This is a genomic window from Burkholderia seminalis, assembly GCF_001718535.1.
GTDB lineage: Bacteria > Pseudomonadota > Gammaproteobacteria > Burkholderiales > Burkholderiaceae > Burkholderia > Burkholderia seminalis.
This window is the reverse complement of sequence record NZ_CP013400.1, coordinates 449263-674291: the sequence shown is the minus strand read 5'-3', so window position 1 is coordinate 674291 and position 225029 is coordinate 449263. Positions and strand designations below refer to the sequence as shown.

Sequence of the window (225029 nt, the reverse complement as noted above, 5' to 3'; positions counted from 1 at the left end):
GATGCTCGTCGCCGCGATGAAGGAAGACGGCGTCAACATCTGGGGCGACGGCAGCACGTACAAGGGCAACGACATCGAGCGCTTCTACCGCTACGGCCTGCTCGTGAACCCGGATCTGAAGATCTACAAGCCGTGGCTCGACCAGACCTTCATCGACGAGCTCGGCGGCCGTGCCGAAATGTCCGAGTTCATGAACCAGGCGGGTTTCGCGTACAAGATGTCGGCCGAGAAGGCGTATTCGACCGACTCGAACCTGCTCGGCGCGACGCACGAAGCGAAGGATCTGGAAAGCCTCGAAAGCGGCATCAAGATCGTGAACCCGATCATGGGCGTCGCGTTCTGGCGCGACGACGTGAAGATCGCCGCGGAAGAAGTGACGGTGCGCTTCGAAGCCGGCCAGCCGGTCGCGCTGAACGGCGTCGAGTTCAAGGATCAGGTCGAGCTGCTGCTGGAAGCGAACCGCATCGGCGGCCGCCACGGCCTCGGCATGAGCGACCAGATCGAGAACCGGATCATCGAGGCGAAGAGCCGCGGCATCTACGAAGCCCCGGGCCTCGCGCTGCTGTACATCGCGTACGAGCGCCTCGTTACCGGCATCCACAACGAAGACACGATCGAGCAGTACCGCGAGAACGGCCGCCGCCTCGGCCGCCTGCTGTACCAGGGCCGCTGGTTCGACCCGCAGGCGATCATGCTGCGCGAAACCGCGCAACGCTGGGTCGCACGCGCGGTCACCGGCGAAGTGAAGATCGAACTGCGCCGCGGCAACGACTACTCGATCCTGAGCACGAAGTCGCCGAACCTCACGTACCAGCCGGAACGCCTGTCGATGGAGAAGGTTGCATCGACGTTCTCGCCGCGCGACCGGATCGGCCAGCTGACGATGCGCAACCTCGACATCACCGATACGCGCGACAAGCTGCGCGTGTATGCGCAAGTCGGCCTGCTGACGCCGGGCGAAGCGTCGGCACTGCCGCAGATCAAGGGCGACGACAAGTAAGCCGTCTCGCTCGACGCCGTGCCGCATTGCTGCATGCGGCACGGTCGGGCAGGCTGCGTGTGCGACGCCTCGTCGCGCACGCAGCCTGCCGCTCCCCTCCCGGCCTGTCCGCTTCCCCCCCCTTCGCATTGCACCACGCGACGCCCTCACGGCACCGCGCCGCCGCGCCCGTCATGGCAAGCTGCGAGTCATCCGCTTCCTGCCTCGACCCATGACCGCCCTTACCGTCATCCACCTGAACGGCCCGATCAACAGCGGCAAGACGACGATCGGCCTCGCGCTCGCACGCGTGCTGCCCGATGCGTGCTTCATCGACGGCGACGATCACGATGCGCCGCCCGACGACGCGCCGTTGGACGTGCAGTGGGCACTCGCGCTCGAACGTCTCGTCGCGCAGATCGCGGCCGCGCGCGAACGCCATCTGGTCATCGCCTATCCGATCGGCGAAGCGGAACACGCGCGGCTGCGCGCCGCCTGCGACGCGCGTGATGCACGGTTGTTCGTCGTCACGCTCGCACCGCCCGAAGCGATCGCGGCGTCGAAATATGAGCGGCCAGCCTGCCGCGCATGTTGTCACTGTCGCGGCGGTTCAGAACGAGGCGAACTTCGACATCTGAACTTTGTTCTCCCAAGTCCGAACGCTATCCGCGACGGGAGCCCTCGCTCGACGACGTGGAGGGCGAGCGAAAGGCGCCAGTCTTTGTGGTTTCAGTGTCGAGATGTCGCGAAGCCTTTGCCCGGTTTTGAAGGGCTCACCTGGCCGTTCTAGGCCCGAGGATAGAGCTGCTCGCTAACCAGCATCGGCGTCATGGCCGGCCTGCGCTTCGCTACGAAGATGTCAGCATAAGCTCGGCTTCGATCGAATCCAGTTTTGAATACACATCGTCAAGCGTTTTCTTAAAAAGACGCAAATTCTCCGGCGACAGTTCGCTTACAGCGACCTCCTCGAAGTGGCGCGCTATCGGCATAAGTTCGGAAACCAACTCCGTCCCCGACTTCGTCAGGTTGATCGCGACGGTCCTCGCGTTCGTCTCAAGACGACTTCGCGATACCAGCTTCATTTTCTCCATGGTCCCGATGAGCCGCGACAGCGTCGAAAGCTCGATCGTCGTCATTGCGCCGAGGTCATTCAGACGCTGGTTCGGCGTCTCCCAAAGGGCGGCCATCACACGATACATGGGCAACGTGACCCCATAGGGAGCGATGTGGCGCGAGAAAAGCTCCCCCATACGCACGCCCACGCGATTGAGGAGATAAGGAACGGAGTCGGTAAGTTTGTACACGGGTAATCCCCTGTCGATTGACAGATTCTATCAAAGCAACTGTCTCATCCGCATCAATTTCATTGGCAACATTTGCAAATGCAAATATACTGATTTCAACACGAGGCAAAAGCCCGGTTCCAACAGGAGACATGATGGAAACCCTATCCCCGCCCCCGCTCGACATCGGCACGTCCTTTCGCGCTGCAATGCGGCGTCTGACTTCTACCGTCACGATTGTTACAGCATCAGACGGGACTCGACGACACGGCATGACCATGACCGCGGTGAACTCGCTGTCGATGGACCCGCCGTCGCTCATCGTCTGCGCTAATCAGTCGACGCTCCTTCACGACATCCTCCTTTCCGCACGCAGTTTTTGCGTGAATATTTTGAAGCACGATCAGGCGAGCGTCTCTACGGCTTTTAGCGGGGCAGCTTCTCCTGAAGACCGGTTTTTTACGGGCGATTGGGCCAAGCATGCTGCAGGTGTTGACTATCTTGCGAGCGCCCAGGTCAACATCTTTTGCCGGAAAGTAGCAGCAGTGCCATTCGGCACTCACACCATCTTCATCGGCACCGCCGAGGAGGTGCTACTCAACGATGATTCGAACCCGCTTCTGTACCGAAACGCTTCGTACTGCTAGATATAAGACGATTGAAAGCCTAAGCCGTATTTCTAATATTTTGACGGAGATGGTGATGAACGTTGCAGAGAAGTCCCTGAGTGTGGCAAGCCCCACCAATCAAAACCGGTCCAGTGTGTCCGAATTGCGCGCTCGATTGACAGCGTTGCGGTCAACGATTGTGGCGCGAGCGTCGAAAGTAGAAAGCGATCGCCGCGTACCCATGGAAAGTATTAACGCGTTGCAGGATGCCGGCTACTTCGACATTGTCAAACCGAAGGAATTCGGCGGCCTGGAGTATGACTTTTCTGTGCTGGTTGATCTGAATATCGAGCTCGCCAAATGGTGCGCATCGACAGCGTGGGTTGCTGGATTGCTTTCTGCACACCAGTGGTTGGTTGCCGGATTTCCGCTGGAAGCGCAAGAAGACGTGTGGGGCGACAACCCGGACGCACTTGTCTGTGGTTCCTACGCTCCTGTATGCCAGGCCGAGCCCGCGGAGGGGGGGTATCTCATCAGCGGCCGGTGGAGTTTTGCGAGCGGTTGCGACTGCGCGCAGTGGTCGCTTTGCGCTGCGATGCTTCCCCCGACAAGTGAAGGGGCAAAACCGGGTCCCGCTTTTCTGCTGGTTCCCGAGACCGACTACGTCATCGAAGACACTTGGCACGTGGTCGGGCTCGCCGGCACGGGAAGCAAGACTCTTGTGCTCGACAAAGTCTTCGTACCAGCACATCGCGCGCTGCTTTTCTCCGAGACGACCAGCGGAGATACGCCTGGCGCGAAAGCAAGGCCTGAGCGCAAGGGACTCATGATGCCGATGCTCAGTGCCATTCCGTCGTGCCTGGCTTCCGTTGCCGTGGGTACCGCACATGGCGCGCTAGACGACTACCTGGAGCGGACGGCTCGGCGCGTGACGCGCGGCGCGGTCGCCGGTGGTCAGAACCGAATGGCCGAATTCCCCACCATTCAACTCCGCGTTGCCGAGGCGGCGGCAAGTTGTGATGCAGCGAAGAAGATCCTGCTTTCGGATCTTCGAGAGCGGGAGGCCACAGTTGAACAAGGTGAAAAGATCTCGATCGAGGACAGGATCACCAGTCGGCGCGGACATTCCTTCGCCGTGTCGCTCGCAATCCGCGCCGCGGAAGCCCTGAATGCATCGACAGGAGGGCAAGGACTTGACCTTGCGCATCCGGTGCAACGTGCGTGGCGCGACGCCAATGCTGTCGGAAGGCACATCAGCATGAACTGGGATTCAGTCGGCACGATGTACGGGCAAATGGCACTCGGCCTCGAGCCGAAGGGTCAATACTAAGTTTCAAGGAGCTTTCCATGTCGTTCAAGGTAGAGAAAAAAATCGCGTTGGAAGAACATTTCGCGATGGCGGAGACAGTGCAGGATTCAGCAGGGTTCGTACCGCCGTCCTATTGGGTCGAACTCAAAGCTCGGCTGCTCGACATTCAAGACCGTCGGATCCAAGAAATGGACGAGAACGGCGTTGACCTGATGATTCTGTCGCTCAACGCCCCCACCGTGCAGGCGATCCCGGACACGAACGCAGCATACGAATTGTCCCGTCGGGCAAACGATTTTCTCGCCGGGCAGATTGCGAAGAATCCTAACCGCTTCAAAGGTTTTGCCGCTCTTCCAATGCAGTCGCCGGAACTGGCAGCGCGCGAACTGGAACGCTGTGTCAAGGAGCTTGGTTTCGTCGGCGCGCTCGTCAACGGCTTCTCGCAGGTCGAAGGTGGTAATGAGGTTCTTTATTACGATCTGCCGCAATTTCGTCCGTTTTGGTCGATGGTGCAGGCGCTCGACGTGCCATTCTATTTGCATCCGCGCAATCCGCTTCCCGCGCATGCTCCCATCTATGCAGGCCACCCGTGGTTACTGGGCCCTACTTGGGCGTTTGGTCAGGAAACGGCGGTCCATGCGTTGCGCCTGATGGGTTCGGGCCTTTTTGACGAATTCCCGGCCCTGAAGATCATCCTCGGACACATGGGCGAGGGCCTCCCGTACAGCATGTGGCGAATTGACAATCGCAATGCATGGGTGGAAACCGTACCGAACTATCCGGCAAAGAAGCGCATCGCTGATTATTTCCACGCGAACTTCTGGCTGACGACGTCGGGCAACTTTCGGACGCAGACCTTGGTGGATGCAATGCTCGAAATCGGCTCGGACCGGATCCTCTTTTCGACCGACTGGCCGTTTGAAAACGTGAATCATGCAGCTGATTGGTTTGACGCTGCTTCAATTAGCGATAACGACCGCGTCAAGATCGGTCGGACCAACGCCGAACGCCTGTTCAAGCTTGACCGGTGAGCGGCAACTCGCGAAAGCAAAGCACATAAGAGCAGATGACCCGCCGCAAGCGGCGGGCAAAGCCCGCGCAGTCATATGGAGACAGACAACATGCTGAAAGAGTCGATTGATGTACACAAGGAGCTTGCCGATGCGCGCGTCGGCCCGATGCACATACGGCTTGGCGTGCTGCTCGCGCTGCTGACGATGTTCGACGGGTACGATACCTTCAATCCCGCCTATGTGATCCATTATGTGCATGGCCCGTGGGGCCTGTCGCTCCAACAAGCGGGCATGCTTGTCTCAAGCGGACTCGTGGGATTCCTCGTCGGTGCAGCTGTGCACGGGGCGGTCGCAGACCGTCTGGGTCGACGCGTTACGCTCATCGGTGGCTTGTGGATTACCACCATCTTCTCCTTGCTCACCGCGTTATTGGCAGATTCGTTCGCCTCGTTTTGCACGCTTCGAGTGCTCACTGGCCTCGGCCTGGGCGTCCTGCTCCCGCTGTCAACGACCTACATTAATGAGCTTGCGCCGCGCCGTGTGGCTAATACCTTCGCTCTGTGGGGTGTCGCCCTAGGGTGGGCAATGGGCGGCGCAGCAGCAGGCTTAGTGGGGGTTTTCCTCACGCCGCACACGGGGTGGCAAGGACTTTACTGGGTCGGCTCACTATCGGTCATTCTCTTGCCCTTCTTGCATCTGTATCTCCCTGAATCACCAAAGTTCTCCCTGATACGCGGATGCGATGAGGACGTGAAGAGCGTCCTTGCGAAATTGCGGCCAGAACGGGCAGATACGTACAGAGATTGCAGTGTGTTGCGAGCATCAGTGACGCAACGCGCCTCCGTGTTCAGCTTGCTTGCCCGGCCTTGGCGCCAGCTCTCGCTGTCTATCTGGGCAACGAGTTTTCTTAGCTTGTTTTGCATCTTCGGCCTCTCGGCGTGGATTCCAACCCTCATGCAGGCGCGAGGCGAAAGCTTCTCGGCAAGCTTTGCCTTCGGCGCGCTGATGCAAATGATGTCTTTCGTTGGTGGGCTGGTTTGTGGGTATCTTGTCGACCGTACGGGTCGAACACGTATGTGGTTATGCGTGTGGTCGCTCGGTGGCGCCACGGCGATGTTGTGTCTCGTTTTCTTTCACCAGCATTGGATAAATCTCCTTTGCAGTGCAGTTGCGGGATTTTGCATCATTGGTGGTCAATTCGTTCTAAACAACTTCACCGCCACCTCATACGAGACAGAGATGAGGGCAACTGCTGTAGGCATGGAATTGGCGGTCGGGCGCCTCGGCGCCATTCTTGGGCCGTTCATTGGCGGCGCGCTGCAGCAAATCTTCGACGGCGGCAATAGCGTGCTGATCGCGATGGGTGTCGCCGCGGCAGGTGGTGCGCTCTGCATTCTCCTCGCACAGAAGAAGTCGTGTCGTTTCGAGATTCAGCCGGCGAAGAAGCCGTCCGCCGCTGGTACCGCACAAGGGTGAATTGATATGGGTAACAGATCCGCCCAATGCCGTGCGCCATTCACTTACGAAGGCCTCCAGACCCGGGTGATTTTCGGGTCGGGCACCAGACGTGTAGTACGAGAAGAAGTCGAACGGCTGGGCCTCTCGCGTATTTTGGTTCTGTACGGTCCGCTGCACGCGGCTATCGGGTCCGAGATCACGAAACAACTCGGCCCGAGGCACGCGGGAACATTTGCCGGCGCTCGGATGCATACGCCTGTCAGTGTCACCGAAGAAGCACTTGATATCGCTGCTGAGCTGAAGGTCGACGGGGTTGTCTCAATGGGGGGCGGCTCGACCACGGGACTTGCGAAGGCGCTGGCCCTTCGAACCGATATGCCTCAGATTATCCTGCCTACGACCTATGCAGGATCCGAGATGACGCCGATTCTGGGTGAAACGGTCGATGGTGTCAAAACGACGTTGCGCAGCCCAAAAGTGTTGCCCGAGACAGTGATCTATGACGTCGACCTGACAATGGAGATGCCTGTGGGCCTCTCTGGTGTGAGCGGCATGAACGCACTTGCACACGCGATCGAGGCGTTGTATGCCCGCGATGCCAATCCCGTCATCAGCGCCCTCGCGCTTCAAAGCGTTCGCGCGCTGGTGAAGGCTTTGCCTCGGATCCATTCGGATGGCTCAGACGTGGGCGCGCGTACGGATGCGTTGTACGGAGCGTGGCTCGCCGGTATGTGTCTAGGATCGGTGGGGATGGCCTTGCACCACAAGTTATGTCACACGCTAGGTGGTGCATTCGATCTGCCCCACGCGGAGACACATGCGATCGTGTTGCCGCATTCTCTCGCTTATAACGCATCGGCGATCCCGGAAGTGATAAGCCAACTCCGCGAAGCGCTCGGGGTGACGGATGTTCCGGCCGAACTTCAGCGCGTCAATGATGCCGTTGGCGTGCCTCGCGGCCTTGGCGCGATCGGAATGCCGGAAGCCGGTGTCGAACAAGCGGTGGACCTCGCGCTCGCCAACCCATACTGGAACCCCCGACCTCTTGAGCGCCAAGGACTGCTGGACCTGATCTCGCGCGCGTATCGAGGTGAGCCTGCGGTGTGCGAGGCTGTTTCGGGCGGATGTCATACAGCGTAAATAGAGATCCTGACATGAACGCGAAAGAACCAACGTCGTACCCGCTTTTCGACGAATCAGCATCAGCAGAAATAGTCAACGCGAGAATTGGCCCGAACGTACCCGCGCGAACGCGAATCATCGCCGAAGCAGTCGTTCGGCATCTTCATGCCGCGGTCAAGGAAATCGAACCGTCGCACGAAGAATGGCTGGCGGCCATCCATTTCCTGACCGATACAGGGCATATGTGTACAGAATGGCGGCAGGAGTTCATTTTGCTGTCGGATGTACTCGGCGTCTCGATGCTTGTAGATGCCATCAATCATCGCCGTCCGGGAAGCGCGACCGAAAACACGATCTTGGGACCGTTCTTCGTGGACGGTGTTCCGGTATCTCCGCACGGCACCAATATTTGTCGCGACCATAAAGGCGAACCCCTTGTTGTGCGGGCCCGGGTCACCGATGTCGACGGTAACCCGGTCGCTGGTGCAGTGATCGATGTGTGGCAGACCAATGACGACGGGTTTTACGACGTACAACAAAAAGGAGTCCAGCCCGACGGAAACCTCCGTGGCAAATTTCAGTCCGACGCTAATGGTGACTTTTGGCTGCGGTCGGTCAAACCGCGGTTTTATCCAGTGCCCGATGATGGCCCCGTCGGAAAGATGCTCGCTGCCCTCGGCCGGCACCCCAACCGTGCCGCTCACATACATTTCATCGTCCAGGCGCCAGGCTTTGAGACGGTCATCACTCACATTTTCACACCGGATTGTCGCTATCTCGCCGAGGACACCGTGTTTGGCGTGAAAGAGAGCCTGATCGGGAATTTCAAGCGCACCGACGATCCCAAAGAAGCGGCTGCTCTGGAATTCTCGAATCCGTTCTGGAAAGTTCACCAGAATTTTGTCCTGAAATTTGTTGAGTAGGTTGCGCTTAGCGTTTGCTACTTACAGCACCGCCCCGCTTTGTGCAGAAGCTGCGGCATGAACGTTCTACCGTCATCAACCCGACGTAGCCGGAAAATTATCAAGCATCTATAAGGATCACGTTCAACTGATTACTCTTCTCGACACAAATATTTATTTCGCATAACGAATAAAAAAGCATTTTTAAAACCTTCAATAGACGTATCAAGAAAACCAAAGCAAATACAGAAATCAGGAGACGAAATGAGAGCACGTTATGCGCTTGTCGCAGCTGCATCCGTGACAGGAAGCTGCTTGTGGTCCACCGCTTTCGCCCAAAGCAGCGTGACCTTGTACGGGATTCTTGATACCGGCGTTGAACTGGTCACACATGCAAACACCAACGGCAACCGGGTGGTTCGGATGCCGTCTATTACAGGACAAATTCCATCTCGTTGGGGCTTTCGAGGGAAGGAGGATCTCGGTGGCGGGATTTCCGCAATCTTTGCGCTGGAAAATGGGTTCAACGTTTCGAGCGGAACTCTCAACCAGGGAGGCCGCCTGTTCGGCAGGCAGGCGTGGGTTGGCGTGCAGGGTCCTTTCGGCACGTTCACTTTCGGTCGCCAATACACGATGACATTTTGGGCAATCCAAGACGCCGACGTGTTAGGGCCGGACGTATATAACGGCGTGGGTTCATTCGATCTTGCCATCCCGAACGCACGTAGCGACAACACGATTGCGTGGAAAGGCACCTTTGCGGGAGTAACCGCTGGCGCCACTTATTCGTTCGGGCGTGATGCCGGAGGAAATTCGCCGGGACAGGGCTCATGCGTTGGGTCCGTGGCCGGGAGTTATATGGACTGCAAGGAATGGTCGGTCATGTTGCGGTATGACGTGCCTAATTTTGGCGTCGCGGCAGCGTACGACGAACAGCGTGGCGGTAACCAGGCAGCTGCAAACTTTTTCAATGGCGTCGCGCCTTTTCCGCTGACACAGTCTGGGGATAAAGACATACGCATGCAGTTAAACGGGTACGCGATCGCGGGACAACTAAAGATCGGCGCAGGGTGGCTTGGGCGACGAGTTGAGACGGTATCGACGACTGTACCGGACGTTCATTCCGACCAGTTCTATCTGACGGCCGCGTATCTTTTCACTCCGGCGGTTAACGTCGATGGCGGAGTCTTCAGAATACTTAACGCCACGCAGAACGCCCGGGGCACAATCGTAACCTTGCGGACCACGTATTTCATGTCAAAGCGGACTGCGATGTATTTTCAAGGGGGATATCTTTTCAACAGCCCACATGCGAGATACACCGTCAGTCAAGGTGGAGGCGGAACAACACCTGGCGCCGGCATGGGGCAATTGGGACTCATGGCGGGGATTCGCCAAATGTTCTAAGCGGCGTTGCTTTCTTTGCACGCCAAGAAAGAATGCATCTCTCTCCGTTGCTCTGGTCGACCGTACATCCATAACGCATTGCCATGGTGCCGAACGCCGTTCACGCGGGAGGCGTTGGCAGACTGGCTTTCGTTGTCGAACCATAGCCGAGGTTGTAGCGACCATCGGACCAAGACGGGCAAATGAACCATACACGTGATACGTACGGCCGAGGATAAAATGGTAAAACACATTGTGATGTGGAACGTACTAGGTGACACGGCTGAAGAGAAGGCACAAGCGGCGGGTGTCATCAAGCGATCGTTCGAAGGTTTGATAGGGAAAATTCCTGGCATGCTGAAACTCGAGATCGGGCTCGACTTCAGCCGCATCGACTACGCGTGCGACGTGGTACTCGTCTCCGAATTCGAGAGTCGCGAAAGCCTTCATGCCTACGCTACGCACCCCGAACATTTACGTGTTCGAGACGAGCTTGTCGGCTTGCGGATCAGTCGGCATCAGGTCGATTATCTTTGACAGCCGACGAAGCTGGAGCGCCCCCCGGTTCCGTTGTTCGTTGCCGCCGACGGCCACGAAAAGCCAAAGCCCGAACGTCTCATGCTCCTCGCTTCTTCTCGACGCTGGCCGCATCGGGCAGCCTGAGCGCGGCCGCGCGCGAACTCGGGCTGACCGCGGCGGCCGTCAGCAAGCGGCTCACGCAGATGGAGCGGCGCGCGGGCATGACGCTCGTCAACCGCACGACGCGACGGATGATGCTGACGCCCGAAGGCGACGTGTATCTCGACTACGCGCGCCGGATCCTCGACCAGATGGACGAGCTCGGCGAACTGCTCGGCAGCGCGAAGCAGCGGCCGAAAGGGCTGCTGCGCGTGAACGCGACGCTCGGGTTCGGGCGCAGCCATGTCGGCCCCGCGATCTCGCACTTCGTCGCGCGGCGGCTCGCGCTGAACCGCCGGCTGCTTGTGCGCGGCGCCCGCGTATCTCGCGCGGCGCGGCACGCCACACGGAAGCCGTGCGGATCAACGGCAACCTGACGACGAACGACGGCGAGATCGCGGCGAAGTGGGCGCTCGACGGACACGGGATCCTGATGCGCGCGGAATGGGACCTGCGCGACTATCTCGCGGACGGGCGTCTCGTCGTCGTGCTGCCCAATCACGAAACGCCGAGCGCCGATATCTACGCGGTGTATGCGCAACGTCACCAGACGTCCGCGCGGATTCGCGCATCCGTGGATTTTCTGGCGGAAGAGCTGAGGCGGTTGAAGGCGGCGTAGCGACAAGAAGTAGAAAATGCCAGTATCCTGGCCGAATCACCCATCAATCGCCAGAATACTTGCACCTTGGAATCCACCCAACCTGGTTCTCCGCTCCTGCACCGACTTGCGTGAGCGATGGGCGCGCATCGTCTTCAACCCGCTCGTCTCGAATACGGACGACCCTCTTCGCAATCACGGCTTCATGCTCGTACCGGGCGCCGGCTGGCGACGCTCCGCCGCCTACGACATGAATCCGGTCGGGATCGCCGACGGTCTCAAGCTCAACATCACGGAAGCCGCAACGCGCTCGATCTCGAACTCGCCCGCGAGGTATGCGAATACTTCCGGGTACGCCTGGGCGAAGCCGACGACATCGTCGATGATTTCCGCGGCGTCGTCAGCCAGTGCAGAACGCTCGCGACGGGACTCGCGCTTCCTGCCCGGGAACAGGAACGCATGGCCGGCGCATTCCGCCTCGCGGACGCCTGATTTCACGTCAGGCGGCACCCTGCCGTCACGCCAGTTCCGCCAGCCTGCTGTCGCGATCGCGGGCGGCGATCGCCTCCCGCGCCGGCCGCCACCCTGCCGCCCCCGCCGCCGCCAGCCCTTCATGCTCGTGCGCGGCCTGCACGAAACGCTCGGCGATCCAGTCGACGAACGCGCGCACGCCGGGCGACACATGCGGGCGCTTCACGTAGACCGCCGACACGGCGGCCGGCTCGGGTTGCCAGCACGGCAGCACTTCCCGCAGCCGGCCCGCGTCGATCAGCGGCTGCGCGGCGATGCGCGTCGGCTGGATCAGCCCGAGGCCGTGCACGCCGCAGGCCAGGTACGCCTGCTCGTCGTCCACGCTGACGATGCTGTCGAGCCGGACCTTGCGCACGCCGTCGTCCGCGACGAAATCGAGTTCGGCCGAGCGCTGGCCGGGTACCCGCGCGCCGCTGACCGCGCGGTGCGCCGTGAGCGCGTCGAGCGTGCGCGGAACGCCGAAGCGGTCGAGATACGCCGGGCTCGCGCACGTCACGCGTTCGAGCGTGCCGAGCCGGCGCGCGACGAGCGACGAATCGGGCAGCGCGCCCAGCCGGATGCCGCAGTCGACCGTGTCGGCGTCGCGATCGCCCGCGCGCCCGGCCACGCCCAGCATCAGCACGAGATCGGGATGCCGGGCGTGAAACGCGTCGAGCGCCGGCAGCACGATCGCACCGGCCACCGACGCCGGCACCTCGACGCGCAGCGGCCCGCCCGGATGCCGCGCGGCGCCGCGCATGCTGGCTTCGAGCTCGTCGACGTCCGCCGTGATGCTCACGCAGCGCCGGTAATACGCGTCGCCTTCGGACGTCGTCCGCAGCGCGCGCGTCGTGCGCACCAGCAGCGGCGTGCCGAGCGCCGCCTCGAGCTCCTGCACGGTCCGCGTCGCGGTGGCGCGCGAAATGCCGAGCGCCTGCGCCGCGCGTGTAAAGCTGTTCATTTCGACGATGCGCGTGAAGATGCGCATCGCGCGGATCGGATTGTCCACCGGTCACCCCTGCGTGGTTGCGACAGGCCGCGGCGCGCGTGCGCGCACCGTACACGGTTGTCGATGTCGACGAAAGCCGCGCGGCGCGCGGCGGCCGGGTCAGGCGTTCGCCGCGGCGATGCGGCGCGCGGGTTCGGCGAGCAGCCGTTGCGCGAGCGCCAGCGCGTCTTCGCGGCTCGCCGCCGCGTTCAGCGGATAGCCCCAGACCTTCTCGAACGTGCCCGAGAATGCATCGAGCGCGGCACGCCGGGCCGCATCGGGCTCGATCGCGATCATCGCCGGGATCCATTCGCGCGACTGCGCACGGTTGGCCTTGCTCCACTTCGCGAGCTGCTTGCGCATCTCGTGGTCGGTATCGCCGCGATCGTCGCCGGACGGCGCGTCGTCGGTCAGAAGAACGAAGCGTTCGCCGCGCGCCAGCAACGCGTCGAGCTCGGCGATCAACCGGGCCGGTTCGAAGTGCGTCGAACCGCGGTAACGCAGCCAGACGAACGGGAATTCAGTCGTGGTGATTTGCATGTCGACCTCCAGATGAGAACGATTCTCATTTTATGGATCGAGGCCAAACGCGTCATTTCTCATCCCGGCCAACTGCTTTTTCAATCTGGCCAAACCTGCGCATCCGCGGGCGCGGCCGGCGCGTTCAGCGTTGCCGGTCGGTCAGGAATTGCGTCGGCGACTTGCCGGTCGCCTTGCGGAACATCGTCACGAAACTGCTCGCGCTCTCGTAGCCGAGGTCGATCGCGATCTGGTGCACGCGGCGGCCGGTCGTCAGCATCCGCAGCGACAGCGCGACGTGCAGCCGCCGGCGCCAGTCGCCGAGGCTCATCCCGAGCTCCTTCGTCGCGAGCCGTGTGAGGCTGCGCTCGCTGATGCCCGCGCGCCGTGCGAGTTCGGCCAGCGGCGACTTGTCGGCTGGATCGTCGAGCAGATGGTCGATCAGCTTGCGCAGCCGGCGGTCGGTCGGCATCGGCAGGTACAGGTCCTCGACCGGCGCCGCGACGAGTTCGTCGAGCAGCGTCGCCATCAGCCGCCCCTGCGGCCCGTCGACGTCGTACAGGTTCGGAAAGCTCGCGGCCTTCAGCAGCAGTTCGCGCAGCAGCGGCGACACGGACAGCGTGCAGCAGCGCGCGGGCAGGTCGAGCGCGGCGTCGGGTTCGACCAGCACCGCGTAGAAGGTCGCGCCGGCCGAGCCGCGCGCCGCGTGCGGAACATCGCCGGGAATCCACACCGTGCATTGCGGGGGCGCGCTCCACACGCCGCCGTCGATCTCGCAATAGACGACGCCGCTCAGCGTGTAGAGCAGCTGCGCCTGGCGATGGCTGTGGCGCTCCAGCCGCCATTCGGGCTCGACGACCGAACCGCCGAACACGACGAGCGGACGCGGCACGTGATAGACGTCGGCGTCCGCGGCGGGATGGGTGGTCGGTGGAAGCTCGCGCATGAAACGATAGGCGGTGGAAGAAGCCGGACGCCGTGCCGCACGTCGTTTCGTGCTTATACCAGAAAGGCGCCGGCACGGCCGGGCCGTTCAAGCACGCGTCAGCGGCCGCCCGCCGAACCGAATACAATGCCCCGATCCCCCGCCGCCGCGCCAACCTGCCGGAGCCGCCATGTTCGACCTGACCACGCTGACCACTTTCACCGCCGTCGTCCTGGGCCTGTTCCTGATCCCCGGCCCGGCCGTGCTGCTCGTGCTGAGCCGCACCGTGCAGGGCGGGCGCAAGACCGGCATCCTGACCGGCCTCGGCGTCGCGAGCGGCGACTTCGTGCATACGCTGTTTGCGGCCGTCGGGTTGTCCGCGCTGCTGATGACGTCGGCGCTCGCATTCAACGTCGTGAAGCTGGTCGGCGCCGCGTACCTGCTCTATCTCGGCGTGCGTGCGCTGCTGGAAAAGCCGTCCGATCCGTCGCTGCCGCAGGTGGCGCCCGTCACGCCGCTCGTCGCGTACCTGCAGGCCATTCCCGCCGAAGTGCTGAATCCGAAGACCGCGCTGTTCTTCCTCGCGTTCATGCCGCAGTTCGTGCACCCGGAGCGCGGCTCGACGTTCGTGCAGTTCGCGGTGCTCGGGCTGATCTTCGTCGTGCTCAGCTCGCTCTATACGACGCTGATCGCGTGCTCGATCCGCCCGCTCGGCCGCGTCGTGAAGCGGCTGACGTGGCTCACGCGCTGGCAGGGGAAGATCATCGGGTCGATCTTCATCGCGCTCGGGCTGCGCGTGGCCGTGCAGCAGCGCTGATACGCACGGCCGCATGACGCCTGCCGACGCGGACCGCCTCTACACCGACCCGCGCCTCGTCGCGGTCTACGACCTGTTCAACGCGGGCGATCGCGACTTCGCGTTCTATGCAGCCGTGATCGGCCCCGCGCCGCAGCGCATCCTCGATCTCGGCTGCGGCACCGGCACGTTCGCACGCCGGCTCGCGGCGGCCGGGCACGAGGTCGTCGCGATCGATCCGGCGCCGGCAATGATCGATTACGCACGACGCCAGCCGCGCGCCGACACCGTGCGCTGGCACGCATGCGAACTCGGCAGCCTGCCGCCCGCCGCACCGTTCGATGCGGTCGTGATGACCGGGCATGCGTTCCAGTGCCTGCTGTCCGATGATGAAATCGACGCGACGCTGCGCGGCGTGCGACGCGTGCTCGCCGACGGCGGCCGCTTCCTGTTCGACACCCGCAACCCGCACGTCGCACCGTGGCGCGCGTGGACGCCCGCGCGTTCGGCATGCAGCGTCGAATCGCGCGACTTCGGCCGCGTCGATCTCCATCACGCGGTGCGTGCGGTCGACGACGCGATCGTGACGTTCGACACGCACTACCGCTTCCGCCGCGACGACACGGTGCTGACGAACACGAGCCGACTGCGTTTCATCGCGCAGCCCGCCCTGCAGGCGCGCGTGTCGGCAGCCGGTTTCGCATCGGCCGAGTGGTGCGGCGACTGGCAACGCGCGCCTTTCGACGAAACGATCAGCGCGGAGATCATCGCGATCTGCCGCGCATGAGCGCGCGTGCGCCGGTGGCGTCAGCCCGCGACCGGTAGCGTGTCCACCGCATACGCATGCCGGATCGTGCGGCCCAGCACCGGATCCTCCAGCTCGATCTCGAACCGCTCGGCCGGCCGGATGCCGCCGATCGCGGCCAGCGTTCCGCACAGCATCGCGGTGCCGTTCTCGAAACGGCCGCCGTGGCGCGCGAACTGCGCGAGCAGATCGTCCGGCGCGCGCATCGCCGTCACCCGGCCTTCCTGATACAGCACGCGCTCGCCGTCGATCGTCGCGTACGCGCGCAGCACGAGCTGATCCCAGTGACCGGCCACGTCGTCGAACTTCCACAGCGTGCTCGCGCACGGCTTGCCGCACATCTGCTTCGACACGGTGATCCCGTATGTCTCGACTTCGCGGTCGGTGTGGTCGGATGCGATGCCGACGAAGGTCTCGCCGCCGGCGCGCACCAGCACGAATTCCGCTTCGCCGCTGCTCTGCCCGCCCGATACCTGGATCGCGGGCGACGGGTCGAGGCGGTCGGCCGCAACGCGGTAGAAGACCGGCGTCGTCGCCGGGCGCCTGACGCCGAGCGCCTCCAGCTCGCGGATGTGCCGCTCCATGGCCGCCGTGTCACGGCCGGTCCAGCCCGCGATCACGAGCGTGTCGATCGCGATCGCGCGCTCGGTGCGGCCGTCGCGACCGTCGATCGCGAACGTAATGGTTTTCATCGAATGCTCCTTGTGGCGGGGCGCGCACGCATCGCGCGGCGCCGCTCGCCGTGTGTCGTCGACCGGCCGCGCTCAGGCCGGGTCGTAGTAGTGGATCTCGAGCAGCACGCAGCCGCCGTTCGACTTGAACGGGCCGTGCCATGCGCCGGGCGGCCGCACCGCATACGTGTAGCCCTTGAACGGCGTGCCGCCGTTGCCATGCTCGTCGTTGCCGACGGTCAGGTCGCCCTCGACCAGGAACACCTCTTCCCAGTAGTCGTGCACGAACGGCTTCTTCGTATGCAGCCCCGCCGGCAGGCGCAGCAGGCGCGTGCGGCTGCCGCGCTTGCGCTCGGTATCGAGCGCGCCGGACAGAATCAGCTCCTGTGCGCCGGATGCCGGGTCATACCCTTCCGGCAGCCGCCAGTCGCGCTGCATGTCCAGCGTATGGAATTCGTCGTGAAGCTTGTTGATGGCCATCTGTCTCTCCTGAATGCGATAGCGGGTGAAGTCGGGCACGACGCGTCAAGCGGCGTGCGGCGTCGACCGTTCCTGGTTCAGCGAATAGCTGCCGAGCATCGAATCGACGAGATGCGACGCGCGCTGCCAGTCGTACGTGCGGTATGCGTGGCCCTTCGTGACGAACGACGCGCCGGCGTAGAACAGCTCGTACTGGTTGTGGCGCGACGCGAATTCGGAGCCGACCGCGTCCCATGCGAGCTTGAAGAACTTCACGCGCTCCTCGGACGAACACACCGGCGACTTCTGCGTCTTCTCGATGATGCGCAGCAGGTCGGGGTTCTCGAAATCGCGCACGCTGGACGGCAGCATGATCATTCCGCCGCCCGCGAGCTCGCGCAGCGTGTTGAGCACCTTCGAATACAGCTGCTGCGTGACGACCTGCGAGCCGTACAGCATGTTGCGGTCGGGCACGTAGAAGCCGTTGACGACCGTGCCCTTCGCTTCCATCCCGTAGACCCACGCCTCGACCATCGACGCTTCGGCCGCGAGCTGGCCCAGCGTCTCGCGCACTTGCGGGAACGTGTTCGTGCCGTTGATCTCGGAAATCTTCAGGCCGAGCCCGACGAGAAAGCGCAGCTTCGTCATCAGGCGCACCTGGCACTGATAGTTCTGGTACACGTGCGCGGGCGTCGCATGAAACTGCTTCGCGCACATCGCCGTGTTGCCGGCGACGAAGATCCGTTCCCACGGCACCTTCACGTCGTCGAAGTACAGCACCGCGTCGTTCTCGTCGAAGCGGCTGGACAGCGGGTTGTCGAACACCGACGTCGCGTGCTCCTCGTACGACTTGCGCGACAGGATCTTCATGCCCTTCGCGTTCATCGGCACCGCGAACGACAGCGCGTACATCTCGTCGCCTTCGCGCAGCGGCTGGATGCAGCTGCAGAACACCTCGTTCGCCATGATCCCGCTCGTCGCGAGCATCTTCGCGCCGCGCACCGTGATGCCTTCGGCATCCTGATCGACGATGCCGACCGCGAGGTACTTGTCCTCCTGCTCGTGTGCGGCCTTCGACTGGTTCGCCTGCGGATTCACGATCACGTAGGTCAGGAACAGGTCGTTGTCGCGTGCATAACGGTAGTAGTCGCGCAGTGCGCCGGCGCGCGCCGGGTCGTATTGTTCGAACACGTCGGCGCCCATATACATGCCGGCGAGACACGACGCGACGTGGTCGGGCGAGCGGCCCATGAAGCCGTAATGCAGCTCTGACCACGCTTCCAGCGCGGCACGGCGCTCGACGAGTTCGTCATAGGACGTCGGCAGCTGCCAGATCCGGCTCACGCGGTTGCCCGTGCCGGGCGACACGAACGTCATCTTCTCAACGTTCTCGTCGCGCGCCTGGTAGTCGTACAGGCTCGCGTAGCTGCGAATCGAATTGCGGAATGCCGCATGCGCGGTCACGTCGCCGGCCGGCTGGCCGTTCAGGTAGACCTGCCGCCCGTCGCGCAGCGACGCGATGTGCTGAGTCCCGTTCTTGATCATGATGTCCTCCTGGGTGGAATGAATCGTCGGTTGCGTTCACACGGACGGCGCCTGCGCGCCGTCGAGCGCGCGGTAGCGACCGCCAAAGAAGATCAGCGGGCGCCCTTCCGAGCGCGCACGGTGCCGCGTCACGCGGCCGACGAAGATCACGTGGTCGCCGCCGTCGTATTGCGCATAGGGCTCGCATTCGAACGTCGCGAGTGCGTCGGGCAGCAGCACCGCGCCGTCGGCGGGCGCCGCGCCGGCGCGCCAGCCCCACTTGTCGCCGTTCGCCTTCGCGAAACAGTTCGACAGGTGCTGCTGCGTCTCGTCGAGCACGTTGACCGCGTAGCCGTCCGCGCCGGCCAGGTCGCCGAGGCTCAGGCTGCGGCGGTCGACCGAGAACAGGATCAGCGGCGGATCCAGCGACACCGAATTGAATGACGCGACCGTGATGCCGACCGGCATCCCCTCTTTGCGCGGGGCGGTAATCACCGCGACGCCCGTCGCGAACATCGACAACGCGGTACGAAAGCGTCGCTGCTCGTCGGCGCCCGCGCCGGTTCCGGCATGGTTCTCGCTCATCTCGTTCTCCTGGGGTTGCATCGCCGGATTCCGCGGCGGAATCCGGCCAATGAATCACTTCAATTTAGCTTTGTGATTTAGCTTTTATTGAATGTAAACACAAAAGCCGGTTCAAGCTGTCGTAAACCCTGATCTTGAAAGCTTTGTTTGAAAGACAACCCTACTGGCGTGATGGATGTTGCGCGACGCCCGCGAATGTCCACGTACACTGCGGCAACCGTATCCTGCGGCTTTCGCGACCCGCGAGAGATCCCGCTTCCCGGAGCCCATTCAATGCCATCCCGCCCGATCTACATGGACTACAGCGCGACGACGCCCGTCGATCCGCGCGTGGTCGACAAAATGGTGCCGTTCCTGCACGAGCAGTTCGGCAACCCCGCTTCGCGCAGCCACAGCCATGGCTGGGACGCCGAGCAAGCGGTCGAGGAAGCGCGCGCGCACGTCGCCGCGCTGCTCGGCGCGGACCCGCGCGAAATCGTGTGGACATCGGGTGCCACCGAAGGCAACAACCTCGCGATCAAGGGCGCCGCGCACTTCTATCAAGGCACGGGCAAGCACCTCGTCACCGTGAAGACCGAACACAAGGCCGTGCTCGATACGTGCCGCGAACTCGAACGCCAGGGCTTCGACGTCACCTACCTCGACGTGGAGGAAAACGGTCTGCTCGATCTCGATGCGCTGCGGCGGGCGCTGCGCGCCGACACGATCCTGGTGTCAGTGATGCTCGCGAACAACGAAACGGGCGTGATCCAGCCGATCGCCGAGATCGGCGCGCTGTGCCGCGCCCGCGGCATCGTGTTCCACTGCGACGCCGTACAGGCGGCCGGCAAGATTCCGGTGGACGTGAATGCACTGAACGTCGACCTGCTGACGGTGACCGCGCACAAGGTGTACGGCCCGAAGGGAATCGGCGCGCTGTACGTGCGCCGCAAGCCGCGCGTGCGCATCGAAGCGCAGATGCACGGCGGCGGCCACGAGCGCGGGATGCGCTCGGGCACCCTGCCGACACACCAGATCGTCGGGATGGGCGAAGCGTTTCGGCTTGCGAAGGAAGAGATGGAGGAAGAAAGCCGCCGCGTCGGCGCGTTGCGCGACCGGCTGCTGGCCGGCCTGTCGACGCTCGACGAGGTTTACGTGAACGGCGACCTGGCGCGCCGGATTCCGCACAACCTGAACGTGAGCTTCAACTTCGTCGAGGGCGAATCGCTGATCATGGGGATCAAGGGCGTCGCGGTATCGTCAGGCTCCGCGTGCACGTCGGCGTCGCTGGAACCGTCTTACGTGCTGCGTGCGCTCGGCCGAAGCGACGAACTCGCGCACAGCTCGATCCGCTTCACGCTCGGCCGCTTCACGACCGAAGCCGAAGTGGACAGCGTGATCGCGCAGGTGCGCGACACGGTCGACAAGCTGCGCGCGCTGAGCCCGCTATGGGACATGCATCTGGAAGGGGTCGACCTCGATACGATCGAGTGGGCCGCGCACTGAGCATGGCCGACGCGTCGCGCCGGCCCGCGGCCGGCGTGCGTCAGCTTTTTTCCTGGCGCGCGATCATGTGCGCGAGATCGAGCGTTGCGCGATCGCCGTTGGTGACGAGGCGGTCGATCACCGAGCACAGCACCTTGAACTCGGTCTTGGTCACGCCCTCGAACAGCACGTTGTTGATCCGCTGCTGGGTGGGCGCCAGCGCTTTCAGCAGCTTCGTGCCGGCCGGCGTGACCGTGACGCGCATCTTGCGCTTGTCGTCCGGGTCGGCCCGCTTATCGATCAGGCCGAGCTTCTTGAGCTTGCCGGTTTCGATCGTCACGAACGCGCCGCTCAGGTGCAGGTGATCGGCCAGGCGGTTGACGGTCACGACGTCGTCGTGGGACAGGTGCGCGACCGACACGAGCAACGAATACTGGATGCCGGTCAGCCCGGCGATCGAGCCGAAACCGTCGCGGACCGACAGCAGGCGCGCCGCGAACGGCAGCAACCCGTTGATCAGGTGACGAAATTCCGTGTCCGTGCCGTCGATCAGGCAGGCCGGGTTGGTAATGGTCAGAACGGACTCCTCTTGCTGCTTGGCCATGACGTCGACGCTCCGTGCAGTCATGCGAATTTAGCTTTGAAACGAAATTATACGGTAAAGGCACATGCGCTCCCGGCCGGGTCCGGCGACCCGCATGCTGCCCGATTGTCCGGCACCGGAGACTCGATCATGTCCTTTCCGCTTCATCCCGCGACGGTCCGCGCGCTGCTCGAATGTTATCTGCGCGCGAAAGACCTGAACCGTCCGTCACTGATCGCCGACTGCTTCGCAGCCGATGCCGAACTGAGCTTTTCGCTCGCCAGCGACGATATCGATTTTCCGCCGCGCGTGACGGGCGCGGCCGCCATCGCGCGCACGCTGGTCGAGGAATTCGGCGAGCGGTTCGAGCGGTGCCGGACCTGTTACGTCTGCGCGGAGCCGGACGTCGACGCGCATGGCGTCGCCAACATGCCGTGGCTCGTCGTGATGCGGCAGAAGGACACCGGCGCGCTGCGGATCGGGCATGGCACGTACCGCTGGCAGTTCGCGGGCGACGACACCCGCGACGACGCGGCCCGGATCGCCGCGCTGCACATCCACATCGCGCGAATGGACACGATCGACGATCCGCGGTCGTCGAAGCTCGACGGGCTGCATGCGGCGTTCGGGTATCCGTGGCTGCCGGCGCATGCGTTCGCGCGCGGGCTGGCGGATATCGCGGCGGCACACCCGGATTGGGGATTCCTGGCACCGTTTCACGACGCGGCGGCTGCGGCGGCCTGACCGATCGCGCCGGCCGCGCCGCCGCGCGTCATGCCGCGTCAAGCGCCTGCCGCACCGCCTCCCAATCGAGCCCGAACCGCGCGAGATACTTGCGCAGCCGGTCCGCATCGTTCGGTTGCTTCTTGCTCTGCCGCGACACCGCGAACAGCGTGCGCCCCGCCTCCGACAGGCTCGCCGACGCGCGGCACACGTCGAGCACGCGTTCGAGCTGCGCACGGTCGAACAGGTCGAGATCGGCCGCGCGCGCACCGAACACCGCGTCGACGCACGGGTCGGCCGCGCCCGCGTCGCGCGGCGACGACCAGGTGCGCGTCAACCGCTCGACTTCCTGCTCGGCGAGTGCCTCGGTAATCCGCCCCGCATCGGCCAGCGTCGCCATCCGCGTGACCGAGGCCGACAGTTCGCGGAAGTTGCCGGCCCACACCGCGCGCGGCGACGCCGCGAACGCGAGATAGCGCCGCTTCGCCTCCACGTTGAATCGCACCTGCTCGCCCTGCTCGTGGCCGAAACGGTCGAGTTCGAATTCGAGGTTCGGCTCGATGTCCTCGCGGCGCTCGGCCAGTCCCGGCAATTCGTACGTCCACAGATTGATCCGCGCATAGAGATCCTCGCGGAACGTGCCGGCCGCCACCATCTGCCGCAGGTCGCGATGCGTGCCCGCGATCAACTCGAAATCGCTGCTCGCCTCGACGTCCGCGCCGACCGGCAGGAAGCGCTTCTCCTCGATCGCCTTCAGCAGCATCGCCTGCTCGTCGAGCCCGAGTTCGCCGATTTCGTCGAGGAACAGCAGCCCGCCGTCGGCCGCGCGCAGCAGCCCCGCCCGTGCCGACTGCGCGCCCGTGAACGCGCCCTTCACGTGACCGAACAGCGTCGACATCGCCGCGTCGCCGCGCAGCGTCGCGCAGTTGATCTCGATGAACGCCCCCGCGAGCCGATGGCGGCCGCGCTTCAGCTCGTACACGCGCTTCGCGAGAAACGATTTGCCGGCGCCCGTCGGCCCGACCAGCAGCATCGGTGCGCGCGACCGCACGGCGACGCGCTCCAGTTGCTCGATCAGCGCATTGAAGCGCGCGTTGCGCGTTGCGATGCCGGCCTTCAGGAACGACACCGTTTCGTCGCGCTCGCGCGTGAAGCGCTGCGCGATGCGGTTGTAGCGCGACAGGTCGAGGTCGATCACCGATATCGTGCCCGGCCCGCTCGGCCCTTCGTCGGTCCGCTGCGGCGGCCCCGTCTGCACGAGGCGCGCGGGCAGGTAGCGCGCCTCCGCCAGCAGGAACCAGCAGATCTGCGCGACGTGCGTGCCGGTCGTGATGTGGATCAGGTAGTCCTCATGCTCGAGGTCGAACGGATACGCGCGTGCGTAGTCGTGCAGCGTCGCGTAGACCTCCTCGAAATCCCACGGATCGTGGATCGTGACCGGCACGAGCCGCACGTCGGTATGCGGCGACAGGCGCGCGAGATCGTCCCGCACCTGGTGGGCGAGACGCGTGTAGCCCGGCGCATGCAGCAGTTCGAGCCGGTCGATCGGCAGGTCGGGCTGCTCGCACAGCGAAATCGTCGGCCGCCATTTGCGGTAACGGCGCGGCGCGCGGCCGCCCTGGTCCAGCACGGTGCCGAGAAAACCGATCGCGACGGTCTTGCGCATTTTTTATCTCATGGGATAAGAAGCGATCCGATTGTATCGGATTTCCATGATGAATCCGCACGCCCGGCATCACCGAAAATCGGTTAATGAAATAAATTCCCATTTGTTTTCAAGCACTTGAAAAATTATTCGAGCATCAAGGCAGCCACTGGCACGCTCCTCGCTCAATAGAAGACGCCGGATGTCCCGCTGGCCCGCGAGCCAGGGTTCACACGCCCTGCTGGTGCGCCGCCGCCGAACCTCGTTCGTCGCGGCAGCGCATGCCGCCATGGACAGATGAAGGCAAAGGGGCGCGCGCCAGGATGCCTCGTCCGGGTTCGAATCCCGGAGCGCCCGTCGTTCGGAAGCTCAGTCAGGTGGAGCAGCCGGCGAAAGCCGGCCGGTGGCGGGTTCGAATCCCGCTCGAACCCTGTCCGCAAGGACAGTCTCGTGATGAAAGCAGTACCCGCCGGTGCGGGCCGACAGGCCCGCCGCGCGTCGGACCGGTTGCGGTTCCGCGCGATCGGCCGGGCGGCCGCACGGCCCGCGCGAATGCGCACGACGACGCGATGCAGGATGCGTCACCGTGTGCGTCGGCGCCGGCCAGCGCGCCGTCCGCCCGGTTGCGTCGCACCGCGATCCGCACGATGCGCGATCCGGCGGTCGTTGAAAAAAAGGACAAAAATATGTGGAAGCGTCATGTAGTGAAAAAGAACGAACGCGCGCTGCTGATGAGCGAAGGCGATTTCGTGAAGGTGCTGGAACCGGGCGTGTTCAAGGCCTTCGATCCGTTCAAGCGTCTGTCGGTGCAGACCGCGCGTCTCGACGCGCCGCTCGCCGACACCGCGCTGGCCGACTATCTGCGCCACGACGCGCCCGACGTGCTCGCGCGATACTTCGTCGCGATGGATCTCGCCGACGACGAAGCGGGCCTGCGCTATGAAGACGACGTGCTCGTCGAGATCCTGGCACCGGGCACGCGCCGGCTGTACTGGCGCGGCCTGGCCGCGCATCGTCTCGAACGCGTCGATCTCACGCAGGACAGCATGCTGCCGGCCGCGCTCGTCAAACGCATCGCGCAACCGGCGCTGCGGGCGCGCGGCGTGGCGGGCCTGACGGGCGTGCTGGTGGCGCAGGTGCCGGCGTACCACGTCGGCGTGCTGAAGATCGACGGCAAGATCGAGCGGTTGCTGGACGCGGGTACGTCGGCGTTCTGGCGCTTCAACCGCGACGTCGCGGTCGAACTCGTCGACCTGCGCCTGCAGGCGATCGAAGTCGGCGGGCAGGAAATCCTGACGCGCGACAAGGTTGCGCTGCGGCTGAACCTGTCGGCGACGTGGTGTTACGCGGACGTGCTGCATGCGTTCGGCCAGCTGCAAAAACCGGTCGAGCACTTGTATCGCGAGCTGCAGTTCGCGCTGCGCTCGGCGGTCGGCACACGCTCGCTCGACGAGCTGCTGGAGGACAAGCAGTCGATCGACGCGGTCGTGATCGCGCAGGTGCGCGCCCGTCTCGGCGATTCGGGCGTGGACGTGCGCAGCGTCGGCGTGAAGGACATCGTGCTGCCGGGCGACATGAAGACGATCCTCGCGCAGGTGGTCGAAGCGGAGAAATCCGCCCAGGCGAACGTGATTCGCCGCCGCGAGGAAACGGCGGCCACGCGTTCGCTGCTGAACACCGCGAAGGTGATGGAGGAAAACCCGACCGCGCTGCGGCTCAAGGAGCTGGAAACGCTCGAGCGCGTCGCGGAACGGATCGACCGCATCTCGGTGTTCGGCGGTCTCGACCAGGTGCTGAACGGACTCGTCAGCATCAAGGGCACGTAATGCAGGACACGGCGCGGCACGCGTGTGTCGCGCCGGACAATCGAATGAATCAGGTGAAGCAAATGAGCAACATGGACTATCAGGTGATGGAACTGGCCAACGGCAAGCCGGTGAAGATGTGGACGCAAGGCGTCGCCATCGAGGACGAAGCGCGCGCGCAGTTGCGCAACACCGCGCAGATGCCGTTCGTCTTCCGCCACATCGCGGTGATGCCGGACGTCCACCTCGGCAAGGGGTCGACGATCGGCAGCGTGATTCCGACGAAGGGCGCGATCATCCCGGCCGCGGTCGGCGTCGACATCGGCTGCGGGATGATGGCCGCGCGCACGACGCTGACGGCGTCGGATCTGCCGGATTCGCTCGCGGGGCTGCGCGGCGCGATCGAACGCGCGGTACCGCACGGCCGCGCGCCCGGGCGCCGCGATCCGGGCGCGTGGGGCGATCGCACGCCGGCCGCCGTGACCGACTCGTGGAAGTCGCTGCAGCCGGGCTTCCAGCGGATCGTCGACAAGTATCCGAAGCTGGAAAAGACGAACCACTACGCGCATCTCGGCACGCTCGGCACCGGCAATCACTTCATCGAAGTGTGCGTCGACGAAGCGGACCACGTGTGGTTCATGCTGCACAGCGGCTCGCGCGGCGTCGGCAATGCGATCGGCAGCCTGTTCATCGAACTCGCGCAGGCCGACATGCGCCAGCACATCGCGAACCTGCCGGACCGCAACCTCGCGTATTTCACCGAAGGCAGCCGGCACTTCGACGATTACGTCGAGGCCGTCGGCTGGGCGCAGGACTACGCGCGGCGCAACCGGCAGGCGATGATGGACGCGGTGATCGCGGCAGCACGCGGCGTGATCGCGAAGCCGTTCGCGCTCGAAGAACACGCGGTGAACTGTCACCACAACTACGTGCAGCGCGAACGCCACTTCGGCGAAGACGTGCTCGTGACGCGCAAGGGGGCGGTGTCCGCGCAGAAGGGGCAACTGGGGATCATCCCGGGCTCGATGGGCGCGAAAAGCTTCATCGTGCGCGGGCTCGGCAACCCGGAAAGCTTCTGCTCGTGCAGCCACGGCGCGGGCCGGACGATGAGCCGCACCGAAGCGAAGCGCCGCTTCACGGCCGACGACCAGGTCAAGGCCACCCAGGGCGTCGAATGCCGGAAGGACGCGGGCGTCGTCGACGAAATCCCGATGGCCTACAAGGACATCGACGCGGTGATGGCGGCCCAGCGCAGCCTCGTCGAAGTGGTGCACACGCTGCGCCAGGTGGTGTGCGTGAAAGGATAGCGCGGTGCGCGGCCGATGGCCGGCGGCCGCGCGCAACGAAACGGAAACGACAATCATGAAAACGGAAAAAAACCTGACGCCCGTGCGCAGCGCGCATCCGGTCGCCCCGGCGGTGCGGGCGCGCGTGATGGCGGAACTCGCGGAAGTCGAGCGTCGCCACGATGTGAGCGTCCTGTTCGCGTGCGAATCGGGCAGCCGCGGCTGGGGGTTCGCGTCGCCGGACAGCGACTACGACGTCCGCTTCGTGTATGTGCACCGGCGCGACTGGTACCTGAGCGTCGAAGCGCGACGCGACGTGATCGAACGGCCGCTCGACGACGAACTCGACGTGAGCGGCTGGGAGCTGCGCAAGGCATTGCAACTGCTGCGCCGCTCGAATCCCACGCTGCTCGAATGGCTCGACTCGCCGGTCGTGTATCGCGAAGACGCGCGCTGGGCGCCACGACTGCGGTCGCTGGCGGCGGCGTTCTTCTCTCCGGTGCGCGGACGCCACCACTACCTTGCGATGGCGAAGAAGAACTTTCGCGGCTATCTGCAAGGCGACACGGTGCGTTACAAGAAGTACCTGTACGTACTGCGGCCGCTGCTCGCGGTGCGCTGGATCGACATGGGGCTCGGCATGCCGCCGATGCGCTTCGCGGATCTCGTCGAAGGCACCGTGCACGAGCCGGCGGTGCGCGCGGAGCTCGATGCATTGCTCGCACTGAAGATGCGCGCGAACGAAAGCGAGTACGGGCCGCGCCGCCCCGCGATCCACGCGCTCGTCGAGTCGATGCTCGCCGATGCGGAACACGATCGCGCATACAAGCGGCCGTGGGGCGACGTGGCGACGCTCGATACGTTCCTGCGCGACGTGGTCGACAGCCGATGACAAACGAACGGCGCGGTGCCGGCGGGCATCGCGCCGTTTGTCCATCCGCCTGACGCGTCGCCGCGTCAAGCGCCGCCCGTTGCAGCGGTATACTGGATACCGTTCGCGCCACTGCACTCGACCTGCACCGCTTGCTGACGATGCGCTTGCAGTCCGGCATCTTCCGCCCGCCCTTTCCCAGTCGATACGAACCGTCATGTCGCACCGTTTTCCGCTTGCCCTCGCCGTGCTCCTCGCCGTTTCCCCGATCGTCACGCAGGCTCGTCCGCTCGCGCGGCCGCCGGTCGAGCGTGACTTCAAGAGCTGGTCGGTCGTCTGCGACAACGGCAATCGCTGTGTCGCGGAGAGTCACGCCGACGATACCGACGATGCACGCCCCAGCCTGATCCTGCGCGTGACGCGCGATGCCGGCCCCGATGCGCAACCGTCGCTCGACCTCTACGCGTCGGCACCGCTGGACTTGCGTACCGCACGCGTCGACGGCCGCCCGTTCGATGCGTTGCCGGCCCAATGGCATGCCTTCGGCGACCCGAACGACGACCAGGCCCACCCGTTCCGGATCCGCACGAACGATCCGGCAACGGTCGCCGCGTGGCTGTCTGCATCGCGCAATGCACAGGCGCTGAGCTTCGGTGATCCGGCTTCCGCGCACACCGCGCGCACGCCGTTGTCGGGGTTGAATGCCGCGCTGCTGCTGATCGACGATACGCAGGGCCGCGTCGGCACCGTCACCGCGCTGCTGCGCCCGGGCAGCCGGCCCGCGTCGTCGGTCCCGCCCGCGCCGGCGCTCCCGCCCGCCGTCACGCCGGCGCCGCCGCCCGTCGCGAACCTGTCGGCCGCCGAACAGCGCCCGCTCGTCGACGCGGTGCTCGCGAAATTCGGCGCCGACGTGAAGCAGTGCGCGGCCGATGTCGAAGACGAAATGTCGGCGAGCGATCGCAGGAAGGCGTCGACCGCCGTCGCGATCTCGGCCGACGAGGCGCTCGTCGCGATCCCGTGCCAGACCAGCAGCATGTATAACCACACCGACCTGTGGTATCGCATTCGCCGCACCGCACCGTACACGCCGACGGCCATGAACTTCGGCGAGAACGCGAATGCGGGCCTCGATTCGGCGTCGTTCCCGAACGAACTGACCGACGCCGGCTACGATCCGGCCAGCGCGATGCTGTCGAGCAAGGTCCGGTTGCGCAGTGCCGGCGATTGCGGGTCGACCGCGTCGTGGATCTTCGACGGCCGGCGCTTCCAGCTCGCCGACATCGCGACGCACGGCACCTGCAACGGCCTGTTCCAGGACCAGTGGCCGCGCCTGTATCGGCGCGCCGACGCGACCGCAAGCGCGCACTGACGCATCCGGTCACGCGCCGACGATCGAGATCGAGAAGCCGTCCCAGCCCTTCTGCCCGACCGTCTGCACGGCCGTCGTCGTGAGCGCCGGCTCGGCCACGAGGCGCGCGAACCCGTCGCGCACGCCGATCACGTCGGGCTCGCGATTGTCCGGATCGGCCACGCGCCCGCCCCGCACCACGTTGTCGACGACGATCACCGTGCCGGGCCGCGACAGCTTCAGCGCCGCGTCGAGATAGACCGCGTTGTTGTCCTTGTCCGCATCGATGAAGACGAAATCGAACGGCGCCTCGCCGGCGTCGACGAGCCGCGCGAGGCTGTCCTTCGCGCTGCCGACCACCACCGACACGACCGACGCGAACCCGGCGCGCGCGATGTTCTGCGTCGCGACCTTCGCATGCGCGGGGTTCAGTTCGAGCGTCACGAGCGTGCCGCCGGGCGGCAACGCGCGCGCGAGCCAGATCGTGCTGTAGCCGCCGAGCGTACCGACTTCGAGAATCCGCCGCGCGCCGCGGATCGTCGCCAGCAACTGCAGCAGCTTGCCCTGGTTCGGCGCGACGTTGATCGCCGGCAGCCCGGCCGCGTCGCTCGCCGCCAGCGCGGCGTCGAGCGCGTCGTCCGACGGCACGAGCGTCGCGGAGAAATACGCATCCACCTGGTTCCACCGATCCTGATCCATCGCGCACCTTTCGTCTGCGGAAAAAGCATTCTATGCGCGACGCTCGCATAAGCAACCCACCATTCGTTCTAAGAACCGCAGCGCACGTGCTCCTATAATCGCCGGACGGCAGGCCCCCTCGACCTTCACAACAACAAGCGGAGCACCCATGACCGATCAGACCAAGCCGAACTGGCGCCTCGAAACGATCGCCGTGCACGGCGGTTATCGCCCCGACCCGACCACGCGCGCGGTCGCCGTCCCGATCTACCAGACCGTTGCGTACGCATTCGACGACACGCAGCACGGTGCCGACCTGTTCGACCTGAAGGTCCAGGGCAACATCTACACGCGCATCATGAACCCGACGACGGACGTGCTCGAGCAGCGGATCGCCGCGCTCGAGGGCGGCATCGGCGCGCTGGCGCTTGCATCGGGGCAATCCGCCGTCACGTACGCGATCCAGACGATCGCGGAAGCCGGCGACAACATCGTGTCCGCGAGTTCGCTGTACGGCGGCACCTACAACCTGTTCGCGCATACGCTGCCGCAATACGGGATCACCACGCGCTTCGCCGACCCGCGCGACCCCGCGTCGTTCGAACCGCTGATCGACGCGCGCACGAAGGCGATCTTCGCGGAATCGGTCGGCAACCCGCTCGGCAACGTCACCGACATCGCCGCGCTCGCGGACGTCGCGCATCGGCACGGCATTCCGCTGATCGTCGACAACACGGTACCGTCGCCGTACCTGCTGCGCCCGTTCGAGCACGGCGCGGACATCGTCGTGCACTCGCTGACGAAGTATCTCGGCGGGCACGGCACGAGCCTCGGCGGCGCGATCGTGGATGCGGGCAAGTTTCCGTGGGCCGAACACGCCGACCGCTTCAAGCGGCTGAACGAGCCGGACGTCAGCTACCACGGCGTCGTCTATACGGAAGCGTTCGGGCCGGCCGCGTACATCGGCCGCGCGCGCGTCGTGCCGCTGCGCAACATGGGCGCGGCGATCTCGCCGTTCAACGCGTTCCAGATCCTGCAGGGCATCGAGACGCTGGCGCTGCGCATCGAGCGGATCAGCGACAACGCGCTGAAGATCGCGCGGCATCTCGCGCGCCACGAACACGTCGAATGGGTGAACTATGCGGGCCTGCCCGATCACCCCGACCACGCACTCGTCGCCCGCTACCTGTCGGGCCGCGCGCCGGGCATCCTGACGTTCGGCGTGAAGGGCGGCCGCGACGGCGGCGCGAAGTTCCAGGACGCGCTGAAGCTGTTCACGCGACTCGTCAACATCGGCGACACGAAGTCGCTCGCGACGCACCCGGCCTCGACGACGCACCGGCAACTGTCGCCCGCCGAACTCGCGAAGGCCGGCGTGAAGGAAGAAACGGTGCGACTGTCGATCGGTATCGAGCATATCGACGACCTGCTCGCCGACCTCGACCAGGCGCTCGCGCAGCTTTGACGCGAACGGGCGTGCCGGCTGGCCGGTGCGCCCTGGATCAAGCCGCTTGACTCTGAAGCGGCTTCAAGGTGTTCAATCCCCGGTTGATGCCGCGGCACAGCCCGGCACGTACGATCCGTGCAATGCCGCTCCCGCGCGGCACGCCGACCGACCGAGAGGCCCCATGACACCGACCGCGAAGCTTGCGCTGCTCACCTTACCGCCCGTGCTGGCGGCCTGTTTCGGCGCGCTTGCGGCCGCATGGCGGGCGCCCGGCCCGAAAACGTCGAGCGTCATCCAGCATTTCACCGGCGGCATCGTGTTCGCGGCCGCGGCGCTCGAACTGCTGCCGCAGGACCGCGCGCATGCGCTGTTTCCGGTCGTCGTCGGGTTCGTGCTCGGCCTCGCGCTGATGCTCGCGATCCGCGCGCTGTCGGGCACGATCGAGGCACGCTTCGAGGACGCGCGGCTGCCCGTGAGCCTGATCATCGTTACCGCGATCGACCTCGTCGTCGACGGCCTCGTGCTCGGCATCGCGTTCTCCGCCAGCGACGAAAGCGGCATCATCCTGACCGTCGCGCTGACGCTCGAAGTGTTGTTCCTCGCGCTGTCGGTCAGCGCGGCGCTTGCCGCGGCAGGCATCGGCCGGACGCTGTCGATCGTCGTGCCGGTCGGGCTGGCCGCACTGCTGAGCCTCTCGGCCGTGGCCGGCAATGCGGCATTCGCCGGCCTGCCGGCGAACATCTACGCGGCCCTGCTGGGGCTCGGCACCGTCGCGCTGCTGTACCTCGTGACCGAGGAACTGCTCGTCGAAGCGCACGAGGTGCCCGAAACGCCGTTCGCGACGGCCGCGTTCTTCATCGGCTTCATCGTGTTCTTCCTGATCGAAGGGTCGGTCAAGGCGGGATAAGCCGCGCGCGGCGGCTACCACGTCGTCGCGCCGGCCGGATACGTATCGACGACGCGCGTGCCATTCACGGGCGTGACGCCCTCGTTGCGCAACGCAGTCCACAGGTCGATCGCATGTTCGCGCGACTTGCGGCTGCCGTCGTCGGTCAGCACGTTCAGCGCGATGACCGTGTCTCGCGTCGTCAACTGCAGTTGTTCCTTCAACTTGCGCGACTGATGCGACGCGGTACGGACCTCGCCGAGCACGATCCGCCTCTCCGTCGCAGCCGCCCCGCTCCCCGCTTCGGCCGGCACGAACGTCAACCGCCCGTTGTCGACCTCGCATTGCCCCTGCGTGAACGTTGCCGTCCACGCGCCGGCAGGCACGGCCGCGAATTCGCACCGCATCCGCTCGTTCGCCCGCGGGCCGACGTCGTGGGCGGGCGCGTGCGACAGCGCACGCTCGGGCCAGCCGGCCGCCATCGCCGCCGTCGTCATCAGGCACCCCGCCAGCACGATTCCTTTCGCGATATGACGCATGACTCGCTCCTCTGCATGAATGAAGCCGGCCGACGGATACGGCCCCGGCCGGCCGTGAATCGTTGATCAAAGCACCGCGAAACCGTTGTCGTGCGCATCGACCATCGGCGCTTTCTCGCCGCGATGTACCGTCGAACGATGGATTTCCCGATTGCGCGCGACAACGGCCGGGCTCGCCGGATAGTCGTGATTCGGGCTCGGGATCACGCCGTCGTGACGCGCGCGCACCAGTTCCCGAACCACTTCCTGACGACTCTTCGGCTGTGCCGACACGGTCTGCGAGAGGACTGCGGCCGACAGTGCGGCAACGACGGCGACGATCATCGGGCGCGGAATGTTCATGGGGTGTGCTCCTTGCTGAAAAGGCGTGACAGGTGCCTTCACTTTGATCCCGCGGTGGTGCGGATGCGTGATCGCCGCATGACGGTTTCGTCACCATGCGAACGACTTCTGCATCGCAGTGCACATTAAATAATTCGAATGTTCCGGCGTGCATGACACCGCGATGACATTTTTCTCATTTGTCCCTCACCTCCACGATCCGAACGCTTTCCAGAATCGCCAGCGCGATCGCGATATTCCGGGCCGCCGCCGCAAGCCCGGGCACCCGAGTCGAACGATGCGCGAAACGATCATCTTGAACTTCAGGGGAAGCACCATGAAATATCCAGTTCGGCTCGCCATGCTCTCGGGGGCGCTGCTCGCCACTGCCCAACCGGCCCATGCCGCGGAAGTCAGCCTCTACGGCCTGTTCGATACGTCGCTGACCTATGTGTGGAACGCCAATGCCGACGGCAGGAACCTCGTCGGCCTCGGCAACGGCAACCTGCTCGGCAACCGTTTCGGGCTGAAAGGCGCCGAGGATCTGGGCGGCGGCCTGAAAGCGATCTTCACGCTGGAAAACGGCTTCAATCCGAACACGGGCGCGCTCGGGCAAGGCAACCGGATGTTCGGCCGGCAGGCGTTCGTCGGCCTGGAAAGCGCACGCTGGGGCACCTTGACGCTCGGCCGCCAGTACGACGCGCTCGCGGACGTCGCCTGGCCCGTGACCGGCGATTTCTATTTCGGCAGCGTGTACGCGACGCCCGGCGACGTCGACAACTACGACACGTCGTCGCGCACCGACAACGCCGTGAAATACACGTCGCCCGTGATCGGCGGTTTCCAGTTCGTCGGCATGTATGCGCTCGGCGGCGTGGCCGGCAAGAGCGGCGCGGGCCAGACCTGGTCGGCCGGCCTGTCGTACAGCTATGGCCCGCTCGACGTCGCGGGCGGCTACTACTCCGCAGCCAACCGCTCGTCGCTCGAGAACGGCATCCGGACCGGCTGGAACGGCACGTCGGACGGCACGTTCGACGGATCGCTGGTCAACGGCGGTTACCTCTCCGCGAAATCGATCGACATCGCGCGCGGCGCGTTGCGCTACAACTTCGCGCCGTTCGCGGTCGGCATCGATTACAGCAATGCGCAGTACAAGGCCGATGCGATGTCCGCGTTCCGCAGCACGCAGAAATACGACACCGCGCGCGGTTTCTTCAACTTCCAGGCGACGCCCGGCCTGCTCGTCGGCGTCGGTTACAGCTACACGCGCGCCCGCGGCGATACGAGCGCCACCTACCACCAGGTGTCCGCCGGCGCCGACTACATGCTGTCGAAGCGCACCGATCTCTATGCGGTCGGCGCCTGGCAGCGTGCGAACGGCGAACAGCGCACGCTCGACGGCGGCACGCAAACGGCGCAGGCATCGATCGGCTCGTACGGCTATGGCGGCACGCGCACGCAGGGCATCGTCAATCTCGGGTTGCGGCACCGGTTCTGATCGCGGCCGCCATCCATGCGCGCAACGTGACGGAAATTTCATGTTGCGATCAGGTTCGCGACGCATCGCGCCGCTACGATCGAAGACGTGACGGGCCGCGCCCGTTACCACCCACGCAGCGGGTCGCTGCCGCACGGCACGATCACGCATTAGGCCCGGACTCGCTGAGTACCGGGCCTTTTTTTGTCGCCAGCCGGACGATCACGGTGCGGGATCGGGTCGCGGGAACAGGCACGGATGCGTTTTCACGTACAGATTCGGATTGCCGCAGCGGTGGCCCGCATAGTCGATCTGCTCGCCGGGCATCAGGTCGGCCGGCACCGGCTTGCGCGCGGTGGCAGGCGTGGGCTCGGTGGCGCCGGAACGTGTCGACGCGCAGCCCGCGAACAGCGGGACGATCAGGACTGCGATCAAGGTGAGGCGGATGGCGGGACGATGCAATTTTTGGTCCGGAATGGAAGTCTGAACAGGACCGCCCGCGCTCCATGCTGCTGTCGCGAACGGCACGCATGCCGTCAGCCACGTCGACCATCGGCAGGTTTCATGTTCCCCTTCCCGCTCATCGCACCCATGACGCCAACATGACGGTTGCGTCATGTCGGTCGGGTCCCAACCACACGCTGCCTGCTTGCGCAATCTGACGGCTTTTTCATCTCGCGATCACGATGACGCACGGCCGCTTTCGCATACTGGGTCCATGGTTCGCCACCCCGGCGGCCCGATCAAGGAGAACACTCGATGAAAACGGCAAAACTCGCAGCACTGTTCGTCACCGCCACGCTGTCGCTCGGCATGGCCACGCAGGCCGCGTTCGCGCAAACGCAACCGCAGGGCAAGAGCCGCACGCAGGTCGTCAACGAACTGAAGCAGGCGCAGCACGACGGCGTCGTGCCGACGGGCAAGACGCAATACCCGCCGACCGGCGAGATCGTCGCGCGCAACAAGGAGCTTCACGGGATTTCGGTGCACGGCGGCGAGAAGAAGCCGCAGACCGACAACCACGACAACCTGACCGCCCGGCAATGACGCTCGGCCACACGCGTGCGGGCAGCACGCCGCGCGCGGCCGCCACCGGGCGAACGCGCGAACGTGCCCGCCCGCGCTGTCAGGTGCCGATGGCCGCCGGCCGGTTCGGCTCGGCCGGCCGGCGCGGAAAGCGCAGCCAGAACGTCGTGCGGCGGCCGGGATCGCTGTCGACGCCGCATTCGCCGCCGTGATTGTCCATGATCGACCGGACGATCGCGAGGCCAAGCCCGGTGCCCGACGCGGAATTGTGCCGTGACGGATCGACACGATAGAAGCGCTCGAAGATCCGCCCGACATGCTCGGCCGCGATGCCGGGCCCCGTATCCGACACGGCGATCGTCGTCGCGCCGCCCTGCTCGACGCAATCGATCGTCACGACGCTGCCGCGCGGCGCATAGGTCAGCGCATTGGACAGCAGGTTGCTCAGCGCACGCTGGTACAGCGTGAGGTCCGCGTCGACCCACGCGTGGCCATCGACCTTCACCGTCACACCCTCGTCCTCCGCAAGCGGCTCGTAGTAGCCGGCCACCCGCTCCGCCTCCTCGGCCGCATTCAGGCGCCGCACGCCGATCGACGTGCCGGCCTGTTCCGAGCGCGCGAGAAACAGCATGTCCTCGATCATCCGCGACAGCCGCTGGTATTCGTCGATACTCGACTCGATCACGCTCCGGTATTCGTCCGCGCCGCGCGGCTGCGACAGCACGACCTGCGCGGCCGCCTGCAGGTTCGTGAGCGGCGTGCGCATGTCGTGCGCGAGATTCGACGAGAACTGGCTCAGCCGCGTGAACGACTCGTTCAGACGTTCGAGCATGCCGTTGAACGCATGCTCGAGTTCCTTCAGCTCGCCGGACGTATCGAGTTCCGGCAGCGGATGCGCGAGCCGGCTCGTCGACATCTGCTCGGCCCGCGCCGCGAACCGCCGCAGCGGGCTCAAGCCGAGCGCGGCGATACCGTAGGCCATCGCGGCGGCGAGCACCACGCCGAACACCTCGATCACGACGATCGTATAGGCATGCGTGCGCAGCAGCAGCAGGTCGGCGCTGCGGTCATACTGCACCGCGACGCGCACCACCGGGCCACCGGCCCCCGCGCCGGCGAGCGGCACGTTCGTCACGAGGTACTGGTGCCGCGCGCCGGGCGGCGCGATGCCGACCGGCACGCGCCCGGCCTCCAGCGACATCAGCGGTGCATACGGGCGGAAACCGGGCGTGCCGACGAGGCGCGTGCCCATGGCGTCGAAGATCGCGAGATCCATGTTCGGATGGCCGTGCAACTGGTCGACCCAGATGTCGGCGTTGCGCGCGACGTCGGCCGGTGTGCGCACCCCGGCCAGGTGGGCGCCCAGCGCGGCGGACGTGCCGGCCATCTGCTCGGCCGCCGTCGTTTCGACGCGATTGCTCAGCGCCTCGTAGAGCGCAACACCGCTCGACGCGAGGATCACCGACGTCGACAGGATGATCAGCGCGGTCAGGCGTCCGCGCAGCGTACGCGGCAGCAGATGCGCGATCATGCGGCCGCGCCGCCGCGCGCTTCGAGCACGTAGCCCATGCCGCGCACCGTGTGGATCAGTTTCGGCTCGTACGCGTCGTCGATCTTCGAGCGCAGTCGCCTGATCGCCGAATCGACGACGTTCGTGTCGCTGTTGAAGTTCATGTCCCACACTTGCGACGCGATCGTCGCGCGCGGCAGGATTTCGCCTTCGCGGCGCATCAGCAGCCACAGCAGCGCGAACTCCTTCGCGGTCAGCAGGATCGTGTCGCCCTGCCGCGTGGCCTTGCGGCGCGTCAGGTCGAGCTCGAGATCGGCCACGCGCAGCGTGTTCGAGTCGCGCGGCTGGCCGCGCCGCAGGATCGACTTGATGCGCGCGGTCAGCTCGACGAAGTCGAACGGCTTCGCGAGATAGTCGTCGGCGCCAAGCTCGAGCCCCTTCACGCGATCGCCGACATCGTCGCGCGCGGTGAGGAACAGCACCGGCGTCGACTTGCTGCGCCGCAGGTTCTGCAGCAGCGTCCAGCCATCCTGGCCGGGCAGCATCACGTCGAGCACGAGCAGATCGTACTCCTCGGTCTCGGCCTGATGCTGGCCCGTGATGCCGTCCTCGACCCAGTCGACGACATAGCCGGCCTCGGTGAGACCCTTGCGCAGATACGCGCCCGTCTTCGGTTCATCCTCGACAATCAGAATTCGCATCACGCATGACCCTTGAAGAAACCCAGCCGGCGCAGCACGCCCGCACCGAGGCCGCCGCGAAACGCGGCGCGCCACGACACCGCATGGCTGACGCGGTACAGCACGGGCAGCACCAGCAGCGTCAGCGCCGTGGACGACAGGATACCGCCGATCACGACCGTCGCGAGCGGCCGCTGCACCTCGGCGCCGGTGCCGGTCGCGAACGCCATCGGCAGGAAGCCGAGCGACGCGACGAGCGCGGTCATCAGCACCGGCCGCAGCCGCGTCAGCGCGCCGTCGCGCACCGCGGCGTCGAGCGGCATCCCCTCGTCGCGCAGGTTGCGGATGAACGAGATCATCACGAGACCGTTGAGCACGGCGACGCCCGACAGCGCGATGAAGCCGACCGCCGCCGTGATCGACAGCGGAATCCCGCGCAGCCACAGCGACACCACGCCGCCGCTCAGCGCGAACGGAATGCCGGTGAACACGAGCAGCCCGTCCTTCACGTTGTTGAACATCACGAACAGCAGCACGAACACCATGAACAGCGCGAGCGGCACGACGAGCTTCAGGCGCTCACTCGCGCTCTGCAGCTGCTCGAACTGGCCGCCCCACGACACCCAGTAACCGGCCGGCACGCGCACGTCCTGCTGCAGCTGCTCGCGCGCATCGGCGACGAACGAGCCGACGTCGCGGCCGCGTACGTTCGCGCTGACGACGACGCGCCGCTTGCCGTCCTCGCGGCTGATCTGGTTCGGGCCCGGCGCGACGTCGATCGTCGCGAGCTCCGCGAGCGGCACGTACGGCGCCGCCGCAATCGGCCCGCTGGCGCCCGCCGCCGGCGCGGGCAGCGCGATCGGCAGCCGCTTGATCGTCTCGATGTCGGAACGCAGCTCGTCGGGCAGCCGCACGACGATGTCGAAGCGGCGGTCGCCCTGGAACAGCGTGCCGGCCTTCTGCCCGCCGACGGCCGCGGCCACCGAGTCCTGCAGGTCGGCGACGCTCACGCCGTAGCGCGCGAGCTTGTCGCGGTCGAGGTTGACGGTCAGCACCGGCAGCCCGGTCGTCTGCTCGACCTTCACCTCCGACGCGCCCGGCACCTTCCGCAGCGCGGCCGCGATCTGCTCGCCGGTCTGGTTCAGCACGGCCATGTCGTCGCCGAAGATCTTCACCGCGACGTCGCTGCGCACGCCCGAGATCAGTTCGTTGAAGCGCAGCTGGATCGGCTGCGAGAACTCGTACGCATTGCCCGGCAGCGCGGCGAGCGCGGCCTCGATCTCGCGCACCAGTTGGTCGCGCGGCTTCTTCGGGTCGGGCCACCGGTCGGCCGGCTTCAGCATGATGTAGCCGTCCGACAGGTTCGGCGGCATCGGGTCGGCCGCGATCTCGGCCGTGCCGGTGCGCGCGAACACGCGCTCGATCTCGGGGAAGCGCGCCTTCAGCGTCTTCTCGATCGATTTCTGCATCTCCACCGACTGCGACAGGCTCGTGCCGGGAATCCGCAGCGCGGAGACGGCCAGGTCGCCTTCGTTGAGGCTCGGGATGAACTCGCTGCCGAGCCGCGTGGCCAGCCCGAGCGTGACCAGCACGATCGCGCCGGCGCCGATCATCACGCGCGCCGGGCGCATCATGAACGCGGCAAGCACCGGTTCGTACGCGCGCCGCGCCCAGCCCATCAGCCGGTTCTCCTTCTCCTCGACCCGCTCGCCGATGAACAGCGCGACGGCCGCCGGGATGAACGTGACGGTGAGCACCATCGCGGCGGCGAGCGCCATCACGACGGTGATCGCCATCGGGTGGAACATCTTGCCTTCGACGCCGGTCAGCGCAAAGATCGGCAGGTACACGACCATGATGATCAGTTGCCCGAAGATCAGCGCGCGGCGCGCTTCCTGCGATGCACCGAACACCTCGGCGAACTGCTCCTCGCGCGTGAGCGGCCGCCCGGCCGCCGCCTGCGCATGCGCGAGCCGCCGCACGCAGTTCTCGACGATCACGACCGCGCCGTCGACGATGATCCCGAAGTCGAGCGCGCCCAGGCTCATCAGGTTCGCGCTCACCTTCGCGTTGACCATGCCGGTGAAGGTCATCAGCATCGACAGCGGAATCACGAGCGCGGTGATCAGCGCCGCGCGGATATTGCCGAGGAACAGGAACAGCACGGCGATCACGAGGATCGCGCCTTCGAGCAGGTTCTTCTTCACCGTCGCGACGGCCTTCTCGACGAGCACGGTGCGGTCGTACACGGGAATCGCCTTCACGCCGGCCGGCAGCGTGCGGTTCACGTCCGCCATCTTCGCGGCGACGGCCTTCGACACCGTCCGGCTGTTCTCGCCCATCAGCATGAAGACCGTGCCGAGCACGACCTCCTCGCCGTTCGACGTCGCGGCGCCCGTACGCAGCTCGCGGCCGATGTCGACCGCGCCGACGTCCTTCATCCGCACCGGCACGCCGCCGACGTTGGTCAGCACGATGTTCGCGATGTCGTCGACGGTGCGCGCCTGGCCCGGCACGCGCACCAGGTACTGCTCGCCGCGTTTTTCGATGTAGCCGGCGCCGACGTTGTCGTTGTTGCGTTCCAGCGCGCGCACGACGTCGGCGAGCGTCAGCCCGTACGACATCAGCTTCGCCGGGTTCGGCGCGACGCGGTACTCCTTCACGTAGCCGCCGATCGAGTTGACCTCGGTCACGCCGCGCACGTTGCGCAGCTGCGGCCGGACCACCCAGTCCTGCAATTCGCGCAGGTCGGCCGCCGTATAACGCGTGCCGTCGGGTTTGCGCGCGCCGGCGTCGGCCTCGACGGTCCACAGGTAGATCTCGCCGAGGCCCGTCGACGTCGGCCCCATCGCGGGCGCGATGCCGGCCGGCAGCTTGTCCTTCGCCTCCTGGATGCGCTCGTTGACGAGCTGCCGCGCAAAGTAGATGTCGGTGCCGTCCTTGAAGATCACGGTGACCTGCGACAGCCCGTAGCGCGAGATCGAGCGCGTCTGCTCGAGGCCCGGCAGCCCGGCCATCACGGTCTCGACCGGATAGGTGATGCGCTGCTCGGCCTCGAGCGGCGAATAGCCGGGCGCGGACGTGTTGATCTGGACCTGCACGTTCGTGATGTCGGGCACCGCGTCGATCGGCAGCTTCTGGTAGCTAAACACGCCCAGTGCGGCCACGGCCGCGATCGCCAGCATCACGAGCCAGCGGTGCGCAATCGCAAAGCGGATCAGGCGCTCAAACATGTCGGAATTCCTTGAAACGGGGAACGGTCGCCCGCACCGGACGAGCCGCCCGGCCGGTCACGCGGCGCGCCGGAAAGCGGGCCGCCAGTCGGGCCGCCATCCGCGCAATGGCGCACACATATCGCTCATTCATGTTCGGCGCTCCCCTTGCCGAGTTCGGCCTTCAGCACGAAGCTGTTCGACGCCGCGTATTCCTGGCCCGGCTTCAACCCCTTCAGCACCTCGGTCGCGCGCTCGTCGCGCCGCCCCGTCTCGACGGCCTGCGCGACGAACCCCTTCGGCGAGCGCACGAACACCGACGGCGCGCCGTCGACATCCTGCAGCGCCTCGCTCGCGACCGCGAGCGGTACGCCCTGCTTGCCCGTGTCGACCGACACGTTCACGAACATCCCCGGGCGCCACACGCCGTCCGGGTTCGGCAGCACGACACGCGCGGGTGCGGTACGCGTCTGTTCGCCGAGCAGCGAGCCGACGTATGCGATCGGGCCGCTCGAACGCGATTCGAACGCGGTCGCGCTGACGGTCGCGTCGCGGCCGACGCGCACGTCGTTCAGCCGCTGCGCCGGCACGGCCATCTCGGCCCAGACGGTCGACAGGTCGGAAATCACGAACAGGCTCGCATCGGCGGCGATCGCCTCGCCGGGCGTCGCGTGTTTCTCGACGATCGTGCCCGCGAACGGCGCACGCAGTTCGTAGCGGTTCAATGCCCCCGCGCCGGCCGGCGCATTCAGCGCGGCGAGCTTCTGCCGCGCATTCTGCACGGCGATCTCGGCCTCGCGCAACTGCACCTGCGCCTGCTGGTAGTCCTGCTCGGCCGAGATGCGCTCCTGCCACAGCGTCCGTTCGCGCGCGTAGGTCGCACGCGCGCCCGACAGCCGGCGCTCGGCCGTCAGCAGTTCGCTGCGGCGGTCGGCCAGGTCGGTGCTGGCGATCACCGCGAGCACCTGCCCCTTCGCGATGTTCTGCCCGAGCGATACCGACACCTGCTCGACGATGCCGGCCACGCGCGGCACGACGTGCGCGGTGCGGTCCTCGTTGAACTTGATCTCGCCCGGCAGCTGGAATGGCGTCGCGATCTGCGCGGGGCCGGCCTTCGCGAGTGCGATCCTCGACGCCGTCAGTTGCGCGTCGGTCAGCGCGATCGCGCCGTCGGCGCGCGCGAACGGGAACGATGCGGCGTCGCTGCCGGCCTTCACGTCGATCGTCGCGTCGAACACGTGCGGCTTCGCGATCGACTGGGCGGACACGAACTTCGGGCCCGACGCGTCGAAACGCAACGGCTCGCGCGTGCGGTCGTACCGCACCAGCGTGCCGGACACGGTGACGCCCTGGTCGGCCGGTTTGCCGTCGACGAACGGATAGACGACGAGCCGCGCGTCGCCGGGCTTTTCCGTCATCACGATCTCGACGGACAGCTTGCCGCGCTTCAGCACGACACCGCCGTGCGCGCCGGCGCCATCGGCCGGCTGCGCGGCTTCGGCGCCCGCGGGCGCCGAAGGGTTGCTCCCGCCGCGTGTAACGGCGAGCGCGCCGATCACGATCCCTGCGCCGCCGAGCACGGCCGCCGCGATAACGAAGATTCTGCTGCGTGACATGATGATCCTTCCGGTAAGAGTGCCGCTTATTGCGCGACGGCCGCGAGCGGCGTGCCGACGAGGCGGCCGATATCGGCGCGGGCCGAATGGGCGTCGGCGAGCGCGCGCACGTATTGCGACTGCCCCTGGAACAGCGTGCGCTGTGCATCGAGCACGTCGAGGAAGCTGAACTTCCCGAGTTCGTAGCCGCGCGACATCGCGTCGAGCGCGACGCGCGCGGCCGGCAGGATGTCGGACTTCAGCCGCTGCGCTTCCTGCTCGGCGGCCTCGAAATTCGCGTAGGCTTGCGTGAGCGCCAGCCGCAGGCGCATGCGTTCGCGATCGAGATCGGCATTCGCGCGCTCGGCCTTGTGCGTCGCCTCGAGCAGCGCGCCCTTGTTCGTGTTGAACAGCGGAATCGGGATCGATACGCCGACCACGGCCTGGTTGTCGGGCACGCCGCCCGTCGTCACGCGCTTCACGCCCGCGCTGACCGTCACGTCCGGAATGCGCCTCGCACGTTCGAGCGACACGGCCGCATTCGAGCGCAGCATCTCGGCGCGCGCGATCCGCGCGAGCGGCGCATCGTCGAGCTGCGCGGTCAGCGCGGGCAGCGGCTCGACCGGCGGCACGGTTTCGAGGTCGCCGAGCACGGCGAGCCGGTCGCCGCGCGCTTCGCCCATCACCGCGTTCAGCTTCTCGCGCGCGACGTCCACCTTGCCGCGCGCCGTCACGACTTCGATCCGCACGCCGGCCGCCGCCACCTGCGCCTTCGTCGCCTCGACCGGCGACACCTTGCCGGCCTGCGCGCGGCGCCCCGCGAGATCCGCAGAGCGCGCGGCGATCGCGGCCGATTCCTCGGTGACCTGGAGCTGCCGCTGCGCGGCGAGCAGCCCGTAGAACGCGGCGATCACGTCGGCGCGCACGACCGCACCCTGCTCGTCGAGCGACGCGCCGGCCGACTCGCGGCCGTACGACGCGACGTCGAGCCGCGCGCGGCGCTTGCCGCCCAGTTCGATGGTCTGGTTGATCAGCGCGGTCGACGTACGTTCGTTGCTGCGGAAGCTCTCCTGCAGGAACGACACTTCGGGATTGGGGCGCGCGCCGGCCTGCAGCAGCGCGCCGGCCGACGCATCGACGTCCGCGCGCGCGCCGCGCAGCGACGGATTGTTCCGGGCCGCGACGGCGAGTGCATCGGAAAGCGTCAACGACGGGGCGGGACGTGCGTCGGACGGCGGTGCGCCGATCGGTGCGGCGCTGCCGGCGGCAGCCGGAGCCGGCGGCGGCAACGACGGCTGCGCATACGCCGTCGCGGCCATCGCGAAGGCGACGGCCGCGGCGAGAGAGAGCTTGAGCATGTTCGGTTCTGCGGTAACGGTTTGCGACCGATGCTACGGGCGGGCCGCAGTGCGAACATGAGGCGAAGATGATATTTCCGTCATGTTGGGCGCAGCCGCACGCAGACGCGCGGCGCCCCGCGGGGACGGCGCCCCGTTTTGACGATCGGGAAGGTTCGGTGAGCGTGCGGCGCGACGGCCGCGCGAAAGACTGCGGAGGCTCGGGGCTTCGGCACGCGCGGGCCGCCGCCCCGCACGCGAATCAGGTGACGGGTTGTTTCGCGCGCCGGCGTTGCACGAGCCAGTCGAGCAGTTGCCGCCCGTCGCGCTCGCCGAACCAGCGCGCGTGCCCGATCAGGTAGCCATCGTACGCGATGTCGACGATCGCCGGCGCATCGATGATGCAGCCGAAATACGCGACTTCCGACAGCGCGAACTCCGTATGCACGATCGGCAGCAGCGCGACCAGCGCGGCATACGCGTCGTCGTTCAGCGGTTCGAGCGATTCGTAACCGTCGAGCAGCGCGTCGATCTGGTCGTACTCGATGCGCCGCGCATCGGCCGGCGCCATCCAGTCGATCGTATTGCGCTCGATCGCGAGCGCGAGGTCCATCACCGCGCAGGTACGATCCGACAGGCCGAAATCGAGCACGGTCCGCACCTGTGCGCCGGGGCCCGCCCCGGTCCACATCAGGTTCGACGCGTGCCAGTCGCCGTGCGTCCACAACGGCGGCAACGCGGGCAGCAGCGGCACGAGGCGCGCGTGATACGGGCCGATCGCGTCGGCCACGTCGCCGCGCCAGTCGCGCGAACCGAGTGCATGCACGAGCAGCGGCTGCGCCTCGACCCAGCGTTCGAGCGCGCCGGCCAGATCGGCGGACGACAGCACGCGAAAACTCGACAGCAGCGTCCGTACGGGGCGCGCCGGCGCAGCGTAACCGGCCGACGCGCGATGCAGCTCGGCCAGCGCGCGGCCGGCCGCGTAGGCGTGCGAAGGATGCATGAACGGTTGCCACGACATCACGCCGCGATACGGATCGACGCCGGGCGCGAGCACGTGCACCTCGTACGTCCACTCGCCGGACGCAAACGCGGTCGCGCCGTCGCGACCGGCCAGCACGTCCACCACGGGGATGCCGCGTTCGCGCAGATGCGCGATGAAGCGATGCTCTTCCTCGAGGCCCGCGACATCGCGCAGGCTCGCATGATGACGCTTGACGAACAACCCGCGCCCGTCCGCCATCCGCACGAGCACCGCCGCCGCGAACTGCCGCGGGCTGTGCCACGTCAGCCGCGCCGGCTCGCCCGCGCCATCGATCCGCGCGAGTATGGCCGCCACCTCGCCGTGCGTCATCAGCGGCCAGTCGCGTTCGGCCTGCTCGCCGTCGACGCCGAATTGCGGCGGTGCGACGTCACGCGACAGGGGGCCGTCCGGCTCGAGGGGGAATGACATGAACGACGTTGCTCCGTGATTGAATCCGTGCGTGAATCAGCGCGCGCCGCCGCCCGGCGCCAGCGCGCCGCCGGCCGCCGCGCGCAACGCGGCGGCGGTCCGGCTCCAGTCGCGCCAGCCGACGACGGCCAGCCCGATGAACAGCGCATAGAGTCCGGCCGTCAGATACAGTTCCTTGAACACGAACATCCCGACGTAGACGACGTTCACGACGATCCACAGTCCCCACGACGCGATATAGCGCCGCGCGGTCCAGTATTGCGCGACGAGGCTGAACGCGGTCAGCGACGCGTCGACGAACGGCAGCGCCGCGTCGGTCCAGCGTGCCATCATGCCGCCGAGCAGCGCGCTGCCGATGACGGCCGCGACCAGGTCGGGCAGCATCTGGCGCGGCCGCACGCCGGTGACGGGCGCGACGTCGCCGGCCGGCGCCGCGCCGCCGCCGCCGGCTTCGCTCGCGCGCTGCGCGAGCCAGCGCTGCCAGCCGTACACCTGCAGCACCGCGAACGCGCCCTGCAGCAGCATGTCCGAATACAGCTTCGCATCGAAGAAGATCCAGCCGTACAGCGCAACCGACGCGAGCCCGACCGGCCAGCACAGCATGCGGCGCTTCGCGGTCAGCCAGATCGCGAGCGCGCTGACGATCACGCCGGCGATTTCGAGTGGGGACATCGTCTGTGCTCTCCTGGTTGGCTGCCGGGGCCGCGCGTCACGCAGCCGGTTCCCGGTCATCAGAAATCATAGGTCAACGACACGCGCGCGGTGCGCGGCGCCCCCGGGAACAGGTACGCATCGCCCTGCTGCTCGCCCGCGTCGCGCCAGTAGAACTTGTTGAACAGGTTGTCGACCGACACGCGCAGTACCGTGCGATGGCCGCCGATCTTCGTCGTATAGCGCGCGCCGAGATTGAACACGAACCATGACGGCACGCGCGCGGTGCCTTCCTCGTTCGCGTTGCGCGCCGCGCTGTACTCGACACCGCCGAGCACGTTCAGCCCTGCCACGCCCGGCACCGCGTAATCCGCATACAGCGACGCGCGCAGCGCGGGCACGTTGATGATCTGGTGCCCTTCGTAGGCCGGCGACCCCGAATCGTACGCGCGGGCGCGGATCGCCGCGACGCTGGCCGTCAGCCCCAGCCGCTCGGTCACGCGCCCGGCCGCGCCGAGCTCGATCCCCTGGTGCCGCTGCGTGCCGCGCTGCACGAACGTGTAGGCGGTGCCCGACGCATCCGGGTCGGCGAACTGGAACGGCTTGCTGATCGAGAACACGGCGGCCGTGAGGCTCAGCCGGTCGAGCCAGTCGTATTTCGCGCCGACCTCGATCTGGTGCGATTCGACCGGCGGCAGGAACGCATACGCATTGGTCGCGCGCACCGGCGCCTGGTCGCCGAGCGACAGCGCCTTGCTGTACGACGCATACAGCGACAGCACGTTGACCGGCTTGTAGACGAGCGCGACCTGCGGCAGGAACACCGAGCGGTCGGTGTGCGTCGTGTCGCCGTCGGGACTGCTCCAGCTGCGCTGGCGCAGCAGCACTTCCTTGCCGCCCGCGAGCACCTGCCAGTGTTCGCCGATGCTGATGCGGTCGAGCCCGAACACGCCGTACTGCCACGAATCGAGCTGCGGATACGACGACCCGGGCGTATTCGGCGACGGTGCAAACGTGACGTCGGGTCCGTCGATGTTCTCGCTGCCGACATAGTCGTACACGGCGGTCGCCATGTGCACGACGCGACGCTGCACGCTTACGCCGAGCGTCAGTTCGTGCCGCAGCGGTCCCGTCGCGAACTTGCCGGTCGTGACGGCGCGCAGGTCGTCGTTGCGCCGGTATTCGCCGGGGCTGCGGAAGTCGTACACGTCGTAGTCGCCGTTCGCGCCGAAGAAAAACGGCGACGTCGCGCCGGCCGTGCAGCTTGCCGCGTAATAGCAACCGTACGCGAACGCGCTGTTGTCGTCGATCATCGTGCGGCTGCGGCCCGCGGCGACATACGCCTTCCAGTCGTCGTTGAACTGGTAGTCGAAGCGGGCGTTCAGGTTCAGCGCATCGGTCGTCACCGGTTTCGCCCACGGCTGCGTGCCGAGCGCCTTCGACGTCGTCTTGACCGACGGCACGACGGTGCCGCCGAGCAACTGGTAACCGGGCGCCGAGCGCTGGATCCACTGCTGGAATTCGGCGTTGAGCTGCAGGCTCGCGCGCGGGCTGATGTCCCAGTCGGCGGCGATCGAGCCGAACGTGCGCCGTCCGTTCGTGCCGTCGATGTAGGCGTGCATGTTCTCCTTCGCGGCGTTGATCCGGAAGCCGAACTGATGGTCGGGGCCGAAGCGGCGGCCGAGATCGACGGCCGCCGACGTCGAGCCGCGGCTGTCGACGCCGCCCGTCACGCTCGCGACGTTCGCGGAGCGCTTGGTCACGAAGTTGATCACGCCGCCCGGCGCGACGACGCCGCTGTCGATGCCGGCCAGCCCCTTCAGGATCTCGACGCGCTCCTTGTTCTCGAGCGGCACGTTCTGCTCGCCCGACACCGTCAGCCCGTCGATCCGGATCGCACTCGCGAGATCGACCGGAAAACCGCGGATCGCGAAGCCTTCGAAATAGCCGACCGGCGCGTAGTCGTTGACGACCGATGCGTCGTTGCGCACGACGTCGCTCAGCCGCTTCGCCTGCTGGTCGTCGATCAGCGCGCGCGTGACGACGTTCACCGACGCGGGCGTGTCGCGCAGCGGCGCGTCGTCGAGCCCGGCCACCGACGCATTCCGCGCGCGCAGCGTGCCGCCGCGCTCGCCGCTCACCGTGATCGCGGGCAGCGTCGCGGTGCCGGCCGCATCGGCGTCCGGTGCGGGCGCGTCACCCGGTGCCGCGGCGGCCTGCGCCGCGAAAAGCGTGATGCCGAGGCCGACTCCGAGCCCGACCTTGGTGCGCCGCCGCCGTGCGGACGCCGCTGTTGTTCGATTCACCGTCATTGTTCTGGATGGAAAACTCGCCACTCGACCCTGTCGAAACCCGTTACGAAGCTGCGAAGCATGCCCCCGCGGACGCAATCCGCACCGTCACCGGCCGCGTGCGGCGACACGCCATTCATCAGACGAACCGGACGATATGGCACGCACGCATGCCGGTCAGCCAGGAAGACGCGGGATGGGACATCGGATTCAGGTGACGCGCCGGGCACCGACGCAGCCGCCGACGGATTCGTCGGGAGCGGGCGGGCGGCCGGCGGCATCGCGCGGTCGTGTCATGCGGGGGACGCTTCGAACGCCCCGGTGCGGGCGGCGGGCGCTTGCGCCGGCCGTTCGTCGGAACGGCGGCCTGCCCGTCGCGCGCGACATCGCGGCGTGGCGCGCATTTTACCCCGGGCGGGACCGATGGCCGTGGAATCGGGCGGAACGGGAGGCGGGAACGGCGGGATGGGGGAAATAGGCTGCGGAGGGCGCGCCGGCGGCGGCGGCGCGATCGCGCCGCGCATCGTGCGCGGCGACCTCGACGACCGGTGCGGTCACGCGCCGGTCGAACGGACGAAAACCGGCGCGGGAATCACGGCCCGCTACCGGTTCGACACCGCTCAGAACCCCTGCATCGTCACGGTCGGATCGACGACGAGATGCACGACGCCGTAGATCACCGCGCCGACCAGCAGCGCAAGCAGGATCGCCACGAACGGCAGCAACGTGAAGTTGGCGTTCGCGAGATCGGTCGCGTGCGACTTGCTGTTGCGCACGCCGAAGAAACTCCACAGGACCAGGCGGACCATGCCGAGCAGTTTCATGATGGGCTCCTTTCATCGAATCGGTTGACGCTATCGTCGATCCGACCGGCATCCGAAAAAAGAAGCAGTTGCGCGCGCTTTTCGCGCAGCAGGCCGTCTGCGGCGGCGTGTCGCAGGGTGCGTCAGCGGTCGAGCACGAGCGGCTCCGCGGCGCCTGGCGCGGGCCGCGCGACGCACAGCAGCGCGCAGCCCGGTTCGACCGGCGCGTCGGGCGTTTGCGCGTAGTCGACCGCGCCGGACAGCACGCGCGTCGCGCAGGTGCCGCACGAGCCGGAACGGCATTCGGACGGCACGGCCACGCCCTGCCCCTCGGCGAATTCGAGCAGCGTGCCGTCGGCAGGTGTCCACGCGGTTTCGCGCGCCGTGCGCCGGAACACGACCGGCACGCCCGGCGCCGCTCGCGCGAGCGTCTCGCGCGCCACACGACGCGAGACGCTCGACGGCCCGAACGCCTCGAAGCGGATGCGTTCGTCCGGCACGTTCAGCGCGCGCAGCCCGTCGTACAGGTCGCGCATGAACGCCGCGGGCCCGCACAGGTAGAAGTCGTAGTCGTCGAACGACAGGATCCGCTTCAGCTGCGTGACGTCGATGCGGCCGGCCTGTGCGGCCGAGCGTTCGTCAGGATGACTGTCGAACCAGTGCAGCGACAGGCGCGCGTCGGCGGCCGCGATGGCCGCGAGTTGCGCCGCGAACGGCCGGTCGGCCGCATCGCGTGCGCCATGCACGAACACCACGCGGCGCGACGGCGTGTCGTCGGCCAGTGCGCGGCGCAGCATCGCGACCATCGGCGTGATGCCGATGCCGGCCGACACGAGCACGGCCGGGCGCGGGCTCGCGAGATCGAACGTGAAGCGGCCGCGCGGCATCTGCGCGTCGAACGTCATGCCGGCCAGCGCATGATCGTGCAGCCACGCCGATACGCGCCCTTCGCGCTTCACGGTGATCCGGTAATGCGCGCCGCCCGGCGCATCCGACAGCGTGTAGCTGCGAATCGCCGGCGCATCGCCGCCCGGCAGCGCGACGCGCAGCGTCAGGTGCTGTCCGGCTTCGTAGGCCGGCAGCACGCCGCCATCCGCCGGTTCGAAATGAAACGACCGGATCGCGCGCGCTTCGTCGACGATCTTCGCGATGCGCAACGGCCGCCATGCGGGTGCCGATGCAGGCACGGCGGACGGCACCGGGACCGCCTGCGCGGCGCCCGGCGAAGCCGCCGCCGTCGCCGCGAACTGCGGCGCGCGCTCGACCGCCGACCACCGGAACGGCAGCACCGCACGCAGGCGCCGCACTTCCCGCACATGGAACCGCACGACACGCTGCGCGCCGTCGAACGACGCGACGAGCGGCCCGTCCCACACGATCTCCGCGCGCGCGGCGACAACCAGCACGTCGCCGCTGTCGAAATCGATGAACAGCAGCCCCGCGCGCGGATCGTGCTGCAGGTTGCCGAGCGTGTTGAAGAAGCGGTTGCCGCTGAAATCGGGCGTCGTCAGCGTGTTCGCATCGTCGACGCGCACGAAGCCCGGCATCCCGCCGCGATGCGACACGTCCGCGCCGCGCGCGGCGCCCGCCTCCGCCGACGTGTTCGCGCTCGCGACGAAGAACGTATCGGCCTGCGCGAGCAGCGCGCGGTCGGCGTCGCTCAATGCGTCCGACACGTCGGGCGCGACGGCCGCATCGGCTTCGCGTGCGATGAAAGTGGGCTTGCGGCCCTGGATGTACTTCGCGCAGTTGCCGAAGCTCTGCTCGACGGCGATCGTCAGCGCATCGCCGTCGACCGCGCGCACGACGCCGTTCACGCGATTGCGCCGCCGCGTATCGAATTCGATCCCGAGCCCGCCGAGCGCCGCGCCCGGTTGCCAGGTACCGGCCAGCGGATCGCCCGGCAGCGCGCGCGCCGCGATGCGCAGCGTGCGCGGGTCCGGCGACGTGACGAAACCCGGCGCACCGGCGCGCAGCGTCGCCCACGGCTGACCGTGCGCATCGACGCCGCCGAGCACGAAGAACGGCAGTTGCGCGAAGAACGCGCGGTGCTGGTCCGGCATGAAGCGCCGGATGCCGCGCCGGCCGGCCGCACCCGCCGCGTCCGTCACGCCTGCGCGCTGCTGCACGGCAAGCTCGCCCGCGTGAAACGGCGCGGTGTCGAGTTCCCAACCCGGTACGACGGCGGTCGGCGCGTTCATCGCATGCTCCTGACGAGGCCTGGTTGAAGGGGAGGTTACGCGGCGAGCAGGCCCGCGCGCGTCGTCGGCATCGCGACGAAGCCCGGCAGCGCCTCGATACGCGCCAGCCATGCGCGCACGTGCGGATACGGTTCGAGCGACACGCCGCCTTCCGGTGCGTGCGCGATGTACGTATAAGCGGCGATGTCCGCGATCGTCGGCTGCGCGCCGGCCGCGAACGGCTTGCCGGCCAGCTCGCGATCGATCACGTCGAGCACCTTCGCGGCCGTACGCTTGGCGGCCTCCGGATCGAGCTGCGCGCCGAACACGGTCACGAGCCGCGCAGCAGCCGGGCCCGACGCGATCGGGCCGGCCGCATACGACAGCCAGCGCTGCACGACGGCCGCGCCGACCGGATCGTCGGGCAGCCAGTGGGCGTCGCCGTAGCGCTTCGCGAGGTAGACGAGGATCGCGTTCGAATCGGCGATCACGGTGCCGCCGTCGTCGATCACCGGTACCTGCCCGAGCGGATTCAACGCGAGAAACGCCGGTTCCCGCTGCGCGCCGGCCGCGAGATCGACGTCGATGGTTTTGGACGGCAACCCGAGCAGCGACAGGAACAACCGGACACGGTGCGCGTGGCCGGACAACAGGAACGAATAGACGCGGATCGGCGAGGCAGGCTTGCGGGCGGCAGACATGGAAACACTCCGGATTCTCGCGCCGCCGGGAATCGGCGACGAACGGCTCCAGCGTAGCGCTCGCCGTTCGTCGCCAGAAGACGGATAATCGCGGAAACATTATCCTCTTTCATAGGACAATCGACGATGGCCGACTTGCGCGACGTGAACCTGAACCGGCTGGCGATCTTCGTCGCGGTGGTCGAGGCCGGCTCGCTGACGGCCGCGGCCGAGCGGCTCGGCCTCGCGAAGACGGTCGTCAGCACGCACATGCAGCGCCTCGAATCCGAGGTCGGCACGAACCTGCTGGTGCGCACGACGCGGCGGCTGAGCGTGACGGATGCGGGGCGCGTGTTCTACGACGCGTGCCGCGACATCGTGCGCGCGACCGAAACCGCGCTCGACGCAGTATCGTCCGACGCCGGGCCGCTGCGCGGCACGCTGCGCGTGAGCGTGCCGATCGACTACGGCGCTTTGGTCGTCGCTCCGGCCGTCGTCGCGTTGCGCGACCGGCATCCGGGGCTCGACGTCGAACTGGTGGCGAACGACCGCGTCGTCGATCTCGTCGCGGACAATCTCGACGTCGCGATCCGCATCGGCCGCCTCGCCGATTCGAACTATCGCGCGGTGCAGCTCGGCACGTACGAGAAATGGCTGGTGGCGAGCCCGGCGTTCGTCGCCCGACACGGGCTGCCGCGCGATCCGGATGCGCTCGCCGCGCTGCCGTTCGTGATGCTGTCGACGCTGCCGCGCCCGCACACGCTCGAACTCGACAACGCGAGCGGCGGCAGCGCGGCCGTCCGCTGTGCCGCACCGGTCGTATCGAACACCGCGACCGCATGCCGCGCGATCGTGCTCGCGGGCGGCGGCTTCGGGTTGCTGACGGATTTCTCGACCGCGGACGACGTCGCGGCCGGCCGGCTCGTGCGGCTGCTGCCCGCGTGGCGCTCGGCACCGGCCGGAATTCATGCGGTGTATCCGTCGACGCGGCTGCCCACGCCGAAGGTGCGGGCGTTCATCGATGCGATGAAGGAGAGGATTGGCGACACACGGCCGGCACGCAAGACGAAACGCGAACGCTAGCGCGCGCCGGTTGCGTGCCCGCGCACGCCATTCATCCGACGAATCACGACGTCCCCGCGATCAGGCATCGCCATGCACGGCGCTCATGCGCGGCATGAAAACTAATCGATTGTTGGCGCCCCGGATCGACGCCGACAATCCGCTTCATGCCCCCTCGTTTGCGGTACGGGCCACTCACCCTCCCAATCGGCACGTCACGATCCATGAACCGCCCAGTCCCTCTTCCCTGCATCGCCGCGGCCCGCACGGCCCCGCCGGCACCGTCCCTTGCCCGCCCCCGCACTTGCGGCGAAGCACTCGTCGGCCTGCTCGAACGTTACGACGTCGAATGCGTGTTCGGCATTCCCGGCGTGCATACCGTCGAGCTCTATCGCGGGCTCGCCGAGTCGTCGATCCGCCATGTGACGCCGCGCCACGAACAGGGCGCCGGCTTCATGGCCGACGGTTATGCCCGCGTCACCGGCCGGCCGGGCGTCTGCTTCATCATCACCGGGCCCGGCATGACCAATATCGCGACCGCGATGGCACAGGCCTACGCGGATTCGATCCCGATGCTGGTGATCTCGAGCGTCAACGCGCGGCGCGAGCTCGGCAGCGGCGACGGCCGTCTGCACGAGCTGCCGTCGCAGCGCAACGTCTTCGCGGGGCTCACCGCGTTCTCGCACACGCTGCTGGACGCGGCCGACCTGCCGCAGGTCCTCGCGCGCGCATTCGCCGTCTTCGAAAGCGCGCGGCCACGGCCCGTGCATATCGAGATTCCGCTCGACGTGATCGTGATGCCGGCTCCCGCGCTGCCCGCCACCCCGCCCGCGCTGCCCGCGCGCCCCGCACCTGACGCCGGTGCGCTCGCGGCGGCCGCGGACCTGCTCGCCCACGCACGCCGGCCGCTGATCCTGGCGGGCGGCGGTGCCGTGCAGGCGGCAGCCGAATTGCGCGAACTCGCCGAACGCCTGCATGCGCCCGTCGCGCTGACGATCAACGCGAAGGGCCTGCTGCCGGCCGGCCATCCGCTGCTGATCGGCTCCACCCAGTCGCTGCCGGCCACCCGCGCGGCGATCCGCGATGCCGACGTGGTGCTCGCCGTCGGCACCGAGCTCGGCGAAACGGATTACGACGTCACGTTCGACGGTCGCTTCGCGATCGACGGACTGCTGCTGCGCATCGACATCGATGCGCAGCAGCTGATGCGCAATGCCCGCGCGGAGATCGCCATCGCCGGCGATGCGCGGCTCGCGCTCGGCACGCTGTCGACGCGTCTGCACGAAAAACCCGCGCCGACACCGGAAGCCGGCTGGGGTGCCTCACGCGTGGCCGCCGTGCGTGCCGAGATCGCGTCCGGCCACGACGGCCACGTGCGCGCGCAGGCGCGACTGATCGACACGGTCGTCACGACGCTGCCGGGCGTGATCGTCGCCGGCGATTCGACGAGCCCCGTCTACGTCGGCAATTTCACCCACGACGCGCCCGCGCCGCGCAGCTGGTTCAACTCGTCGACCGGCTACGGCACGCTCGGCTACGGGCTGCCCGCCGCGATCGGCGCGAAGCTCGCCGCGCCGGCGCGCCCGGTCGTCTGCCTGATCGGCGATGGCGGCCTGCAGTTCACTTTGCCGGAGCTCGCGAGCGCGGTCGAGGCCCGCCTGCCGGTGATCGTGATCGTCTGGAACAACCGCGGTTACGGCGAGATCCGCAAATACATGATCGCGCGCGACATCACGCCGGTCGGCGTCGATCCGTACGCACCCGATTTCGTCGCGCTCGCGCGCGCCTTCGGCTGCGCGGCGCACGCGGCCGCGACGCCCGCCGCACTGGCCGCCGCGTTGCGCGACGCCGCCGCGCGCGCGATTCCGACTGTGATCGAGATCGACGAAGCGGCGTGGTTCGGTCAGGTGCAGCCATGAGTCCGGCCGCCGCGTTTCGTTTCGATCCGCCGCTGCATACCGGGCTCCTCATCGATGGCGTGTGGGGACCCGGCGTCGGCGGCGCCACGCTGCCCGTCGTCGATCCGTCGACCGAAGCGGTCCTCGCGCGGGTCGATGCCGGCGACGACGCGGACGTCGAGCGCGCCGTCCGGGCCGCGGCCCGCGCGTTTCCCCGCTGGAAACGCACGACGGGCACCGCGCGCGCGGCCCTGCTCCGCGCGATCGCACGCGGCGTCGACGCGCACCGCGCGCGGCTCGCGGCACTGCAGTCGCTCAACAACGGCAAGCCGTTCGCGGAAGCGGAGATCGACGTCGCCGACGTGATCGCCACGTTCGACTACTACGCCGGCCTCGCCGAACGGCTCGACACGGACGGCGAAACCGAGGTCGCGCTACCCGACGATCACCACCGCGCGTGGATCCGGCGCGAACCGGCCGGCGTCGCCGCGCTGATCGTGCCGTGGAATTTCCCGATGGTGACGACGGCGTGGAAGCTCGCGCCCGCGCTCGCAGCCGGCTGCACCGTCGTGCTGAAGCCGTCCGAGATCACGCCGCTGCCCGAACTCGAACTCGCCGCGATCGCCGCCGCGGCGGGCCTGCCGCCCGGCGTGCTGAACGTCGTGACGGGCACCGGTCACGACGTCGGCGCCCCGCTGTGCGCGCATCCGCTCGTCGCGAAGGTGTCGTTTACCGGCAGCACGGGGGTCGGTGCGCAGGTCATGAAAGCCGCCGCGGACACGATCAAGGGCATCGGCCTCGAACTGGGCGGCAAGTCGTCGATCGTCGTGTTCGACGACGCCGATCCCGACCAGGCGGTCGAGCTGATCGCCGGCGGCGGCCTGTTCAACGCCGGGCAGATGTGTTCGGCGACCTCGCGCGTGCTCGTCGCCGCGCCGCTCGCCGAAGACCTGATCGTGCGTCTCGCGCGGCGGATCGACGCGACCGTCGTCGGCCCGCCGTTCGCCGAGGGCGTGCAGATGGGCCCGCTGACGAACCGTGCGCAATACGAACGCGTGAAGCACTACCTCGCGCAAGGCCGCGCCGACGGCGCGCGGCTGGTGGCGGGCGGCGACGTGCCCGCCGGCCCCGGTTACTTCGTCCGGCCCGCGCTGTTCGCCGACGTGCCGACCGACAGCGCGCTGTGGCGCGACGAAATCTTCGGGCCGGTGCTGTGCGTCCGCACATTCGATACCGAGGACGACGCGATCGCGGCCGCCAACGATACCGAATACGGGCTCGTCGCGACCATCGTCACGCGCGACACGGCACGCGGCAAGCGGGTCGCCGACGCACTCGAGGCAGGCGTCGTGTGGATCAACACACCGCAGCTGATCTATCCGCAAACCTCATGGGGCGGCTACAAGCGCAGCAGCGTCGGGCGCGAGCTCGGTCCGTTCGGGCTGGCTGCGTTCCAGGAGATCAAGCAGGTCATGATGCCGGCCCGCTGAGGCCGCCGGGCTCATGCGTTTATCTCATGCCGCGCATGCGGATATTTCGTTTGTTGCGGAAATTTGACCTCCCTACAGTTCATCCACACCCCGCGCCGCCGTTCGGCGACCGGCATCGAACCACCCGGCATCGTTCATCAGGAGACGGCCATGCAACACTTCAAGGCGGGCAGAAGGCAGGTGATCAAAACCCTCGGCACGGCACTCGCCGCATCCGCCCTTCCGATGCCATTCATCAGTACTGCGAAAGCACAGTCGAGCAGTTTCGCGGGAAAGACACTTCGGCTGCTCACGTGGTCTGACGATACCGGCGCGGCCGCGCTGCGCAACATCGCGGAAACCTTCAGCAAGCAGACCGGCGCGCGCGTGATCGCCGACCGTGCGGACGGCACGTCGGGCATGGTCGCCAAGGTCAAGGCCGCCGGCGAGCGGCCGACCTACGACGTGATCACGCTGGCCGGCGTGGGCGCGGCGGGCCTCGCCGACGCGGGCCTGCTCGCGAAGCCGGACCTGAACCGGCTGCCCAACCTGAAGGACGTCGCGCCGCAGTACCGCACGGGCGCGAACGGGTTCGGCATCGGCTACCTGCTGTGGTCGGACGGACTGATCTACAACACGTCGACCATCAAGACCGCACCCGCGAGCTACGAAGCGCTGTGGGATCCGAAATATGCGGGCCGCCTGTTCCTGCCGCCGCCGGAATGGGCCGAGGCGGTCGATCTCGCGATCGTCGCCGCGAAGCTGGCCGGCGGTTCGCAGCAGAACATCGAGCCCGGCTTCCGCAAGCTCGCGGCGCTCAAGGATCGCGTGATGACGCTCGGCGAGAACCCGAACCAGATCGCCGACCTGTTCCGCACCGGCTCGCTCGACATCGGTGGCATCTATTCGCCCGCGTTCTTCCCCGACCAGATCCGCAAACCCGACTACAAGATGGGCGTGACGTACGGGATGAAGGAGGGCTTCGCGACGCAACTGATGTTCACGGTGATTCCGAAAGCGCACCCCGGCGACCTCGATCTGATCCATGCGTTCATCAACCACACGCTCGACGCGGGCGTGCAGGGCCGGATGGCGGCGGACGTGCTGAACGGGCCGGTGAACGCGAAGGCCGTGATCCCGGCGGAAAGCCGCCCGTTCGTGCCGTCGCCGCAGCAGATCGCGGAGAAGGCCATCCTGCACGACGACAAGGCCCTCGCGGCCGTCCAGCCGGCGTGGATCAAACGCTATACCAGCCTCTTCGCGGCCTGACGACATGGCCTCGCTGCCCTCCTCCCGTCACGCGGAGCCGGTCGCCGCCGGCCAGGCCGGCGGCGCTCAGGCCGCCTCCGCGCGGCCCGGCGTGCCGCCGTGGCTGCTGCTCGCGCCGGTCCTCGCGTTCCTCGCGGTGCTCGCGGCCGCGACGCTCACCGTGCTGCGGATGAGCGTCGGTACGCCGGGCGACGAATGGCGCACATTCACGCTGCAGAACTACGCCGATCTCGCCGATCCGTACTTCATGCATTCGCTGTGGCTCACGCTGCGCCTCGCGTTCGAGAGCATGGTGTGCGCGATGCTGCTCGCGATCCCCGTCGCGCTGGCGATGGCGCGCGCCGAATCGCGGCTCGCGCGGCGACTCATGCTCGCCGGCGTACTGCTGCCGCTGCTCGTCAACCTGCTGCTGCAGGGTTACGGCTGGCTCGTGATGCTCGGCCCGGCAGGCTTGCTCAACCGCTCGCTGCTGGCGGCCGGCATCGTCGAACGGCCGCTGCAGCTCCTGTACCGCGAACACGGCGTGCTGCTCGGGCTGATCCAGACGGCATTCCCGCTCGCCGTGCTGCCGCTGTCGAGCGCGCTGCGCGCCGTGTCCCGCTCGTACGACGAAGCAGCCGCGACGCTCGGTGCGACGCGCTGGCAAACGCTGCGGCACGTGACGTTGCCGCTCGCGATGCCGGGGCTCGTGTCGGGGGCGCTGCTCGTGTTCGCGTACAACGCGAGCGCATTCGCGGTGCCGCTCCTGCTCGGCGGCCGGCGCGTGCCGATGCTCGCGGTGCTCGTGCACGACCAGGTCGCGCCGCTGCTGAACTGGCCGGCCGCTTCGGCGTCGGGTGTCGTGCTGATGGGTGCGACGCTGGTCGTGATGGCCGTGTCCCAGCGCCTCGTGCGCGCCGTGCAACATGACGAGGTGACCCGATGAATGCCCTTTCGCCGCGCGCGCCGCTGCCCGGCCGCCTGAGCCGCTCGACCGGCGCGCTCGCGACGCTCGTGCTGTTCGCCGCCGCGATGCCGATCCTGACGATGATCACGATGTCGTTCGGCTCGTCCGGCACGCTCGAATTCCCGCCGCGCGATTTCAGCCTGCACTGGTACCGCGCCGCCTGGCAGACCTTCGTGACCGGCGACGCGGGTAGCGCCCAATCGATGGGCGCCGCGCTGACGACGAGCCTCGTCGTCGCGATCGCGACGATGCTGGTCGCGACCGCGGTGTCGGTGCCGGCCGCCTATGCGCTGTCGCGCTACCGCTTCCGCGGCAAGACGCTGGTCGAACAGCTCGTCGCACTTCCGGTCGTCTATCCGCTCGTCATGCTCGGCCTCGCGCTGCTGCTCGTGTTCAACGCGCTGCCGGTCGAACTCGGGTTCGTGCGGCTCGTCGTCGCGCACGTGATCCTGACACTGCCTTTCACAGTGAAGAACTGCGTCGCGTCGGTCGCGTCGATCGGCCCGGAATTCGAGGAAGCGGCGTGCCTGATGGGCGCGAGCCCGCGCCGCGCGTTCGTCGATGTCGTGCTGCCGCTGATGCGCCCGGGCGTCCTCGCCGGCATGCTGTTCGCGTTCATCGTGTCGTTCAACGAATTCACCGTGACATTCTTCCTGTACAGCGTCGACACGATGACGCTGCCGGTCTGGCTCTACAGCCGCACCGTGTCGTCGCTCGACCCGACCGTGTTCTGTTTCGCGGTGTTCACCGTCGCGATCGATTTCGCGCTGATCTGGATGCTCGAAAAACTCGTCGGCGACAAGGGCGTCGCGCTCTGACGCGCGTACGGCTCCGCCCTCGCCCATCCAAGGAATCCCCATGACCCAGCTCACCCTCCAGAACGTGACGAAGCGCTTCCATCACGCGTATGCCGTCGATCACGTCGATCTGTCCGTGCCGGACGGCAAGCTCGTCTGCTTTCTCGGCCCGTCGGGCTGCGGCAAGACCACGCTGATGCGGATCATCGCCGGCCTCGAGACGCCGACGTCGGGCACGATCACGTTCGCCGGCCGCGACCTCACGCACGTGAGCGCCAACCGGCGCGATTTCGGCATGGTGTTCCAGTCGCTCGCGCTGTTCCCGCACATGACGGTCGCGCAGAACATCGCGTATCCGCTGCGGCTGCGCAAGACCGCCAAGGCCGCGCAGGCGCGGCGCGTCGCGGAGCTGCTGGAGCTGATCCAGCTTCCGCACCTGGCCGACCGGCTCGTCACGCAACTGTCGGGCGGGCAGCGCCAGCGGGTCGCGATCGCGCGCGCGATTGCCTCTTCGCCGCGCCTGCTGCTGCTCGACGAGCCGTTGTCGGCACTCGACGCAAAGCTGCGCGAGGCGATGCAGGTCGAGATCCGGCTGCTCCAGCAACGGCTCGGCATCACGACGATCATGGTCACGCACGACCAGCGCGAAGCGATGACGATGGCCGACGAGATCGTCGTGATGGAGAAAGGCCGCATCCAGCAGGTCGGCCGGCCGCTCGACATCTATCGCGATCCGGTCAACGAATTCGTCGCGGATTTCATCGGCCTCGGCAACATCCTGCCGGTCGCGTGCGATGGCGACGACGCGATCGTGCTGCCCGGCGGGCAGCGGCTCGCGATCCGGCGCGCGCCCGACACGCCGCGCGCGGACGACGCCGTGCGCCTGCTGATTCGCCCCGAGGACGTGTGCGTGCGCCCGATCGCGGTATCGCCGTCCGCACCGAACACGCTCGCCGGCACGGTCACGTTCGTGCGCGACGTCGGTGCATCGATCGAGGCGACGATCGATTGCCGCGGCTTCACGCTGACGGCCGCGACGACGCCACGCGAGACGCCCGACCTGCACGTCGGCATGCCGGTCGCCGCCGAATTGCCCGCGCATGCCTGCAAACTGATCGCCGCACGCGGCGCCTGATGCCCTTTCCCTCCCTCCAGCGCAGCAACAAGGACTTCACCATGAACGCATCGACCCAAGCCCACCGTCTCGTGCGACGCCTGTTCGCCCGCACCGCCCTCTTCTGCGCCTGCACCACGGGTCTCGCGGCCATCGCGCCGCTCGCCCATGCCGACGCGCTCGACACGATCGCGAAATCGGGCGTCGTGCGCATCGGCGTGTTCGAGGATTACCCGCCGTTCGGTTCGATCGGCCCCGACATGAAGCCGCAGGGTTACGACATCGACATGGCGACGCTGATCGGCAAGGCGCTCAATGCGAAAGTCGAGCTCGTGCAGGTCACCGGCGACAACCGGATGGCGTACCTCGCCGACCGCAAGACCGACATGCTGCTGTCGGTCGGCCAGACGCCGGAGCGCGCGAAGGTGATCGATTTCTCGAATGCGTATGCCCCGTACTATCTCGCGGTATTCGGCCCGAAATCGCTCGCGGTGAAGGGCACCGCGGATCTCGCCGGCAAGTCCGTCGCGGTCGCGCGCGGCACGCTCGAGGACCTGAGCGTGAGCAAGGTCGCCCCGCCGAACGCGACGATCAAGCGCTTCGACGATCCGAACGGCGCGATCGCGGCGTTCCTGTCGGGACAGGCGCAGCTGCTCGTGGTCGGCAACGACGTCGGCGCGACGATCATCGCGCGCCACCCGTCGATCGATCCGGAGCAGAAGTTCTCGCTGTTCAGCTCGCCCGATCACGTCGGCCTGAACAAGAACGAGCCGCGTCTGATGCAGAAGGTCAATGACGCGATCGCCGGCGCGAAGAAGAACGGGACGCTGAACACGCTGTCGCAGAAGTGGCTGCACGCGGCACTGCCGGCCGACCTGTGATGCGCGCCGCGCCCGCCCCGCATGCGCGACGAAAGGTATCGTGATGACCTACGTGTTCGACTTCAGCGATTTCGACCTCTACGCCGGGATGCTCGCGCGCGGGATCGGCGTGACGCTCGGCCTCACCGCGACCTCCACCGTGCTCGGCGGCCTGATCGGCACCGCCGGCGCGTGGGCCGCGCTCGCCGGCCCGCGCTGGGCGCGGGCGCTCGTCGCGGCCTACGTCGAACTGATCCGCAATACGCCGTTCCTGGTCCAGCTGTTCTTCATCTTCTTCGGGCTGCCCGGGATCGGCGTGCACATCGACGAAGCGCAGGCGGCCGTGCTGGCGATGACGGTCAACCTGGGCGCGTATGCGGTCGAGATCCTGCGCGCCGGCATCGAATCGGTGCCGCACGGGCAGACGCAAGCGGCACGCGCGCTCGGGCTGCATGGCCGGCAGGTGTTCGGCCAGATCGTATTGCCTCAGGCACTCGCGAACGTGTACCCCGCGCTGCTCGGGCAAGTGCTGATCGTGATGCTCGGCTCGGCCGTCGTGTCGCAGATCTCCGTGCCTGACCTGACCTACGCGGCGAACTTCATCCAGTCGCGCAATTTCCGGGCGTTCGAGATCTACATCGTCGTGACCGCGATCTATCTGCTGCTGTCGATCGCGCTGCGCACGCTGCTCAATCGCGTCGCCCGCCGGCTGTTTGCGGGCCGTGCACCGCACGATGCGGCCGCCGCACCGCGCCGATCGTGCGGCGCCCGCTTCAGGTGGCGCCTGCGCTCCCCTGAAACCGGCCTCCCGACGGAGCGGGCACGATGATCGAATTCACCTTCCAGGATATTGCGTGGAACCTGCTGCTTGCCGCACGTTGGACCGTGCTGCTGTCGCTGATCACGTTCGTCGGCGGCAGCGTCGCCGGGTTCGTGCTGCTCGCGATGCGCATCTCGCCCGTGCCGGCGCTGCGCCGCTTCGTGATCCTGTACATCGCGCTGTTTCAGGGCACGCCATTGCTGATGCAGCTGTTCCTCGGTTTCTTCGGACTGCCGCTGGTCGGCATCGACGTGACACCATGGGTCGCCGCGTCGGTCGTACTGACGTTGAACGCGAGCGCCTGTCTGGCCGACATCTGGCGCGGCTGCGTGGACGCCGTGCCGCGCGGTCAGTGGAATGCGGCGGCCAGCCTCGGCATGACGTGGACGCAACAACTGCGTTACGCGGTGTGGCCGCAGGCATGGAAAATCGCCCTGCCGCCGACCGTCGGTTTTCTCGTGCAGGCGGTGAAGAGCACCGCGCTGACGTCGATCATCGGGCTGACCGAACTCACGAAGACCGGCAACATCATCACCAACGCGGTGTTCAAGCCGTTCCCGATCTACGCGATGGTCGCGCTGCTCTACTTCGCGATGTGCTTCCCGCTCACGTGGTACGCCCGCGCGCTCGAGCGCGGCTACCGCGCCGCGAAGGTACGCTGAACCGGCGCCGCTCGCGCCTGATTACGATGCAGGTATTCCCCATGATTTCCATCAGCAACGTTTCGAAGTGGTACGGCCAGTTTCAGGTCCTCACCGACTGCACGACCGAGGTCAAGAAAGGCGAAGTGGTCGTCGTGTGCGGCCCGTCGGGCTCGGGCAAGTCGACGCTGATCAAGACCGTCAACGGCCTCGAGCCGTTTCAGCAGGGCGAGATCCTCGTGAACGGCCAGTCGGTCGGCGACAGGAAGACGAACCTGTCGAAGCTGCGCTCGAAGGTCGGGATGGTGTTCCAGCATTTCGAGCTGTTCCCGCATCTGTCGATCACCGAGAACCTGACGCTCGCGCAGGTCAAGGTGCTCGGCCGCGGCAAGGACGAAGCGACCGAGAAGGGCATGAAGCTGCTCGAGCGCGTCGGCCTGAAGGCGCATGCGCACAAGTTCCCGGGGCAGCTGTCGGGCGGCCAGCAGCAGCGTGTCGCGATCGCGCGCGCGCTGTCGATGGACCCGATCGCGATGCTGTTCGACGAACCGACGTCCGCGCTCGATCCCGAGATGATCAACGAAGTGCTCGACGTGATGGTCGAACTCGCGCAGGAAGGGATGACGATGATGGTCGTCACGCACGAGATGGGCTTCGCGAAGAAGGTCGCGCATCGCGTGATCTTCATGGACAAGGGCGCGATCGTCGAGGACGACCGCAAGGACGACTTCTTCTCGAATCCGAAATCGGAACGCGCGAAGGACTTCCTCGCGAAGATCCTGCACTGAACGATGCCGCGGTGCGTCGTGCCGGACGACGCGCCGCCCCCCCTGCCCTTCCGGTCGCCCGCTCCACATCCGCCTTTCCGATGAGACGACTTCCCTCCTTCAACGCGCTGCAGATATTCGACATCGTCGCCCGACACGGCAGCTTCACGCGCGCCGCCGAGCAGCTGTGCCTGACGCAGGGGGCGGTGAGCCGGCAAATCCTCGCGCTGGAGGCGTTCTACCAGTTCCCGCTGTTCAAGCGCACGCCGAAGGGCCTGACGCTGACGGCGGAAGGCGAATTGCTGTTGCCGACGGTGCGTGAAAGCTTTGCGCGCATCGAAGAGGTGTCGATGCGCCTGTCGCGCCGACGCACCGAGCTCGCGCTGAAGGTGCCGACCTGCGTGATGCAGTGGATGCTGCCGCGGATCATGCGGTTTCAGTCCGAGCACCCCGAACTCCAGGTGCAGATCACGACGACCTGGGGTCATCACGTCGATTTCCGCATGGAACCGTTCGATGCCGCGGTGATCTACGCTCCCGGCGCCGGCCCCGACATGCATGCGATTCCGCTGTTCGAAGAGCGGCTCACGCCCGTATGCGCGCCGGACCTGCTGGAGCGGCAACCGCTCGCGAACGTCGACGACCTGACCCACCATACGCTGCTGCATCCGACCCGCGATCACCGGGACTGGAAACACTGGCTCGACCATGCGGGCGCACCGCACGTCGACTCGACGCGCGGACTGAGCTTCGAGACGCTCGACCTCGCGACACATGCGGCGCTCGACGGTTACGGCGTCGCGATGGGCGACCGGACGCTCGTCGACGAAAGCGTCGCGGCGCACCGGCTCGTGACTCCGTTCGACGTGTCGCTGCCGACCGGGATGGGCTACTACTTCGTGTATCCGGGCGGGGCCGAACAGCAGTACAAGATCCAGCTGTTCGGCGACTGGATCGCGGGCGAACGCGAGCGCCAGACCTCGGCATTCAACCAGCCGGCGTGAGCCGGTCGGCCGCGCGCAGGCCTGCGCGCGCCGCGATTTCATGGGGAACCACGCCGTCGATTCGTGTCCGCACGGCCAATGTTCATTTATTGAAAAGACGGCCCAATCACGCAAACAGACGACACTTCACTCCGCGTGCCGTGCGGTTACCACCTTGTTTTCATGTTCAGCCTGCCATTGGCGAGGACCGAACACGGCCGGCGCGACGCCATCCGGTCAGCCGATCTCCCGCAACGTCCCCAGCAGCACCTTGCGGCAGCTCGAGATCATCTGCGCCTCCGGATCGCGATACCCGGTGAGCAGCCACGCCGCGCCCACGTTCGTCATCGCCCCCACCAGCGCGAGCCCGATCAGCCGCTGCTCGGTGCGCTCCGCGGGCGTCCCGGCCTCGCCCGGCGCGCCGATCGCCATGATCAGCTTGCCGAAGTCGATCAGCATGCGCTGGTAGGTCATGTCGGTATCCGCGCTCACGCCCATCACCTCGAGCAGCAGCACGCGCGCCGCGCACGGGTCGCGCAGGAACGCGAAGAACGCGGCGAGCCCCGCGTCGACGCGCTCGCGCAGCTCGCCGCCGCGCGCGGCCACCGCCTGCGCGACCGCATCGTGCAGTTGCTGCGCGTGGTGCAGGTAGGTGCAGCGCAGCAGATCCTCGGTACTGTCGAACGCCGCGTAGAAATAGCGGTCGTTCAGCTTCGCTTCCTGGCAGATCGACCGCACGGTCGCCTTGCGGAACCCGACCGTGCCGAACACGCGCGTCGCCGCGCCGATCAACGCGCCGCGCCGCTCGGCGGCCCGTACCTCGGGCGCCACGCCGCCATACGACCGGCCCCGTTTTTCCGTTTCGAGTGCTTTCTCCATTCCGCTATTTGACATCAGGACACCCGAAAACTAAAGTGGTGACGACCAACACCACAATAGACGCGCCGCCGACGCAGCGCAAGCGGAACGGGAGGAACGACGGATGAAGGGGTTTTCCGGGAAGGTTGCCGCGATCACGGGCGCCGGTTCGGGCATGGGCCGCAGCCTCGCGGTCGAGCTCGCGCGGCGCGGCTGCGAGGTCGCGCTCGCCGACGTCAACGAAACCGGGCTTGCCGGCACGGCGGCCGCCTGCGCGCGGCACGGCGTGCGCGTGAGCACGCGGCGGCTCGACGTCGCCGACCGCGACGCGGTGTTCGCATGGGCCGATTGCGTGCGCGCCGAGCACGGCAAGGTCAACCTGGTCTTCAACAACGCGGGCGTATCGCTGGCCGCCAGCGCCGAGACCGCGCGACTCGCCGATCTCGAATGGATCGTCGGCATCAACTTCTGGGGCGTCGTGCACGGCACGCAGGCGTTTCTGCCGCACCTGCGCGCGTCGGGCGACGGGCACGTCGTCAACACGTCGAGTCTGTTCGGGCTCGTCGCAATGCCGACGCAAAGCGCGTACAACGCCACCAAGTTCGCGGTGCGCGGCTTCACCGAGGCGCTGCGGATGGAGCTCGAACTCGACGGCGCGCCGGTGAGCGCGACCTGCGTGCATCCGGGCGGCGTCGCGACCGGCATCGTCGACGCGGGCCGCGTCGATACCAGCATCCACGCACTGACGGGCCAGGACGAAGCAACCCATCGCCGCCAGGCGAACCGGCTGATCAACGCAACGACGGCCGACGATGCCGCGCGGCAGATCCTCGCGGGCGTCGAACGCAATGCGCGCCGCGTGCTCGTCGGCGCCGACGCGCGCCGGCTCGACCGGATCGCGCGCCTGCTCGGTGCCGGTTACCAGTGGCTGATGCTGCGCCATGTGCGCCGCGCCCGCGCACGCAACCTCGAACGCGCCCACGCTCCGGCCGCGCTCCCGACCACGCCGACCAAGGACCCCGCATGACCTCGACGACGACCGACCGGCGCGACGCGCCGTCCGCCCCCGGCGCCCGCCGCGACGGCAACGACCTCGACGTGCTGATCGTCGGCGCCGGCCTGTCCGGCATCGGCGCCGCGTATCACCTGAAGCAGCGCTGCCCGTACGCGAGCGTGGCCATCGTCGAAGCGCGCGACGCGATCGGCGGCACCTGGGACCTGTTCCGCTATCCGGGCGTCCGTTCGGATTCCGACATGTTCACGCTCGGCTACAGCTTCCGCCCGTGGCACAGCGACAAGGCGATCTCGGACGGCCAGACGATCCTCGACTACATCCGCGACACCGCGCGGGCCCACGGCATCGACAAGACGATCCGCTACGGCCAGAAGGTCGTCGCGGCCGACTGGGATTCGAACCGCGCGCGCTGGACGGTACGCATCGAGCGCACGCAGGACGGCGCGACCGACACGCTCGTGTATACCTGCCGCTTCCTGTTCATGTGCAGCGGCTACTACGACTACGACGCCGGCTACCTGCCCGACTGGGCCGGCATGGACACGTTCGAGGGCAAGCTCGTGCATCCGCAGCACTGGCCGAAGGACCTGTCGTACGCGAACCGGCGCGTGGTCGTGATCGGCAGCGGCGCGACGGCCGTCACGCTCGTGCCGTCGATGGCGGCCGATGCGCAGCACGTGACGATGCTGCAGCGCTCGCCGACCTACATCGTGTCGCTGCCCGCCCGCGACAAGATCGCGAACGCACTGCGCCGCGTGCTGCCGTCGCGGCTCGCCCACCGGCTCGTGCGCGTGAAGAACGTGCTGCTGACGATTTACCTGTACAACGTATCGCGCCGCAAGCCCGAGCAGACGAAGAAGTTCATCATCCGCGCGGCCGGCAAGCAGCTCGGCCCCGACTTCGACGTCGCGAAGCACCTGACGCCGCGCTACATGCCATGGGACCAACGTGTGTGCCTCGTGCCGAACGGCGACCTGTTCAAGGCGATCCGCGCGGGCCGCGCGTCGATCGTCACCGACGAGATCGAGCGCTTCACGCCGACCGGCCTCGAGCTCAAGAGCGGCCAGCAGCTCGACGCGGACGTGATCGTCACGGCCACCGGGCTGAAGGTGAAGATGCTCGGCGGCGCGCGCGTCACGGTCGACGGCCGCGCGGTCGACCTGCCGGAAACCGTGTCGTACAAGGGGATGATGTACAGCGACGTGCCAAACCTCGCGTCGTCGTTCGGCTACACGAACGCGTCGTGGACGCTGAAGGCCGAGCTGATCGCGCGCTACGTGTGCCGGCTGCTCAACCACATGCGCGCGAACGACTACGACACGTGCGTGCCGCGGCTCGGCGCCGGCGAACTCGGCGACGTGCCGGCCGTCAACCTGAGCTCGGGCTACATCCAGCGCGCGGCCGGCATCCTGCCGAAGCAGGGCCATCACAAGCCGTGGAAATTCCACCAGAACTACGTGCGCGATCTCGCATCGCTGAAGTTCAGCGCGCTCGCCGATTCGGCGATGCATTTCGAACGCCGCGCGAAAGCCGGCACGGCCGCCGCGACGCCGGTTGCCGAACCCGCACTCGAACCCCGTTGAGGCCGACATGACCCCTGTGCTCCATCTGATCCAGAACGTGCTGCTCGGCGTCGTCGCGGTACTCGCCGCGCTCGCGCTGTTCACCGCTTACGTGGCCCGCCGCGTGACGCGCGCGTTTCCGCCCGAAGGCCGCTTCGTCGACATCGGCGGCGACCGCATCCATTACGTCGAATACGGCAACGGCCCGCCGATCGTGTTCGTCCACGGGCTCGCGGGGCAGTTGCGCAACTTCGCGTACCTGCCGCTTGCGCGGCTCGCGCAGCGGCATCGCGTGATCCTCCTCGACCGGCCGGGCGCCGGCCGGTCGTTGCGCGGCGCAGGCTCGCAGGCGAACGTGTTCGCACAGGCCCGCACGGTCGCCGCGTTCATCGACGCGCTGGGGCTCGACAAGCCCGTGCTGGTCGGCCATTCGCTCGGCGGCGCAATCGCGCTCGCGGTCGGCCTCAACCACGCGGACCGCGTGAGCCGGCTCGCGCTGATCGCGCCGCTGTCGCACGAGCAGACCGAGCCGCCGGGGCCGTTCAAGCCGCTGATGCTGCCGTCGCCGCTCGTGCGCCGCTTCGTGTCGTGGACTTTCGCGATCCCGCTGACGATCCTGACCGGCCGCAAGGCCGTGCGCCAGGTGTTTGCGCCGGAAGCGGTGCCGCGCGACTTTCCGGTCAAGGGCGGCGGCCTGCTCGGGATGCGCCCGCACGTGTTCTACGCGACGGCGACGGACCTGCTGTCGGCGCCGGTCGACCTGCCCGCGATGGAGCGCCGCTACGCGGATCTCGCGCTGCCGGTCGACGTGCTGTACGGCCGCGCCGATCCGATCCTGAACTGGCGCGAGCACGGCGAAGCGCTCGCGAAGAAATCGGCGCGCGTGCGGCTGAAGGTCGTCGACGGCGGACACATGCTGCCGGTCACGATTCCCGATGCAACGGCCGACTGGCTGCTCGACGTGGCCGCCGCGCCCGCCGCCGCGCCCGCCGCCGCGCCCGCCGAGGTGCCGGCCGAGGTGCCGGCGCAAGCGGCACGGCGCATCGCGTAACGACGAAGCCCGGCCTGATGCCGTGCCGCGCGGCGGACGCTACCGCGGAATCAGGCCTCGTCGTCGGGGATCGGCAACCCGAGATCCGATATCACCTCGCGCGCGGTCCGGAACGCCTCGACCGCGGCCGGTGCGCCCGCGTACAGCGCGCTGTGCAGCAACACCTCGCGGATTTCGACGAGGCTCGCGCCGTTGTTGAGCGCGCCGCGAATATGCCCCTTCAGTTCCGTGCTGCGGCCGAGCGCCGCCAGCATCGCGCACGTGCACAGGCTGCGCGTCTTCAGGTCGATCCCGCCCCGTTGCCACGTGCTGCCCCACGCGTGCTCGTTCAGCCAGTTCTGCAACGGGCGCGAAAACCCGTCGAGATCGCGCATCGCGCGCTCGACGAACGCCTCGCCCATCACGTCGATCCGCCGCGCCTTGCCGTCTTCCCTGTCCTGTTCGCTCATGTCGGTGTCCTGGTTGGAGTCGCGGCCGCTTCGGCGTCGCCGGCGGCCGCGGGGTGTCGTGTCATGTTCGGGGGCCGGACGCGTTTCGTCAAAGACAGGGCCCTCGGTCGGGCGCCGCCCGCGTGACGCGGTGCCGAACGCTACGTAACATCCCGCCGCGCGTTACGTCTGCTTACGGGAACATCACGACGGACACGGCGGCCCCCTTGCGTGGCCGATGCGCGAAAACGCCGTTACTCCGTTTAAATCGCGCAGATATTCCCGATTCCTGCAACAAAGCGCGGCACCGTTTCGCGAAAGCTGTCGTGGCTCGGAATTTGCAGAGGAGGCTTGGACACACTTCCAATGTCGAGGCCAACATGCACACACTCTTCAAGAAGACGACGGTAACGATGGCCGTCTCCTCGCTGCTCGCGCTGTACGGCTGCGGTTCGGTCGACGGACCGACGACCCCGCCGACGATCAAGCCCAGCACGTCGGGGACGAGCGGCAGTTCGGGGACGTCGGGGACGTCGGGCGGCGGTAGTTCCGGGACTTCCGGTAGTTCCGGCACGTCGGGTAGCTCGGGGACTTCCGGGACGTCGTCGGGGACTTCGGGTACCTCGGGCACCTCGGGCACTTCCGGTACCTCGGGTACTTCCGGCACCTCGGGCACTTCCGGCACCTCGGGCACTTCCGGCACCTCGGGCACTTCCGGCACCTCGGGCACCTCCGGTACGTCGGGCACTTCCGGCACCTCGGGTACTTCCGGTACCTCGGGCACCTCCGGTACGTCGGGTACTTCCGGCACCTCGGGTACTTCCGGCACCTCGGGTACTTCCGGCACCTCGGGTACTTCCGGTACCTCGGGCACCTCCGGTACCTCGGGTACTTCCGGCACCTCGGGTACTTCCGGTACCTCGGGCACCTCCGGTACCTCGGGTACTTCCGGTACCTCGGGCACCTCCGGCACCTCGGGTACTTCCGGCACCTCGGGCACTTCCGGCACCTCGGGCACTTCCGGCACGTCGGGTACTTCCGGCACGTCGGGTACTTCCGGCACCTCGGGTACTTCCGGCACCTCGGGCACTTCCGGCACCTCGGGCACTTCCGGCACCTCGGGTACTTCCGGCACCTCGGGCACCTCCGGCACGTCGGGTACTTCCGGCACCTCGGGCACCTCCGGCACCTCGGGCACCTCCGGCACCTCGGGCACGTCGGGTACTTCCGGTACCTCGGGTACTTCCGGCACGTCAGGTACTTCCGGCACCTCCGGCTCCGGCGTCACCCCGCTGGGCAATGTCCTGCAGAAATCCGGCAACCTCGTGACGGCGCTCGGCACGACGGTCGCGACCGGCGGCAGTCAGATCGGCGGCGTGCAGATCCCCGGCACGAACCCGACGACGGCCACCAGTGTCGGCAACGCGGTCACGAGCCTCGGCAACGGCGTGCAGGCGCTCGGCAACGGCGTCGCGGCCGGCCTCGGCTCGATCGGCGTGTCGGCGAATCCGCTCGGGCCGACGCTGACGTCGACCACCGGCCTGCTGACCGGCGCCGGCGGCGCGGTCAACAACCTCGGCAACGCGGTGAAGAGCCTCGGCTCGGGCCCGCTGTCGCCGCTGTCGCCCGTGACGACGCTCGTCGGCGATCTCGTCAACACCGTCGGCGGTGCCGTCAACTCGACCGCATCGGGCCTCAACACGGCGCTGAACAGCTCGCCGGTCCAGCAGCTCGAGACCCAGCTCGGCAAGGTGATCAACCCGATCACGAACACGCTGACCGGCGGCGTCACAACGCCGGGCGCCACGCAGACGCTCGGCGGCGTGACGCTGCTCGGCACGCCGCTCAACGGCCTGCTGAGCACGCTCGGCAACGGCCTCGCGCTCGCGGGCTCGAAGGTCGGCGGCGCAACCGACAACCCGGTCGGCGCGGCGCTCGGCGGCGTCGTCACGCAGCTCGGCAACACGGTGACGTCGACCGGCGGCCTCGTCCACGACAACAACGCGGGCAGCTCCAGCAGCGGCTCGGGCGGCAGCAACCCGCTCGCCCCGATCACGGGCCTGCTCGGCACGTTGACGGGCGGGCTCGGCGGCGGCAGCTCGAGCGGTTCGGGCGGCACCAGCGGCACGAGCAGCGGCGGCCCGCTCGGCCCCGTCACCGGCCTGCTCGGCTCGCTGACCGGCGCCCTCGGCGGGATCGGTTCGAGCGGCACGGGCGGCACGAGCGGGACCGGCGGCACCAGCGGCACCGGTGGCGCGGGCCTCGGCGGCCTGCTGGCGCCGGTCACGAACCTCGTCAATTCGCTGACCCCGCTCGGCGCGAGCCTCACGGGCACGGTCACGACGCCGGGCGGCAACGTGACGGGCACCCTCGGCGGCCTGCTGTCGAGCGGCCCGGTCGGCACGCTGACGGGTGCGCTGACGACGCCGGCCGGTGCGGCCGGCGCCACCGGCACGGTCAGCCCCGGCGGCGCGGCCGGCACGGTGACGACGCCGGCCGGCAGCGGCTCCGTGGTCGGCGGCCTGACCGGCAGCTCGAACGGGGGCGCCGCGGGCGGTGCCGGCAACCTGCTGTCGCCGGTGACCAACCTGCTCGGCGGTCTGCTGGGCGGCGGCACCAAGAAGTAAGAAGCAAGCGTCGACGTTTCACCCATCAGAACCACAGGCCAATGGCCGGGCGCGCATCGATACCAAGCCCGGCCGACGGCCGGCGTCACCCGCCAAGCGGGGGCGCCGGCCCTCATCCCCACGAGGATCCGATCATGAATTCCACGCTCGACGGCATCGTCGCCGCCCAGGACCGCCCACCGCGCTCCGCCACGCCCTTCCGCGCCGGCCTGCTCGGCATCACGGCGGGACTCTTCGCGCTGTGGATCACGCGCGACCATCCGACGCTCGACGCGGCCACGCGCGCGGTCATCGCCAGCCTCGCGATCATCGGCACGATCGCGCTGCACGAACTCTTCATCTCGCGCGTCTACCTGCGCCCGAGCGCGGGGCTGTCGCGGCAGGCCGTGCGGCCCCTGAGCATCGCGCGCGTCGCGACGCGGCTCGGCGCGCTGACGTCGATCTACGCGGGCATCGGCGTGATCTACTGGCTGCTGCCCGAATACCACGGCGCGTTCTACCTGCCGTTCTGGTCGCTGCTGCGCTCGCTCGCGCCGTACGTGATCGTCGCCGCGCCGTTCTACTTCGCGTGGATGGACCGTCACCAGCGCGAGACCGACGACGCGTACCTGCTGTGGGGCCGCTTCCTGTTCCGCCGCGAGCAGCCCGCGAGCTGGAAGCCGGTGCGCGAGATGCTCGCAGGCTGGGGCGTGAAGGCATTCTTCCTGCCGCTGATGACCGTCTACCTGTCGAAGGACGCCGATCACCTGAGCGCGTCGCTCGCGAACGCGATGCACGCGCCGATGACGATCGCGACCTTCGTGTTCATGTACGACCTGTCGTTCACGATGGACCTGATGTTCGGCACGGTCGGCTACCTGTGCACGTTCCGCATCCTCGACAGCCACGTGCGCACCGTCGAGCCGACGACGCTCGGCTGGGTGGCCGCGCTGATCTGCTACCAGCCGTTCTGGTCGCTGATCTCGAACAACTACATCCGCTACGAAGGCTCGGTGTTCTGGGACAACTGGCTGCTGTCGGCGCCGACGCTGCGCGTGATCTGGGGCACGGTGATCATCCTGCTGCTGCTGACCTACGCGCTGTGCACGATTTCGTTCGGGCTGCGTTTCTCGAATCTCACCAACCGCGGGATCATCACGTCGGGCCCGTACCGCTTCACCAAGCATCCGGCGTACATCACGAAGAACCTGTCGTACTGGATGGTGTCGGTGCCGTTCGTCGAACCGCTCGGCTGGCAGATCGGGCTCATGCACTGCGCCGGGCTCGTCGCGGTCAACCTGATCTACTACACGCGCGCGAAGACGGAAGAGCGCCACCTGATGCGCGACCCCGACTATCGCGCGTATGCCGAATGGATCGCGCAGCATGGGTTGTTCGCGCGGGTACGGCAGGCGTTCGGGGGGCGACAGGTGGCGTGATGCATCGATCGGCTACCGGGCGGCGACGCCCGGCAGCCTGCGGCCCATTGTCGCGAAACAACGCCTTTCTCCGCCTTTCATCGCCTTTTTCCGCCCGTCCGATTGCCCGCCTCCGGCACCTCGCGTATGGTGCTGGCCGTCCGCGCACGATCCGTCGCCCGGACACCCGACCGTCGTCCCGCACGACGGCCGTGCGGGCCGTGCCCGCCGCTCACCGTCTCCGCGATGCCGCCCGCCGGCGCCGCGCATTCATGAGGAAAGAGGCGTGATCCACAAAGTCCTGATCCTGTTCGCACTCTGCATCGCGGGCCTCGCCGCGATCGCCGCCGGTTTCCAGCACATCCCCAGCTGATTCGCGGCCCCGGCTCGCTCCGCCGAGCCCGGGGGCCGCACCCGCTCCTGTTCCCTTTTGCGATGAACCCCTTTCTCGAACCGCCCGGGACGGGCGACCTTTGCCATGCGTATCGACGTACAGCATTCCCAGCACGACATCGACGACGAACTCGACACACTCCATGAGCGCCTCCACCAGCCGGGCCATCGCCTGCACGGCCTGCCGGCCGTTGCGCTCGGCCGCTCGGGCCTGATCGTCCGCCACCGCGAAGCGGACGGCGAATACTTCCTGTATGTCGAGGATCCGGCCGCGCGCCAGCTCGCCGGCTACACGGTATTCAACCGTCTTCCGGAAATCCCCCGCCGCGCCGATCGCTACCTGCGCGCGCCGCACACACGGCTGCGCGGCTCGGCGCAACGCAACGGCCTCGCGACGACGCTGTACCGCTGGGGGCTCGACGCGGGCCTGTGCCTGATCAGCGGCGCGCGCCAGTCGGTCGGCGCCGCGCGGCTGTGGACGGCGCTCGCGCAGGATTACCGTCACGGCTTCGTCGATGTCGAGGGCCGCGCGCTGCGCTATCTCGGCGAAGCCGTCGCCGACGAGGTGCACGGCGCACTGCATACACGCCGGCTGCTGCTCGGCAACGGATGGACGATGACGGAATTCGCCCGGGCGGCCGGGATGAGCGACGCGGAACCGGATGGGCATGATCCCGCGGCGGTTTTCAATGCGGCGCCGCGAGCCGCGCGCATTGGCAACGCACGCCACGCCACCCGCACGCCGATGCGATAATCGGTCCGGCCCGCTCAACGCGGCCGCACACCGCGCGCCAACCGACACGCCCCTCGATGACCACCCATCCCCGAACCGACACCGACCGTCCCATCGACATCGTCGCGCTGTGCGGCAGCCTCCGCGCGCAGTCGTACAACGCCGCGCTGCTCGATGCGGCCGCACTCGTCGCGCCGCGCGGCATGAGCATCGCGCGCTTCGATCGGCTCGGCGAGTTCCCGTTGTTCAATCCCGATGCCGAATCTCCGTCGCCGGCCGCCGTGCGCGACCTGATCGATCGCCTGAACGCCGCCGACGGCGTGCTGATCGCAAGCCCGGAATACGCGCACGGCATCACCGGCGTGATGAAGAACGCGCTGGACTGGGTCGTGGGATGCGAGGCGGTCGTGTACAAACCGGTCGCGGTGTTGAATGCGTCGCCGCGCGCGACGCATGCGGACGCGGCGCTGCGCGAAACGCTGTCGGTGATGTCCGCACGCATCGTCGAGCGCGCGTCGATCGCGCTGCCGATCCTCGGCAGCCAGCTCGATGCGGCGGGCATCGCCGCGCATCCACCGTTCGCGGCGGCACTGGCCGAAGCGCTGCACGCACTCGGCACCGCGATTTCGGAAGGCGAGTCAACGCACTGACACCGCGCATGCGGTGAAATTCACCGTAGTCCGAAACAATTGGACGTTGCGCCCGTCGACGGACGCAACGTCCGGCCCGGATCATCGTCCCCGATAGATCGGCCGGTCGGCGGTGATCGAGCCCGATTCACTCGTTGCCGTTTCCGCCATCCCGTATCCGCTGGTATCGGCCGTCGACGCACCGGTCGAGCCGATCTTCGTCAACGCTTCAGCCAGCCGTGCCGGGTAATGCGGATCTTCGCCGGTCTGGCGGTATCCGGCCGCGTGCAGTGCGGCCAGTTCGGCGGTAACCCCGGCACGCGTCACGGTGGATTCCGGCGCGGCCCATGCGGAAACGGAAGCGGCTGCGGCAACCGTCGCAAGAACATACAGAGCAAGCTTGTTCATTTGAACTCTCCTTGGCATCGACGATGTTGTCGACGGAGAGTGAGTCGCTCCACGCGGGCAAAGATGACACACGCCGACGGAAACAATGGTTCGCCGTGTCGCGACACGGCCGTCACGCGGCTTGCCCGACCGAATCGGCGTGTTCAACGGAAAACCGGCCCGCTGTCAGATTTCATCGGCTCGCGCGACTACAGGGACGTGGCCGTGCGCCACCCTCTGTTCACGCTCAAAGGGTCCGATATGAAAACCGGAATCGGAATACTGATCGCGTCGCATCTCGCGACGGGCCTCGTGGCATTCGCCGCGGGCATCTACGTGCTGCCGATCCTGACGGCATCGGAAGGCGCGAGCGCCGTCGAACTGCAAGTGGCCGCGGAAAACGCACGCCATACCGGCCGCTTCGAACGCGGCCTGCCGGGCAGCGATGCGCTGCACTGGGCGGACGGCAAGCTGACGGTCACCGATACGTCGATCGCGTTCGAAGGCGACATCGCACCGGGGCCCGACTACAAGATCTATCTCGTGCCGGAATTCGTCGATACCAAGGCATCGTTCCTCGCGATCAAGGCGCGTGCCGCGCGCGTGGGCGACCTGAGGACATTCGGCAATTTCGTCGTGCCGCTGCCCGACGACGTGAATCCGGCGCAATACACGTCCGTCGTGATCTGGTGCGAACGCTTTTCGAAATTCATCAGCGCAGCGCGGTATCAACACGCGGCGGCCTCGGGCCGGCTGTCGATGTAACCCCCCCCCCCGCCGCGGCGGTGCGCGCCAGTGCGCTAGCGGCTCTTGCTCCGCGTGGTCTTCTTCACCGCCTTCGCGCGCGGCGCTTCCTTCTCGGGTTGCGCGCCGCCGCCGGCGAGATCCTCGAGCCACGCGAGCGCATCGACGTACGACAGGAACTGCTGCAGGTATTCCGGCGACAATTCGCGCATCGTTGCCAGCGACCGGTGCACGAGACTGTTCGAATTGAGCGGCCCCGCGTTGCGCGGCACCTGGTCGAGCGACTGGCGGTATTGCTGCTCCGTGCGGACTTTCGACCACATCGTGCGGAAGTAGTCGACCAGTTCGGGATCGAGCCCGCGCCGGTCGGCCTGCGCATCGCGTGCGAGCCGGTCGACGAGCGCCGCGAGCGCGCCACGCCGGGGCGCAACCCGTGCCGCGTCATCCGTGGCGCGCGTTTCCTCCGCCCGCGCGACGACTGCCGAATAGTCTTCGATCAACGCCGCCAGCCGCGCGTCGAGCAATGCACGCGCGTTTCCGCCGAGCGCGGCCACACGCCGTTCGAGCGCGTCGATCCGGTGAAAGCGGACGGGATCGAGCCGGTCGGCGCCGTGCTCGCGCCATGCGTCGAGCGTCGCGCGGACGTGCGTCGCGTCGTCCGTCACTTCGCCTTCCCTCCGTTCGATGCCGATTTGCGCGGCACCGGCGCGATCTCCACGCGGCGGTTCTTCGCGCGGCCTTCATCGTCCGCATTCGAGCTGACCGGCTGCTCCGAGCCGAATGCGGCGGCAAACACCGACGATGCCGGCACGCCGGCGTCGATCAGCGCACGCGTGACCGTCAACGCGCGCTTGGCCGACAGTTCCCAGTTGTCCGCGAACAGGCGGTTGCCGGCGTGCACCTGCTGATCGTCCGCGAAGCCGCTGATCATCAGGATCTCGTCGCGCGTCTTCAGGTACGCGGCCAGCGGTGCGGCCAGCGACTTCAGCAGGTCACGGCCCGCCGGCTGCAACTGGTCGGAATTCAGCGCGAACAGCACGCTGCCGCTGATGCCGATGCGCCCGTTCACGAGCGTCACGCGGCCGGCCGCGAGCGGACCGGCGAGCGCCTGTTCGAGCGACTTGCGCTGCTGCGCCTCGAGCTGGCGCGCCCGCACGGCTTCCTCGAGCTTCGACGTCAACTGAAGCTGCATGCCGATCACGCCGACGAGGATCAGCACGAACGCGCCGAGCAGCACCGACATCAGGTCGGCGAACGCGGGCCAAACCGGCGCCGATTGTGCGCCGCCGTCGATTTCGTCGTGCATGCGTTACGCTCCGACGGGCGCGCGCCGGCCGGCGAGCTGCTGCAGGTCTTCGACGATCTGCTTCTGCGACATCATGCTCAGGTCGATCACCTCACGCGCCTGCGCGACGTAGTACTCGAGCTGCTCGTCGCTGCGCGCGAGCGACTTCTCGAGCGCGGCCTCGATGCGCTGCAGGTGGGTCAGCAGCTTGTCGTTCGATTCGCCGAACACCTGCACGGCCATCCCGAACGCATCGCCGAGGCTCGCCACCTCGACGGCGCCGGCCGTGACCTGCGCGGCCACCGCGTCGAGCTTGCGCGTTTCGGCATCGACGGTATCGTTGAAGCGTGCGCCGACGCGATCGAGCAGGTCGGCCGACGTGCTGACGAGCGCGTCGATCGCGGCGCGCTGTTCGGTCGATGCGTGGTTGACCGCGCCGAGCAGCGTTTCGAGCGTCGCGAGCAGGCGGCTGCGCTCCTCGAGCGTCGCGGTATCGCGCATCATGCTGTCGGACAGGCGCTGGCGCAGCTCGGCGACGACGTCGGCCGCGGCCTTCGGCGCCTCCGACGCGGCCTGCACGAGGCGCGCGATCTCGTTGATCGTGTCGCTCGCGTGCACCTGTGCCTGCGCGGTGATGTCGTTCGCGGTGCGGGCCAGCGTGTCGCAGATGTCCTGCTGGCGCGTCGCGGCTTGCGCGCTCGTCTGCGCCCATTCGTCGCGCAGTGCCGCCGCCATCGCGGCGAGCGAATCGTTCCAGGCGGACAGGCGGGCTTCGTCGCGTGCGGCGAGCTGCGATTGCAGACCGGCGTGCGACTCACGGATCGTCGTCAGCAGATCGTTCGAGCGTTGTTCGAACGTCGACGCCTGCGTGGCGAGCTCACGCGTCGTTTGCGCGAGCGCGTCGCAGATTTCCTGCTGGCGGCCGGCGCTGTGCACGCCCGCACGCTGCCATTCGTCGCCGAGCTTCGCGGCCATCGCGGCCAGCGAGTCGTTCCAGGTCGACAGACGCTCTTCGTCGCGTGCGGACAGTTGCGATTGAAGGCCCGTGTGCGACTCGCGGATCGTCGTCAGCAAGTCGTTCGAGCGTTGTTCGAACGTCGACGCCTGCGTGGCGAGCTCACGCGTCGTTTGTGCGAGCGCGTCGCAGATTTCCTGCTGGCGGCCGGCGCTGTGCACGCCCGCACGTTGCCATTCGTCGCCGAGCTTCGCGGCCATCGCGGCCAGCGAGTCGCTCCACGCCGACAGACGCTCTTCGTCGCGTGCGGCCAGTTGCGATTGAAGGCCCGTGTGCGACTCGCGGATCGTCGTCAGCAAATCGTTCGAGCGTTGTTCGAACGTCGACGCCTGTGCGGTGAGGTCACGCGTCGTTTGCGCGAGTGCATCGCAGATTTCCTGCTGGCGGCCGGCGCTGTGCACACCCGCACGCTGCCATTCGTCGCCAAGCTTCGCGGCCATCGCGGCCAGCGAGTCGTTCCACGCCGACAGACGCTCTTCGTCGCGCGCAGCCAGTTGCGATTGAAGGCCCGTGTGCGACTCGCGGATCGTCGTCAGCAAGTCGTTCGAGCGTTGTTCGAACGTCGAGGCCTGTGCGGTGAGCTCGCGCGTCGTTTGCGCGAGCGCGTCGCAGATTTCCTGCTGGCGGCCTGCGCTGTGCACACCCGCACGCTGCCATTCGTCGCCGAGCTTCGCGGCCATCGCGGCCAGCGAATCGTTCCACGCCGACAGACGTTCTTCGTCGCGTGCGGCCAGTTGCGATTGCAGCCCGGCGTGCGACTCGCGCATCGCGGCGAGCGCCGCGCCCGAATGGCGCTCGAACGTCGCGGCGGCTTCGCCCAGCGCACGCGCATGCTGGCCGGCCAGCGTCTCGCCGACCTGCTCCTGGCGCGCCAGCGCATCGCGCCACGCATCCGACAGACGGCTTTCGGTCGATTCGAGGCGCGTCGCGACGCTGTCGAGCAGGTCCGACGAGCGCTGCGCGAAGGTATCGGTGAACTGGCCGAGCGTCGTCTGCAACTGACGCGCGACGGCGTCGCCCGCCTGACGTTGTTCGTCGATCGCGCGGTTCCAGACGGCCGTCACGTTGCCGGTGGTCTTCTCGAAGCCGTCCGTCAATCCGTCAAGCTGACGCTGCACGGCGCCCGTCACGGTGTCGCGCAACGCGGCCATCTCCTGCGCGAGCCCCGTCATCGTCGCGGCGACGACCGGCTGCAACGCGGCGCCGGCCACGCGTGCGCTTTCGGCGGCGCTTTCCTTCAGCGCGTCGCCGACGTTCGATGCAAGGCCCGCATACGCGCGCTCGGTCCGGTCGAAAAATGCCTGCTGGCTTTCGAGCTGGCGATCGTGCAGCGCGACGCTGCGCGCTTCGAGCGTCGTCATCATCGTCTGCAGCCGGTCGACCAGCGCCGGCATCACGTCGGCCTGGCGCTGCAGCAGCCGGAACGATTCGTCGCGCTGATGCGCGGACGAATGCACGCGCAGCGTCGTCGCGATCTTCGCGTCGAGCTGCTGGGCCGCGTCGATCCGCTCACGGCGCACGAGCGCGGACAGCAAGCCGAGCATCGCGGAGGTCGCGACGCCGGCGATCGACGTGCCGAATGCGAACCCGAGGCCCTTCACCGGCGCGATCAGCGATGCGCGGATCGCGTCGAGATCGGTCGCGCTTTCGAGCGCGGCGCCCGTGCCCTTCAGCGTGACGACCATGCCGAGCAACGTGCCGAGCATGCCGAGCAGCACGAGCAGGCCGACGAGGTACGGCGTGAGCGCCGGGCCCGGCAGCGCGACGCGCGCGCCTTCGACACGCGCACGCACCGCGCCGCGCAGGCCCGGGTGCAGCGTGTCGAGCCACGTGTCGAGCTTCGCGGGCGGCTCGGCCAGGCCGGCCACCGCGCGCGACAGCGTGGCGGTCGCCTGGCGGTAGCGCAGCAGTTCCCAGGCGCCGGCGACGTAGCACGCGCCGATCAGCAACGTGACGGCCGACGCCAGCGGGTTCGACGCGACATAGCCGGCACCGATCCAGCCCACAGCGAGCAGACCGGCGACGAAGACAACGAGATCAAGGCGAATTCTGGACATAGCGTGTTGATTAGCAGGTGCGAAGGGCCGCGAGCAGCCCGTCTACCGTTTGAAACCGGACTTCGAGTTCGGCGAGCAGGATGCTTTGCATCTCGTCGCGAAACGTATCGAGCCATGTGCCGGGCACGATCGCCGCGACGGCCGTGGTGCCGGCCGCCGCGCCGTCATCGGCCGATCCGGCCGGGTCGGCGGCAGCAGCAGCGGATTCGGCGTCGGCCAGCGCCTGCCGTTCCGCGTCGCGCAACCGCGCGAAACGCGTGCCGAGCAGCGCGGGCACCGCGGACAGCAGGCTGCGCTCGCGCGCGCCGAGCACGCGCTCCATGATCGTGTCGAGCGTCGCGAGCCGCGCCATCCCGGACGAGCGCGCGGCGAGCGCGACCCGCAGGCGGCCGCGCAACTGGCCGATCGCGGTCTCCATATCCTGTTGCAGCGTCAGGTAACGCTGGCGGAAGTCCGCGAAATCGGCCGTATCGGCGGCCGGCGGCGGCAGGTCGCCGGGCCGGCGCCGCGCACGCGGCCGGTGGGTGGCCGTGATCGCCTGCGCGAGGTCGTGGCGCACGCGCGCGCAGTCGCGTTCCGCATCGTAGCCGCGCACGCCGGCCGCGACGCCCGGCGGGCTCGCGTTCAGCGCGGACGACAGCGTGATCGCGTCGGTCCAGCCGAGCCATTGGCTCAGCCGGTCGGACAACGTCTGCCGGGATTCCGCGACGTCGGCATTGGCCAGGCGCGCGAGCAGCCGGACGAGCGTCGGACCGCTCAGCGCCGGGCGCGGAGGTGCTTGCACCATGCTGCAAACCGTCAAAAAAGGCAGCAGTTTACACGCCGCCGGGAGGTCGACCGTCAGAATCGGGGAGGCGGCGCCCGTCGGCGCGCCGCGCGGCACGCGCGAACGCCCGCCACGCAAGGCTCGGCGGGCGGCGGAGGGCTCCGGGAGGCAAGTCGGCGGCGGCCCGGCGCGCGGCCGCGTCACGAGAAAAGGCAGGCGTTTCCGGCGACCCGATGCGCATTCGCGCGCCGGCCCCGGCGGTTCGCTCCGGCGGCCCGGCCGACGCATGGCCGGCCGCCGTGCGATGCGGATCGCGAATGAAAGGTCAGATCCCTGCTTTCGGCGCGTTCAGGATCAGCCGCAGCCCGAGCAGCGCGATCGCGCCGGCCGCGATGCGGTCGATCCACTTCTTCGCGCGCAGGTAGAGCTCGCGCGGCCGGCGCGTCGAGAAGCACAGCGCGACGAACGTGTACCAGCCGAATTCGACGGCGAACACGAGCGGCGGCAGCGCGAGATAGCACCACAGCGGCGGATGCTGCGGGAGCAGCGCCGCGAAGATGCTGCCGTACCAGATTGCCGTCTTCGGGTTGCTGAGCTGGGTCGTCAGGCCCGTCAGGAACGACTTGCGCGCGCTACCGCCGGCCAGCGCCTGCGGATCGTCCATCGCGATCGGCCGGTCGGCGCCGCGCCAGATCTTCGACGCCATGTAGATCAGGTACGCGCCGCCCGCGACCTTGAGGCCCACGTACAGCCATTCGACGGCCTGCAGCAGCGTGTAGAGCCCGGCCAGCGCGACGCCGCCGAACACGATGCCGCCGATACCCATGCCGAGCGCGGTGGCCAGCCCGTCGCGACGCGACAGCCCGATCGAATTGCGGGCCACCAGCACGAAACTCGGGCCCGGAATCATCGCACCGAGAAACAACGCGGCCAGGATGGCGAGTACGGCAGCCGATGCAGTCATCGAAGTCTCCTTGTTCAACGACGCCGTTTCGCCGGCGCCGGCGTGTCGTTTCCGACGGTCGAGCCGCCGATTCTGGCACGCTTCGCGCATGATCGAAAGCGGCTGCACGCTGCTATGCTGGCCCTCTTTACCGTCATCCCGCCCCTCCGCCATGATCGAGATCCGCGCTCCCCGTTGCGTTCAATTCGATGCCGGGCACCGAATTTCCCTAGCGCGCGCAGCAACCGGGCGACCGGTAACCCTTTCCGCCTTTTGATCCGACCTCCCGCCATGCGTGCTCTCCGCCTCGCTACCCTGATGCTCCCGCTGCTCGCGGGCCTGCCGGCCGCCGCCCGCGCCGCCGATGTGCCGAAGTCGATCGCCGCGCAACTGCCGCCCGGCTACCAGCCGCTGCTCGCGCAAGCCGGGCCGGATCTCGACCACGGGCCGCACAGCGTGCTCGTCGTCGTGCATCGCGCGATCGATACGCGCGAACAGCCGTCGCCGCGCCCGCTGCTGATCTACGAGGAGCAGGCCGACCACACCTACCGGCTCGCCGCGCGCAACGACGTGGTCGTGCTGCGCGCGAACGAAGGCGGCCAGTGCGACCCGTTCGATCCCGAAGACGCCGCCGACAACGGCTTGTCGGTGAAGGGCCGCTATTTCACCGTGCAGAACTTCGTCGCGTGCGGGCAGCACTGGACCGACTACATCACGTTCCGCTACGACCCCCGTACGCGCGGCTGGCTGTTCTCGAACCAGATCGTCACCGAATCGTTCCCGCTCGACGACCAGCCTGACCGCGTCACCGTCACGCGCGCCGACACCCATCTGCCTGTGTCGTTCGGCCAGTGGAAGCGCAAGGACTGACGCGGGCGCACGCCAACAGGACTACCATAGGCGCTCGCCGTCGCGCGACCGTGCGCCGGCATCGCACGCGGCTCGCCCGCACGCGTTCCCTCGTCGCACCCGCACAGGAGGACGTCATGACGCAACACTTCGACGCGATCGTCATCGGCACCGGCCAGGCCGGCCCGCCGCTCGCCGCGCGGCTGTCGGCCGCCGGCATGAAGGTCGCGATCATCGAGCGCGGCCGCTTCGGCGGCACCTGCGTGAACACCGGCTGCATCCCGACCAAGACGCTGATCGCGAGCGCGTACGCCGCGCAGCTCGCACGGCGCGCCGGCGAATACGGCGTGTCGGTGGGCGGCCCCGTCACCGTCGACATGAAAGCCGTGAAGGCGCGCAAGGACCAGATCTCCGGCCGCTCGAACCACGGCGTCGAGCAATGGGTGCGCGGTCTCGCGAACACCACGGTGTTTCAGGGTCACGCCCGCTTCGAGCGCGCCGACGCCGTGCGCGTGGGCGACGAACTGCTCGAGGCCGGGCGCATCTTCATCAACGTCGGCGGCCGCGCGCAGGTGCCCGCGATGCCGGGCCTCGACTCGGTGCCGTACCTGACCAATTCGACGATGATGGATGTCGACTTCCTGCCCGAGCATCTGGTGATCGTCGGCGGCAGCTACGTCGGGCTCGAATTCGGCCAGATGTATCGCCGCTTCGGATCGCAGGTTACGATCGTCGAGAAAGGACCGCGGCTGATTCGCCGCGAGGACGAAGACGTGTCGCAGGCCGTGCGCGAGATTCTCGAGAACGAAGGGATCGACGTGCAGCTCGATGCGAACTGCCTGAGCGCGCGACGCGATGGCGAAGGCATCGTGGTCGGCCTCGATTGTTCGGGCGGCGGCCGCGAAGTCGCGGGCTCGCACCTGCTGCTCGCGGTCGGGCGCGTGCCGAACACCGACGATCTCGGGCTCGACCGCGCGGGCGTCGGCACCGATGCGCGCGGCTACATCGCCGTCGACGAGCAACTGCGCACGAACGTGCCGGGCATCTGGGCGCTCGGCGACTGCAACGGTCGCGGCGCGTTCACGCACACCGCGTACAACGACTACGAGATCGTCGCGGCGAACCTGCTCGACGACGATCCGCGCAAGGTGTCCGACCGCATCACGGCCTACGCGATGTACATCGACCCGCCGCTCGGCCGCGTCGGCATGACGCTCGCGGAAGCGAAACAGACAGGCCGCCGGCTGCTGGTCGGCACGCGCCCGATGACGCGCGTCGGCCGTGCAGTCGAGAAAGGCGAAAGCCAGGGCTTCATGAAGGTGATCGTCGACGCGGACAGCCATGCGATCCTCGGCGCCTCGATCCTCGGCGTGACCGGCGACGAAGTCGTGCACGGCATGCTCGACGTGATGGCCGCCGGCGCGCCGTACACGACGATCAGCCGCGCGATGCATATCCATCCGACCGTGTCGGAACTCGTGCCGACGCTGCTGCAGGACCTGCATCCGGTCGAATGACACGCGGCGCGCGGGGCTTATCAGCTTTCGAAATACCGCGGCCGGTCGATATCGGCCAGCAGCCCCGGCTGCGCGGGTACCCAGTCGAGCGATGCGCGCGTGCGCTCGCTGGTTGCCGGCGCATCCATTCCGGCAAACATCGCGAACCAGCCGAAGTGCTCGGCGGCCTCGGCCGGCGACTTCGCGACGACCGGCACGTTCAGCCGGCGGCCGATTACCTCGGCGATTGCCCGGAACGGCACGCCCGTATCGTCGACCGCGTGATAACGCGCGCCGGCCGCGCCGCGCTCGACCGCGAGCCGGTACACGCGCGCCGCGTCGAGCCGGTGCACGGCCGGCCAGCGGTTCGCGCCGTCGCCGATGAACGCCGACGCGCCCTTCTCCCGCGCAAACGCGATCAGGCGCGGCACGAACGCGTGATCGCCGTCGCCGTGCACGGACGGCGGCAGGCGCACGACCGACGCATGCACGCCGCGTGCCTCCAGCGCGACCGCGGTCGCTTCGGACGCACGCGGATAGGTCGGCGACACCGGCACGTGCGGATCGTCCTCGGTCGCCGCGCGGCCGGGCGCGACGAGCGCGAGCCCCGACGTGACGACCAGTGGCCGCGTCGAGCCCGCGAGCACCGCGCCGATCGTCTCGATCGCGCGGCGGTCGAGTTCGCAGTTCTGTGCGAAGCGCGAGAAGTCGTGATTGAATCCCGTGTGGATCACCGCGTCGGCGCGTTCGGCGCCGCGCGTCAGGCTGTCGAAATCCTCGAGCGACCCGCGATGCACGTCGGCGCCCGCGGCCGCCACCGCCGCGGCCGCCGCATCGGACCGCGCGAGGCCGAGCACCGAATGCCCGGCGGCAACCAGTTCGGCGACGACGGCCGAGCCGACGAACCCCGACGCTCCAGTAACAAAGACACGCATGTTCAGCACCTCCGGATGGAATGGAGGCTTACTATCTGTCGAACGCCGCACACGGTGAAGTCGTGACGGTTTACCGGTAAACGAACTAACAGGATATGGCTGACGCCCCCGACAACCTGCTCGGCGCGTACCTGCGGGACCGCCGCGAGAAACTCGACCCGGCCGCGCTCGGGCTGCCGGCCACGCGCCGCCGCACGCCGGGGCTGCGGCGCGAGGAAGTCGCGCAGCGCGCGCACGTGAGCGCCGCGTGGTACACGTGGCTCGAACAGGGGCGCGGCGGCGCGCCGTCGGCCGACGTGCTCGACCGGCTCGCCCGCGCGCTGATGCTGAACGAAGCCGAACGCGAGCACCTGTTCCTGATCGGCGTCGGCCATCCGCCCGAAGTGCGTTATCACGCGCCGGCCAGCGTGACGCCGCGCCTGCAGCACGTGCTCGATTCGCTCGACGCGAGCCCCGCGATCGTGCGCTCGGCGACGTGGGACGTCGTCGCGTGGAACGATGCGGCGGCCGCGACGCTGACCGACTACGCGACGCTGCCGCCCGCCGCGCGCAACATCCTGCGGCTGATCTTCGTCGACGCGGGCGTACGCCACGCCCAGCCGAACTGGGAGCGCGTCGCGCGGTTCGCGGTCGGCGCGTTTCGCGCGGACGTCGCGCGCGGCGGCGCGACGCAGGCCGTGCAGGCGTTCGTCGACGAGATGCGCGCGACGAGCGCCGAATTCGACGCGATGTGGCGCGACCACGATATCCATACGCACGACGAAGGCACGAAGGAGATCCGCCACCCGCAGGCCGGCCGGATCGCGCTCGAATATTCCGCGTTCTCGGTGACCGGCCGCCCCGACCTGAGTCTCGTGATCTTCACGCCCGTGACGCCGGCCGACCGCGCGCGCATCCGGGCACTCGTCGAGGCCCGCGAACGGGCGCGCGCGCTGCCGGTGTCCGCGGCATGACGGCAAGCGGCAAGCAGCCGCCTCCTCTTCAGTCCGCGTCGAACCATCGCGATCCGCACTGATTCCCGGGCGAATATTTGATTTTCTCCTCCCGCGGATCGCACCGGATGCCGCTCGACGTTCGATCACGAAAACGACGCGACATGCACGGACGCACGCGCGACGCGCGGCTTCAACGCGCGCCGCCGGCCTCTTCCAGCATCCATGCCGCGAACGCCCGTACCGGCCCCTCGCTCAATTCGAGCGGCTCCGGCAGCACGAGGCAGAAGGTCTTGGTCACCGCCTTCCCGTCCGGCCAGGGCGCGACCAGGCGGCCCTGCTCGAGCTCCGCCGCGATGTAAAGACGCGGCACCAAGGCCACCCCCAGGCCGGCCAGCGCCGCCTCGATCAGCATCGAATGGAGATCGTACCGGGGGCCGATCGCCGAATTGGTCAGCGCGATGCCGGACGCTTCCGCATACGTCTGCCAGGCATCGGGATTCTGCCGCCGGTGAAGGCGCGGCAGCGCATCCAGCGACGGGCGCTTTCCCGCGCCCTTCAGGAGCGCCGGACTGCAGACCGGCACCAGCACTTCCTCCAGCAGAGGATGCAGGTGCATGCCGGCCCATGCCGGATGGTCGAAATGAATGGCGGCGTCGAAACCGCTGCCCGCGAGCAGGAACGGGTCCATCCGCTCGGCGATATGCACGGTGATGTTCGGGTGCCGCTCCTGAAATCGCTTCAGCCGGGGAATCAGCCAGCGCGTGGCGAAGGTCGGGATCGCGGCGACATCGATACTCGCGCCCTCGACGGGCTGCCCCATCAGATACAGGCTGTCCCGTTCCAGCCGGTCCAGGATCTCGCGCACCTGCGCCGCGTATCGCGTGCCGTTCGGCGCCAGCTTCACCCGGTTTCCCACGCGCTCGAACAACGTCACGCCCAGAAACGCCTCCAGCCGGCCGATCTGGCGGCTGATCGCGCCTTCGGTGCGGGCCAGCTCGTCGGCCGCGCGGGCGAAGCTCCCGTGCCGGGCCGCCGCCTCGAAAGCCAGGAGCGCGGAATTGCTGGGAATCTTGCGTCGCATGGGGATCTCGCCGATGGGAGGGATTCGATGCCAGCTTGATCAAACATCACTGAAGGCTGACTTTTTGTCGTTATTTACCGTGCAAACATCAGCTTAGCATTACGTCACCGCACTGAACACCGCGTGTTCACCACACGATACCCCTCCGTGACGAAGGACGATCCGATGATCTACACCGTGGAATGCAGCTTCGCCGACCGCGACAGCGAAGCCGAATGGAACGACTTTTACAGCCTCGAAAAGCTGCCGGCCCTCATCTCGGTAACGGGGTTTCACTCGTCGCAGCGCTTCAAGGCGATCGGCGACGGTTGCCCCGTCTACCTGGCCGTCCACACGATCGACGGTCTCGACGTGCTGACCGGGGACGAATATCGCCGGAAAGGTGGCGGCAATTTCGCGCGATGGCAGCAGCACATCACCGACTGGCACCGCAATCTGTACAGCGATATCGGTGTCGCACCCGCCGTCGCTGCCGACCAACTGCTCGTGCTGGGCGAGCGCGGCCCCGAGCCGCTGATCCGCATGGGACTGGCGCCCCTGGCCATGCAGGCCGTCGCGCTGGAGCAGTGTCCGGCGCGCCGCTGGCTCGCCGTCGTGCCGCGGCGCGACGCCGCGCCGGCCGGGTATGCCGCGGCCGGCCTTCATCTTTACGCACCGATCACCGCGCAGCTGACACACGCAGGCGAACCATGCCGAACGTGACGCTCCATATTCAGGCGGAACGCCTGCCGTCCGACGATGACCTCGCCGCGCTGTCCGGCGACTGCGTCGCGCTTTGCACGGATGTTCTCCACGCGAAACTCGAAAACGTTCACGTGATCTTCATCGCGGTTCGGCACGGATACGGGCATCCCGCATACGCGGAAATCCAGTATCGCGTCGACGCATTTCGCCAACCCGCGATCATGAACCGGTTCATGGAAGCGCTCGATCACGCGATCGTTCGCCGTACCGGCCTGTCGGCGCGCATCCGCTGTTTCGGCCATGCCGCACCGAATATTCATGCACGAAACTAGCTTGCCTGGAGCAGCCTTGTGTCCACCGTTACCTTTCCCTTTCAGCAAGTCGGCGACTTCACGGTCACGGCGATCAGCGACGGCTACCTGACCGCCAGCCTCGATTTCCTGTCGAATATCGACACGGCCGAGGCGTCCCGGATGCAGCGCGACGCCGGGCAGCAGGAACCGTCCGCCATTCACATCAACTGCTACGTGATACGCGGCGCGGGCCGCACGATCCTCGTCGACGCCGGGGCCGGCGGCATCCGGCAATGGGGCGGCCGCCTGATTCCCAACCTGTTGCTGGCCGGCATCGACCCGGCCGCGATCGACACGATCCTGCTCACGCACGCGCATCCCGACCATGTCGGCGGACTGATGAATGCCGCCGGCCACGTGACCTTCCCGCAGGCGGAGCTGGTTGTACATCGGCGCGAAGTCGGCTTCTGGCAGGACGACGCCAATCTGAGCCGTGCCAGCGAGCGGGCCCGCGGCAACTTCCTGATCGCGCGTCAGGTATTCGACGGCTATCGCGACAGGCTGCGTATGTTCGATGAAGGCGAAGTGCTGCCCGGCATCCGCGCGATGCCGCTACCGGGGCATACGGACGGGCACACGGGATACGTCGTCGAATCCGGCGATCGGGGCCTGCTCGTGTGGGGGGATATCGTGCATTTCCCGCACATCCAGATCAGGCGGCCCGACGTGTCGATCGCCTTCGATCAGGACGCGACCGAGGCCGCAACCACACGATCGCGGCTGCTGGACCGGGTCAGCGCGGAGGGGTTGCTGATCGCCGGCATGCATTTGGGAGAAGCGGGGTTCGCACGCGTCACGCGAACGAAAGGGGGATACGGCCTGCTTGACGAGACCGATGCGTGAGATCGCGAACGGAGATGGTCACATCCGGCGCGCGGATCCGCGGTCATGACGCCCGCCGCGATCCGCGCGTGGCGCGGTGCCGCGCCATTCGGCGCGCGGCCGGACACTAGGCCGCGCGTTGCAACAGATCCGCCGCGAACGACTGCGCATGCGCGACGGCTTCCTGCGGGTCGCCGAACACGCCGAGCTGATCCCAGTGCTCTTCGGCCGCGAATGTGCCCTTCACCGCGAGCGCGCGCTGGACGCTCAATTGCGCCGCATACGTGCCGTCGTCCAGCGGCCGGGCCGTCGCGACGACCTTGTGCGGCGGGCTCGCCCGCTCAGGCTGAACCAGCTCGGCGTGGCCCACCACCGTGCCGATATCCATCAACTCGTTCCTGGCCTTGCAGTCCGGGCAGTAGAAACACCACCCCGCGTCCTCCTGACGGGCCTTGACCTGCCCGCGCGCCAGCACGGCACGACATTCAACGTTTTCGCAGATGAACGGCATCGCAGCGTCTCCGAAGTTGTTTGACGGAAATCCTAGCATGTCCGTCGGCGGTCAACCATCGGCATGTTTGCCGCGCCGCTCGGGCACGCGCCAGCGTCTTTCGCGTTGCCGCGCCGCGCGTCGGCGGCGTGTTGAACCGGCGCGCGTACTCGCGCCTGGACCGGGACGGTTTTCGTACCCGACACCGAATCCCGCCGCCGCATCGTCGGAGAATCGCTCGCCGAGCACGGCCGCATCGACGTCGTCGTCAACAACGCGGGCCCGATGCCGCTCGCGATACACTGTCCGCCCAACCACCGAAGCGAGAAACTTCCGATGTTGATCCGCGTTGCGACACTGGCCGATGCAGCCGCGCTTGCCGACCTGAAGCGCGAGACGTTTCGCGAAACCTTTCTGCAGGACGGTTTCGGCATCGACTATCCGCCGGACGACCTTGCCGCGTACGAGGCGCGCAGCTACTCGGTCGAAACGATCAGCGCGCAACTCGTCGACCCGCAATGCCGCACGTGGGTGGCCGAAAACGACGACGGCACGCTGGTCGGCTACGCACATGCGGGGCCGTGCAAACTCCCGCATCCGGAAGTCGCGGACGGTTCGGGCGAGATACATCAAATCTACCTTCGCCGCGGTATCCAGGGCACCGGCGCCGGACGCGCGCTGTTCGACGCCGCGCTGCACTATCTCGCCGAGACGCGGCCCGGCCCGATATGGCTGGGCGTGTGGTCCGGCAACGCGAAGGCCATCGCGTTCTACGAAAAGGCGGGTTTCCGGCAGGTCGGCACGTACCATTTCCAGGTCGGTGAATCGACCGACCTCGAATACATCTACCGCCGCTGACCAGCGCCCTCGCATGACAACCGCGCCCCGCCCGCAAACGGCGGGGCGCTTCGCGTTTCGCGCAAACGTTTCGTCGCACCTTGCCGGCTGCGCGGCCATCGATGGCGCTGTCAACGACGTATTTCCCTCGTTTCGGGCCGAACGGCACGATTTGAGGGTTCTCGGTAAAATACGCCTCTCCGCGTTTCCGAGTTTCCGCGCTGTCATGCATCGAATTGGATTCTTCATTTGCCGTGGCTACGATGCACTCGACCTTGGCGGCCCGTTGTCGGCCTTCAATCAGGTGGCCACGGCGGCCGGCCATACGCCGTACGACCTTCATGTGATCTCGCCATCGGGCGGCCCGATTCCCGGCAATACGGGCCTTGCGATCGACACGAAACCGATCGGCAGGCGCACGTTCGACACCGTCGTGTTCGTGGGCGGCGACATCGCGCCGATGCAGACATCGGACAATATCGCCGCCGCCAGAAAACTGGCCGCCAGGACCCCGCGGGTCGCCAGCGTGTGCACGGGCGCGTTTCTGCTCGCGGAAACCGGCTCGCTGGACGGCTTGAGGGCCGCGACGCACTGGCGATACGCCGCGCTGATGCAGTCGCGCTTCCCTCGCATCAAGGTCGACGGCGACAGCATCTATGTCGTGGACGGCCGCGTCTGGACGTCGGCGGGCATCGCCTCCGGCATCGACCTGGCGCTCGGCATCATTGAAAAGGACATGGGTGCGGAGATTGCACGCGCGGTCTCCAGGCTGCTGGTCGTTCCGTATCGACGACCCGGCGGGCAATCCCAGTTCTCCGCGATGTCGCAGATGGAACCGGAATCGGATCGCATCCGCATCGCGCTGAATTTCGCGCGGGAACATCTGGCGGAAGCATTGCCTGTCGAACGGCTGGCCGAGGCCGCGCGATTGAGCTTGCGGCAGTTCGGCCGCGCCTTTCGCCGAGAAACCGGCGAAACGCCCGCGAAGGCGGTCGAGCGCTTGCGCGTCGAAGCCGCGCGGCTGCGCCTCCAGGGAGGCAGCGAACCGATCGAACAGATTGCGCTGGCGGTGGGATTCACCGATCCCGAACGGATGCGGCGGGCCTTCATCAAACTGCATGGGCACCCGCCGCAAGCGATTCGACGCGAGAGCCGGTCGAACGCAGCACGCTGATCGACCGCCTGGCCGCTCAGCGCGCTACGGGTTCGACGTCACTTCAACCGGCTGGTGGCGCATCGGTACGCGACGCGCCCTGTCGCCGGACCTTCAATGGCCGTCGGTCTTGACGGGCGCGTAATCGCTCCACATGTCGCGATGCAGCTTCCACGCGCCGCCCTGCTTCAGAAAGACGAGCGTCTGCTTCGCGCGGATCTTGAGCTTGCCGTCGTGGTCGCGCACCTCCGCATCCGACACTTCCGTCACGGCCCGATCGCTACCGTAAAACTCGTAGTTGCTGAACGAGACGGTGCCGGGTTTCGATCCGGCATACCCGTTCAAGAAATATTCGACGATCGCGCGGCGCCCCGTGACCTTGTCGCCGCCGGGCGGCAGGAGCGCGCCGTCGTCGGTATAGAGGCGGCCGATCGCTTCATAGTCCCCTCGCGCGAAGGCATCGGCCCAGCGCGCGTTTTCGGCCTTGATGGCCGCTTCGGGCAGACGTTGCGAACCGCCGGCAACAGCCGGCGCCGTGAATGCGAAAAGGGATACGCACGCTGCAAGCGCGGCTGTACAAAAACGAATTCGTTGCATCGAGTGATTTCCGGTTTGGGCTTGAATTGAAGCGGTTGCCCGATTGGGCGGTGGCGCAGCCAGCGTCGCCTGCGCCTTCATTGACGCCGGCGAATGGCATCGCAAACATGGGCCGAGGCGTTCAACGAACGCCGGGGATGCGCGCGAGCCCCCTGGATGCGCCGGGCAGTTCCTTGTCGACCATCGCGATCACTTCCGGTCGCGCGTCCCTCGGATGACCGGAGTGGAACGGCGGAGCGGGATCGTATTCGATCACGAGCTGCGTGAATTCGGCGGCCCGTTGGCCGCGCAGCTTCGCGGCCACGCGCAGCGCGAAGTCGATGCCCGCCGTCACGCCGCCGCCGCTCATGAAGCGGCCGTCGTCGTCTTCGACGAAGCGCTCGGGAACGGGAATGGCGCCGTACTCGGCCAGCTTGTTGACGAACGCCCAATGACACGCGCTGCGCTTGCCGTTGAGCACGCCCGTCGCGGCAAGCACGAGCGATCCGTTGCAGACCGACGTCACGTGTTTCGCGCCTTGCGCCAGACGCCGGATCTGCGCCTGGTACGCCGGGCGCATCGGCGCGCTCAAATCGGACCCGCCGGGAACCAGAATCACGTCGGTCTTCTCGATATCGGCCAGCCGCTCGGTATTGCCGTACACGACGCCGAATTCGAGCGTCACGTTGCCGCCGTCGAGGCTCGCGTAGCGCACGTTCGTATTCGGCAGCCGGTGGAAAATCTCGCTCGGGCCCGCGAAATCGAGAAGCGTCCCTCCGTCGTAATTGACGATCAGGATATTGAGCGGTTCGTTCGGCGCGAGTACGCCGTCGCCGCCGGCCTGCGCGAGCGCGGGCGTGGCGTGTCCGAACAACGCCCCGCCGCCCAGCGCGGCGCCGAGCGCGGCGGCGCCACCCAGCCTGAGCGCATCGCGGCGCGAACGGCCGGCACGCGTGAGTTGATTGACGGACGCCTCGTTATCGCTACTGTCGGTCAAGATGATTTCTCCTTGCACTGCGGCCCCCTGCGAGCGCACCCAGGACGGGCCGGATTGAACAACCGCCACGACGCAAGACGTGGCGGGCGTGAGAACGGATGGTGAATGCGCCGCGATGACATGTCGGGCTCCGGCATCGCGCGCCGCGGCCTTAAAGCTGCGACGCACCGCCATCGACGACCAGTTCGGTGCCGACGACGTAGGACGATTCGTCGCTGGCCAGATAGAGCGCCGCGTAAGCGATGTCCTCGGCCTTGCCCATGCGGCCGACCGGAATCGCTTCGGCGAACTCGGCCTTGCGGTCGCGCACCCATTCGTCGGGCATGCCCCATTTGGAGAGCAGCGGCGTGTCGATCGCACCGGGCGCGATCGCGTTGAAGCGGATCTTCCGGTCGAGAAACTCGTAGGACCAGCTGCGGGCAAGCGAGCGCACGGCGGCCTTCGCGGCCGCGGTCAACGAGATGCCATGCTTGCCGGTCTGCGCGACGAACGAAGTATTGAGGATGACGGACGATCCTTCCCGCAAGTGCGGCAGCACCGCCTGAAGCGTGAACACCACGCCCTTGACGTTGATGTCCATGATCTGGTCGTAGAGCGTGTCGTCGATGTCGTTGACCGCGGACGGAAACGCCCAGCCGGCATTGGCGAACACGATATCCAGGCCGCCGAACCTTTCCTTGACGTCGGCGGCGATCGCCCGCATGTCGTCGAGCGAACGGACGTCGCCCTTGAGGACGATCGCCTGCTCGCCGAGCTCGGCCTTCACGCGTTCAAACACGCTATCGTCGCGGCCGGTCACCGCCACGCGGGCGCCTTGCGCAACGAACAGCTTCGCGGTGGCGAGACCGATGCCGCTGGTTCCGCCCGTGATCAACGCCGTCTTGTTCTTGAGCCTCATCTTCCGTTCCTTTTCATGTCGTGATTGATCGGGCCGAAAGCGCGAAACGCGTTCGCGTTCGTGCGCGGTTCCCCGCTTGACCTTCCACTGCAGTATGGAACGCGACGCCCATGGCGCAAAGGTCGTATAACCCTCGAAAAACGCCACTCGATCGGAACGGGCGACGGATCGGGATTTTTCATTTCCGGCGCCTCGGTTGCGCTACGATGCGCTTCATCCTCGACTCAGCGGAAAGACATGAGCACTCGATCCCTCAACGCACGCGCCGTGGTCATTGCCCTTTTCACGATCGCCGGCGCCCCGCTCGCCGCCGGCGCAACGCCGCCCCGGGAAGTCGGCGCGCCGAGCTACGACACCTACAAGTCGTGGTTGGTCGCCTGCGACAACGGCCTGACCTGCGAGGCGAAGGGTTTCGCGAGCGGCGGCGAAACCGGTGCGGACTTGCGCTTCATTCGCGCGGCCGGACCGAACGGCGCGCTCGAAGCGCGGGTGAGCGTGGCCACCGACACCCGTGACGATCTCGGCGATCTGCGGATTGACGGCGCGCCGCTGCGGCTGGACGAGTCGGCCTGGCACATCAAGGTCGACCACACCAACAACATCGCAACCCTGTCGACCACACGGCCGGCCGCCGTCGCCGCGTTCGTCTCCCGGCTTCGCAACGGCGCGAAGCTCGCGCTCGGATCGGATGCCAGCACCTACATTCCGCTCGACGGCATGGTCGCCGCCCTCTTGCGCATCGATGATCGGCAGGGGCGCGCCGGCGGCGCGACCGCATTGATCCGCAAAGGCGCAGCGCCCGCGTCGCAGGTCCCGCCCGCGCCGCCGCTGCCGGTCGTGCCGGCGCGGAAGATCGCCGCGCAGCTGTCCGCGCAGGAGGAAAAGAGCTTGATCGCGCGCACGAAACGTGTCCGGGATGCCAGCACGTGCGAAGAGAATGCGTCGAAGTATCTCGAAGAGGCGGCGTATGCGCTCGACGCCAGAACGGCGCTGGTTTTTCTTCCCTGCATTCAAGGCGCGTACCAGGGATCGTCGGACGTGTTCATCGCCCCGCGCACCGGTGGCGGCGCGCCGGAGCCCGTCAAGCTGAGCGATGCCGAGGGCGGCGCGTCGGACGCCTTGCTGTTCGAACCGAACTTCGATCCCGCTACCGGCACCCTGTCGACTTTCGGCAAAGGACGCGGGCTGACCGATTGCGGGTTTCGGGCCGAATGGATCTGGGATGGCCAGGCCTTTCGCATGTCGTCCGCGGCCCGGCAGGAGACGTGCGGCGGTGTCGCGCCCGGCGACTGGCCTACGCTCTATCGGTCGCGAAGGCAGTAACGCCACGCTCGCCCGCGACGACGCGCGGCCGCCGACCATCGTCGTGCACACGTCGGCCGCGTTCGCGGAACACGTCACGCGATAGACAGGCATGTTCATCGGCATCATGCGCGGCCGGAACAGGTCGACGAGGACAATCGTCGACGAACCCGTACAGCGTCACCGTCGACTGCGCGTGCGCGGCACCGGCCCGCTGGGTAACGCACGCTTTGATCGGACGTGAATGGCGCGCGTCGGCAAGCCGACGAAACGGCGACGCGCGACGTGCGTTAGACGGTTTTCCCCGACAGCCCGTGCATCGGCCGCCGCAACGCGGCGTCGAACGGATTGGTACGCGGGCCGATCGCGTCGGCCTGGCGCCGCAGCAGTTCGACGACCATCGGCATGCGGTCGTCGCCGAGGCGCGACGCGAGCGTGCCGACGCTCAACGCGCCGACCGGATAACCGGTGCGATCGAGGATCGGCACCGCGACGCCAGCCATCCCGTCGAGCACGCCGCTGTTGCGGCCCGCGTAGCCGAGTTGCCGCACGCGTTCGATCTCGGTGCGCAGGTACACCTCGTCGAGCACGCCGTAGCCGCGAATGCGCGGCACGTTGAAGCGGATCACTTCCTCGCGTTCGGCTTCGGGCAGGAACGCGAGGATCGCGAGGCTGCCTTGCCCGACGCCGAGCGCGATGCGTCCGCCGATGTCGCCGGTAAACGAGCGGATCGGAAACGGCCCTTCGCACAGGTCGAGACACACGGCGTCGAAGCCGCTCTTCACGAGCAGGAAGATGGTCTCGCCGAGGCTCGCGCACAGCCTCAGCAGCGCGGGACGGCACAGCGTGCGCATGCTGCTCGGGTTGCCGGCCTGCGCGGCGAGCGCGAAGAAGTCGACGCTCAGCCGGTACAGCTTCGACTGCTCGTCCTGTTCGACCATCCCTTCGGCGATCAGCGATTGCAGGATCCGGTGCGCGGTGCCCTGCGTGAGCCCGACGGCCTTCGCCAGATGCGTGACGCGCACGCCATCCTGCTGCATGCCGGCCAGCGCGCGCAGGATCGCGAACGCGCGCTGCAGCATGCCGGTGCCCGGCGCGCCGGCCGCATCGGCGGTGTCCACGTCCGGGCGCGGCGCGCGTGCGGCCGGCGACGTTCCGGTCGAATGGGGTTCCTGCATGCCGGCTCTCCTCGATGATTTCACTGAACGGAATACGGTAGCCGTCATTGTCGTCCCGCCGAAATTCCACGGGCATCCGGGTGTGCACGGGATTGACGCGCGCGTTTCGCGGCTCGGCCACACGTCACCCAACGGAACGATTCGCACGCGATTTCGCCATCCGTTCCACTCATCGGAATTTTTCCGAAATTCCTCCCGTTCAGCAGAATTCGAAATTGACGCGCCGAAATATGGCTGGCTAGAGTCCGCGACATCGGTACACCGGCCACGCGGTGTGCGAACCCGGAGCTTCCCATGTCGTTTCTCACGCTTACGGACCTGACGAAAACCTTCGGCGAACTCACCGCCGTCGCCGACGTCAACCTGTCGGTCGAACAAGGCGAGTTCGTGTCGCTGCTCGGCCCGTCCGGCTGCGGCAAGACCACCACGCTGCAGATGATCGCGGGCTTCGTCGACGTCACGCGCGGCCGCATCGCACTCGACGGGCAGGACATCACGCACCTGAAGCCGAACCGGCGCGGGCTCGGCATCGTGTTCCAGAGTTATGCGCTGTTTCCGCACATGAGCGTCGCGGAGAACGTCGGCTTCGGCCTCGACATGCGCGGCGTCGACAAGGCCGAGCGTGCCGAACGCATCCGTGCGGCGCTCGCGCTCGTGCGTCTCGACACGCTCGCGCACCGCTTCCCGCGCGAGCTGTCGGGCGGCCAGCGGCAACGCGTCGCGATCGCGCGCGCGGTCGTGATCGAGCCGCCGGTGCTGCTGCTCGACGAACCGATGTCGAACCTCGACGCGAAGCTGCGCGAGGACATGCAGTTCGAGCTGCGCGCGATCCAGCGCAAGATCGGCACGACGACGATCATGGTCACGCACGATCAGTCGGAAGCGCTGTCGATCAGCGATCGCGTGGTCGTGATGGAAGCCGGCCGCATCACGCAGACCGATACGCCGTACCGCGCGTACGAGCGCCCGGAAAACCGCTTCGTGTCGCAGTTCATCGGCAAGGCGAACCTGCTGCCCGGCACGATCGTCGCGCACGACGGCGACGCCATGCGCATCGACCTCGGGCACGACCTCGCCGAGACGGGCCGCACCGCGCACCTGCCGCCGCGCGAGCGCGACATGCGCGTCGGCGATGCGGTGTCGGTCTGCATCCGTCCCGAGAAGCTGCGGCTGTGCGCGCCCGATGCGGGCCGCTTCGCCGCGACCGTCACGAGCCGCTTCTTCCTCGGCAGCCAGTGGCTGTACCGCGTCGACAGCGCGCTCGGCGAAGTGCTCGTGTGCTGCCAGAACGAAGGCGCGGAGCCGCTTTCGGAAGGCGCGCCGGTCGGGATCGACTGGCATAGCGACGCGGTGCGCGTGATGCGCCGGGAGGCCTGAATGGGACAGCCTGTCCGCCCGCTCCCGACCGACGGCGCACCGGCCGCGCTCGCGGCCGCGGTTTCCGCCGACGCCGTACCGGCACGCGCCGCCGCCGCGCACGCGATGCGCGCGACCTGGCGCGCACATGCGCCGCTGTGGCTGATGTGCGCGCCCGCGTTCGTGCTGTTCGCCGCGCTCGTGCTCGTGCCGCTCGCGATGACGTTCGTACTGACCTTCTACCGCTTCGACCCGGCCACCGGCCCGATCGCCGCGTTCCAGTTCGGCAACTACGCGGACGTGCTCGGCTCGTCGTACTTCCACACGATCTTCGCGCGCACGTTCGGCATCGCCGCGCTGACGACCGCGATCTGCGTCGCGATCGGCACGCCGGAAGCATACGTGCTGTCGAAAATGCGCGACCCGTGGCGCTCGCTGTTCCTGCTCGCGATCCTCGCGCCGCTGCTGGTGTCGGTGGTCGTGCGCGCGTTCGGCTGGAGCATGCTGCTGAACACGAGCGGGCTCGTGAACCAGGCGCTCGGGCTCGCCGGCCTCGGGCCGTACAAGCTCGAATACACGACCTTCGCGATCGTGATCGCGCTGGTGCACGTGATGCTGCCGTTCATGGTGATTCCCGTATGGACCGCGCTGCAGCGGCTCGATCCGCAGACCGAGCACGCGGCGCTGTCGCTCGGCGCATCGCCGTTCACGACGCTGCGCCGCATCGTGCTGCCGCAACTGATGCCGGGCGTGCTGTCGGGCAGCCTGATGGTGTTCGGGCTGTCGGCGAGCGCGTTCGCGATCCCCGGCCTGCTCGGCGGACGCCGGCTGAAGGTCGCGGCCACGGCCGTCTACGACGAATTCCTCGGCTCGCTGAACTGGCCGCTCGGCGCGACGATCGCGGTGCTGCTGCTGGTGGCGAACCTCGTCGTGATGCTCACCTACTACCGCGTGCTCGAACGCCGCTACGCGCGCAGCCTCGGAGGCGCATCGCGATGAGAAAGAACGGCCCCGTTGCCCTCGCCTTCCACACGCTCGTGATCCTGTTCGTGCTCGCGCCGCTCGTGATCGTCGTGCTCGTCGCGTTCACGCCCGACGAAACGCTGACGCTGCCGACCCGCGGGCTGTCGCTGCGCTGGTTCCGCGCGATCCTCGACTATCCCGACTTCGTCACCGCGTTCCTCAACAGCGTGAAGCTCGCGTTCGCGTCGGCCACGCTGTCGCTCGCGATCGCGCTGCCGGCGGGCCTCGCCATCGGCCGCGCGGCGTTTCCCGGCCGCGCGTTCCTGAACGGGCTGCTGCTGTCGCCGCTCGTGATTCCCGGTCTCGTGCTCGGCATCGCGCTGCTGCGTTTCTTCGCGTTGATCGGCGCGACCGGCTCGTTCGCCTGGCTCGTGCTCGCGCACATGATCGTCATCACGCCGTTCGTGATGCGGCTCGTGCTCGCGTCCGTCGCGGGCCTCGACCGCAGCATCGAGCAGGCCGCGTGCTCGCTCGGCGCGGACCCGTGGACGACCTTCCGGCGCATCACGCTGCCGATGATCGTGCCCGGCATCACGGGTGGCTGGCTGCTCGCGTTCATCAACAGCTTCGACGAACTGACGATGTCGATCTTCGTCACGTCGCCGCAGACGGTCACGCTGCCCGTGCGCATGTACATGTACGCGACCGAATCGATCGACCCGATGATGGCGTCGGTGTCGGCGCTCGTCATCTTCATCACCGCCGGCGCGATGCTGCTGCTCGATCGCGTGTACGGCCTGAACCGCATCCTGATCGGCCAACACTGATGACGACTTCCGTTTCCCGTTCCACCGACGGCGCGGCCGACGGCGCACAGTTCGTGCGCATCGCCGAACGCGAGCGCGCCGCCGTCGCGTTCACGCTCGACGGCCGCCCCGCGCAGGCGCTCGCCGGCGATACCGTGCTCACCGCGATCCTCGTCGCACAGCGCCGCGTGCGCGTGAGCGAATTCAGCGGCCAGCCGCGCGCGGGCTTCTGCCTGATCGGCGCGTGCCAGGACTGCTGGGTGCGCACCGAAGCCGGCGCGCGCGTGCGCGCATGCTCGACGCCGATCGCCGACGGCATGCGGATTGTCACGGCCGCCGGGCCCGCGAGCGGAGACGCATCGTGAGCGCCGGGCTGCAACCGGTGATCGTCGGCGCCGGGCCGGCCGGCGTGCGCGCGGCCGAAGCGCTGGTCGACGCGGGGCTGCGCCCCGTCGTGATCGACGAAAACGCGCGCTGGGGCGGGCAGATCTACCGGCAACCGCCGGCCGGCGGCGCATTCACGCGCGGCAAGCGCGCGCTGTACGGTTTCGAGGCGGCCAAGGCCGACGCGGTGCACCGGACGATGGCCGCGCTGCTGCCGCATGTCGACTACCGGCCGAATACGCTCGCGTGGTCGTGCGGCGCGGGCCGCGTCGACACGCTGCAGGACGGCCGCGAAGTGACGGTGCCGTACTCGCACCTGATCGTCGCGAGCGGCGCGACCGACCGCCTGCTGCCCGTGCCGGGCTGGACGCTCGCGGGCGTGTATACGCTCGGCGGCGCACAGGTGGCGCTGAAGGCGCAGGGCTGCGCGATCGGCCGGCGCATCGTGTTCGCGGGCACGGGCCCGCTGCTTTACCTCGTCGCCTACCAGTATGCGAAGGCCGGCGCGCAGGTCGCGGCCGTGCTCGACACGAGCCCGCTGCGCCGCCAGGCCGCCGCCGCGCCCGCACTGCTGCGCGTGCCGTCGACCTTCGCGAAGGGGCTCTATTACATCGGCTGGCTGCGCGCGCGGGGCGTCGCGATCGAAACGGGCGTCACGCTCGAGCGCGTGCTCGGCGACCGGCATGTGACGGGGCTGGCGTGGCGCGCCGCCGGTGACGGCGTCCCGCCGCGCCGGCTCGACTGCGACGCGCTCGGCCTCGGCTTCGGCCTGCGGTCCGAAACGCAGCTCGCCGATCTCGCCGGCTGCCGGTTCGGGTTCGACCCGCTCAATCGTGCGTGGCTGCCCGAGCGCGACGCGGCCGGCCGCACGTCGGTGCGCGACCTGTACGTCGCCGGCGACGGCGCGGGCATCGCGGGTGCCGACGCGGCCGAAGCATCGGGCCGGCGAGCGGCGCTCGCGTTGCTCGACGACGCCGGCATCGCGTCGCCGTCGTTATCCGGCAAAGCCGACGCGGCAACGCTCGAACGCACGCTCGCACGCATCGGCGCATTCCGCGCGGGCCTCGAAACGGCGTTCGCGCCGCCGGTCGAGCTGGCCGCGCACTGCCCCGACGACACGATCGTGTGCCGCTGCGAGGAGATCGACGCCGGCACGCTGCGGCGCTGCGTCCGCGACGATGCGGCGACCGAACTGAACCGGCTGAAGGCGCTGACACGCGTCGGCATGGGTCGCTGCCAGGGCCGCATGTGCGGCGACGCCGCCGCGCTCGTGCTGGCCGCCGCAACCGCGCGCCCGCTCGCCGACGTCGGCCGGTTGCGTGCGCAACCGCCCGTGAAGCCGTTCCCGATCTCGGCCGCGCTCACGGGCGACGATGTCGCGGCGATTCCCGACGAGGCGCGCGATGAGTGAGCGCCCGCATTACGACGTCGCGATCGTCGGCGGCGGCCTCGTCGGCGCGTCGGCCGCCCTCGCGCTGACGCGCCGCGGCTTGCGCACCGGGCTGTTCGAACGGCGCGATTGCGGCGCGCAGGCGAGCGGCGTGAACTACGGCGGCGTGCGCTGCCAGGGCCGGCCGGCCGAGCAACTGCCGCTCGCGCTGCGTGCGCGGCGCATCTGGGACCGCCTGCCCGAACTGATCGGCATCGACGGCGAATTCGTCGTGTCGGGCCATCTGCGGCTCGCGCGCAGCGACGCCGATCTCGACGCGCTCGACGCGTACGCCGCGCTCGCCGGCGAACACGGCTTGCCGCTGCAGGTGATGCGCGGCGACGCATTCCGCCGCCACTACCCGTGGCTCGGCCGCGCGGCGCTCGGCGGCTCGCTGTGCGAAACCGACGGCCATGCGAACCCGCGCCTCGTGTCGCCCGCGTTCGCGCGCGCGGCCCGCGCGGCGGGCGCGGACGTGTTCGAGCACACGCCCGTCGACGACGTGCACCACGACGGCGCGCGCTTTCACTTTCAGGCCGGCGGCCGCGCATGCACCGCGACGTGGCTGATCAACTCGGCCGGCGCGTGGGCGAACACGATCGCCGAACGCTTCGGCGAAGCCGTGCCGATGGAGCCGATCTACCCGAACATGTGGGTGACCGAACCGCTGCCGCCGTTCATCACGCACAACCTCGGCGTATACGGCGGCGGCGTGTACGCGCGGCAGGTCGCGCGCGGCAACTGCGTGATCGGCGGCGGGCGCGGCCGCGGCGACGGCGAATTCGGCCAGCCGTCGGTCGACACGACGCGCGCCGTGATGCGCGACGCGTGCGCGCTGCTGCCCGCGCTGCGCGATGCGCTGCTGATCCGCACCTGGAGCGGCGTCGAAGGCTGCACGCCCGACCACAACCCGATCATCGGCGCGAGCCGCACGACCCCGCGCCTGCTGCATGCGTTCGGCTTTTCCGGCGGCGGCTTCCTGCTCGCGCCGGGCGTCGGCGACGTGCTCGCCGACCTCGTCACGACCGGCGAAACCGCCACGCCACTCGATGCATTCTCGATCGGCCGCTTCGCACCGCAAACCGCGCCGACCGCCCCTTTCCGTCAAGAGGAGACCCACAAATGAAACTGCTCGGAACGATCGCGGCGGCCGCCGCCCTCTGCCTCGCGGGCGCCGGCGCGCCCGCGTTCGCGCAAACGAAGACGATCTACGTCGGCATGAACGGCGGGCCGATGGAGAAGGCCTATACGAGCCAGGTGCTGCCCGACTTCGAGAAAGCGAACAACGTGAAGGTGGTCGTCGTGCCCGGCACGTCGTCGGACGTGCTCGCGAAGCTGCTCGCGAACCGCAACAAACCGCAGATCCACGTCGCGTTCCTCGACGACGGCGTGATGGCGCGCGCGGTCAGCCTCGGCGTGTGCCAGAAGCTCGACGATTCGCCGGTGCTGAAGGAGCTGTATCCGTTCGCGCGGATGAAGGACGACGTCGGCGCGGGCGTGCAGCTCGGAATGACCGGCATCGCGTACAACCGGAAACTGTTCACGGAGAAAGGCTGGGCGCCGCCGACGTCGTGGATGGACTTCGCCGACCCGAAATACAAGGGCAAGGTCGTGTTCCAGTCGGCGTCGAGCAGCACGTTCGGGCTGCACGGCTTCCTCGCGATCAACCGGCTGCTGGGCGGCAACGAGCAGAACGTCGAGCCCGGCTTCAGCAAGTGGGCGAGCACGGTCGGGCCGAACGTCGTCGAGTACATCCCGAACTCGGCGAAGATCTCCGAGATGGTGCAGACCGGCGAAGCCGGCTTGTTCCCGCTCACGCCGACCGGCGTCGGCGACCTGCAGGACAAGGGCATTCCCGTCGCGTACGCGAACCCGAAGGAAGGCCCCGTGCTGCTGCTCGTCGACCTGTGCGTGGTCGCGAACAACCCCGATCCGCAGCTCGCGCAGAAGCTCGCGCAGTTCCTGCTGTCCGCGCCCGCGCAGACGAAGGCGGCCGAGGCCGGCAAGCAGATCCCGACCAACCGCCTCGCGAAGATGCCTGCCGCGATGCAGCAGAGCCTCGGCAACGTCGACGATCTCGTGCGCAAGGTGACGGTGGTCGACTGGGCCGCGATCAACGCGCGCCGCGCGCAGTGGGATACGCGCTGGAACCGGCAGATCGAGCGGTAACCGGCCGCGGCGCGCGGCGGCACGGGACCGCGCGCCGCGACCATCATTTGCGGGAGTGATGACACTCCCCTTTTTCTGCGGATTTGACCGGGACGCGGCGGGCCGACAACACTAGCCCGCAGTGCTGCACGAGACGGCACGCGCCCGCCCCCTTCAGAGTCCGCCATGTACCCGACCGACACCGTGCAATCCCCGAGCGCCGCCCGGCCGCTCGCCGACCGGCAGCTGCGCCGGATCGTCATCGCCTCCGTCGCCGGCAACGCGATGGAGTGGTACGACTTCTTCGTGTACGGCACGGCCGCCGCGCTCGTGTTCGGCCATGTGTTCTTTCCGCCCGGCGCATCGCCGCTCGCGGGCAGCCTCGCCGCGTTCGCGGCGTTCGCGCTCGGCTTCGTCGCGCGCCCGCTCGGCGGGATCGTGTTCGGCCACGTCGGCGATCGTTACGGGCGCAAGGCGTCGCTCGTGTGGACGCTGCTGATCATGGGCGCGTCGACCTTCGCGATCGGCCTGCTGCCGACCTATGCGCAGATCGGGTTGTGGGCGCCGGCCGCGCTCGTCGTGCTGCGCCTGCTGCAGGGCATCGCGTCCGGCGGCGAATGGGGCGGCGGTGTACTGATGATCAGCGAGAACGCGCCGCCCGAGCAGCGCGGCTACTACGCGGCGTGGAGCCAGCTCGGCGTGGGCGGCGGCTTCGTCCTGTCGTCGGCCGCGTTCCTGGCCGCGCAGACGCTGCCGGACGACCTGTTCCGCAGCTGGGGCTGGCGGCTGCCGTTCCTCGCGAGCATCGTCATCTTCGCGATCGGCATCTATATCCGCCGCCACCTGCCGGAAAGCCGCGACTTCGAGCAGGCCGGCCAGCGCGGCGCGCACACGCATCTGCCGATCGTCGAGTGCATCCGCCGCCATCCGAAGGAAATCCTGCTCGCGATGGGGCTGCGCGTGGCCGAGAACGGCGGTGCGTACATCTTTCTCGCGTTCTCGCTCGTCTACGGCAAGTACCTCGGCATCCCGAACGGCGTGATGCTGACCGGCGTGATGATCGCGATGATCGTCGAGATGGGCGCGATGCTCGCGTGGGGCCGGCTGTCCGACCGGATCGGCCGCAAGCCCGTGTACCTGATCGGCGCGCTGAGCCTCGTCGCATGCGCGTTTCCGTTCTTCTGGCTGCTCGATACGCGCGCGACGCCGCTCGTCTGGCTCGCGCTGACGGTCGGCACGGCCGTGAGCCACGGCGCGATGATCGGTACGCTGCCCGCGCTCGTCGGCGAGCTGTTCAGCACCGAGGTACGCTACTCGGGCGTCGCGCTCGGGCATGAGGTCGCGTCGATCTTCGCGGGCGGGATGTCGCCGCTGATCGCCACCGCGCTGCTCGCGCGCTATCACGCGTCGTGGCCCGTGTCGCTGTTCCTCGTCGCGCTCGGCCTCGTGACCGTCGCGACCCTGTGCGTGATGCGCGAGACGCGCACCCCGCACGCCGACGGCTCACGCGGCGACGCCGCATGATCGCGCGACGGTCAGCGCCCGGCGTCGCGCCGCGCGCCGTCGAACGCCGGCGCGAGCCCCAGGTGCTCGAGCAGCCGCGCGAATTCGCCGAGCCGCTGTCGCATGTACGCGGGGACGTCGACGTCCGCATAATCGTGGAAACCCGCGCCGGTACGCACGCCGTCGCGCCCGGCTTCCATGTTGCGCACGACGCTCGCGGCCGGGGCGAAGCGCGGGCCGATCTCGCCGGCCAGATACCGCGACGCGTAGTACAGGATGTCGCAGCCGCCCCAGTCGATGAATTCGAGCAGCCCGAGCACCGCGAAGCGTGGCCCGAAGCCGGTGCGGATCGCCGTGTCGATATCCTCCGCGCTGGCGACACCCTCCTCGACCATCCGCGCGGCCTCGTTCATCGCGAGCGCCTGGATGCGCGGCACGATATAGCCGGGCGCCGGCCCGCAGATCACCGGCTTCTTGCCGACGCGTCCGAGCAGCGCGGCAAGCATGTCGACGACGGACGGATCCGTCGCGTCGCTGCGGCTGATCTCGACGAGCGGCATCAGCAGCGCGGGATTGAGCCAGTGCGCGTTCAGCATCCGCGCGGGATAAGCAGCATGGCGCTGCAGCTCCGTGACGACGAACGTCGACGTGGTCGACGCGATCGTTGCCCGCGCATCGACGTGCTCGCCGAGCCAGCGCAGCGCGTCGGCTTTCGCGTCCAGCACCTCGGGCAGCGCCTCGAACACGACATCGGCGTCACGCACCGCGTCCGCCGCGCCGTCGTGCGAGACGAGCGCGATGCGCGCGACGACCGCTTCGGCCTGCGCGGCATCGATGCCGCCGAGCGCGACCTGCGCGTGCAGCGGCCTGGCGATCCCGTCGCGCGTGCGCTCGCCGAACGCGCGCCAGCCGGCCGCATCGCGCCGCTTGAAGTCGATCAGCGTCACGTCGAGGCCCGCGTACGCGAACACGAGCGCGATCCCCTGCCCCATGCGCCCCGCGCCGAGCACGTGGATGCGCGTCACATCGGCGGCCGCCTTCATGCCGCGTACCCGTTGTCGAGCAGCGCGCGCAGCGCGTCGTTCGACAGCGCGGCCAGCCCGAGCCGCTCCAGCGTGCGGCCTTCCGCATACAGGTCGCGCTCCGCGACCGCGCTCGCGATGCTCAGCAGCCCCTGCGCGACCGGCGTCGGCACGCCTGCCCGGCGCCCGCACGACACGACGAACGACAGCCCGAGCCGGGTGTCCTCGAGCATGTAGCGATGCGTGCGCAGATCGATCTTCTCGCGCCAGTCGCCGCTCTCGGTCAGCTTGCCGTGCGCGCCGCGCCCGTACATCCACTCGTCCCCTTCGGCCGCGTAGTGATCCGCGAGCGGGAAATGCGGCGCGCGGTAACCGAGCGCTTCGCGCACCGCGATGCGCTCGGCGTCGAGCGCGTTCGTCACGCGGCGGATCGACGGCTGCGTGCCCTCGTTGTGGATGTCCCACGCGTCGAAGTGCTCGAGCGGCCCGGCGTTCATCAGGATCAACGGCGGATGGATCACCGGGCCTGCGTTCATCAGCGCGCCGGACAACGCATCCTCGACCGGCTCGACCGACGGATAGCCCGCGCGCAGCACGTCGAACGCCCAGCCGGCCGCGCTCGCCGGCAACACGCCGGTCGGCAGGCGCGTCGCATAGGCGCTGATCACCACCTCGTTGTCGCCATGCTTGCGCACGAGATACGGCAGCGTGCCCGTTTCGGCGAACGCGACGCGCGAACGGTTGCCGGCATCGGCCGCCGCGCGCGCGAACACGAAGCTGCCGAACGTGCCCGGCGGCAGGAACACGACCTGACCGTCCGCCAGCAGCGGCGCGACCTGCGCGGCGAGTGCATCGTGCGACGTGGACGGCAGCGGCACCACGACGAGCCGCGCGCCGCGCAGTGCGGCCGCGAGATCGTCGGTCAGGCGGATCGCGCCGGGCGCATCGCCGAGCGGCACCGCGCGCTTGCCGCGATAGTCGGTCACGTTCAGCACGCCAAGCTCGCGCAGCCGCGCGTGCGGCTCCCGGTCGCGCCGCCACCACGTCACGTCGTGGCCCTTCTCGAGCAGGTCGATGGCCGCCGCATGGCAGCCGTGGCCGCCGCCCAGAACACATACCTTCATTGCCGTCTCCCGGTGATTGAGTGCTTCCGAGACTACGCGGCGGCCCGCGCCGCGTCGCTTCAAAACGCGCAACGACACGCCCGTTCGCGCAACGCAATCGCGGCACTGCGCTGCGCATCCCGCCGCGCCCCGGCATCCGCCACGAGGTCTACGAATGGACATCGCCCTTTCCCGCCATGCGCCGAACCGGCTGGGCACGCTGCAGGCGCCCGACGACGTCGAACGCGCGGTCGCGCACCGGCTCGGGCCGCACCGGATGGCCGCGTGCGGCCGCGATCCGTTTCATGCGGAGCTGTACGAAGTGCCGCTGCACCACGGCGCGCTGCTTGAACTCTGCTACGGCCGCGAAACGCACATCGAGTTCGGCGACGACGCCGATCATTTCCTGTTCAGGCTGACGCTCGCCGGCACGTGCGAGCTGCGGGCCGGCAATGTCGTTGCGCGCGCGGGCCCCGGCGAGCTGACGGTGTCGTCGCCCGCGCGCGCGAGCCGCCTGCGCACGAGCCCCGATTGCCGCAATCTCGTGCTGCGCCTCGAGCGCGGCGCGCTCGAACGCAAGCTGCAGGACATGCTGCAGACGACACTCACGCGGCCGCTGCAGTTCGCGCTCGCGAGCGGCGACACGGGCGCCGCGCTCGTCTTGCCCACCTTCGAATACCTGTGCCGGCTGGGCGCCCAGCCGGGCATCGGCACCGCGTCGCCCATATTCGGCGCGGACCTCACCGCGTGGCTGATGTCGCTGCTGCTCACACACCTGCCGCATGCGTACAGCGACGCGCTCGCGCACCGTACACCGCCGCTGCCGGCATACGTGCGCCGCGCGTGCGACCACGTCGATGCGCATCTCGGCGAGCCGCTCGCGCTCGCCGCGCTGGCGGCCGTCGCGGGCGTCGCCCCGCGCACGCTGCAGCACGCGTTCCGCGCGTTCCTGGACACCACCCCCGCCGCGTACGTGCGCGAACGCCGGCTCACGGCCGTACACGCGGCGCTGCAACGCGGCGACGCGCGCAGCGTGACCGACGTGCTGATCGCGCACGGCGTCCACGGTTTCGGCCATTTCGCGAAGGCCTATGCGCGGCGTTACGGCCATGCGCCTTCCGTTACCGCGAGGCAGACACGATGATGCACGCCACAACCGGCCGCCCGCTGATGCCGGCCCGACCCGAGCCTTCATCGCACGACGCCGACTCGCCCGACGGCTTGCGCGTGCAGGATCTCGATCTCAACCTGTTGAAGACGTTTCGCGCGGTCTACGAGGAGCGGCACGTGGGCCGCGCGGCGCTACGGCTCGGCGTCACGCAGCCGTCGGTCAGCCATGCGCTCGGCCGGCTGCGGCTGATGTTCCGCGACGCGCTGTTCGTGCGCACCGGCACCGGCGTCGAACCGACGCCGCGCGCGCAGCGGCTCGCGATCTCGGTCGACAAGGCGCTCGCGATCCTGCAGGACGTGCTCGACGAAGGGTCGCGTTTCACGCCCGACAGCACGCAGCGCGTGTTCCGCCTGCACATGAGCGATTTCGCGGCGAGCGCGTTCCTGCCGACGCTGCTCGCCGCGTTCGACCGCCGCGCGCCGGGCGCGGTGATCGAGACGCTGCACGTCGACGAATGCCAGCTCAACGTCGCGCTCGAATCGGGGCGCATCGACTTCGCGCTCGGGCATTTCGCCGACGCCTCGAGCCACTTCCAGCGCACCGCGCTGCTGCACGAGCGCTGCGTGCTGCTGATGCCGCGCCGCACCGCGCGGCGCGCCGGGCTGCCCGACGATTTCGTGCTCGACGGCGCCGCGCCCGAGGCGCTGCGCTTCGTCGCGGTCACGTCGCATCCGCAGTCGATGCAGCTGCTCGAGCGGCACACGCTGATGCCGCGCGTGCGCGCCGCGTTGCCCGATTTCATGGTGGTGCCCGCGCTGCTGCAGCACGGCGATTACGCGCTGATCCTGCCGGAGACGATCGCGATCACGTTCGCCGCGCGGCAGCCGTGCGCGCTGTACGAGATCGCGGGTGCCGGCGAATGGGCCGTCAACGCGTACTGGCACCGGCGCTTCGACGCGGACCCCGGCCATCGCTGGCTGCACGCGCTGCTGCTCGAGCTGTTCAACATCGGCGAGCAGGCGCCGTTCGACGCATGGCTCGCGCCGCAGCCGCCCGCCTGCGCGTAGCGGCGCGAGCGGGCGCGGCGCGGGCGAGACGCTCAGAACGCCGTGAGGAGGCCCGCGACGATCGAGCTGGCGGTGGCGCCCGGCCTGGCGACCGCGACGCCGCCACCCGCCGCGCCGTTGACGACGAAGCGCGCATGCGCGCCGTTGCGCACCATCGCGGCGCCCGTGTACAGCACCGTGCGCTTCGACAGCGGATAGTCGAACCGGATGCCGTACGAATCGGCGTTGCCGTCGCTGTCCGCGACCTTCCGGTAATGGCCGACGCTCAACAGCAGCGACGCGCGCCCGATCGGCACCGTCGCGCTCAGCTCCATGATGTCGCTGTGCGGATACGCGCTCTGGCTGTCGATCGCGGCCGCGACGTCGGGGCCGCCGCGATGGCGCAGGTACAGCGCGGCGACCTTCACGACGTTGAAGTCGTACGAAATCGCGCCGAGCGTGTAGTTGCCGTTCGCGGCCGGGCTGGTGTCGCCGAGCGCGGAGGCCGCCACGGGGCTGAACTTCTGCTGCATGTAGTCGACGTCGACCGACAGGCCGCCGCGCACGTAGTTGATGCCCGCGCCATACGTGTCGCCGAGCGTCGCCGGCTGCCCGGCCGCGCCGTTGGTGCCGCGCGCGGCCATCGCGCGCAGCATGAAGCCCGCGTAGCGCGGCGACGTGTAGCGCATCGCGTTGCGCACGCGCAGGAACGCGGGGCCGACGAAATTGTTGGTCGCGTTGCCCCACGCGAGCCCCGCGCCGAGGCCCGGCAGGCTGTACGTGACGAGCGTCGTATGCAGGATCGTGTAAAGCTCGCCGAACTGCACGCCGCCGAACGGCCCCGTGATGCCGACCCACGCTTCGCGGCCGAACAGCGCGCTGCCGTTCGACAGCGCGCCGCTGCCCGCGTTGAAACCGTCCTCGAGCTTGAAGATCGTCGCGTAGCCGCCGCCGAGATCCTCGACGCCCTTCAGCCCCCACTGCGACGCCCACAAGTTGCCGCTGCCCATGCGCGCCACATGGTTCGGCCCGGCATTCGCGTATTCGACCGCGGTATCGATGCGGCCGTAGAGCGTCACGCTCGATTGCGCGGCTGCCGGCAGCGCGGCGCAGGCGAGCAGCGCGGCAAGCGGTACGGCAAGCCGGTCGGCCCGCCCGTTCGGTTGGTTCATCTTCGTCGTCCCGTAGAAGTGCCGGCGTCGGTCGGCGCCGCGCCGCGTGGTGTGATGCGCGTTCGCCGCCAACGGCCAACGCTGCCGATCAAAAACGGGCCGAGTCTAGAAACGACAATTTCGGATGTCGACGCAATGCGCGCCATAACGCTTATAGATGCGCCGCATGATGCGCGCGCGCCCCGCCGCACGCGTGCCGCGCGGCGGCCCGTGAGCACGGCCTCGGTGTTTTCTTTATCCGGGTCGGTAAATGTCCGTGTGGCGCCGCTGTCACTCCGCCTATGGCAGCCGAATTTGGCCGACTACGCTGCGTCTCCGATCGTGTCACCCGCACGCTTTCGCGCCGCGACGGCGCCCGGCCCGCAAGGCCGCTGCCGCGCTTTTCCACCGCCCGCTCCTGGAGAATCCGCATGTCCGCATCCCCGGCCCGCGCTGCCGACGGCAAGCGCTATACGTACGAATGGTATGTCGTCGTCATCTGCATGCTCGCGTACGTCTTTTCGTTCGTCGACCGCCAGGTCCTCGTGCTGATGATCGAGCCGATCAAGCGCGACCTGCACCTGTCCGACACGCAGTTCAGCCTGCTCAACGGCTTCGCGTTCTCGCTGTTCTACGCGGTGATGGGGCTGCCCGTCGCGTATCTCGCCGATCGTTACGCGCGCCCGCGCATCATCTCGCTCGGCATCGCGCTGTGGAGCGTCGCGACGGCCGCATGCGGGCTCAGCCAGCAGTTCGTGCAGATGTTCGTCGCGCGGATGGGCGTGGGCGTCGGCGAGGCCGCGCTGTCGCCCGGCGCGTATTCGATGCTCGCCGACTACTTCCCGAAGGAGAAGCTCGGGCGCGCGATCGCCGTGTATTCGCTCGGCTCGTTCATCGGCGGCGGCGTCGCGTTCCTGATCGGCGGCTACGTGATCGCGCTGCTCAAGCATGCGAGCGCGTTCACGCTGCCCGTCGTCGGGCAGGTGCATGCATGGCAGGTCACGTTCCTGATCGTCGGGCTGCCGGGGATCCTCGTCGCGCTGCTGTTCGCCGCGACCGTGCGCGACCCGCAGCGCAAGGGGCTCGCGCAGGATCGCTCGGGCGCCGTGCGGCGCGTGTCGATGCGCGACTCGCTGCGCTTCGTCGGCACGCATCGGGCGACCTTCTCGTGCCACTACCTCGGTTTCTCGTTCTATGCGATGACGCTGTACTGCCTGCTGAGCTGGACGCCCGCGTTCTATATCCGCCGCTTCGGGATGACGGCCGTCGAAGCCGGCTACACGCTCGGCATCGTGCTGCTGGTCGCGAACACGGCCGGCGTGTTCTGCGGCGGCTGGCTCAACGACTGGCTGCTGCGGCGCGGCCGTGCCGATGCGCCGATGCGCGCGGGCGCGCTCGGCGCCGCCTGCATGGTGATTCCCGCCACGCTGTTCACGCAGCTCGACAGCCTGCCGGCGTCGCTGGCCATGCTCGTCGTCGCGATGTTCTTCGCGTCGTTCCCGATGCCGACGTCGACCGCCGCGATGCAGACGCTCGCGCCGAACCAGATGCGCGCGCAGATCTCCGCGCTGTTCCTGCTCGTGTCGAACCTGATCGCGCTCGGGATCGGCACGACCGTCGTCGCGCTGTTCACCGATCGGGTGTTCGGCGCGCCGGCCGCGGTCGGCCATTCGATGTCGATCGTCAACGTCGCGGCGGCCACGCTCGCGGCGTTGCTGCTCACCGCCGGCTGCCGGCACTATCGCCGCAGCCTCGATCGCGAACGCGGCCAGGCAGCGGCGCCGCCGCCGCCGGCAGCCGATGCGGGCGACGCGATCGCCGTGCGGTGAGCGCCATCGCGCCAACCGACCATTATCCGCCCCACTGATTAGGACATTGCTTTTTAATCGATTTGATTTGTGCGACGCCCGTCCCTATTCTCGATCGCATGACGGCGCGGTGCCTGCCGCGCCGCGCTCCTCCCACCCCACGGAATTTTCCATGCAAGCGAACCGCCACCAGGTCCGGATCGACGCGCTGATCGACGCGGCGCAGGACATCCGCTGTTTCCGGGTTTCGCGCGTCGACGGCCAGCCGTTCGACGCGTACGAACCGGGCGCCCATATCGACGTCACCGCGCCGTCCGGCATCACGCGGCAATACTCGCTGTGCGGCGACCCCGACGAGCGCGGCAGCTACCTGTTCGCGGTGAAGAAGGAAGCGCGGTCGCGCGGCGGCTCGCGTTCGCTGCACGACGACGTGGCCGTCGGCGCCGAGCTGTCGATCGGCGCGCCGCGCAACCTGTTTCGCCTGACGGACGACGCGAGCGAGCACGTGCTGATCGCGGCCGGCATCGGCATCACGCCGCTGCTGTCGATGGCGTACGCGCTGCACAAGCGCGGCGCGCGCTACCAGTTGCATTACTTCGCGCGCAGCCGCGAGCACGCGGCCTTTGTCGACGCGCTGTCGGCCGAGCCGTTCGCGCCGCACGTGACGTTCCACTACGGTGTCGAGCCCGATACGCTCGCGGCCGAACTCGGCCGCTGCGTCGCGCCGATCGATGCTCGCGCGCATGTCTACACGTGCGGCCCGGGGCCGTTCATGGACGCGGTCGTCGCGGCGGCCGCGACGCGCGTGCCCGACGATTCGATCCATCTCGAACGTTTCGCGGCGGAACCCGTCGCCGCCGAGGCGGGCAAGACCGGCGCCGATCCCGGTCCGGTCGACGGCTTCGAGGTACGGCTGCAACGCAGCGGACAATCGGTGCGCGTGACGCCCGACACGTCGATCGTCGACGCGCTCGCGCGCATCGGCATCGAAGTCGATACGTCATGCGGCGAAGGCGTGTGCGGCACCTGCATGGTGCCCGTCCTCGACGGCGAGCCCGATCATCGCGACCACTGCCTCAGCAAGGCCGAACGCGCGAGCAACACGGTGATCTGCTGCTGCGTGTCGCGCGCGCGCTCGGCGGTGCTGGTGCTCGATCTCTGAGATTCGACGCGCGCGTCGCGGCCGTCATGCGTCGTCGAAACGCTCGACGATCTCGGCGAGCAGCGCACGCATCCATGCGTTGCCCTCGTCCTCGTGGAAATGCTCGTGCCAGTGCATCGTCACCGGTGCGGGCGGCAGCATGACGGGCAGGTCATAGAGGCGGAACGCGTTGTCGCGGTTCAGGATCTGCGCGAGCCGCCTCGGCAGCGTCGCATAGAGATCGGTGACCGACAGCACGCTCGGCAGCGCGACGAAGTGCGGGACTTCCAGCGCGATGTTGCGGCCCACGCCCTGCGCGCGCAATGCGTCGTCGAGCGCGTGATGGCTGTGTTCGACCGACTTCACGTTGACGTGCGCGGCGCGCACGAACGGCTCGAGACCCAGCGCGGCGCCGGCCGGCAACCCGCGCCGGCGGCCCGTCATGCACACGTAGGTTTCCTCGAACAGCACCTGGTGACGCGTGCGCGGCATCAGCTCCGGCAGGTTGCCGATCGCGAAATCCAGCCGGCTCGCCCGCAACGCTTCCTCGATCTCCTCCACCGGCAGCGGCTGCACGCTCAGCGTCACGCGCGGCGCGCGCTCGCGCAGCGCCCGGCAGATCGCCGGCAGGTACGCCATCTCGCCCGCATCCGACAGCGACAGCCGGAACGTGCGCGTGCTGGTGGCCGGATCGAAACGCTCCGCGTAGCGCAGCGCCACGCGCACCATGTCGAGCGCCTTGCCGACGATGCCGGCCAGCTCCAGCGCGACCGGCGTCGGCTGCATGCCCGAGCGCGTGCGCACGAACAGCGGATCGTCGAACAGCGTGCGCAGCCGGCCGAGCGAATAGCTGACGGCCGGCTGCGACAGCGCAAGCCGCTCGCCGGCCTTCGTCAGGCTGCGCTCCTCGACGATCGCCTGGAATACGCGCAACAGGTTCAGATCGAGATGATCGACCGACGTCATTGTAGCCTCCATCATTTGCCGCATTTATTGAACGGCCAATTTTAGATCAATTTGACGGATATGTAGCGGAAGACGAGACTGGGTACTCGATGCCGCGCGCGACGCGGCCCGATTTCGCAGCTCTTTCCCCACGACGACGATGAGCGACATTGCCTACCAGACGATCGACACCCGTGCGCTGCACGGTCTCGTGCAACCCGACCGCATCGCGCCCGCGATGTATCACGACCCCGCGCTGTTCGAAGCCGAGCTCGACCGCATCTTCTACCGCACCTGGATCTGGGTCGCGCACGAGAGCGAGCTGCCGAACCCCGGCGACTTCATCACGACGACGATCGGCCGCCAGCCGGTAATCGTCGTGCGCGACAGGACGGGCGAAATCAACGTGCTGCAGAACCGCTGCCGCCATCGCGGCGCGACCGTGTGCGAAGCGCACAAGGGCAACGCGAAAGGCTTCACGTGCCCGTATCACAGCTGGTCGTACGCACTCGACGGCACGCTGCGCGCGCTGCCGTACGGCGACGGCTACGAAGGCGTGTGCGAGAAAGGCGACCTGCCGCTCGTGAAGCTGCGCGTCGGCGTGTACCAGGGGCTGATCTTCGCGAGCTTCAACGACGCCGTCGAACCGCTCGAGGATTTCCTCGGCGGCGCGAAGCCGTGGATCGACCTGTTCATGAAACAGGGCGCCGGCTACCCGATCAAGGCGAACGGCGAGCACAAGTTCAAGTTCAAGGGCAACTGGAAGATCCAGCTCGAGAACACCACCGATCTCTACCACTTTCCGGTCGTGCACAAGTCGTGGATGAAGTCGATCGACGACGAGACGGCCGCCGCGATCACGAGCTTCATGACGAGCGAGGACGCGTTCTGCCGCGGGCTCGGCAACGGCCACAGCCTCGCGGTGCTGATGCCCGAGCTGATCGATCTAGACGAAGACGACGGCGCGCCGCTGCCCGAGCGCTTCGCGCCGCTCGCGGCCACGCTCGCCGAACGTCACGCGCCGGACGAGGTGCGCCGCATCGTGCGCTCGCTGATGGGCGTCGGCTTCAACCTGAACCTGTTCCCGAACCTCGCGCTGTCGATGGCGTTCTTCCGCGTGCTGCGGCCGATCTCCGTGAACGAAACCGAGATTCGCCACGTCGCGCTCGCGATGGACGGCGGCCCCGACGAAGCGAACCGCGAGCGGTTGCGGATTCACGAGCACTTCCAGGGCCCGTTCGGGTTCGGCAGCCCCGACGACGCGGAAGCGTGGGAGCGCGTGCAGCGCGGCGCGCATGCGGGCCCCGACGTGCCGATCCTCGTGAACCGCGGGCTGAACCGCGAAACGACCGCCGCGAACGGCGAAAAGACCGCCCATGCGACCGACGAGACCGGCATGCGCGAGGCCTACCAGCAATGGCGCAAGATGATGGAGCAACGATGATGGACGACCGCAACGCCCTCTTTTCCGAGCAGACCTTCGCCCGCGCGGTCGAATTCGTGTGGCGCGAAGCCGAGATGCTCGACCGCCGCGACTACCGCGCCTGGCTCGACCTGTGGGAGCCCGCCGGCCACTACGTGGTGCCGATCGACCCCGATGCGACCGATTTCGCGGCGACGCTGAACTACGTGTTCGACGACCACGACATGCGCGAGAAGCGCGTGCAGCGGATGGTGTCCGGCTATTCGGCCTCGGCGACCGACGCGGCGCGCACGGTGCGCACCGTGTCGCGCTTCACGCTGGAAAGCGGCGGCGCCGACACCGTCGCGCTGAAATCGGCGCAGGTCGTCGTCGCGTACAAGCGCGGCGCCGCGACGCTGTTCGCGGCCGACGTCACGCACACGCTGCACGTCGATGCCGAAGGCGAGATGCGGATCGCGGAGAAGGTCGTGCGCCTGATCGACTCGACCGAAGCACTCAGCGCGATCGGCTTCCTGCTGTAAGCCGCGGCCGGTTCACCGCTGCAAGTGCAAAGGTGAGCCGGCAACCTTCACCTTTCCGGACCACCATGCCCACACTCGAAGTTTTCCTGCCGGCCGGCCATGACGACGCACGCAAGGCCGAGCTGATCGCGCGGCTGACCGGTGCGACCGTCGACGCGATCGGCGCACCGGCCGAATCCGTGCGCGTGCTGCTCACCGAGCTGCCCGCGACGCATGTCGGCCTCGGCGGCCGCAGTGCCGCGGACGGCGCGCCGCCATCGTTGCCGGTGATCGTCGCGATCCTGATCGCCGGCCGCACCGACGCACGGAAACGCGCGCTGATCGCCGCGCTGTCCGACGCGGGCGCGAGCGTGCTCGACACGCCGCTTCAAGCCACGCGCGTGATCATCAAGGACATTCCGGCCACCGACTTCGGCATCGGCGGCCAGACCGCGCGGGCGCTGGGACGATGAGCGCGCGCCGCGCGCCGCTGCCCGGCCGCGACGCGACGCGGCGGCTACGCGGGTGCACCGGCGAGCGGCAACGTCACGCGGCAGTCGAGCCCGCCGCCGCCGGCCGGGCTCGCGGCGATCCGCCCGCCGTGACGCGTGACGATGCTCTTGCACAGCGACAACCCGATGCCGTTGCCGCCGGCTTTCGACGACGAGAAGCCGGCGAACAACCGGTCGTGCGCACCTTCCGCGATGCCGGGACCGTTGTCGATCGCGCGCAGCTCCGCATGCCCGGCGAGGTTTGCCGTCGCGAGCGTCAGCGTACGCGGCAGGCGCTCGCAGCCGGCGAACGCCTCGATCGCGTTGAACGCGAGATTCAGGATCACCTGCCCGATCAGCACGCGCTCGCAGCGGATCGGCAGCGGCACGTCGGCCTGCACGAGCACGACCGTCACGCCGGCTTCCTTCGCGCGCAGCTCGATGAAGTAAGCGACATCGGCAAGGATGTCGCGCAGGTCGGCGACCGCGACGACCGGCTCGCGCTTCACGATGAATTCGCGCACGCTCTTGATGATCAGCGCCGCGTGCTCGGCTTGCCGGTCCGCGCTGCGCAGCCCCCAGATCGCGTCCTCGACGGCGCCGTTGCCGTTCAGCCGCCGCACCGCGCCCTCGATGAAGTTGCGCACGGCCGCGAGCGGCTGGCTCAGCTCGTGCGCGATCACGCTCGCCATCTCCCCCATCGCGTTGTAGCGGCCCGCGTATTCGAGCATCCGCGCCTCCGCACGCCGCGCGTCCTCGATCGCGACTTCGTCGCTCACGTCGCGGAACTGCACGAGCAGCCCGTCGAGATCGCCTTCGATCTCGACCTGCCGGCACAGGATGCGCAGCCAGCACGGCGAGCCGTCGCGCCGCACGATCCGGTAGCGCTGCGGCGCGGACGGGTACGCCGACGGCGCATCGCGCAGTTGTGCGACGAGCCGGTCGCGATCGGCCGCGGAACAGTAGTCGAGCACCGCGCCGAGCGGTTCGTCGGGCGCGAGCCCGAGCACGCGGCGGCCCGATTCGCTGATGAACTGCACGCCGCCGTGCGGCGTCACGACCGCGATGCCTTCGTCGAGATCCTGCATGAACTCGCGCAGCCGCGCCTCGTAGCGGCGCAACTGCCGGCGAACCGCCTCTTCCGCGCTGATGTCGCGGAACTGCACCATCACGACGTCGCGCCCGCGCAGCGGCACGTAGGTGGCGGTGGCCTCGGACAGCATGTCGACGCCCGTACGCGAGCGATAGCACCACTCGTACACCTGCGGCCCGTCGACGAGCGCACGATCCCAGGCACTCACCGCGATCTCGCGCTGGTATTTCGGCTCGGGCCGCGTCATGTCCGGCGCCTTCAGCGGCAGCAACTCCTCGACGGAGAAACCGAGCGCGATGCACGCGGCGCGATTCGCCCACACGATCGCCTTCGTCCGCGCGTCGTGCAGCAGCACGCAGGTCGTCAGCGCGTCGAGCAGCCGGTGGAAATCGTCGTCGTCGGGGAAACTCATGATCGGATCCGGATGAAGGCGCGCGGCATCGCGCGGCCGGAAATCCAACATAGCACCGGCGCGCGCCGATCGCACCTGAAGATTTCTTTAGGCCGGCCCGGAACGTCACCAGTCGCACGGCCCAACGCACCAATTGCTGCGTGTTTTCGGCGTTTCTAGACTGGCTGCATCGTCGTGCCGCAGGTCCAGCCTCGCACGGCACGCATGCCATCCGCATCCGAACCCTTGTCCGCCCAGGAGACAACCATGCCGCAAGCCGCCCTCGCCATCGAACCCGCGTCGTCCTCGCCGTCCGTGGCAGGTTCCGTGGCCGCGCCGTTGTCGCCGCTCGACGCGGTGATCGAGACCGTCGCCGCGCGCCGTGAAGAATTCGACCGTCTGTCGCACGTGCCGCGCGACGTGATCGCGCTGTTCAAGCAGGCCGGCATCTATCGCGCGGGCACGCCGCGTCGCTTCGGCGGCGACGCGCTCGCGCCGACCGCGTTCCTCGACATGATCGAGCGCATCGCGACGGCCGACGGCTCGGCCGCGTGGGTCGCGAGCTTCGGCTCCGCGAACGTCTATCTCGCGGCGCTGCCGCTCGAGACGCAGGCCGAGCTGTACGCGAGCGGTCCCGACCAGGTGTTCGCGGGCGGCCTGTTCCCGGTGCAGCCGGCGCAGGCCGCGCCGGGCGGCTGGCGCGTGAACGGCACGTGGAAATTCGCGAGCGGCTGCAAGGGCGCCGACTGGCTCGGTGTCGGCATCGCCGTGCCGGGCGCACAGGACGCCGCACCGAACAAGCCGCGCACGGCCGTGTTCCGCGCGGCCGACGTCGAGATCGTCGAGAACTGGAACGTGGTCGGCATGCAGGGCACCGGCAGCCACGACCTGCGCATCGACGACCGCTTCGTGCCGGAAGCGTGGACCTTCGTACGCGGCGGCGAACCGACCGTCGACGAGCCGCTGTACCGCTACCCGACCGTCGCGTACGCGGCGCAGGTGCTGGCCGTCGTCAACCTCGGCCTCGCGCGCGCGGCGCTCGACGTCGTGAACCGGATGTCGGGCGGCCGGCAAACGACGACCGGCGCACCGCGTCTCGCCGATCGCGCGTACTACCGCATCGAGCTCGCGAAGGCCGAGGCGCAACTGCGCTCGGCGCGCGCGTTTTTTTACGACGCGACCGACACCGTGTGGCGATCGATCCTCGCCGGCAATCCGGTGACGCCCGAGCAGGTCAGCCTGCTGCGGCTCGCGGCCACGCAGATCGCACGCGAAGGCGCGAGCGTCGTCGAACGCGCGTACCGCCTCGGCGGCACGGCGGCGATCTATCGCACGCATCCGCTGCAGCGGCTGCTGCGCGACGCGATGGTCGTCACGCAGCACGCGTTTCTCGGCGAAGGCAACTTCGACGGCGCGGGTGCGGTGTTCACCGGCGTGACGCCGTTTCCCGGCTATCTGTGACCCGTGTCGACCGAAGCCGTTCCTGAACACGCATGATCGCCGGCCGATTCATGCGCCCCATCGATTCCTCTGGAGAGCCCGATATGTCCGACCCGAATCCGCTGCCGCTGCGCGTCCTGTTCTGCTGCGGCGTGTCGCAGAACTTCTTCGACCTGCCGCGCGAGAAGATCGGCGAAGTGTGGCAGGCGTACGGTGCGATGCTCGCGGCCGTCGAAGCGATGCCCGGCGTGCGCGTGCTCGGCGTGATGGACGACGACCGCCTCGTGGTCGGCCAGGCCGACGGCGCGCCGTGGACGTTCTACATCATGGCCGACGTCGCCGATTTCGACACGACGGTCGCCGTATGCAACCTGTATCGCACGACGCCCGTCGGCGAATACAACCTGTGGCGCTACGGCAAGATCGAGGCGCGCGTCGGCCGCGCGCTGACCGTGCCGCCGGCCGCGAAGCCCGCGGCGTGAGGCGCGCGATGAGCGACCTGCCGCCGGACCCGATCGATGCGCTCGTGCAGCGCCTGGCCGCGCTCGACGCCGAGCGCGCGGTGCGCGCGACGCTCACGCGCTACATGGCGCTGTGCGACGTGCCCGAGGATGCCGGCGACGGCCCGTCGCTCGCCGAACTGTTCACCGCCGACGCCGTGTGGGAAGGCATCGGCCCGCACTACGCGCGCAAGTTCGGCCGCCTCGAAGGCACCGCCGCGATCGTCGCGATGCTGGGCCGCTACCTGCCGCCCGACCCGCATTTCGCGGCGAACCTGCACTTCCTGACGTCGGAGTCGATCGAGATCGGCGCCGGCAACACGCGCGCGCGCGGCCGCTGGATCATGCTGCAGGCGTCGCGTTATGCGGACGGTTCGGCCGAGCTAATCGCCGCGCGGCTGACCGTCGATTTCGCGCCGGCGGCCAGCGGCTCCGCGTGGCTGATCCGTCATTTCCGCACCGAACGCGTACTCGACGGCCCGTGGCCGCTCGCCGCCGCGCCACGGTCCTGATCCATTCCACCGCTTTCGCGCGATACCGACCATGACAGGCTTCATCGACACCTTCACGCTGGGCGGCCCCGGCCCCACGATCGCGATCAAGGACACGATCGACATCGCGGGCCATCCGACCCGCGCGGCCAGCCGCGCGCTCGCCGACGCGCCGCCGGCCGCACATCACGCGGACGTGGTCCGCCTGCTGCTCGACGCCGGCTGGCAGATTGCCGGCAAGGCGAACATGCACGAGCTCGCGTTCGGCATGACCGGCATCAACGACTACACGGGCACGCCCGTCAATCCGCAAGATGCGACGCGCATTCCCGGCGGCTCGTCGAGCGGGTCCGCGTCGCTCGTCGGGCTCGGCGCCGTCGACGCGGCGCTCGGCACCGACACCGGCGGCTCGATCCGGGGGCCGGCCGCGTGCTGCGGCGTGGCCGGCCTGAAGCCGACGTTCGGCCGCGTATCGCGCCGCGGCGTCGCGCCCGCCGACACGACGCTCGATTGCGTCGGGCCGTTTGCGCGCGATATCCGCACGCTGGCCGCGGTGATGGCCGCGATCGCACCGGGCTTCGATCGTGCACAAGCCGCGGCATCCGTGGCAGGCTTTACCGTCGCGCACGTCACGGTCGAAGCCGATCCGGCCATCGCGGCCGCGCTCGATGCGGCCGTTCGCGCCGCGGGCCTGCACGCGCACGCCGTCGTGCTCGACGACATGTCGGCCGCGTTCGCGGCGGGGCTCACCGTCATCAACGCGGAAACGTCGCGCGCGTTCGGTCATCTGGTCGCGACGGGCCGGCTCGGCGCCGATCTCGACGCGCGCCTGAGCACGGCCGCGACGACGACACCGGCCGCGCTCGCCGAAGCCGAAATCGTCCGCGCACGCTTCACCGCGCAGGTCGATGCCGCGCTCGAGCACGCCGACGTGCTGGTGCTGCCGACGCTGCCCGCGCTGCCGATCACGCTGCAGCAGGCACGCGACGGCGTGTCGGTCATCGCGATGTCGTCGCTGATCCGGCCGTTCAACCTGAGCGGCCATCCGGCGCTCAGCCTGCCGCTGCCGCTCGCCGGTTCGCCGCTGAAGGCCGGCCTGCAGATCGTCGGGCGCAAGGGCGCGGACGAACAGGTCTGCGCGATCGCGGCGCACTTCGAAGCGGCCCTCGCCGCATGAACCACGATACGGGCGCCGCTTCCACCGGCATGCGCCCGCGAACCAGGGAACCACGCACCATGTCAGATCGAGTCGTCCTCGTCACCGGCGCCGCGCGCGGGCTCGGCGCCGTCATCGCCGAGCGCTTCCATGCAGCCGGCTACCGCGTCGCACTGGCCGATATCGCCGCCGACGCCGTTCGCGCGCATGCACGCGACCTCGACCCGAGCGGCGCCCGCGCGATCGCGCTGCCGCTCGACGTCACGTCGAAACGCGATTTCGAAGCCGCGCGCGATGCGCTCGTCGCACGCTGGGGCGCGATCGACGTGCTCGTCAACAATGCGGGCGCCTCGAAGGTCGTGCCGGCCATGGAGATCACGGCCGAGCAGTTCGACCAGGTGATCGACGTGAACCTGCGCAGCGTGCTGTTCGGCTGCCAGGTGTTCGGCCAGTACTTCGCGGCGCGCGGCGCGGGCCGCATCGTCAACATCGCGTCGCTCGCCGGACAGAACGGCGGCTCGGCGACGGGCGCGCACTATGCGGCCGCGAAAGGCGGCACGCTGACGCTGACCAAGGTGTTCGCGCGCGACCTCGCCGCGCAGGGCGTGACCGTCAACGCGATCTCGCCGGGCCCGCTCGACCTGCCGATCGTGTATGAGAGCGTCGCGCCGGAGAAGCTGCGCCAGGTGCTCGCGAGCCTGCCGGGCGGCAAGCTCGGGTCGGCCGGTTTCGTGGCGGATGCCGCCGTGCTGCTCGCGTCGGGCGACGCGCACTTCGCCAACGGGGCGTGCTGGGACATCAACGGCGGGTTGTACATGCGCTGAGCGCGGCAGGCAGGCCTTATCGCGACGACTCCCCGCCGTCGCCCCACACGACCATCACGTCGCGCACAAGCGCGGCGATCGACGTCGCGCCGAGCTTCTCCTTGATGCTCGCGCGATGCACGTCGACGGTCTTCACGCTGATCGACAGGTCCGACGCGATCTGCTTGCTGCCCTTGCCGTCCACGACGCCGCGCAGCACTTCCTTCTCCCGCGCGGTCAGCGCATCCAGCCGCTGGCGCAGCTCGCGGTGGCGCTGGCTCACCGCGTGCCGCTGCTGCGCGAGCCGCAGCGCGCGCTGCACGCGTTCGAGCATCTGCTGCGAGTTGTACGGCTTCTCGACGAAATCGATCGCGCCGTTCTGCAGCGCGCGCACCGACATCGGAATGTCGCCGTGCCCGCTGACGAAGATCACCGGCAACGTCGCGCCGCGCGCATTCAGTTCGGCCTGCACGTCGAAGCCGCTTTTCTCGGGCATCCGCACGTCGAGCACCAGGCACGCGGGCAGGTTCGCGTCGAAGCGCGCGAGAAACTCGCCCGCGTTCGCGAACCCTTCGGACGCAATGCCGACCGATTCGAGCAACCACGCGAGCGACGTCCGCATGCCGCCGTCGTCGTCGACGATGTATACGATCGGTGCGGGTGACGTCGTCATCGCGGGTGTCTCGCTGAATATCGGTATGGGTGTCGCACGCGCCGCGCGACAGGCCGGTGGCCGGCGGGTCGCGCGCGTCGTTCGCTGGGGGTGTGCGGCACATCATAACGAGCCGAAAACCCGCTGAATACCCTTTTGCGTGCCGCAGGTCCGCCCAATCGCGCTTTTTTCGCGCGGCGCGGCGCGCATCTAGGTAGAACCTTTAGATGCGTTGGCGGGAACGCCATGTCCATCGTCAATCGTGCGAATGGTCGCCCGCATTTTCGCGACGTACGCTTGGATCATCGTCGGCGATCCGGCGCTGCCTCGACAGCGTGACGCGATCGCCGCCTTCGTCCAACAGGAGCACCCATGTCTTCCACGACCGATATCCCGCGACCGGCACGCGTCGAACCGACCGACACGCAGAAGGCCTTCCGCCAGGCGATGGCCCACCTCGGCGCGGCCGTCAACGTGATCACCACCGCCGGGCCGCACGGCCGCTGCGGGATCACCGCGAGCGCCGTGTGCTCCGTCACCGATACGCCGCCGACGCTGCTCGTGTGCCTGAACCGGTCGAGCGCGATGCACGCGACCTTCGAGCGCAACCGCCACGTCTGCATCAACGTGCTGCCGGCCGAGCACGAGCTTCTCGCGCGGCATTTCGCGGGGCTCACCGACCTGCCGATGGCGCAGCGTTTCGAACTGCCCGTGTGGGATCGGGGCGAGCAGGACGTGCCCGTGCTGCGCGACGCGCTCGCCAGCCTGCAGGGCACGATCGCCGACATGAAGGAAGTCGGCTCGCATTCGGTGATGTTCATCGAGGCGACGTCGATCCGCGTGCGCGACGACGGCGACAGCCTCATCTACTTCAGCCGCGCGTTTCATCGCGTCTCGCGCACCGCGTACGTGCGGTGACGTTCGCGTGATTATGCGGGCGTCCGCAACGCGCGCTGGGCGGCCGCAAGCGCCGCGCCCGCGAACAGCGTCAGCGCCGAATACACGAGCCCGCGCGCGAGCCCCGCGCTGTCCGACACCCAGCCGATCGCGACCGGCCCAGCGATCTGGCCGAATGCGAAGACCGTCGTGAACGCGCTGATCCCCTTCGCCCAGCCGTCGGGCGGCAGGTTGTGCCGCACGAACGCCGTCGTCGACGCGACGGCCGACAGGAACGTCGCGCCGAACAGCACGCCCGACGCGAACGCGGCGGCCGGATGCACGAACATCGCGGGCATCAGCGTCGCGATGCCGAGCAGCGCGTTGAGCACCGCGAGCGCCTGCCCGCCGCGCATCCGGTCGAGCAGCCCCGACCACAGCCGCGCCGACACGACGGTCGCGACGCCGAGCATCACGTAGAACGCGGCGACCACCGTGCCGCTCATGCCCGCGCCGCGCAGCAGCGCGACGATGAACGTCATGTAGCCGATGTAGCCGACGCCGAACAGGCCGTAGCCGGCCAGCGCGAGTCCGAAACGGGCCGCGCGCGCGGTTGCCGCCGGTGCCGTGCCGTCGCGCGGCCTCGCCGGTGCCGCGTGTGCGCGCTCGATGCGATGCGCGGCCGCGATGGCCACCGCCGAGAACAGCGCGCAGGCGAGCGCGAGCGCGAACCACGCGGCCTGCCAGCCGTGCACGCCATGCGTGAGCGTGGCCGGCACGAGCAGCGACGACGCAACGATGCCCCATCCCGTACCGCCGTAATAGAGGCCGAGCAGCAGCCCCGCATCGCGCGGCGACGCCGACGCGAGCCGCGCGGCCAGCACGCCGCCGCTGATGAAGATCAGCGCGCTGCCGATACCCGTTGCGAGCCGCTGCACGAGCAGCGCGTGCATGCCGGACGTGAGCCCGCAGGTCGCCATCAGCACCACGGTCAACGCGCAGCCGGCCGCCAGCAGCGTGCCCGCGCGCCAGCGCCGCGACAGCAGCGGAAACGCCAGCGCGCCGACCAGGTAGCCGGCCGCGTTCGCGGTATTCAGCGCGCCGGCCTGCGCGAAGGTCCAGCCGAGATCGGCCTTCATCGGCGGCAGCAGCAGCGCATACGAAAAGCGTGCGAGGCCGAGCGCGATCGCGCTGCCGAGCGACAGGCCGATCGCGAGCCGCCACGCGGCCATGCGGTCGGGATCGGTGGTGCCGGCGGCCGGCTGCGTCGGGCCGGCGCGCTCCGGTTGCGGCGCTGCACGCATCGGGTCGTCTCCATCGTTGTGATGCCGTCCTGACGACGGCGCACGCGGCCGCGGCCGTCGCGCAAGATCGTCAGATGGTGCCAGAAAACCGGAGGCGTCGCCGCACGCGGGCCTGCGCGCAATATGCGCGTGATACGCGTGCGCGATCGTCTTTCATGAATCACGCAATGCGAAATAATCGACGCCATTGCACGTCGAATTATAAAAAAACGGCCGAATGCATTAATCGAACGAAATCCCGATAATTGGAAAATCAGGTCGGTCCCGTTATTCGATTTATCGGTCTCCTTTTCCCGTCGACCTCGAGAAAATGCCGGTGTTTAGCACGCTTTGGCTAAAAAAGACGCAATGCATTGCATTAAAAAAATCGTCAGACTAATATCGACGCCACTTGTCCGGCATTCACGAAATGCCGAACGAGGAGCGGCAAGATTTTCTACCGCACTTTCATGTTGAATCACTCATGTTCACCACAGGAGAATTGACATGCAGGACACCCAGCAGATCGAATTGCTTGACTGGATGCAGGAAGACACGCACCCCGAGGCCGTCGACATGATGGTCGAGGACGCCGTGGTGCCGTTCGGCACCGCGCTCTGGCCGGTCTGAGCGGGCCACCCGTTCTCGCGGAAGGGCCTCGGCCCTTCCGCCGCTTCCGGAGATACGCATGCTGAACCTGCACCGCGCGCTCGGGTTTCACCCCGCGCTGCGCGACAAGCTGGCGCGCGGCGAGTCGGGAAAACTGCTGGTCGGCCATGACACCCGCAACCGCGACATCGCGTTGCGCGCGTTTTCCGCCCTGCCTGATTCGCTCGACGCCACGACCCTCTGCCTCGAAAGCACCCCGCCCGCCGACATCGCCGCCGCGCTCAATGACGCCGACCTGTTCGTGCTGCTGTACGACTCGTCGTGCCTGCCGACACCCTCGCCGAGCGGGCCGCCGTTCCTCGCCGCGATCCGCCCCGCGATCGTCGAGCACTGGAGCAAGTCGGTCTTGTTCAAGGATTACGGCCCGCATCTCGACGAAGCCTTCGCCGAATCGCTCGACGACATCGCCGCACGCAACGGCCGGTTGATCGACGCGGCCGCACGCGCGTCACGGATCCGCTTCATCGACGAAGCCGGCAACACGCTGACGGGCTCGCTCGCACCGGACCAGAAATGGACGAGCGTCGACGGCATGGGCAACCTCGACGTCGTGCCCGGCGAGATCGCGACGCACGTGACCGACCTGAACGGCTCGGTCGTGTTCAGCGGCACGTTTCTCGGCACCGTGCCGTTCGCGATCAAGTACAAGGTGGCCGAGCGGCTCGCGACGCTGCGGGTCGAGAACAGCACGATCGTCGATTTCGACACCGACGATGCCGGCTTTCGACGCGATTTCACGACCTATCTCGACCGGCACGCGAACCACCGGCGCATCGAGGAATTCGGCATCGGCACGAACCTCGGCATCCGCGGGCTGTACGGCCGCAACGCCGGGTTCGAGGAACGCCATCCGGGCCTGCATCTCGGGCTCGGCGGCGGCGAAAACGGCAGCCATCACCTCGACCTGATCTTCGCGCGCGGCACGCTCGCGCTCGACGAACGGATCGTGTTCGACGGCGCGTTCGCCGTCTGACGACGGGGCGGCTTGCGGGCTCAGGCTTCGGCGGCGGGCGTGTCGCCGAGCCACTTGAACATCACGAGGCAATCGACGAAGCCGAGCCGCGCGTGGCGGTACGCGCGCGGCAGGCGGCCGACGATCTCGAATCCCAGCTTCCGCCACAGCGCGACCGCGACCTCGTTCGTCGCGACCACCGAGTTGAACTGCATCGCAAGGAAACCGCGCTCGCGCGCGACCTGCTGCGAGTGTTCGCACATCAGGCGCGCGACGCCGCGGCCGCGCGCGGCCTCGCTCACCATGTAGCCGCAGTTGCTCACGTGCTTGCCGGGGCCGGCCGCGTTCGCCTTCAGGTAGTACGAGCCGAGCACCACGCCGTCCTCCTCGGCGATCCACGTGCAAAGCGGCGCGTCGAGCCACAGCACGCGCGCCACTTCCCGTGTCGGCGCGGGATCGAATGCATAGGTTTCCTGAGCGGCGACGATGGCGCGATAGGTCGGCCAGAAGCGCGGGAAATCGTCGTCGGTCATCGGGCGAATCGTGATCATGCGGGTTCTCTCGTGAGGGGGATGTCGGCAGGCAAGCGGTCGATCGTACCGCGATTCATCGGCGGTCGCCGGCCCGCCGCGCCGCACTGCGATACGCGCCCGGCGGCACGCCGTACCAGCGCTTGAACGCCTGCGAAAAACTCGACAGGTCGCTGAAGCCGAGCCGCTCGGCCACCTCCGCGAGCGACAGCCGCGCATCGCCGAGCAATGTCTCGGCCATCGCGCCGCGCGCCTGCGCGAGCAGCGTGCGAAACGTCGTGCCCTCCTCCTGCAGCCGGCGCTTGAGCGTGCGCGGGCTCGTGTTCATCAGCCGCGCCATGTCCTCGAGCGAGAACGGCGCACCGCCGGCCGTCGAGCCCAGGTACTGGCGCACCATCTCCGACGTGCCCACGCGCGCGCGCCGCGCTTCGACGAGTTGCCCGCACATCTGCTCGCACATCGACACCGTCAGCGGATTCGCATGCGGCAACGGCCGGTCGAGAAACGCGCGGTCGAACGCGAGGCTGTTCGCGCGCGCCGAGAAGGCCGGCTCGATGCCGGCGATGCGCGGCGCGACGAGCGACGGCGAACGCGCGGCCTGCAGCGTGAAGCGCGACAACGCGAAATCGCCGCTGGCGATTTCCTGCAGCAGCACGGCAGCAGCCGTCATGTCGCGCTCGACGAGGAACCGGCTCAGGTCGCCGTCGAGTTCCGGCGCGCCGAAGTTGAGCACGCCCGTATCGGGCGCCTCGCGGTACGTGATGACGGTGTATGCATACGTGAGCGGCAGGAAGCGCATCGCCAGCGCGAGCGCGTCGCGCCCGGTCGCGCTCGCGATCAGCCCGTAGCCCCACACGCCGTACGCGGAGAAGTGATAGCGCAGGCCGACCTCGAAGCCGAGGCCCTGCGCGCGGCCGAGCGCGCGCAGCAGGTTGCCGGTCAGCCGCAGCTCCTGTGCGGCCGTCACCTCGACCTTCGGATCGTCGAGCTGCGCATCCGCCAGGCCGGTACCGGCCAGCAGCGTCGCGTGCGGCACGCCGCGTTCGTCGCCGAAATCGACCAGCAGCCGGGCGCTGGCCGGACTCCGGGTGAAATCCCAGAAGCTCATGCGGAGAAACCCTCGAAGCGCCGATTTGGCCCAAATACTAAAACAATTGTCCCCAAGCAGCATTGGTGTTTCCCCGTGCGGCCCGCACCATCGGCGTCATCCAGTCGTCACCCGAACGACGCCATCGCCCCAGGAGGAGACACCATGCGACCGAGCCGCCCGACCGATCCCGCCGCCTGCGCCCCCGTGCCGGCGCCCGTCGGCTGATCCATCGACTACCGAACGAAGGAGACGATTCCATGAGCAAGACGTTCGACTACATCGTCGTCGGCGGCGGATCGGGCGGCTGCGTCGTCGCCGGGCGCCTGACCGAGGACCCGGCCGTGACCGTATGCGTGCTGGAGGCCGGCGGCCGCGGCGACGGCGCGCTCGTCAACGTGCCGACCGGCGCGGTCGCGATGATGTCCACGCACCTGAACAACTGGGCGTTCGACACGGTGCCGCAGCCCGGGCTCGGCGGGCGCATCGGCTACCAGCCGCGCGGCAGGGCGCTCGGCGGATCGTCGGCGATCAACGCGATGGTCTACATCCGCGGCCATCGTGTCGACTACGACGGCTGGGCCGCGCTCGGCAACGAAGGCTGGGGGTACGACGACGTGCTGCCGTACTTCCGCCTGAGCGAGCACAACGAGCGCTTCGACGATGCATGGCACGGCCGCGACGGCCCGCTGTGGGTCAGCGACCTGCGCACCGGCAACCCGTTCCATGCGCGCTACCTGGAAGCCGCGCGACAGGCCGGCCTGCCGCTCACCGACGATTTCAACGGTGCGCGGCAGGAGGGCATCGGGATCTACCAGGTCACGCAGAAGCACGGCGAACGCTGGAGCGCGGCGCGCGCGTACCTGCTGCCGCATCTCGGCCGCCGCGACAACCTGACGGTCGAGACGCACGCGCAGGTGCTGCGCATCCTGTTCGACGGCACGCGCGCGATCGGCGTCGAGGTCCGCCAGCACGGCGAGGTCCGCACGCTGCGCGCGCGGCGCGAAGTCGTGCTCGCGGCCGGCGCGCTGCAGACGCCGCAGTTGCTGATGCTGTCGGGCGTCGGCCCGGGCCGCGCACTCCAGCAGTTCGGCATCGCGGTGCAGGCGGACCTGCCCGGCGTCGGGCGCAACCTGCAGGATCATCCGGATTTCATCTTCGGCTATCGCACGCGCAGCGTCGACACGATGGGCGTGTCCGCACGCGGCGGCCTGCGGATGCTGCGCGAGTTCGCGCGCTTTCGCCGCGAACGGCGCGGGATGCTGACGTCGAATTTCGCGGAAGGCGGCGGGTTCCTGAAAACGTGCGCCGATCTCGCCGCGCCGGACATCCAGCTGCATTTCGTCGTCGCGCTCGTCGACGACCATGCGCGCAAGCTGCATGCCGGCCACGGGCTGTCGTGCCACGTGTGCCTGCTGCGGCCGCGCAGCCGCGGCTCGGTCACGCTGAACAGCGCCGATCCGCTCGCGGCGCCGCGCATCGACCCCGCGTTCTTCGACGATCCGCGCGACGTCGACGACATGGTCGCGGGCTTCCGCATCACGCGCCGGCTGATGGAAGCACCGGCGCTCGCGAGCTGGATCACGCGCGACCTGTTCACCGCGAACGTGACGACCGACGACGAGATCCGCGACGTGCTGAGGCGGCGCACCGACACCGTGTATCACCCGGTCGGCACCTGCCGGATGGGGCACGACGCACTCGCCGTCGTCGATCCGCAACTGCGCGTGCGCGGCCTGCAGGGGCTGCGCATCGTCGATGCGTCGGTGATGCCGACGCTGATCGGCGGCAACACCAACGCGCCGACGATCATGATCGCCGAGAAGGCCGTCGACCTGATGCGCGGCGTGCGCCGCGTGCCGGACCGGCCGCATGCCGGCGAGACCGTCAGGACAGCGACGGATTGCGATTCCGCCCGTGCCGCGCGCGCGGCACACGACGTCATCCAGCCCGAGGAAACCCGCCATGCTGTCGCCTGATCCTTCCCGTTGCGCCGGCTCCGCCGCACCGCTTGCCGCGATCATCATCGGCGCCGGCTTCGCCGGCATCGGCATGGCCGTCGCGCTGCAACGCGCCGGCATCCACGATTTCGTGATCGTCGAACGCTCGCACGACGTCGGCGGCGTATGGCGCGACAACAGCTACCCGGGCGCCGCGTGCGACGTGCCCTCGCACCTGTATTCGTTTTCGTTCGAACCGAATCCGGCCTGGTCCCGCGTGTTCGCGCCGCAGCCGGAAATTCACGCATACCTGCAGCATTGCGCACGCAAGTACGGGCTCGCACGCCACCTGCGCTTCGGCGCCGAAGTCGGGCACGCGCGCTACGACGAAACCGGTGCGCTGTGGCACGTCACGCTCGTCGACGGCACGACGCTCAGCGCCGCCCTGCTCGTCAGCGGCACCGGCCAGTTGAGCCGCCCGGCAATGCCCGACCTGCCCGGCATCGACACGTTCCGCGGCCGCGCGTTCCACTCCGCGCACTGGGATCACGACTATTCGCTCGCCGGCAAGCGCGTGGCCGTGGTCGGCACCGGCGCGTCGGCGATCCAGTTCGTCCCGGCGATCGCCGGCAGCGTGCGGCACCTGACCGTGTTCCAGCGTTCGCCGGCCTACGTGATACCGCGTCCCGACCGCGCGTATCGCCCGTGGGAAAAGGCGATGTTTCGCCGGATGCCGTGGGCGATGAAGCTGCATCGCGCGTGGATCTACACCCGCTACGAATCGCGTGCGATCGCGTTCACGCGCCTGCACGGGCTGATGAAGGTGGCGGTCGGCCGGCCGTTCCGCAAGCTGCTCGCGCGCGACGTGCCGGACCCCGCGTTGCGCGCCCGGCTCACGCCCGACTACCCGATCGGCTGCAAGCGCCTCCTGCTGTCGAGCGAATACCTCGCGACGATGAGCCGCGACAACGTCGCGCTCGTCACGCAACGCATCCGGCGCGTGACCGAGGACGGCATCGAAACCGTCGACGGCGTCCATTATCCGGTCGACGCGATCGTCTACGGCACGGGGTTCGCGGCAACCGAATTCCTGTCGCCGATGCGCATCACGGGCCGCGACGGGCTCGACCTGAACGACGCGTGGCGACGCGGCGCGCAGGCGTATCTCGGGCTCACCGTGCCCGGCTTCCCGAACTTCTTCATGCTGTACGGCCCGAACACCAACCTCGGGCACAACTCGATCGTCTACATGCTCGAAAGCCAGATCGCGCACGTGATGCGCTGCGTGCGGGCGATGCGGCGCGACGGCGCGCGCGAGATCGACGTCGATACGCGCCGCTACCGGCGCTTCAACGCGCACGTGCAGCAGCGGCTCGCCGGTTCGGTCTGGAGCGGCTGCAAGAGCTGGTACGTCGATGCAGCGGGGCACAACAGCACGAACTGGCCGGGTTTCACGCTGACCTACCGGTGGATCACGCGTGTCGGCGGCATGTCCGCATACCGCTTCACGCGCCCGTTGCCCGGGTCGGCCGCGGCAGCGCACGGCACGGTGATCGCGCCGCCGGCCGGTCGGCTGGAGGCGCTCGCCGCCGCTTCGCTGCGCGGCTTCCTGCGCGTTACGTTCCGGCCGCTGATCGGGCCGCCGTTCGGTGCACGCACGCAGCGCCGCGTCGTTGCGCTGCTGTCGCCGCTGATGCCCGGTGCCGGCGGCACGCTGCGCTATCGCACGTCCGCGCACCACGTGCCGGTCGAAGTCGTCGCGCCGAAACGCGGCGACACGGGTGGCGCGATCCTGTATCTCCACGGCGGAGCATTCTGCCTCGGCGGCCCGCATACGCATCGCGGCGTGACGACGCGGCTCGCGAACGATGCCGGCCTGCCGGTGTGGGTGCCCAATTACCGCCTTGCGCCCGAGCATCCGAGCCCGGCCGCGCTCGACGATGCGCTCGCCGTGTACGACGCGATGCGCGCGCAGGGTCATGCGCCGCACCGGATCGTGATCGCCGGCGACTCGGCCGGCGGTGCGCTGGCCCTCTCACTCGCCATTGCGCTGCGCGAGCGCGGCGATCCGGCCGCCGCCGCGCTGCTGCTGATCTCGCCCGTGACCGACCCGGCGCTCGGCGGTCCGACGCTGGCCTCGCGCCGCCGCGACGATCCGATGATCCGGCGCGGCTGGCTCGAACAGGGGCTGCGCTGGTATCACGGCGCCGGCTCGACCGCCGCGCGCGGCCCGCTCGACACCGACCTGCGCGGTCTGCCGCCGATGCTGATTCAGGCCGGCGACCAGGAGGTGCTGCTGTCGGATGCGCAACGGCTGGCGGATCACGCACGCGCGTGCGGCGTGCCGTGCCGGCTGGAGATTCATGCGGCGCGCTGGCACGTGTTTCATCTGCAGGCGTTCTACCTGCGCTCGGCGCGCGATGCGCTGCGCACGCTGGCGGGATTTGCGTCGGCACGGGTGGCCGCGAGCGCGTGACGATCGGGCGGCAATGCGCGGCGAGCGGCGCGTGCGCGGTCGCCTATCTGCGCGTCGCGATGGAATCGCTCGACGATCCCGACAATCGCGCGGCCGGCCTGCTCGCGCTGCGTACGGTCGCGGAAGCCTATGGCGGGCTCGGCGCGGTCGCGGCCGAAGCCGGCATCAGCCGCGAATCGCTGTATCGCACGCTGTCCCCGAACGGCAACCCGACGCGGAAAACCCTGCTCGCGGTGCTCAAGACCGTCGGCCTGCGCCTGTCCGTCGTCCCGGCCCAGCCGGAGCACGCATGAGCGGCGCGCGCCCGCTCACGGCCTGACCATCCACACGAGCAGCATCCCGGCCGGCGCGGCCGTCATCCCCGCCGGCGGACGCTCGATCGTCGGCTCGACCGCCAGCGCCTGCGCGATCGCCGCCACATCGTCGATCGGCGTCGTGCGCACGATCGTCATCAGCCGCGCCGGCCGGTGCAGCGCCTCGCGATACAGCGCGCCGTACCACAGCGGCCGCATGCCGAGCGCGTCCTCCAGCACGTACGGATAGCGCCACAGCCGCAGCACGAGGCGGCTGTCCGGATGGGCCGGATCGACGCGGACGAACACGCGGCGCGTGCTTTCGCCATGCGTATAGCGCGGCAGTACGGGCAGCGCGTCGGCCGGCGCCTGCGGCAACAGCCAGCGCAACGCGGTGGCCGGCGACCACGGCGTCGCGCGCTGCCAGCCGGCCTGCGCGAGATGCCGGTCGAGCGTGTCCGATGTCGCGCTCCATTGCAACGGCAGATATTCCTCGCGATCGCCGCCGATCTCGGTGCGCCGCATCGGCACGCGCTGCCACCCGCCGTGCAGCCACTGATCGACCGTCATCGCCACCACGTCGCCGACGTGCGGGCGCGCCGCGCGCTCGAGCTGCCATTGCGCGGGAACCGTCCATACGCCGGCCGTCGCGAGCACCACGACCACCGCGACCAGCGCGCCGCGCGGCTGCACCTGCTCGCGCACGCGCCAGTATGCATAGGCGCCGGCGAGCAGCGCGAACCAGGCCAGCCCGAGACTCCAGCCGCCGAGCAGGCCCGACAGCCAGGTGTCGCCAACGTAGAGCCGCGCGAAACCGCCGAGCACGATCCACAGCACGACCGCCGTCACGACCGGAATGCGCCATCGCGCGGGCCGGTCGCGCGTGAGCACCCAGCCGAGGCCGCTGCTCGCGAGGATCGCGAACGCGGCGTCGGCATCGGGCAGCGGCAGGTGCAGCGCGCCGGGCGGCAGGCTCGCGGGCGTCGCGCCCGGCACGCCCGCGCCGAACGCCGGCACGAGCACGACCGCGATACCGACCGTCGCGAGCCACCACGCGGACGTCAGCCAGCAGCGATGGATCATCAGCCAGACGAGGAACGCGGCCGCGACGATCAGCCCCGTGTCGTGCCCGTGCAGCACGGCAAGCGCACTCATCGCGGCGTCGACGGGCGGCGTGCGCAGGTTCTGCAGGAACGCATACAGCGCGATGTCCGCGTGCATCAGCGGATCGTTCGCGACGACATCCCGCACCATCCCCGCGAACAGCCACACGCAGCCGGCGAACAGCAGCGCGAGCACGGGCACCGCGCCCGGCAGGCCGCGCACGTCCGCGATCGCGTCGTGCAGCCGCGCGCCCACCCGCGGCCAGCGGCGCGCGCAAGCGTGCACGGCTGCGACGAGCGCGCGGTGCAGCAACGGCCAGCCGCGCCGCAGCGCGACGCGCACGCCGACCCAGACGAGCACGACCAGCGCGGCGACGACCAGCAGGATCGCGGCGACCCGCACGCTGATCGCCGCGGCCAGCGCGGCCGACGCGCCGAACACGATGCCCGGCGCGACGTGTACGGGCGCCCACACGAGCGCCGAGACGACGTTGACCGGATAAAACGACCGCCGCGGCAGCGTCGCGCAGCCGACGACGACCGGCACGACCGCACGCACCGGCGCGAGGAAGCGCGCGAGCACGATGCTCTTCATCCCGTGACGCAGGACGAACTCCTCGCCGCGCGCATAGGCGTTCGCGTAGCCGAGGCGCGCCCACACGTTGCGGATCATCCCGCGGTAGTGCCGCCCGAGCTCGTAGCTGATCCCGTCGCCGACCACCGCGCCGGCGGCCGCGATGCCGATCGTCGTCCAGCCGTCGAGCGCGCCCGCGCCGATCAGCGCACCGGCCGCGAACATCACGGCGCCGGCCGGCACGATCGTGCCGATCAGCGCGATCGCCTCGGCGCACGCCGCCACGAACACGATTGCCAGCACGAGCAGCGGATGCGCGCCGATCGCGCCGATCCACGCGTGGATCGTGTCGCTCATCGCACGCCCCGCGGCGAAACGGCCCGGCGGTTGAACACCGGATCGGCGATGGCAGGGTGAACGGTCATGGCGAGGTGCGCGCGCTCGCGCCGGCGTGAACGGTCAATCGAACTCGTGCTGCCGCGCATCGACCTCGAGCGGCGCGTCGTGATAGCCGACCGTCGCGATTTCCTGCAGATAGCGCGCAAGAAATGCGCCGATCGAACCGGCGGCCTCGTACTGATGCACGTGACGGAATTCGTGGGTCAGCAGGCGGCGCGTGTCCTGCCCGCGCAGCACGTACACCGCATGGCCGAGCGTCAGGCCGATCGTCCCCGGCGACAGCAGCCCCGTGTCGCGGGCGATCGCGGCCAGCGACGGCGTCTCGGGGAACGGCATGCGATCGACGGTCACCACGCGGATCCGTTCCGGCCGGGCAACGCCCACCGCGCGTGCGTCGTCCGCCTGCGCCGGCGTCAGCGGCGCCCCCTGCGCGATCCCGCGCGCCGCTTCCGCTTCGGCCCATGCGACCGCGGCGGGCAATGCGGACGGCAGGATATCGGCAAGATCGATCATCGCGGGGCTCCCCTGTAGGTGGATTGGCATCGGGCACCAGTTTAGTCCCGAATCGCGGCGGCTCGACGCACGGTCCGGGCAGCGCGTCGCCGGTCCGGCCCGGGTACGGCAGTCACCCGGGAATACCCTGACCGCCGCGCACGACACGTCGTGCCCTTTCCGGTCGATTATTTCGCTTCAGTACACATTCGTCGATCAGCCATCTCGAAAATTTCCCGAATGAGTACCGTTTTCGAATTCGGCGGAATATATTGGTCAGAAGAACGGCCGCGTCGATAACCAGACATGCAGTTCGCGGCGTCATCCCGAAGAGGGCCGCTAGATGATCAGGGTAATTCTGGCTGACGATCACGCAGTCATGCGGGACGGACTGCGTTACATCCTGGAAATGGCCGGCGGTTTCGAGATCGTCGGCGAGGCAAGCGACGGCTCGGCCACGCTCGCGCTGGCCGAACACGCGGCCGCCGACGTGCTGCTGCTCGACCTGTCGATGCCCGCGCCGACCGGCATCGAGCTGATCCGGATGGTCAAGAGTCACGCGCCGTCGCTGCGCACGCTCGTGCTGACGATGCATGCCGAGGCGCAGTACGCCGCGCGCGCGTTCAAGGCCGGCGCCACCGGCTACCTGACGAAGGACAGCGCGACCGCCGAACTCGTCGAGGCCGTCGGCAAGGTCGCGGCCGGCGGCGTCTACGTGAGCCCGTCCGCGGCCGAAAGCCTCGCGCGCACGCTGCGCGCGCCGGCCCGGACGTTGCCGCACGAGCGGCTGTCCGCCCGCGAGCTCGACGTGATGCGCCGCATCGTCGCCGGCCAGACCGTCACGCAGATCGCGTCCGAGCTCGGGCTGAGCACGAAGACGGTCAGCACGTACAAGACCCGGATCCTCGAGAAAATGGAATTGCCGCACGACGCGGCGCTGGTCCGCTACGCGGTACGCCACGATCTCGATCCTGGCGCCGGCGCCGACGACGCATGACGGCCGCGTCCCGGTTCCCGCCCGCGCCGACGCAAGACGACGATCCGGACACGTCGCGCCTGTTCATGTCGTCGCTGCCGCCGGGCCGGCGCGAACGGCGCTTCGCGCTCGCGACCGTGCTCGTGTCGGCCGTGATCTTCGCCGCGCTCGCGCCGTTCGCGGGCATGCCGCTCGCGCCGGGCTCGGCGTTCATTCCCGTGTACCAGTCGGCGATCGTCGTCAACGACATGGTGACGGCCGGCCTGCTGCTCGGCCAGTACGCGATCCTGCGCCAGAAACCGCTGCTCGTGCTCGCGGGCGGCTACCTGTTCACGGGCTTCATGGCCGGCACGCACATGCTGACCTTCCCCGGGCTGTTCGCACCGCACGGCCTGCTCGGCGGCGGCGACCAGACGACCGCGTGGCTGTACCTGTTCTGGCACGGCGGGTTTCCGCTGGCCGTTTCCGCGTATGCGCTGCTGCGCGCGACGCCGCGCGCCCGCCCGATCGCGAGCCCGCAGCGCCGGGCGGCGATTCCGGTGGGGTTCTGCCTCGCGTCGGCGGCCGCCGCGACGGTCGCGCTCGCGCTGCTCGCGACCGCCGGCCACGACCTGCTGCCGCGCATCATGAACGGCAACCGGATGGCCGCGACGATGACGAACGCGATCACGATCGTCTGGGGGCTGAACCTGGTCGCGCTGATGCTGATGTGGCGGCAGCGGCGCCGCCATTCCGTGCTCGACCTGTGGGTGATGACGGTACTCGTCGCGTGGCTGTTCGATATCGCGCTGTCGTCGATGCTCAATCACGGGCGCTACGATCTCGGCTTCTACGCGGGGCGCGCGTACGGCCTCGTCGCGTCCGGCGTCGTGCTGTTCGCGATGCTGTTCGAGAACGGCCGGCTGCATGCGCAGACCGTGCGCGCGCTGGCCGGCGCGCGCTACCAGCATCTGCTCGTGGTGCAGAAGAGCGCGCAGTTGAACGACGCGAACGAACGGCTCGAACAGCGCGTCGCCGCGCGCACCGCGCAACTGAGCGCGTCGAACCGCGACCTGCGGCGCGAAGTCGAGGAGCGCGTGCGCGCGGAGCGGGCGCTGCAGACGTCACGCGAGGAACTGCGCGAGATCGCCGCGATCAGCGCCAGCGCGCGCGAAGCCGAGCAGCGCCGCATCGCGCGCGAGCTGCACGACGAACTCGCGCAGACGCTCGCGACGCTGAAGAACGATCTCGAATGGCTGATCGACCGCGTGCCGCAGGACGACGCGTTGCTCGCGCGCAAGATCGCGGCGATGCATGCGCTCGCGCGCGGCGCGGTGGCCGCGACGCGGCGCATCGCGTCGGACCTGCGCCCGCTGATGCTGGATGACCTCGGTTTCGCCGCGGCGATGCAATGGCTCGTGGAAGATTTCCGGCACCGTCACGGGATTGCGTGCTCGCTGCGCGTCGAGCCGCCCGAGCTGCAACTCGACGAGCCGTACGCGACGGCCGTGTTCCGCATCGCGCAGGAAGCGCTCGCGAACGTCGCGCGGCATGCGGCCGCGTCGCATGCGGACGTCGAACTCGTGCACGGCGGCGATACGCTCGCGCTGACGATTCGCGACGACGGCGCGGGATTCGATCCCGGCGTGCCGCGCAAGTCGGGTTCGTTCGGGCTGGTGGGATTGCGCGAGCGCGCGTATCTGGTCGGCGGCACGCTGCGGATCGCGACGACGCTCGGCGAAGGCACGACGGTCGACGTCGAGATTCCGCTGACGCACGCGCCCGTCGCGGTCGCGCATGGCGGGAATGGGGGTTCTCGGCCCGATCGCTGACCGAGGCGGCGATGCCGGCCGCCGCATCGATCACGCGTCAGTGGTAATCCTCTTCCCGTTGATGTCGCACCGCGAGAATCGTAACTTGTTCGGCCACTTCAATCTCGAACAGCAGGACAAAACCCGACGCGCCGAAGGACACGATCAGCTCGCGCAAAAACGGATTTCCATTCTCGATCTTGCGGCATGTGAACGGAAACAGGCGCAGCACGGCAACACCTTGCCCGATCGCGTCCGCGGCGCGCGCCGCCACATCCACATCACGTTCGAGCAGGGTTCGAAACGTATCTGGAGCCGCAATCCGCCCGCCGGTCACACCCGCGCCGCCACCATCCCCCGCTCCGATCGCGTCCATGCGACCAGCGCGCCGATGCCGAGCAGCGCGAGGCACACGATCGGCACGATCATCGGCCCGAACGCGGTGCCCGTCACCTTGCCCGCGAACGGCATCAGGTTCTGGCTGAAGAAGCCGCCGAGGTTGCCGATCGAGTTGATCGCCGCGACGCTCGCCGCCGCCCGCGCGCCGGTGAAATAACGCGGCGGCATCGACCAGAAGCACGGATACAGCAGCGGGATGCACGCGCCGCCCAGCACGAGCGCCACGAAGCGCAGCGGCGTCGACGGCAGCACGAGGCTCAGCAGGAAGCCGAGCGCGCCGAGCGCCGCGACGATCGCGATCGTGCGCAGGATGCTCTTCGCGCGACGCAGCTTCGCCGGCAGCCACAGCAGCAGCAGCACCGCGAGCGCCCACGGCAGCATGCTCAGGAAGCCGTTCGTGCTGCTCGACACGCCGAACGATTTCACGAGCGTCGGCAGCCAGTACGTGACGCCGTACAGCGACGTCGACATCAGCATGTAAGTCGCCGCGAACAGCATCACGCGCGGATCGAGCAGCGCCTTCCACGGCTGGCCGTGCTCGGCCTGCGCCGGCTTCTCGCGCTCCAGCGCGGCCGCGACGATCTGCTTCTCGCGCTCGTCGAGGAACGGCGCTTCGCGGAACGACGCCGGCAGCACGCGGAACACGACGATCGCGACGACCACGGCCGGAATGCCCGTCGCCACGAACACCCATTGCCAGCCCGCGAGGCCCCACACGCCGTTCAGGCTCAGCAGCACGCCGCCGACCAGCGAGCCGAGCATGTTCGCGAGCGCGCTGCCGAGCGTGAAGATGCCGAGCACCTTCGCGCGGTAGCTCTGCGGGAACCACAGCGTCAGGTAATAGATCACGCCCGGGTAGAAGCCGGCCTCGGCGATGCCGAGCAGGAAGCGCAGCGAGCAGAACGCGGGCATCGACGTCGTGAAGCCCATCAGCACCGTGATGAGGCCCCACGTCAGCATGATCCGCGCGAGCCACACGCGCGCGCCGTAGCGATGCAGCGCGAGCGTGCTCGGCACCTCGAACAGCAGGTAGCCGATGAAGAACAGAGACGACGCGAGCCCGAACGCGGCCTCCGTCATCCCGAGGCTGTGCACCATCTGCAGTTTCGCGAAACCGACGTTCTGCCGGTCGATGAACGCGATCAGGAACATCACGACGAGGATGGGCAGCAGGCGCCGCGCCACCTTCGACATGATGCGCTGTTCTTCGGCGGACGCGGGGTCCAGGGTGTCGGTAGCGGTCACTTCATGCTCCTTGCGTGAATCGGTTGCGTATCGGTTGAACCGATGCCCGCGCGCAGCCGTCGCGCGGGCACCGGATGTCTCGTTGAACGGGGGGCGATCAGCCCGACCGGTAATCGTCGAGCATCGGCGCGAACATCTCGTGCCACGCGCGCGGCTTCGCCTTGATCGTGCCGGCCAGGTACAGGAATTCGACGTAGTCCATCAGCTGGTTCGGCAGCACCGAGAAGCGCGTGTCGGGCGCGGCCAGCATGCGCATCACGTCGTCGTGCGACACGCCGACGCCCGACGACGCCGCATACAGCGCGGCCGCCGCGCGCGGGTCCTGCGCGATCAGGCGGTTCGCTTCGTCGAGCGCGCCGAGAAACGCGACGGCGAGCGCGGGTTCCGCATCGACGAGCCGCTTCGGCGCGAACACGACGTCGAGCGTCAGCGGGCCGAGCACGTCGACCGAACTCACGACGCGATGAATACCCGGCTGCCGCAACTCGAGCGTCGAGAACGGCGGCGACGTGAAGTGCGCGGTGACGCCGTTCTCGCGGCGGATCAGCGCCTGCATCGCCTGCGGATGCGGCAGGTTCACGGTAATCGAATCGAGCTGCGCGAAATGCCGCGGGCCGAGTTGCCGGCTCGCGACCATCTGCAGCACGACGGCCGACAGCGACGTGCGAATGCCCGGCACCGCGATCCGGTCGGACGGCGCGAAGTCGCGCAGCGACGCCAGGCCCGGGCGGTTCGCGTTCAGCGACAGCGACGTGGTCGACAGCCCGCTGATGCCGATCACCTCGACGTTCGGAATGCCGCGCGCCCGCGCCCACAGTTCGATGAAACCCGGCGCGCCGGCGCCCGCGAAATCGAGCGTGCCGGCCATCATCGCGTCGTTGACGGAATTGCCGCCGTCGAGCAGCACCCAGTCGACCGCGACGTCGCGCACGCCGTGGCGTGCCGCGTGCCGCTCGAACAGCCGCTGCTTCTCCATCACGAGCAGCGGCAGGTACAGCACGCCATAGCCCTTGGAGATCCGCACCGTGCGCGGTTTCGCCCGCACGAGCGACGGTGCGGCGAGCACGCCGAGTCCGGCGGCGATCAATGCGCGGCGGCGTGGCGACATCGTCATGCGCACGCCGCCCCGCGACGGGCGGCACACGGCCGCGCGAAGGCCGCCGTCGCGCCGCGTCGCGCGTTCGTCGCGCCCGTGACATGCTGCATGTTGCCGTCTCCTTGAATATTTCTGGTATTAATGCCGTCCTTGCCTGCTGCTTCCGGCTCGACACAGGTTATCGACCGAGTCTGAGAAAATGCTGACATCCCGGCCCCGGGAAAACCCTATCCACTTACCTGCAAAACGGCACCATGCGCATTCTCGTCGTGGAGGACGATGCCGAAATCGGCGCGGCGATCCGCAACCGCCTGGCGCGGCTCGGCCACGCGGTCGATCTCGAAACCGACGGCGCGACCGCGCACGGGCTGTTGCGCGTCGAGCGTTTCGACCTCGTCGTGCTCGACGCGAACCTGCCCGGCATGGACGGCTTCACGGTATTGCGCCACCTGCGCGCGTCGGGCAGCACGACGCCCGTGCTGCTCGTCACCGCGCGCTCGGCGATCGACGACCGCGTGAGCGGCCTCGGCCTCGGCGCCGACGACTACCTCGTGAAGCCGTTCGACTACCGCGAGCTCGACGCACGCGTGCAGGCGCTCCTGCGCCGCAACAGCGGCCACGCGAACGACGTGCTGACGCTCGGCGGCCTCGTGATCGACCGCAGCAGCCGCCTCGCCGAACTCGACGGCCAGCCACTGTCGCTGTCGCGGCAGGAGTTCGCGCTGCTCGAAATCCTCGCGAGCCGCCCGCAGCGCATCTTCTCGAAGGACGAACTGCTGAACCAGCTGTTCAGCTTCGGCAACGAGCCGACCACGAACGCGGTCGAGCAGTACGTGACGCGTGTGCGCAAGAAGCTGCAGGGCAGCTCGGTCGAGATCCGCACCGCGCGCGGGATGGGGTATCAGATTGCGGCGCACTGACTGGTTCCCGAAGACGCTGTTCGGGCGCACGCTGCTGTTCATCGCGCTCGTCGTCGCGACCGGCGCGCTCGCGCTCGCGGCGATCGCGCGCTATTACGCGGGCGTCGCGGCCGAGCGGGCATACGACCAGTTGCTGGCGGGCGCATCGATCCAGGTCGCGGAAAACCTCTACGTGCAGGGCGGCGTGCTCGCGCTGAATCCGCCGGTGGGCGCGCTGTCGACGCTGTCGCGCTACGACCTCGTCTACTACAAGGTCGTCGATTCGCGCGGCGTCGTCGTGGCCGGCTATAACGATCTCGCGAGCCCCGCGACGCTCGCGGCCGCGAAACAGGGCCCCGCGTTCGCGAATGCCGTCTACCAGGGGCACCGCATCCGCACCGCGACGATCGCGCGCTACATGCCCGAGGAAAACACGCCGGGCTGGGCGCTCGTGACCGTTGCGCAGACAACCAACGCGCGCCAGCAGCTGACGAACGACATGAGCATCAAGGTATGGACGCTGATCCTGCTGATGAGCGTGCTCGCGATCGGCGCGAGCGGCCTCGCGATCCGGCGCGGCCTGCGCCCGCTCGCGCAGATCGGCACGATCATCGCCGCGCGCGACCCGGCCGACCTGCGGCCGGTGGCCGTCGACACGCCGAGCGAGATCGACGCGATCATCGGCTCGATCAACGGGTTGATGCACCGTCTCGCCGAACGGATCAACGCGATGCAGCGCTTCATCGCCGACGCCGCGCATCAAATGCGCACGCCGCTGGCGCGGCTCGACGCGCAGATCGAGCTGCTCGACGGCGAATCCGATCCCGCGCGCCGCGCGGCGCGGCTCGATGCGCTGCGCGCGACCTCCTCGGACGTCGGCCGGCTCACCGGCCAGTTGCTCAATCATGCGATGGTGATTCATCGCACCGAAGCCGTGCCGCTGCAGCCCGTCGACCTCGTCGCGCTCGCGAAGGAAGTGCTCGGCCGCACGATTCCGCTCGCGGGCGAACGCGATGTCGCCGTTGCGTTCGCGAGCGACGCGCCGCTGGCGCGGATCGACGGCGACGCGATCAGCCTGCAGGAAGCGCTGTCGAACGTGCTGCACAATGCGCTGCTGCACGGTCACGCGGACGACATCGTCGTATCGGTCGCGACGACGGGCAACGTTGACGGCGCGGTCACGCTGACCGTGACCGACAACGGCCGCGGGATACCGCGCGAGCACTGGGATGCGGCGCTGCAACCGTTCGTGCGGATCGCGCCGGACGGCAGCGAGCGGCGCACGGGGTCAGGGCTCGGGCTCGCGATCGTGCAGGAAGTGATGAAGGCGCACGGCGGGCGCGTGGGGTTCGCGTTTCCCGATGCGGGCGGATTCGCGGTGGTGCTGACGTTTCCGCGGGCAGCCGGAACCGGCGCGGAAGAAGCATAAGCCGTCGGATCAGTGCCGTGCCGCGCGCGGCAGACGCTCAGTCGTCGTTGTCGTCGTCCAACCGGTTGCGCTCCGCATGCCGCGCTACCCGTCGATCCAGCTCGTCGTACTGGCGATCGCAGAACAACCGGCACAGCGTATCGACATCCGCACGCGTATCGACGTCGATCGTATCGACATGCTGCTCCAGCGTCCCCTTCCCGATCCCGAAGAGCCCCTTCTTGATCCGCATGGAGACGACATTCAGCTGGAAGCCGCCTGAACGCGCGTCGCTCAACGCGGTCACCCACAACGCCCTCTGATCGTCGGCATGCTGCAGCACGAGCGCCGGCAACGGGCCTTCCTGCGTCTCGTCCCACTCGGCATGCTGCGCCGCCCACGGGAACGCGTCGAAGGCATGCGTGAACGACGCGTAATCCGTCGCGCCCTGCGGATCCAGTTGCTTGTAATCGTAGCCGACCTTCTGAATCGAATAAGTCAACATGGCGCGGTAGCCCCCGTGGCGTTCGAGATCAGGAAAGCATCAATCTACCTGAGTTTCGGTGTCCGTCATGATTTTCGCCGCGGCTCACGTATGCGCCTTTGCCGCGCGATCGCGCGGATCCTCCAGGTAGCCGCGCGCCAGCCTGACGAGTTCGCGCTTCAGTTTCGGATCGTCCAGCAGCCCGCGCCGGGCCGCATTGTGCACGATGCCTTCGAGCGCGGAAGACAGCACCTGCGCCGTCATGGCATCGGCCTTGACGGGCGCACGCCCGCGACAGGCGGCAACGATCAGCGCATAGCGGCGCAAGTATGCCTTCTGGAACGCGTCGTACGCGTCCTTCGCGCCCCCCGGATCGGGTAGATCGAGCAGCGCCCGGTGCAGCGACGGGTGATCGCGGTGCGCGGCGATCAGGTCGCCGATCAAGCCTTCGACGAGACGCCCGGCGCTTGCCCGACGGTCATGCGCGCGTTGCAGCACGGCCAGCACGTCGTCGAAATGCCGGCGCCGGATCGCATCGACCAAGGCGAGCTTGTTCGGGAAGTACTGGTACACGGAACCGATACTGACGCCGGCAACCTCCGCGACTTCGTTGGTCGTGAATCCGGCCCACCCGTGCGTATCGAGAACGCGAGCCCCGGCCGTGACGATCACGTCCACGGTCGCACGCGAACGCGCCTGGCGCGGGGCTTTCCGCATCGCGGCGGCGGTATTGGAAACGCGAGTGGACATGCGGACTCCGACCGAAAATAATGGTGCCGAAGCTCACATATTAGGTGAAACCCACGAGGAAACGACCATGAGCGCGAACGCACTCCTGTCCCGCATGCTGCGCTACCAGGCATGGGCGAATGACGACATGCTGGCGGCCATCGCCGGGCTCGACGCGGGGCAACACGCCGAAGCGCGCCATCTCGCGCTGCGCCTGATGAACCATTGCCTCGTCGTCAACCGGATCTTCGCCGCGCATCTGACCGGCGAGCGCCATGGCTTCGTGTCCGACAACACACCCGACACGCCGGAGCCCGACGCACTGCGTGCGGCCTTCGCGTCGCTCGATCGCTGGTATCTCGACTATGCCGACGCCGCCACGCCCGGAATGCTGTCCGAATCGATTCCGTTCACGTTCACCGACGGCGACAGCGGATACATGACTCGCGAAGAGATGCTGACCCATGTCGTCACGCACGGCGGCTATCATCGCGGCGAAGCCGGACGCCTGATGAGCCAGGCGGCGGCACGCTCGGGGCGAGCCATCGAACTGCCGTGGGACACCTATGCCGTTCACCTGCACCGGACGGAACCCGCGCGCAGGCTTCAGGGAAAAACCGAAGCGGCGAATCCGGCACCCGCAGTGCGATAGGCGGGCGCCAGGCCCGCTACGCCGCCACCGCGTCGCCGCCCAGATACGCATCGCGCACGCGCTCGTCGTCGAGCAGCGCCTTCGCCGGCCCTTCGAGCACGACGCGCCCCGTCTGCAGCACGTACCCGTAATGCGCGATCTCCAGCGCCAGGCTCGCGTTCTGCTCGACCATGAACACCGTCACGCCCTGCCGGTTGATCGCGTCGATCAGTTCGAGCACCTTGTCGACGTAAAGCGGCGACAGCCCCATCGTCGGCTCGTCCATGCAGATCAGCTTCGGCCGCGCCATCAGCGCACGCGCCATCGCGAGCATCTGCTGCTCGCCGCCCGACAGCGTGCCGGCGCGCTGCGTCAAGCGTTCGCGCACGCGCGGAAACAGGTCGAGCACGCGTTCGTAGTCGTCGGCCACGGCCGCGCGATCGCCGCGCGTGTACGCGCCCATCAGCAGGTTCTCGCGCACGCTCATGTCGCCGAACAGCCGCCGCGCCTCGGGCACGGCCGCGATCCCGCGCCGCACGCGCTGCGGCGTCGCGAGCGCCGTCACGTCGGCGCCGTCGAAACGCACGACGCCGCGCTTCGGCCGCATCAGGCCGAGGATCAGCTTCATCGTCGTCGACTTGCCGCTCGCGTTGCCGCCGAGCAGGCTGACGATCTGCCCGCGGCCGACTTCGAAGTTCACGTCGAAATGCACCTGCACCGGCCCGTAGAACGTGTCGAGGTGTTCGAGTTTCAGCAGCGCGTCGGTCATCGTCGTATCGGGTCCGAAAGAAGGCAGGGTCATGCGGCCGCCCGGGCGGTGCGATCGGCCGGTGCGCCGCCCGCATGGCGGCGGCCGAGATAGGCTTCGATCACGCGCGGATCGTGCCGCACGTCGCGCGGCACGCCCTCGGCGATCTTCACGCCGTTGTCGAGCACCATCACGCGGTCGGACACGCGCATCACGAGTTCGAGCTTGTGCTCGATCAGCAGGATCGTCAGCCCGCGCGCCTTCAGCGACTGGATCAGCTGCAGCATCTCGGCCGTCTCCGTCTCGTTCATGCCGGCCGTCGGTTCGTCGAGCAGCAGCAGGCGCGGATGCAGCGCGAGCGCGCGGCCGATCTCGACGCGCCGCCGGTTCGCGTACGACAGGCTGTGCGCCGGATGATCGATGCGCGGCGTGAGCCGTTCGCCGAACCCGGCGACGATCGCGCGCGCCTCGTCGCGCAGCGCGGCTTCCTCGCGCCGCACCGACGCCGGCCGCACGAGCGCGCGCAGCACCTCGGCGGCCGCACCGAGCGCGGGCCAGCCCGGCCGCGCCGCGCGCAGCCGCGCATGCGCGCCGATCAGCACGTTGTCGAGCACGCTCAGGTTGCCGAACACGCGGCCGTGCTGGAACGTGCGCGCGATGCCGAGCGCCGCGAGCCGTTCGGGCGCCGTGCCCGTGATGTCGCGGCCGTCGAACGTCACGCGGCCCGCGTCGGGCCGGTCGGCCCCCGCGATCAGGTTGAACAGCGTCGACTTGCCCGCGCCGTTCGGCCCGATCACGCTCAGCAGCTCACCGTCGGCCAGCGTCAGGCTCGCGCCGTCGAGCGCGGTCACGCCGTCGAAGCGGCGCGTCAATCCCTGCACGTCGAGCAAGGGTCGAGTGGTCGTCATCGCATTCCTCTCCTCACACCGTACCGAGCAGGCCCTGCGGCCGGAACCGGACGAGCAGCAGCAGCACGAGGCCGTAGATCAGCATCCGGTAGTCGGCCGCCCAGCGGAACAGCTCGGGCAGCCCGATCAGCGCGATCGCGCCCGCGATGCCGCCGAGCACGTTGCCGAGCCCGCCGAGGATCACCATCGTCAGCGCGAGGATCGACACCTGCGAATCGAAGGTCTGGTGATTGATGTAGCTGTACAGGTGCGCGGCAATGCCGCCGCTCACGCCGGCCGCGACGCCGCCGACGGCGAACGCGATCGCCTTGTAGCGGTTCGGCGCGATGCCGTGCGCGCGCGCGGCGACGTCGTCCTCGCGCACCGCGCGCAGCGTGCGGCCCAGATGCGAGCGCAGCAGCCGCACCTGCACGAGCGCGAACGCGACGAGCACCGCGAACGTGAACCAGTACGCGGCGCGCGCGGTGCCCGCCCACGGCAGCGGCGCGATGCCGGTGATGCCGAGCGGGCCGCGCGTCAGGCCGTCCCAGTTCAGGATCACGAGGCTCACCACTTCGCCGATGCCGAGCGTCGCGATCGACACGTAGTGCCCGCGCAGCCGGAATGCCGGATAGACGAGCAGCGTGCCGAGCACGGCCGTGATGACGCCCGCGCACGGAATCGTCACGGCCGGCGACCAGCCGAGATCCGACGACAACAACGCCGACGCATACGCGCCGATCACGAGCAGCGCCGCGTGGCCGAGCGAGATCTGCCCGACCGTGCCCGCGACGAGCGTGAGGCTCAGCGCGAGCAATCCGTACAGCCATGCATTGGTCAGCGTCTGCAGCACGTACGGCGACGCGCCGAGCCACGGCAGCACGGCCGCCAGCACGATCAGCGCGACGAGCACCGGGCGCGGCACGCGCACGGCCTTCGCGGCCGCGAGGAAGGTGCCCGTCATCGGCTCGGGCGGCAGCGCGCGGTTGGCGCTGAACAGGCCGTTCGGCCGCCACACGAGGAACACGATCAGCAGCCCGAACGCGAACAGGTCGCGATAGCTCGTGCCGAACAGCGCGACGCCGTAGCTTTCGACGAGACCGAGCAGCAGGCTGCCGGCGATCGCGCCCGGCACGTTGCCGAGCCCGCCGATCAGCAGCGCGACGACGCCCTTCAGCGTCGCCTGGAAGCCCATCGCCGGATCGATGCTGTTGTAGTACATGCCGACCAGGAGCCCGCTCACGCCGCCGAGCGCGCACGCGATCGCGAACACGGTCTGGTTCACGCGGTCGACGTCGACGCCCATCTGCAGCGCCGCGTCGCGATCCTGCGCGGTCGCGCGCACGGCCCAGCCGAGCCGCGTGAAACGCAGGAAGCCGTACAGCAGCGCGGCCGCCGCGATGCCGATACCCGCGATCAGCAGGTCGAGCGAGCCGAGCGTCGCGCCGGCGATCCGCACATGCCAGTCGGGCAGCGGCGTCGGCACCGCACGCGGGTCCGCGCCGAACGCAAGCTGCGCGAGCTGGTCGAGGATGAAGCTGATGCCGATCGTCGCGAGCAGCGGCGCGATGCGCGCCGCGTGGCGCAGCGGCCGCAGCCCGATCCGCTCGATCGCGATACCCAGCGCGCCGCAGCCGACGACGACCGCCGCCAGCGCGACCGGCAGCGGCAGGCCGAAGCGCGTCAGGCACAGCCAGCCGATGAACGCGCCGACCATGTAGACCGAGCCGTGCGCGAAGTTGATCAGGTGCGACACGCCGAAGATCAGCGCGAGCCCGACCGCGAGCAGCGCGTAGATGTTGCCGACGATGAGACCGTTGAGCGTGTAGTCGAGCCAGGAAGCCATCACGATGCGTCCGTCACTTGCATGCGGTTCATGCGGAATCAGCGCGCGGCGAGCTGCGGTTTCGCGCCGTCCCACAGCGCCCACTGCCCCTGCTTCACGACCAGGTACACGGTGCGCGCGCCGGCCACGCGGCGCGTCTGCGGATCGAAGCGCACCTTGCCGAAGATCACGCTCGGCACGTCGCTGACCTTCGCGAAGCCGTCGTGCGCGGCCTGGCGCGTCGTGCCGTAGCGGCGCAGCACCTCGGCCGACAGGATCAACGCGTCGTAGGCACGCGCGACGAACGAATCGGGATCGGCGTGGAATTTGGCGCGATAGCGCTGTACGAACGCCTGCACCTCGGGGCGCGGCTCGGCCGGGAAGAAGTTCGATTCCGTATAGACGCCTTCGACGGCCGTGCCGCCCAGTTCGAGGAACTTCGGCGAATACACGGAGCCGACCGCCGCGATCGGCAGCGCGACGCCCGACGTGCGCGCCTGCCGCACGATCTGCGCGCCGTCCGCGTAGTAGGAAATCAGCACGATCGAATCGGGGTTCGACGCGCCGATCCGCACGAGCGTCGAGCGGAAGTCCTTTTCCGCCGGCTGGTAGCCTTCGGCCGCGACGACCTGCGCGCCGAGCCCGGCGACCGCCTTCGCGAAGATGTCCTTGCTGGTGCGGCCCCAGTCGGTGTTCAGGTACAGCACCGCGATCCGCTTGAAGCCGAGTTCCTTCACCGCATAACGCGCGAGCAGCGGCTGCTCCTCGGCCTGGCTCAGCGCGGTGCTCCACAGGTAGTCGCCGCCCTTCGTGAAATCCGGATGCGAGTTCGTGAAGCCGAACTGCACCAGTTGCCCGCGCTGATAGATCGGCGACGCGGCCATCGACGTCGCGCTCGAGAAGTCGCCCAGCTCGATCGCGATGCGCGGATCGGCGACGAACTTCTGCGCGATCGCGACGGCCTGGCGCGGATCGCTGCGGCTGTCCTGGAAGTCGATCGCGAGCGGCCGGCCGTGAATGCCGCCGCTGCCGTTGATCTCGTCGAGCGCGAGATCGAAGCCGCGCTTCCACTGTTCGCCGTATTGCGCGTCCTGGCCCGTGAGCGGCCCGCTCACGCCGATCACCACCGGCTCGCCCGACACGCCGGCCGCGAGCGCCCCGCCCGTCGACAAGCCCCATGCGGCAGCGAGCGCCGCCACCGTGCCCAGCACGCGCCGCCATGCGCCGCGTGCGTCGTTCCCCGAAACCTTCATGCGTCCCCCAGCTTCAGTCAGTCGAAAAGAGTGAGGGCATGTAACCATCCGGGTCGGGACGATCCAACGAAGTTTTCCGCATATCGATATCGCGCGCGGCGCGAAGCGGATCGCGCTCGCGAGCGGTCGTCCGTTCGCCCCGCTTCGCACGATGCATCGGCACGCACCGCAGCGCGTTGATTCGATGGGCGTTTTCTTCATGGCGACGATCGCAATCGAGGTGTTTGCGTGCGCCCCCCGCCGTCGACACGATGGCACGCTTCGCAGTTTTCGCGCTGTCGATAGCAAAAATCATTATATGAATCACGCATGCTCGCACTCCTACAATGCGCAAATCGCATCATCGGAACGCGTCATGGAGTTGCATCAACTCGAAGCCTTTTCCGCGGTCATGTCGGCCGGCAGCGTGACCGGCGCGGGCGAACTGCTCGGCCGCTCGCAGCCGGCCGTCACGCGGCAGATCCAGGAGCTCGAAGCCGATCTCGGCTACGCGCTGTTCGACCGGCACGGCCCGCGCGTCACGCCGACGCGGCGCGCCTTCCTGCTGTACGAGGAAGTCGAGCGCTCGCTGGTCGGCCTGCGCGCGATCGAGGCGCGTGCTCGCGCGCTCGGCGACGCAACGGCCGAACCGGTACGCATCGCGGCGACACCGTCTCTCGCGGCCACGCTCGTGCCGGCCGCGCTGGCCGCGCTGCCCGACGACGTGCACGCGCCGCATTACCAGTTGCGCAGCGAGTCAGCCGAGCATGTCGTGCACGAAGTGCTGGCCGGCACGGCCGACGTCGGCGTCGTCACGCTGCCGATGGCGCATGCCGGGCTCGACGTGCACTGGATCGCGCAGACGCCTTGCGTCGCCGTGCTGCCCGCCGGCGATCCGCTCGCGGCGAAGCCGCGCATCGCGCTGCGCGACCTCGCGCGCCGCCGCATCGTGACGGTCGCGAACCGGCACCGGCTGCGCCAGCGAATCGACGCGGCATTCGCCGCCGCACGCGTCGACGCGCGTGTGTTCGTCGAAACCAATGCGTCGCTGAATGCGGTGATGGCCGCGCGCGCGGGCATCGGAATCGGCATCGTCGATCCGGCCACCGGTGTCGCACTGCCGGTGGACGGCGTCGTCGCGCGTCCGCTCGACGTCGACATTCCGTTCGCCTTCGGCGTCGCGACGCCGGCCGGCAAGCCGCGCACGGCGGCCGTCGATGCGTTGCTCGACGCGCTGCACCGCACGACGCGCACGCTGCTCGGCGACGTGATCTTTCACGACGCCGCCGCGCATGACGCGCTGCTGCGCGGCGACCGGCTGCGCAGCGAGCGGGCATCGCGTGCGCCCCGCACCGCACGTGCGCGCCGCACGCGCCCGGAGGCCGCATGACGTCCCCGCTCGACGCCCTCGAGGCCCGGCTCGCGCAGGACCTGCGCTGGCTCGACCTGCCCGCGCCGTCGTGGGTGCCGCCACAAGAAGCCGACGGCGCGCGCGTGCTCGACGTCGCGATCGTCGGCGGCGGCATGGCGGGGCTCGCGGCATCCGCCGAACTGCGCCTGCTCGGCATCGACAACCAGTGCGTGATCGACCGCGCGCCGGCCGGCTACGAAGGGCCGTGGATCACGTTCGCGCGGATGGAAACGCTGCGCTCGCCGAAGCAGCTCGCGGGCCCCGCGCTCGGCCTGCCCGCGCTGACGTTCCGCGCCTGGTTCGAAGCGCAGCACGGCCGCGACGCATGGGACGCGCTCTACAAGATTCCGCGCACGCAATGGATGGACTACCTGCGCTGGTACCGGCGCGTGCTCGACCTGCAGGTGCGCAACGACACGACGCTCGTCGCGCTGCGCCCGCGCGACGACGGGCTGCTCGCGCTCGACGTGCGCGGCAACGGCGAAGCGCGGACGCTGCTCGCACGGCACGTCGTGCTCGCCACCGGCCGTGACGGGCTCGGCGGTCCGTACGTGCCGCCGGTCGCGCAACGCGCACCGCGCTCGCGCTGGGCTCACTCGTCCGAACCGATCGACTTCGCCGCGCTCGCGGGCAAGCGTGTCGGCGTGGTCGGCGCGGGCGCGTCCGCGTTCGACAACGCGGGCACCGCGCTCGAAGCCGGCGCCGCACGCGTCGACCTGTTCTTCCGCCGCGCGGACATCCCGCGCATCAACAAGCTGACCGGCATCGGCAGCCCGGGGCTCGTGCACGGCTACGCCGATCTCGACGACGCGACGAAGTGGCGCTTCATGCACTACGCGCTGACGTCGCAGACGCCGCCGCCGCGCGACAGCGTGCTGCGCGTCTCGCTCCACGCACGCGCGCATTTCCATGCGGGCAGCCCGATCGAGACACTGGCCGACCGCCCGGACGGCCTCGACGTCACGACGCCGCGCGGGCGCTACCCGGTCGACTTCCTGATCTTCGCGACGGGCTTTCATTCGGACTGGACGACGCGCGACGAATACGCGTCGTTCGGCGCGCACGTGCGCCGCTGGAAGGATCGTTATCGACCGGAACCGGATCTGTGGCTCGACGAGCTTGCCGAGTCGCCCGATCTCGGCCCCGCGTTCGCGTTCCAGGAGCGCGAGCGCGGGGCGTGCCCGGCCATCACGCGGATTCATTGCTTCAACCACGCGGCGAGCCTGAGCCACGGCAAGCTGTCCGGCGACATTCCGGCCATCAGCGCGGGCGCGAAGCGGCTGGCGCGCGGGATCGCGAGCCGGTTGTTCGACGCCGATCGCGACCGCCACTACGACGCGCTCGTCGCGTATGCGAATGCCGAACTGCTAGGCGACGAATGGCGCGACGCCGATGCGTGACCGCGCGCGATCGATCACACCGACGAACAAGGGAAAACCGAAACGATGACTGATTCCATCACGCCGGCCGCCGTGCCGGATACGATCGACGCGGTGGCCGGCCTGCGCGACGGCGATGCCGTCGCCGCGCTGCGCCGCGCACGCGACAAGGTGCTGCTGCACACGCAGCGGAGCGAAGCCGCGCTGTTCGATCCCGCGTTGCCCGATCTCTCGCTGGTCGAGCGGCTGCATGCCGCACGGTATGTCGCGCGCCAGTCGAACGCACACGCGCTGGCCGACACCTATCGCGCCCGGCTGCTCGACGCAGGCGGCACGGCCGGCGACATCGAACACGCGGATGCCGACGCGTTCGACGCGCTGCCTCGACGCCTCGGCGCGATCCTCGCGCATGCGAAGCGCGTGACGCTCGCCCCCGTCGACGCACGCGCCGCCGATCTCGACGCGCTGAAGTCGGCTGGCCTCACGACACCCGGGATCGTCGCGCTGTCGCAACTTGTCGCGTTCGTCGCGTATCAGCTGCGCGTCGCCGTTGCCGCGCAGGCCATTCAGGCACATACGACCAGGGAGGCGGCATGACGACGCCCCACGGCTTCACGTCCGACACGCTCGGCTGGCGCGCGTGGCTCGACACGGTATCGCTCGATGCCGTAACGCCCGATCAGCTTGCGGTGCTCGAAGCGAGCCACCCGCAGGCGAAGACGTCCGATTATTACCTGCTGCTCGTGCATCTGCCCGAGATCCTGCGGCAACGCTCGGGCGTGTTCAACGCGATCATGTACGGCCCCGGCGGGCTGTCGCGCGCCGAGCGCGAGCTGGCCAGCACGGCCGTGTCGCGCGTGAACGGCTGCGTCTATTGCGCGTCGGTGCATGCGCAGCGCTTCGCGCAGCTCGCGAAACGAACCGATGCGATCGAGCAGGTCTTCGACGATCCGGCGACGGCCGGCACGACGGCGCGCGAACGCGCGATCATCCGCTATGCGATCGCGTTGACCGAACGGCCCGACGCGATCGACGAAAGCGCCGTCGCCGCGCTCGAAGCCGAAGGGCTGACGCATGAGGAAATTCTCGACCTGTCGCACGCCATCGCGATCTTCGCGTGGGCGAACCGGTTGATGCTGACGCTGGGCGAGCCGGTGTTTCCGGAACCGGCGGCCGGCGCCTGACTGCATGGCAGGACCGTGACGTGGCCCCGCCCGCGTCACGCCTTGTGCGTCGACAGCAGGATGCTCGTCTCGGTATTCGCGATCCCGTCGATCAGCCGGATCGCGCCGAGCACGCGATCGAAGTGCTCGAGCGAATCGGCATGCAGTTCGGCGACGAGATCCCAGCGCCCGTTCGTGCTGTGGATCGACGCGACGTTCGGATGCCCGCGCAGCACCTTCACCACCTCCGCGCCGCGGTTGCCCTGCACCGCGATCGACATCAGCGCGCGAATCCGGTGGCGCTCCGCCGCCGGCTTGAGCCGCACCGTATAGCCGACGATCACGCCGTTTTTCTCCAGCCGCGTCAGCCGGTTCTGCACGGTCGCGCGCGCGACGCGCAGCGCCCTCGCGAGCGCGACGACCGGCAATCGCGCGTTGTCGCGCAGCAATGCGATGAGCTGCCGGTCGACGTCGTCGAGCGTGATCATGAACGGGGCTTCCTGTTGGGCATGTGAGACAGCCGCCAGCGTGCCGGGGGCCGCGCATTCCGGCCCATGCAGACTGGACAAACTGCCGGAACAGGCTGGCAATTTGCCAAGTCTATCGAGAAATCTGCCACTTTTGCCGTCTTTTTGTTGGCTCGACTCGCGGAAATAATGACTCCATCGACCGGAGCGCCCCCGCCGCGCCGCCGCTTTTCAGGCAGCACGAGGCCCGCCGAAGCCGCGCCCGGTCGACCAGAACGCCAGGACACCCGTACCGGCACTGAATTTGGAGACAGACCGATGACCCGCTTCCTCGACGTTCCCGCCACTGCCCGCCTGATCGCCACGACCGGCGTGACGACGTTCCTGCGCGAACTCGTCGACACGCTGCGCGCCGACTACCTGCACTGGGCCGATTTCGACAAGTCGCCGCGTGTCGCCTGCCATTCGCGCGACGGCGTGATCGAGCTGATGCCCGTCGCGAACGCGTCGCTGTTCGCGTTCAAATACGTGAACGGCCACCCCGTCAACGCGGCGCGCGGCATGCACACCGTGATGGCGTTCGGCGCGCTCGCCGAAGTCGATACCGGTTACCCGCTGCTGCTGGCCGAACTCACGCTCACCACCGCGCTGCGCACGGCCGCCACGTCGGTGCTCGCCGCGCAAGTGCTCGCGCGGCCCGATGCGCGCACGATGGCGCTGATCGGCAACGGCGCGCAGAGCGAGTTCCAGGCAATCGCGTTCCACACGCTGCTCGGCATCGACGAGATCCGCGTGTTCGACGTCGATCCGCGCGCGACCGACAAGCTCGTGCGGAACCTCGCCGCGTATCCGGATCTGCGCGTCGTGCGCGCCGCGTCGACCGCCGACGCCGTGCGCGGCGCCGACATCGTGACGACCGTCACCGCCGACAAGGCGTATGCGACGATCGTCACGGCCGACATGATCGAGCCCGGCATGCACCTGAACGCCGTGGGCGGCGATTGCCCCGGCAAGACCGAACTCGACGCGGGCGTGCTGCACGCCGGCCGCGTATTCGTCGAGTTCGAGCCGCAGTCGCGCATCGAGGGCGAGATCCAGCAGATGCCGGCCGACTTCCCCGTCACCGAGCTGTGGCGCGTGCTGCAGCGCGAGACGACCGGCCGCGAACGCGCGGACGAAGTCACGGTGTTCGACTCGGTCGGCTTCGCGCTCGAGGATTATTCGGCGCTGCGCTACCTGTACGCGCTCGCGCGGCAGCACAACGCGGGCGTCGAGATCGCGCTGATTCCGCCGGCCGTCGACCCGAAGAACCTGTTCGCGCTGATCGACGATCCGGCCGCGATCGCGCAGGGTCACGCGGCGTTCGCGACCGAAGCCGTCGCCGCGTTCGCGCGCTGATTGTCGTTTGCGGGCGGCCCGTGCGCCCCCCGGTCTCCTGCCTTTCGCACCGTCCCCGCCCATGAATCTCGTATCGATCCAGGCGCCGGCCGCCGTCGTGATGATCCGGCCGCACCGTTTCCTGCCGAACCCGCAGACCGCGGCCGACAACGCGTTCCAGCGCACGGCCGGCACCGGCGCGCGCGACACGGCGTCGGTATCCGCCGCCGCGCGCGACGAAGTCACGGCCGCCGCGCAGGCGCTCGCCGATGCGGGCGTGCGCGTGCACGTGTTCGACGACCATGGCGAGCGCGGCACGCCCGACTCCGTATTCCCGAACAACTGGTTCTCGACGCATCCGGGCGGCCATGTCGCGCTGTATCCGATGTATAGCCCGAACCGCCGCCGCGAGCGGCGCGCGGACGTGATCGAGATGCTGAAGGCCGAGTATCGCGTGCAGGACGTGATCGACTACTCGGGCCTCGAATACGACGACGTGTTCCTCGAAGGCACCGGCGCGATGGTGCTCGACCACGTCGCGCGGATCGCCTACACCGCGCGCTCGCGCCGCGCCGATCCGGTCGCGCTCGAACGCTTCTGCACGCACTTCAATTTCGAGCCGATCTGCTTCGATACGGCCGACGCCGACGGGCGGCCGATCTATCACACGAACGTGATGATGAGCGTCGCGACCGAGTTCGCGATGGTCGGCCTCGACCTGATCGCCGACAGCCGGCGCCGCGGCGAAATCGCGCAGCGCCTGACCGAAACGGGGCGCGCGGTGATCGCGCTCGATCCGTCGCAGATCGCGAATTTCGCGGGCAATACGCTGGAGTTGTCAGGAAAGGCGGGACGCGTGCTCGCGCTGTCGCGGCGCGCGTTCGATTGCCTCACGCACGCGCAGCGCACGGTCATCGAACGCTCCGCGCGGCTGCTGCCGCTCGACGTGCCGACGATCGAACTGGCCGGCGGGTCGGTGCGCTGCATGCTCGCGGGGATTCATCTCGCGCGGCGTTCGGCGGCATACGATGCGTCGGCATTCGAAGCGGCGCAACTGCCGCGCGACGCGGTATCGCACGCCTGAACGGCACGGACTTCGACGTCGCGCCGCGGCTGGCGCCATCGGATGCTTCGGCCTGCGAACGAGGCCGAAGCATCCGCGACTTCGATCACCCCGCCAACAGCTTCAACCCGGCCGGCAGCGTCTCGCCGAACACCCGCACCGTGTCGGCTTCGTCGAACGCGATCGCTTCACGCACCATGTCGATCCAGGCCGCCGACGCGTTCGCGGCCGACAGGCGCTTGATGACGGCCTCGCGCGTCTCGTCCGGCAAATCGCGCGAACGATCGGCCGTCATCCGCGCAATCTGCGCCGCCGCGAACGCGGCCGGCTCGACCTGTTTCCAGTCGAGCGCGAACAGCGCATCGAGCCAGCCCGTGGCCACTTCCGCCGGCACGACACCGTGCGCGCTGCCATAGAACGGCCGACGCGCGCCGATACGCCCGAGCGCCCACGCGCATAACGCGCGCTCGGCCGGCTTCTGCAACTGCGCGATCAGGCGTTCGGCCAGCTCGACCTTGCGCTCGACGGGCAGCCGTTCGAGCGAGGCGGACAGTCGCGTCATGTCGGCCGGGCCGACCTTGGCCGGATCGAACGGCAGCTTGCGGCGCTTGTCGTCGGACGGTTCGAGGAACGCGATCGCGTCGCGCACCTGCGTCTGCGCATCGTCGTCGAGGCCGCCGGCCACGCGCCGCCACAGCGTCCACCACTCGGACCACACCTGAGCGTCGGTCACGTACTGAATCCCGTCGTCGAACAGCGGCCACAGCTGCTCGATGCGCCACGCATCGAGCGGATGCCCGAAGCCCGGGCGCAGGCAGTAACCGGCCAGGTTCAGCCACGCGCGCTCGTGATCGGCCGAGCGGCGGCGGCGGCGGGCGCGCGCGAGCAACGCGTCGAACAGCTCGCGCGCGAGCGCCACGTCCCACGCCTCGCGCGCGCCGAGCACCTGTTCGAGTTGTGCGCGCAACCGGCGCGTGTCCTTCGGCGCAACGCCGGCGGCCTTGCTGCCGAACGAGCGCTCGATCAGCTCGATCGCCTGGTCGGCACGCGGATGCCGCGCGGGCCCCGCATCGTCGCCATGCACCTGCGCATCGCCGCGCAGCTGGAATTCGAGCTTCCAGCGGCGTGTTGCGTCGTCGGTCGCGATGCAATGCATTTCGAGCGTGCCGACCTCGGTCAGCGACGCCGTGAGCTTCACCGGCGTTTCGCGGGCGTCGCTGCCCGCCTTCGCATCGACGACCGTCGCGATCGGTGGCAGCCGCACGAAATCGCCGCCGTCGAGATCGACGAGATCGCCGGGCTGGTACCGCGTTTCGGCCACCGTCGACACGAGGTGGAAACGCACCGGTTGCCCGAGCTGCAGCGCGAACGTGCGCTCGTCGAGCCGGATCTCGCGGCCCTCTTCCGTGCCGCGCGGCAGCAGGCAGACGCCGCGCGCGGCGGCATCGGCCGCGCCGTCGTCGAGCACGAGGAAATAGCTGCGCGCGGACCCGCCGCCGATGCGCGGCGCATGCCCGGCGCGGGCGAGCCCGTACGCGACCGCGCCGCGGGCGACGGCCACGTCCGGATGCGCGTTGTGCAGCACGTCGAGCGGCGCGCCGCGCCACGCGCCGAGCGTCCGCGCGAGACGGTCGGCGAGTGCGCCCGCGCGGAACACGCCGCCGTTGAGCAGCAGCGTGTCGGGCAGCGGGCCTTCCGCATGACGCGTCAGGAACGCCGCGACGTGGCGCGTGACGGCCGCGTCGCTCGCATAGGGCAGGCCGAATTCGACGATCGCGGCGCGTGCCCGGCGGGGCAGCTCGCCCGCTTCGACCTGCGGAAAGAACCCGTCGACGACGATCCGTTCGACTTCGTCGCGCGTCAGCTCGGCCGAGCGCGCGCCGCCGACGAGCCGGCTGCCCGCGCCGAGCAGCGTGACGGTGACGGACGCCGGCGCGTCGTCGCCGAGCAGCCGCTCCTTCGCCGCGCGGCAGCGCTCGACGAGCTGCGACAGGCTCGCGGCCGACAGCCGCGTGCCGGGCTCGGTCAGCCGCGTCTCGACCAGGCGCGCGAGCGCGAGGTCCATGTTGTCGCCGCCGAGCATCAGGTGATTGCCGACGCCGACGCGCGTGAAGGCCGGCTCGCCGTCGCCGCCCGGCGCGACATCGACGAGCGTGAGATCGGTCGTGCCGCCGCCGACGTCGCAGATCAGCACGCGCCGCGCCGCGGCGAACGTATCGCGCAGCGTGTCGCGCTGGCCGTACAGCCAGTCGTAGAACGCGGCTTGCGGCTCTTCCAGCAGCCGCAGCGCGGGCAGCTTCGCGCGCCGCGCGGCCTCGACCGTCAATGCGCGCGCGCCGTCGTCGAACGACGCGGGCACCGTCAGGATCACGTCCTGCTTCGCGAGCGGCGCACCGGGAAAACGCGTGTCCCATGCGTCGCGCACGTGCGCGAGGTAGCTCGCGCTCGCGTCGACCGGCGACACCTTGTCGACGCCGTCGGCCGCGCCCCACGGCAGGATCGGCGCGAGCCGGTCGACCGCCGCATGCGACAGCCAGCTCTTCGCGCTCGACACGAGCCGGCCCGGCACCTGCGCGCCGAGCGTGCGCGCGTAGCGGCCGATCACGGCCGGCGGCGCACCGGCGGCGTTCGCTTGCGCATCGGCCGCCCACGGCAGCCGCAGCGCATCCGGCGGCAGCTCGCCCGCGGCCGGGTGATAGCGCACCGACGGCAACAGCGGCTGCGCGGCCACCGCGCCGGGGCCGACCAGTTGCTCGACGTCGAACACGCGGATCGCGTCGGAACCGGCCTCGACGTACGCGACGACCGTATTGCTCGTGCCGAGGTCGATGCCGACCGTATAACGCTTCATCGCGCTCAGGCGGCGCCGCGCACGTCGAACTCGACCTTCCAGCGCTCGTTCGTGCCGCTCGGGATCGCCTCGAGTTCGAGCGTGCCGGCCTCGGTCACGCGCGCGTGCAGCTTCACCGGCACGACTTCGCCGACCGCGCGGCCTTCGGCGGGCAGCGTCGCCTGGATTTCCTCCAGCTCCTGCAGCTCCTCCGGCGACCAGTAGTCGAGCAGCGTGCCGACCTGGTCCTGGCGGCGCACCGACGAACCGAAGAAACGGAACTGCACCGGTTCGCCGACGACGAGGCCGAACTCCTGCGGCGGCAGCGCCGCGTCCGAGCCCTCTTCCATCCCGAACGGCGCGACGCACAGCGCCTGTACCGGCGGTTCGAGCCCCGGCACGGCAGGCATCGCCGATTCGATCGCGACGTAGTACGCGCGCGCCGTACCGCCGCGAATGCGCACGCCGCGGCCGCGCTTCACGTAGCCGTAGTACGCCGCGCCGCGCGCGACCGCGAGATCGAGATCCGCGCCTTCGAGCAGGCGGGCGGGCGGCGCGCCTTCGGCCGCGAGCCAGCTGTTGAGCGTATCGAGCACGCGCTGCGTGAGCAGCGTCGACTTGAACACGCCGCCGTTGAACAGCACGGCGGTCGGATGCAGGAACGTCGCGCCTTGCGGCAGCGTGCGCTGCACGCCTTCGAGCGAATCGAGCGCCGCGACCTGGCGGCCGAGGAACGCCGCGAGATGACGCGTGATGCCTGCGTCCTGCGCATACGGCAGGCCGAGCTGCGTCAGGCCGACCCGCGCGCGGCTCACCGGGCGCGCGCCCGCATCGACCTGCGGGAAGAAGCCTTCGAGGATCGTCTGCGTCAGTTCGGCGCGCGTGAGCTCGGTGCGGATCGAACCGCCGATCAGCTTCGAGCCGCGGCTCGGCACGACGAGCGGCACCGCGTCGGTCGTCGGGTCGGACAGCAGCGTTTCCTTTGCCGAACGGCACGCGTACGTCAGCGCGCGCAGTTGCCACGGATCGGCCTGCGTGCCCTGCTGCGCGAGCTTGCGCGCGACCACGTGCGCGAGCGCGAGGTCCATGTTGTCGCCGCCGAGCAGGATGTGCTCGCCGACCGCCACGCGGTGCAGTTCGAGATTGCCGTCGCGCTCGACCACCGCGATCAGCGACAGGTCGGTCGTGCCGCCGCCGACGTCGACGCACAGGATCAGGTCGCCGACCTGCACCTGCTTGCGCCAGCCGCCCTGGCTCTTCTGGATCCAGCTGTACAGCGCGGCCTGCGGCTCCTCGAGCAGCGTCATCCGCGAATAGCCGGCGGCACGGGCGGCCTCGGCCGTCAGTTCGCGCGCGGCCGGGTCGAACGACGCGGGAATCGTGACCGTCACGTCCTGGTCGGCGAACGGCGCGTCGGGATGCGCGTGGTCCCACGCCTCGCGCAGGTGCGTCAGGTAGCGGATCGAGCTTTCCAGCGGCGACACGCGCGCCACTTCCGGCGGCGCGTCGCTCGGCAGGATCGCCGCGCGGCGGTCGACGCCCGGATGGCACAGCCAGCTCTTCGCGCTCGACACGAGGCGGATCGGCGTGCCGGCGCCGCGCGTGCGCGCCATCTCGCCGACCGCGAAGCCGCGCGAGGCCGTCCACGGCAGCGTCAGGTCGCCCTGCGTCAGCTCGCTTTCATGCGGCAGGTAGAGGAACGACGGCAGCAGGTCGCGCGATTCCAGCGCGCCGGGCGCGGTCAGCTGCGCGATCGGAAGCACCTGCTGCGTGATGTTTTCGCCGTCGCTGGCGCTGCTGTCGACATACGACAGCGCGCAGTGGGTCGTCCCGAGGTCGATACCGATCGAATAGCGCGGATCGCTCACAGTTCCACCTCCGCCGGTGCGACCACCGAGGCGTCGTGGCTGCCCGTCAGCTTCGGCAGGCGCACGTCGGCCACCCGCCAGCCGCGATGGCTGACGGTGCCCGTGAACGGCGCGGCGCCGACCACGTTGCCCGTCACGCGCACGGCCGTCGCGTCGAAGCCGGCCGGCAGCGTCACGCGGCTGCCTTCGGCTTCGTCGCGCACCGGCACGATCGTGAAGTGTTCGCGCAGCGCGGCGCGGCAGCCGTCGTGCACGAGGCGCGCGGCCGCGCCGATGTCGGCGTCCGCGTAGCCGGCGATGTCTTCCTCGACGAAGTCGATGAAGCGTGCATCGCGCTGCAGCAGGCCGAGCAGTTGCAGCGCGGCCTGCGGGCTCGCTTCGCGCAGCTCGGGCGCCGGCGCCTTCACGGGTGCGGGCGCAGGTGCAACGGGCGCGGCAGCCGGGGCCGGGGCGACCGGTGCCGGGGCGCCATCGCGCACGCGCAGCACGCCGGCGGCGAACTCGCGGTTGCCGAGCACGGAGAAGAACGTGCCGACGGCCAGCGACAGCCGGCCGAAGAAGGACAGGTTGGATTCGGGCATGGGGTCTGGACTCCTGTGGGCTCGCGCCATGGCGAGCGATCTTGCCTGGGCGCCCGGCGACGGCGTGCGGATGACGCACTGCCGCCGCCCGGCGCGTGATTCGGTCGCGCCCTCGCGGGTGCGGAAAACCCGTATTTTGCCCTGTGGCGGGCGAACCGGGCAGAAGTTGGGGGACAGAACATCGCGGCGCGGCGGTTTCGGCCGCGTGTTCGGCCGTGCGGAATCGCGCCCGATCACCCGTCACGCGTGAGCGGTTGCGATGCTGCGGCGCGTCAGCGCGGCTGGCGCAACCGGGCCGCCTTCGCTTCGAAATCGCGCGACAGCATGCCGAGCGTGACCTCGCCGAAGCGCGCCGGCAGCGATGCTTCGGTGTCCTTCAGCGCGGCCGCCAGACGCGCGTCGACGGCCTGCTCGACCCGGGCATTCGGGCGCGTCCTCGGGTACCCGGTCGGAAAACAGCGGCGGCAAGCCGGCCGCGCGACGGTCGTGCCGATCGACGCACTGTTCGCCGGCGCGCGCACCGGGATGGCGAGCGACCTTGCGCAGCAGCTCGGCCGCGCGTTCGACGAAGGGCCGCGGGGCCACGCGATTCGCGTCGACGCGTGGAAGCGGACGAGCGTCGCCGGCGTGTATGCGGCCGGCGACGCATCGAGCCTAATCACCAACGCGATGTTCGCATCGGCATCGGGCGTGGCGGCCGGCGTGGGCGTACACCGGTCGCTGATCTTCGGGCTCGGCGCGTAACGGAGCCTCGCGCGGCAGGTCGCATCGCCGTCGATGGCTTCGTCGCACGATGTGCGGTTTAATGTCAGGCACTTACCGCATCGAGAGCCATGAAATAAATGCTCGACCTCGACGACCTGCGACTCGTCCGCGCGATCGGCGCGTCGCGTTCATTGGCCGCCGCCGCGCGCCTGCTCGATCTCACGCCGCCCGCCGTGACGATTCGCCTGCAGCGGATGGAAACGCGCCTGAACGCGCGGCTCGCCGTGCGGCAGCCGAAAGGGATCGCGCTGACCGACGAAGGGCAGCGGCTGTATCAGGAAGCCGTCGGCATACTCGAACGCATGGAGGCGTTGCCGGCCAGCATCGCGGGCGATCACGGCGACGTGCAGGGCACGCTGCGCGTCGTCGCCCCGCTCGGCTTCGGGCGCAAGTACGTCGCGCGGATCGTGCGCGACGTGCAGCGTGCGCATCCGAAGCTCGAAATCTCGCTGCACCTGTCGGACAGCCCGTTGACCAGCGCATCCGGGGCGGACGTGGTCGTCCACGTCGGCAGCCTCAAGTCTTCTTCGTGGGTCGGTTATCCGCTCGCGCCCAACGAGCGCTTCCTGTGCGCGAGCCCGGGCTACGCACGCCGCATCAAGGACCTGAATCATCCGTCCGACCTCGCGCGCCACGACTGCCTGTGTCTGCGCGAGAACGACGAGGACATCCCGCGCTGGCGCTTCTCGCCCGGCGGCGACGTCAACGGCGAGTCGCGGCGGTCTGTCGTCATTCGCGTGACCGGCGCGCTGTCGTCGAACGACGGCACCGTCATCACCGAATGGGCATTGGCCGGGCTCGGCATCGTCGAACGCTCCGAGTGGGATGTCGCGCCGTTGCTGGCGAGCGGCAAGCTCGTTCGGTTGTTGCCGGACTGGCGCCTGCCGCCCGCGCCGGTAACGGCACTGCTGCCGTCCCGTACCGGCCGCTCCGCGCGACAACGGGTCTTTCTCGAAGCCGCGCGGCGGTTTCTCGATCCGCCGCCGTGGCGTGGCCAGGCCTGAGCGATTCGACAGATTAAATCGCGCTTAATGGCGGATTAGCGCGGCGTTAAACACGATGCGCGCCAACTGCCCTACTGTGTCCGCGTCGACAACTTCGCCATCGAACGCCTCGTGGACCTTCACACCCTCAACACCCCGGCCGCATTGATCGATGTCGGCCGCATGCATCGCAACATCGCGCGCATGCAGGCGCATCTGGACTCACTCGGCGTCACGTTCCGGCCGCACGTCAAGACCACCAAGTGCCGGCCCGTCGTCGACGCGCAGATCGCGGCCGGCGCGCAGGGCATCACGGTGTCGACGCTCAAGGAAGCCGAACAGTTCTTCGCGGGCGGCATCCGCGACATCGTCTACGCGGTCGGCATGGTGCCCGCCAAGCTCGGCCACGCGCTTGCGCTGCGCCGGCAAGGCTGCGACCTGAAGATCGTCGCCGACAGCCTGCCGGCGGCCCTCGCCATCGCCGAATTCGGGCGCGCGCACGACGAGCGCTTCGAGGTATGGATCGAGGTCGACGTCGACGGCCACCGCTCGGGCATCCTGCCCGACGCCGACCTGCTGATCGACGTCGGCCGCGCACTGGTCGACGGCGGCATGCTGCTCGGCGGCGTGCTGGCCCATGCGGGCTCCAGCTACGAATGCGACACGCACGACGCGCTGGTCGCGATCGCCGAACAGGAGCGCAGCCGCACCGTGCGGGCCGCGGAACGCCTGACAGCGGCCGGGCTGCCCTGCCCGGTCGTGAGCATCGGCTCGACGCCCACCGCGCTGTCCGCGCAACGCCTCGACGGCGTGACCGAGGTGCGCGCGGGCGTGTACGCGATGTTCGATCTCGTGATGCACAACATCGGCGTGTGCGACCTGTCGGACATAGCGCTGTCGGTGCTGACCACCGTGATCGGCCATCAGGAAGAGAAAGGCTGGGCGATCGTCGATGCGGGCTGGATGGCGATGAGCCGCGACCGCGGCACGCAGCGCCAGGCGCGCGACTTCGGCTACGGGCTGGTCTGCACCGAAGGCGGCGACGTGCTCGGCGACTACGTGATGAGCGCGGCCAACCAGGAGCACGGGATCGTGTCGTGCACGGGTGCGCCGGACACGGGCATCGCGCAGCGGTTTCCGATCGGCACGCGCCTGCGCATCCTGCCGAATCACGCGTGCGCCACCGGCGCGCAACACCCGGAATACCAGGCCGTCGACGCCGACGGCCTCGCGCAGACCTGGCCGCGCTTCTACGGGTGGTAGGCGAGCCCCGTCATCCGCGCCGCTTGGCACACGCATTGACTATTTATCCAAATCTGGACAAACTTTAAAACTTTCCGCCTCACGCTACGCCGCAAAGGCGTACCCGACATGCCGACAGACGCCCGACTCCTTCTTCTCGACCGCGACGCCGTCGAACCCGCCCTTCGGGCCGAGCAGGTGATGGCGGCGGTCCGCGAAGCCTTCGTGCTGCACAGCCAGCGGGCCGGGCGCGTGTTTCCGGTGGTGCGCGAGAAGCTGCATACCGGCGGCGTGTTCGGCATCAAGTCGGGCGACGTCGCGGGCCAGGACCTGCTCGGTTTCAAGGCGGCCGGGTTCTGGCCCGGCAACCGGCGCGCCGGCGGCGAGCCGCATCAGGCCACCGTCGCGCTGTTCGATCCGGCCACGGGCCGCCCGCTGTGCATCCTGGACGGCAACGCGATCACCACCGCGCGAACCGGCGCCGCCGGCGGCCTCGGGCTGCAACAGCTGGCCCGCCGCGACAGCACGCGGATCTGCGTGTTCGGCACGGGCGTGCAGGCGCGCGTGCAGCTCGACTATGCACTCAGGCTGCTGCCGCAACGGTGCACGGTGCGGTACGTGAACGTCGGCGGCGAGCCGGACCCGGCGTTCGAATCGGCCTTCCTGACGCGCTGCACGATCGGCGTCGCGCGCGAGCGGAACGACGCGGTAGCCGACAGCGACGTGGTGATCACGGCCACGCCCGGCGGCGGCGCATTGTTCGACGCGGAGGCGGTGCAACCGGGCACCCATCTGACCTGCGTGGGCACCGATACCGCGGGCAAGCGCGAACTCCCGGCCGGCGTGCTGGAACGCGCGCGCATTTTCGTCGACGATCACGATCAGGCGCGCGGCATCGGCGAGTGCCAGTGGGCGCCCGATTTGCCGCGCACCGAAATCGGTGACATCCTCGCCGGTGCGGCGTCGGTCGACCGTGCCGCGCACGACATCACCGTGTTCGACATGACGGGGCTCGCGCTTCAGGATCTGACCGTCGCGCGCTTCCTGTATCGGCACGCCATCGACAACGGCGCCGGAACCTCCGTTCCGTGGCCGTGGTAAGCCACCCTCATCGCTCGACCGCCATGCGTCTCGCCAAAGTGTCCGCCCTCTCGTTCGATCTCGACGACACCCTGTGGCCGTTCGGGCCGTCGGTCGTCCGAGCCGAGGCGATGCTGCGCGCGTGGCTGATCGAACACGCGCCCAATACGGCGAGCGTGCTGCCCACGCAACAGGCATTGAGCGAACTCCGTGAGGAATACGAACGGCTGCGCCCGGACCTCGCCGGCGACTTTCGCGCGATGCGAATCGGCTCGATCCGGCTGGCGCTGGCGCGCGCGAACGAAGACGTCGCGCTGACCGACGCCGCGTACGACGTGTTCTATGCCGCCCGGAACCGCGTCGAATTCTACGACGACGCGTGGCCCGCGCTGACGTGGCTGAGTGCGCGCTTTCCGTTGATTGCCGTGACCAACGGCAACGCGGATCTCCGGCTGACCGGCGGCGGCGAATTCTTCCGCACGACGCTCAGCGCGCGGGCATTCGGCTTCGCGAAGCCGGAACCCGAGATCTTCCACGCGGCGGCGGACGCACTCGACGTGCGTCCGGCCGAACTGCTGCATGTCGGCGACGATTTCCACCTCGACGTCGTCGGCGCACTGAACGCGGGGCTTCAGGCCGCCTGGGTCGTGCGCGATCCTCGTCCGGAAGGAGGCCACACGCCGCGGCAGGCCGCGACGCCGCACCTCATGCTGCGCGACCTGTCGATGCTGTGCCGCGCGCTCGGCGGCCCCGACGACGGGTCGTGACCGCCACCGGGCGCGGCGCATGCCCGCCTCGTGGCGTCATGCGGCCTTGCGTGCGTCCGCGATCCGCTGCGGCGCCTTCGGCCGTGCGTACAGCCGGTCGAGATACGCGCGCAACTGCGGGAACGGTTCGATCAGTCGGCATTCGCTCGCCCAGTCGATCAGGTAGACCGTCACGCAATCGGCCACCGTCAGCGCATCGCCGACGATGAATTCGCGCCCCTCGAGATGCTTGTCGAGGAGCGCGGCCATCGTCGTGAAATCCTCGCGCGCCAGCGCGATATCAGCCGGCGAGCGCTTCTCCGGCGGATAGAGGAACGAATGCCGCGTGATCCGCCACAGCGGCTGCTCGAGCTCCGTCACCGCGAACATGACCCACCGGTAGGCCTCCGCGCGCAGCGCCGGATCGGCCGGCAGCAGCCCTTTTTCCGGATACTTGTCCGCGAGATACAGCACGATCGCGGCCGACTCGGGAATCACGAGGTCGCCGTCCACCAGCACGGGCACCTTGCCGGCCGGGTTGAGGCGCAGGAAGTCGGGTCGCTTGTGCTCGCCCTGGAGCAGATTGACCGACACGAATTCGAAATCCGCATCGAGTTCCTTCAGCCCCCATAGCGCACGCTGCGAGCGCGTGCCGGCAAATCCGTAAAGCTTCATCGCCAGTCTCCATCCAGAACGTCGGGATATGTCCGCAGGCCGGCCACCGCGCATCGACACGACACGCGGCGCCCGGCAGGACGGGTCGCTCACGCACCGGGAATCGCCAGCACGGGCATCACGTCGACCGACACGCCCGGGAACAGCGTGAAATGCGGATGGCCCTCGAACATCGCGGCCGCCGCGTCGTGCGACGCCGCGCGCACGACGGTAAACCCGCTCAGCGCGTTGGCGGTGTCCTTGATGCCGTTCGCGTCGATGGTCTTGGTCTTGCCGAGCGGCCCGCCCATCTCGACGATCGCATCGCGATGCCGGTCGACCCACGCATGCCATGCGGCAATGCCGTCCCGCTCGCGCGTGCGCCGCTCCGCCTCCGACAGCGCCACCCACGCCTTCATGGCCGGGCTATCCTTCGTTCCGAGAAATACGGCGAGATACAACTGCTGTTGCGCACTCATGCCTGCTCCTCCGATGACGGACGCGGCGGGCTGCCGCCCCTTGACCTTGACACAATAGGTTGATATCAACATAATTGCAACATGGCACGAAAAGAAACCCTTCCGTTCGAAACGACGCTGATGGTGCGCGATTGCTGCCTGTGCCTGCACATGCAGCGCGCGGCGCGCAATCTCGCGCGCATCTTCGACGATGTGCTGCGCCCGCTCGATCTCACCAACGGCCAGTTTTCGCTGCTGATGTCGCTGAACCGGCCGCAACCGGCCCCGATGAAATCGGTCGCGTCGCTGCTCGCGATGGACCGCACCACGCTCACGGCCGCGCTCAAGCCGCTCGAGCGGCGCGGCCTCGTCACGATCGCGCAGGATCCGGACGACCGCCGCAGCCGCCTGCTCGAACTGACGCCGGCCGGCCGCGACCTGCTGGCCGAAGCGTTCCCGTTGTGGCAGCAAACGCATGCCGAGATCGAGCAGCCTTTCGCGCCGGGCGACGTCGATCGGTTGCGCGGCCAGTTGCGCATGCTGTCGGTCGATCCGTCGACACCCGGCTGAACCGGCGCGCGAACCCGGTGGCGGGCGCGCTTACTTCCTGCCCTTCTTCGGCAACAGCAGTTGCGCGAATTCCTGCAGGAACCGCGCGGCCCCGTACGCGTGCAGCGCCCGACCGCTGCTCAGCGCGCCGTCGATGACCGTCGCGAGCCGCAGCGCGAAGGTTTCCGGGTCGTCGACCCGCAGCGCGCCCGCCAGCTCCGTCAACCGGCGCCGCAGTTCCTGCTTGTGCGCGACCGCGACCTTGCGGGCCGGATGACTGTCGTCCGCGTATTCCGCGGCGATGTTGATCTGCGGGCAGCCGCGATAGCCGGGCCGCTCGATGCGCTCGCCCAGCCATTGAAGCTGCGCGTCCAGCTCTTCGCGCGGCGTGCGCTTGTAGCGCTGCGCCACCGCATCCCAATGCGCCCAGAAATCGGCGTCCTCGCGCAACAGGAACGCCTCGATCAGGTCGTCCTTCGTCGCGAAATGACGATACAGGCTCGTCTTCGCGACGCCCGCCTGCGCGACGATCAGGTCCACGCCGACCGCGCGCGTGCCTTCCCGGTAGAACAGCGCGCTGGCCGTCTGCAGAATGCGTTCGCGCGTATCGGGCACGCTCCCGTGTGCATCCATGTCCTTTTTCATCGAAGCCCGGCCGTCCTGGCCGCCGTTACCGCAACAGGGGCTCCGATCATAGCACCGCGATCTTGACGACGCTACAGGTCTGTACTATAAAACAGACCGTTCTGTATCGGATTGGGTCATGGACGATCGAATGACGGTTGCAGTCTATGGCGCCGCCGGTCACACCGGGCGGTTCGTGGTGGCCGAGCTGGCCCGGCGCGGCCTTCGCGCGCTCCGCGTCGGCCGCGACGCCGCGCGGCTTGCCGAAGACGGCGCCGATGCGGCGCCGGCGCGCGTCGCCGCGATCGACGATGCGGCCGCGCTCGACGCCGCGTTGCGCGGCGCGGATGCCCTGATCAACTGCGCGGGCCCCTACCTCGATACCGCGCTGCCGCTGGCCGATGCGGCGCTGCGCGCCGGCATCCCCTATCTCGACCTGACGGCCGAACAGCCGTCGGTGCTGGCGCTGACCGAACACGTCGACGCCCGCGCGCGGGCCGCGAACCTGACCGTCGTGCCGGCCGCCGCGTTCTACGGCGGCCTGGCCGACCTGCTCGTCACGGCGGTCGCCGACCGCGATCGGCCGATCGACCGCGTCGACATCGCGACCGGGCTCGACCGCTGGCACCCGACGCGCGGCACGCGCGTGACGGGCGAACGCAATCGCGCGGTGAGGCTCGTGCAGCAAGGCGGAAAGCCGACGCCGGTGCCATCGGCCGCACGCGAGCGCGTGTGGCCGTTTCCGCCGCCGATCGGTACTGTCGACGTGACGCTGCTGCCGTTTTCGGAAGTCATGACACTGGCGCGTCATCTGCGTATCGATACGATCGATTCCTGGCTTGCGACGCGTGCGCTGCGCGACGTGCGCGATGCCGCCACGCCGCCGCCCGCGCCGGCCGACGCACTGGGCCGCTCGGCCCAGCAATTCGCGATGGACGCGATCGTCGCGCAGGGCGGCACGACGCATCGCGCGATCGCGTCGGGCCGCGACATCTACGCGGTCAGCGCGCCGATCATCGTCGAGGCGGCCGTGCGCCTGGTCACCGGCAAGACGCGGGTGTCAGGCGGCGTGCGCAGCCTCGGCGAACTGTTCGACGCGCGCGATTTCCTCGCGGCGCTCGATACCGTGGCAGTATCGTTCGGCATGACGACCGATCCGGTTTTCACCAGGAGGAGCAAGCATGGGCAGCAATGAGAAAGGCGCGACGTTCCGGTCGCTACACCGCGCGGGCCAGCCGCTGGCGCTGTTCAACGTGTGGGATGCCGGCAGCGCGCGCACGGCGGCCGACGCGGGCGCCGTCGCGCTGGCGACCGGCAGCTGGTCGGTCGCGGCGGCGAACGGCTTCACCGACGGCGAGCAGATGCCACGCGCGCTGATGATGGAGGTGCTCGAACGGATCACGCGCGCGACGAGCCTGCCCGTCACCGTCGATCTCGAAAGCGGGTACGGCGAGCGGCCGGAGGATGTCGGCGACACGATCACGCTGAGCATCCAGGCCGGCGCGATCGGCTGCAATCTCGAAGACAGTATTCCCGCGACGGGCGCACTGCGCGACGTCGACGAAGCGGCAGCCCGTCTCGCGGCGGCACGGCAGGCGGCCGATCGCGCGAGCGCGGATTACTTCATCAACGCGCGCACCGACGTGTTCTTCACGGCCGCGGCCGAGGCGCACGACGAACGCCTGCTCGACGCAACGCTGGCGCGCGCTCGTGCCTACGCGGCGGCCGGTGCCGACGGCCTGTTCGTGCCGGGTCTTCGCTCGCCGGCGCTCATCCGCGCGCTGACGGCCGCATCGCCGCTGCCCGTGAACGTGATGCGCGTGTCGGAAACGCCGACGCTCGCGGAACTCGCCGACTACGGCGTGGCGCGCATCAGCCACGGGCCGTATCCGTACCTGCAGGCCATGAAGACGCTCGCGTCGATGATCAAGGAAAGCCGCTAGCGGATGCGCGGGACGGTCGCGCACGCCGTGCGCACCGCCTACGCTTCGGGTGCCGCGCAGCCATTCGGGCGATCGTGATGGGCCGCCACCGGGACGTGCCGATGACCAACGATGCGGCACCGGGCTGTTTCGGCTGTGGCATCGACATGGCTCCACGCGAAGGGCCACGCAACCTGCCGCATCCGAGGTTCGCTCGGCTCGGCATGCAGCCGTTCGTCGCCGACCGGGGCGTCGTGTCGCGCAGCCTGCTGCGACGCTTGCATCGTGAATCGGTCGGCCCCGCGATCGACGACGCAGCCAGGCAGTTGCTCGACGCACGCGCGGATGCGCCGGGCAATGCTCAGGATGCCTTGATGAAATCGATGAACGCGCGCAGTGCCGGCGGCACGAGCCGCCGCCCCGGGTAGTACAGGAAGGGCCCCGGGAACGGCCGCCACCACGGTTCGAGCACCCGTTCGAGCGCGCCGCTGTCGAAATGCGGGCGCACCCACTCTTCGAACAGATGCAGGATGCCCGTACCGGCGAGCGCCGCATCGACCAGCAGCTCCGACGCGCCGCCGATCTGGACCAGCAGCGGCCCGGCGGCCGGCTCGACCCGCACGACTTCGCCGTCGCGCTCGAACTCCCACGGCAGCATCGCGCCGCTCGCGAAGCGCCCGCGCAGGCACTTGTGGTCGAGCAGGTCGCGCGGATGCCGCGGCCGGCCGTGCCGGTCGAGATAACCGGGCGCCGCCGCGGTCGCGAACCGCTGGACGCGCGGCCCGATCGGCACCGCGATCATGTCCTGCTCGAGCCGTTCGTCGTAGCGGATGCCCGCGTCGCAGCCGGCCGCCAGCACGTCGACGAAACTCTCGTCGGCGATCACTTCCAGCCGGATATCCGGGTACGCGTCGAGAAAGCGCGGCACGATCGCGGGCAACACGAGCCGCGATGCGCTGACCGGCACGTTGAGCTTCAGCGTGCCGGCCGGTCGGTCGCGGAATTCGTCGATATCGTCCAGCGCCGCCGCCACTTCGGTCAGCGCGGGCCCGAGGCGCGCGAGCAGGCGCTCGCCGGCTTCGGTGGGCACGACGCTGCGCGTCGTGCGATGCAGCAGCCGCACGCCGAGCCGCGCTTCCAGCCGGCGCACGGCCTCGCTCAGCCCCGATGCGCTGAGGCCCGTCATGCGTGCGGCGTCGCGGAATCCGCCGGCGCGTGCCACGGCCATGAACGCGTTCAGATCGCCCAGATCGGTTTGCATTGTTCGCCTTTTCGTACAGCCCGTACGGATTATGACGGCTTATCGCGCAGACGGCTCGTCCCTATGCTGGGCGCATTCATCTCATCGACAGGAGTACGGTCATGCCCGACATTCACCCCACCGCCACCTTCAGGCTCGGCGATCGCCACGTCAAACGCATCGGCTACGGCGCGATGCAGCTCGCGGGGCCCGGGGTATTCGGCCCGCCGAAGGATCGCGACGCGGCATTGAAGGTCTTGCGCGAAGCCGTCGAATCCGGCGTCGATCATCTCGACACCAGCGATTTCTACGGCCCGCACGTGACCAACCAGTTGATCCGCGAAGCACTGCATCCGTATCGCGACGATCTCGTGATCGTCACCAAGATCGGCGCGCGACGCGGCGACGACGCGTCGTGGCTGCCCGCGTTCGCACCCGACGAACTGGAACGGGCCGTGCACGACAACCTGCGCAACCTGGGGCTCGACGTGCTCGACGTCGTCAACCTGCGCATCATGTTCGACCCGCACGGGCCGGCCGAGGGATCGATCGAAGCGCCGCTCGCCACGCTCGCCGAACTGCAGCGGCGCGGGCTCGTGCGGCACATCGGCCTGAGCAACGTCACGCCCGCGCAGGTCGCACAGGGCCGGCGCCTCTGCGACATCGTCTGCGTGCAGAACCACTACAACATCGCGCATCGCGGCGACGATGCGCTGATCGACTCGCTTGCCCGCGACGGCATCGCGTACGTGCCGTACTTTCCGCTCGGCGGCTTCTCGCCGCTGCAGTCGTCGACGCTGTCCGGCGTGGCGGCCCGTACCGGCGCGACGCCGATGCAGGTCGCGCTGGCGTGGCTGCTGCGCCGCGCGCCGAATCTCCTGCTGATTCCCGGCACGTCGTCGGTCGCGCATCTGCGCGAGAACCTCGCGGCAGCCGACCTCGATCTGCCGGCGGACGCGCTCGCGGCGCTCGACCGCATCGCGGGTGCCGGCGCCGCCTGACGCGCGGACGATCGCCGGGCGGCCCGTGCCACGCGCGCCGCCCGGCCGCTCAGGACGCGACCACGCCGACGCGCTTCGGCACGCCGGTCACGATCGTCGCGACCGCGACCGCCAGCACGACGGCCGCGCCGACGAACACGCCGGCCGCGCCGTTCGCATCGAATACGACGCCGCCGACCGCCGCGCCCGTCGCGATCGCCAGCTGGATCGCCGCGACGATCAGCCCGCCCGCGCTCTCCGCTTCATCGGGCACGGTGCGCGTGACCCACGTCGACCACGCGACCGGCACGCCGCCGAACGCCATCCCCCACAACGCAACGAGCACCGCGTCGATCACCGGCGCGCGGCCGAGCACGACGAGCGCGATGCCCAGCACGACCATCAACGCGGGCATGCCGATCAGCATCGGCCGCAGCCGGTGTTCGAGCACGCGGCCGGCCAGCGACGTGCCGACGAAGTTCGCGATGCCGTAGCCGAGCAGGATCGCCGACAGCCCGTTCACGCCGACACCGGCCACCTGCTCGAGGAACGGCCGCAGGTACGTGAAGAACGCGAAATGCCCGGTGAACACGAGGATCGTCGCGAACATCCCGAGGCCGACGGTCGGCCGGCGCAGCACGTCGATCAGCGTGCGCAGCCGCGTCGTGCCGCTCGGCGGCATCGACGGCAGCGTGAGGAGCTGCGACACGAACGCGACGCCGCCGAGCACGGCCGCGATCAGGAACACGTTGCGCCAGCCGATCAGGTGACCGAAGTAGCTGCCCATCGGCGCGGACGCGATCGTCGCGACCGCCACGCCGCTGAAGATGATCGACAGCGCGCGCGGCACCATCGACGTCGGCACGAGCCGCATCGCGGTGGCCGTCGCCATCGTCCAGAAACCGCCGAGCGCGATGCCGAGCACGACGCGGCCGATCAGCAGCATCGTCAGGTTGGGCGCGAACGCGACCGCCAGGTTCGACGCGACGAGCAACACCGAGAACACGAGCAGCACGCGCCGCCGGTCGATCGTGCGCGTCAGTGCCGAGATCAGCAGGCTCGTGACGAGCGCGACCGTCGCGGTGGCCGTGACGGCCTGCCCGGCCACGCCTTCGGTCACGCCGAGGCTGTCGGCCATCGGCGTCAGCAGGCTCGCGGGCAGGAATTCGGCCGTGACGAGCCCGAACACGCCGAGCGCCATCGCGAATACCGCGCCCCAGGCCGGTTCGCGGGGGGCCGCCGTCGAGGCGGCCGAGGAGATTCCGGGATTCATGCGTGGTTCCGTGTCGGTTAGGGAAAGTACTGATGAGGGCGTATCGTAAGGAACCACGTCAGGACGGTCTATGACATACAATCCGTGCTTATTGATCGAACGTCCGAATCTCGCTATGTCCGAGCCCCTTCTGCCCCCGATTCCCGACACGCACGACCTCGTCAGCGAGCTGCTGCTGGGGATGCGCCTGAGCGGCGTGCAGTACCGCCGCATCCAGGTCGCGCGGCCGTTCGGGCTGAACTTCGGCCATGCGCCGGGCCGCGCGCAGTTCCATTTCGTCGTGCGCGGGCCCGTGCTGCTGCGCGACGCGTCGGGCGCCACGATGCGGCTCGAGGGCGGCGACGCGATCCTGCTGCCGCATGGCGGCATGCACGCGCTGGTATCCGATCCCGATGTGCCGTGCCGCGAGATCAACGGCTTCGAGGTCGCGACGCTCTGCGATACGGTGGCGTCGGTGGCGTCGGTGGCGTCGGCCGGCGTGTCGCCCGCGACCTGCGCGACGACGGAACCGGGCGCCGGCGATGCGCTGATCTTCAGCGCGTGCATGGAGCTCGATCTCGGCGGCATGCAGCCGCTGGTCGGCACGATGCCCGAGTTCATGCACGTCGGCACGCTGCTCGCGCGCTACCCGGAAATCCGCCCGATGCTCGATGCGATGGAGCGCGAAGCATGCACGGCGCGCGCGGGCTTCGCGGGCATCCTCGCGCGGCTCGCGGATGTGGTCGCGGCGTTCATCGTGCGCGGCTGGGTCGAGTGCGGCTGCGGCGACGCAACGGGCTGGGTGCAGGCGCTGCGCGAGCCGAAGCTCGGTCGCGCGATCGTCGCGCTGCATCGCGAGCCGGGCCGCAACTGGAGCGTCGCGGAGCTCGCGACCGAAGCGGGCGTGTCGCGCTCGGTGTTCGCCGAGCGGTTTCTCGCGGCGACCGGGATGACGCCCGTGCGCTACCTGACCGAGTTGCGGATGCGGCTCGCCGCGCAGTGGATCGCGCGCGACCGCGAGACGATCGAAGCCGTCGCGTACCGGCTCGGCTACGGTTCGCTGGCCGCGTTCAGCCGCGCGTTCAAGCGCGTGGTGGGCAAGCCGCCGGGCGCGGTGCGCGCGGAGGGCGACCTCGGTGTCGAAGCGTAACGCCTGACGCGCGGCGCCATGCATTGTCGCCTGGCGTCATGTTGGCGTCACGTCGGCGTTCAGCCGCCGCTGCGCGCGTCGAGCCTGTCGACCAGCGCCGTCGCGCATTGCACGGCAAGCGCCGCGCACTGCTGCGCATTCACCGTTGCACCGGTCGCGATCGTGCCCTGCACGATCCGCCCCAGCAAGTCCTTCGAGAGCTCGGCGATCTCGTGATCCCGTTCCGTCATGATGTCCTCCCGCACGCTGGCCGGTTGCGGCCATTCGCCCGTGCGTAGCGAACGTCGTGCCCGCGCCGCTCAACGCGGCTTCGCCCGCACGACGATCTGCGCCTGCGTGTCGCGTTCGATGCGTTCGAGCGCCCCACGCAGCGCCGCGAATTCGTCCGGCGTGCACACCTGACGACCGAAATCCGCCTTCATCCGCCGCGTGACCTGGACGATGCGCGCGGCCGCATCGAACACGTAATGCGACGTGAACGCGACGAAGCGGTCGTGCACGTCCGCATCCGTCGGCAGGTCGGTGACGACGACATCCGCCGGCAGTGCAATCTGCCCGGTCTCGTCGAACGTGCCGCCGACGCAGCCCCACGGCTGCGTACGCACGGGTTCGGCCAGCCAGTTCTCGACCTGCGTCGCGATGCCGCCCGTGAGGCTCGACAGCGCGGGCAACGCGGTCGTGCCGTCGGGCCACACGAAATGATCGAGCGTGCCGGTGACCGTCACGTCGAACGGCCCCTCGGTCACGCGCCGGTCGCCGGTCGACAGTTGCGCGCGGCCGCGCAGGCCGCTTTGCCTCAGACGCTCGGTCGCCAGCGCGTCGATGCGATCGTGCGGCGCCCGGCGAAACAGGTTCCGCTCGAGTTCGGCCGTCCAGCCGCTGTCCTCGACGTATGCATTGAAACGCGCGGCGCCCGGTTGCGCGGCGTCGATCCCGACCCGCGCGATGCGGCCGCGCGGCTGCGTGGCCGGCGTGCGCGACAGCACACCGGTGTCGACGAGCAGCGCGGGACGATCCATCACGATCGGCGGCAGGTAGCCGAACGCGATGCCGGCCGTCGTCGTGTCCGCATAGAGCGCGAGGTCGGGCAGCCACGTGATCGCATGATTGATCGCGCCGCCGCCGTAACCGGGTACCGACGGCAGCGTGTAGACGGCGCCGAGATTGATCAGCACCGGCTCGCTGCGAATGCCGACCGCCGCGAGCAGCGCGCCGAACAGCGCGACATGATCCTTGCAGTCGCCGTAGCGGTTGCGCAGGATGTCCGTCACGCGATGCGGCGCGGCGGCCGTTTCGCCGAGAAACAGCCCGACGTAGCGCACGTTCGCCTGCACCCAGTCGTACAGGATGCGCGCCTTGTCGCGCGGATCGGCGGCCTCCGCGGTGAGCGCGCGCGCCAGTTGCACGACGGCCGGATCGCCCGCGCTCGGGTCGACGGCCGCGTTGCGGTAGCGGGCGGCGAAGGCCGCGTAGTCGGGCAGCGTCGACACGACGAGCCGGTCGCCGTAGGTCGGATAGCCGACCGCGCCGCTCTCGATGCGGTCGTACGGGCCGTGCCGGTAATCGAATTCATAACGCGTGCGGCCGTTCGCCGTGACCGGCGGCAGCGCGACGTAGCCGCGCGCGTCCGCATGCAGCGGCATGTCGGCCGGCACGTCGAAGATCAGCCGCTGGCTGTCGACGGGCTCGCGCGACGGCTCGACGTAGTAGCCGAAGTAGCCGGGATTGACGGGTTTCGTGCGCGTCTTGCGGAACGCCACGCGCGTGCTCGATCCGGCTTCGACGCCGGGGAACACGACGGTGCGCAACAACCCGTCCTGGAACGTCGGCGCGCCGGCCGAGCGCGGCTCCTGCACGTCGCGGATGCCGTCCGCGCCGACCAGATGCGCGACGCCGTCGCGATCGATCGTCTCGGCCGCGAGCAGATCGACCTGCTCGAGATGCTTGTCGAACCACACGTAGCGCTGCGCGACCGCGTCGATGCCGTTCGCATTGTTCGCGCGCAGTATCGAATCGTCGTGCTCGTCGAGCGAGCCGTCGTGCTGGATCACGAATTCGTGGACGTCGCTGACGAGCGTGACGGGGGCTTCGTCTTCCGCGCCGGACGACTCGCGCGAGTCGTGCGTGCCGGCCGCGGCGATTCCCGCGCCGAGCGCAACGGCGCAGGCGAGCAGACAGCCGGCCCATCGGGAAGCAAAACGTGCCACGTCGCGACTCTCCGCGCGTTCGTTACCGGGCGTCGGGACTGCGCGCCCACGCGACAGGTCGTACCCGCATGACACGCGCATGACGGACCACCCGCCCGATGGCCGTCGTGCGATCCAGTGTGGGTGACGTGCCGGCGAGCGTCAAGCCGTGCGGCCCATCGCCGTCTCCCGACTTTCCGCGCGTATCGGTGCCGTCCGGCACGCCGGCCGTCGCCGCCCGATCCCGATCCGTTCACCCGCCCTATCCGTCCGAACGCCATCGATGCCCGCGTCCCGGTCGTGCGTTGTTCCCCGCAGTTCGTCTTTTGTGCGCGCGCAACAATGGCGATGCCTCGCGCCCGGCGCCCGGCGGGCAACCCGATTCCCCGCGTGGCGCCGGGCGCGATGGTCTTCAAGAACCACATCTCACGAGGACATACCATGCAACTCCAATCCCATCCGGCGTGCCGCCCGTTTTACGAAGCCGGCGAACTGTCGCAACTGACCGCCTTCTACGAAGAAGGCCGTAACGTCATGTGGATGATGCTGCGATCGGAGCCGCGGCCGTGCTTCAACCAACAACTCGTTACCGACATCATCCATCTCGCGCGCGTCGCACGCGACTCGGGCCTCACGTTCGACTTCTGGGTGACGGGCTCGCTCGTCCCCGAGCTGTTCAACGTCGGCGGCGACCTGAGCTTCTTCGTCGACGCGATCCGCAGCGGCCGGCGTGACCAGCTGATGGCCTACGCGCGCTCGTGCATCGACGGCGTGTACGAGATCTACACGGGCTTCGGCACCGGCGCGATCTCGATCGCGATGGTCGAGGGCAGCGCGCTCGGCGGCGGCTTCGAGGCCGCGCTCGCGCACCACTACGTGCTCGCGCAGAAGGGTGTGAAGCTCGGGTTTCCCGAGATCGCGTTCAACCTGTTCCCGGGCATGGGCGGCTATTCGCTCGTCGCGCGCAAGGCGAACCGCGGCCTCGCGGAATCGCTGATCGCGACCGGCGAGGCGCATGCGGCCGAGTGGTACGAGGATCGCGGGCTGATCGACCAGACGTTCGACGCCGGCGACGCGTATCTCGCGACGCGCACCTTCATCGACGTGACGAAACCGAAGCTGAACGGCGTGCGCGCGATGCTGCGCGCCCGCGAGCGCGTGTTCCAGCTGTCGCGCTCGGAGCTGATGGACATCACGGAATCGTGGGTGCATGCGGCGTTCACGATCGAGCCGAAGGACCTCGCGTACATGGAGCGCCTGGTGATGCTGCAGAACCGCCGCGTGTCGAAGCTGCGCACGGTGTAATGGAACCGGCGCCGCCGCGTACCGGCGGCGCCTGGGCGGGCACGAGGCTCAGGCGATCAGCCTGAGCTTCCGCGTCTCCGCGAGCCACGCCTCGAACGCCTGCGCCGGCATCGGCCGCGCGTAGTAGTAGCCCTGCGCGTGATCGACGTCGAGCTGCTTGAGGAAATCGGCTTCCGCATGCGTTTCGACGCCTTCGGCGATCACCGCGAAATTCAGCGCCTTCGCGAGCGACACGACCGAGCGCACCAGTGCCTGCGAGCGCGGGTTGCGGTCGATGCCCGTGATGAAGGTGCGGTCGAGCTTGATCGCATCGAGCGGCAGGCGCGACAGCTGCGACAGCGACGAATAGCCGGTGCCGAAATCGTCGAGATGGATCTCCGCGCCGAGCTGGCGGAACTGCCGCATCAGCCCGATCGCGGAATCCTCGTCCTCGATGAAGCAGCTTTCGGTCAGCTCGATGTCGAGCAGGCCGGGCTTCAGCCCCGCGCCGTCGAGAATCGACGCGAACTGGTGCACGATGTTCATGTCCTGCAACTGCCGCGCGGACACGTTCACCGCGATCCGGATGCCGAGCCCCTTCGCCTTCCATGCGGCGGCCTGTGCGGCCGCGGTGCGCATCACCCAGCGCCCGAGCGGCGCGATCAGCCCCGACTCCTCCGCGAAACGAATGAACTCGATCGGCGCGACGAGCCCGCGATCGGGCGACTGCCAGCGGATCAGCGCCTCGACGCCGTGCACGTCGCCCGTCGCGATATCGACGACCGGCTGGTAATGCAGCACGAACTGCTCTTCCTCGAGCGCCTTGCGCAGGTTCGTGTCGAGCCACATGTACTTCGCGACCTTCTGGTTCATCTCCAGCGAGAACACGCGGTACGTGTGCTTGCCTTCCTCCTTCGCGACGTACATCGCGGTGTCGGCGCTGCGGATCAGCGTCTCGAGCGAATCGCCATGCTGCGGATGCATCGCGATGCCGATCGAGCAGCTCGTGTAGACCTCCATCAGCCCGAGGTGGATCGGCGTGCGCAGCCGTTCGAGGATGATCTGCGCGGTCGCCTCGAGCAGCGGCCGCGTGCCGTGCTCGAACAGCACGAGGAACTCGTCGCCGCCGAGCCGGGCGAGCGTCGCGCCGGACGGCAGGCAGCCGCTGATGATCGACGACACGTCCTGCAGCAGGCGGTCGCCGGTGATGTGACCGTAGTGATCGTTGACGCGCTTGAAGTTGTCGAGGTCAAGGAACAGGATCCCGACCTGGCCGCGCGTGTCGGGGCTCTCCGCGTCGATCGCCGCACGGATCCGCTCGCTGATCGCATGGCGGTTCGGCAGCCCGGTGAGCACATCGGTGTTCGCCAGCTCGGTGAGCCGCTGCTGCGCGTTGCGCTCCTCGGTGATGTCGATGCCCGAGCAGATCAGGAACTGCTCGTCGATGCCGCTGCCGCTCTGCACGAACTTGTTGCGGAACTGGAACAGGCGCGGCCCGTTGACCGTGTTGATGTAGCGCTCGACCGCGTACGACTGGTTGCTCGCGAAAAAGCCGGTGATGTTGGTGCGCGACTGCGCGCCCTGCTCGGGGCTCATGAACAGCTCGAACGCGCTGCGGCCGATCACGTCGACCTCGCGCTTGCCCGTCACTTCCTCGCACAGCCGGTTGAAGCGCTGCACCATCCCGTTGCGATCGAGGATCACGACGAGCGAATTGACTTCGGACACGACCTGCTCGGCGAAGGCGAGCCCGTGCGACAGATCGTCGGCGACGGATGCGGTATCGGAATAGGCGGACGCCGTGCCGGCCCAGTCGGTCGTGTTGACCTTCCTGCCGACCAGATGGAGGCTGACCGGATTGCCGAACAGCGCGATGTCGAGCACGAGATGCGACGTGACGCCGGTCAGCGCGCGCACGCGCGCGGCCTGCTCGACCGTCAGCGCAACCGCCACGTTGGTCAGGCCGCGCACGGCGGCCAGCTCGAGCGCGTTGCTGTCGCTGCCGAGACGCCAGCAGGGGCTGCGCGTACCGACATGCGCCTCGAGCACCGCGCTATCGTTTTCGTCATCCATGGACACGCCCCGATCCAGAAAAAAACGCACAGTGTAGACGGAGGCGAGCGGGCCGACCGCCCTGCCCGGGCCGCGCCGAGCGCGTTCCGGCAGGTCAGCCGTGATTGCCGTGACAGCGGGCCTCGTCCCGTACTTGTTTCCAGCTACTGCGACCGGCGTTCGCGCGTGACGCGCGCAGGTTTTGCCAAACGAATGATGAGAGCCATCTTATCAAATGACGATGAGGATTGGCACTCACATTTAGAGCAGAGTGTCAAGGAATCGGGACTCGATTGGCAAGCGGGATTTTTCATGATTTGCGGCCGGCGAAAGACCCGGTGCGGCACGGCGAAACGGCGTGGCGGAATCGGCTGAATGCCTTGCTGGTCATGGGTTTGCGGTCGACGCGGAGCGATCGCGGCATGGCACTGGCGGCACCGCTCAGACAGGGTCGGATCGCATGCCGGCGCACCGGATTTCGGCCATTTTTGATTCCGTTTGTGCGTGAATTCGTTGTTTTATTCCACAGTCCGTTGCAATGATTTCAGCCCGGCGCGGCCGCCCGCGCCGGGTCGCACGAATCAGCCCGCCGCGCCGTACCCGCCGCCGCCCGGCGTTTCGACCACGAATACGTCGCCCGGCGCCATCTGCGCGCGGCCGATATGGTCGAGCGCCTCGACCGTGCCGTCCGCCCGCTCGATCGTATTGCGGCCGAGCGCGCCGGCTTCGCCGCCCGCCGCACCGAACGGCGCGTGGATCCGGTTGTTCGACAGGATCGACGCGGTCATCGGCTCGAGGAAGCGGATCCGCCGCACCGCGCCGTCGCCGCCGCGCCAGCGGCCGCCGCCGCCCGACCCGGCGCGGATCCGGTGCGAGTCGAGCCGCACCGGGTAGCGCCATTCGAGCACCTCCGGATCGGTCAGCCGCGAGTTCGTCATGTGCGTCTGCACCGCGCCGACGCCCGCGAAACCGTTGCCTGCGCCGCTGCCGCCCGCGATCGTCTCGTAGTACTGGTAGCGATCGTTGCCGAATGTGAAGTTATTCATCGTTCCCTGGCTCGACGCGACGCAGCCGAGTGCGCCGTACAGCGCGTTGGTGATCGCCGACGACGTCTCGACGTTGCCCGACACGACGGCCGCCGGATACTCGGGGTTCAGCATCGAGCGGGCCGGCACGATCACCGTCAGCGGCTTCAGGCAGCCGGCGTTCAACGGGATGTCGTCGCCGACCAGCGTGCGGAACACGTACAGCACGGCGGCCATGCAGACGGCCTTCGGCGCGTTGAAGTTGTTGTCGAGCTGCGCGGACGTGCCGGTGAAATCGATCTCGGCGCGCCGCGCCGCGCGGTCGACGCGGATCGCGACGCGAATCTCCGCGCCGTTGTCGAGCGGATAGCGGTACGCGCCGTCCTGCAACGCGCCGATCACGCGCCGCACCGCTTCTTCCGCGTTGTCCTGCACGTGCCCCATGAACGCGAGCACGACGTCGCGGCCGAACTGCGCGACCATCCGGCGCAATTCGTCGACGCCCTTCTGGTTCGCGGCGATCTGCGCACGCAGGTCGGCCATGTTCTGCTCGACGTTGCGCGCCGGGTACCGGCCCGATGCGAGCAGCGCGCGCGTGTCCGCATCGCGCAGCACGCCGGCCGACACGAGCTGCCAGTTGTCGATCAGCACGCCCTCCTCGTCGATGTGCGTCGAATCGGGCGGCATCGAGCCGGGCGTCGTGCCGCCGATGTCCGCGTGGTGGCCGCGCGAGCCGACGTAGAACAGCGGCGCGTCCGAGCCGTCGGCGAATACCGGCGTGATGACCGTCACGTCCGGCAGGTGCGTGCCGCCGTGATACGGGTCGTTCAGCATGTAGACGTCGCCGTCGCGCATCCGGCCGCGGTTGCGCTCGATCACCGTGCGGATGCTCTCGCCCATCGAGCCGAGGTGCACGGGCATGTGCGGCGCGTTCGCGATCAGGTTGCCGTCGCCGTCGAAGATCGCGCACGAGAAGTCGAGCCGCTCCTTGATGTTGACCGAGTACGCGGTGTTCTGCAGCCGCAGCCCCATCTGCTCGGCGATCGACATGAACAGGTTGTTGAAGATCTCGAGCCGCACCGGATCGGCGTCGGTGCCGAGCGAGCGGCGCGTCGGCAGCGGCGTCGTGCGCGTCAGCACGAGGTTGCCCTGCGTGGTCATCTCGGCGCGCCAGCCGGGTTCGACGACGGTCGTGCCGTTCTGCTCCGCGACGATCGCCGGGCCGTCGATCGCGTCGCCGGCCAGCAGCGTGTCGCGCACGTAGAGCGCCGCGTCGTGCCACTGGCCGCCGGAATGGAAGCGCACCGCGGAATCGGCGCGCGGCGCGGTGCCGTCGCCCGCCCCGCGCGGCGCGAGCGGCGCGATGTCGACCGGCGCGTCCGAGCGGCCGATCGCCTCGACCGACGCCAGTTCGGCGACGAGCGGCGTGCCGGGCATCAGGAACGCGTAGCGCTGCCGGTACGCGGCCTCGAACGCCTGCTGCATCGCGTCGACGCTGCCGGCCGGCACGTCGAGCGCCGAATCGGTGCCCTGGTAGCGCAGGTGCACGCGCCGCTCGGTCGCGATCCGCTCCGGCGCGACGCCCTGTTCGAGCAGCGCGCCGACGGCCTCGTCGGCCAGCCGGTCGAGCGCCGCGTTCAACGCGGGCAGCGATGCGTCGGACAGCACGGCCTCGACCGCACGCTCGCGCATCGCGGTCTGGTCGGCCAGGCCCATCCCGTACGCGGACAGCACGCCCGCGAGCGGATGCGCGAACACCTGCGTCATCCCGAGCGCGTCGGCCACGCCGCACGCGTGCTGGCCGCCCGCGCCGCCGAACGTCGTCAGCACGTAGCGCGACACGTCGTGGCCGCGCTGCACCGAGATCTTCTTGATCGCGTTCGCCATGCTGCCGATCGCGATCTCCAGGAAGCCTTCGGCCAGCGCCTCGGGCGTCTCGCGCCGCCCCGTCGCCGCATGGATCTCGTCGGCGAGCGCCGCGAATTTCGCGACCACGCCGTCGCGGTCGAGCGGTTCGTCCGCGTGCGGGCCGAACACGCGCGGGAAGTAATCGGGCTGGATCTTGCCGAGCATCACGTTGCAGTCGGTGACCGTCAGCGGGCCGCCGCGCCGGTACGCGGCCGGCCCCGGGTTCGCGCCTGCCGATTCGGGCCCGACGCGCAGCCGTGCGCCGTCGAAGCCGAGCACCGACCCGCCGCCGGCCGCGACCGTATGGATGCTCATCATCGGCGCGCGCATGCGCACGCCGGCCACCTGCGTCTCGAACTCGCGCTCGAACTCGCCGTTGTAGTGCGACACGTCGGTCGACGTGCCGCCCATGTCGAAGCCGATCACCTGGCCGAAGCCGGCCGCGCGCGCCGCGCGCACCATTCCGACGATGCCGCCGGCCGGCCCCGACAGGATCGCGTCCTTGCCCTGGAACGCGTCGGCGCGCGTCAGGCCGCCGCTGCTCTGCATGAACTGCAGGTTCACGCCCGGCATCTCGTGCGCGACCTGCTCGACGTAGCGGCGCAGGATCGGCGACAGGTACGCGTCGACGACGGTCGTGTCGCCGCGCGACACCATCTTCATCAGCGGCGACACCTCGTGCGACACCGACACCTGCGTGAAGCCGATGCGGCGCGCCAGTTCGGCCAGCGCGCGTTCGTGCGCGGTGTAGCGGTAGCCGTGGATCAGCACGATCGCGAGCGCCCGCACGCCGCTGTCGAACACGCGGCGCAGCGACGCTTCGGCACCCTGAACGTCGAGCGGCACGACGACGTCGCCATGCGCGCCGACGCGCTCGTCGATCTCGACGACGGTCTCGTACAGCGCGTCCGGCAGCACGATGTCGAGATCGAACAGGCGCGGCCGGTTCTGATAGGCAATGCGCAGCACGTCGCGAAAGCCCTGCGTCGTCGCGAGCGCGGTGCGTTCGCCCTTGCGTTCGAGCAGCGCGTTGGTCGCGACCGTCGTGCCCATCTTCACCATGTCGACGCGCGCGGGCGTGATCGGCTCGCCGGCCGCGAGGCCGAGCAGGTGGCGGATGCCGGCCACGGCCGCGTCGCGGTACTGCTCGGGGTTCTCCGACAGCAGCTTGTGCGTGACGAGCGTGCCGTCGGGCCGGCGCGCGACGATGTCGGTGAAGGTGCCGCCGCGGTCGATCCAGAATTGCCAGCGCGCGGCGTCGGAGGGAACGGAGGAAAGGTGTCGGTCAGTCATGATGTCGGGTCGAGGCGTCGTTGAATCGAGGGACGAGCGCCGCCGCACGGCGCGCGTCGCACGCCGTGTCACGGTCTCGATGAAAAGGGAAGCAGGACGAAGGGCGGGCCGCCCGGCCGCTTACGCGGCGTCGAGTTCGCGGCCGCGGGTCTCGGGCAGCGTCAGCGCGGCGACGATCACCACGCCGTACGCGGCGACCGCGAAGATGCCGATGCTCGTGCCGAGCCCGTACTGCTTCGACAGCGCACCGATCAGGAACGGGAACAGCGCACCGATCGCGCGGCCCACGTTGTAGCAGAAGCCCTGGCCGGAACCGCGCACGCGGGTCGGGAACAGCTCGGTGAGGAACGCGCCCATCCCCGAGAAGATGCCCGATGCGAAGAAGCCGAGCGGGAAGCCGAGCCACAGCATCGACGCGTTGGTCAGGTTCAGCGACGTGTACGCGAATGCGATCACCATCGAGCCGACCGCGAACAGGATGAAGTTCGGCTTGCGGCCGAGGCGGTCGGTCAGGTACGCGCTCGTCAGGTAGCCGACCCACGAACCGAAGATGATCATCGCGAGATAGCCGCCGGTGCCCATCACCGTGAGGTGACGCTCGGTCTTCAGGAAGGTCGGCAGCCACGTCGTGATCGCGTAGTAGCCGCCCTGCGCGCCGGTCGTCAGCAGCGCCGCGCGCAGCGTCGTCGTGATCAGCTTCGGCGCGAAGATCTCGGTCAGGCGCGGCGCGTCGGCCACCTGTGCCTGCGCGGCCTTCTCCTTCTCGTAGACGTCCGGCTCCTTCACGTAGCGGCGGATCGCGACGACCAGCAGCGCGGGCGCGAGCCCGACGAGGAACAGCGCGCGCCACGCCTGCTCGGCCGGCAGCACCGAGAACAGCAGCGCATACAGCAGCGCGCACAGCCCCCAGCCGATCGCCCAGCCGGACTGCACGAGCCCGACGGCCTTGCCGCGGTCGCGCGCGCGGATCACTTCGCCGATCAGCACCGCGCCGGCCGTCCATTCGCCGCCGAAGCCGAAGCCCATCAGCGCACGCGCCGCGAGCAGCTGGTGGTAGTTCTGCGCGAGCCCGCACAGCGCGGTGAACACCGCGAACCACAGCACCGTGAGCTGCAGCGTGCGCACGCGGCCGATCCGGTCGGACAGGATGCCGGCGATCCAGCCGCCCGCCGCCGACGCGAGCAGCGTTACCGTGCCGATGAAGCCGGCGTCCGCGAGCGAGATGCCCCACGTCGCGACGAGCGTCGGAATCACGAACGACAGCATCTGCGTATCCATCCCGTCGAGCATGTAGCCGACCTTGCAGCTCCAGAATGCGCGGCGCTCGCGCGACTGTGCGTCCGCGTACCACGAGAACAGGCCGCTGCGCGCTCGGCTCGCGGGCTCCGCGGCGGGTGCCGCGAGGGTCTTGCTTTCCATGGTGGTGCTCCTGTCGTTATGCGCGTTCGAATGGCGATCGGGCGTGCGGGGTATCGGGCTTGGGCCGTCCATCGGCCCCTGAATTCAGAAAACGGCCAGCGATGCGTTCGTGATGTCGGTCATCAGCATGTGGCCGGGCGTATGCGCGATCGCGATCGGCAGCTTCGCGTCCATCAGCGCGGTTTGCGGCGTCACGCCGCATGCCCAGAACACCGGCAGTTCGTCGTCGCGGATCGTCACCGCGTCGCCGAATTCGGGGGCGTCCAGATCGGCGATGCCGAGCGCACGCGGGTGGCCGATATGGATCGGCGCGCCGTGCACGCCCGGGAACCGGCTCGTGATCTGCACCGCGCGGATCGCGTCGGCGCCGCGCATCGGCCGCATCGACACGACCAACTGGCCGCCGAAGATGCCCGCGCGGCGGTTCGCGATCGACGTGCGGTACATCGGCACGTTGCGCCGCTCCTCGACGTGACGCAGGCCGATGCCCTCGCGGGCGAGCATGTCCTCGAACGAGAACGAGCAGCCGATCGCGAACACGACGAAATCGTCGCGCCACAGCGCTTCCAGCGACTCGACGCGCTCGGTCAGGCGGCCGTCGCGGTAGACGTTGTAGCTCGGCACGTCGGTGCGGATGTCGAGATCCTCGCCGAGCGCGTCGATCCGGAACGCGCCCGGTTCGCCGACGCCGAGCAGCGGGCAGGCTTTCGGATTCGCCTGACAAAAGCGCAGGAAATCGTGCGCGTACGCGTCGGGCAGGATCGCGAGGTTCGCTTGCGCGAACGGGCCGCAATGGCCGGCGGTCGGGCCGCGGAATGCGCCGCTGCGCACGGACTGGCGGAATTCGGAAGGCGTCATGAGGTTCTGTCGCGAATCGGGTTGTCGTCGGGATGACGGTGATGTGTCATCGGTTACGGCGAAGAATAGAAAGGAAAAAAATTGACCGCCAACGAGTTTTTTTGCACTTCTTGTATAGAATTTCTTAACGCCCCCTCGGGTTTCCCCCGGTCCCGTTCACTTTTCCTCAGCGGCAAGCTGCGCATCGCCCCTTCGCCCGATCCGCCATGAACACGCGTTTTCTCGAAACCTTCGTCACGCTCGCGAAGCTGCGCAACTTCCGCACGACGGCGGCCGCGCTGCATGCGACGCCGGCCGCGATCTCGCAGCGCCTGAAGGCGCTCGAGGACGAACTGCAGACGGTACTCGTCGATCGCGACAGTCGCGAATTCCGGCTCACGCCGAACGGCGAGTACCTGCTCGGCTATGCGAAGGCCGTGGTCGAGGCCACGCAGGAACTGCAGGCGGCCGCCTCGGGCGAGAGCGCGCTGCGCGGCAAGCTGCGGCTCGGCGTGATCGAGACCGTCGTGCACAGCTGGCTGCCGCACTACATGCGGCGGCTCGCGGCCGACTACCCGCAGCTGGAGATCGACCTGACCGTCGACGTGAGCGTCGTGCTGCAGCGCCGGCTGATGGCCGGCGAGCTCGACCTGATCATCCGCGTGGAGGGCAGCGACGAGGCGTCGGTCGTGTGCGACGCGCTCGCGAACTACCCGGTGCGCTGGATCGCCCGCGCGGGGCTGCTGCCGAACACGCGCACGGGCCTCGCGCGGCAGGTGCTGCGCCAGCCGATCCTCACGTACGGGCGCGGCACCGCGCCCCATCGCGCGCTGGAGGACATCGTGCGCACGCTCGCGCATGCGCACGGCGTGCCGCTGTCGGACACGCGCATCACCGGCTCGCCGTCGATCTCGGTGATCGTGCAGCTGGTGCGCGACGGTTTCGGCGTCGCCGCGATTCCGGTGCTGTTCGTCGACGCGCTGATCGAGAGCGGCGAAGTGGTCGAGCTGCCGCTGCAGCCGTCGCCGCCGTCGATCGTCGTGTCGATGTCGCGACGCGCGGACGCACCGCGATTCGTGCACGGCGCGTCGATCGCCGCGCGGGCCGCGTGTCACGAGTACTGCGAGAAGAGCAAGCGGTTGCTGGTCGAAGCGCTGTGACGTTGCAGCGGCCGATGACGCGCGTTCGACATCGCCGCGGGAATCGCCCACAATCGCCTTCGGCGCGTCCGCACCATCGCGCCCTCCATCGAGAATGACGGCACGGCCGGCCGGCATTCATCGCTTCGCATGCTCCTGCACGACCAGAGGGCAACATGCCGATCCGCTCCGCCTCCACCCGCCTGAATCTCGCGCGCGCCGTGATCGTCGCGCTGTACGTCGCGTCGCTGCTGCTGCCCGTCGCGGCCGAACCGCCGAATGCCGCGGGCGCGGTGAGCTGGTGGCACGGGTACACGGTGCTCGCGCTCGGCGGGCTCGCGATCCTCGACCTGCAGTTCGCGTGGCTCGGCAATCCGCTGCTGATCGCCGCGCTGATCAGGCCGAACCGCACCGTGTCCGCGCTGCTCGCCGTGGTCGTGGTATTTGCGATCGGGTGGCACACGATCCCGACCGACGCGAACTACGAAAAGATCACCACGTTCGGCGCCGGATACTACCTGTGGATCGTGGCGATGGCGGGCGGCGCCGCGTTGCCGTGGATCGACGGGCGCCAGCGGAAGGACGGCGCGGCGGCCGTGGCGGCGGTCGCCGCCGCGCCGTCACCGGCCCGCCCGCCCGGCCGGAAAACGGGCTGGACCGTCACGGCGGCCGGCACGCGCATCGAAGCGACCGACCAGACCGGTGCAACGCGCGGGATCGCGCTGTCCGACCTCGGTGCGGTCGTGATCGAAACCAACGACCAGGGCCCGTTCGTGTCGGACGTCTGGTGGCTCCTGTTCGATACGCGCAAGCAGTTCGCGTGCGGATTTCCGCAGGATGCCGAAGGCGCGAAGGCGGCGGTCGACCGGCTGCTCGACCTGCCCGGCATCGATCACCGCAAGGTCGTCGACGCGCAGACGTCGATCCAGAACGCGACGTTCCCGATCTGGGAACGCACGGCGGGCGACCCGGCCACGCCGGGTGAAACCGGAGCGACCGCCTGAGCGGCGACGCTTACGCCGGTTGCCCCGCGTGCGGCTGCGTCAGCTTGCCGTCACCGTACTCGCGGAGCACCTTCGAAATCACGACGCGATAGCCGTCGAGCCAGCGAGCCTGCTTCGCTTTGGCTTCGAGGTGCGCGGGATGCTGCATCAACTGCTGCAGCGCCGCCTCCGATTCCCAGTAGTAGACGTTCTGGATCAACCCCGCTTCGGCGTTCTCCCACGTTTCCTCGCCGACATAGCCGGGCGTCGCGCGCGCCATGTCGGCGATCTGCCGGTCGAGCCGGTGGAATTCGTCGTCGTATCGCCCGGCACGGAAAATGAAGGTCGACGCGTACATGCACGCTCCATCGAGAACGGTTGAAAGAGCGCCAAGTGTACGGCACGCACGGCGTGCCGCGATCGTCATGCGGCGCTTACGCGGCGAGCGGGCCGGCGGTGAGCCGGTCGTCGAGCCATGCATCGATGCGCGGCGCGTCGTCACGCGTTCCGGCAGCAGGCGAAGGCATCGCGGCCAGCGCGTGTCGTGCGCGTTCAAGCGCCTGCGCGAAACCGCGCAACTCCTGCGTCGCGGGCCGGTCGTCCGCACGCCGGCGGACGAGCGCCGCTTCGATGTTGGCACCGATCAGTGCAAGCTGCGCGTCGATGAAGTCGGTGCACAGCGCGCGGCAATGCGCGGAAACCGCTGCGACGGCCAGCAGCACGGGCACGATCGACACGGTCAGGTAGCCGCCCGGCGCGAGCCGCGACAGCGCATGACGCACGTCCTGCCCGCCATCGCTCAACGCGGCGAACACGGCGTCGCGCCACACCGCGCGCTCGAACGCGAGCGCATCGCGATGTGCGTCGAGCGCCGCGCGATCCGCGACCTGCCCGGCCGTCACCAGCGGAATCGGGAATGCAGCGTCGACGGATGCCTGCGCGGCGCCCGCCTCGACGATGCAGTTCGCGCCCAGCCATGCCGCGTCGTCCCGCCGCGCGGCGAGCACGCGCGACTGCAACCGGTCCGGCAGCATCGGATCGAGCGGCACCGCGCTGCAGATCGACGGCTTGCTCGCCTGCACGCTGCAACGGCCGTCGTCGGCCAGCGCCGCGCAACGGCCGAGCGACGGATAGTCGTAGCCCTGCAGCGTGACCGCGATCCATTCGCCGTTCACGCCGCCGATGCGATGGAACAGCCGGTCGGCCAGCGCATCGGACGCCGCGACATCATCCGCATCGAGCACGTGCTCGCGCCCGCCCGCACGCCAGCGTTCGCCGATCCGCCGCTTCGGCACGCGACGGATCGTCAGCGCGCCGACGAAGCGATGACGATGCCGGAACAGTTCGCGCAACGACAGCGCCGGCGCGCTGTTGCAGCAGCGTCCGCATGCGTGGCAGGCAAGCGAATAGGTCTCTACCACGGCCGCCGCACCGAATCCTGGTAGCGCGTGAGGATGAAGCGCGCGACGTCGTCCGAGTGATACGCGGCGACGAGCTGCGCGACCCACGGTTTCGCGCGATCGGCGTCGCGCACCGTCAGCACGTTCGCATACGGCGAGCGGGCGTCCTCGAGGCTGATGCTGTCGCGCGCGGGTTGCAGCCCGGCGCGGGCGGCGTCCTCGCTGTCGATCGCGACGAACGCGGCCGTATCGAGCGCCGCATACAGACGGTCGCGGCGCAGCGCGACGAGTTTCAGCCCGAGCCGGTTGCCGGTCACGTCGCGCAGCGTCGCGTGCAGGCCGGCCTGTTCGCGCAACGTCACCAGCGTGTCGTTCTGCAGCAGCACGAGCGCGCGTGCCATCCCGCGCGGATCGGCGGGCAGCGCGACCGTCGCACCCGGTCGCAGTTCGTTCAGGCTTTTCAGCTTGCGCGAATAGAACGCCATCGGCAGCGTGACGGTCGGCACGACTTCGGTCAGCGCGTAGCGCTTGCGCGCGCGCGTCGCCGCGAGCTGCTGCGCATCCTCGAAGCTGGCCGCGTCGATCCGGCCGTCGGCAAGCGCCGCGTCGATGCGCGACGCATCGTCGAATTCGACGACGTCGACACCCAGCCCGCGCGCGGCGGCAACCCGCTTCACTTCGTCCAGGATCTGCGCATGCACGCCGCGCGTGACGCCGACGCGTACCGCCGGCGCAGCGGTGTCGGCCGCCACTGCCGATCCCTGATGCGCGACACCCCACGCGGCCAGCAGCCATACGGCCACGCAGCGCACGAAACCCTTCGTCATGACGCGTCCCTCAGGATCGTGCGAAAGCCGATATGCGACGCCCCGAGATCGGCTTCCTGCTGTTCGCGCGACGACGCGCGATAACGCACGCAGTAATCGCGCGAGCACAGGAACGAGCCGCCCTTGATGACCATCGGCGTATCGTGCCGGCGCGTCGGCGGGGCGACGGCCGCCGTGTCGCCGTTCGTATGCGACTGGTGCGGGCCCGTGTACGCGTCCTTCGTCCATTCCCATGCGTTGCCGATCATGTCGTAGAGCCGGAACCCGTTCGCCGCGTAGCAGCCGACGGGCGCGAGCCCCGCATGCCCGTCCTCGGCCGTGTCGAGCACCGGAAACGCGCCCTGCCAGTAATTCGCGGCCGGCTTGCCCCGCGCGTCGCGCGGCGCCGCATCGAGCGATGCGTCGTCGCGGCCAGCCTTGCCCGCGTATTCCCATTCCGCTTCGGTCGGCAGGTCGCGGCCGAGCCAGCGCGCATACGCGAGCGCGTCGCGCTGCGTGACGAGCGTGACGGGCAGGTTGCCGCGCCCTTCCACGTCGCTGCCGGGCCCGCGTGGATGGCGCCACGACGCGCCCTTCACCCACGACCACCACGCAAGGTCGCGCGCATTCATCTCGTCGCGCGTCGGCACATGAAACACCGCCGCGCCGCCCTGCTGCTCGGCTTCGGTCACGTAACCGGTCGCCTGCACGAACGCGGCGAACTGCGCAATCGTCACGTCGGTCTGGTCGATCCAGAAGCCGCCGACGCGCGTGCGGCCGTCGCCGGCCGGACGCTCGTCCGCATAGCCGCGCGTGCTGCCGAACACGAACGCGCCGCCGCGCAGGTGCACCATCCCGGCCTGCGGATCGTCGCGCCACTTCGCCGGCAGCCCCGAATAGCGTTCGCACTGGTGTTCCGAACCGAGCGGCGCAAGCGCGCGGCCGCGATTCAGGTCGTCGAACGCGCCGCCTGCCGGCGCCGCCGAATTCGCATAGCCCACCGCGAACGCGGCGGCGAACAACGTGGCGGCAAGCGCCGCGCCGGTCGTCCAGAAGCGGAACCGCATCGTGTCGTCCCCGCGATCAGTAGTAGCCGCGCGGACGCAGCGGCTCGACGCCGCCGACGTTGCTCATGTAGGTCTTCCACTGGTCGACGAGCGTGCTGATCACCGACGGGTTCTGCGCGGACACGTCGGTCGTCTCGCCGCGATCCGACGCGAGGTCGTACAGCTGCCAGTGACCGTCGAGCGGCCCGAGCGGCGGCTCGGTCCACAGCGCCTTCCAGCGGCCGTCGGCGCTGCGCAGGTACGCGCGGCCGTACGCTTCGTCGCCGAACGGCGCGGTGTGCACCTCGCCCGTCGCCGAGCCCGTGAGCACCGGCAGCAGCGACTGGCCCGTGACCGGGTACACGTAGCGGTTGTTGTAGATCACCTTGCCCTTGTTCTGGTCGACGCCCGTCAGCGTGTTGACGAGCGGCGGCGCCGGCTGCGACGGCGGCGTGACGCCCGCGATCGCGAGGAACGTCGCCGTGTTGTCGGTCACGTGCGTGAACGCGCGCAGCGTCGGCAGTTGCTGCGACTGGCCCGGCAGGCGCACGATCGTCGGCGTCGACACGCCGCCTTCGGCCGAATAGCCCTTCGTGAGCCGGTACGGCGCCGCGCTCACTTCGGCCCAGCGCAGCCCGTACTGCAGGCGCTGTGCGTTCTGCTTGCCGTTGTCGGTGCCGAGCGCCGAATAGACCGGCTCCTGCGCGTTCGCGGTGTCGGTCGCCGTCGGGTCCGCGCCGCTGTCGATCGGCCAGCCTTCCGCGCCGTTGTCCGACTGGAACATGATGAACGTGTTGTCGTATTCGCCGATGTCCTTCAGGTGCTGGATCAGCAGGCCGATGTTGTAGTCGAGGTTCTCGACCATCCCCGCGTAGATCTCCATGTAGCGCGCCTGCGCCTTGCGCTCGGCCGGCGACAGGCTCGACCACAGCTTGTCGACCTTGCCGGGGCCGTAATCGCTGTAGCCGTCCGCGGCGGAATGCACGGCACTGATGTACTTCGCGTTCGCGGTGCCGTTGTTCGCGGTCGCGGGCGACGCGGCCGTCGTTTCGGGCAGGCCGTCGAACGGCTTGAAGTCGGCGGGAATCAGGCCGAGCGCCTTCTGCCGCGCGATCCGCGCGTTGCGGATCGCGTCGTAGCCGGCGTCATACACGCCCGCATACTTGTGCAGCCAGGGTTCGGGCACCTGCAGCGGCCAGTGCGGCGAGGTGTAGGCCGCATACGCGAAGAACGGCTTGCCGTCACGCTGGTTCGAATCGATGTACGAGATCAGCTTCTGCGTATAGAAGTCGGTCGAATAGAACACGGCCGGGCTGCCGCCCGTACCGCCCGGCTGCCCGGGCTGGCCCGGCTGCACGTAGCGGCCGTCTTCCGTGTAGTTCGACGAGCCGGCCGGCTCGTGCGCGAAGTGGTTCGTCGCCGCGCCGCCGAGCAGCACGTAGCTGCGCTCGAAGCCCCACTGGTCGGGCGTCTGCCCGCTGCCCGTCGCGCTGCCGACGATCCCCGAGCCGATGTGCCACTTGCCCGCGATATACGTGTGATAGCCGGCGTCCTTCAGCAGTTGCGCGAACGACAGCGCGCGGTCGTTCAGGTAGCCCTCGTAGCCGGGCAAGCCGCGCCGCTCGTCGGTCGGCACACCCATCGTGCCTTCGCCGACGAGATGGTGATCGGTGCCGGACACCAGCATCGCGCGCGTGATCGCGCAGACGGTGCCCGTGTGGTGATTCGACAGGATGCGGCCCGATGCGACGAGCGCGTCGAGGTTCGGCGTGTTGATCTCGCCGCCGAATGCATGGATGTCGGAATAGCCGAGGTCGTCGGCCATGATGTACAGGATGTTCGGGCGTTTCGCGGCCTGCGGCGGCGTCGTGTTGGCCTGCGGCGGCGGCGAATTGCTGTCGACGCCGCCGCACGAGGCGAGCGACACCGCGCCGGCAATCGCGGCACAGACGACACGGAAACGGAAAGCATGCAACGGCGACGCGGACTTTTTCATTATTGTTGACGCTCGATCTACGGGATCGGCGATCTTAGCCGCGCGCGCGCGGCGGCCAAAGTCGGATTCGTCACATGCTAACGGGATGCAGGAATATGCGATGCGCGCCGCCTGGCACGTATCGCGCCGCCCGGACGTGCGGGGCCGCTACGAAGCGTGGGCGCCGCGCTGCGGCACGCGCTCGCCATCGGCGTCATCGGACGCCAGCATGCCCGGAATCTCGTCCATCAGCGCGTCGACGACCACCCGCACCTTCGACGGCACGTGGCGCGATGCCGGCCGCACCGCGTACACCTCGGCACCCGACACGCTGTCGCTGTCCATCACGAGCGCGAGACGGCCGTCACGGACATAAGGCGCCATCAGCCAGCACGGCAACCACGCGAGGCCCGCCCCGGCGGCGGCGGCATCGGCGATCGCCAGCAGGTCGTCCAACCTCAGGCGGCCGGCCGGACGATGATCGTGCACGGCGCCGTCCGCGCCGATGACCCGCCACGGCGTCGGCTGCCCGCCGCGCGAATACGCGATGCCGACGTGCGACGCCAGTTCGTCGAGCCCCGACGGCCGCCCGTGCCGGCCGAGATACGCGGGCGATGCGCAAATGCCCATGCGCTGCACGCCCAGCTTCCGCCCGACCAGCGCGCTCGTGTCGGCCAGCGCGCCGATGCGCACCGCGATGTCGAAACCGTCGTTCACGAGGTCGGCCACGCGATCGCTGAACGACATGTCGATTTCGAGCCGCGCATGACGCTCGACGAGCCGCCGCACGACGGGCGCCACGCATTGCCGGCCGAACAGCACGGGCACGCTGATCCGCACGCGCCCGGCCGGCTCGCGGCGGCCCGCGTCGAGCGCGGCTTCCGTCTCGCCGAGTTCGGCCAGCAGCCGCCGGCACTGCTCGTAATAGACAAGCCCTTCGTCGGTCAACCCGATCTGGCGGGTCGTGCGCTGCAGGAGCCGCGCGCCGAGACGCTGTTCGAGCCGCGCGACGATCTTCGCCACGGCCGAGCGCGTCATGCCCAGGCGCAGCGCCGCCGCCGCGAAGCTGCCCGACTCCACGACGTCGACGAATTCGGCAACGCCCCTCAACCGCTCATCCATGCAAGTCCGCTCCGGTGGAATGGCTGATTTGTGTCCGCACTGGCGACAATCATTGGCCAAATTCTCGCCAATGCGTCCCCCGGCGCAACACTATGATAGTCCGGACTATCTCTGAACAGGAGCGAACATGCATGCATGGCAAATCAAACCGGGCGACGGCATTGCCGGGCTCCGGCGCATCGACGCGACGCAGCACCCGGTCGGACCGACCGACGTCGTCGTGAAGATCCACTCGGCCTCGCTGAACTATCGCGACCTGATGTTCGCGCGCGGCGACTATCTCGGCATCGGCACCGAAGCGCTGATCCCGGTCGCGGACGGCGCCGGCGAAGTCGTCGAAATCGGCCGCGACGTCACGCGGTTCAAGCCGGGGGATCGCGTGATCAACACGTATTTCCCGCGCTGGATCGACGGGCCGGTCACGCCGCAGAAAGTCTCCGGATCGGCCGGTTCCCATTTCGACGGCGTGCTCGCCGAACGCTTCGTGTCCGACGAAGCCGCGCTGGTCGCCATCCCGCCTCATCTCGACTACGACGAAGCCGCGACGCTGTCGTGCGCGGGCATCACCGCGTGGAACGCCTTGTTCGTCGACGGCGGACTGGCGCCGGGCGCGACCGTCGCGCTGCTCGGCACGGGCGGCGTGTCGATCATCGCGCTGCAGCTCGCGCATGCGGCCGGGCTGCGCACGATCGTGACCTCGTCGAGCGACGCGAAACTCGAACGCGCCCGCGCGCTCGGTGCGGACGCAACGATCAACTATCGCGCCACGCCCGAGTGGCAACACGAGGTGCTGCGGCTCACCGACGGCGCGGGCGCGGATCTGGTCGTCGAAGTCGGCGGCCGCGATACGCTGCCGCGCTCGGTGGCGGCGGCAAAGATGGGCGGCATCGTGTCGGTTATCGGCGGCCTCAGCAGCTTCGGCGGCCCCGAACTCGGGCTGCTGTCGCTGATCGGCGGCGTCCGGCGACTGCACGGGTTCATGGTCGGCAGCCGCGCGATGCTCGACGACGTCGTGCGGCTCGTCGATGCGAAGCGCATCAAGCCGGTGGTCGATCGCGTGTTCGGCTTCGACGAAACGCCGCAGGCGTATGCGTACCTGCAGTCGGGGCAGCATTTCGGGAAAGTCGTGATCCGCGTCGCGTCGTAAGCAACGCAGGCGGCGGGCGGCCGCCTGCGTTCCCGCCCGTTCCGTCAGAACTTGTGACGGATCCCCGCATGCACCATCAACTGTTTCCCGTTCGACGACAGATCGGCCGCGCCGGGGATATACGCGTGATCCAGCGACGAACCGGTCGCATCGCCGGCAACCCGCTGGTACGCGCCCGTCAAGTACACGTCCGTGCGTTTCGACAGGCTGTAGTCGGCCATCAGCCCGATCGAATGGACTTTCGGTTTCGCGGTGCCGGTGGTCGCGTCGTAGCGGACCGTCGTGTACACGTATTGCGCGCCGACGAACAACGCCGGCGTGAACTGGTACTTGCCGTTGATCTCGAAGTTCTGATACTTGATCGACGTCACCGTGCCGCCCGCGAGCGGCCCGGTCGACGGCTCGATCGTCTCGTCGCCGAACAGGTAGCCGACGTTCGCGGTCGGTCGAGTGACGTTGCTGTTCGTGTATGCGAATCCGATCGTCGCGGGCCCTGCCGTGTAGTTGACGCCCGCGCCGAAGATCCGCAGCCGCGCCGACACGAAGTTCGCATCCGCGCCGACCGCCCCGGAGCCCGCGATCGCGCCACCCGACGTCGCGCCCGGGTTGTCCGCGTTCAGGAAGGCCGCGCCGACGAGCAACCCGCCCTGCTCGTACTGCGCGCCGACGCTCCACTGCCTGTTGTTCGCGAAGCCCGGGTCGTTGCTGAAGCTGTACGTGCCGCCGAACGAGAAGCCGGAGAAGTCCGGGCTCGCATACTTCACGGTGTTGTTCGTGCGGAACGTGTTGCCGGTGTTGTCGTTGTCGAGCGGATGCGAGAACGGATAAACGCCCCAACTGCCGTTCGCGGTCGTCGGCGCGAGATAGTCGACGACCGAGTCGTACTGCCGGCCGAGCGTCAGCGTGCCGAAACGCGTGCTGCCGAGCCCGACGTAGGCCTGGCGCCCGAATAGGCGGCCGCCCTGCGCCAGCGTGCCGCTGTTCACGTTGAAGCCGTTCTCGATCTGGAACAGCGCGCTGTAGCCGCCGCCCAGATCCTCCGTCCCCTTCATCCCCCAGCGGCTGCCCTGCGCGAAGCCGCTCGCCATCTGCCACGCGCCATGGCCGCCGACGTTGTTCGTATAGTCGATGCCTGCATCGACGAGGCCATACAGCGTCACGCTACCTTGCGCAAATGCGGGCGCCGCGCACAGCGCCGGCAGCGCGACAACAATCGATCTCCAGTTCATTCGCCATCCTTATTGATATTTTTAGAATGCGTCCTTTCGGTACGCCACTGCTTACTTCGCGCCGTAGATGTCGAAGTCGAAATACTTCCGGTTGATCTTCCCGTACGTGCCGTTCGCGAGAATCGTCGCGAGTGCGCGATTGAACGCGTCGCGCAGGTCGTTGTCCTGCTTGCGCAATCCGAGGCCGTCGCCCTGCCCGAAGTACTTCACGTCGTCGATCGGCGCGCCGGCGAACATGAAATCCTTGCCCTGCGGCTTTTTCAGAAACCCGTCGCTGGCCGCGATCGACGCCTGGAACGCCGCGTCGAGCCGCCCGGTTACCAGGTCGGCATACACCTGGTCCTGGTTCGGGTACGACACGACCTGCACGCCCGCGGGCTGCCAGTTCGCGACCGCATAGTCGGCCTGCGCGGAACCCTGCTCGACGCCGACGCGCTTGCCCTTCAGCGATTCGGCCGTCGGCAGCAGCGGCGAGCCCTTGCGCGCGATCAGCCGCGCCGGCGCGTTCGAGATGCGGTTCGTGAACGCGATCTGCTGCATCCGCTTCGGCGTGATCGTCATCGACGACGCGATCACGTCGAACTTGCGCGCGAGCAGCCCCGGAATCATCCCGTCGAAGCTCGACTCGACCCACACGCAGCGCGCATGCAGTTCCGCGCACAACGCGTTCGTGATGTCGATCCCGAAGCCGGTCAGCGTGCCGTCCGGCAGCTTGTATTCGAGCGGCGGGTAGGTCGGATCGACCGCGAGCCGAATCTCCCTGCCCGTCCAGTCGCCGGCATGCGCCGCGCCTGCCGCCAGCGCGACCGTGAGTACCGCCATCCACTGTTTCATTGCCTGTCTCCTTGTGTGAATCGTGAATCGAAATCGTGCGGCCGCGTCATCCGAGATATCGCTCGGCGAGTGCGATCCAGTAGCTCGCGCCCGTCGCGAGGCAGGCATCGTTGAAGTCGTAGCCCGGGTGATGCAGCCCGCATCCGGACGCCCCGTCGCCATTGCCGATCGACAGGTAGCTGCCGGCGCACTCCTCCAGCATGAATGCGAAATCCTCGCTCGCCGCGATCGGCCGCAGATGCGGAATCAGCGCCGCATCGCCGCCCCATTCGCGCGCCACCTCGCGCGCGAAGGCCGTCTGCGCCGCGTGATTGACGAGCACCGGATAGTCGTGCCGGTAGTCGATCTCGGCCGTCGCGCCATAGCTCGCGGCCTGTCCGTGCACGATCTCGCGGATGCGCCGCTCCAGCAGCGCACGTACGTCCGGCGACAACGCACGCACGCTGAGCGTCAGGTCCGCGTGGGACGGAATCACGTTCGATGCGGTTCCCGCATGGATCGATCCGGCCGAAACGATCGCCAGTTCCTGCGGATTCACGTTGCGCGACACGACCGTCTGCAACGCCATCACGATCGACGCGCACACGACCACCGGGTCGATCGTCGTATGCGGCGCGGCGCCGTGCCCGCCGCGCCCGATCACGCGCACGCGCACCTCGTCGGCCGACGCCATCGCCGGGCCGTCGCAGAAACCGAGCACACCGACCGGCAAGCCTGGCACGTTGTGCATCGCGAACACGGCGTCGCACGGAAATCGTACGAACAGTCCGTCGTCGATCATCCGCTTCGCGCCGCCGAGCCCTTCCTCGGCCGGCTGGAAAATCAGGTTCAGCGTGCCGGCGAAGCGCGCCCGCCCGGCAAGACAGCGGGCCGCCGCGAGCAGCATCGCCGTATGGCCGTCGTGGCCGCACGCGTGCATCACGCCGTCATGCCGGCTCGCATGCGGCAGCCCGGTCGTTTCGCGGATCGGCAGCGCATCCATGTCCGCGCGCAACCCGAGCCGTTTCCCGGGGCCGCGCGTCAGCGTGCCGACCACGCCGGTGCCGCCGAGCCCGCGCGTGACCTGATAACCCCATGTTGTCAGGCAATCGGCAACGATGGCGCTCGTCGCATGCTCGTCGAAGCCGAGCTCCGGATGCGCATGCAGCCTGCGCCGCAGCGCGATCATCTCCGCCTCGATCGCCGATATTTCCGGATGGATATGGTTCCGTTCCAACCCCGATTCCCCCTGACACGTTCCGGTTGCCGATCGCCCGAATGATCGATCGTGATCGGATCGTATGCAGCGAAAATCCAGGCGAACAGCCGCGGTTTCGTTATGATGACAACCTTTCGTTGTCGGGTATCGCGTCATGAGCACCATCAAGCTGCATCAGTTGCAGGCACTCGTCGCGAGCGCGGAGGCCGGCAGCATCCGTGGTGCGGCACGCGCGCTCGGGCTGTCGCAAGCGGCCGTCACGCGTGCGCTGCGCGAGCTGGAAGCGAGCGAGCGCCTGCCGCTGCTCGTGCGTGCGCCGGAAGGCATCGGCTTCACCGACTACGGGAAAACGCTGCTCACGCATGCGAAGCTCGTGCTGAAGCAGCTCGAGCATGCGCGGAGCGATCTCGAGCGCATGCGCGGCCGCGTCGAGGGCCGGCTGAGCATCGGCGTCACGCCATGGCTCACGGTGACCTTCCTCGCGGAAACGGTGCTGCGTTTTCGCGAGCGGATGCCCGACGTGCGACTCGAACTCTACGAAGCGCTGATGGCCGTTGCGCAGCCGCTGTTGCGCGACGGCAGCATGGACTTCGCGCTCGGACACGTGCAGCCGGGCGGCACGCAGGAATTCGCGTTCGAGCCGATGTTGCGCTACGACACGGCGGTCATGGTGCGCGCCGGCCATCCGCGCGAACGCGCACGGTCGATCCACGATCTGCTCGATCACGACTGGGTGCTGAATTTCGCGGCCGACGGGCAGGCCGTGCTCGTCGACTACCTGTTCACGCGCCACGGCGCGCGGATCGACGAGCGGCGCATCGTGCGCGCGCAGTCGGTCGCGATGCTGCAGACGATGCTCGAACAGGCCGACATGTGCACGTGGTGCCCGACGATCCTCGCGGCGGTACCACCGTTCGGCGGACGGATGCGGCCGTTGACGCTGACGGAGACGTTCGAGCCGCGCGACCTCGGGATCGTCACGCGCCGCAGCAGCACGCTGAGCGATGCCGCACGCTGCTTCATCGAATGCCTGCTGTACGTGATCCGCCGGCACGCGCGCTCGGCGCGCAAGGAGGATCTCGCGCTGTTCAGGACGGTATCGCTGCTGATCTGACGGCGTGCGCCGTCGCGGCAGACCCCGCGACCTGCCGTGGCCCGGCGCGCCACGCGCCAGCACCGCGGCATGCGCCACCCGTCAGATCTTCGCGGTCAGCGTGATTCCGACCGTGCGCGGATCGCCGTACAGCACCGGATAGGCACCATATGACGGCAACAGCTCGAGCTTCTTGTAGACCTTGTTCGTCAGGTTCGTCACGTAGCCCGTCACGATGTACTTCTGGTTCGGCGTCGTGTACGACACGTGCGCGTTCAGCACCGTGTAACCGCCCTGCCACAGTTGCGGCATCGTCTGCCGCGTCGCGCTGAAATACTCGCGGCTGCGGTAGTTCACGTCGCCGCCCGCCGTCAGCGTGCCGAACGGCACCGGCACGCGATAGTCGAAGCCCGCGTTCAGCGTCGTATGCGGTGAACGCGCGAACGAATTGCCGACGGCCGTCGGCACGTAGCGGAATTCCGTGTAGCGCGTGTTCAGCATCCCGAGGTTCGCGAACAGGTACAGGCTGTTGACCGGCTGCGCCTTCAGCTCCAGCTCGAAGCCGTCCGCGCGTCCCTGCCCCGCGTTCGACAGCGTCGACACCGGCGGCCCGCCGAACGGGTTCGGCGCGAGCGCGAACACCTGGATGTCGCGATAGTCGTAATGAAACACGCTCGCGTTGACGATCAGCCGCTTGTCGAACCATTCGCTCTTGATGCCGATCTCGTAATCGGTCAGGTACTCGGGCGATACGGTCGACACGGTGCTCTGCGTATAGGCGTTGCCGTTGTAGCCGCCCGAACGGAAGCCGCGTGCGTAGCGGAAATACGCGCGCACGTTGTTGCTGAGCGCATATTCGGGCGTCAGGTCCCAGGTCGGCGCGCGCCACGTGTTGGTCTGGTTCTGCTGCGCGCTGACCGCGAGCGGCGACGACACCGACGACGGCGACCACCAGCTGTTCGGATCGCTGAACGTCACGTTACCGGTACCCTGCAGCCCCGTCAGGTTGATGGTCTTGCGCTCGACCGTGTAGCGCAGCCCGCCCGTCACGTTGAAGCGGTCGGTGAAGCGGTACTTGACGCTGCCGAAGATCGCCGCGCTCTGCGTGTGCTGCGAGAGATCGGTCAGGTGATAGTACGCCGGCGACGGCGAACTGCTCGGGCTGCCGCCCGCGCCTTGCTCGGCGAGCTGCTCGGTGAACAGGTGCGTGCCGACCAGCCAGCTCAGCCGGTCGCCCTGCGGCGATTCGAGCCGGAATTCCTGCGAGAACTGGCGGCTCGACAGGCGGTCGTGCGAGCGCGCCGCGTCGAACGCCGAATAATCCTCGTCGTCCTGGTACCAGCGGTGCAGCCCCTCGAACGCGGTGATCGACGTCAGCGTCACGGCCGGGTTGATGCGCCAGTGCGCGGTGAGCGACGTGCCCCAGGTCGAGATATGATCGCTCGACGGCGCGTTGAGCGACACCGTGTACGGATCGGTGGAGCCGACGAAGCCGAACTGGTTCGTGCCGCGCGGCCCCGCGCCTTCCGCGTGCCACGCATTGCCCCCGCCCGTATAGTTTCGGCCGTGGATGTTGAACAGGAAGTCAGTGTCCGACGTCGGCACGGCCAGCACCTGGAAGCGCACCGCATTGTCGTGGAAGCCGCCGAAGCGCCCCTGCTGAACGGTGTTCGTGTAGAAGCTGTCGGCATTCTCGTGATACACCGACACGCGCGCGGCCAGCACGTCGTTCTTGCCGATCGGCCCGCCGATCGCGGCCTCGGCGAGCCGGCTGTTGTACTGACCGATCCCGAGCTTGCCATAGCCGCTCACATCGAAGGTCGGTTTCTGCGACGTGATGCTGAGCGCACCGCCCACGGTGTTCTTGCCCCACAGCGTGCCCTGCGGCCCGCGCAGCACCTCGATGCGATCGAGGTCGAACAGCGGAAAACCCTGCCCGAACACGCTGTTGATGTACACGTCGTCGAAGTACACGCCGATCGGGCTCAACGACAGGTCCGACGGATCGTTGCTGCCGACCCCGCGCAGGAACCAGCGCGGCCGCTCGCGGCCCTCGGTCGATTGCCCGGTGAAGTTCGGCACGTACTTCGTCACGTCGTTGATCACGCGCAGTTCGTTGTTCTTGATCGCATCGCCGCTCAGCGCACTCACCGCGACCGGCACGTCCTGGATGCTTTCCTTGCGCCGGCGCGCCGTCACGGTCACCGTGCCGAGGTTCGTTTCTCGTGCGGCCGTGCCGCGGCTCGCACGCGCCGGCTTCGGCGCGGTCGCGTCGTCCGGTGCCTGTTGCGCCGGCTGCGCGTCCGGCGTCCCCGCCGCCGCGCCATCTTCTGCCCACGCCGGCAACGATACGGCGCCGCCCGTCAGCAGTCCCCCCAGCGCGGTGACGATTAGTTTTTTCCTGAACATCGATGAGTCATCCTGTTTGATCGGTTGAACGCATGTGCGCGCTACGCACAGGTTCTCTAATGCAATTCGGATGCCAGCATCGACAGGCCCGTCGCACGGGGCTTCCGGCGCGCGCATGGTGCCGGTGTTGCTGCATGCGCATCTGTGGAGGGAAGCAAACTGCTTGTCACGCAACACCGGCGACGACGATCTTCAGGACAACTTTTCAGGCAGCGGCCGCATCGCGTCGCGCCGCCCATCGGCGAAGCGCAACGCGAACGCAACCAGCACGACGACGGGCAGCCAGCACAGAAACACGGCCCGCAACCCGACGACCGGCACGAGCGCACTGCAGGCCAACGGGCCGCAGAACGCCCCCGTCATCGACGCGAGGTTGTAGAGGCTCGACACCCGGCTCTTGTCGGCCGGGTGGCGGCCGAGATGCTGCATGTTGACGAGATGCACCAGCGACGACCCGGCGCACAACGCGGCGAGCCCCGCGCCGACGATCCACGCGTCGTGCGCGAGGCCGAACGCGAGCAGCCCGGCCACGCCGCCTGCGAGGCCAAGGGCATGGCAGCGGCGCTCCGTCATCCGCTGCGCGACATGCCCCAGCCCGAACAGCGCGATCACCGCGACGACGCCCTGCAGGGTCAGCAGCGCGACGGCGCCCGACTGCGGCAACTTCAGATACTGGATGGCGAGCACGACCGTATAGGTGCCGACGAGCGAGCGCGTCGCGCTGTTCACCGCTTCCAGCGCAAGTTGCTCGCGCACGTCGCGGCTCCACGCAAGCGCGAGCAACGCACGCAGGCCACCGGCGTCGGGTTGCGCACCGCGCGGCGGCGGCTCCGCGTCGCCGAGCAGCAGGCGGCTGAACCAGGCCATGCCCGCGAAGCTCGCCGACGCCGCGCAGAAGGTCGCGACCGCGCCATGCGCCCCGATCAGCCAGCTGGCGAGCCAGGGCCCCGCCATGCCCGTTCCGACCGTCATGGCCGCGCGATACCAGCCCGCGCGGGCGAGGCCGATCCGCGCGAGACGCGCGAGGAATACGCCGTTGATCGACACGATCCGGAACGGGATGCACAGTCCGATCAGCGCCTGCGTGAGCGCGATCAGCGGCCACGCGCCGGTAAACGGCACGACGAGATTGAGCAGCATCGGCCCCATGCTCGCGGCGAAGTACACGCGCCGCGCGCCGTAGCGCGCGACCAGCAGCCCGGCCGGCAGCGTCATCAGCGCGATGCCGAGCGGTTCCATCGCGGCGATGATGCCGAGCCGCGCGCTGTCGACGCCGAGCGCGAGCGCATACAGCGTCGTCGCGAGCTGCGCCATGCTGATCGTCGTGCCGCTCGCGAGCGCCAGCAGCATGAAGCCGCCGGTGAAGCGCTCGCGCCGCCATGCGTCGGCGACGCGTGCCGTCGCGCTCACCGCGACAAAGTCGCGATGCCGTCGAGCGCACGCCGGTCGATCCACGCGCGCACGTCGAAGTCGGCGGGCAGGAACCGCCACGCCACCAGGAAGCGCTTGAAATCGTCCAGCGCGGCGATCGACGCTTCGTCGAGATCGGTGCGCAACCGCCGGTGCACGTCGGCGCCGTACGCCAGCCGCAGCCAGTCATGGCCCGAGCCCGTCTCACGGCCGAGATAGCCGAGCACTTCGTGTTCGTGCTCGCGCGCCCAGCCTTCGACATCGGTCACGCGCGCGAGGAAGCGGCTGACGATGCCGGGATGGCGCTCGAGCGTCGCCGCATTGACGGTCAGCGGACGCGGCGAGCCGTTGTTGATGCGGATCTGCGGATCGGGATGAAAGCCGATGTCGACGACCGTCCGCGCGCCGATCAGGTGCGCGGTCTCCAGCCCGAGCGAGCCCTTCACGTAGATCGCATCGACATCGCCGCGCACGAGCGCGGCCGCTTCGGCCGCATAGAGCCGCCGGCTCGACAGGCTCGCGGGGTGGCTGAATGCCGCGTCGCGGGTCGCGGGCGTCGACACGGGCGCGCGCAGGTTCGACGCCGGCACGTCGACCCATTCGACGTCGCCGGGGCCGAGCCCGTCGAGCGACAGCGCGCTGACGAAGCCGCGCAGCGCCGCCGCGCGAAAGATGTCGATGCGCTCGCCGTCGCGACGCGGCAAGCCGATGCGGCGCCCGCGCAGGTCCTTCGGTCGCGTGAGGCCGGCTTCCGGCAACGCGACGATCGCCTGCGCCTCGTCGACCCAGGTCAGCGCGACCACGCGCGTATCGGCCCCGGCCGCGCGTGCCCACAGCGCGGGAATGCTGCCGCCCTGCCGGAACGCGTTGTCGAGCGAATGATCGACGTGCGCGTGATGCAGCGCCGCGTGCTGGCTTTCCTGCAGCGCGCGCACGGTGATGCCGTCGCCGGCGAATTCGCTGTCGAGCCAGCCGAGATGCGCGGCGATGCCGAGCGGCGTCGGCACCGGACAGCGCGTGTACCAGATCGATTGAACGTTGTGTGAAGCCGTGGTGCTCATGGATGCATTCGCAAAGGAAGTCGTGAAGGGCGCGTCAGCCGCGCGGCGCGGTCAGCACCGACAGCCGCGTGATGCCCGCGTGCTCGATCGCGGCCATCAGCTTCGCGACGGTGCCGTACGGCACGTGCTCGTCCGCCTGCAGGTCGAGCGCGACGTCGGGCCGGCCCGCCTTCAGCGCGGCCAGCTCGGCCGGTACCGCGGCGAGCGCGACCGCACGCTTGTCGAGATACACGACGCCCTTGGCGTCGACGCTCACGGTGACGTTCGGCTTGCGGTCGGCCGGCGCGGTGGCGACTGTGTTCGGGAGAGTCACGTGCACCGCGTTGTTGAGCAGCGGCGCGGTGACGATGAAGGCGACGAGCAGCACGAGCATCACGTCGACGAGCGGCGTGATGTTGATTTCGCTGAGTACGTCGTCGTTGTCGGAGGAGGACGAGAAGGCCATTATGCGAACGCCTCCTGACGGGTATCGCCGGCACGGCGCGCCGGCGCGGCCGCGGGTACCGTCGCCGGTACGCGGAAGCCGGCCTTCTGCGCGAGCGTCACGAAGTCGGTTGCGAACGCATCGAGGTCGGCCGATGCGGCCTTCACGCGGCGCACGAAGAAGTTGTAGGCGAGCACGGCGGGCACCGCGACCGCGATGCCGATCCCGGTCGCGACGAGCGCCTCGCCGATCGGCCCGGCGACCACGTCGATGCTCGCCGATGCGCTGTGCGTGATCGCGGTCAGCGCGTGGATGATGCCGAACACGGTGCCGAACAGGCCGACGAACGGCGCGGTGCTGCCGATCGACGCGAGTACCGCGAGCCCTGCTTCCTCGCGCCGGCGCGCATTGTGGATCTGCTGCCGCAGATGGCGTTCGAGCAGGTCGTGGCGGCTCCAGCTGTGTTCCAGATCGTGCGCGCTGCTCTCGTCGGCACGCCGCAGCGCGTCGAAGCCCGTCGCGGCGAGTTCGCCGACCGGGCTGTTCGCGCTGTCGAGCGCGGCCGCGTCGTGAAAGCTGTTCGCGGCCCAGAACGCGCTGACGTAACGCCGGTTGCGCGCGCTCGACCGCAGGCTCTGGATCGCCTTCACGACGATCAGCGTCCACGTGACGACGGAGAAGACGACGAGCAGCCAGAGCGCGCCCTGGACGATGAAGGTGGTCGGGATACCGTTCATGATGTGAGTTCCTTGAAAAATATGGCGAGCCGCCCGTCGGGTCAGCCCAGCTTGAAATCGATCGGCACGTTGACCCAGCCGTCGACCGCTTCGTCGCCGCGCTTCGCGGGCACGAACGTCCAGCGCTTCACGGCGGCCACCGCCGCGTTGTCGAGCACGCGGCGGCCGCTGCTCGTGCGGACCTCGACGGAATCGGGCGTGCCGCTCGCGAGCACGTGCACGCGCAGCACGACGCGCCCTTCCCAGCCCTGGTCCTGCGCGAACGCCGGATAGTCGGGCGCCGGGTTGCGCAGGTACGCCGCGTCGCCGATCGGCGCGGTTTCACGCACGGGTGCAACGGGCGAGGGCGCCGGCGCCGGCGTTGCGACGGCCGGTGCCGCTGGCGCGGGCGCAGGGGCAGCCTCGCGCGCCACCTGCGGCACGGCGGACGGTGCCGGTGCCGCTGCCGGATGCGGAACGGCCGCGCGGGGTATCTGCGGCTTCGGCGGCGTCGGCGCCTGCTTCAGCGGTTTCGGCGGCACGATCGGCGGCGGATGCGCGGCCTGCGGCAGCGGTTCGGGCGGCCGCGTCAGTTCCACCGTCATCGGCAGCGGCCGCGGCGGTTGCACCGGCGGTGCGGCCGCCGGACGCGCGGCCAGCAGCACGACGCCCGCATGCAGCGCCGCGACGGCCAGTGCAATCGCGCCCGCGCCGCGCCAACCGCTCGCCGGCGCCGGCCGCTTGTCCGCATGCGCGGACGGCGCCACCGGCGAAGGTCGCGCGACTACCGCCGCGCGCGGCGCGGCGCGCGCCACGTGCCGGCGCGCCGGCGGCACGCCGTATTCGATCGTCAGCCCTGTCATGTTCGACTCCTTGCAATGACGCGCCGCGGCGCGCTACGCGACCCACGCATGGCGATGCCGGTCGATCTGCGTGAACGGCGCCGGGTCGATCCACGCGCGCGCGTCGAAATCGCGTTCGAGAAAGCCCCATTCGACGAGAAAATCCTTGAACGCGACCAGACCGTCGATCGACGTCGGCGCGAGCCCGGTCTCCAGATGGCGGTGCACATCCCCGCCGTATGCATAGCGCACCCACTCGTCGGAGGCATGCGTTTCGCGGCCGATATAGGCAACCGTCTCGGCCGGATGGCGCGCGGCCCAGTCGCCCGCGCCGACCACGACCGACAGGAACCGGCTCACGAGATCGGGGCGCGTATCGATCAGCGCGCGATCGACGGTCAGCGTGCGCGGCGTGCCGTTGCCGATCCGCACCAGCGGATCGGGATGCGCGCCGAGATCGATGACGACCTGCGCGTCGATCAGGTGCACGGTCTCCAGCCCGGCGACGCCCTTCACGAACACCGCGTCGACGTCGCCGCGCACGAGCGCCGCGATCTCGAGTCCGTACTCGTGCGGGCCGCGCGTGAACGAGGCTGGCCCGGTGCGGCGCTCGCGCGTGTCGGGCAGGTCGATCCATTCGGCGTCGCCGTGGCCGAGCCCTTCCAGTTCGAGCGCGCTCAGGAAGCCCTTCAGGGCGGCCGCACGCCAGAAGTCGATGCTGATCGGATGGCGCGGCAATCCGAGCCGCCGGCCGCGCAGATCGCGCGTCGTGCGAATGCCGCGCTCGGGCAGCGTGACGATCGCCTGGAATTCGTTGGTCCACGACAGGCCGATCACGCGCGTATCGGCGCCGCGTGCCCGCGCCCACAGCGCGGGAATGTTGCCGCCCTGCCGGAACGAGTGCGGCAGGCTGTGATCGAAGTGCGATTCGCGCTTTTCGGCATCGGCCGTCTCCTGCAGCGAATTCAGCACGATGCCGTCCGGCCCGAACTCTTCGTCGAACCAGCCGCGATGCACGGCGATGCCGAGCGCGGTCGGCACCGGGCAGCGCGTGTACCAGAGTGCGTCGCAGGCCGTGGCCTGCGCAGCGAGTGTCGTCATGGTGAGTATCCTTATCGTTGTCGTTGATGCGCGGCGGCACGCCGCCGCGCTCAGGCGCCGGCCACGCGCAGCGCTGCCTGCGTGCCGCGCGCGTTCAGCGCGCCGTCGACGAGCGGCAGCACTTCCTCGCCCACGCGGTACGCCTCTTCGAGATGCGGATTGCTCGCGAGGATGAACGTCGATACGCCGATGTCGACGTATTCCGCGAGCCGCTCGGCCACCTGCTCGTGGCTGCCGACGATCACGCAGCCGGGGCCGCCACGGATCTGCGACATTCCGGCCCACAGGTTCGGGCCGACGATCAGGTCGTCAAAGTGCTGCGTGTTGCCCTGGTGCAATGCGAACTGGCGCTTCGCGCCGACCGATTCCGACGATTCGCCGCGCCCGCCGAAACCGGCACGCGTCGCGTCGCCCACCGTGGCGAACATCTGCCGCAGCTCGGCCCACGCCTGTTCCTCGGTTTCGCGCGCGAGGATGTCGATGCGCATGCCGAAGCGCAGGTCGCGCTCGGCGTTCTGCCGGTCGAGCGCGCGGCGCGCCGCGTCGATCACTTCCTTCTGCTTCGCGAGCGGCTCGCCCCAGCTCAGGTGCACGTCGCCGTGTTTCGCCGCGACCGCGAGCGCAGCGTCGCTCGCGCCGGCCAGATAAATCCGCGGCGGCTTCTGGCCGCTCAGCGGCGGCAGCAGCCCGCCGGCTTCGACGCGGTAGAAGCGGCCGTCGAACGAGAATGGCGCGCCGGCCGCGATGCCCTTCACGACGTCGAGGAATTCGTCGGTGCGCGCATAGCGGCTGTCGTGATCGATGAAGTCGCCGTACGCGCGCTGGTCGGGACCGCCGCCGCCCGTGACGACGTTCCACTCGACGCGGCCGCGGCTGATCCGCTGCAGGCTCGCGGCCATTTGCGCCGCATAAACCGGATGCACGAAATGCGGCTGCAGCGCGATCAGCAGCCGCAGCCGGCGCGTCTCGCGCGCCAGCGCCGCCGCGACGACCCACGGCTCCTCGGTGAAGCGGAAGATCGGAATCAGCGCGCCGTGAAAACCGGCGATGTCGGCCGCGCGCGCCACCTGCGACAGATAGTCGATGTAGCCGAAATCGTCGTCGTCGACTTTCGGCGCGACGCGCGACGCGCGCTGGCGATTCCATTCGCCGCGCGTATGCAGGTCGTGTGCGCGCCGGCCATCGCCGTGCATCGGCAGGCGCCACAGAAATTCAACAGCCATCGGGATTCTCCTTGTCGGCCCGTTCGGATTGCGTGCGGCACCGGCGTGCCGCGCGTATGCAGCGCTGTAAAGCACGCGGTGTGCCAACGCGCACGCCTGCTGACGTGCGGCGCAGCCGCCGAGCACGCGCAATGCCTTGCCGGCCGGGCGTCGACGGCCATCGACGAACACGCGCCGGGCGGTGCCGGCATCCCGAAAGCGAATCCGTGCCGTGCTGTTGCGCACGACACACCGGTGCTGCACGCGCAACAGCACCCGACGCGACTGTTGCTCATGCAACAGGCGTTGCGCCGGCCGTCGCGCCGCGCAGCGCCCGGGATGCCCGCGCCGCGTGCCGCCCGGCCGTTTCCGCTCATTGGCCCGGAACTTGCAACGTGGAACGGCCGCGCGTGCGACACCGCGCATCGACCACGCTTACCCAGACAGGGGAATCTCACACATGACAGACAGGCCCGATTCGTCATCGGACAAGCAGCAGACGTTCTGGTACGCCCGATCGCCCGTGCCGACGCCGCTCGGCATCGCCGTGCATCTCGGCTGGCTCAACGGCGAGACGTCGGCCGACGGCGTCGCGATCCGCTCGCCGCGCGGCGCCACGCGGCACGACGTGTCATCGATCAGCGATCACACGCTCGCGCAGTCGTTCCGCCAGGGCGGCAGCATCCCCGCGATGTGGGCGCGCTCGAACGACGCCAACACGCGCGTGATCGGGCTGTCGTGGGTCGACGAATCGCAGCTGATCCTCGCGCGGCCCGAGTCGGGCATCCGCTCGGTGAAGGCGTTGCGCGGCCGCCGGATCGCGATTCCGAGCCGCCCCGACGACCGCATCGACATCTTTCGCGCGTCCGCGCTGCGCGGCTTCGTCAATGCACTGAGCCTCGACGGACTGACCACGCGCGACGTCGAGCTCGTCGACGTGCGCGCACGCACGCTGCAGGCCGTCGGGCCCGCGCGTGCGGCGAACCTGTTCGCGTCGCCGCACGGCTTTTCGAGCCGCGCGCTGTATGCGGCCGAAGCCGGCGCGCTGCTGCGCGGCGAAGTCGACGCGATCTACGTGAAAGGCTCGACGGGTCTCGAGATCGCGCAACTGATCGGCGCACACGTCGTGATCGACATCGGCTTTCATCCGGAGCGCTCGATCCGCAACAACAACGGCACGCCGCGCCCGCTGACCGTCAACGCGGACGTGCTCGCGAACCATCCGGACATCGTCGCCGGCTTCCTGAAGCTCGTGGTCGCCGCCGGCGAATGGGCGAGCACGCATCCCGACGAAACCGCGCACTACGTGGCGGGCGAAACCGCATCGTCGATCGACTGGGTGCGAGCCGCGTACGGCAACCAGTTGCACCGCCATCTCGGCGTCAATCTCGACGACGAATCGGTCGCCGCGCTCGACGAGTTCAAGACGTTCCTGCGCGAGCACGGCTTTCTGGAAACCGACTTCGACGTCGCCGACTGGATCGACCCGCGCCCGCTCGCCGACGTGCTGCGGCCGTCGTGGCAGAAACGCGCGTGAGCCCCTTTTTCGTTCACTGTTCGGGACCATCATGAAATACTCCCTCTCCCTCGCGTCACTGCGCCGCCTGCTGCGCGCGCTGCTCGCCGTGCTACCGCTGGCGGCCGCGTCGCTCGCGGCACCGGCAGCGCATGCGCAAGACGCGCCCAAGGTCGTGCGCATTGCCGTCGTCGCGTACTCGAGCGGCGGCAAGACGCAATATGCCGGCGCATCCGCGCTGATCGACGCCGACAAGTCGCTCGAGAAGGCGCTGGCCGCCCGGCACGTGAAGCTGCAATGGGTGCCGGTGTCGACCGCGGCGGTCGGCACGCTCGTCAACGAGGCGTTCACGAACGGCAGCATCGATTTCGCGGGCTACGGCGACCTGCCGTCGGTCGTCGTCAACGCGTCGGGCACGCACACGCGCCTGATCGTGCCGGGCGGCGCCGGCAGCAACACGTATCTGGTCGTGCCGGCCGGCTCGACCGCGAAGTCGATCGTCGATCTGAAAGGCAAGCGCATCGCGCTCAATCGCGGCCGGCCGTGGGAAGTCACGTTCGGCAAGCTGCTCGCCGAAAACGGGCTGAAGCTGTCCGACTTCAAGATCTACAACCTCGATCCGCAGGCCGGCGCGGCAGCCGTCGCGGCCGGCCGCGTCGACGGCTTCTTTACGCTGTCCGACGCGTATTCGCTGGTCGACAAGAACGTCGGCAAGATAATCTGGTCGACCAAGACCGCGCCCGACGACTGGAAGATGCGCGCCGAACTGTGGGCATCCGACGATTTCGTGCGGCGCTACCCCGACGTCACGCAGCTCGTCGCGACGGCCTACGTGCGGGCCGCGCACTGGATCTCGCAGCCGCAGAACCGCGATGCGTACGTGAAGATCCTGAGCGCGTCGGGCCAGCCCGAAAGCGTCGTGCGCCGCGAATACGCGGACGAATCGACGCCGTGGAAAGAGCAATGGACGCCGCTCTTCACGCCGGCGCTTACCGGCCACTACCGCGATGTCGTCGCGTACAGCCGCCAGGCCGGCCTGACGTCGGTGCCGGTCGACGTGAACGCGCTGCTCGCGCCGACCTTCGTGGCGACCGCGCTCAAGCAGCTTGGTCTCGACGGCTACTGGCGCGCCGATGCCGCGCGCGTCGCGAGCCGCTGATGGCGATGCGCGCCCTCGCGCCGAACGGCTGGCGCGCGATCCGCCTGCCCGGCCTCGCGCGGCTCGGCGAACATGCGCTGTGGTGGATCACGCCCTTTACGTTCGCCGCGCTGTGGTGGCTCGCGAGCGCGCAGCGCTGGTTTCCGCCGCAGCTCGTCGTGCCGCCCGAACGCCTCGCCGCGACGCTGCGCACGCTGCTCGACACCGGCGAACTGCGCGACAACCTGCTGATCACGCTGCATCGCCTCGCGCTCGGCTTCGCGCTCGGCGCAACCGGCGGCGCCGCGTTCGGCATCCTGCTCGCACGCAGCCGGCTGTTCGCCGACTACCTGCGGCCGACCTTCGACCTGCTGCGGCAAGTGCCGACGCTCACGCTGATTCCGCTGCTGATCCTGCTGATCGGCGTCGACGAGCCGTTGAAGCTCGCCGTCGTCGGCAAGGCCGTGTTCTTCCCGGTCGCGCTGGCCGCGTACACGGGCGTGCACGATGCGCCGCGCGATCTCGTCGAAATGGCGCGCCACTACGGGCTCGGCCGCTTCGCACTACTGCGCGACGTGCTGCTGCCGGCCGCGCTGCCGCCGCTGCTGACGGGCGTGCGGATCGCACTCGCGCGCGCCTGGCTCGCCCTCGTCGCGGTCGAGCTGCTCAGCGCCGACAGCGGGATCGGCCAGATGATGGAACTCGCGCGGCAGATGCTGCGGCTCGACGTGGTGCTCGTCGACGTCGCCGTGATCGGGCTGATCGGTTTCGCGCTCGACCGCTCGATCGCGCTCGTGCAGCGCTACGCATTGCGCTGGCAGACGCCCGCGCGCTGACTTTGACTGGATACGCTTCGGCATGACCTTCGCCACCCGCGCTTTCTCGTTCGCCCCGCTGCGCCGCCGCGCGCGCGGCCTCGTCGTGCCGGCCCTGCTGATCGCCGCGTGGCAAGCTGCCTCGTCCGGCGACGCGGCCCACCAATACGCATTCGTGCCGCTGCAGCAGGTCGGCGCGGCGCTCGTCGAACTCGCCCGCAGCGGCGAACTCGCAACCGATCTCGGCGCAAGCCTGCGCCGCACGACGCTCGGGCTCGGGTTCGGCGTCGCGGCCGGGCTCGGGTTCGGCTCGGTACTGGCGCGTTCGCCGCTCGCGCGCAAGCTCGCCGAACCGGCGTTCCAGGCGTTGCGCTACGTGCCGCTGCTCGGGCTGATTCCGCTGCTGAGCCTGTGGGCCGGCACCGGCGAATTCGCCAAGGTGTTCATCATCGCGCTCGCCGCGTTCTACCCGATGACCACCGCCAGCTTCGACGGGCTGCGCCGCGTCGATCCACGCTATGTCGAACTTGCGCAGTCGTATCGGCTGACGCGCGTCGGCCTGTGGCGCGACGTGCTGATACCGGGCGCATTGCCCGACCTGTTCGCGGGCGTGCTGCAGGCCGTGCCGTTCGCGTGGATCACCGCGACCAGCAGCGAGTTGCTGTTCAACACGGGGGCCGGTATCGGCAGCCTGATGCAGAATGCCCAGGCAGGCGCCCGCGCCGACGTGCTGCTCGTGTGCGTATTGGGCGTGACGGCGCTGGCCGTCGGGATGAGCGCGCTATGCGAGCGGATCGCGCGGCGCGCGCTGCGCTGGCGGGATCACGCCTGACGGCGCAGCCGCGCGTCGGCGTCGCCCGTGTCGCGCGGCTTCAGGATGCCGAGCTGCGCGAGCCGCGCGCGCACGATGTTGCGCGACTGGTCGAGCAGGCGCGACATGCGCAGCTGGTTGTGATCGCTGTAGTCGAACACGCTGCGGTAGACGGTATCCTCGATGTGCTGCCAAAGCGCCGGCGTACCCAGATCCAGCAATTCGATCACCGCATGACGCAGCGCCTCGGTCGCTTCGGCGACGTCGCGTGCGCGGCGCGGCGGTGCGGCGGCCGCACCCGGCGCGCCGGCCGTGTCGGGCGCGAGCGACAGCGCCGAGAACTGCAGGTCGCCGACGTCGATCGCCCCGCCCGCGCAGATCAGCACCGCATGGTGGATCACGTTCTCCAGCTCGCGGATGTTGCCGGGCCACGCATGCGCATGCAGTCGGGCGCGTGCGGCGTCGGTCAGCGTCGGCGCGGCCACGCGCAGCCGCTTCGCATAGGTGTCGATGAAATGCTCGATCAGCGGCGCGATGTCGCCGGGCCGCTCGCGCAGCGGCAGCAGGCTCAGCTTCACGACGTTGAGCCGGTAGTACAGGTCCTCGCGGAAATTGCCCGCGCGCACCGCCGCCTCGAGATTCACGTTGGTCGCCGCGACAAGCCGCACGTCGATCTTCACGGTCTTGCGCGAGCCGACCGGCGTCACCTCGCGCTCCTGCAGCACGCGCAGCAGCTTGACCTGCGCGGACAGCGGCAGGTCGCCCACCTCGTCGAGAAAGAGCGTGCCGCGATTCGCGGATTCGAACCAGCCGGGCTGGGCATTGATCGCGCCGGTAAACGCGCCGCGCTCGTGGCCGAACAGCTCGCTTTCGATCAGCGTCTCGGAAAATGCGCCGCAGTTGACCGCGACGAACGGGCCGTCATGGCGCTCGCTCAGCGAATGCACGAGGCGCGCGATCAGCTCCTTGCCGGTGCCGCTCTCGCCGGTGACGAGTACCGTCGCATCGCTCGGTGCGACGAGCTGGATGCGTTCGAGCAGCACCCGCGATTTGGGATCGTCGAACGTCAGTGCCTTCGCGCGGATCGTGATCGCGTGCGAAGTCGGGTCCGGCAAGCTGAAGATGGCCATGGCACGACCGGCGTGTTGAACGGGGAAGGTTCGACGATAGCAAGGCGCGCGCCGGCCACGAACCAATTCATCGAGCTATCGGTATGACGGCGGCCGGATTGCGTCGGCCGCCGTGCGGCGTCAGGCAAGACCGGTCATCTTCCACTGCTGTTCGAGCGCGCCCGGCCCGAAGTCGAGCGAGCCGCCGAGCGGTTCCGCGAGCGCCTGGAAATACGCGGCTTCCTCGAGGATCAGGATGTACTTCGATATGTCGAGGATCGACTTGCCCCAGAACGTCGCGCCGCCGTTTGCCTCGATGATTGCCGGCACGTCGGGATCGCGCCGGATCGTATCGACGATGAAGCGCGGCTCGCCGGGGCGACGATCGACGTAGACCGGAATCTCGCGAGCCCGCGTGTAGCGCGCGGCCGGCGCATAACGGATCGGCAGCGGGCGATGCGCGCTCGCCCACGCACCGAGATACGGGCCATGCACGTGTATCACGACGTCCACTTCAGGCGCCTCGCGGAACACGCCCGCGTAACGCGGGCCGTTGCCGCCCGCGCGCGCGTCGCCGTGCAGCACGTCGCCGTCGAGCGTCACGACGACGGGTTGAATGTCCTGTGACGCGGCCCACGGGCTCGGCGCAGACAGCGCGACGACGAGCTCCGTGCCCGGCACGCGCTGGAACGCCTGGAACGTGTTGGTCGCGGACAGCGTGCGCGTTTCCTTCAGCACGCGCGCGGCCTGCGTGAACTCGCGCGTGGCGCGCTCGACGAATGCCACGAGTTCGCCGCTGTCGATGGCTTGGGTGACGGACATGAGAACGGTTTCCTTGATCGGATGGACGGAGGGACTCGCGTCGCGACACCGCGACGCACGGCCACCGGATCAGCAGCAATCGTGCCAACCCGGCGAGCGCGCTGCGCGGGCCGGCCGGCGTGGCGCTCGCGCGATGCCCGACCCGCGCGATGCTATCCGCGAGCGTGCGCCTGTTGCGGGAGCAACACTGTACCGGCCGCGATTGCTGCGCGACGCGCAGCGCGTGCACGTGCACCATCCGCGTGGTGCCGACCGGTTGCCCGCCGCACCGCGCGTGGCGTGCGCAACGAACGTGCTGGTTCGAAACTTGCGTCGTGGTCGGCCCGCACCGGCCTTGCACGGTGCATCCGATCTCATCCACCTTCATCCGACCATGACGCTCCTTCCCCTGCGCGGTGTTGCCGCGCGCGCGCTGCTCATCTCGGCACTCGCCGTGCCTTCCGTCGTTTCGCTCGCGGCCTCGCCCGGCCATGTTCCCGTGCCCGATCCGCTGCAGGGCGACGGCCGCGTGTCCGCGTTCTACACGTGGGACCGCGACATCCCGGCCACGCCCGGCGCGCTGCTGCGCTCCGAACCACTGCCGGCCACGCTCGGGCTCGCGGGCGCCGCGCGGCAGTTGCGCATCTTGTATGCATCGACCGACGGCGTCGGCGGCCGGACGCCGATCGCGGTGTCGGGCGCGCTGTTCGTGCCGCGCGGGACACCACCGGCCGGCGGCTGGCCGATCGTCGCATGGGCGCACGGCACGTTCGGGATGGCCGATATCTGCGCGCCGTCGTGGTTCGGCCGCTCGTATCGCGACGTGCGCTACCTGAACGCATGGCTTCAGCAAGGGTTCGCGGTGGTCGCGACCGACTACCAGGGCCTCGGCACGCCCGGCCCGAATCCGCAGCTCAACAACCGCTCGAACAGCTACACGCTGCTCGACAGCGTGCGTGCGGTGCTCGGCGGCGTGCCGGGCCTCGCGAACGAAGTCGTGCTCGTCGGCCAGTCGCAAGGCGGCTCGGCCGTCATCGCGGCGGCAGGCTACGCGCCCGTCTACGCGCCGGAACTGGCGATCCGCGCGACCGTCGCGACCGGGACGATCTACAACGCGTCGCGTGCCACGCTCGCGTCGTTGCCGCCGTTCGAGACGGCCTACCGGCGCGATCCCGACCGCGTCGACCCGACGCTTGCGTACCAGTTCTACTCGGTGCTGTCGGCGCAGCAGATCGACCCGTCACTGCGCGCCGACGAAGTGTTGACCGACCGCGCGCTGCCGATTCTCGAGCAATCGCGCATCGGCTGCCTCGCGTCGCTCGAGGACGACGCGGCGCTCGCGCACCTCACGCACGCGAATACGGTCAAGCCGGGCGGCGATGCGCGGCTGAAAGCATGGTGGGACGACTACCTGAAATATCCGACACTGAAGCTCGCCACCCCCGTCTTCATCGGCGCGGGCGCGGACGACGGGCTGGCGCCGCTCGAACTCGCGCTGGCGAAGGACGCGTGCGCGGCGGGCACGACGGTCGAGGCACACCTGTACGCGGGCCGCGAACACAACGGCACCGTGAACGTGTCGCTCGCCGATTCGATTCCGTTCGTGAAGCGCGTGCTCGCCGGCGAGACGATCCACCCGATTTGCTCGCCGGTCGCCCAGCAGTCCGCGTCGCAATAGCCGGGTCCCTGCGCTTTGCACGACGACGCGAATGCTTGTGCAAATCCGTTATTGGATCGCGCCGCTGCCCGTTTTTATACTCGTCAGCACTCTCTGTTGAAGAGTGCCAGCCCAATCCGACAGATCAGCACAGGACGAAAAAATGAGCCTACGCCCCTTGCACGACCGCGTGATCGTGAAGCGACTCGACCAGGAAACCACCACCGCGTCGGGCATCGTGATCCCCGACAGCGCCGCCGAAAAACCCGACCAGGGCGAAGTGATCGCCGTTGGCCCCGGCCGGAAGGATGCCGACGGCCAGCGCATCGTGCCCGACCTGCAGATCGGCGAGCGCGTGCTGTTCGGCAAGTACGCGGGCCAGGCCGTCAAAGTGGACGGCAACGAGTTTCTCGTGCTGCGCGAGGAAGACATCGTCGCGGTCGTCAATCAATAACGGAGCGCAATCATGGCAGCCAAGGAAATCATTTTCAGCGACGTCGCACGGGCAAGACTGACCGAAGGCGTGAACATCCTCGCGAACGCGGTGAAGGTGACGCTCGGGCCGAAGGGCCGCAACGTCGTGCTCGAACGCAGCTTCGGCGCGCCCGTCGTCACGAAGGACGGCGTGTCGGTCGCGAAGGAAATCGAACTCGCGGACAAGCTGCAGAACATCGGCGCGCAGCTCGTGAAGGAAGTCGCGTCGCGCACCAGCGACGCAGCCGGCGACGGCACGACGACGGCCACGGTGCTCGCGCAGGCGATCGTCCGTGAAGGCCAGAAATACGTGGCGGCCGGGCTCAACCCGCTCGACCTGAAGCGCGGCATCGACAAGGCCGTCGCGGCGGCCGTCGACGAGCTGAAGAAGATCAGCAAGCCGACCACCACGAGCAAGGAAATCGCGCAGGTCGCGACGATCTCCGCGAACGGCGAGGAATCGATCGGCCAGCGCATCGCCGAGGCGATCGACCGCGTCGGCAAGGAAGGCGTGATCACCGTCGAGGACGGCAAGTCGCTCGCCGACGAGCTCGACGTCGTCGAAGGGCTGCAGTTCGACCGCGGCTACCTGTCGCCGTATTTCATCAACAATCCCGACAAGCAGATCGCCGAGATCGAAAGCCCGTACATCCTGCTGCACGACAAGAAGATCTCGAACATCCGCGACCTGCTGCCGGTGCTCGAACAGGTCGCGAAGTCGGGCCGGCCGCTGCTGATCATCGCGGAAGACGTTGAAGGCGAAGCGCTCGCGACGCTCGTCGTCAACAACATCCGCGGGATCCTGAAGACGGTCGCGGTCAAGGCGCCGGGCTTCGGCGATCGCCGCAAGGCGCTGCTCGAGGACATCGCGATCCTCACCGGCGGGCAGGTGATCGCGGAGGAAACGGGCCTGACGCTCGAGAAGGCGACGCTCGCCGAGCTCGGCCAGGCGAAGCGCATCGAGGTCGGCAAGGAAAACACGACCGTGATCGACGGCGCGGGCGATGCGAAGAACATCGAGGCGCGCGTGAAGCAGATCCGCGTGCAGATCGACGAGGCGACGTCCGATTACGACCGTGAAAAGCTGCAGGAGCGCGTGGCCAAGCTGGCCGGCGGTGTTGCCGTGATCAAGGTCGGCGGTGCGACCGAAATCGAGGTGAAGGAGAAGAAGGACCGCGTCGACGACGCGCTGCACGCGACGCGCGCGGCCGTCGAGGAAGGCATCGTGCCGGGCGGCGGCGTCGCGCTGATCCGCGTGCGGCAGGCGATCCGCGAACTGAAAGGCGTGAACGCCGACCAGGATGCGGGCATCAAGATCGTGCTGCGCGCGCTCGAGGAACCGCTGCGCCAGATCGTCACGAACGCGGGCGAGGAAGCGAGCGTCGTCGTCGCGAAGGTCGCGGAAGGCACGGGCAACTTCGGGTACAACGCGCAGACGGGCGAGTACGGCGATCTCGTCGAATCGGGCGTGCTCGATCCGACCAAGGTCACGCGCACGGCGCTGCAAAACGCGGCGTCGGTGGCCGGGCTGCTGCTGACGACCGATGCGACCGTGTTCGAAGCGCCGAAGGATGCGGCGCCGGCTGCCGCACCGGGCGGTCCGGGTGCGGGCGGGCCGGGCTTCGATTTCTGACGACGGGCCGTGCGCGCCGGTTCACCGGCGCGCGCAGCCGGGCAGGACGCGTAACGCGTGGCGACGCAAGTCGTCACGCGTTGTTGCATGGAAGCGGCAAAATGCGGTGGCCGGCAGGTCGAACCGGGCACCGACACACCGCTCTCACGCCTTTACGACCTTTTTACTTGCGCCGGCGAATACGTTCACTAGAATGGGTTCGCCATCCACCACCGAGCACGCGACATGCGCCTCCGAAGTCCTCGTCCTCCGAGTTGCTTTTCTGCCTGACAGGCAGGACGCCTGTGCCTCCCTCCCGAGCCATCGTCCTGCCGCCTGGCGGACGGTGCGCGCCGTAGTCCTCTCCGTGCACGCCTGAACACGACGTCGATGCGATCACCGCGCATCGGGAATGCATGCGCTCGAGCGTGTGCGCGGCACATCCTGTGCAACGAAGCGTCATCGATCCGCCGGTCCAGCTCATTTACTACGCATACCTGAATTTTATTCAGAGAAATTTCCGTTACCGGAGCCCGGTCATGTTCGAGATCGACAAGCAGTACACACGCGAATTCATCCACACCGCCTGCGGCGGCAGCAAGCAGGGTTTCCTGCCGACGAAGAACGGCAAGGTCGTGGCCGCCTGCCTTCGCGCGGACCTCAATCCGCACGCGCCCGACGTGATCCTTTGCGACGGCAGCGCGTCCGCGCGCTCGGCCGGCAGGACGCTCGCCGCGCAACGCGATGCGATTCCGGTGTTCATCAAGACGGCAACCGATGCCTACCGCTTCGTCGGCCGGTACGTCGTCAGCGAATCGCTCACGGCGCCGCTCGACTGCGCGCCTTACGTGCGCAACAGCGGCTTCACCGCCGCGCAGATCTCGCGCGTGCTCAAGCTCGAGCGCAGCTGACACGCTTGCGCGGCGCATCGCGCGCCGCGTCCCGCTCGTCTTTCATACAGGAGCAATCATGCTGGGCCTGACGTTCTGGAAACACGTGATCGGCGCGCGGACCGATGCAATCCGCGACAGCAGGACAACGGCGCACGACCGGCATCGCCGGGTATCGAGAACGCTCGTGCTGACCAGCGCCGCCGTGGCGTTCGCGGCGATCGCGTTCGGCGCGCCGGTCGTCGGCATTTCGGTCTTCCTGCTGACCACGCTGCCGTTCGTTTTGTCGGGTACGTGAGCCAGTCCGTAGCGGGCCCGGTTCCATCGTCGGTCGATATGAAATTTTAATACCGGCCCCCCTGTCTCTGACACTGTCTTTATGCGGCTTTGTCTAGGATTTCCCTGTCATCCCGACACGGAGCAATCCGCATGCAAACGCAGCAGGCCGCCGTGGGCGGCCAACCCGACCTTCCCCGCCGACGCGGCGACACGCCGTCCGCAGCTCGGCTCGCCGACGCCTGCCCGGTGGACAACATCCTGCTCGACGTCCCGGCCGAAAGCGCGACCCAGTTGTTCGACCTCGTCGCGCGCCATATCGCGCGCAGCAGCGGCGTATCCGCCGAACGGATCCGGACCGAACTCGCCAGGCGCGAGCAGCTCGGCTCGACCGGTCTGGGCCAGGGCGTCGCGATTCCGCACGCGCGGGTCGACGGGCTCGACTCGGCGGTCGCGCTGTTCGTCCGCGCGCTCTATCCGTTCGCGTTCAACGCGCCGGACCGCAAGCCCGTGCGCGAATTCATCGTGCTGGTCCTGCCGCGGGCGGACGACCGCACGCACCTCGAACTGCTCGCCGACGCGGCACGGTGTTTCAGCGAACGCGCGTTCCGGCACGCGTCGCGCGATGCGCGAACGCCCGGCGAGCTTCACCTGCTGATGCAACGCACACACTGACGCCGCGTCGAACGGCGACAGGCACCTCCCTCCATTCATTCGGACTCCCATGTTCCCAGACCCTGAAATTCCCACTCTCATGTCGCGACGCGCAGCCGGCCTGGCTCACTCGCTGCCGTTCATGCAGGCGCTGCACGGGCAGGCCGTCGTCATCGTCGATGGCGGCGCCGCGAGCGATGCACGCACCCGTGCGGCCTTCGCACAGGATGTCGCGCTGCTTGCGCTCACCGGCGTTCGTCCGGTCGTCGTCCAGGGCGGGCCGGCCGCGGCCGATACGCAATCGGTCGAGGCCGCGCATGCCGCGATGACCGGCGTCAATCACGAACTGGTGCGCCTGATCGGCGGTCACGGTGCTAGGGCGATCGGCATCGACGGTCACGACGGCGGCCTGCTGGTCGCCCGCGCGGCACCCGACCGCACGCAGGCAAGCGCGGTCGCACGGTTCGACGTCGCCGCGTTGAACGCCTTCCTGGAAAACGGACTCGTGCCCGTCGTGATGCCGGTCGCACCGGACGACGCGGGCCACGCGCACGTGCTGCGCCCGGAACGGCTCGGCAGCCTGTTCGCGCAATGCACCGGTGCCGTCACGCTGGTGATGATGGTCGACGGGGCATGGCTGCGCGAACTCGGCGAGCTCGCCGGGCTGTACGGCATCACGGAACTCGAACAATGGCTCGCCGAGCATCCGGCCGCCGATGCGGCGCCCTGCGTGCGGGACGCGCTCGATGCGCTTGCGCACGGCGTGCAGAACGTCCACCTCGCCGATATCGGGCAACCCGAATCGCTGATCGACGAACTGCTGACGGAGGAAGGATCGGGTGTGGTGTTCTGTCGGCGCGGCAACACCGGCCTGCTGTCGGAAACCCGCCGATACTTCGCCGATTCGGCGTGCGTGCTGCGTGACGGGTTCAGCGTGGAGAAGAAGCCGGTCGTACGATTCTGACCGCGCAACGGGAAAACGCCTGCGGCGACCCGCAAGGGCCGCCGCAGGCGGGCAACAACGACATCACCGTCAACGGCGCGTCGCCAGCCGCTTCACGACACGCACCAGCGCATCGACCTCGTCGCACGTGTTGTAGAACGCGAGCGACGGCCGCACCGTGGCCTCGAGCCCGAAGCGCCGCAGGATCGGCTGCGCGCAGTGATGCCCGGAGCGCACCGCGATGCCCTCTTCGTTCAGCGCTTGCCCGACTTCCTCGGTTTCATAGCCCTTCAGCACGAACGACAGCACGCTCGCCTTGTCGCGCGCGGTGCCGACGAGCCGCACGCCCGGTACCGGCGCGAGCACGCTCGTCGCATACGCCAGCAGGTCGTGCTCGTAGCGAGCGATGTTCTCGATACCGATGCGGTTCACGTAATCGAGCGCGGCGCCGAGCCCCACCGCATCCGCGATGTTGCCGGTGCCGGCTTCGAACCGGTTCGGCGGCGGCTGGAACACCGTGCGCTCGAACGTCACGTCCGCGATCATGTTGCCGCCGCCCTGCCAGGGCGGCATGTCGTCGAGGATCGCGCGCTTGCCGTACACGACGCCGATCCCGGTCGGCCCGTAGATCTTGTGCCCGGAGAACACAAAGAAATCCGCATCGAGCGCCTGCACGTCGACGCGCATGTGCGAGATCGACTGCGCGCCGTCGACGAGCGCCTTCGCACCCGCGCGATGCGCAAGCTCGACGATCTCCTTCACCGGCACGACCGTGCCGAGCGCATTCGACACCTGCGTGACCGACACGATCTTCGTGC

212 protein-coding genes and 4 pseudogenes (2 of these 216 only partly in view) are annotated in these 225029 nt (G+C 68.7%); 118 read left to right on the top strand and 98 right to left on the bottom strand.

The annotated features are described in order from the left end of the window. Together argG and WJ12_RS36900 are read left to right on the top strand one after the other, a co-directional pair. A protein-coding gene (gene argG, locus WJ12_RS23785; RefSeq protein ID WP_059558537.1) for an argininosuccinate synthase crosses the window boundary here: on the top strand, positions 1 to 1000 show its 3' portion. It extends 335 nt beyond the left edge of the window; 1000 of the gene's 1335 nt are visible here — the last part of the coding sequence; the start codon falls outside the window, past its left edge; its stop codon occupies positions 998 to 1000. Between the two features lie 211 nt (positions 1001 to 1211). Next, entirely contained in the window at positions 1212 to 1769 is a 558-nt protein-coding gene (locus WJ12_RS36900) for a hypothetical protein (RefSeq protein ID WP_226103888.1), read from the top strand. Between the two features lie 58 nt (positions 1770 to 1827). Here the strand turns inward: WJ12_RS36900 and WJ12_RS23775 are convergent, their stop codons facing one another. Beyond that, positions 1828 to 2283: a MarR family winged helix-turn-helix transcriptional regulator gene (locus WJ12_RS23775; RefSeq protein WP_156444796.1), complete on the bottom strand. Its 456-nt coding sequence runs from the start codon at positions 2281 to 2283 to the stop codon at positions 1828 to 1830. A gap of 134 nt (positions 2284 to 2417) precedes the next feature. On the opposite strand from WJ12_RS23775, the gene WJ12_RS23770 reads away from it, so the two are divergent. The 11 genes and pseudogenes from WJ12_RS23770 to WJ12_RS36890 all read left to right on the top strand — a co-directional run. Next, positions 2418 to 2909 carry a flavin reductase family protein gene (locus WJ12_RS23770; RefSeq protein ID WP_082744721.1) on the top strand — a complete coding sequence of 164 codons (492 nt, stop codon included), beginning with the start codon at positions 2418 to 2420 and terminating at the stop codon, positions 2907 to 2909. Positions 2910 to 2964: 55 nt separating this feature from the next. Further along, complete coding sequence (locus WJ12_RS23765; protein WP_059558693.1) at positions 2965 to 4200, top strand: acyl-CoA dehydrogenase family protein; 1236 nt, start codon at positions 2965 to 2967, stop codon at positions 4198 to 4200. Positions 4201 to 4217: 17 nt separating this feature from the next. After that, positions 4218 to 5210, top strand: a complete 993-nt coding sequence (locus tag WJ12_RS23760; RefSeq protein ID WP_059558545.1) for an amidohydrolase family protein — start codon at positions 4218 to 4220, stop codon at positions 5208 to 5210. A 90-nt stretch (positions 5211 to 5300) separates the two neighbouring features. After that, complete coding sequence (locus WJ12_RS23755) at positions 5301 to 6668, top strand: MFS transporter (RefSeq protein ID WP_059558696.1); 1368 nt, start codon at positions 5301 to 5303, stop codon at positions 6666 to 6668. Positions 6669 to 6674: 6 nt separating this feature from the next. Next, entirely contained in the window at positions 6675 to 7790 is a 1116-nt protein-coding gene (locus WJ12_RS23750) for a maleylacetate reductase (protein ID WP_059558548.1), read from the top strand. 14 nt (positions 7791 to 7804) lie between these two features. Then, a complete protein-coding gene (locus WJ12_RS23745) occupies positions 7805 to 8695 on the top strand; it encodes an intradiol ring-cleavage dioxygenase (RefSeq protein WP_069245865.1) in 891 nt (296 codons plus the stop codon). 243 nt (positions 8696 to 8938) lie between these two features. After that, entirely contained in the window at positions 8939 to 10081 is a 1143-nt protein-coding gene (locus WJ12_RS23740) for a porin (protein WP_082744715.1), read from the top strand. A gap of 219 nt (positions 10082 to 10300) precedes the next feature. Then, positions 10301 to 10597: a Dabb family protein gene (locus tag WJ12_RS23735; protein WP_069245863.1), complete on the top strand. Its 297-nt coding sequence runs from the start codon at positions 10301 to 10303 to the stop codon at positions 10595 to 10597. Then, a pseudogene (locus WJ12_RS36895) lies at positions 10594 to 10791 on the top strand (LysR family transcriptional regulator); the annotation flags it as partial. The gene WJ12_RS23735 and the pseudogene WJ12_RS36895, both read left to right, overlap by 4 nt. Beyond that, positions 10710 to 11357, top strand: coding sequence for a LysR substrate-binding domain-containing protein (locus WJ12_RS23730; RefSeq protein WP_226103895.1), 648 nt, complete (start codon positions 10710 to 10712; stop codon positions 11355 to 11357). The pseudogene WJ12_RS36895 and the gene WJ12_RS23730, both read left to right, overlap by 82 nt. A 16-nt stretch (positions 11358 to 11373) precedes the next feature. Then, positions 11374 to 11610 (top strand): annotated as a pseudogene (locus WJ12_RS36890) (HipA domain-containing protein); the annotation flags it as partial. Here WJ12_RS36890 and WJ12_RS36885 read toward each other — a convergent pair. The 4 genes from WJ12_RS36885 to WJ12_RS23710 form a co-directional block, all read right to left on the bottom strand. Next, positions 11580 to 11834: a hypothetical protein gene (locus WJ12_RS36885; protein WP_226103887.1), complete on the bottom strand. Its 255-nt coding sequence runs from the start codon at positions 11832 to 11834 to the stop codon at positions 11580 to 11582. The pseudogene WJ12_RS36890 and the gene WJ12_RS36885 overlap by 31 nt on opposite strands. Before the next feature lie 19 nt (positions 11835 to 11853). Beyond that, a complete protein-coding gene (locus WJ12_RS23720) occupies positions 11854 to 12855 on the bottom strand; it encodes a LysR family transcriptional regulator (protein ID WP_059558560.1) in 1002 nt (333 codons plus the stop codon). Between the two features lie 99 nt (positions 12856 to 12954). After that, positions 12955 to 13374, bottom strand: coding sequence for an ATP--cob(I)alamin adenosyltransferase (locus WJ12_RS23715; protein WP_034185607.1), 420 nt, complete (start codon positions 13372 to 13374; stop codon positions 12955 to 12957). A 124-nt stretch (positions 13375 to 13498) separates the two neighbouring features. Further along, a complete protein-coding gene (locus WJ12_RS23710) occupies positions 13499 to 14299 on the bottom strand; it encodes an AraC family transcriptional regulator (protein WP_034185606.1) in 801 nt (266 codons plus the stop codon). Positions 14300 to 14468: 169 nt separating this feature from the next. Here WJ12_RS23710 and WJ12_RS23705 point away from each other — a divergent pair, with 169 nt between their 5' ends. Beyond that, the gene (locus WJ12_RS23705) at positions 14469 to 15095 is read left to right on the top strand and encodes a LysE family translocator (protein ID WP_059558563.1); all 627 of its coding nucleotides are present in this window, start codon (positions 14469 to 14471) and stop codon (positions 15093 to 15095) included. 13 nt (positions 15096 to 15108) lie between these two features. Then, positions 15109 to 15861 (top strand): class I SAM-dependent methyltransferase, encoded by a 753-nt coding sequence (locus WJ12_RS23700; protein ID WP_059558565.1) that lies wholly within the window; start codon positions 15109 to 15111, stop codon positions 15859 to 15861. Between the two features lie 20 nt (positions 15862 to 15881). Here the strand turns inward: WJ12_RS23700 and WJ12_RS23695 are convergent, their stop codons facing one another. The 4 genes from WJ12_RS23695 to WJ12_RS23680 all read right to left on the bottom strand — a co-directional run bounded on the left by WJ12_RS23695 (position 15882) and on the right by WJ12_RS23680 (position 19118). Then, on the bottom strand, positions 15882 to 16571 hold the full coding sequence (locus WJ12_RS23695; protein WP_069245862.1) for a DUF2848 domain-containing protein: 690 nt from the start codon (positions 16569 to 16571) through the stop codon (positions 15882 to 15884). Between the two features lie 72 nt (positions 16572 to 16643). Next, complete coding sequence (locus tag WJ12_RS23690) at positions 16644 to 17030, bottom strand: hypothetical protein (RefSeq protein WP_011356002.1); 387 nt, start codon at positions 17028 to 17030, stop codon at positions 16644 to 16646. A 45-nt stretch (positions 17031 to 17075) separates the two neighbouring features. Beyond that, complete coding sequence (locus WJ12_RS23685; RefSeq protein ID WP_069245861.1) at positions 17076 to 18554, bottom strand: 4-hydroxyphenylacetate 3-hydroxylase family protein; 1479 nt, start codon at positions 18552 to 18554, stop codon at positions 17076 to 17078. A 36-nt stretch (positions 18555 to 18590) separates the two neighbouring features. Next, a complete protein-coding gene (locus tag WJ12_RS23680; RefSeq protein ID WP_059558699.1) occupies positions 18591 to 19118 on the bottom strand; it encodes a flavin reductase family protein in 528 nt (175 codons plus the stop codon). A 273-nt stretch (positions 19119 to 19391) separates the two neighbouring features. Here WJ12_RS23680 and WJ12_RS23675 point away from each other — a divergent pair, with 273 nt between their 5' ends. Continuing rightward, a complete protein-coding gene (locus WJ12_RS23675) occupies positions 19392 to 20603 on the top strand; it encodes an IscS subfamily cysteine desulfurase (protein WP_059558576.1) in 1212 nt (403 codons plus the stop codon). Between the two features lie 40 nt (positions 20604 to 20643). Here WJ12_RS23675 and WJ12_RS23670 read toward each other — a convergent pair whose 3' ends face one another. Then, complete coding sequence (locus WJ12_RS23670; RefSeq protein WP_034185598.1) at positions 20644 to 21186, bottom strand: MarR family winged helix-turn-helix transcriptional regulator; 543 nt, start codon at positions 21184 to 21186, stop codon at positions 20644 to 20646. A 129-nt stretch (positions 21187 to 21315) separates the two neighbouring features. Here WJ12_RS23670 and WJ12_RS23665 point away from each other — a divergent pair, with 129 nt between their 5' ends. After that, positions 21316 to 21909 carry a nuclear transport factor 2 family protein gene (locus WJ12_RS23665; RefSeq protein ID WP_059558579.1) on the top strand — a complete coding sequence of 198 codons (594 nt, stop codon included), beginning with the start codon at positions 21316 to 21318 and terminating at the stop codon, positions 21907 to 21909. A 28-nt stretch (positions 21910 to 21937) separates the two neighbouring features. Here WJ12_RS23665 and rtcR read toward each other — a convergent pair whose 3' ends face one another. Further along, on the bottom strand, positions 21938 to 23554 hold the full coding sequence (rtcR, locus tag WJ12_RS23660; RefSeq protein ID WP_059558581.1) for an RNA repair transcriptional activator RtcR: 1617 nt from the start codon (positions 23552 to 23554) through the stop codon (positions 21938 to 21940). A gap of 665 nt (positions 23555 to 24219) precedes the next feature. Here rtcR and WJ12_RS23650 point away from each other — a divergent pair. The 4 genes from WJ12_RS23650 (at position 24220) to WJ12_RS23635 (ending at position 28864) form a co-directional block, all read left to right on the top strand. Continuing rightward, on the top strand, positions 24220 to 25359 hold the full coding sequence (locus tag WJ12_RS23650) for a slipin family protein (RefSeq protein ID WP_034185957.1): 1140 nt from the start codon (positions 24220 to 24222) through the stop codon (positions 25357 to 25359). Between the two features lie 62 nt (positions 25360 to 25421). Continuing rightward, a complete protein-coding gene (locus WJ12_RS23645) occupies positions 25422 to 26645 on the top strand; it encodes an RtcB family protein (protein WP_069246040.1) in 1224 nt (407 codons plus the stop codon). A gap of 55 nt (positions 26646 to 26700) precedes the next feature. Next, entirely contained in the window at positions 26701 to 27516 is an 816-nt protein-coding gene (locus WJ12_RS23640) for a nucleotidyltransferase domain-containing protein (protein WP_034185595.1), read from the top strand. A gap of 196 nt (positions 27517 to 27712) precedes the next feature. Beyond that, entirely contained in the window at positions 27713 to 28864 is a 1152-nt protein-coding gene (locus WJ12_RS23635) for a DUF1176 domain-containing protein (RefSeq protein ID WP_208606522.1), read from the top strand. Positions 28865 to 28873: 9 nt separating this feature from the next. On the opposite strand, the gene WJ12_RS23630 is transcribed toward WJ12_RS23635, so the two are convergent. Next, complete coding sequence (locus WJ12_RS23630; RefSeq protein ID WP_069245860.1) at positions 28874 to 29542, bottom strand: O-methyltransferase; 669 nt, start codon at positions 29540 to 29542, stop codon at positions 28874 to 28876. A 148-nt stretch (positions 29543 to 29690) separates the two neighbouring features. Between WJ12_RS23630 and WJ12_RS23625 the strand changes: the two genes are divergently transcribed. Then, complete coding sequence (locus tag WJ12_RS23625) at positions 29691 to 30986, top strand: O-acetylhomoserine aminocarboxypropyltransferase/cysteine synthase family protein (protein ID WP_034185592.1); 1296 nt, start codon at positions 29691 to 29693, stop codon at positions 30984 to 30986. 163 nt (positions 30987 to 31149) lie between these two features. Next, positions 31150 to 31875: a ZIP family metal transporter gene (locus WJ12_RS23620; RefSeq protein WP_034185591.1), complete on the top strand. Its 726-nt coding sequence runs from the start codon at positions 31150 to 31152 to the stop codon at positions 31873 to 31875. A 14-nt stretch (positions 31876 to 31889) separates the two neighbouring features. On the opposite strand, the gene WJ12_RS23615 is transcribed toward WJ12_RS23620, so the two are convergent. Both WJ12_RS23615 and WJ12_RS23610 read right to left on the bottom strand, forming a co-directional pair. After that, entirely contained in the window at positions 31890 to 32393 is a 504-nt protein-coding gene (locus tag WJ12_RS23615) for a hypothetical protein (RefSeq protein WP_069245859.1), read from the bottom strand. Between the two features lie 66 nt (positions 32394 to 32459). Beyond that, on the bottom strand, positions 32460 to 32735 hold the full coding sequence (locus WJ12_RS23610; protein ID WP_069245858.1) for a DUF4148 domain-containing protein: 276 nt from the start codon (positions 32733 to 32735) through the stop codon (positions 32460 to 32462). 316 nt (positions 32736 to 33051) lie between these two features. Here WJ12_RS23610 and WJ12_RS23605 point away from each other — a divergent pair, with 316 nt between their 5' ends. Further along, complete coding sequence (locus tag WJ12_RS23605; protein WP_069246038.1) at positions 33052 to 34212, top strand: porin; 1161 nt, start codon at positions 33052 to 33054, stop codon at positions 34210 to 34212. A gap of 201 nt (positions 34213 to 34413) precedes the next feature. Here the strand turns inward: WJ12_RS23605 and WJ12_RS23600 are convergent, their stop codons facing one another. Next, a complete protein-coding gene (locus WJ12_RS23600) occupies positions 34414 to 34809 on the bottom strand; it encodes a hypothetical protein (protein WP_226103886.1) in 396 nt (131 codons plus the stop codon). A 141-nt stretch (positions 34810 to 34950) separates the two neighbouring features. Between WJ12_RS23600 and WJ12_RS23595 the strand changes: the two genes are divergently transcribed. After that, positions 34951 to 35238, top strand: coding sequence for a DUF4148 domain-containing protein (locus tag WJ12_RS23595; RefSeq protein WP_034185587.1), 288 nt, complete (start codon positions 34951 to 34953; stop codon positions 35236 to 35238). A 79-nt stretch (positions 35239 to 35317) separates the two neighbouring features. On the opposite strand, the gene WJ12_RS23590 is transcribed toward WJ12_RS23595, so the two are convergent. The 11 genes from WJ12_RS23590 to WJ12_RS23535 all read right to left on the bottom strand — a co-directional run bounded on the left by WJ12_RS23590 (position 35318) and on the right by WJ12_RS23535 (position 51630). Further along, positions 35318 to 36748 carry a heavy metal sensor histidine kinase gene (locus tag WJ12_RS23590; RefSeq protein ID WP_059558599.1) on the bottom strand — a complete coding sequence of 477 codons (1431 nt, stop codon included), beginning with the start codon at positions 36746 to 36748 and terminating at the stop codon, positions 35318 to 35320. Next, a complete protein-coding gene (irlR, locus tag WJ12_RS23585; protein ID WP_006490455.1) occupies positions 36745 to 37428 on the bottom strand; it encodes a heavy metal response regulator transcription factor IrlR in 684 nt (227 codons plus the stop codon). Before irlR ends, WJ12_RS23590 begins: the two co-directional genes overlap by 4 nt. Next, positions 37428 to 40640 (bottom strand): efflux RND transporter permease subunit, encoded by a 3213-nt coding sequence (locus WJ12_RS23580; protein ID WP_069245857.1) that lies wholly within the window; start codon positions 40638 to 40640, stop codon positions 37428 to 37430. Before WJ12_RS23580 ends, irlR begins: the two co-directional genes overlap by 1 nt. Positions 40641 to 40765: 125 nt before the next feature. Then, on the bottom strand, positions 40766 to 42235 hold the full coding sequence (locus WJ12_RS23575) for an efflux RND transporter periplasmic adaptor subunit (RefSeq protein WP_069245856.1): 1470 nt from the start codon (positions 42233 to 42235) through the stop codon (positions 40766 to 40768). A gap of 26 nt (positions 42236 to 42261) precedes the next feature. Further along, on the bottom strand, positions 42262 to 43572 hold the full coding sequence (locus tag WJ12_RS23570) for a TolC family protein (RefSeq protein WP_069245855.1): 1311 nt from the start codon (positions 43570 to 43572) through the stop codon (positions 42262 to 42264). Positions 43573 to 43813: 241 nt separating this feature from the next. Next, on the bottom strand, positions 43814 to 45004 hold the full coding sequence (locus tag WJ12_RS23565; RefSeq protein WP_069245854.1) for a phosphotransferase enzyme family protein: 1191 nt from the start codon (positions 45002 to 45004) through the stop codon (positions 43814 to 43816). 36 nt (positions 45005 to 45040) lie between these two features. Then, complete coding sequence (gene pnuC / locus WJ12_RS23560) at positions 45041 to 45676, bottom strand: nicotinamide riboside transporter PnuC (protein WP_059558612.1); 636 nt, start codon at positions 45674 to 45676, stop codon at positions 45041 to 45043. 59 nt (positions 45677 to 45735) lie between these two features. Then, positions 45736 to 47967 carry a TonB-dependent siderophore receptor gene (locus tag WJ12_RS23555; protein WP_059558616.1) on the bottom strand — a complete coding sequence of 744 codons (2232 nt, stop codon included), beginning with the start codon at positions 47965 to 47967 and terminating at the stop codon, positions 45736 to 45738. A gap of 599 nt (positions 47968 to 48566) precedes the next feature. Next, positions 48567 to 48770 carry a DUF2970 domain-containing protein gene (locus WJ12_RS23545; RefSeq protein ID WP_034185578.1) on the bottom strand — a complete coding sequence of 68 codons (204 nt, stop codon included), beginning with the start codon at positions 48768 to 48770 and terminating at the stop codon, positions 48567 to 48569. Between the two features lie 122 nt (positions 48771 to 48892). Continuing rightward, positions 48893 to 50950, bottom strand: coding sequence for a pyridoxamine 5'-phosphate oxidase family protein (locus WJ12_RS23540; protein ID WP_069245852.1), 2058 nt, complete (start codon positions 50948 to 50950; stop codon positions 48893 to 48895). Positions 50951 to 50985: 35 nt separating this feature from the next. Beyond that, positions 50986 to 51630: a glutathione S-transferase family protein gene (locus WJ12_RS23535; RefSeq protein WP_059558623.1), complete on the bottom strand. Its 645-nt coding sequence runs from the start codon at positions 51628 to 51630 to the stop codon at positions 50986 to 50988. Between the two features lie 126 nt (positions 51631 to 51756). On the opposite strand from WJ12_RS23535, the gene WJ12_RS23530 reads away from it, so the two are divergent. From WJ12_RS23530 to WJ12_RS23475, 12 genes are all read left to right on the top strand, one after another. Then, positions 51757 to 52692 carry a LysR family transcriptional regulator gene (locus tag WJ12_RS23530; RefSeq protein WP_059558626.1) on the top strand — a complete coding sequence of 312 codons (936 nt, stop codon included), beginning with the start codon at positions 51757 to 51759 and terminating at the stop codon, positions 52690 to 52692. 203 nt (positions 52693 to 52895) lie between these two features. Next, positions 52896 to 54590, top strand: coding sequence for a 5-guanidino-2-oxopentanoate decarboxylase (locus WJ12_RS23525; RefSeq protein ID WP_082744718.1), 1695 nt, complete (start codon positions 52896 to 52898; stop codon positions 54588 to 54590). Then, positions 54587 to 56059: an aldehyde dehydrogenase family protein gene (locus tag WJ12_RS23520; RefSeq protein WP_059558629.1), complete on the top strand. Its 1473-nt coding sequence runs from the start codon at positions 54587 to 54589 to the stop codon at positions 56057 to 56059. The genes WJ12_RS23525 and WJ12_RS23520 overlap by 4 nt, the downstream gene beginning before the upstream one ends. Before the next feature lie 150 nt (positions 56060 to 56209). Continuing rightward, positions 56210 to 57307, top strand: a complete 1098-nt coding sequence (locus tag WJ12_RS23515) for an ABC transporter substrate-binding protein (protein WP_034185574.1) — start codon at positions 56210 to 56212, stop codon at positions 57305 to 57307. A 4-nt stretch (positions 57308 to 57311) separates the two neighbouring features. Beyond that, the gene (locus WJ12_RS23510; protein ID WP_034185573.1) at positions 57312 to 58232 is read left to right on the top strand and encodes an ABC transporter permease; all 921 of its coding nucleotides are present in this window, start codon (positions 57312 to 57314) and stop codon (positions 58230 to 58232) included. After that, the gene (locus WJ12_RS23505; protein WP_059558632.1) at positions 58229 to 59071 is read left to right on the top strand and encodes an ABC transporter permease; all 843 of its coding nucleotides are present in this window, start codon (positions 58229 to 58231) and stop codon (positions 59069 to 59071) included. The genes WJ12_RS23510 and WJ12_RS23505 overlap by 4 nt, the downstream gene beginning before the upstream one ends. A gap of 40 nt (positions 59072 to 59111) precedes the next feature. Further along, positions 59112 to 60185 carry an ABC transporter ATP-binding protein gene (locus WJ12_RS23500; protein WP_034185571.1) on the top strand — a complete coding sequence of 358 codons (1074 nt, stop codon included), beginning with the start codon at positions 59112 to 59114 and terminating at the stop codon, positions 60183 to 60185. A 41-nt stretch (positions 60186 to 60226) separates the two neighbouring features. Next, positions 60227 to 61045: a transporter substrate-binding domain-containing protein gene (locus tag WJ12_RS23495; RefSeq protein ID WP_059558634.1), complete on the top strand. Its 819-nt coding sequence runs from the start codon at positions 60227 to 60229 to the stop codon at positions 61043 to 61045. A gap of 43 nt (positions 61046 to 61088) precedes the next feature. Continuing rightward, the gene (locus tag WJ12_RS23490; RefSeq protein ID WP_059558637.1) at positions 61089 to 61853 is read left to right on the top strand and encodes an amino acid ABC transporter permease; all 765 of its coding nucleotides are present in this window, start codon (positions 61089 to 61091) and stop codon (positions 61851 to 61853) included. After that, the gene (locus tag WJ12_RS23485; protein WP_049035687.1) at positions 61850 to 62506 is read left to right on the top strand and encodes an amino acid ABC transporter permease; all 657 of its coding nucleotides are present in this window, start codon (positions 61850 to 61852) and stop codon (positions 62504 to 62506) included. The genes WJ12_RS23490 and WJ12_RS23485 overlap by 4 nt, the downstream gene beginning before the upstream one ends. Positions 62507 to 62547: 41 nt before the next feature. Further along, the gene (locus WJ12_RS23480; RefSeq protein WP_069245851.1) at positions 62548 to 63273 is read left to right on the top strand and encodes an amino acid ABC transporter ATP-binding protein; all 726 of its coding nucleotides are present in this window, start codon (positions 62548 to 62550) and stop codon (positions 63271 to 63273) included. 80 nt (positions 63274 to 63353) lie between these two features. Then, a complete protein-coding gene (locus WJ12_RS23475) occupies positions 63354 to 64256 on the top strand; it encodes a LysR substrate-binding domain-containing protein (protein ID WP_059559556.1) in 903 nt (300 codons plus the stop codon). Positions 64257 to 64472: 216 nt separating this feature from the next. Here WJ12_RS23475 and WJ12_RS23470 read toward each other — a convergent pair whose 3' ends face one another. Then, positions 64473 to 65114 carry a TetR/AcrR family transcriptional regulator gene (locus tag WJ12_RS23470; protein ID WP_226103882.1) on the bottom strand — a complete coding sequence of 214 codons (642 nt, stop codon included), beginning with the start codon at positions 65112 to 65114 and terminating at the stop codon, positions 64473 to 64475. Between the two features lie 103 nt (positions 65115 to 65217). Between WJ12_RS23470 and WJ12_RS23465 the strand changes: the two genes are divergently transcribed. The 3 genes from WJ12_RS23465 to WJ12_RS23455 are packed head-to-tail and all read left to right on the top strand — an operon-like array spanning position 65218 to position 68721. Beyond that, positions 65218 to 66120, top strand: coding sequence for an SDR family NAD(P)-dependent oxidoreductase (locus tag WJ12_RS23465; RefSeq protein ID WP_034188266.1), 903 nt, complete (start codon positions 65218 to 65220; stop codon positions 66118 to 66120). Next, positions 66117 to 67691, top strand: coding sequence for a flavin-containing monooxygenase (locus tag WJ12_RS23460; protein ID WP_059559558.1), 1575 nt, complete (start codon positions 66117 to 66119; stop codon positions 67689 to 67691). The genes WJ12_RS23465 and WJ12_RS23460 overlap by 4 nt, the downstream gene beginning before the upstream one ends. 7 nt (positions 67692 to 67698) lie before the next feature. Continuing rightward, positions 67699 to 68721 (top strand): alpha/beta fold hydrolase, encoded by a 1023-nt coding sequence (locus tag WJ12_RS23455; protein WP_059559561.1) that lies wholly within the window; start codon positions 67699 to 67701, stop codon positions 68719 to 68721. A gap of 50 nt (positions 68722 to 68771) precedes the next feature. Here WJ12_RS23455 and WJ12_RS23450 read toward each other — a convergent pair whose 3' ends face one another. Then, on the bottom strand, positions 68772 to 69170 hold the full coding sequence (locus WJ12_RS23450) for a carboxymuconolactone decarboxylase family protein (protein WP_034188269.1): 399 nt from the start codon (positions 69168 to 69170) through the stop codon (positions 68772 to 68774). Between the two features lie 359 nt (positions 69171 to 69529). Between WJ12_RS23450 and WJ12_RS36065 the strand changes: the two genes are divergently transcribed. The 4 genes from WJ12_RS36065 (at position 69530) to WJ12_RS23425 (ending at position 74949) form a co-directional block, all read left to right on the top strand. Beyond that, a complete protein-coding gene (locus tag WJ12_RS36065; protein WP_156444804.1) occupies positions 69530 to 71776 on the top strand; it encodes a collagen-like triple helix repeat-containing protein in 2247 nt (748 codons plus the stop codon). A gap of 134 nt (positions 71777 to 71910) precedes the next feature. Then, positions 71911 to 73194, top strand: a complete 1284-nt coding sequence (locus tag WJ12_RS23435) for an isoprenylcysteine carboxylmethyltransferase family protein (protein ID WP_059559564.1) — start codon at positions 71911 to 71913, stop codon at positions 73192 to 73194. A 457-nt stretch (positions 73195 to 73651) separates the two neighbouring features. Then, positions 73652 to 74320: a histone acetyltransferase gene (locus WJ12_RS23430; protein WP_226103881.1), complete on the top strand. Its 669-nt coding sequence runs from the start codon at positions 73652 to 73654 to the stop codon at positions 74318 to 74320. A gap of 56 nt (positions 74321 to 74376) precedes the next feature. Next, a complete protein-coding gene (locus WJ12_RS23425) occupies positions 74377 to 74949 on the top strand; it encodes an NADPH-dependent FMN reductase (protein WP_059559566.1) in 573 nt (190 codons plus the stop codon). Positions 74950 to 75030: 81 nt separating this feature from the next. Here WJ12_RS23425 and WJ12_RS23420 read toward each other — a convergent pair whose 3' ends face one another. Further along, entirely contained in the window at positions 75031 to 75336 is a 306-nt protein-coding gene (locus tag WJ12_RS23420; protein WP_034188275.1) for a DUF4148 domain-containing protein, read from the bottom strand. Positions 75337 to 75576: 240 nt separating this feature from the next. Between WJ12_RS23420 and WJ12_RS23415 the strand changes: the two genes are divergently transcribed. After that, positions 75577 to 76080, top strand: coding sequence for a DM13 domain-containing protein (locus WJ12_RS23415; RefSeq protein WP_034188276.1), 504 nt, complete (start codon positions 75577 to 75579; stop codon positions 76078 to 76080). A gap of 35 nt (positions 76081 to 76115) precedes the next feature. Here the strand turns inward: WJ12_RS23415 and WJ12_RS23410 are convergent, their stop codons facing one another. The 5 genes from WJ12_RS23410 to WJ12_RS23390 form a co-directional block, all read right to left on the bottom strand. Beyond that, positions 76116 to 76724 (bottom strand): DUF2894 domain-containing protein, encoded by a 609-nt coding sequence (locus tag WJ12_RS23410; RefSeq protein WP_059559569.1) that lies wholly within the window; start codon positions 76722 to 76724, stop codon positions 76116 to 76118. Continuing rightward, positions 76721 to 77365, bottom strand: a complete 645-nt coding sequence (locus WJ12_RS23405; protein WP_049032929.1) for an OmpA family protein — start codon at positions 77363 to 77365, stop codon at positions 76721 to 76723. The genes WJ12_RS23410 and WJ12_RS23405 overlap by 4 nt, the downstream gene beginning before the upstream one ends. Positions 77366 to 77368: 3 nt before the next feature. Next, positions 77369 to 80416: a DUF802 domain-containing protein gene (locus WJ12_RS23400; RefSeq protein ID WP_059559571.1), complete on the bottom strand. Its 3048-nt coding sequence runs from the start codon at positions 80414 to 80416 to the stop codon at positions 77369 to 77371. 10 nt (positions 80417 to 80426) lie between these two features. Then, positions 80427 to 81203 (bottom strand): DUF3348 domain-containing protein, encoded by a 777-nt coding sequence (locus WJ12_RS23395; protein WP_059559574.1) that lies wholly within the window; start codon positions 81201 to 81203, stop codon positions 80427 to 80429. A gap of 304 nt (positions 81204 to 81507) precedes the next feature. Further along, on the bottom strand, positions 81508 to 82146 hold the full coding sequence (locus WJ12_RS23390) for a LysE family translocator (protein ID WP_034188585.1): 639 nt from the start codon (positions 82144 to 82146) through the stop codon (positions 81508 to 81510). Positions 82147 to 82416: 270 nt separating this feature from the next. Between WJ12_RS23390 and WJ12_RS23385 the strand changes: the two genes are divergently transcribed. Beyond that, the gene (locus tag WJ12_RS23385; protein WP_059559576.1) at positions 82417 to 82995 is read left to right on the top strand and encodes a hypothetical protein; all 579 of its coding nucleotides are present in this window, start codon (positions 82417 to 82419) and stop codon (positions 82993 to 82995) included. Positions 82996 to 83111: 116 nt separating this feature from the next. Continuing rightward, positions 83112 to 84491 carry an FAD-containing oxidoreductase gene (locus WJ12_RS23380; RefSeq protein WP_034188282.1) on the top strand — a complete coding sequence of 460 codons (1380 nt, stop codon included), beginning with the start codon at positions 83112 to 83114 and terminating at the stop codon, positions 84489 to 84491. 20 nt (positions 84492 to 84511) lie between these two features. On the opposite strand, the gene WJ12_RS23375 is transcribed toward WJ12_RS23380, so the two are convergent. Then, positions 84512 to 85405, bottom strand: coding sequence for an SDR family oxidoreductase (locus tag WJ12_RS23375; RefSeq protein WP_034188586.1), 894 nt, complete (start codon positions 85403 to 85405; stop codon positions 84512 to 84514). 95 nt (positions 85406 to 85500) lie between these two features. Here WJ12_RS23375 and WJ12_RS23370 point away from each other — a divergent pair, with 95 nt between their 5' ends. Continuing rightward, on the top strand, positions 85501 to 86358 hold the full coding sequence (locus WJ12_RS23370; RefSeq protein WP_059559578.1) for a helix-turn-helix transcriptional regulator: 858 nt from the start codon (positions 85501 to 85503) through the stop codon (positions 86356 to 86358). Positions 86359 to 86530: 172 nt separating this feature from the next. Here WJ12_RS23370 and WJ12_RS23365 read toward each other — a convergent pair whose 3' ends face one another. Further along, positions 86531 to 87421, bottom strand: a complete 891-nt coding sequence (locus tag WJ12_RS23365; RefSeq protein ID WP_049030901.1) for a LysR substrate-binding domain-containing protein — start codon at positions 87419 to 87421, stop codon at positions 86531 to 86533. A gap of 165 nt (positions 87422 to 87586) precedes the next feature. Between WJ12_RS23365 and WJ12_RS23360 the strand changes: the two genes are divergently transcribed. Genes WJ12_RS23360 through WJ12_RS23350 form a run of 3 tightly spaced genes read left to right on the top strand, consistent with a single transcriptional unit; the run spans position 87587 to position 89301 of the window. After that, a complete protein-coding gene (locus WJ12_RS23360; RefSeq protein WP_049030906.1) occupies positions 87587 to 88123 on the top strand; it encodes a hypothetical protein in 537 nt (178 codons plus the stop codon). Further along, positions 88111 to 88437, top strand: a complete 327-nt coding sequence (locus WJ12_RS36880) for a hypothetical protein (RefSeq protein WP_034188285.1) — start codon at positions 88111 to 88113, stop codon at positions 88435 to 88437. The genes WJ12_RS23360 and WJ12_RS36880 overlap by 13 nt, the downstream gene beginning before the upstream one ends. An 18-nt stretch (positions 88438 to 88455) precedes the next feature. Beyond that, positions 88456 to 89301: an MBL fold metallo-hydrolase gene (locus tag WJ12_RS23350; protein WP_059559580.1), complete on the top strand. Its 846-nt coding sequence runs from the start codon at positions 88456 to 88458 to the stop codon at positions 89299 to 89301. A 106-nt stretch (positions 89302 to 89407) separates the two neighbouring features. On the opposite strand, the gene WJ12_RS23345 is transcribed toward WJ12_RS23350, so the two are convergent. After that, on the bottom strand, positions 89408 to 89791 hold the full coding sequence (locus tag WJ12_RS23345; protein ID WP_034188287.1) for a hypothetical protein: 384 nt from the start codon (positions 89789 to 89791) through the stop codon (positions 89408 to 89410). Between the two features lie 315 nt (positions 89792 to 90106). Between WJ12_RS23345 and WJ12_RS23340 the strand changes: the two genes are divergently transcribed. Together WJ12_RS23340 and WJ12_RS23335 are read left to right on the top strand one after the other, a co-directional pair. Next, entirely contained in the window at positions 90107 to 90628 is a 522-nt protein-coding gene (locus tag WJ12_RS23340) for a GNAT family N-acetyltransferase (RefSeq protein WP_034188588.1), read from the top strand. A gap of 205 nt (positions 90629 to 90833) precedes the next feature. Continuing rightward, on the top strand, positions 90834 to 91781 hold the full coding sequence (locus WJ12_RS23335; protein ID WP_034188288.1) for a GlxA family transcriptional regulator: 948 nt from the start codon (positions 90834 to 90836) through the stop codon (positions 91779 to 91781). A gap of 93 nt (positions 91782 to 91874) precedes the next feature. Here WJ12_RS23335 and WJ12_RS23330 read toward each other — a convergent pair whose 3' ends face one another. The 3 genes from WJ12_RS23330 to WJ12_RS23320 form a co-directional block, all read right to left on the bottom strand. Continuing rightward, the gene (locus WJ12_RS23330; RefSeq protein WP_034188289.1) at positions 91875 to 92357 is read right to left on the bottom strand and encodes a YybH family protein; all 483 of its coding nucleotides are present in this window, start codon (positions 92355 to 92357) and stop codon (positions 91875 to 91877) included. Positions 92358 to 92478: 121 nt separating this feature from the next. Continuing rightward, complete coding sequence (locus tag WJ12_RS23325; RefSeq protein WP_059559583.1) at positions 92479 to 93333, bottom strand: DJ-1/PfpI family protein; 855 nt, start codon at positions 93331 to 93333, stop codon at positions 92479 to 92481. Positions 93334 to 93484: 151 nt separating this feature from the next. Further along, a complete protein-coding gene (locus tag WJ12_RS23320) occupies positions 93485 to 94231 on the bottom strand; it encodes a glucose 1-dehydrogenase (protein WP_034188291.1) in 747 nt (248 codons plus the stop codon). A gap of 237 nt (positions 94232 to 94468) precedes the next feature. Between WJ12_RS23320 and WJ12_RS23315 the strand changes: the two genes are divergently transcribed. Beyond that, a complete protein-coding gene (locus WJ12_RS23315) occupies positions 94469 to 95554 on the top strand; it encodes a DUF1176 domain-containing protein (RefSeq protein ID WP_083262753.1) in 1086 nt (361 codons plus the stop codon). A 269-nt stretch (positions 95555 to 95823) separates the two neighbouring features. Here the strand turns inward: WJ12_RS23315 and WJ12_RS23310 are convergent, their stop codons facing one another. Further along, a complete protein-coding gene (locus WJ12_RS23310; protein ID WP_034188293.1) occupies positions 95824 to 96711 on the bottom strand; it encodes an IclR family transcriptional regulator in 888 nt (295 codons plus the stop codon). Between the two features lie 294 nt (positions 96712 to 97005). Here WJ12_RS23310 and WJ12_RS23305 point away from each other — a divergent pair, with 294 nt between their 5' ends. The 8 genes from WJ12_RS23305 (at position 97006) to WJ12_RS23270 (ending at position 105321) form a co-directional block, all read left to right on the top strand. Continuing rightward, complete coding sequence (locus WJ12_RS23305; protein WP_034188294.1) at positions 97006 to 98088, top strand: ABC transporter ATP-binding protein; 1083 nt, start codon at positions 97006 to 97008, stop codon at positions 98086 to 98088. After that, a complete protein-coding gene (locus tag WJ12_RS23300; RefSeq protein ID WP_034188295.1) occupies positions 98089 to 99066 on the top strand; it encodes an ABC transporter permease in 978 nt (325 codons plus the stop codon). Further along, on the top strand, positions 99063 to 99857 hold the full coding sequence (locus tag WJ12_RS23295; RefSeq protein WP_034188296.1) for an ABC transporter permease: 795 nt from the start codon (positions 99063 to 99065) through the stop codon (positions 99855 to 99857). Before WJ12_RS23300 ends, WJ12_RS23295 begins: the two co-directional genes overlap by 4 nt. After that, on the top strand, positions 99857 to 100201 hold the full coding sequence (locus WJ12_RS23290) for a (2Fe-2S)-binding protein (protein ID WP_069245849.1): 345 nt from the start codon (positions 99857 to 99859) through the stop codon (positions 100199 to 100201). The genes WJ12_RS23295 and WJ12_RS23290 overlap by 1 nt, the downstream gene beginning before the upstream one ends. After that, positions 100198 to 101631, top strand: a complete 1434-nt coding sequence (locus WJ12_RS23285; RefSeq protein WP_069245848.1) for an FAD/NAD(P)-dependent oxidoreductase — start codon at positions 100198 to 100200, stop codon at positions 101629 to 101631. The genes WJ12_RS23290 and WJ12_RS23285 overlap by 4 nt, the downstream gene beginning before the upstream one ends. Beyond that, a complete protein-coding gene (locus WJ12_RS23280) occupies positions 101624 to 102775 on the top strand; it encodes an NAD(P)/FAD-dependent oxidoreductase (protein WP_069245847.1) in 1152 nt (383 codons plus the stop codon). The genes WJ12_RS23285 and WJ12_RS23280 overlap by 8 nt, the downstream gene beginning before the upstream one ends. Next, entirely contained in the window at positions 102772 to 103818 is a 1047-nt protein-coding gene (locus WJ12_RS23275) for an ABC transporter substrate-binding protein (protein WP_059559595.1), read from the top strand. The genes WJ12_RS23280 and WJ12_RS23275 overlap by 4 nt, the downstream gene beginning before the upstream one ends. A gap of 165 nt (positions 103819 to 103983) precedes the next feature. Beyond that, a complete protein-coding gene (locus WJ12_RS23270; RefSeq protein WP_049034659.1) occupies positions 103984 to 105321 on the top strand; it encodes an MFS transporter in 1338 nt (445 codons plus the stop codon). Positions 105322 to 105332: 11 nt separating this feature from the next. Here the strand turns inward: WJ12_RS23270 and WJ12_RS23265 are convergent, their stop codons facing one another. Together WJ12_RS23265 and WJ12_RS23260 are read right to left on the bottom strand one after the other, a co-directional pair. Beyond that, the gene (locus tag WJ12_RS23265; protein WP_069245846.1) at positions 105333 to 106343 is read right to left on the bottom strand and encodes a 3-hydroxybutyryl-CoA dehydrogenase; all 1011 of its coding nucleotides are present in this window, start codon (positions 106341 to 106343) and stop codon (positions 105333 to 105335) included. After that, positions 106340 to 107446, bottom strand: a complete 1107-nt coding sequence (locus WJ12_RS23260; protein ID WP_069245845.1) for an NAD/NADP-dependent octopine/nopaline dehydrogenase family protein — start codon at positions 107444 to 107446, stop codon at positions 106340 to 106342. Before WJ12_RS23260 ends, WJ12_RS23265 begins: the two co-directional genes overlap by 4 nt. 154 nt (positions 107447 to 107600) lie before the next feature. On the opposite strand from WJ12_RS23260, the gene WJ12_RS23255 reads away from it, so the two are divergent. Both WJ12_RS23255 and WJ12_RS23250 read left to right on the top strand, forming a co-directional pair. Further along, positions 107601 to 108569 (top strand): AraC family transcriptional regulator, encoded by a 969-nt coding sequence (locus WJ12_RS23255; RefSeq protein ID WP_059559606.1) that lies wholly within the window; start codon positions 107601 to 107603, stop codon positions 108567 to 108569. Further along, positions 108569 to 109603, top strand: coding sequence for a LysR family transcriptional regulator (locus WJ12_RS23250; RefSeq protein WP_156810513.1), 1035 nt, complete (start codon positions 108569 to 108571; stop codon positions 109601 to 109603). Before WJ12_RS23255 ends, WJ12_RS23250 begins: the two co-directional genes overlap by 1 nt. A 32-nt stretch (positions 109604 to 109635) precedes the next feature. Here WJ12_RS23250 and WJ12_RS23245 read toward each other — a convergent pair whose 3' ends face one another. Next, entirely contained in the window at positions 109636 to 110754 is a 1119-nt protein-coding gene (locus WJ12_RS23245; RefSeq protein WP_069246037.1) for a porin, read from the bottom strand. Between the two features lie 410 nt (positions 110755 to 111164). Between WJ12_RS23245 and WJ12_RS23240 the strand changes: the two genes are divergently transcribed. Together WJ12_RS23240 and WJ12_RS23235 are read left to right on the top strand one after the other, a co-directional pair. Then, positions 111165 to 112562 carry a spinster family MFS transporter gene (locus WJ12_RS23240; protein ID WP_069245843.1) on the top strand — a complete coding sequence of 466 codons (1398 nt, stop codon included), beginning with the start codon at positions 111165 to 111167 and terminating at the stop codon, positions 112560 to 112562. Positions 112563 to 112713: 151 nt separating this feature from the next. Next, a complete protein-coding gene (locus WJ12_RS23235; protein ID WP_034188307.1) occupies positions 112714 to 113703 on the top strand; it encodes a PDR/VanB family oxidoreductase in 990 nt (329 codons plus the stop codon). A 24-nt stretch (positions 113704 to 113727) separates the two neighbouring features. On the opposite strand, the gene WJ12_RS23230 is transcribed toward WJ12_RS23235, so the two are convergent. Continuing rightward, positions 113728 to 114648, bottom strand: coding sequence for a LysR family transcriptional regulator (locus WJ12_RS23230; protein ID WP_049030804.1), 921 nt, complete (start codon positions 114646 to 114648; stop codon positions 113728 to 113730). A gap of 139 nt (positions 114649 to 114787) precedes the next feature. Here WJ12_RS23230 and WJ12_RS23225 point away from each other — a divergent pair, with 139 nt between their 5' ends. The 3 genes from WJ12_RS23225 (at position 114788) to WJ12_RS23215 (ending at position 117023) form a co-directional block, all read left to right on the top strand. Next, positions 114788 to 116071, top strand: coding sequence for an aromatic ring-hydroxylating oxygenase subunit alpha (locus WJ12_RS23225; RefSeq protein WP_069245842.1), 1284 nt, complete (start codon positions 114788 to 114790; stop codon positions 116069 to 116071). Beyond that, positions 116068 to 116571 carry an aromatic-ring-hydroxylating dioxygenase subunit beta gene (locus tag WJ12_RS23220; protein WP_049030802.1) on the top strand — a complete coding sequence of 168 codons (504 nt, stop codon included), beginning with the start codon at positions 116068 to 116070 and terminating at the stop codon, positions 116569 to 116571. The genes WJ12_RS23225 and WJ12_RS23220 overlap by 4 nt, the downstream gene beginning before the upstream one ends. Before the next feature lie 65 nt (positions 116572 to 116636). Further along, positions 116637 to 117023 carry a tautomerase family protein gene (locus tag WJ12_RS23215; RefSeq protein ID WP_069245841.1) on the top strand — a complete coding sequence of 129 codons (387 nt, stop codon included), beginning with the start codon at positions 116637 to 116639 and terminating at the stop codon, positions 117021 to 117023. A 44-nt stretch (positions 117024 to 117067) separates the two neighbouring features. Here WJ12_RS23215 and WJ12_RS23210 read toward each other — a convergent pair whose 3' ends face one another. Next, positions 117068 to 118597: a sensor histidine kinase gene (locus WJ12_RS23210; RefSeq protein ID WP_226103880.1), complete on the bottom strand. Its 1530-nt coding sequence runs from the start codon at positions 118595 to 118597 to the stop codon at positions 117068 to 117070. Positions 118598 to 118792: 195 nt separating this feature from the next. On the opposite strand from WJ12_RS23210, the gene WJ12_RS23205 reads away from it, so the two are divergent. From WJ12_RS23205 to WJ12_RS23185, 5 genes are all read left to right on the top strand, one after another. Next, positions 118793 to 119986 carry an acyl-CoA dehydrogenase family protein gene (locus WJ12_RS23205; protein WP_069245839.1) on the top strand — a complete coding sequence of 398 codons (1194 nt, stop codon included), beginning with the start codon at positions 118793 to 118795 and terminating at the stop codon, positions 119984 to 119986. Positions 119987 to 120069: 83 nt separating this feature from the next. Continuing rightward, positions 120070 to 120447, top strand: coding sequence for a hypothetical protein (locus WJ12_RS23200; protein WP_034188314.1), 378 nt, complete (start codon positions 120070 to 120072; stop codon positions 120445 to 120447). Positions 120448 to 120455: 8 nt separating this feature from the next. Next, entirely contained in the window at positions 120456 to 120977 is a 522-nt protein-coding gene (locus WJ12_RS23195) for a nuclear transport factor 2 family protein (RefSeq protein WP_034188590.1), read from the top strand. A 31-nt stretch (positions 120978 to 121008) separates the two neighbouring features. Next, the gene (locus WJ12_RS23190) at positions 121009 to 122133 is read left to right on the top strand and encodes an amidase (protein ID WP_059559623.1); all 1125 of its coding nucleotides are present in this window, start codon (positions 121009 to 121011) and stop codon (positions 122131 to 122133) included. Positions 122134 to 122192: 59 nt separating this feature from the next. Next, positions 122193 to 122936 (top strand): SDR family NAD(P)-dependent oxidoreductase, encoded by a 744-nt coding sequence (locus WJ12_RS23185; RefSeq protein WP_059559625.1) that lies wholly within the window; start codon positions 122193 to 122195, stop codon positions 122934 to 122936. 16 nt (positions 122937 to 122952) lie between these two features. On the opposite strand, the gene WJ12_RS23180 is transcribed toward WJ12_RS23185, so the two are convergent. Beyond that, positions 122953 to 123588, bottom strand: coding sequence for a response regulator transcription factor (locus tag WJ12_RS23180; RefSeq protein WP_059559628.1), 636 nt, complete (start codon positions 123586 to 123588; stop codon positions 122953 to 122955). A gap of 351 nt (positions 123589 to 123939) precedes the next feature. On the opposite strand from WJ12_RS23180, the gene hpaC reads away from it, so the two are divergent. Further along, the gene (gene hpaC, locus WJ12_RS23175; protein ID WP_034188318.1) at positions 123940 to 124485 is read left to right on the top strand and encodes a 4-hydroxyphenylacetate 3-monooxygenase, reductase component; all 546 of its coding nucleotides are present in this window, start codon (positions 123940 to 123942) and stop codon (positions 124483 to 124485) included. Between the two features lie 11 nt (positions 124486 to 124496). Here the strand turns inward: hpaC and WJ12_RS23170 are convergent, their stop codons facing one another. Then, positions 124497 to 125747, bottom strand: a complete 1251-nt coding sequence (locus WJ12_RS23170) for a YbfB/YjiJ family MFS transporter (protein ID WP_034188319.1) — start codon at positions 125745 to 125747, stop codon at positions 124497 to 124499. Between the two features lie 486 nt (positions 125748 to 126233). Between WJ12_RS23170 and WJ12_RS37055 the strand changes: the two genes are divergently transcribed. Both WJ12_RS37055 and WJ12_RS23165 read left to right on the top strand, forming a co-directional pair. Beyond that, positions 126234 to 126356: a hypothetical protein gene (locus WJ12_RS37055; protein WP_006766865.1), complete on the top strand. Its 123-nt coding sequence runs from the start codon at positions 126234 to 126236 to the stop codon at positions 126354 to 126356. 58 nt (positions 126357 to 126414) lie between these two features. Beyond that, on the top strand, positions 126415 to 127368 hold the full coding sequence (locus WJ12_RS23165) for a CgnE/CgnB domain-containing protein (RefSeq protein WP_049033179.1): 954 nt from the start codon (positions 126415 to 126417) through the stop codon (positions 127366 to 127368). 20 nt (positions 127369 to 127388) lie between these two features. Here the strand turns inward: WJ12_RS23165 and WJ12_RS23160 are convergent, their stop codons facing one another. Together WJ12_RS23160 and WJ12_RS23155 are read right to left on the bottom strand one after the other, a co-directional pair. Beyond that, positions 127389 to 127898 carry a GNAT family N-acetyltransferase gene (locus tag WJ12_RS23160; RefSeq protein ID WP_059559631.1) on the bottom strand — a complete coding sequence of 170 codons (510 nt, stop codon included), beginning with the start codon at positions 127896 to 127898 and terminating at the stop codon, positions 127389 to 127391. A gap of 55 nt (positions 127899 to 127953) precedes the next feature. After that, positions 127954 to 128985, bottom strand: coding sequence for an AraC family transcriptional regulator (locus WJ12_RS23155; protein ID WP_049033181.1), 1032 nt, complete (start codon positions 128983 to 128985; stop codon positions 127954 to 127956). 239 nt (positions 128986 to 129224) lie between these two features. Between WJ12_RS23155 and WJ12_RS23150 the strand changes: the two genes are divergently transcribed. From WJ12_RS23150 to WJ12_RS23140, 3 genes are read left to right on the top strand one after another with little or no spacing between them, the layout of a single operon-like run. After that, positions 129225 to 130943: a GMC family oxidoreductase gene (locus tag WJ12_RS23150; RefSeq protein ID WP_059559633.1), complete on the top strand. Its 1719-nt coding sequence runs from the start codon at positions 129225 to 129227 to the stop codon at positions 130941 to 130943. Then, positions 130930 to 133380 carry a flavin-containing monooxygenase gene (locus WJ12_RS23145; protein ID WP_059559635.1) on the top strand — a complete coding sequence of 817 codons (2451 nt, stop codon included), beginning with the start codon at positions 130930 to 130932 and terminating at the stop codon, positions 133378 to 133380. The genes WJ12_RS23150 and WJ12_RS23145 overlap by 14 nt, the downstream gene beginning before the upstream one ends. Beyond that, positions 133377 to 133673, top strand: a complete 297-nt coding sequence (locus WJ12_RS23140) for a helix-turn-helix domain-containing transcriptional regulator (RefSeq protein ID WP_059559638.1) — start codon at positions 133377 to 133379, stop codon at positions 133671 to 133673. The genes WJ12_RS23145 and WJ12_RS23140 overlap by 4 nt, the downstream gene beginning before the upstream one ends. A 15-nt stretch (positions 133674 to 133688) precedes the next feature. On the opposite strand, the gene WJ12_RS23135 is transcribed toward WJ12_RS23140, so the two are convergent. Then, the gene (locus WJ12_RS23135; protein ID WP_059559642.1) at positions 133689 to 135707 is read right to left on the bottom strand and encodes an LssY C-terminal domain-containing protein; all 2019 of its coding nucleotides are present in this window, start codon (positions 135705 to 135707) and stop codon (positions 133689 to 133691) included. A 102-nt stretch (positions 135708 to 135809) separates the two neighbouring features. Further along, entirely contained in the window at positions 135810 to 136262 is a 453-nt protein-coding gene (locus WJ12_RS23130; RefSeq protein WP_059559643.1) for a hypothetical protein, read from the bottom strand. Positions 136263 to 136584: 322 nt separating this feature from the next. Between WJ12_RS23130 and WJ12_RS23125 the strand changes: the two genes are divergently transcribed. Both WJ12_RS23125 and WJ12_RS23120 read left to right on the top strand, forming a co-directional pair. Beyond that, on the top strand, positions 136585 to 137238 hold the full coding sequence (locus tag WJ12_RS23125; protein WP_049031728.1) for a response regulator: 654 nt from the start codon (positions 136585 to 136587) through the stop codon (positions 137236 to 137238). Then, positions 137235 to 139028 (top strand): sensor histidine kinase, encoded by a 1794-nt coding sequence (locus WJ12_RS23120; RefSeq protein WP_059559646.1) that lies wholly within the window; start codon positions 137235 to 137237, stop codon positions 139026 to 139028. The genes WJ12_RS23125 and WJ12_RS23120 overlap by 4 nt, the downstream gene beginning before the upstream one ends. 37 nt (positions 139029 to 139065) lie before the next feature. Here WJ12_RS23120 and WJ12_RS23115 read toward each other — a convergent pair whose 3' ends face one another. The 3 genes from WJ12_RS23115 to WJ12_RS23105 form a co-directional block, all read right to left on the bottom strand. Then, positions 139066 to 139383: a type II toxin-antitoxin system RelE/ParE family toxin gene (locus WJ12_RS23115; RefSeq protein ID WP_226103879.1), complete on the bottom strand. Its 318-nt coding sequence runs from the start codon at positions 139381 to 139383 to the stop codon at positions 139066 to 139068. After that, positions 139341 to 140651 carry an MFS transporter gene (locus WJ12_RS23110; RefSeq protein ID WP_049035680.1) on the bottom strand — a complete coding sequence of 437 codons (1311 nt, stop codon included), beginning with the start codon at positions 140649 to 140651 and terminating at the stop codon, positions 139341 to 139343. Before WJ12_RS23110 ends, WJ12_RS23115 begins: the two co-directional genes overlap by 43 nt. Positions 140652 to 140748: 97 nt before the next feature. Continuing rightward, positions 140749 to 141765, bottom strand: a complete 1017-nt coding sequence (locus tag WJ12_RS23105) for an ABC transporter substrate-binding protein (RefSeq protein WP_059560072.1) — start codon at positions 141763 to 141765, stop codon at positions 140749 to 140751. Between the two features lie 236 nt (positions 141766 to 142001). Here WJ12_RS23105 and WJ12_RS23100 point away from each other — a divergent pair, with 236 nt between their 5' ends. Then, a complete protein-coding gene (locus tag WJ12_RS23100; protein WP_034188331.1) occupies positions 142002 to 142667 on the top strand; it encodes a response regulator transcription factor in 666 nt (221 codons plus the stop codon). After that, on the top strand, positions 142654 to 144075 hold the full coding sequence (locus WJ12_RS23095) for a sensor histidine kinase (RefSeq protein ID WP_034188332.1): 1422 nt from the start codon (positions 142654 to 142656) through the stop codon (positions 144073 to 144075). The genes WJ12_RS23100 and WJ12_RS23095 overlap by 14 nt, the downstream gene beginning before the upstream one ends. 37 nt (positions 144076 to 144112) lie before the next feature. On the opposite strand, the gene WJ12_RS23090 is transcribed toward WJ12_RS23095, so the two are convergent. Beyond that, positions 144113 to 144559 carry a hypothetical protein gene (locus WJ12_RS23090; RefSeq protein WP_059559648.1) on the bottom strand — a complete coding sequence of 149 codons (447 nt, stop codon included), beginning with the start codon at positions 144557 to 144559 and terminating at the stop codon, positions 144113 to 144115. Between the two features lie 84 nt (positions 144560 to 144643). Beyond that, positions 144644 to 145216 (bottom strand): TetR/AcrR family transcriptional regulator, encoded by a 573-nt coding sequence (locus WJ12_RS23085; RefSeq protein WP_226103878.1) that lies wholly within the window; start codon positions 145214 to 145216, stop codon positions 144644 to 144646. Here WJ12_RS23085 and WJ12_RS23080 point away from each other — a divergent pair. Further along, the gene (locus WJ12_RS23080) at positions 145200 to 145919 is read left to right on the top strand and encodes a DinB family protein (protein ID WP_226103877.1); all 720 of its coding nucleotides are present in this window, start codon (positions 145200 to 145202) and stop codon (positions 145917 to 145919) included. The two genes, WJ12_RS23085 and WJ12_RS23080, sit on opposite strands and share 17 nt — an antisense overlap. A gap of 16 nt (positions 145920 to 145935) precedes the next feature. On the opposite strand, the gene WJ12_RS23075 is transcribed toward WJ12_RS23080, so the two are convergent. The 5 genes from WJ12_RS23075 to WJ12_RS36060 are packed head-to-tail and all read right to left on the bottom strand — an operon-like array spanning position 145936 to position 150906. After that, a complete protein-coding gene (locus WJ12_RS23075) occupies positions 145936 to 146700 on the bottom strand; it encodes an ABC transporter ATP-binding protein (protein ID WP_059559657.1) in 765 nt (254 codons plus the stop codon). Then, positions 146697 to 147554: an ABC transporter ATP-binding protein gene (locus WJ12_RS23070; RefSeq protein ID WP_059559659.1), complete on the bottom strand. Its 858-nt coding sequence runs from the start codon at positions 147552 to 147554 to the stop codon at positions 146697 to 146699. The genes WJ12_RS23075 and WJ12_RS23070 overlap by 4 nt, the downstream gene beginning before the upstream one ends. A 13-nt stretch (positions 147555 to 147567) precedes the next feature. Further along, positions 147568 to 149379, bottom strand: coding sequence for an ABC transporter permease (locus tag WJ12_RS23065; RefSeq protein WP_049034267.1), 1812 nt, complete (start codon positions 149377 to 149379; stop codon positions 147568 to 147570). A 38-nt stretch (positions 149380 to 149417) separates the two neighbouring features. Beyond that, on the bottom strand, positions 149418 to 150611 hold the full coding sequence (locus WJ12_RS23060; protein WP_034188339.1) for an ABC transporter substrate-binding protein: 1194 nt from the start codon (positions 150609 to 150611) through the stop codon (positions 149418 to 149420). A 13-nt stretch (positions 150612 to 150624) separates the two neighbouring features. Further along, positions 150625 to 150906: a hypothetical protein gene (locus WJ12_RS36060; RefSeq protein WP_156444805.1), complete on the bottom strand. Its 282-nt coding sequence runs from the start codon at positions 150904 to 150906 to the stop codon at positions 150625 to 150627. A 60-nt stretch (positions 150907 to 150966) separates the two neighbouring features. On the opposite strand from WJ12_RS36060, the gene WJ12_RS23055 reads away from it, so the two are divergent. From WJ12_RS23055 to WJ12_RS23040, 4 genes are read left to right on the top strand one after another with little or no spacing between them, the layout of a single operon-like run. Next, positions 150967 to 151980 carry a LysR family transcriptional regulator gene (locus tag WJ12_RS23055; RefSeq protein WP_059559662.1) on the top strand — a complete coding sequence of 338 codons (1014 nt, stop codon included), beginning with the start codon at positions 150967 to 150969 and terminating at the stop codon, positions 151978 to 151980. Further along, positions 151977 to 153401 (top strand): NAD(P)-binding domain-containing protein, encoded by a 1425-nt coding sequence (locus WJ12_RS23050; RefSeq protein ID WP_059559664.1) that lies wholly within the window; start codon positions 151977 to 151979, stop codon positions 153399 to 153401. Before WJ12_RS23055 ends, WJ12_RS23050 begins: the two co-directional genes overlap by 4 nt. A gap of 45 nt (positions 153402 to 153446) precedes the next feature. Then, entirely contained in the window at positions 153447 to 153977 is a 531-nt protein-coding gene (locus WJ12_RS23045) for a CMD domain-containing protein (protein WP_059559667.1), read from the top strand. After that, positions 153974 to 154564: a peroxidase-related enzyme gene (locus WJ12_RS23040; protein WP_059559670.1), complete on the top strand. Its 591-nt coding sequence runs from the start codon at positions 153974 to 153976 to the stop codon at positions 154562 to 154564. The genes WJ12_RS23045 and WJ12_RS23040 overlap by 4 nt, the downstream gene beginning before the upstream one ends. Before the next feature lie 35 nt (positions 154565 to 154599). Here WJ12_RS23040 and WJ12_RS23035 read toward each other — a convergent pair whose 3' ends face one another. Beyond that, positions 154600 to 155031, bottom strand: coding sequence for an Lrp/AsnC family transcriptional regulator (locus WJ12_RS23035; RefSeq protein ID WP_049034261.1), 432 nt, complete (start codon positions 155029 to 155031; stop codon positions 154600 to 154602). A 297-nt stretch (positions 155032 to 155328) separates the two neighbouring features. Between WJ12_RS23035 and WJ12_RS23030 the strand changes: the two genes are divergently transcribed. Continuing rightward, positions 155329 to 156408 carry an ornithine cyclodeaminase gene (locus WJ12_RS23030; protein WP_059559672.1) on the top strand — a complete coding sequence of 360 codons (1080 nt, stop codon included), beginning with the start codon at positions 155329 to 155331 and terminating at the stop codon, positions 156406 to 156408. 61 nt (positions 156409 to 156469) lie between these two features. Then, complete coding sequence (gene ctlX, locus WJ12_RS23025; RefSeq protein ID WP_059559675.1) at positions 156470 to 157471, top strand: citrulline utilization hydrolase CtlX; 1002 nt, start codon at positions 156470 to 156472, stop codon at positions 157469 to 157471. Positions 157472 to 157556: 85 nt separating this feature from the next. Here the strand turns inward: ctlX and WJ12_RS23020 are convergent, their stop codons facing one another. The 4 genes and pseudogenes from WJ12_RS23020 to WJ12_RS23005 form a co-directional block, all read right to left on the bottom strand. Beyond that, a complete protein-coding gene (locus WJ12_RS23020) occupies positions 157557 to 160301 on the bottom strand; it encodes an Hsp70 family protein (RefSeq protein ID WP_059559678.1) in 2745 nt (914 codons plus the stop codon). Between the two features lie 5 nt (positions 160302 to 160306). Then, entirely contained in the window at positions 160307 to 162148 is a 1842-nt protein-coding gene (locus WJ12_RS23015) for an Hsp70 family protein (protein ID WP_059559680.1), read from the bottom strand. Continuing rightward, a complete protein-coding gene (locus WJ12_RS23010) occupies positions 162145 to 162729 on the bottom strand; it encodes a DUF2760 domain-containing protein (RefSeq protein WP_034188349.1) in 585 nt (194 codons plus the stop codon). Before WJ12_RS23010 ends, WJ12_RS23015 begins: the two co-directional genes overlap by 4 nt. Before the next feature lie 272 nt (positions 162730 to 163001). Next, positions 163002 to 163209, bottom strand: a pseudogene (locus WJ12_RS23005) (transcriptional regulator); the annotation flags it as partial. Between the two features lie 3 nt (positions 163210 to 163212). Here WJ12_RS23005 and WJ12_RS35170 point away from each other — a divergent pair. From WJ12_RS35170 to WJ12_RS22985, 5 genes and pseudogenes are all read left to right on the top strand, one after another. Then, positions 163213 to 163473 (top strand): annotated as a pseudogene (locus WJ12_RS35170) (NAD(P)/FAD-dependent oxidoreductase); the annotation flags it as partial. A gap of 98 nt (positions 163474 to 163571) precedes the next feature. Then, positions 163572 to 164498, top strand: a complete 927-nt coding sequence (locus WJ12_RS23000; protein WP_069245838.1) for a LysR substrate-binding domain-containing protein — start codon at positions 163572 to 163574, stop codon at positions 164496 to 164498. 111 nt (positions 164499 to 164609) lie between these two features. Then, positions 164610 to 165740: a DSD1 family PLP-dependent enzyme gene (locus WJ12_RS22995; protein WP_069245837.1), complete on the top strand. Its 1131-nt coding sequence runs from the start codon at positions 164610 to 164612 to the stop codon at positions 165738 to 165740. Between the two features lie 108 nt (positions 165741 to 165848). Then, complete coding sequence (locus WJ12_RS22990) at positions 165849 to 166820, top strand: ornithine cyclodeaminase family protein (RefSeq protein WP_069245836.1); 972 nt, start codon at positions 165849 to 165851, stop codon at positions 166818 to 166820. A gap of 23 nt (positions 166821 to 166843) precedes the next feature. Continuing rightward, a complete protein-coding gene (locus WJ12_RS22985; RefSeq protein ID WP_069245835.1) occupies positions 166844 to 167566 on the top strand; it encodes an HAD family hydrolase in 723 nt (240 codons plus the stop codon). Between the two features lie 36 nt (positions 167567 to 167602). Here the strand turns inward: WJ12_RS22985 and WJ12_RS22980 are convergent, their stop codons facing one another. Together WJ12_RS22980 and WJ12_RS22975 are read right to left on the bottom strand one after the other, a co-directional pair. After that, positions 167603 to 168220 carry a glutathione S-transferase family protein gene (locus WJ12_RS22980; protein ID WP_034188354.1) on the bottom strand — a complete coding sequence of 206 codons (618 nt, stop codon included), beginning with the start codon at positions 168218 to 168220 and terminating at the stop codon, positions 167603 to 167605. A gap of 89 nt (positions 168221 to 168309) precedes the next feature. Continuing rightward, positions 168310 to 168678 (bottom strand): YciI family protein, encoded by a 369-nt coding sequence (locus tag WJ12_RS22975; RefSeq protein ID WP_069245834.1) that lies wholly within the window; start codon positions 168676 to 168678, stop codon positions 168310 to 168312. 81 nt (positions 168679 to 168759) lie between these two features. Between WJ12_RS22975 and WJ12_RS22970 the strand changes: the two genes are divergently transcribed. Next, positions 168760 to 169227: a MarR family winged helix-turn-helix transcriptional regulator gene (locus WJ12_RS22970; protein WP_034188356.1), complete on the top strand. Its 468-nt coding sequence runs from the start codon at positions 168760 to 168762 to the stop codon at positions 169225 to 169227. A 30-nt stretch (positions 169228 to 169257) separates the two neighbouring features. Here WJ12_RS22970 and WJ12_RS22965 read toward each other — a convergent pair whose 3' ends face one another. Further along, a complete protein-coding gene (locus WJ12_RS22965) occupies positions 169258 to 169839 on the bottom strand; it encodes a TetR/AcrR family transcriptional regulator (RefSeq protein WP_226103876.1) in 582 nt (193 codons plus the stop codon). A gap of 130 nt (positions 169840 to 169969) precedes the next feature. On the opposite strand from WJ12_RS22965, the gene WJ12_RS22960 reads away from it, so the two are divergent. The 3 genes from WJ12_RS22960 to WJ12_RS36055 all read left to right on the top strand — a co-directional run bounded on the left by WJ12_RS22960 (position 169970) and on the right by WJ12_RS36055 (position 172180). Continuing rightward, positions 169970 to 171025 (top strand): saccharopine dehydrogenase NADP-binding domain-containing protein, encoded by a 1056-nt coding sequence (locus WJ12_RS22960; RefSeq protein ID WP_069245833.1) that lies wholly within the window; start codon positions 169970 to 169972, stop codon positions 171023 to 171025. Beyond that, positions 171012 to 171773 (top strand): isocitrate lyase/PEP mutase family protein, encoded by a 762-nt coding sequence (locus tag WJ12_RS22955; protein ID WP_069245832.1) that lies wholly within the window; start codon positions 171012 to 171014, stop codon positions 171771 to 171773. Before WJ12_RS22960 ends, WJ12_RS22955 begins: the two co-directional genes overlap by 14 nt. A 101-nt stretch (positions 171774 to 171874) precedes the next feature. Then, positions 171875 to 172180 carry a hypothetical protein gene (locus WJ12_RS36055; RefSeq protein WP_156444806.1) on the top strand — a complete coding sequence of 102 codons (306 nt, stop codon included), beginning with the start codon at positions 171875 to 171877 and terminating at the stop codon, positions 172178 to 172180. On the opposite strand, the gene WJ12_RS22950 is transcribed toward WJ12_RS36055, so the two are convergent. Then, complete coding sequence (locus WJ12_RS22950) at positions 172114 to 173013, bottom strand: LysR family transcriptional regulator (protein ID WP_069245831.1); 900 nt, start codon at positions 173011 to 173013, stop codon at positions 172114 to 172116. The genes WJ12_RS36055 and WJ12_RS22950 overlap by 67 nt on opposite strands. A gap of 101 nt (positions 173014 to 173114) precedes the next feature. Between WJ12_RS22950 and WJ12_RS22945 the strand changes: the two genes are divergently transcribed. Next, positions 173115 to 173993, top strand: a complete 879-nt coding sequence (locus WJ12_RS22945; protein WP_034188361.1) for an aldo/keto reductase family oxidoreductase — start codon at positions 173115 to 173117, stop codon at positions 173991 to 173993. A 49-nt stretch (positions 173994 to 174042) separates the two neighbouring features. Here WJ12_RS22945 and WJ12_RS22940 read toward each other — a convergent pair whose 3' ends face one another. Further along, the gene (locus WJ12_RS22940; protein ID WP_034188362.1) at positions 174043 to 175245 is read right to left on the bottom strand and encodes an MFS transporter; all 1203 of its coding nucleotides are present in this window, start codon (positions 175243 to 175245) and stop codon (positions 174043 to 174045) included. 70 nt (positions 175246 to 175315) lie between these two features. Between WJ12_RS22940 and WJ12_RS22935 the strand changes: the two genes are divergently transcribed. After that, positions 175316 to 176374, top strand: coding sequence for an AraC family transcriptional regulator (locus tag WJ12_RS22935; protein WP_069245830.1), 1059 nt, complete (start codon positions 175316 to 175318; stop codon positions 176372 to 176374). A gap of 59 nt (positions 176375 to 176433) precedes the next feature. Here the strand turns inward: WJ12_RS22935 and WJ12_RS36480 are convergent, their stop codons facing one another. Together WJ12_RS36480 and WJ12_RS22925 are read right to left on the bottom strand one after the other, a co-directional pair. Beyond that, a complete protein-coding gene (locus tag WJ12_RS36480; protein ID WP_167361897.1) occupies positions 176434 to 176604 on the bottom strand; it encodes a hypothetical protein in 171 nt (56 codons plus the stop codon). Positions 176605 to 176673: 69 nt separating this feature from the next. After that, a complete protein-coding gene (locus WJ12_RS22925; protein WP_069245829.1) occupies positions 176674 to 178581 on the bottom strand; it encodes a DUF3857 domain-containing transglutaminase family protein in 1908 nt (635 codons plus the stop codon). A gap of 420 nt (positions 178582 to 179001) precedes the next feature. Between WJ12_RS22925 and WJ12_RS22920 the strand changes: the two genes are divergently transcribed. Continuing rightward, complete coding sequence (locus WJ12_RS22920) at positions 179002 to 179865, top strand: crotonase/enoyl-CoA hydratase family protein (protein WP_069245828.1); 864 nt, start codon at positions 179002 to 179004, stop codon at positions 179863 to 179865. 48 nt (positions 179866 to 179913) lie between these two features. On the opposite strand, the gene pdeR is transcribed toward WJ12_RS22920, so the two are convergent. From pdeR to WJ12_RS22900, 4 genes are all read right to left on the bottom strand, one after another. Next, positions 179914 to 181917, bottom strand: coding sequence for a cyclic di-GMP phosphodiesterase (gene pdeR / locus WJ12_RS22915; protein ID WP_034188366.1), 2004 nt, complete (start codon positions 181915 to 181917; stop codon positions 179914 to 179916). A 560-nt stretch (positions 181918 to 182477) separates the two neighbouring features. Next, positions 182478 to 186122: a hydantoinase B/oxoprolinase family protein gene (locus WJ12_RS22910; protein ID WP_069245827.1), complete on the bottom strand. Its 3645-nt coding sequence runs from the start codon at positions 186120 to 186122 to the stop codon at positions 182478 to 182480. A 120-nt stretch (positions 186123 to 186242) separates the two neighbouring features. Then, on the bottom strand, positions 186243 to 187541 hold the full coding sequence (locus tag WJ12_RS22905; RefSeq protein WP_034188368.1) for an MFS transporter: 1299 nt from the start codon (positions 187539 to 187541) through the stop codon (positions 186243 to 186245). An 84-nt stretch (positions 187542 to 187625) separates the two neighbouring features. Continuing rightward, entirely contained in the window at positions 187626 to 188399 is a 774-nt protein-coding gene (locus WJ12_RS22900; RefSeq protein WP_069245826.1) for a putative hydro-lyase, read from the bottom strand. Positions 188400 to 188605: 206 nt separating this feature from the next. On the opposite strand from WJ12_RS22900, the gene WJ12_RS22895 reads away from it, so the two are divergent. Together WJ12_RS22895 and WJ12_RS22890 are read left to right on the top strand one after the other, a co-directional pair. Further along, entirely contained in the window at positions 188606 to 189538 is a 933-nt protein-coding gene (locus WJ12_RS22895) for a LysR family transcriptional regulator (RefSeq protein ID WP_011356169.1), read from the top strand. Between the two features lie 155 nt (positions 189539 to 189693). After that, entirely contained in the window at positions 189694 to 190521 is an 828-nt protein-coding gene (locus tag WJ12_RS22890; RefSeq protein WP_069245825.1) for a hypothetical protein, read from the top strand. Between the two features lie 10 nt (positions 190522 to 190531). On the opposite strand, the gene WJ12_RS22885 is transcribed toward WJ12_RS22890, so the two are convergent. The 6 genes from WJ12_RS22885 to WJ12_RS22860 form a co-directional block, all read right to left on the bottom strand. Further along, positions 190532 to 190858, bottom strand: a complete 327-nt coding sequence (locus tag WJ12_RS22885; protein WP_034188371.1) for an antibiotic biosynthesis monooxygenase family protein — start codon at positions 190856 to 190858, stop codon at positions 190532 to 190534. A 76-nt stretch (positions 190859 to 190934) separates the two neighbouring features. Continuing rightward, positions 190935 to 191921 (bottom strand): hypothetical protein, encoded by a 987-nt coding sequence (locus WJ12_RS22880; protein WP_034188372.1) that lies wholly within the window; start codon positions 191919 to 191921, stop codon positions 190935 to 190937. After that, positions 191915 to 192727 (bottom strand): MetQ/NlpA family lipoprotein, encoded by an 813-nt coding sequence (locus tag WJ12_RS22875; protein ID WP_069245824.1) that lies wholly within the window; start codon positions 192725 to 192727, stop codon positions 191915 to 191917. The genes WJ12_RS22880 and WJ12_RS22875 overlap by 7 nt, the downstream gene beginning before the upstream one ends. Next, positions 192724 to 193773: a formylglycine-generating enzyme family protein gene (locus WJ12_RS22870; RefSeq protein ID WP_059559714.1), complete on the bottom strand. Its 1050-nt coding sequence runs from the start codon at positions 193771 to 193773 to the stop codon at positions 192724 to 192726. The genes WJ12_RS22875 and WJ12_RS22870 overlap by 4 nt, the downstream gene beginning before the upstream one ends. 16 nt (positions 193774 to 193789) lie before the next feature. After that, a complete protein-coding gene (locus tag WJ12_RS22865; protein WP_049031087.1) occupies positions 193790 to 195748 on the bottom strand; it encodes an arylsulfatase in 1959 nt (652 codons plus the stop codon). A gap of 147 nt (positions 195749 to 195895) precedes the next feature. Next, complete coding sequence (locus tag WJ12_RS22860; protein WP_059559717.1) at positions 195896 to 196849, bottom strand: LysR substrate-binding domain-containing protein; 954 nt, start codon at positions 196847 to 196849, stop codon at positions 195896 to 195898. A 127-nt stretch (positions 196850 to 196976) separates the two neighbouring features. Here WJ12_RS22860 and WJ12_RS22855 point away from each other — a divergent pair, with 127 nt between their 5' ends. Continuing rightward, the gene (locus WJ12_RS22855; protein WP_059559718.1) at positions 196977 to 197996 is read left to right on the top strand and encodes a zinc-dependent alcohol dehydrogenase family protein; all 1020 of its coding nucleotides are present in this window, start codon (positions 196977 to 196979) and stop codon (positions 197994 to 197996) included. A 44-nt stretch (positions 197997 to 198040) separates the two neighbouring features. Here WJ12_RS22855 and WJ12_RS22850 read toward each other — a convergent pair whose 3' ends face one another. The 3 genes from WJ12_RS22850 to WJ12_RS22840 are packed head-to-tail and all read right to left on the bottom strand — an operon-like array spanning position 198041 to position 201227. Further along, positions 198041 to 199225 carry a porin gene (locus WJ12_RS22850; RefSeq protein WP_059559721.1) on the bottom strand — a complete coding sequence of 395 codons (1185 nt, stop codon included), beginning with the start codon at positions 199223 to 199225 and terminating at the stop codon, positions 198041 to 198043. A gap of 51 nt (positions 199226 to 199276) precedes the next feature. After that, positions 199277 to 200059 carry an ABC transporter substrate-binding protein gene (locus tag WJ12_RS22845; protein ID WP_059559723.1) on the bottom strand — a complete coding sequence of 261 codons (783 nt, stop codon included), beginning with the start codon at positions 200057 to 200059 and terminating at the stop codon, positions 199277 to 199279. Between the two features lie 46 nt (positions 200060 to 200105). Further along, the gene (locus WJ12_RS22840; RefSeq protein ID WP_059560078.1) at positions 200106 to 201227 is read right to left on the bottom strand and encodes a M20 aminoacylase family protein; all 1122 of its coding nucleotides are present in this window, start codon (positions 201225 to 201227) and stop codon (positions 200106 to 200108) included. A gap of 184 nt (positions 201228 to 201411) precedes the next feature. Between WJ12_RS22840 and WJ12_RS22835 the strand changes: the two genes are divergently transcribed. Then, the gene (locus WJ12_RS22835) at positions 201412 to 202371 is read left to right on the top strand and encodes a LysR substrate-binding domain-containing protein (RefSeq protein ID WP_059559726.1); all 960 of its coding nucleotides are present in this window, start codon (positions 201412 to 201414) and stop codon (positions 202369 to 202371) included. A gap of 81 nt (positions 202372 to 202452) precedes the next feature. Here the strand turns inward: WJ12_RS22835 and WJ12_RS22830 are convergent, their stop codons facing one another. The 8 genes from WJ12_RS22830 to WJ12_RS22795 all read right to left on the bottom strand — a co-directional run bounded on the left by WJ12_RS22830 (position 202453) and on the right by WJ12_RS22795 (position 211536). Beyond that, positions 202453 to 204759, bottom strand: coding sequence for a TonB-dependent receptor (locus WJ12_RS22830; protein WP_059559728.1), 2307 nt, complete (start codon positions 204757 to 204759; stop codon positions 202453 to 202455). 192 nt (positions 204760 to 204951) lie between these two features. Next, positions 204952 to 206169, bottom strand: a complete 1218-nt coding sequence (locus tag WJ12_RS22825; RefSeq protein ID WP_069245823.1) for an MFS transporter — start codon at positions 206167 to 206169, stop codon at positions 204952 to 204954. After that, positions 206166 to 207230, bottom strand: a complete 1065-nt coding sequence (locus WJ12_RS22820; RefSeq protein WP_034188384.1) for an ABC transporter substrate-binding protein — start codon at positions 207228 to 207230, stop codon at positions 206166 to 206168. The genes WJ12_RS22825 and WJ12_RS22820 overlap by 4 nt, the downstream gene beginning before the upstream one ends. A gap of 34 nt (positions 207231 to 207264) precedes the next feature. Further along, positions 207265 to 207675: an ExbD/TolR family protein gene (locus WJ12_RS22815; protein ID WP_049036336.1), complete on the bottom strand. Its 411-nt coding sequence runs from the start codon at positions 207673 to 207675 to the stop codon at positions 207265 to 207267. Next, positions 207675 to 208391 (bottom strand): MotA/TolQ/ExbB proton channel family protein, encoded by a 717-nt coding sequence (locus tag WJ12_RS22810; protein ID WP_034188386.1) that lies wholly within the window; start codon positions 208389 to 208391, stop codon positions 207675 to 207677. Before WJ12_RS22810 ends, WJ12_RS22815 begins: the two co-directional genes overlap by 1 nt. Before the next feature lie 41 nt (positions 208392 to 208432). Next, positions 208433 to 209233, bottom strand: coding sequence for an energy transducer TonB (locus tag WJ12_RS22805; RefSeq protein ID WP_069245822.1), 801 nt, complete (start codon positions 209231 to 209233; stop codon positions 208433 to 208435). 33 nt (positions 209234 to 209266) lie between these two features. After that, positions 209267 to 210313, bottom strand: coding sequence for an ABC transporter substrate-binding protein (locus WJ12_RS22800; RefSeq protein ID WP_069245821.1), 1047 nt, complete (start codon positions 210311 to 210313; stop codon positions 209267 to 209269). A gap of 50 nt (positions 210314 to 210363) precedes the next feature. After that, complete coding sequence (locus tag WJ12_RS22795; RefSeq protein ID WP_069246036.1) at positions 210364 to 211536, bottom strand: LLM class flavin-dependent oxidoreductase; 1173 nt, start codon at positions 211534 to 211536, stop codon at positions 210364 to 210366. 439 nt (positions 211537 to 211975) lie between these two features. Here WJ12_RS22795 and WJ12_RS22790 point away from each other — a divergent pair, with 439 nt between their 5' ends. Genes WJ12_RS22790 through WJ12_RS22775 form a run of 4 tightly spaced genes read left to right on the top strand, consistent with a single transcriptional unit; the run spans position 211976 to position 215816 of the window. Beyond that, on the top strand, positions 211976 to 213052 hold the full coding sequence (locus WJ12_RS22790; RefSeq protein WP_034188389.1) for an ABC transporter substrate-binding protein: 1077 nt from the start codon (positions 211976 to 211978) through the stop codon (positions 213050 to 213052). Positions 213053 to 213083: 31 nt separating this feature from the next. After that, complete coding sequence (locus WJ12_RS22785) at positions 213084 to 214190, top strand: PhnD/SsuA/transferrin family substrate-binding protein (protein WP_049036333.1); 1107 nt, start codon at positions 213084 to 213086, stop codon at positions 214188 to 214190. Beyond that, positions 214190 to 215005, top strand: coding sequence for an ABC transporter permease (locus WJ12_RS22780; protein WP_059559738.1), 816 nt, complete (start codon positions 214190 to 214192; stop codon positions 215003 to 215005). The genes WJ12_RS22785 and WJ12_RS22780 overlap by 1 nt, the downstream gene beginning before the upstream one ends. A gap of 22 nt (positions 215006 to 215027) precedes the next feature. Further along, entirely contained in the window at positions 215028 to 215816 is a 789-nt protein-coding gene (locus WJ12_RS22775) for an ABC transporter permease (RefSeq protein WP_059559741.1), read from the top strand. Here the strand turns inward: WJ12_RS22775 and WJ12_RS22770 are convergent. Both WJ12_RS22770 and WJ12_RS22765 read right to left on the bottom strand, forming a co-directional pair. After that, on the bottom strand, positions 215807 to 216925 hold the full coding sequence (locus WJ12_RS22770; RefSeq protein WP_059559743.1) for a sigma-54 interaction domain-containing protein: 1119 nt from the start codon (positions 216923 to 216925) through the stop codon (positions 215807 to 215809). The genes WJ12_RS22775 and WJ12_RS22770 overlap by 10 nt on opposite strands. Before the next feature lie 120 nt (positions 216926 to 217045). Beyond that, entirely contained in the window at positions 217046 to 217726 is a 681-nt protein-coding gene (locus WJ12_RS22765; protein ID WP_059559746.1) for a class II aldolase/adducin family protein, read from the bottom strand. A gap of 373 nt (positions 217727 to 218099) precedes the next feature. On the opposite strand from WJ12_RS22765, the gene WJ12_RS22760 reads away from it, so the two are divergent. The 7 genes from WJ12_RS22760 (at position 218100) to WJ12_RS22730 (ending at position 224232) form a co-directional block, all read left to right on the top strand. Beyond that, entirely contained in the window at positions 218100 to 219383 is a 1284-nt protein-coding gene (locus tag WJ12_RS22760) for a lipase family protein (protein ID WP_059559749.1), read from the top strand. Positions 219384 to 219525: 142 nt separating this feature from the next. Beyond that, a complete protein-coding gene (locus WJ12_RS22755; protein WP_034188396.1) occupies positions 219526 to 219816 on the top strand; it encodes a co-chaperone GroES in 291 nt (96 codons plus the stop codon). A 12-nt stretch (positions 219817 to 219828) separates the two neighbouring features. Then, complete coding sequence (gene groL / locus WJ12_RS22750) at positions 219829 to 221469, top strand: chaperonin GroEL (RefSeq protein ID WP_034188397.1); 1641 nt, start codon at positions 219829 to 219831, stop codon at positions 221467 to 221469. A gap of 518 nt (positions 221470 to 221987) precedes the next feature. After that, positions 221988 to 222359, top strand: a complete 372-nt coding sequence (locus tag WJ12_RS22745; RefSeq protein ID WP_059559752.1) for a DUF6697 family protein — start codon at positions 221988 to 221990, stop codon at positions 222357 to 222359. A 58-nt stretch (positions 222360 to 222417) separates the two neighbouring features. Further along, complete coding sequence (locus WJ12_RS22740; RefSeq protein ID WP_226103875.1) at positions 222418 to 222636, top strand: hypothetical protein; 219 nt, start codon at positions 222418 to 222420, stop codon at positions 222634 to 222636. A 131-nt stretch (positions 222637 to 222767) separates the two neighbouring features. Continuing rightward, positions 222768 to 223289, top strand: coding sequence for a PTS sugar transporter subunit IIA (locus tag WJ12_RS22735; protein WP_059559755.1), 522 nt, complete (start codon positions 222768 to 222770; stop codon positions 223287 to 223289). A 49-nt stretch (positions 223290 to 223338) separates the two neighbouring features. Further along, positions 223339 to 224232 carry an amino acid kinase family protein gene (locus WJ12_RS22730; RefSeq protein ID WP_059559757.1) on the top strand — a complete coding sequence of 298 codons (894 nt, stop codon included), beginning with the start codon at positions 223339 to 223341 and terminating at the stop codon, positions 224230 to 224232. 69 nt (positions 224233 to 224301) lie between these two features. Here the strand turns inward: WJ12_RS22730 and WJ12_RS22725 are convergent, their stop codons facing one another. Beyond that, positions 224302 to 225029: the 3' end of a family 2A encapsulin nanocompartment cargo protein cysteine desulfurase gene (locus WJ12_RS22725; RefSeq protein ID WP_059559760.1), read on the bottom strand. 1273 nt of this gene lie beyond the right edge of the window; the window shows 728 of its 2001 coding nt (coding positions 1274–2001); the start codon falls outside the window, past its right edge — the gene reads right to left on this strand; its stop codon occupies positions 224302 to 224304.

Excerpts from the sequence above, each read along its gene's own strand:
- WJ12_RS23715 (WP_034185607.1), bottom strand. The coding sequence starts at position 13,374 with ATGCAAATCACCACGACTGAATTCCCGTTCGTCTGGCTGCGTTACCGC.
- WJ12_RS22760 (WP_059559749.1), top strand. The coding sequence starts at position 218,100 with ATGACGCTCCTTCCCCTGCGCGGTGTTGCCGCGCGCGCGCTGCTCATC.
- WJ12_RS22740 (WP_226103875.1), top strand. The coding sequence starts at position 222,418 with ATGCTGGGCCTGACGTTCTGGAAACACGTGATCGGCGCGCGGACCGAT.
- WJ12_RS23335 (WP_034188288.1), top strand. The coding sequence starts at position 90,834 with ATGCATCGAATTGGATTCTTCATTTGCCGTGGCTACGATGCACTCGAC.
- WJ12_RS23075 (WP_059559657.1), bottom strand. The coding sequence starts at position 146,700 with ATGACCCTGCCTTCTTTCGGACCCGATACGACGATGACCGACGCGCTG.
- WJ12_RS23020 (WP_059559678.1), bottom strand. The coding sequence starts at position 160,301 with ATGAAGCGTTATACGGTCGGCATCGACCTCGGCACGAGCAATACGGTC.
- WJ12_RS22845 (WP_059559723.1), bottom strand. The coding sequence starts at position 200,059 with ATGAAACAGTGGATGGCGGTACTCACGGTCGCGCTGGCGGCAGGCGCG.
- WJ12_RS23300 (WP_034188295.1), top strand. The coding sequence starts at position 98,089 with ATGGGACAGCCTGTCCGCCCGCTCCCGACCGACGGCGCACCGGCCGCG.
- WJ12_RS23685 (WP_069245861.1), bottom strand. The coding sequence starts at position 18,554 with ATGATCAAGAACGGGACTCAGCACATCGCGTCGCTGCGCGACGGGCGG.
- WJ12_RS23600 (WP_226103886.1), bottom strand. The coding sequence starts at position 34,809 with ATGACGCAACCGTCATGTTGGCGTCATGGGTGCGATGAGCGGGAAGGG.
- WJ12_RS23170 (WP_034188319.1), bottom strand. The coding sequence starts at position 125,747 with ATGCGTGCAGCGCCGCAACCGGAGCGCGCCGGCCCGACGCAGCCGGCC.
- WJ12_RS23100 (WP_034188331.1), top strand. The coding sequence starts at position 142,002 with ATGCGCATTCTCGTCGTGGAGGACGATGCCGAAATCGGCGCGGCGATC.
- WJ12_RS23620 (WP_034185591.1), top strand. The coding sequence starts at position 31,150 with ATGACACCGACCGCGAAGCTTGCGCTGCTCACCTTACCGCCCGTGCTG.
- WJ12_RS23365 (WP_049030901.1), bottom strand. The coding sequence starts at position 87,421 with ATGCGACGCAAGATTCCCAGCAATTCCGCGCTCCTGGCTTTCGAGGCG.
- WJ12_RS23120 (WP_059559646.1), top strand. The coding sequence starts at position 137,235 with ATGACGGCCGCGTCCCGGTTCCCGCCCGCGCCGACGCAAGACGACGAT.
- WJ12_RS23105 (WP_059560072.1), bottom strand. The coding sequence starts at position 141,765 with ATGACGATGTCGCCACGCCGCCGCGCATTGATCGCCGCCGGACTCGGC.
- WJ12_RS22985 (WP_069245835.1), top strand. The coding sequence starts at position 166,844 with ATGCGTCTCGCCAAAGTGTCCGCCCTCTCGTTCGATCTCGACGACACC.
- WJ12_RS36480 (WP_167361897.1), bottom strand. The coding sequence starts at position 176,604 with ATGACGGAACGGGATCACGAGATCGCCGAGCTCTCGAAGGACTTGCTG.
- WJ12_RS23520 (WP_059558629.1), top strand. The coding sequence starts at position 54,587 with ATGAGTCCGGCCGCCGCGTTTCGTTTCGATCCGCCGCTGCATACCGGG.
- WJ12_RS23635 (WP_208606522.1), top strand. The coding sequence starts at position 27,713 with ATGTCGCACCGTTTTCCGCTTGCCCTCGCCGTGCTCCTCGCCGTTTCC.
- WJ12_RS22755 (WP_034188396.1), top strand. The coding sequence starts at position 219,526 with ATGAGCCTACGCCCCTTGCACGACCGCGTGATCGTGAAGCGACTCGAC.
- WJ12_RS23045 (WP_059559667.1), top strand. The coding sequence starts at position 153,447 with ATGACTGATTCCATCACGCCGGCCGCCGTGCCGGATACGATCGACGCG.
- WJ12_RS37055 (WP_006766865.1), top strand. The coding sequence starts at position 126,234 with ATGCAGGACACCCAGCAGATCGAATTGCTTGACTGGATGCAGGAAGAC.
- WJ12_RS23425 (WP_059559566.1), top strand. The coding sequence starts at position 74,377 with ATGACCACCCATCCCCGAACCGACACCGACCGTCCCATCGACATCGTC.
- WJ12_RS23305 (WP_034188294.1), top strand. The coding sequence starts at position 97,006 with ATGTCGTTTCTCACGCTTACGGACCTGACGAAAACCTTCGGCGAACTC.
- WJ12_RS23315 (WP_083262753.1), top strand. The coding sequence starts at position 94,469 with ATGAGCACTCGATCCCTCAACGCACGCGCCGTGGTCATTGCCCTTTTC.
- WJ12_RS23380 (WP_034188282.1), top strand. The coding sequence starts at position 83,112 with ATGACGCAACACTTCGACGCGATCGTCATCGGCACCGGCCAGGCCGGC.
- WJ12_RS23740 (WP_082744715.1), top strand. The coding sequence starts at position 8,939 with ATGAGAGCACGTTATGCGCTTGTCGCAGCTGCATCCGTGACAGGAAGC.
- WJ12_RS23360 (WP_049030906.1), top strand. The coding sequence starts at position 87,587 with ATGATCTACACCGTGGAATGCAGCTTCGCCGACCGCGACAGCGAAGCC.
- WJ12_RS22980 (WP_034188354.1), bottom strand. The coding sequence starts at position 168,220 with ATGAAGCTTTACGGATTTGCCGGCACGCGCTCGCAGCGTGCGCTATGG.
- WJ12_RS23345 (WP_034188287.1), bottom strand. The coding sequence starts at position 89,791 with ATGCCGTTCATCTGCGAAAACGTTGAATGTCGTGCCGTGCTGGCGCGC.
- ctlX (WP_059559675.1), top strand. The coding sequence starts at position 156,470 with ATGAATCTCGTATCGATCCAGGCGCCGGCCGCCGTCGTGATGATCCGG.
- WJ12_RS23505 (WP_059558632.1), top strand. The coding sequence starts at position 58,229 with ATGAATGCCCTTTCGCCGCGCGCGCCGCTGCCCGGCCGCCTGAGCCGC.
- WJ12_RS23245 (WP_069246037.1), bottom strand. The coding sequence starts at position 110,754 with ATGAACCAACCGAACGGGCGGGCCGACCGGCTTGCCGTACCGCTTGCC.
- WJ12_RS23455 (WP_059559561.1), top strand. The coding sequence starts at position 67,699 with ATGACCCCTGTGCTCCATCTGATCCAGAACGTGCTGCTCGGCGTCGTC.
- WJ12_RS23290 (WP_069245849.1), top strand. The coding sequence starts at position 99,857 with ATGACGACTTCCGTTTCCCGTTCCACCGACGGCGCGGCCGACGGCGCA.
- WJ12_RS22910 (WP_069245827.1), bottom strand. The coding sequence starts at position 186,122 with ATGACTGACCGACACCTTTCCTCCGTTCCCTCCGACGCCGCGCGCTGG.
- WJ12_RS23770 (WP_082744721.1), top strand. The coding sequence starts at position 2,418 with ATGGAAACCCTATCCCCGCCCCCGCTCGACATCGGCACGTCCTTTCGC.
- WJ12_RS22785 (WP_049036333.1), top strand. The coding sequence starts at position 213,084 with ATGAAATACTCCCTCTCCCTCGCGTCACTGCGCCGCCTGCTGCGCGCG.
- WJ12_RS23310 (WP_034188293.1), bottom strand. The coding sequence starts at position 96,711 with ATGCAGGAACCCCATTCGACCGGAACGTCGCCGGCCGCACGCGCGCCG.
- pnuC (WP_059558612.1), bottom strand. The coding sequence starts at position 45,676 with ATGTCCCCACTCGAAATCGCCGGCGTGATCGTCAGCGCGCTCGCGATC.
- WJ12_RS23540 (WP_069245852.1), bottom strand. The coding sequence starts at position 50,950 with ATGAACGCGCCGACCGCCGTCGTACCGGGTTGGGAACTCGACACCGCG.
- WJ12_RS22850 (WP_059559721.1), bottom strand. The coding sequence starts at position 199,225 with ATGAACTGGAGATCGATTGTTGTCGCGCTGCCGGCGCTGTGCGCGGCG.
- WJ12_RS23435 (WP_059559564.1), top strand. The coding sequence starts at position 71,911 with ATGAATTCCACGCTCGACGGCATCGTCGCCGCCCAGGACCGCCCACCG.
- WJ12_RS23500 (WP_034185571.1), top strand. The coding sequence starts at position 59,112 with ATGACCCAGCTCACCCTCCAGAACGTGACGAAGCGCTTCCATCACGCG.
- WJ12_RS23680 (WP_059558699.1), bottom strand. The coding sequence starts at position 19,118 with ATGAGCGAGAACCATGCCGGAACCGGCGCGGGCGCCGACGAGCAGCGA.
- WJ12_RS23070 (WP_059559659.1), bottom strand. The coding sequence starts at position 147,554 with ATGACGACCACTCGACCCTTGCTCGACGTGCAGGGATTGACGCGCCGC.
- WJ12_RS23050 (WP_059559664.1), top strand. The coding sequence starts at position 151,977 with ATGACGTCCCCGCTCGACGCCCTCGAGGCCCGGCTCGCGCAGGACCTG.
- WJ12_RS23195 (WP_034188590.1), top strand. The coding sequence starts at position 120,456 with ATGAGCGACCTGCCGCCGGACCCGATCGATGCGCTCGTGCAGCGCCTG.
- WJ12_RS23490 (WP_059558637.1), top strand. The coding sequence starts at position 61,089 with ATGACCTACGTGTTCGACTTCAGCGATTTCGACCTCTACGCCGGGATG.
- WJ12_RS23700 (WP_059558565.1), top strand. The coding sequence starts at position 15,109 with ATGACGCCTGCCGACGCGGACCGCCTCTACACCGACCCGCGCCTCGTC.
- WJ12_RS23320 (WP_034188291.1), bottom strand. The coding sequence starts at position 94,231 with ATGAGGCTCAAGAACAAGACGGCGTTGATCACGGGCGGAACCAGCGGC.
- WJ12_RS23275 (WP_059559595.1), top strand. The coding sequence starts at position 102,772 with ATGAAACTGCTCGGAACGATCGCGGCGGCCGCCGCCCTCTGCCTCGCG.
- WJ12_RS22900 (WP_069245826.1), bottom strand. The coding sequence starts at position 188,399 with ATGACGCCTTCCGAATTCCGCCAGTCCGTGCGCAGCGGCGCATTCCGC.
- WJ12_RS23235 (WP_034188307.1), top strand. The coding sequence starts at position 112,714 with ATGCAAGCGAACCGCCACCAGGTCCGGATCGACGCGCTGATCGACGCG.
- WJ12_RS23220 (WP_049030802.1), top strand. The coding sequence starts at position 116,068 with ATGATGGACGACCGCAACGCCCTCTTTTCCGAGCAGACCTTCGCCCGC.
- groL (WP_034188397.1), top strand. The coding sequence starts at position 219,829 with ATGGCAGCCAAGGAAATCATTTTCAGCGACGTCGCACGGGCAAGACTG.
- WJ12_RS23200 (WP_034188314.1), top strand. The coding sequence starts at position 120,070 with ATGTCCGACCCGAATCCGCTGCCGCTGCGCGTCCTGTTCTGCTGCGGC.
- WJ12_RS22955 (WP_069245832.1), top strand. The coding sequence starts at position 171,012 with ATGGGCAGCAATGAGAAAGGCGCGACGTTCCGGTCGCTACACCGCGCG.
- WJ12_RS22940 (WP_034188362.1), bottom strand. The coding sequence starts at position 175,245 with ATGAATCCCGGAATCTCCTCGGCCGCCTCGACGGCGGCCCCCCGCGAA.
- WJ12_RS36900 (WP_226103888.1), top strand. The coding sequence starts at position 1,212 with ATGACCGCCCTTACCGTCATCCACCTGAACGGCCCGATCAACAGCGGC.
- WJ12_RS22975 (WP_069245834.1), bottom strand. The coding sequence starts at position 168,678 with ATGAGTGCGCAACAGCAGTTGTATCTCGCCGTATTTCTCGGAACGAAG.
- WJ12_RS23710 (WP_034185606.1), bottom strand. The coding sequence starts at position 14,299 with ATGCGCGAGCTTCCACCGACCACCCATCCCGCCGCGGACGCCGACGTC.
- WJ12_RS22870 (WP_059559714.1), bottom strand. The coding sequence starts at position 193,773 with ATGCGGTTCCGCTTCTGGACGACCGGCGCGGCGCTTGCCGCCACGTTG.
- WJ12_RS22780 (WP_059559738.1), top strand. The coding sequence starts at position 214,190 with ATGGCGATGCGCGCCCTCGCGCCGAACGGCTGGCGCGCGATCCGCCTG.
- WJ12_RS23530 (WP_059558626.1), top strand. The coding sequence starts at position 51,757 with ATGGCCGACTTGCGCGACGTGAACCTGAACCGGCTGGCGATCTTCGTC.
- WJ12_RS22920 (WP_069245828.1), top strand. The coding sequence starts at position 179,002 with ATGCAACTCCAATCCCATCCGGCGTGCCGCCCGTTTTACGAAGCCGGC.
- WJ12_RS23370 (WP_059559578.1), top strand. The coding sequence starts at position 85,501 with ATGGCTGACGCCCCCGACAACCTGCTCGGCGCGTACCTGCGGGACCGC.
- WJ12_RS22765 (WP_059559746.1), bottom strand. The coding sequence starts at position 217,726 with ATGTCCGTCACCCAAGCCATCGACAGCGGCGAACTCGTGGCATTCGTC.
- WJ12_RS36065 (WP_156444804.1), top strand. The coding sequence starts at position 69,530 with ATGCACACACTCTTCAAGAAGACGACGGTAACGATGGCCGTCTCCTCG.
- WJ12_RS23115 (WP_226103879.1), bottom strand. The coding sequence starts at position 139,383 with ATGGACGCGATCGGAGCGGGGGATGGTGGCGGCGCGGGTGTGACCGGC.
- WJ12_RS22800 (WP_069245821.1), bottom strand. The coding sequence starts at position 210,313 with ATGACGACACTCGCTGCGCAGGCCACGGCCTGCGACGCACTCTGGTAC.
- WJ12_RS23185 (WP_059559625.1), top strand. The coding sequence starts at position 122,193 with ATGTCAGATCGAGTCGTCCTCGTCACCGGCGCCGCGCGCGGGCTCGGC.
- WJ12_RS23650 (WP_034185957.1), top strand. The coding sequence starts at position 24,220 with ATGTGGAAGCGTCATGTAGTGAAAAAGAACGAACGCGCGCTGCTGATG.
- WJ12_RS23755 (WP_059558696.1), top strand. The coding sequence starts at position 5,301 with ATGCTGAAAGAGTCGATTGATGTACACAAGGAGCTTGCCGATGCGCGC.
- WJ12_RS23415 (WP_034188276.1), top strand. The coding sequence starts at position 75,577 with ATGAAAACCGGAATCGGAATACTGATCGCGTCGCATCTCGCGACGGGC.
- WJ12_RS22890 (WP_069245825.1), top strand. The coding sequence starts at position 189,694 with ATGCCGATCCGCTCCGCCTCCACCCGCCTGAATCTCGCGCGCGCCGTG.
- WJ12_RS22935 (WP_069245830.1), top strand. The coding sequence starts at position 175,316 with ATGACATACAATCCGTGCTTATTGATCGAACGTCCGAATCTCGCTATG.
- WJ12_RS23055 (WP_059559662.1), top strand. The coding sequence starts at position 150,967 with ATGGAGTTGCATCAACTCGAAGCCTTTTCCGCGGTCATGTCGGCCGGC.
- WJ12_RS23595 (WP_034185587.1), top strand. The coding sequence starts at position 34,951 with ATGAAAACGGCAAAACTCGCAGCACTGTTCGTCACCGCCACGCTGTCG.
- WJ12_RS23165 (WP_049033179.1), top strand. The coding sequence starts at position 126,415 with ATGCTGAACCTGCACCGCGCGCTCGGGTTTCACCCCGCGCTGCGCGAC.
- WJ12_RS36060 (WP_156444805.1), bottom strand. The coding sequence starts at position 150,906 with ATGATTTTTGCTATCGACAGCGCGAAAACTGCGAAGCGTGCCATCGTG.
- WJ12_RS22875 (WP_069245824.1), bottom strand. The coding sequence starts at position 192,727 with ATGACGAAGGGTTTCGTGCGCTGCGTGGCCGTATGGCTGCTGGCCGCG.
- WJ12_RS23210 (WP_226103880.1), bottom strand. The coding sequence starts at position 118,597 with ATGTTGGATTTCCGGCCGCGCGATGCCGCGCGCCTTCATCCGGATCCG.
- WJ12_RS23750 (WP_059558548.1), top strand. The coding sequence starts at position 6,675 with ATGGGTAACAGATCCGCCCAATGCCGTGCGCCATTCACTTACGAAGGC.
- WJ12_RS22835 (WP_059559726.1), top strand. The coding sequence starts at position 201,412 with ATGAGCACCATCAAGCTGCATCAGTTGCAGGCACTCGTCGCGAGCGCG.
- WJ12_RS23240 (WP_069245843.1), top strand. The coding sequence starts at position 111,165 with ATGTCCGCATCCCCGGCCCGCGCTGCCGACGGCAAGCGCTATACGTAC.
- WJ12_RS22945 (WP_034188361.1), top strand. The coding sequence starts at position 173,115 with ATGCCCGACATTCACCCCACCGCCACCTTCAGGCTCGGCGATCGCCAC.
- WJ12_RS23270 (WP_049034659.1), top strand. The coding sequence starts at position 103,984 with ATGTACCCGACCGACACCGTGCAATCCCCGAGCGCCGCCCGGCCGCTC.
- WJ12_RS23295 (WP_034188296.1), top strand. The coding sequence starts at position 99,063 with ATGAGAAAGAACGGCCCCGTTGCCCTCGCCTTCCACACGCTCGTGATC.
- WJ12_RS23665 (WP_059558579.1), top strand. The coding sequence starts at position 21,316 with ATGTCCTTTCCGCTTCATCCCGCGACGGTCCGCGCGCTGCTCGAATGT.
- WJ12_RS23515 (WP_034185574.1), top strand. The coding sequence starts at position 56,210 with ATGCAACACTTCAAGGCGGGCAGAAGGCAGGTGATCAAAACCCTCGGC.
- hpaC (WP_034188318.1), top strand. The coding sequence starts at position 123,940 with ATGTCTTCCACGACCGATATCCCGCGACCGGCACGCGTCGAACCGACC.
- WJ12_RS23570 (WP_069245855.1), bottom strand. The coding sequence starts at position 43,572 with ATGCTCAAGCTCTCTCTCGCCGCGGCCGTCGCCTTCGCGATGGCCGCG.
- WJ12_RS23150 (WP_059559633.1), top strand. The coding sequence starts at position 129,225 with ATGAGCAAGACGTTCGACTACATCGTCGTCGGCGGCGGATCGGGCGGC.
- WJ12_RS22810 (WP_034188386.1), bottom strand. The coding sequence starts at position 208,391 with ATGAACGGTATCCCGACCACCTTCATCGTCCAGGGCGCGCTCTGGCTG.
- WJ12_RS23160 (WP_059559631.1), bottom strand. The coding sequence starts at position 127,898 with ATGATCACGATTCGCCCGATGACCGACGACGATTTCCCGCGCTTCTGG.
- WJ12_RS22855 (WP_059559718.1), top strand. The coding sequence starts at position 196,977 with ATGCATGCATGGCAAATCAAACCGGGCGACGGCATTGCCGGGCTCCGG.
- WJ12_RS23090 (WP_059559648.1), bottom strand. The coding sequence starts at position 144,559 with ATGTTGACTTATTCGATTCAGAAGGTCGGCTACGATTACAAGCAACTG.
- WJ12_RS23330 (WP_034188289.1), bottom strand. The coding sequence starts at position 92,357 with ATGCAACGAATTCGTTTTTGTACAGCCGCGCTTGCAGCGTGCGTATCC.
- WJ12_RS23640 (WP_034185595.1), top strand. The coding sequence starts at position 26,701 with ATGAAAACGGAAAAAAACCTGACGCCCGTGCGCAGCGCGCATCCGGTC.
- WJ12_RS22950 (WP_069245831.1), bottom strand. The coding sequence starts at position 173,013 with ATGCAAACCGATCTGGGCGATCTGAACGCGTTCATGGCCGTGGCACGC.
- WJ12_RS23215 (WP_069245841.1), top strand. The coding sequence starts at position 116,637 with ATGCCCACACTCGAAGTTTTCCTGCCGGCCGGCCATGACGACGCACGC.
- WJ12_RS23555 (WP_059558616.1), bottom strand. The coding sequence starts at position 47,967 with ATGACGGTGAATCGAACAACAGCGGCGTCCGCACGGCGGCGGCGCACC.
- WJ12_RS23180 (WP_059559628.1), bottom strand. The coding sequence starts at position 123,588 with ATGACGACGTCACCCGCACCGATCGTATACATCGTCGACGACGACGGC.
- WJ12_RS23765 (WP_059558693.1), top strand. The coding sequence starts at position 2,965 with ATGAACGTTGCAGAGAAGTCCCTGAGTGTGGCAAGCCCCACCAATCAA.
- WJ12_RS23760 (WP_059558545.1), top strand. The coding sequence starts at position 4,218 with ATGTCGTTCAAGGTAGAGAAAAAAATCGCGTTGGAAGAACATTTCGCG.
- WJ12_RS23735 (WP_069245863.1), top strand. The coding sequence starts at position 10,301 with ATGGTAAAACACATTGTGATGTGGAACGTACTAGGTGACACGGCTGAA.
- WJ12_RS23375 (WP_034188586.1), bottom strand. The coding sequence starts at position 85,405 with ATGCGTGTCTTTGTTACTGGAGCGTCGGGGTTCGTCGGCTCGGCCGTC.
- irlR (WP_006490455.1), bottom strand. The coding sequence starts at position 37,428 with ATGCGAATTCTGATTGTCGAGGATGAACCGAAGACGGGCGCGTATCTG.
- WJ12_RS23030 (WP_059559672.1), top strand. The coding sequence starts at position 155,329 with ATGACCCGCTTCCTCGACGTTCCCGCCACTGCCCGCCTGATCGCCACG.
- rtcR (WP_059558581.1), bottom strand. The coding sequence starts at position 23,554 with ATGCGCAAGACCGTCGCGATCGGTTTTCTCGGCACCGTGCTGGACCAG.
- WJ12_RS22965 (WP_226103876.1), bottom strand. The coding sequence starts at position 169,839 with ATGGATGCACACGGGAGCGTGCCCGATACGCGCGAACGCATTCTGCAG.
- WJ12_RS23545 (WP_034185578.1), bottom strand. The coding sequence starts at position 48,770 with ATGAAACTGCTCGGCATGGTCCGCCTGGTCCTGTGGAGTTTCTTCGGC.
- WJ12_RS23470 (WP_226103882.1), bottom strand. The coding sequence starts at position 65,114 with ATGGAGAAAGCACTCGAAACGGAAAAACGGGGCCGGTCGTATGGCGGC.
- WJ12_RS23145 (WP_059559635.1), top strand. The coding sequence starts at position 130,930 with ATGCTGTCGCCTGATCCTTCCCGTTGCGCCGGCTCCGCCGCACCGCTT.
- WJ12_RS23340 (WP_034188588.1), top strand. The coding sequence starts at position 90,107 with ATGTTGATCCGCGTTGCGACACTGGCCGATGCAGCCGCGCTTGCCGAC.
- WJ12_RS23010 (WP_034188349.1), bottom strand. The coding sequence starts at position 162,729 with ATGCCCGAATCCAACCTGTCCTTCTTCGGCCGGCTGTCGCTGGCCGTC.
- WJ12_RS22860 (WP_059559717.1), bottom strand. The coding sequence starts at position 196,849 with ATGGATGAGCGGTTGAGGGGCGTTGCCGAATTCGTCGACGTCGTGGAG.
- WJ12_RS23420 (WP_034188275.1), bottom strand. The coding sequence starts at position 75,336 with ATGAACAAGCTTGCTCTGTATGTTCTTGCGACGGTTGCCGCAGCCGCT.
- WJ12_RS23190 (WP_059559623.1), top strand. The coding sequence starts at position 121,009 with ATGACAGGCTTCATCGACACCTTCACGCTGGGCGGCCCCGGCCCCACG.
- WJ12_RS23400 (WP_059559571.1), bottom strand. The coding sequence starts at position 80,416 with ATGTCCAGAATTCGCCTTGATCTCGTTGTCTTCGTCGCCGGTCTGCTC.
- WJ12_RS23260 (WP_069245845.1), bottom strand. The coding sequence starts at position 107,446 with ATGAAGGTATGTGTTCTGGGCGGCGGCCACGGCTGCCATGCGGCGGCC.
- WJ12_RS23485 (WP_049035687.1), top strand. The coding sequence starts at position 61,850 with ATGATCGAATTCACCTTCCAGGATATTGCGTGGAACCTGCTGCTTGCC.
- WJ12_RS23390 (WP_034188585.1), bottom strand. The coding sequence starts at position 82,146 with ATGACTGCATCGGCTGCCGTACTCGCCATCCTGGCCGCGTTGTTTCTC.
- WJ12_RS23565 (WP_069245854.1), bottom strand. The coding sequence starts at position 45,004 with ATGTCATTCCCCCTCGAGCCGGACGGCCCCCTGTCGCGTGACGTCGCA.
- WJ12_RS22840 (WP_059560078.1), bottom strand. The coding sequence starts at position 201,227 with ATGATCGCGCTGCGGCGCAGGCTGCATGCGCATCCGGAGCTCGGCTTC.
- WJ12_RS23475 (WP_059559556.1), top strand. The coding sequence starts at position 63,354 with ATGAGACGACTTCCCTCCTTCAACGCGCTGCAGATATTCGACATCGTC.
- WJ12_RS36880 (WP_034188285.1), top strand. The coding sequence starts at position 88,111 with ATGCCGAACGTGACGCTCCATATTCAGGCGGAACGCCTGCCGTCCGAC.
- WJ12_RS22830 (WP_059559728.1), bottom strand. The coding sequence starts at position 204,759 with ATGTTCAGGAAAAAACTAATCGTCACCGCGCTGGGGGGACTGCTGACG.
- WJ12_RS22960 (WP_069245833.1), top strand. The coding sequence starts at position 169,970 with ATGGACGATCGAATGACGGTTGCAGTCTATGGCGCCGCCGGTCACACC.
- WJ12_RS22775 (WP_059559741.1), top strand. The coding sequence starts at position 215,028 with ATGACCTTCGCCACCCGCGCTTTCTCGTTCGCCCCGCTGCGCCGCCGC.
- WJ12_RS23130 (WP_059559643.1), bottom strand. The coding sequence starts at position 136,262 with ATGATCGATCTTGCCGATATCCTGCCGTCCGCATTGCCCGCCGCGGTC.
- WJ12_RS22895 (WP_011356169.1), top strand. The coding sequence starts at position 188,606 with ATGAACACGCGTTTTCTCGAAACCTTCGTCACGCTCGCGAAGCTGCGC.
- WJ12_RS23480 (WP_069245851.1), top strand. The coding sequence starts at position 62,548 with ATGATTTCCATCAGCAACGTTTCGAAGTGGTACGGCCAGTTTCAGGTC.
- WJ12_RS23580 (WP_069245857.1), bottom strand. The coding sequence starts at position 40,640 with ATGTTTGAGCGCCTGATCCGCTTTGCGATTGCGCACCGCTGGCTCGTG.
- WJ12_RS23060 (WP_034188339.1), bottom strand. The coding sequence starts at position 150,611 with ATGAAGGTTTCGGGGAACGACGCACGCGGCGCATGGCGGCGCGTGCTG.
- WJ12_RS22815 (WP_049036336.1), bottom strand. The coding sequence starts at position 207,675 with ATGGCCTTCTCGTCCTCCTCCGACAACGACGACGTACTCAGCGAAATC.
- WJ12_RS23630 (WP_069245860.1), bottom strand. The coding sequence starts at position 29,542 with ATGGATCAGGATCGGTGGAACCAGGTGGATGCGTATTTCTCCGCGACG.
- WJ12_RS23035 (WP_049034261.1), bottom strand. The coding sequence starts at position 155,031 with ATGATCACGCTCGACGACGTCGACCGGCAGCTCATCGCATTGCTGCGC.
- WJ12_RS23645 (WP_069246040.1), top strand. The coding sequence starts at position 25,422 with ATGAGCAACATGGACTATCAGGTGATGGAACTGGCCAACGGCAAGCCG.
- WJ12_RS22865 (WP_049031087.1), bottom strand. The coding sequence starts at position 195,748 with ATGAAAAAGTCCGCGTCGCCGTTGCATGCTTTCCGTTTCCGTGTCGTC.
- WJ12_RS23405 (WP_049032929.1), bottom strand. The coding sequence starts at position 77,365 with ATGCACGACGAAATCGACGGCGGCGCACAATCGGCGCCGGTTTGGCCC.
- WJ12_RS23000 (WP_069245838.1), top strand. The coding sequence starts at position 163,572 with ATGCTCGACCTCGACGACCTGCGACTCGTCCGCGCGATCGGCGCGTCG.
- WJ12_RS23525 (WP_082744718.1), top strand. The coding sequence starts at position 52,896 with ATGAACCGCCCAGTCCCTCTTCCCTGCATCGCCGCGGCCCGCACGGCC.
- WJ12_RS23430 (WP_226103881.1), top strand. The coding sequence starts at position 73,652 with ATGCGTATCGACGTACAGCATTCCCAGCACGACATCGACGACGAACTC.
- WJ12_RS22790 (WP_034188389.1), top strand. The coding sequence starts at position 211,976 with ATGACAGACAGGCCCGATTCGTCATCGGACAAGCAGCAGACGTTCTGG.
- WJ12_RS23615 (WP_069245859.1), bottom strand. The coding sequence starts at position 32,393 with ATGCGTCATATCGCGAAAGGAATCGTGCTGGCGGGGTGCCTGATGACG.
- WJ12_RS23510 (WP_034185573.1), top strand. The coding sequence starts at position 57,312 with ATGGCCTCGCTGCCCTCCTCCCGTCACGCGGAGCCGGTCGCCGCCGGC.
- WJ12_RS23125 (WP_049031728.1), top strand. The coding sequence starts at position 136,585 with ATGATCAGGGTAATTCTGGCTGACGATCACGCAGTCATGCGGGACGGA.
- WJ12_RS36055 (WP_156444806.1), top strand. The coding sequence starts at position 171,875 with ATGACCAACGATGCGGCACCGGGCTGTTTCGGCTGTGGCATCGACATG.
- WJ12_RS23230 (WP_049030804.1), bottom strand. The coding sequence starts at position 114,648 with ATGACGTCGGTCGATCATCTCGATCTGAACCTGTTGCGCGTATTCCAG.
- WJ12_RS23745 (WP_069245865.1), top strand. The coding sequence starts at position 7,805 with ATGAACGCGAAAGAACCAACGTCGTACCCGCTTTTCGACGAATCAGCA.
- WJ12_RS22885 (WP_034188371.1), bottom strand. The coding sequence starts at position 190,858 with ATGTACGCGTCGACCTTCATTTTCCGTGCCGGGCGATACGACGACGAA.
- WJ12_RS23265 (WP_069245846.1), bottom strand. The coding sequence starts at position 106,343 with ATGAAGGCGGCCGCCGATGTGACGCGCATCCACGTGCTCGGCGCGGGG.
- WJ12_RS23450 (WP_034188269.1), bottom strand. The coding sequence starts at position 69,170 with ATGAGCGAACAGGACAGGGAAGACGGCAAGGCGCGGCGGATCGACGTG.
- WJ12_RS23065 (WP_049034267.1), bottom strand. The coding sequence starts at position 149,379 with ATGGCTTCCTGGCTCGACTACACGCTCAACGGTCTCATCGTCGGCAAC.
- WJ12_RS22730 (WP_059559757.1), top strand. The coding sequence starts at position 223,339 with ATGTTCCCAGACCCTGAAATTCCCACTCTCATGTCGCGACGCGCAGCC.
- pdeR (WP_034188366.1), bottom strand. The coding sequence starts at position 181,917 with ATGGATGACGAAAACGATAGCGCGGTGCTCGAGGCGCATGTCGGTACG.
- WJ12_RS23625 (WP_034185592.1), top strand. The coding sequence starts at position 29,691 with ATGACCGATCAGACCAAGCCGAACTGGCGCCTCGAAACGATCGCCGTG.
- WJ12_RS23040 (WP_059559670.1), top strand. The coding sequence starts at position 153,974 with ATGACGACGCCCCACGGCTTCACGTCCGACACGCTCGGCTGGCGCGCG.
- WJ12_RS23255 (WP_059559606.1), top strand. The coding sequence starts at position 107,601 with ATGGACATCGCCCTTTCCCGCCATGCGCCGAACCGGCTGGGCACGCTG.
- WJ12_RS22905 (WP_034188368.1), bottom strand. The coding sequence starts at position 187,541 with ATGGAAAGCAAGACCCTCGCGGCACCCGCCGCGGAGCCCGCGAGCCGA.
- WJ12_RS23675 (WP_059558576.1), top strand. The coding sequence starts at position 19,392 with ATGCCATCCCGCCCGATCTACATGGACTACAGCGCGACGACGCCCGTC.
- WJ12_RS22770 (WP_059559743.1), bottom strand. The coding sequence starts at position 216,925 with ATGGCCATCTTCAGCTTGCCGGACCCGACTTCGCACGCGATCACGATC.
- WJ12_RS22805 (WP_069245822.1), bottom strand. The coding sequence starts at position 209,233 with ATGACAGGGCTGACGATCGAATACGGCGTGCCGCCGGCGCGCCGGCAC.
- WJ12_RS23465 (WP_034188266.1), top strand. The coding sequence starts at position 65,218 with ATGAAGGGGTTTTCCGGGAAGGTTGCCGCGATCACGGGCGCCGGTTCG.
- WJ12_RS23575 (WP_069245856.1), bottom strand. The coding sequence starts at position 42,235 with ATGTCACGCAGCAGAATCTTCGTTATCGCGGCGGCCGTGCTCGGCGGC.
- WJ12_RS23280 (WP_069245847.1), top strand. The coding sequence starts at position 101,624 with ATGAGTGAGCGCCCGCATTACGACGTCGCGATCGTCGGCGGCGGCCTC.
- WJ12_RS22990 (WP_069245836.1), top strand. The coding sequence starts at position 165,849 with ATGCCGACAGACGCCCGACTCCTTCTTCTCGACCGCGACGCCGTCGAA.
- WJ12_RS23610 (WP_069245858.1), bottom strand. The coding sequence starts at position 32,735 with ATGAACATTCCGCGCCCGATGATCGTCGCCGTCGTTGCCGCACTGTCG.
- WJ12_RS23495 (WP_059558634.1), top strand. The coding sequence starts at position 60,227 with ATGAACGCATCGACCCAAGCCCACCGTCTCGTGCGACGCCTGTTCGCC.
- WJ12_RS23460 (WP_059559558.1), top strand. The coding sequence starts at position 66,117 with ATGACCTCGACGACGACCGACCGGCGCGACGCGCCGTCCGCCCCCGGC.
- WJ12_RS23690 (WP_011356002.1), bottom strand. The coding sequence starts at position 17,030 with ATGGCCATCAACAAGCTTCACGACGAATTCCATACGCTGGACATGCAG.
- WJ12_RS22795 (WP_069246036.1), bottom strand. The coding sequence starts at position 211,536 with ATGGCTGTTGAATTTCTGTGGCGCCTGCCGATGCACGGCGATGGCCGG.
- WJ12_RS23225 (WP_069245842.1), top strand. The coding sequence starts at position 114,788 with ATGAGCGACATTGCCTACCAGACGATCGACACCCGTGCGCTGCACGGT.
- WJ12_RS22745 (WP_059559752.1), top strand. The coding sequence starts at position 221,988 with ATGTTCGAGATCGACAAGCAGTACACACGCGAATTCATCCACACCGCC.
- WJ12_RS23205 (WP_069245839.1), top strand. The coding sequence starts at position 118,793 with ATGCCGCAAGCCGCCCTCGCCATCGAACCCGCGTCGTCCTCGCCGTCC.
- WJ12_RS23385 (WP_059559576.1), top strand. The coding sequence starts at position 82,417 with ATGCGTGCTCTCCGCCTCGCTACCCTGATGCTCCCGCTGCTCGCGGGC.
- WJ12_RS23395 (WP_059559574.1), bottom strand. The coding sequence starts at position 81,203 with ATGGTGCAAGCACCTCCGCGCCCGGCGCTGAGCGGTCCGACGCTCGTC.
- WJ12_RS23250 (WP_156810513.1), top strand. The coding sequence starts at position 108,569 with ATGCACGCCACAACCGGCCGCCCGCTGATGCCGGCCCGACCCGAGCCT.
- WJ12_RS22820 (WP_034188384.1), bottom strand. The coding sequence starts at position 207,230 with ATGAGCACCACGGCTTCACACAACGTTCAATCGATCTGGTACACGCGC.
- WJ12_RS23590 (WP_059558599.1), bottom strand. The coding sequence starts at position 36,748 with ATGATCGCGCATCTGCTGCCGCGTACGCTGCGCGGACGCCTGACCGCG.
- WJ12_RS23605 (WP_069246038.1), top strand. The coding sequence starts at position 33,052 with ATGAAATATCCAGTTCGGCTCGCCATGCTCTCGGGGGCGCTGCTCGCC.
- WJ12_RS23155 (WP_049033181.1), bottom strand. The coding sequence starts at position 128,985 with ATGAGCTTCTGGGATTTCACCCGGAGTCCGGCCAGCGCCCGGCTGCTG.
- WJ12_RS23535 (WP_059558623.1), bottom strand. The coding sequence starts at position 51,630 with ATGTCTGCCGCCCGCAAGCCTGCCTCGCCGATCCGCGTCTATTCGTTC.
- WJ12_RS23695 (WP_069245862.1), bottom strand. The coding sequence starts at position 16,571 with ATGAAAACCATTACGTTCGCGATCGACGGTCGCGACGGCCGCACCGAG.
- WJ12_RS22735 (WP_059559755.1), top strand. The coding sequence starts at position 222,768 with ATGCAAACGCAGCAGGCCGCCGTGGGCGGCCAACCCGACCTTCCCCGC.
- WJ12_RS23670 (WP_034185598.1), bottom strand. The coding sequence starts at position 21,186 with ATGGCCAAGCAGCAAGAGGAGTCCGTTCTGACCATTACCAACCCGGCC.
- WJ12_RS22970 (WP_034188356.1), top strand. The coding sequence starts at position 168,760 with ATGGCACGAAAAGAAACCCTTCCGTTCGAAACGACGCTGATGGTGCGC.
- WJ12_RS23135 (WP_059559642.1), bottom strand. The coding sequence starts at position 135,707 with ATGAGCGACACGATCCACGCGTGGATCGGCGCGATCGGCGCGCATCCG.
- WJ12_RS23705 (WP_059558563.1), top strand. The coding sequence starts at position 14,469 with ATGTTCGACCTGACCACGCTGACCACTTTCACCGCCGTCGTCCTGGGC.